The sequence below is a fragment of the Nonomuraea sp. NPDC052116 genome, assembly GCF_040680035.1.
Taxonomy (GTDB): domain Bacteria; phylum Actinomycetota; class Actinomycetes; order Streptosporangiales; family Streptosporangiaceae; genus Nonomuraea; species Nonomuraea angiospora_A.
In genome coordinates, this window is record NZ_JBFAWA010000005.1 from 227,734 (window position 1) to 450,613 (window position 222,880).

The 222,880-nt window shown below is 70.2% G+C and carries 220 protein-coding genes (2 of these 220 running past the window's edge); 96 read left to right on the top strand and 124 right to left on the bottom strand.

What is annotated here, in order from left to right:
- Positions 1–966: the 5' portion of an MFS transporter gene (locus AB0L65_RS11330; RefSeq protein ID WP_364243340.1), read on the bottom strand. The gene continues 336 nt to the left of window position 1, outside the view; only the first 966 of its 1,302 coding nucleotides appear in the window; it begins with the start codon at positions 964–966; its stop codon lies off the left edge, out of view.
- A 111-nt stretch (positions 967–1,077) separates the two neighbouring features.
- Between AB0L65_RS11330 and AB0L65_RS11335 the strand changes: the two genes are divergently transcribed.
- The 4 genes from AB0L65_RS11335 to AB0L65_RS11350 are packed head-to-tail and all read left to right on the top strand — an operon-like array spanning position 1,078 to position 5,809.
- Entirely contained in the window at positions 1,078–2,070 is a 993-nt protein-coding gene (locus AB0L65_RS11335; RefSeq protein WP_364243343.1) for an Lrp/AsnC family transcriptional regulator, read from the top strand.
- On the top strand, positions 2,067–3,371 hold the full coding sequence (locus tag AB0L65_RS11340) for a M20/M25/M40 family metallo-hydrolase (protein ID WP_364243346.1): 1,305 nt from the start codon (positions 2,067–2,069) through the stop codon (positions 3,369–3,371). The genes AB0L65_RS11335 and AB0L65_RS11340 overlap by 4 nt, the downstream gene beginning before the upstream one ends.
- A 3-nt stretch (positions 3,372–3,374) precedes the next feature.
- Positions 3,375–4,178, top strand: a complete 804-nt coding sequence (locus AB0L65_RS11345; protein WP_355190511.1) for a purine-nucleoside phosphorylase — start codon at positions 3,375–3,377, stop codon at positions 4,176–4,178.
- Positions 4,175–5,809, top strand: coding sequence for a phospho-sugar mutase (locus tag AB0L65_RS11350; RefSeq protein ID WP_364243350.1), 1,635 nt, complete (start codon positions 4,175–4,177; stop codon positions 5,807–5,809). Before AB0L65_RS11345 ends, AB0L65_RS11350 begins: the two co-directional genes overlap by 4 nt.
- A 2-nt stretch (positions 5,810–5,811) precedes the next feature.
- Here the strand turns inward: AB0L65_RS11350 and AB0L65_RS11355 are convergent, their stop codons facing one another.
- Positions 5,812–6,570 carry a helix-turn-helix domain-containing protein gene (locus tag AB0L65_RS11355; RefSeq protein ID WP_364243353.1) on the bottom strand — a complete coding sequence of 253 codons (759 nt, stop codon included), beginning with the start codon at positions 6,568–6,570 and terminating at the stop codon, positions 5,812–5,814.
- Between the two features lie 246 nt (positions 6,571–6,816).
- Between AB0L65_RS11355 and AB0L65_RS11360 the strand changes: the two genes are divergently transcribed.
- Positions 6,817–8,046 carry a serine hydrolase domain-containing protein gene (locus AB0L65_RS11360; RefSeq protein WP_364243802.1) on the top strand — a complete coding sequence of 410 codons (1,230 nt, stop codon included), beginning with the start codon at positions 6,817–6,819 and terminating at the stop codon, positions 8,044–8,046.
- A gap of 43 nt (positions 8,047–8,089) precedes the next feature.
- Here the strand turns inward: AB0L65_RS11360 and AB0L65_RS11365 are convergent, their stop codons facing one another.
- Together AB0L65_RS11365 and AB0L65_RS11370 are read right to left on the bottom strand one after the other, a co-directional pair.
- Positions 8,090–8,575, bottom strand: a complete 486-nt coding sequence (locus AB0L65_RS11365; protein ID WP_364243356.1) for a GyrI-like domain-containing protein — start codon at positions 8,573–8,575, stop codon at positions 8,090–8,092.
- Positions 8,576–8,627: 52 nt separating this feature from the next.
- Positions 8,628–9,443: a MerR family transcriptional regulator gene (locus AB0L65_RS11370; protein ID WP_355190503.1), complete on the bottom strand. Its 816-nt coding sequence runs from the start codon at positions 9,441–9,443 to the stop codon at positions 8,628–8,630.
- Between the two features lie 81 nt (positions 9,444–9,524).
- Between AB0L65_RS11370 and AB0L65_RS11375 the strand changes: the two genes are divergently transcribed.
- From AB0L65_RS11375 to AB0L65_RS11385, 3 genes are read left to right on the top strand one after another with little or no spacing between them, the layout of a single operon-like run.
- Positions 9,525–10,229 (top strand): TetR/AcrR family transcriptional regulator, encoded by a 705-nt coding sequence (locus tag AB0L65_RS11375; protein ID WP_364243359.1) that lies wholly within the window; start codon positions 9,525–9,527, stop codon positions 10,227–10,229.
- Positions 10,189–11,649, top strand: coding sequence for an AMP-binding protein (locus tag AB0L65_RS11380; RefSeq protein WP_364243362.1), 1,461 nt, complete (start codon positions 10,189–10,191; stop codon positions 11,647–11,649). Before AB0L65_RS11375 ends, AB0L65_RS11380 begins: the two co-directional genes overlap by 41 nt.
- A complete protein-coding gene (locus AB0L65_RS11385) occupies positions 11,646–12,374 on the top strand; it encodes an enoyl-CoA hydratase/isomerase family protein (RefSeq protein WP_364243365.1) in 729 nt (242 codons plus the stop codon). The genes AB0L65_RS11380 and AB0L65_RS11385 overlap by 4 nt, the downstream gene beginning before the upstream one ends.
- Here AB0L65_RS11385 and AB0L65_RS11390 read toward each other — a convergent pair.
- Genes AB0L65_RS11390 through AB0L65_RS11405 form a run of 4 tightly spaced genes read right to left on the bottom strand, consistent with a single transcriptional unit; the run spans position 12,364 to position 15,008 of the window.
- The gene (locus AB0L65_RS11390; RefSeq protein WP_364243368.1) at positions 12,364–12,975 is read right to left on the bottom strand and encodes a PH domain-containing protein; all 612 of its coding nucleotides are present in this window, start codon (positions 12,973–12,975) and stop codon (positions 12,364–12,366) included. The genes AB0L65_RS11385 and AB0L65_RS11390 overlap by 11 nt on opposite strands.
- The gene (locus tag AB0L65_RS11395; protein WP_350731313.1) at positions 12,972–14,045 is read right to left on the bottom strand and encodes an adenosine deaminase; all 1,074 of its coding nucleotides are present in this window, start codon (positions 14,043–14,045) and stop codon (positions 12,972–12,974) included. The genes AB0L65_RS11390 and AB0L65_RS11395 overlap by 4 nt, the downstream gene beginning before the upstream one ends.
- A 32-nt stretch (positions 14,046–14,077) precedes the next feature.
- On the bottom strand, positions 14,078–14,428 hold the full coding sequence (locus tag AB0L65_RS11400) for a cupin (protein ID WP_350731311.1): 351 nt from the start codon (positions 14,426–14,428) through the stop codon (positions 14,078–14,080).
- Positions 14,429–14,432: 4 nt separating this feature from the next.
- Positions 14,433–15,008 carry a hypothetical protein gene (locus AB0L65_RS11405; protein WP_364243371.1) on the bottom strand — a complete coding sequence of 192 codons (576 nt, stop codon included), beginning with the start codon at positions 15,006–15,008 and terminating at the stop codon, positions 14,433–14,435.
- Positions 15,009–15,097: 89 nt separating this feature from the next.
- On the opposite strand from AB0L65_RS11405, the gene AB0L65_RS11410 reads away from it, so the two are divergent.
- Positions 15,098–16,876 carry a hypothetical protein gene (locus AB0L65_RS11410; protein WP_364243373.1) on the top strand — a complete coding sequence of 593 codons (1,779 nt, stop codon included), beginning with the start codon at positions 15,098–15,100 and terminating at the stop codon, positions 16,874–16,876.
- Between the two features lie 55 nt (positions 16,877–16,931).
- Here the strand turns inward: AB0L65_RS11410 and AB0L65_RS11415 are convergent, their stop codons facing one another.
- Positions 16,932–18,338 carry an MFS transporter gene (locus AB0L65_RS11415; protein WP_364243376.1) on the bottom strand — a complete coding sequence of 469 codons (1,407 nt, stop codon included), beginning with the start codon at positions 18,336–18,338 and terminating at the stop codon, positions 16,932–16,934.
- An 87-nt stretch (positions 18,339–18,425) separates the two neighbouring features.
- Here AB0L65_RS11415 and AB0L65_RS11420 point away from each other — a divergent pair, with 87 nt between their 5' ends.
- Entirely contained in the window at positions 18,426–18,812 is a 387-nt protein-coding gene (locus tag AB0L65_RS11420) for a MarR family transcriptional regulator (RefSeq protein WP_355378320.1), read from the top strand.
- 96 nt (positions 18,813–18,908) lie between these two features.
- On the opposite strand, the gene AB0L65_RS11425 is transcribed toward AB0L65_RS11420, so the two are convergent.
- The 6 genes from AB0L65_RS11425 to AB0L65_RS11450 all read right to left on the bottom strand — a co-directional run bounded on the left by AB0L65_RS11425 (position 18,909) and on the right by AB0L65_RS11450 (position 25,754).
- Positions 18,909–20,198: a thymidine phosphorylase gene (locus AB0L65_RS11425; protein ID WP_364243379.1), complete on the bottom strand. Its 1,290-nt coding sequence runs from the start codon at positions 20,196–20,198 to the stop codon at positions 18,909–18,911.
- Positions 20,199–20,597 (bottom strand): cytidine deaminase, encoded by a 399-nt coding sequence (locus AB0L65_RS11430; protein ID WP_350731303.1) that lies wholly within the window; start codon positions 20,595–20,597, stop codon positions 20,199–20,201.
- Complete coding sequence (locus AB0L65_RS11435) at positions 20,594–21,874, bottom strand: ABC transporter permease (RefSeq protein ID WP_364243383.1); 1,281 nt, start codon at positions 21,872–21,874, stop codon at positions 20,594–20,596. The genes AB0L65_RS11430 and AB0L65_RS11435 overlap by 4 nt, the downstream gene beginning before the upstream one ends.
- Complete coding sequence (locus tag AB0L65_RS11440) at positions 21,871–23,013, bottom strand: ABC transporter permease (RefSeq protein WP_364243386.1); 1,143 nt, start codon at positions 23,011–23,013, stop codon at positions 21,871–21,873. The genes AB0L65_RS11435 and AB0L65_RS11440 overlap by 4 nt, the downstream gene beginning before the upstream one ends.
- Positions 23,013–24,599 (bottom strand): ABC transporter ATP-binding protein, encoded by a 1,587-nt coding sequence (locus AB0L65_RS11445; RefSeq protein WP_364243389.1) that lies wholly within the window; start codon positions 24,597–24,599, stop codon positions 23,013–23,015. Before AB0L65_RS11445 ends, AB0L65_RS11440 begins: the two co-directional genes overlap by 1 nt.
- 84 nt (positions 24,600–24,683) lie before the next feature.
- Entirely contained in the window at positions 24,684–25,754 is a 1,071-nt protein-coding gene (locus AB0L65_RS11450; RefSeq protein WP_364243393.1) for a BMP family ABC transporter substrate-binding protein, read from the bottom strand.
- 279 nt (positions 25,755–26,033) lie between these two features.
- On the opposite strand from AB0L65_RS11450, the gene AB0L65_RS11455 reads away from it, so the two are divergent.
- Positions 26,034–27,914, top strand: coding sequence for a Xaa-Pro dipeptidyl-peptidase (locus AB0L65_RS11455; RefSeq protein WP_364243396.1), 1,881 nt, complete (start codon positions 26,034–26,036; stop codon positions 27,912–27,914).
- A 3-nt stretch (positions 27,915–27,917) separates the two neighbouring features.
- On the opposite strand, the gene AB0L65_RS11460 is transcribed toward AB0L65_RS11455, so the two are convergent.
- A complete protein-coding gene (locus AB0L65_RS11460; protein ID WP_350731293.1) occupies positions 27,918–29,144 on the bottom strand; it encodes a M20 family metallopeptidase in 1,227 nt (408 codons plus the stop codon).
- Positions 29,145–29,677: 533 nt separating this feature from the next.
- On the opposite strand from AB0L65_RS11460, the gene AB0L65_RS11465 reads away from it, so the two are divergent.
- Positions 29,678–31,030 carry a peptide ligase PGM1-related protein gene (locus AB0L65_RS11465; RefSeq protein WP_364243399.1) on the top strand — a complete coding sequence of 451 codons (1,353 nt, stop codon included), beginning with the start codon at positions 29,678–29,680 and terminating at the stop codon, positions 31,028–31,030.
- Here AB0L65_RS11465 and AB0L65_RS11470 read toward each other — a convergent pair.
- Positions 31,002–31,235 (bottom strand): SCO4848 family membrane protein, encoded by a 234-nt coding sequence (locus AB0L65_RS11470; RefSeq protein ID WP_350731290.1) that lies wholly within the window; start codon positions 31,233–31,235, stop codon positions 31,002–31,004. The two genes, AB0L65_RS11465 and AB0L65_RS11470, sit on opposite strands and share 29 nt — an antisense overlap.
- A gap of 83 nt (positions 31,236–31,318) precedes the next feature.
- Here AB0L65_RS11470 and AB0L65_RS11475 point away from each other — a divergent pair, with 83 nt between their 5' ends.
- Positions 31,319–32,431, top strand: coding sequence for a D-alanyl-D-alanine carboxypeptidase (locus tag AB0L65_RS11475; RefSeq protein WP_364243402.1), 1,113 nt, complete (start codon positions 31,319–31,321; stop codon positions 32,429–32,431).
- On the opposite strand, the gene AB0L65_RS11480 is transcribed toward AB0L65_RS11475, so the two are convergent.
- Together AB0L65_RS11480 and AB0L65_RS11485 are read right to left on the bottom strand one after the other, a co-directional pair.
- Entirely contained in the window at positions 32,420–33,382 is a 963-nt protein-coding gene (locus AB0L65_RS11480; RefSeq protein ID WP_364243405.1) for a YihY/virulence factor BrkB family protein, read from the bottom strand. The two genes, AB0L65_RS11475 and AB0L65_RS11480, sit on opposite strands and share 12 nt — an antisense overlap.
- Before the next feature lie 44 nt (positions 33,383–33,426).
- Positions 33,427–34,707 (bottom strand): amidohydrolase family protein, encoded by a 1,281-nt coding sequence (locus AB0L65_RS11485; protein WP_364243408.1) that lies wholly within the window; start codon positions 34,705–34,707, stop codon positions 33,427–33,429.
- Between the two features lie 61 nt (positions 34,708–34,768).
- Between AB0L65_RS11485 and AB0L65_RS11490 the strand changes: the two genes are divergently transcribed.
- Positions 34,769–35,272 carry a MarR family transcriptional regulator gene (locus AB0L65_RS11490; RefSeq protein ID WP_364243410.1) on the top strand — a complete coding sequence of 168 codons (504 nt, stop codon included), beginning with the start codon at positions 34,769–34,771 and terminating at the stop codon, positions 35,270–35,272.
- Between the two features lie 7 nt (positions 35,273–35,279).
- On the opposite strand, the gene AB0L65_RS11495 is transcribed toward AB0L65_RS11490, so the two are convergent.
- The gene (locus tag AB0L65_RS11495) at positions 35,280–36,158 is read right to left on the bottom strand and encodes a haloalkane dehalogenase (RefSeq protein WP_364243412.1); all 879 of its coding nucleotides are present in this window, start codon (positions 36,156–36,158) and stop codon (positions 35,280–35,282) included.
- A gap of 81 nt (positions 36,159–36,239) precedes the next feature.
- Between AB0L65_RS11495 and AB0L65_RS11500 the strand changes: the two genes are divergently transcribed.
- The 3 genes from AB0L65_RS11500 to AB0L65_RS11510 all read left to right on the top strand — a co-directional run bounded on the left by AB0L65_RS11500 (position 36,240) and on the right by AB0L65_RS11510 (position 38,247).
- Positions 36,240–36,713, top strand: coding sequence for a MarR family transcriptional regulator (locus AB0L65_RS11500; RefSeq protein ID WP_364243414.1), 474 nt, complete (start codon positions 36,240–36,242; stop codon positions 36,711–36,713).
- 71 nt (positions 36,714–36,784) lie between these two features.
- Positions 36,785–37,975 (top strand): helix-turn-helix transcriptional regulator, encoded by a 1,191-nt coding sequence (locus AB0L65_RS11505; protein ID WP_364243417.1) that lies wholly within the window; start codon positions 36,785–36,787, stop codon positions 37,973–37,975.
- Between the two features lie 77 nt (positions 37,976–38,052).
- Positions 38,053–38,247: a hypothetical protein gene (locus AB0L65_RS11510; RefSeq protein ID WP_363962315.1), complete on the top strand. Its 195-nt coding sequence runs from the start codon at positions 38,053–38,055 to the stop codon at positions 38,245–38,247.
- Positions 38,248–38,311: 64 nt separating this feature from the next.
- Here AB0L65_RS11510 and AB0L65_RS11515 read toward each other — a convergent pair whose 3' ends face one another.
- The 3 genes from AB0L65_RS11515 to AB0L65_RS11525 form a co-directional block, all read right to left on the bottom strand.
- Positions 38,312–39,130 (bottom strand): alpha/beta hydrolase, encoded by an 819-nt coding sequence (locus tag AB0L65_RS11515; protein ID WP_364243420.1) that lies wholly within the window; start codon positions 39,128–39,130, stop codon positions 38,312–38,314.
- Between the two features lie 112 nt (positions 39,131–39,242).
- A complete protein-coding gene (locus tag AB0L65_RS11520) occupies positions 39,243–40,829 on the bottom strand; it encodes an MDR family MFS transporter (RefSeq protein ID WP_364243423.1) in 1,587 nt (528 codons plus the stop codon).
- A gap of 115 nt (positions 40,830–40,944) precedes the next feature.
- Positions 40,945–41,616 (bottom strand): sulfotransferase family protein, encoded by a 672-nt coding sequence (locus tag AB0L65_RS11525; RefSeq protein WP_364243425.1) that lies wholly within the window; start codon positions 41,614–41,616, stop codon positions 40,945–40,947.
- 170 nt (positions 41,617–41,786) lie between these two features.
- Here AB0L65_RS11525 and AB0L65_RS11530 point away from each other — a divergent pair, with 170 nt between their 5' ends.
- Entirely contained in the window at positions 41,787–42,404 is a 618-nt protein-coding gene (locus AB0L65_RS11530) for a helix-turn-helix domain-containing protein (protein ID WP_364243428.1), read from the top strand.
- Between the two features lie 138 nt (positions 42,405–42,542).
- Here AB0L65_RS11530 and AB0L65_RS11535 read toward each other — a convergent pair whose 3' ends face one another.
- Both AB0L65_RS11535 and AB0L65_RS11540 read right to left on the bottom strand, forming a co-directional pair.
- Positions 42,543–42,743: a hypothetical protein gene (locus AB0L65_RS11535; RefSeq protein WP_364243430.1), complete on the bottom strand. Its 201-nt coding sequence runs from the start codon at positions 42,741–42,743 to the stop codon at positions 42,543–42,545.
- On the bottom strand, positions 42,740–43,348 hold the full coding sequence (locus AB0L65_RS11540) for a hypothetical protein (RefSeq protein ID WP_364243433.1): 609 nt from the start codon (positions 43,346–43,348) through the stop codon (positions 42,740–42,742). Before AB0L65_RS11540 ends, AB0L65_RS11535 begins: the two co-directional genes overlap by 4 nt.
- A 250-nt stretch (positions 43,349–43,598) precedes the next feature.
- Between AB0L65_RS11540 and AB0L65_RS11545 the strand changes: the two genes are divergently transcribed.
- A complete protein-coding gene (locus tag AB0L65_RS11545) occupies positions 43,599–45,137 on the top strand; it encodes an alpha/beta hydrolase (protein ID WP_364243436.1) in 1,539 nt (512 codons plus the stop codon).
- An 84-nt stretch (positions 45,138–45,221) separates the two neighbouring features.
- On the opposite strand, the gene trpS is transcribed toward AB0L65_RS11545, so the two are convergent.
- Both trpS and AB0L65_RS11555 read right to left on the bottom strand, forming a co-directional pair.
- Complete coding sequence (trpS, locus tag AB0L65_RS11550) at positions 45,222–46,226, bottom strand: tryptophan--tRNA ligase (protein WP_364243439.1); 1,005 nt, start codon at positions 46,224–46,226, stop codon at positions 45,222–45,224.
- Positions 46,227–46,240: 14 nt separating this feature from the next.
- Complete coding sequence (locus AB0L65_RS11555) at positions 46,241–47,554, bottom strand: hemolysin family protein (protein ID WP_364243441.1); 1,314 nt, start codon at positions 47,552–47,554, stop codon at positions 46,241–46,243.
- 86 nt (positions 47,555–47,640) lie between these two features.
- Here AB0L65_RS11555 and galE (AB0L65_RS11560) point away from each other — a divergent pair, with 86 nt between their 5' ends.
- Positions 47,641–48,591, top strand: a complete 951-nt coding sequence (gene galE, locus AB0L65_RS11560) for a UDP-glucose 4-epimerase GalE (RefSeq protein WP_364243442.1) — start codon at positions 47,641–47,643, stop codon at positions 48,589–48,591.
- Between the two features lie 210 nt (positions 48,592–48,801).
- Here the strand turns inward: galE (AB0L65_RS11560) and AB0L65_RS11565 are convergent, their stop codons facing one another.
- Positions 48,802–49,788 (bottom strand): malate dehydrogenase, encoded by a 987-nt coding sequence (locus AB0L65_RS11565; RefSeq protein ID WP_364243443.1) that lies wholly within the window; start codon positions 49,786–49,788, stop codon positions 48,802–48,804.
- Between the two features lie 53 nt (positions 49,789–49,841).
- Positions 49,842–51,818 carry a serine/threonine-protein kinase gene (locus AB0L65_RS11570; protein ID WP_364243445.1) on the bottom strand — a complete coding sequence of 659 codons (1,977 nt, stop codon included), beginning with the start codon at positions 51,816–51,818 and terminating at the stop codon, positions 49,842–49,844.
- A gap of 144 nt (positions 51,819–51,962) precedes the next feature.
- Here AB0L65_RS11570 and AB0L65_RS11575 point away from each other — a divergent pair, with 144 nt between their 5' ends.
- Entirely contained in the window at positions 51,963–53,090 is a 1,128-nt protein-coding gene (locus tag AB0L65_RS11575; RefSeq protein ID WP_364243804.1) for a saccharopine dehydrogenase NADP-binding domain-containing protein, read from the top strand.
- Here AB0L65_RS11575 and AB0L65_RS11580 read toward each other — a convergent pair.
- Positions 53,077–53,586: a hypothetical protein gene (locus AB0L65_RS11580; protein WP_364243447.1), complete on the bottom strand. Its 510-nt coding sequence runs from the start codon at positions 53,584–53,586 to the stop codon at positions 53,077–53,079. The two genes, AB0L65_RS11575 and AB0L65_RS11580, sit on opposite strands and share 14 nt — an antisense overlap.
- A 369-nt stretch (positions 53,587–53,955) precedes the next feature.
- Here AB0L65_RS11580 and AB0L65_RS11585 point away from each other — a divergent pair, with 369 nt between their 5' ends.
- Together AB0L65_RS11585 and AB0L65_RS11590 are read left to right on the top strand one after the other, a co-directional pair.
- Entirely contained in the window at positions 53,956–55,311 is a 1,356-nt protein-coding gene (locus AB0L65_RS11585; RefSeq protein ID WP_364243449.1) for a hypothetical protein, read from the top strand.
- Positions 55,308–56,372, top strand: a complete 1,065-nt coding sequence (locus AB0L65_RS11590) for a hypothetical protein (RefSeq protein ID WP_364243451.1) — start codon at positions 55,308–55,310, stop codon at positions 56,370–56,372. The genes AB0L65_RS11585 and AB0L65_RS11590 overlap by 4 nt, the downstream gene beginning before the upstream one ends.
- Here the strand turns inward: AB0L65_RS11590 and AB0L65_RS11595 are convergent.
- The 4 genes from AB0L65_RS11595 to AB0L65_RS11610 all read right to left on the bottom strand — a co-directional run bounded on the left by AB0L65_RS11595 (position 56,366) and on the right by AB0L65_RS11610 (position 60,229).
- Positions 56,366–57,370 (bottom strand): polysaccharide deacetylase family protein, encoded by a 1,005-nt coding sequence (locus AB0L65_RS11595; RefSeq protein WP_364243454.1) that lies wholly within the window; start codon positions 57,368–57,370, stop codon positions 56,366–56,368. The genes AB0L65_RS11590 and AB0L65_RS11595 overlap by 7 nt on opposite strands.
- A 170-nt stretch (positions 57,371–57,540) precedes the next feature.
- Entirely contained in the window at positions 57,541–58,758 is a 1,218-nt protein-coding gene (locus AB0L65_RS11600) for an NADP-dependent isocitrate dehydrogenase (protein WP_364243457.1), read from the bottom strand.
- Positions 58,759–58,814: 56 nt separating this feature from the next.
- Positions 58,815–59,132: a DUF3017 domain-containing protein gene (locus AB0L65_RS11605; RefSeq protein ID WP_364243460.1), complete on the bottom strand. Its 318-nt coding sequence runs from the start codon at positions 59,130–59,132 to the stop codon at positions 58,815–58,817.
- Positions 59,108–60,229: a citrate/2-methylcitrate synthase gene (locus AB0L65_RS11610; RefSeq protein WP_364243463.1), complete on the bottom strand. Its 1,122-nt coding sequence runs from the start codon at positions 60,227–60,229 to the stop codon at positions 59,108–59,110. The genes AB0L65_RS11605 and AB0L65_RS11610 overlap by 25 nt, the downstream gene beginning before the upstream one ends.
- A 237-nt stretch (positions 60,230–60,466) precedes the next feature.
- On the opposite strand from AB0L65_RS11610, the gene AB0L65_RS11615 reads away from it, so the two are divergent.
- Positions 60,467–61,114, top strand: a complete 648-nt coding sequence (locus tag AB0L65_RS11615) for an FHA domain-containing protein (RefSeq protein ID WP_364243466.1) — start codon at positions 60,467–60,469, stop codon at positions 61,112–61,114.
- Positions 61,115–61,266: 152 nt separating this feature from the next.
- On the opposite strand, the gene AB0L65_RS11620 is transcribed toward AB0L65_RS11615, so the two are convergent.
- Positions 61,267–62,730, bottom strand: coding sequence for a family 10 glycosylhydrolase (locus AB0L65_RS11620; RefSeq protein ID WP_364243469.1), 1,464 nt, complete (start codon positions 62,728–62,730; stop codon positions 61,267–61,269).
- Positions 62,731–62,881: 151 nt separating this feature from the next.
- Between AB0L65_RS11620 and AB0L65_RS11625 the strand changes: the two genes are divergently transcribed.
- Both AB0L65_RS11625 and AB0L65_RS11630 read left to right on the top strand, forming a co-directional pair.
- Positions 62,882–64,318 (top strand): glycoside hydrolase family 3 protein, encoded by a 1,437-nt coding sequence (locus AB0L65_RS11625; RefSeq protein ID WP_364243472.1) that lies wholly within the window; start codon positions 62,882–62,884, stop codon positions 64,316–64,318.
- Entirely contained in the window at positions 64,303–65,175 is an 873-nt protein-coding gene (locus AB0L65_RS11630; protein ID WP_364243475.1) for a MurR/RpiR family transcriptional regulator, read from the top strand. The genes AB0L65_RS11625 and AB0L65_RS11630 overlap by 16 nt, the downstream gene beginning before the upstream one ends.
- A gap of 15 nt (positions 65,176–65,190) precedes the next feature.
- Here AB0L65_RS11630 and AB0L65_RS11635 read toward each other — a convergent pair whose 3' ends face one another.
- On the bottom strand, positions 65,191–65,961 hold the full coding sequence (locus AB0L65_RS11635; RefSeq protein ID WP_355190428.1) for an IclR family transcriptional regulator: 771 nt from the start codon (positions 65,959–65,961) through the stop codon (positions 65,191–65,193).
- 101 nt (positions 65,962–66,062) lie between these two features.
- Between AB0L65_RS11635 and AB0L65_RS11640 the strand changes: the two genes are divergently transcribed.
- The 6 genes from AB0L65_RS11640 to AB0L65_RS11665 are packed head-to-tail and all read left to right on the top strand — an operon-like array spanning position 66,063 to position 72,346.
- Positions 66,063–67,004 (top strand): ABC transporter substrate-binding protein, encoded by a 942-nt coding sequence (locus AB0L65_RS11640; RefSeq protein WP_364243478.1) that lies wholly within the window; start codon positions 66,063–66,065, stop codon positions 67,002–67,004.
- Positions 67,001–67,780, top strand: a complete 780-nt coding sequence (locus AB0L65_RS11645; RefSeq protein ID WP_364243481.1) for an ABC transporter permease — start codon at positions 67,001–67,003, stop codon at positions 67,778–67,780. The genes AB0L65_RS11640 and AB0L65_RS11645 overlap by 4 nt, the downstream gene beginning before the upstream one ends.
- Complete coding sequence (locus AB0L65_RS11650; RefSeq protein ID WP_364243484.1) at positions 67,777–68,529, top strand: ABC transporter permease; 753 nt, start codon at positions 67,777–67,779, stop codon at positions 68,527–68,529. Before AB0L65_RS11645 ends, AB0L65_RS11650 begins: the two co-directional genes overlap by 4 nt.
- Complete coding sequence (locus AB0L65_RS11655) at positions 68,522–69,292, top strand: ABC transporter ATP-binding protein (RefSeq protein ID WP_364243487.1); 771 nt, start codon at positions 68,522–68,524, stop codon at positions 69,290–69,292. Before AB0L65_RS11650 ends, AB0L65_RS11655 begins: the two co-directional genes overlap by 8 nt.
- Positions 69,289–70,875, top strand: a complete 1,587-nt coding sequence (locus AB0L65_RS11660; RefSeq protein WP_364243490.1) for a thiamine pyrophosphate-dependent enzyme — start codon at positions 69,289–69,291, stop codon at positions 70,873–70,875. The genes AB0L65_RS11655 and AB0L65_RS11660 overlap by 4 nt, the downstream gene beginning before the upstream one ends.
- 10 nt (positions 70,876–70,885) lie before the next feature.
- Entirely contained in the window at positions 70,886–72,346 is a 1,461-nt protein-coding gene (locus AB0L65_RS11665; RefSeq protein WP_364243493.1) for an aldehyde dehydrogenase family protein, read from the top strand.
- Positions 72,347–72,391: 45 nt separating this feature from the next.
- Here AB0L65_RS11665 and AB0L65_RS11670 read toward each other — a convergent pair whose 3' ends face one another.
- Entirely contained in the window at positions 72,392–73,237 is an 846-nt protein-coding gene (locus tag AB0L65_RS11670) for a bifunctional methylenetetrahydrofolate dehydrogenase/methenyltetrahydrofolate cyclohydrolase (protein WP_364243496.1), read from the bottom strand.
- A gap of 286 nt (positions 73,238–73,523) precedes the next feature.
- Here AB0L65_RS11670 and AB0L65_RS11675 point away from each other — a divergent pair, with 286 nt between their 5' ends.
- Positions 73,524–74,435, top strand: coding sequence for an ROK family protein (locus tag AB0L65_RS11675; protein ID WP_364243499.1), 912 nt, complete (start codon positions 73,524–73,526; stop codon positions 74,433–74,435).
- 190 nt (positions 74,436–74,625) lie between these two features.
- Here the strand turns inward: AB0L65_RS11675 and AB0L65_RS11680 are convergent, their stop codons facing one another.
- From AB0L65_RS11680 to purN, 3 genes are all read right to left on the bottom strand, one after another.
- Positions 74,626–74,802: a hypothetical protein gene (locus AB0L65_RS11680; protein ID WP_350731209.1), complete on the bottom strand. Its 177-nt coding sequence runs from the start codon at positions 74,800–74,802 to the stop codon at positions 74,626–74,628.
- 592 nt (positions 74,803–75,394) lie between these two features.
- Positions 75,395–76,933, bottom strand: coding sequence for a bifunctional phosphoribosylaminoimidazolecarboxamide formyltransferase/IMP cyclohydrolase (gene purH, locus AB0L65_RS11685; RefSeq protein WP_364243502.1), 1,539 nt, complete (start codon positions 76,931–76,933; stop codon positions 75,395–75,397).
- Positions 76,930–77,559: a phosphoribosylglycinamide formyltransferase gene (gene purN, locus AB0L65_RS11690; RefSeq protein WP_350731205.1), complete on the bottom strand. Its 630-nt coding sequence runs from the start codon at positions 77,557–77,559 to the stop codon at positions 76,930–76,932. Before purN ends, purH begins: the two co-directional genes overlap by 4 nt.
- 74 nt (positions 77,560–77,633) lie before the next feature.
- On the opposite strand from purN, the gene AB0L65_RS11695 reads away from it, so the two are divergent.
- On the top strand, positions 77,634–78,053 hold the full coding sequence (locus AB0L65_RS11695) for a hypothetical protein (RefSeq protein WP_350731203.1): 420 nt from the start codon (positions 77,634–77,636) through the stop codon (positions 78,051–78,053).
- A gap of 12 nt (positions 78,054–78,065) precedes the next feature.
- On the opposite strand, the gene AB0L65_RS11700 is transcribed toward AB0L65_RS11695, so the two are convergent.
- From AB0L65_RS11700 to sucC, 3 genes are all read right to left on the bottom strand, one after another.
- Positions 78,066–79,649 carry a DUF6350 family protein gene (locus AB0L65_RS11700; RefSeq protein WP_364243505.1) on the bottom strand — a complete coding sequence of 528 codons (1,584 nt, stop codon included), beginning with the start codon at positions 79,647–79,649 and terminating at the stop codon, positions 78,066–78,068.
- A 332-nt stretch (positions 79,650–79,981) separates the two neighbouring features.
- Complete coding sequence (sucD, locus tag AB0L65_RS11705; RefSeq protein ID WP_350731199.1) at positions 79,982–80,857, bottom strand: succinate--CoA ligase subunit alpha; 876 nt, start codon at positions 80,855–80,857, stop codon at positions 79,982–79,984.
- Positions 80,858–80,860: 3 nt separating this feature from the next.
- Positions 80,861–82,042 (bottom strand): ADP-forming succinate--CoA ligase subunit beta, encoded by a 1,182-nt coding sequence (sucC, locus tag AB0L65_RS11710; RefSeq protein ID WP_355378417.1) that lies wholly within the window; start codon positions 82,040–82,042, stop codon positions 80,861–80,863.
- A gap of 339 nt (positions 82,043–82,381) precedes the next feature.
- Between sucC and AB0L65_RS11715 the strand changes: the two genes are divergently transcribed.
- Both AB0L65_RS11715 and AB0L65_RS11720 read left to right on the top strand, forming a co-directional pair.
- Positions 82,382–83,173 (top strand): hypothetical protein, encoded by a 792-nt coding sequence (locus AB0L65_RS11715; RefSeq protein WP_364243509.1) that lies wholly within the window; start codon positions 82,382–82,384, stop codon positions 83,171–83,173.
- A 66-nt stretch (positions 83,174–83,239) separates the two neighbouring features.
- The gene (locus AB0L65_RS11720; protein WP_364243511.1) at positions 83,240–84,022 is read left to right on the top strand and encodes a hypothetical protein; all 783 of its coding nucleotides are present in this window, start codon (positions 83,240–83,242) and stop codon (positions 84,020–84,022) included.
- A 7-nt stretch (positions 84,023–84,029) separates the two neighbouring features.
- Here AB0L65_RS11720 and AB0L65_RS11725 read toward each other — a convergent pair whose 3' ends face one another.
- The 6 genes from AB0L65_RS11725 to AB0L65_RS11750 all read right to left on the bottom strand — a co-directional run bounded on the left by AB0L65_RS11725 (position 84,030) and on the right by AB0L65_RS11750 (position 87,777).
- Positions 84,030–84,380: a hypothetical protein gene (locus tag AB0L65_RS11725; RefSeq protein WP_364243513.1), complete on the bottom strand. Its 351-nt coding sequence runs from the start codon at positions 84,378–84,380 to the stop codon at positions 84,030–84,032.
- On the bottom strand, positions 84,377–84,628 hold the full coding sequence (locus tag AB0L65_RS11730; RefSeq protein WP_364243515.1) for a zinc ribbon domain-containing protein: 252 nt from the start codon (positions 84,626–84,628) through the stop codon (positions 84,377–84,379). Before AB0L65_RS11730 ends, AB0L65_RS11725 begins: the two co-directional genes overlap by 4 nt.
- Complete coding sequence (locus AB0L65_RS11735; protein WP_364243518.1) at positions 84,625–85,071, bottom strand: MarR family transcriptional regulator; 447 nt, start codon at positions 85,069–85,071, stop codon at positions 84,625–84,627. The genes AB0L65_RS11730 and AB0L65_RS11735 overlap by 4 nt, the downstream gene beginning before the upstream one ends.
- Positions 85,072–85,130: 59 nt before the next feature.
- Positions 85,131–86,108 carry a UDP-glucose 4-epimerase GalE gene (gene galE, locus AB0L65_RS11740; RefSeq protein WP_364243520.1) on the bottom strand — a complete coding sequence of 326 codons (978 nt, stop codon included), beginning with the start codon at positions 86,106–86,108 and terminating at the stop codon, positions 85,131–85,133.
- A gap of 149 nt (positions 86,109–86,257) precedes the next feature.
- The gene (locus AB0L65_RS11745) at positions 86,258–87,409 is read right to left on the bottom strand and encodes a hypothetical protein (RefSeq protein ID WP_364243523.1); all 1,152 of its coding nucleotides are present in this window, start codon (positions 87,407–87,409) and stop codon (positions 86,258–86,260) included.
- A 107-nt stretch (positions 87,410–87,516) separates the two neighbouring features.
- Positions 87,517–87,777 (bottom strand): hypothetical protein, encoded by a 261-nt coding sequence (locus tag AB0L65_RS11750; RefSeq protein ID WP_364243526.1) that lies wholly within the window; start codon positions 87,775–87,777, stop codon positions 87,517–87,519.
- 378 nt (positions 87,778–88,155) lie between these two features.
- Between AB0L65_RS11750 and AB0L65_RS11755 the strand changes: the two genes are divergently transcribed.
- The 6 genes from AB0L65_RS11755 to AB0L65_RS11780 all read left to right on the top strand — a co-directional run bounded on the left by AB0L65_RS11755 (position 88,156) and on the right by AB0L65_RS11780 (position 92,345).
- On the top strand, positions 88,156–89,565 hold the full coding sequence (locus AB0L65_RS11755; protein ID WP_364243529.1) for a glutamate--cysteine ligase: 1,410 nt from the start codon (positions 88,156–88,158) through the stop codon (positions 89,563–89,565).
- Positions 89,562–90,206: a neutral zinc metallopeptidase gene (locus tag AB0L65_RS11760; RefSeq protein WP_364243531.1), complete on the top strand. Its 645-nt coding sequence runs from the start codon at positions 89,562–89,564 to the stop codon at positions 90,204–90,206. The genes AB0L65_RS11755 and AB0L65_RS11760 overlap by 4 nt, the downstream gene beginning before the upstream one ends.
- 101 nt (positions 90,207–90,307) lie before the next feature.
- Positions 90,308–90,565 (top strand): WhiB family transcriptional regulator, encoded by a 258-nt coding sequence (locus tag AB0L65_RS11765; protein WP_192790004.1) that lies wholly within the window; start codon positions 90,308–90,310, stop codon positions 90,563–90,565.
- A 250-nt stretch (positions 90,566–90,815) separates the two neighbouring features.
- Positions 90,816–91,499 carry a CPBP family intramembrane glutamic endopeptidase gene (locus AB0L65_RS11770; RefSeq protein WP_364243534.1) on the top strand — a complete coding sequence of 228 codons (684 nt, stop codon included), beginning with the start codon at positions 90,816–90,818 and terminating at the stop codon, positions 91,497–91,499.
- Positions 91,500–91,719: 220 nt separating this feature from the next.
- Positions 91,720–91,920, top strand: coding sequence for a type II toxin-antitoxin system VapB family antitoxin (locus AB0L65_RS11775; protein WP_364243537.1), 201 nt, complete (start codon positions 91,720–91,722; stop codon positions 91,918–91,920).
- Entirely contained in the window at positions 91,914–92,345 is a 432-nt protein-coding gene (locus tag AB0L65_RS11780; protein ID WP_350731179.1) for a PIN domain nuclease, read from the top strand. Before AB0L65_RS11775 ends, AB0L65_RS11780 begins: the two co-directional genes overlap by 7 nt.
- A 6-nt stretch (positions 92,346–92,351) precedes the next feature.
- Here the strand turns inward: AB0L65_RS11780 and AB0L65_RS11785 are convergent, their stop codons facing one another.
- Positions 92,352–93,071, bottom strand: a complete 720-nt coding sequence (locus tag AB0L65_RS11785) for a PIG-L deacetylase family protein (RefSeq protein ID WP_364243540.1) — start codon at positions 93,069–93,071, stop codon at positions 92,352–92,354.
- Between the two features lie 125 nt (positions 93,072–93,196).
- On the opposite strand from AB0L65_RS11785, the gene pcrA reads away from it, so the two are divergent.
- Positions 93,197–95,416 carry a DNA helicase PcrA gene (pcrA, locus tag AB0L65_RS11790; RefSeq protein ID WP_363963087.1) on the top strand — a complete coding sequence of 740 codons (2,220 nt, stop codon included), beginning with the start codon at positions 93,197–93,199 and terminating at the stop codon, positions 95,414–95,416.
- A 68-nt stretch (positions 95,417–95,484) separates the two neighbouring features.
- Here pcrA and AB0L65_RS11795 read toward each other — a convergent pair whose 3' ends face one another.
- The 3 genes from AB0L65_RS11795 to AB0L65_RS11805 all read right to left on the bottom strand — a co-directional run bounded on the left by AB0L65_RS11795 (position 95,485) and on the right by AB0L65_RS11805 (position 98,704).
- Entirely contained in the window at positions 95,485–96,459 is a 975-nt protein-coding gene (locus AB0L65_RS11795; RefSeq protein ID WP_364243543.1) for a L,D-transpeptidase, read from the bottom strand.
- A gap of 407 nt (positions 96,460–96,866) precedes the next feature.
- Entirely contained in the window at positions 96,867–97,499 is a 633-nt protein-coding gene (locus AB0L65_RS11800) for a response regulator transcription factor (RefSeq protein ID WP_185070757.1), read from the bottom strand.
- Entirely contained in the window at positions 97,496–98,704 is a 1,209-nt protein-coding gene (locus AB0L65_RS11805; protein WP_364243546.1) for a PspC domain-containing protein, read from the bottom strand. The genes AB0L65_RS11800 and AB0L65_RS11805 overlap by 4 nt, the downstream gene beginning before the upstream one ends.
- 113 nt (positions 98,705–98,817) lie before the next feature.
- Between AB0L65_RS11805 and AB0L65_RS11810 the strand changes: the two genes are divergently transcribed.
- The 8 genes from AB0L65_RS11810 to AB0L65_RS11845 all read left to right on the top strand — a co-directional run bounded on the left by AB0L65_RS11810 (position 98,818) and on the right by AB0L65_RS11845 (position 109,098).
- A complete protein-coding gene (locus AB0L65_RS11810; RefSeq protein ID WP_364243549.1) occupies positions 98,818–100,449 on the top strand; it encodes a PspC domain-containing protein in 1,632 nt (543 codons plus the stop codon).
- Positions 100,450–100,569: 120 nt separating this feature from the next.
- Positions 100,570–100,758: a hypothetical protein gene (locus AB0L65_RS11815; protein WP_364243552.1), complete on the top strand. Its 189-nt coding sequence runs from the start codon at positions 100,570–100,572 to the stop codon at positions 100,756–100,758.
- 71 nt (positions 100,759–100,829) lie between these two features.
- The gene (locus tag AB0L65_RS11820; protein ID WP_350731167.1) at positions 100,830–101,312 is read left to right on the top strand and encodes a (2Fe-2S)-binding protein; all 483 of its coding nucleotides are present in this window, start codon (positions 100,830–100,832) and stop codon (positions 101,310–101,312) included.
- Positions 101,309–103,669, top strand: a complete 2,361-nt coding sequence (locus AB0L65_RS11825) for a xanthine dehydrogenase family protein molybdopterin-binding subunit (RefSeq protein ID WP_364243554.1) — start codon at positions 101,309–101,311, stop codon at positions 103,667–103,669. Before AB0L65_RS11820 ends, AB0L65_RS11825 begins: the two co-directional genes overlap by 4 nt.
- Positions 103,666–104,520 (top strand): xanthine dehydrogenase family protein subunit M, encoded by an 855-nt coding sequence (locus AB0L65_RS11830; RefSeq protein WP_364243557.1) that lies wholly within the window; start codon positions 103,666–103,668, stop codon positions 104,518–104,520. Before AB0L65_RS11825 ends, AB0L65_RS11830 begins: the two co-directional genes overlap by 4 nt.
- An 81-nt stretch (positions 104,521–104,601) precedes the next feature.
- Entirely contained in the window at positions 104,602–105,297 is a 696-nt protein-coding gene (locus tag AB0L65_RS11835) for an SRPBCC family protein (RefSeq protein WP_364243559.1), read from the top strand.
- Between the two features lie 109 nt (positions 105,298–105,406).
- Complete coding sequence (locus AB0L65_RS11840; protein WP_364243562.1) at positions 105,407–108,037, top strand: CDP-glycerol glycerophosphotransferase family protein; 2,631 nt, start codon at positions 105,407–105,409, stop codon at positions 108,035–108,037.
- Entirely contained in the window at positions 108,034–109,098 is a 1,065-nt protein-coding gene (locus AB0L65_RS11845) for a glycosyltransferase (protein WP_364243565.1), read from the top strand. Before AB0L65_RS11840 ends, AB0L65_RS11845 begins: the two co-directional genes overlap by 4 nt.
- A gap of 8 nt (positions 109,099–109,106) precedes the next feature.
- Here AB0L65_RS11845 and AB0L65_RS11850 read toward each other — a convergent pair whose 3' ends face one another.
- Genes AB0L65_RS11850 through AB0L65_RS11860 form a run of 3 tightly spaced genes read right to left on the bottom strand, consistent with a single transcriptional unit; the run spans position 109,107 to position 112,489 of the window.
- A complete protein-coding gene (locus tag AB0L65_RS11850; protein WP_364243568.1) occupies positions 109,107–110,144 on the bottom strand; it encodes a sulfotransferase in 1,038 nt (345 codons plus the stop codon).
- 20 nt (positions 110,145–110,164) lie between these two features.
- The gene (locus tag AB0L65_RS11855; RefSeq protein WP_364243570.1) at positions 110,165–110,992 is read right to left on the bottom strand and encodes a CDP-alcohol phosphatidyltransferase family protein; all 828 of its coding nucleotides are present in this window, start codon (positions 110,990–110,992) and stop codon (positions 110,165–110,167) included.
- A 48-nt stretch (positions 110,993–111,040) separates the two neighbouring features.
- Complete coding sequence (locus AB0L65_RS11860; protein ID WP_364243572.1) at positions 111,041–112,489, bottom strand: glycosyltransferase family 2 protein; 1,449 nt, start codon at positions 112,487–112,489, stop codon at positions 111,041–111,043.
- Between the two features lie 147 nt (positions 112,490–112,636).
- Between AB0L65_RS11860 and pseH the strand changes: the two genes are divergently transcribed.
- Together pseH and pseI are read left to right on the top strand one after the other, a co-directional pair.
- A complete protein-coding gene (pseH, locus tag AB0L65_RS11865; protein WP_364243575.1) occupies positions 112,637–113,128 on the top strand; it encodes a UDP-4-amino-4,6-dideoxy-N-acetyl-beta-L-altrosamine N-acetyltransferase in 492 nt (163 codons plus the stop codon).
- The gene (gene pseI, locus AB0L65_RS11870; RefSeq protein WP_364243578.1) at positions 113,125–114,168 is read left to right on the top strand and encodes a pseudaminic acid synthase; all 1,044 of its coding nucleotides are present in this window, start codon (positions 113,125–113,127) and stop codon (positions 114,166–114,168) included. Before pseH ends, pseI begins: the two co-directional genes overlap by 4 nt.
- On the opposite strand, the gene AB0L65_RS11875 is transcribed toward pseI, so the two are convergent.
- Positions 114,149–115,114, bottom strand: a complete 966-nt coding sequence (locus AB0L65_RS11875; protein ID WP_364243581.1) for a hypothetical protein — start codon at positions 115,112–115,114, stop codon at positions 114,149–114,151. The genes pseI and AB0L65_RS11875 overlap by 20 nt on opposite strands.
- Positions 115,111–115,839: a glycosyltransferase family protein gene (locus tag AB0L65_RS11880; protein ID WP_364243584.1), complete on the bottom strand. Its 729-nt coding sequence runs from the start codon at positions 115,837–115,839 to the stop codon at positions 115,111–115,113. The genes AB0L65_RS11875 and AB0L65_RS11880 overlap by 4 nt, the downstream gene beginning before the upstream one ends.
- 104 nt (positions 115,840–115,943) lie before the next feature.
- On the opposite strand from AB0L65_RS11880, the gene pseB reads away from it, so the two are divergent.
- Together pseB and AB0L65_RS11890 are read left to right on the top strand one after the other, a co-directional pair.
- Entirely contained in the window at positions 115,944–116,921 is a 978-nt protein-coding gene (gene pseB / locus AB0L65_RS11885) for a UDP-N-acetylglucosamine 4,6-dehydratase (inverting) (protein ID WP_355190366.1), read from the top strand.
- Positions 116,921–118,045 carry an aminotransferase class I/II-fold pyridoxal phosphate-dependent enzyme gene (locus tag AB0L65_RS11890; RefSeq protein WP_364243588.1) on the top strand — a complete coding sequence of 375 codons (1,125 nt, stop codon included), beginning with the start codon at positions 116,921–116,923 and terminating at the stop codon, positions 118,043–118,045. Before pseB ends, AB0L65_RS11890 begins: the two co-directional genes overlap by 1 nt.
- Here the strand turns inward: AB0L65_RS11890 and AB0L65_RS11895 are convergent.
- From AB0L65_RS11895 to AB0L65_RS11905, 3 genes are read right to left on the bottom strand one after another with little or no spacing between them, the layout of a single operon-like run.
- A complete protein-coding gene (locus AB0L65_RS11895; RefSeq protein ID WP_364243591.1) occupies positions 118,042–119,928 on the bottom strand; it encodes a glycosyltransferase family 2 protein in 1,887 nt (628 codons plus the stop codon). The genes AB0L65_RS11890 and AB0L65_RS11895 overlap by 4 nt on opposite strands.
- A 44-nt stretch (positions 119,929–119,972) precedes the next feature.
- Positions 119,973–121,601: a hypothetical protein gene (locus tag AB0L65_RS11900; protein ID WP_350731135.1), complete on the bottom strand. Its 1,629-nt coding sequence runs from the start codon at positions 121,599–121,601 to the stop codon at positions 119,973–119,975.
- On the bottom strand, positions 121,577–122,413 hold the full coding sequence (locus AB0L65_RS11905; protein ID WP_364243594.1) for a hypothetical protein: 837 nt from the start codon (positions 122,411–122,413) through the stop codon (positions 121,577–121,579). The genes AB0L65_RS11900 and AB0L65_RS11905 overlap by 25 nt, the downstream gene beginning before the upstream one ends.
- A gap of 162 nt (positions 122,414–122,575) precedes the next feature.
- Here AB0L65_RS11905 and AB0L65_RS11910 point away from each other — a divergent pair, with 162 nt between their 5' ends.
- The 10 genes from AB0L65_RS11910 to AB0L65_RS11955 all read left to right on the top strand — a co-directional run bounded on the left by AB0L65_RS11910 (position 122,576) and on the right by AB0L65_RS11955 (position 133,953).
- Positions 122,576–122,824 (top strand): acyl carrier protein, encoded by a 249-nt coding sequence (locus AB0L65_RS11910; protein WP_364243597.1) that lies wholly within the window; start codon positions 122,576–122,578, stop codon positions 122,822–122,824.
- The gene (locus AB0L65_RS11915; protein ID WP_364243600.1) at positions 122,799–123,557 is read left to right on the top strand and encodes an SDR family oxidoreductase; all 759 of its coding nucleotides are present in this window, start codon (positions 122,799–122,801) and stop codon (positions 123,555–123,557) included. Before AB0L65_RS11910 ends, AB0L65_RS11915 begins: the two co-directional genes overlap by 26 nt.
- Positions 123,557–124,864, top strand: coding sequence for an AMP-binding protein (locus AB0L65_RS11920; protein ID WP_364243603.1), 1,308 nt, complete (start codon positions 123,557–123,559; stop codon positions 124,862–124,864). Before AB0L65_RS11915 ends, AB0L65_RS11920 begins: the two co-directional genes overlap by 1 nt.
- Positions 124,865–124,946: 82 nt before the next feature.
- On the top strand, positions 124,947–125,972 hold the full coding sequence (locus AB0L65_RS11925; protein WP_364243605.1) for an acyl-protein synthetase: 1,026 nt from the start codon (positions 124,947–124,949) through the stop codon (positions 125,970–125,972).
- Positions 125,972–127,192, top strand: a complete 1,221-nt coding sequence (locus AB0L65_RS11930; protein ID WP_364243608.1) for an acyl-CoA reductase — start codon at positions 125,972–125,974, stop codon at positions 127,190–127,192. The genes AB0L65_RS11925 and AB0L65_RS11930 overlap by 1 nt, the downstream gene beginning before the upstream one ends.
- Positions 127,189–129,417, top strand: a complete 2,229-nt coding sequence (locus AB0L65_RS11935) for a hypothetical protein (RefSeq protein ID WP_364243611.1) — start codon at positions 127,189–127,191, stop codon at positions 129,415–129,417. The genes AB0L65_RS11930 and AB0L65_RS11935 overlap by 4 nt, the downstream gene beginning before the upstream one ends.
- A 109-nt stretch (positions 129,418–129,526) precedes the next feature.
- Entirely contained in the window at positions 129,527–130,738 is a 1,212-nt protein-coding gene (locus AB0L65_RS11940; protein WP_364243614.1) for a glycosyltransferase, read from the top strand.
- Between the two features lie 3 nt (positions 130,739–130,741).
- Positions 130,742–131,440 (top strand): class I SAM-dependent methyltransferase, encoded by a 699-nt coding sequence (locus AB0L65_RS11945; protein WP_350731117.1) that lies wholly within the window; start codon positions 130,742–130,744, stop codon positions 131,438–131,440.
- 65 nt (positions 131,441–131,505) lie between these two features.
- Positions 131,506–132,177 carry a polysaccharide deacetylase family protein gene (locus tag AB0L65_RS11950; RefSeq protein ID WP_364243617.1) on the top strand — a complete coding sequence of 224 codons (672 nt, stop codon included), beginning with the start codon at positions 131,506–131,508 and terminating at the stop codon, positions 132,175–132,177.
- A gap of 6 nt (positions 132,178–132,183) precedes the next feature.
- Positions 132,184–133,953, top strand: a complete 1,770-nt coding sequence (locus AB0L65_RS11955; RefSeq protein ID WP_364243620.1) for a hypothetical protein — start codon at positions 132,184–132,186, stop codon at positions 133,951–133,953.
- A gap of 15 nt (positions 133,954–133,968) precedes the next feature.
- Here the strand turns inward: AB0L65_RS11955 and AB0L65_RS11960 are convergent, their stop codons facing one another.
- On the bottom strand, positions 133,969–134,439 hold the full coding sequence (locus AB0L65_RS11960; protein ID WP_364243622.1) for a helix-turn-helix domain-containing protein: 471 nt from the start codon (positions 134,437–134,439) through the stop codon (positions 133,969–133,971).
- A gap of 81 nt (positions 134,440–134,520) precedes the next feature.
- Between AB0L65_RS11960 and AB0L65_RS11965 the strand changes: the two genes are divergently transcribed.
- Positions 134,521–135,924, top strand: coding sequence for an MFS transporter (locus tag AB0L65_RS11965; RefSeq protein WP_364243625.1), 1,404 nt, complete (start codon positions 134,521–134,523; stop codon positions 135,922–135,924).
- A 52-nt stretch (positions 135,925–135,976) separates the two neighbouring features.
- Here AB0L65_RS11965 and AB0L65_RS11970 read toward each other — a convergent pair whose 3' ends face one another.
- Positions 135,977–136,435: an ATP-binding protein gene (locus AB0L65_RS11970; protein WP_364243628.1), complete on the bottom strand. Its 459-nt coding sequence runs from the start codon at positions 136,433–136,435 to the stop codon at positions 135,977–135,979.
- 514 nt (positions 136,436–136,949) lie between these two features.
- Here AB0L65_RS11970 and AB0L65_RS11975 point away from each other — a divergent pair.
- Entirely contained in the window at positions 136,950–137,471 is a 522-nt protein-coding gene (locus AB0L65_RS11975) for a hypothetical protein (protein ID WP_364243631.1), read from the top strand.
- A 60-nt stretch (positions 137,472–137,531) separates the two neighbouring features.
- Here AB0L65_RS11975 and AB0L65_RS11980 read toward each other — a convergent pair whose 3' ends face one another.
- Positions 137,532–138,446, bottom strand: coding sequence for a CHRD domain-containing protein (locus tag AB0L65_RS11980; protein ID WP_364243634.1), 915 nt, complete (start codon positions 138,444–138,446; stop codon positions 137,532–137,534).
- 354 nt (positions 138,447–138,800) lie between these two features.
- Here AB0L65_RS11980 and AB0L65_RS11985 point away from each other — a divergent pair, with 354 nt between their 5' ends.
- From AB0L65_RS11985 to AB0L65_RS12005, 5 genes are all read left to right on the top strand, one after another.
- Positions 138,801–140,480: a DUF1996 domain-containing protein gene (locus tag AB0L65_RS11985; RefSeq protein ID WP_364243637.1), complete on the top strand. Its 1,680-nt coding sequence runs from the start codon at positions 138,801–138,803 to the stop codon at positions 140,478–140,480.
- 77 nt (positions 140,481–140,557) lie between these two features.
- Entirely contained in the window at positions 140,558–141,196 is a 639-nt protein-coding gene (locus AB0L65_RS11990) for a protein-L-isoaspartate(D-aspartate) O-methyltransferase (RefSeq protein ID WP_364243639.1), read from the top strand.
- A 426-nt stretch (positions 141,197–141,622) separates the two neighbouring features.
- Positions 141,623–142,576, top strand: a complete 954-nt coding sequence (locus tag AB0L65_RS11995) for a hypothetical protein (RefSeq protein WP_364243642.1) — start codon at positions 141,623–141,625, stop codon at positions 142,574–142,576.
- A 140-nt stretch (positions 142,577–142,716) separates the two neighbouring features.
- On the top strand, positions 142,717–145,407 hold the full coding sequence (locus tag AB0L65_RS12000) for a hypothetical protein (RefSeq protein WP_364243644.1): 2,691 nt from the start codon (positions 142,717–142,719) through the stop codon (positions 145,405–145,407).
- A gap of 183 nt (positions 145,408–145,590) precedes the next feature.
- On the top strand, positions 145,591–146,073 hold the full coding sequence (locus tag AB0L65_RS12005) for an ATP-binding protein (RefSeq protein WP_364243646.1): 483 nt from the start codon (positions 145,591–145,593) through the stop codon (positions 146,071–146,073).
- Positions 146,074–146,165: 92 nt separating this feature from the next.
- Here the strand turns inward: AB0L65_RS12005 and guaA are convergent, their stop codons facing one another.
- The gene (guaA, locus tag AB0L65_RS12010; protein WP_363962242.1) at positions 146,166–147,713 is read right to left on the bottom strand and encodes a glutamine-hydrolyzing GMP synthase; all 1,548 of its coding nucleotides are present in this window, start codon (positions 147,711–147,713) and stop codon (positions 146,166–146,168) included.
- A gap of 98 nt (positions 147,714–147,811) precedes the next feature.
- Between guaA and AB0L65_RS12015 the strand changes: the two genes are divergently transcribed.
- Positions 147,812–148,762, top strand: coding sequence for a hypothetical protein (locus AB0L65_RS12015; RefSeq protein WP_364243649.1), 951 nt, complete (start codon positions 147,812–147,814; stop codon positions 148,760–148,762).
- Here the strand turns inward: AB0L65_RS12015 and AB0L65_RS12020 are convergent.
- Together AB0L65_RS12020 and AB0L65_RS12025 are read right to left on the bottom strand one after the other, a co-directional pair.
- A complete protein-coding gene (locus AB0L65_RS12020) occupies positions 148,753–149,574 on the bottom strand; it encodes an SDR family NAD(P)-dependent oxidoreductase (protein ID WP_364243651.1) in 822 nt (273 codons plus the stop codon). The genes AB0L65_RS12015 and AB0L65_RS12020 overlap by 10 nt on opposite strands.
- 165 nt (positions 149,575–149,739) lie before the next feature.
- On the bottom strand, positions 149,740–151,233 hold the full coding sequence (locus AB0L65_RS12025; protein WP_364243654.1) for a DUF885 family protein: 1,494 nt from the start codon (positions 151,231–151,233) through the stop codon (positions 149,740–149,742).
- A gap of 79 nt (positions 151,234–151,312) precedes the next feature.
- On the opposite strand from AB0L65_RS12025, the gene AB0L65_RS12030 reads away from it, so the two are divergent.
- On the top strand, positions 151,313–152,056 hold the full coding sequence (locus tag AB0L65_RS12030; protein ID WP_364243657.1) for an N-acetyltransferase: 744 nt from the start codon (positions 151,313–151,315) through the stop codon (positions 152,054–152,056).
- Here the strand turns inward: AB0L65_RS12030 and AB0L65_RS12035 are convergent.
- The 4 genes from AB0L65_RS12035 to AB0L65_RS12050 all read right to left on the bottom strand — a co-directional run bounded on the left by AB0L65_RS12035 (position 152,037) and on the right by AB0L65_RS12050 (position 156,002).
- The gene (locus tag AB0L65_RS12035) at positions 152,037–153,029 is read right to left on the bottom strand and encodes a pyridoxal-phosphate dependent enzyme (protein ID WP_364243659.1); all 993 of its coding nucleotides are present in this window, start codon (positions 153,027–153,029) and stop codon (positions 152,037–152,039) included. The two genes, AB0L65_RS12030 and AB0L65_RS12035, sit on opposite strands and share 20 nt — an antisense overlap.
- Positions 153,030–153,122: 93 nt before the next feature.
- Positions 153,123–153,866 (bottom strand): MBL fold metallo-hydrolase, encoded by a 744-nt coding sequence (locus AB0L65_RS12040; RefSeq protein WP_364243661.1) that lies wholly within the window; start codon positions 153,864–153,866, stop codon positions 153,123–153,125.
- Positions 153,867–153,895: 29 nt separating this feature from the next.
- Entirely contained in the window at positions 153,896–154,480 is a 585-nt protein-coding gene (locus AB0L65_RS12045; RefSeq protein ID WP_364243663.1) for a TetR/AcrR family transcriptional regulator, read from the bottom strand.
- A gap of 16 nt (positions 154,481–154,496) precedes the next feature.
- Positions 154,497–156,002: a succinic semialdehyde dehydrogenase gene (locus AB0L65_RS12050; RefSeq protein WP_364243665.1), complete on the bottom strand. Its 1,506-nt coding sequence runs from the start codon at positions 156,000–156,002 to the stop codon at positions 154,497–154,499.
- Positions 156,003–156,075: 73 nt separating this feature from the next.
- On the opposite strand from AB0L65_RS12050, the gene AB0L65_RS12055 reads away from it, so the two are divergent.
- The 3 genes from AB0L65_RS12055 to AB0L65_RS12065 all read left to right on the top strand — a co-directional run bounded on the left by AB0L65_RS12055 (position 156,076) and on the right by AB0L65_RS12065 (position 161,797).
- On the top strand, positions 156,076–158,367 hold the full coding sequence (locus AB0L65_RS12055; protein ID WP_364243668.1) for a WD40 repeat domain-containing serine/threonine protein kinase: 2,292 nt from the start codon (positions 156,076–156,078) through the stop codon (positions 158,365–158,367).
- A gap of 31 nt (positions 158,368–158,398) precedes the next feature.
- Positions 158,399–160,372, top strand: coding sequence for a beta-propeller domain-containing protein (locus AB0L65_RS12060; RefSeq protein ID WP_364243671.1), 1,974 nt, complete (start codon positions 158,399–158,401; stop codon positions 160,370–160,372).
- Between the two features lie 171 nt (positions 160,373–160,543).
- Positions 160,544–161,797 carry a S8 family serine peptidase gene (locus tag AB0L65_RS12065; RefSeq protein WP_364243674.1) on the top strand — a complete coding sequence of 418 codons (1,254 nt, stop codon included), beginning with the start codon at positions 160,544–160,546 and terminating at the stop codon, positions 161,795–161,797.
- A gap of 61 nt (positions 161,798–161,858) precedes the next feature.
- Here AB0L65_RS12065 and AB0L65_RS12070 read toward each other — a convergent pair whose 3' ends face one another.
- From AB0L65_RS12070 to AB0L65_RS12080, 3 genes are all read right to left on the bottom strand, one after another.
- Positions 161,859–162,338: a DinB family protein gene (locus tag AB0L65_RS12070; RefSeq protein WP_364243677.1), complete on the bottom strand. Its 480-nt coding sequence runs from the start codon at positions 162,336–162,338 to the stop codon at positions 161,859–161,861.
- Positions 162,339–162,405: 67 nt separating this feature from the next.
- Positions 162,406–164,082: a glycerol-3-phosphate dehydrogenase/oxidase gene (locus AB0L65_RS12075; RefSeq protein ID WP_364243806.1), complete on the bottom strand. Its 1,677-nt coding sequence runs from the start codon at positions 164,080–164,082 to the stop codon at positions 162,406–162,408.
- Between the two features lie 153 nt (positions 164,083–164,235).
- Complete coding sequence (locus AB0L65_RS12080; protein ID WP_364243680.1) at positions 164,236–165,006, bottom strand: DeoR/GlpR family DNA-binding transcription regulator; 771 nt, start codon at positions 165,004–165,006, stop codon at positions 164,236–164,238.
- Positions 165,007–165,135: 129 nt separating this feature from the next.
- Here AB0L65_RS12080 and AB0L65_RS12085 point away from each other — a divergent pair, with 129 nt between their 5' ends.
- Genes AB0L65_RS12085 through AB0L65_RS12100 form a run of 4 tightly spaced genes read left to right on the top strand, consistent with a single transcriptional unit; the run spans position 165,136 to position 168,881 of the window.
- Entirely contained in the window at positions 165,136–166,008 is an 873-nt protein-coding gene (locus AB0L65_RS12085) for a sugar isomerase (protein ID WP_364243682.1), read from the top strand.
- Complete coding sequence (gene nagA / locus AB0L65_RS12090; protein ID WP_363962228.1) at positions 166,005–167,138, top strand: N-acetylglucosamine-6-phosphate deacetylase; 1,134 nt, start codon at positions 166,005–166,007, stop codon at positions 167,136–167,138. Before AB0L65_RS12085 ends, nagA begins: the two co-directional genes overlap by 4 nt.
- Positions 167,138–168,046, top strand: coding sequence for a 1-phosphofructokinase family hexose kinase (locus AB0L65_RS12095; protein ID WP_364243685.1), 909 nt, complete (start codon positions 167,138–167,140; stop codon positions 168,044–168,046). Before nagA ends, AB0L65_RS12095 begins: the two co-directional genes overlap by 1 nt.
- Before the next feature lie 10 nt (positions 168,047–168,056).
- Positions 168,057–168,881 (top strand): class II fructose-bisphosphate aldolase, encoded by an 825-nt coding sequence (locus tag AB0L65_RS12100; RefSeq protein WP_355190304.1) that lies wholly within the window; start codon positions 168,057–168,059, stop codon positions 168,879–168,881.
- Here AB0L65_RS12100 and AB0L65_RS12105 read toward each other — a convergent pair.
- From AB0L65_RS12105 to AB0L65_RS12115, 3 genes are read right to left on the bottom strand one after another with little or no spacing between them, the layout of a single operon-like run.
- Positions 168,871–169,305 carry a GNAT family N-acetyltransferase gene (locus tag AB0L65_RS12105; RefSeq protein WP_364243688.1) on the bottom strand — a complete coding sequence of 145 codons (435 nt, stop codon included), beginning with the start codon at positions 169,303–169,305 and terminating at the stop codon, positions 168,871–168,873. The two genes, AB0L65_RS12100 and AB0L65_RS12105, sit on opposite strands and share 11 nt — an antisense overlap.
- The gene (locus AB0L65_RS12110; RefSeq protein ID WP_364243690.1) at positions 169,302–170,078 is read right to left on the bottom strand and encodes a phosphotransferase; all 777 of its coding nucleotides are present in this window, start codon (positions 170,076–170,078) and stop codon (positions 169,302–169,304) included. The genes AB0L65_RS12105 and AB0L65_RS12110 overlap by 4 nt, the downstream gene beginning before the upstream one ends.
- A 9-nt stretch (positions 170,079–170,087) precedes the next feature.
- Entirely contained in the window at positions 170,088–170,660 is a 573-nt protein-coding gene (locus AB0L65_RS12115; protein ID WP_364243692.1) for a TetR family transcriptional regulator, read from the bottom strand.
- Positions 170,661–170,729: 69 nt separating this feature from the next.
- Here AB0L65_RS12115 and AB0L65_RS12120 point away from each other — a divergent pair, with 69 nt between their 5' ends.
- On the top strand, positions 170,730–171,290 hold the full coding sequence (locus AB0L65_RS12120; RefSeq protein WP_364243695.1) for a dihydrofolate reductase family protein: 561 nt from the start codon (positions 170,730–170,732) through the stop codon (positions 171,288–171,290).
- Here the strand turns inward: AB0L65_RS12120 and AB0L65_RS12125 are convergent.
- From AB0L65_RS12125 to guaB, 3 genes are read right to left on the bottom strand one after another with little or no spacing between them, the layout of a single operon-like run.
- Positions 171,268–172,461, bottom strand: a complete 1,194-nt coding sequence (locus tag AB0L65_RS12125) for a sigma-70 family RNA polymerase sigma factor (protein WP_364243698.1) — start codon at positions 172,459–172,461, stop codon at positions 171,268–171,270. The two genes, AB0L65_RS12120 and AB0L65_RS12125, sit on opposite strands and share 23 nt — an antisense overlap.
- Before the next feature lie 5 nt (positions 172,462–172,466).
- Positions 172,467–173,588: a GuaB3 family IMP dehydrogenase-related protein gene (locus AB0L65_RS12130; protein WP_355190294.1), complete on the bottom strand. Its 1,122-nt coding sequence runs from the start codon at positions 173,586–173,588 to the stop codon at positions 172,467–172,469.
- 4 nt (positions 173,589–173,592) lie between these two features.
- Positions 173,593–175,074: an IMP dehydrogenase gene (gene guaB, locus AB0L65_RS12135; protein WP_364243700.1), complete on the bottom strand. Its 1,482-nt coding sequence runs from the start codon at positions 175,072–175,074 to the stop codon at positions 173,593–173,595.
- A gap of 609 nt (positions 175,075–175,683) precedes the next feature.
- Here guaB and AB0L65_RS12140 point away from each other — a divergent pair.
- Together AB0L65_RS12140 and AB0L65_RS12145 are read left to right on the top strand one after the other, a co-directional pair.
- Positions 175,684–176,673 (top strand): LuxR C-terminal-related transcriptional regulator, encoded by a 990-nt coding sequence (locus AB0L65_RS12140; protein ID WP_350731053.1) that lies wholly within the window; start codon positions 175,684–175,686, stop codon positions 176,671–176,673.
- 39 nt (positions 176,674–176,712) lie between these two features.
- Entirely contained in the window at positions 176,713–177,090 is a 378-nt protein-coding gene (locus AB0L65_RS12145; protein WP_090930411.1) for a DUF5319 domain-containing protein, read from the top strand.
- A 109-nt stretch (positions 177,091–177,199) separates the two neighbouring features.
- Here AB0L65_RS12145 and AB0L65_RS12150 read toward each other — a convergent pair whose 3' ends face one another.
- Together AB0L65_RS12150 and AB0L65_RS12155 are read right to left on the bottom strand one after the other, a co-directional pair.
- Positions 177,200–177,835 (bottom strand): sigma-70 family RNA polymerase sigma factor, encoded by a 636-nt coding sequence (locus tag AB0L65_RS12150; protein ID WP_132334441.1) that lies wholly within the window; start codon positions 177,833–177,835, stop codon positions 177,200–177,202.
- 513 nt (positions 177,836–178,348) lie between these two features.
- Positions 178,349–178,639, bottom strand: coding sequence for a hypothetical protein (locus AB0L65_RS12155; protein ID WP_364243702.1), 291 nt, complete (start codon positions 178,637–178,639; stop codon positions 178,349–178,351).
- Between the two features lie 277 nt (positions 178,640–178,916).
- Between AB0L65_RS12155 and AB0L65_RS12160 the strand changes: the two genes are divergently transcribed.
- Positions 178,917–180,125, top strand: a complete 1,209-nt coding sequence (locus AB0L65_RS12160) for a sialidase family protein (protein WP_364243705.1) — start codon at positions 178,917–178,919, stop codon at positions 180,123–180,125.
- A 70-nt stretch (positions 180,126–180,195) separates the two neighbouring features.
- On the opposite strand, the gene groL is transcribed toward AB0L65_RS12160, so the two are convergent.
- Both groL and groES read right to left on the bottom strand, forming a co-directional pair.
- Complete coding sequence (groL, locus tag AB0L65_RS12165) at positions 180,196–181,815, bottom strand: chaperonin GroEL (protein WP_355190286.1); 1,620 nt, start codon at positions 181,813–181,815, stop codon at positions 180,196–180,198.
- A 73-nt stretch (positions 181,816–181,888) separates the two neighbouring features.
- Positions 181,889–182,203: a co-chaperone GroES gene (groES, locus tag AB0L65_RS12170; RefSeq protein WP_197093639.1), complete on the bottom strand. Its 315-nt coding sequence runs from the start codon at positions 182,201–182,203 to the stop codon at positions 181,889–181,891.
- A gap of 249 nt (positions 182,204–182,452) precedes the next feature.
- On the opposite strand from groES, the gene AB0L65_RS12175 reads away from it, so the two are divergent.
- A complete protein-coding gene (locus AB0L65_RS12175; RefSeq protein ID WP_364243708.1) occupies positions 182,453–183,706 on the top strand; it encodes a methyltransferase domain-containing protein in 1,254 nt (417 codons plus the stop codon).
- A gap of 183 nt (positions 183,707–183,889) precedes the next feature.
- A complete protein-coding gene (locus tag AB0L65_RS12180) occupies positions 183,890–185,878 on the top strand; it encodes a hypothetical protein (RefSeq protein WP_364243711.1) in 1,989 nt (662 codons plus the stop codon).
- A 41-nt stretch (positions 185,879–185,919) separates the two neighbouring features.
- Here the strand turns inward: AB0L65_RS12180 and tsaD are convergent, their stop codons facing one another.
- From tsaD to AB0L65_RS12240, 12 genes are all read right to left on the bottom strand, one after another.
- Positions 185,920–186,951, bottom strand: coding sequence for a tRNA (adenosine(37)-N6)-threonylcarbamoyltransferase complex transferase subunit TsaD (tsaD, locus tag AB0L65_RS12185; RefSeq protein WP_350731043.1), 1,032 nt, complete (start codon positions 186,949–186,951; stop codon positions 185,920–185,922).
- Entirely contained in the window at positions 186,944–187,375 is a 432-nt protein-coding gene (gene rimI, locus AB0L65_RS12190; RefSeq protein ID WP_364243714.1) for a ribosomal protein S18-alanine N-acetyltransferase, read from the bottom strand. Before rimI ends, tsaD begins: the two co-directional genes overlap by 8 nt.
- 11 nt (positions 187,376–187,386) lie before the next feature.
- Positions 187,387–188,031: a tRNA (adenosine(37)-N6)-threonylcarbamoyltransferase complex dimerization subunit type 1 TsaB gene (gene tsaB, locus AB0L65_RS12195; protein ID WP_364243717.1), complete on the bottom strand. Its 645-nt coding sequence runs from the start codon at positions 188,029–188,031 to the stop codon at positions 187,387–187,389.
- 43 nt (positions 188,032–188,074) lie between these two features.
- Positions 188,075–189,004 (bottom strand): aminoglycoside phosphotransferase family protein, encoded by a 930-nt coding sequence (locus AB0L65_RS12200; protein WP_364243719.1) that lies wholly within the window; start codon positions 189,002–189,004, stop codon positions 188,075–188,077.
- A 45-nt stretch (positions 189,005–189,049) separates the two neighbouring features.
- On the bottom strand, positions 189,050–189,586 hold the full coding sequence (locus AB0L65_RS12205; RefSeq protein WP_364243721.1) for a class F sortase: 537 nt from the start codon (positions 189,584–189,586) through the stop codon (positions 189,050–189,052).
- Between the two features lie 2 nt (positions 189,587–189,588).
- Positions 189,589–190,227, bottom strand: coding sequence for a hypothetical protein (locus tag AB0L65_RS12210; protein ID WP_364243724.1), 639 nt, complete (start codon positions 190,225–190,227; stop codon positions 189,589–189,591).
- Positions 190,228–190,434: 207 nt separating this feature from the next.
- Positions 190,435–190,893 (bottom strand): tRNA (adenosine(37)-N6)-threonylcarbamoyltransferase complex ATPase subunit type 1 TsaE, encoded by a 459-nt coding sequence (tsaE, locus tag AB0L65_RS12215; RefSeq protein WP_364243726.1) that lies wholly within the window; start codon positions 190,891–190,893, stop codon positions 190,435–190,437.
- Entirely contained in the window at positions 190,890–191,942 is a 1,053-nt protein-coding gene (locus tag AB0L65_RS12220) for an alpha/beta hydrolase (RefSeq protein ID WP_364243728.1), read from the bottom strand. The genes tsaE and AB0L65_RS12220 overlap by 4 nt, the downstream gene beginning before the upstream one ends.
- Positions 191,943–191,987: 45 nt before the next feature.
- The gene (gene alr, locus AB0L65_RS12225) at positions 191,988–193,121 is read right to left on the bottom strand and encodes an alanine racemase (protein ID WP_364243809.1); all 1,134 of its coding nucleotides are present in this window, start codon (positions 193,119–193,121) and stop codon (positions 191,988–191,990) included.
- Positions 193,122–193,203: 82 nt separating this feature from the next.
- Positions 193,204–194,661, bottom strand: coding sequence for an NAD(P)H-hydrate dehydratase (locus AB0L65_RS12230; protein WP_364243731.1), 1,458 nt, complete (start codon positions 194,659–194,661; stop codon positions 193,204–193,206).
- A gap of 9 nt (positions 194,662–194,670) precedes the next feature.
- On the bottom strand, positions 194,671–195,021 hold the full coding sequence (locus AB0L65_RS12235) for a holo-ACP synthase (RefSeq protein ID WP_350731030.1): 351 nt from the start codon (positions 195,019–195,021) through the stop codon (positions 194,671–194,673).
- Positions 195,022–195,034: 13 nt separating this feature from the next.
- On the bottom strand, positions 195,035–196,441 hold the full coding sequence (locus tag AB0L65_RS12240) for an alkaline phosphatase PhoX (protein WP_364243734.1): 1,407 nt from the start codon (positions 196,439–196,441) through the stop codon (positions 195,035–195,037).
- Positions 196,442–196,635: 194 nt separating this feature from the next.
- On the opposite strand from AB0L65_RS12240, the gene coaA reads away from it, so the two are divergent.
- The 6 genes from coaA to AB0L65_RS12270 all read left to right on the top strand — a co-directional run bounded on the left by coaA (position 196,636) and on the right by AB0L65_RS12270 (position 202,177).
- Complete coding sequence (gene coaA, locus AB0L65_RS12245; protein ID WP_364243812.1) at positions 196,636–197,538, top strand: type I pantothenate kinase; 903 nt, start codon at positions 196,636–196,638, stop codon at positions 197,536–197,538.
- 161 nt (positions 197,539–197,699) lie between these two features.
- Positions 197,700–198,635 carry a DUF389 domain-containing protein gene (locus AB0L65_RS12250; RefSeq protein WP_364243736.1) on the top strand — a complete coding sequence of 312 codons (936 nt, stop codon included), beginning with the start codon at positions 197,700–197,702 and terminating at the stop codon, positions 198,633–198,635.
- Between the two features lie 40 nt (positions 198,636–198,675).
- Complete coding sequence (locus AB0L65_RS12255) at positions 198,676–199,584, top strand: ABC transporter ATP-binding protein (protein ID WP_364243739.1); 909 nt, start codon at positions 198,676–198,678, stop codon at positions 199,582–199,584.
- Entirely contained in the window at positions 199,577–200,434 is an 858-nt protein-coding gene (locus AB0L65_RS12260) for an ABC transporter permease (protein WP_364243741.1), read from the top strand. The genes AB0L65_RS12255 and AB0L65_RS12260 overlap by 8 nt, the downstream gene beginning before the upstream one ends.
- Positions 200,431–201,345 carry an ABC transporter ATP-binding protein gene (locus AB0L65_RS12265; RefSeq protein WP_364243743.1) on the top strand — a complete coding sequence of 305 codons (915 nt, stop codon included), beginning with the start codon at positions 200,431–200,433 and terminating at the stop codon, positions 201,343–201,345. The genes AB0L65_RS12260 and AB0L65_RS12265 overlap by 4 nt, the downstream gene beginning before the upstream one ends.
- A 115-nt stretch (positions 201,346–201,460) precedes the next feature.
- A complete protein-coding gene (locus AB0L65_RS12270; protein WP_364243746.1) occupies positions 201,461–202,177 on the top strand; it encodes an ABC transporter permease subunit in 717 nt (238 codons plus the stop codon).
- 47 nt (positions 202,178–202,224) lie between these two features.
- Here the strand turns inward: AB0L65_RS12270 and glmM are convergent, their stop codons facing one another.
- From glmM to rplM, 3 genes are read right to left on the bottom strand one after another with little or no spacing between them, the layout of a single operon-like run.
- Positions 202,225–203,577, bottom strand: a complete 1,353-nt coding sequence (gene glmM / locus AB0L65_RS12275; protein WP_350731018.1) for a phosphoglucosamine mutase — start codon at positions 203,575–203,577, stop codon at positions 202,225–202,227.
- A gap of 1 nt (position 203,578) precedes the next feature.
- Positions 203,579–204,100, bottom strand: a complete 522-nt coding sequence (gene rpsI / locus AB0L65_RS12280; protein ID WP_350731016.1) for a 30S ribosomal protein S9 — start codon at positions 204,098–204,100, stop codon at positions 203,579–203,581.
- 26 nt (positions 204,101–204,126) lie between these two features.
- Positions 204,127–204,570: a 50S ribosomal protein L13 gene (gene rplM / locus AB0L65_RS12285; protein ID WP_185070656.1), complete on the bottom strand. Its 444-nt coding sequence runs from the start codon at positions 204,568–204,570 to the stop codon at positions 204,127–204,129.
- Between the two features lie 386 nt (positions 204,571–204,956).
- Here rplM and AB0L65_RS12290 point away from each other — a divergent pair, with 386 nt between their 5' ends.
- From AB0L65_RS12290 to AB0L65_RS12300, 3 genes are all read left to right on the top strand, one after another.
- Entirely contained in the window at positions 204,957–205,637 is a 681-nt protein-coding gene (locus AB0L65_RS12290) for a CAP domain-containing protein (RefSeq protein WP_364243749.1), read from the top strand.
- Between the two features lie 24 nt (positions 205,638–205,661).
- Complete coding sequence (locus AB0L65_RS12295) at positions 205,662–206,936, top strand: hypothetical protein (protein WP_364243751.1); 1,275 nt, start codon at positions 205,662–205,664, stop codon at positions 206,934–206,936.
- Between the two features lie 104 nt (positions 206,937–207,040).
- On the top strand, positions 207,041–209,011 hold the full coding sequence (locus AB0L65_RS12300) for a hypothetical protein (protein WP_364243754.1): 1,971 nt from the start codon (positions 207,041–207,043) through the stop codon (positions 209,009–209,011).
- Here the strand turns inward: AB0L65_RS12300 and truA are convergent.
- The 25 genes from truA to rpmC form a co-directional block, all read right to left on the bottom strand.
- The gene (gene truA / locus AB0L65_RS12305; RefSeq protein WP_364243757.1) at positions 208,976–209,872 is read right to left on the bottom strand and encodes a tRNA pseudouridine(38-40) synthase TruA; all 897 of its coding nucleotides are present in this window, start codon (positions 209,870–209,872) and stop codon (positions 208,976–208,978) included. The two genes, AB0L65_RS12300 and truA, sit on opposite strands and share 36 nt — an antisense overlap.
- 74 nt (positions 209,873–209,946) lie before the next feature.
- Positions 209,947–210,483: a 50S ribosomal protein L17 gene (gene rplQ, locus AB0L65_RS12310; protein ID WP_364243760.1), complete on the bottom strand. Its 537-nt coding sequence runs from the start codon at positions 210,481–210,483 to the stop codon at positions 209,947–209,949.
- A 135-nt stretch (positions 210,484–210,618) separates the two neighbouring features.
- On the bottom strand, positions 210,619–211,635 hold the full coding sequence (locus AB0L65_RS12315; protein WP_364243763.1) for a DNA-directed RNA polymerase subunit alpha: 1,017 nt from the start codon (positions 211,633–211,635) through the stop codon (positions 210,619–210,621).
- A gap of 95 nt (positions 211,636–211,730) precedes the next feature.
- Entirely contained in the window at positions 211,731–212,357 is a 627-nt protein-coding gene (gene rpsD / locus AB0L65_RS12320) for a 30S ribosomal protein S4 (protein WP_364243765.1), read from the bottom strand.
- Positions 212,358–212,380: 23 nt separating this feature from the next.
- Entirely contained in the window at positions 212,381–212,785 is a 405-nt protein-coding gene (gene rpsK, locus AB0L65_RS12325) for a 30S ribosomal protein S11 (RefSeq protein ID WP_020542285.1), read from the bottom strand.
- A 42-nt stretch (positions 212,786–212,827) separates the two neighbouring features.
- On the bottom strand, positions 212,828–213,208 hold the full coding sequence (gene rpsM, locus AB0L65_RS12330; protein WP_125644650.1) for a 30S ribosomal protein S13: 381 nt from the start codon (positions 213,206–213,208) through the stop codon (positions 212,828–212,830).
- Positions 213,209–213,431: 223 nt separating this feature from the next.
- Complete coding sequence (gene rpmJ / locus AB0L65_RS12335; protein ID WP_003956441.1) at positions 213,432–213,545, bottom strand: 50S ribosomal protein L36; 114 nt, start codon at positions 213,543–213,545, stop codon at positions 213,432–213,434.
- Positions 213,546–213,570: 25 nt separating this feature from the next.
- Positions 213,571–213,792 carry a translation initiation factor IF-1 gene (gene infA, locus AB0L65_RS12340; RefSeq protein ID WP_012887858.1) on the bottom strand — a complete coding sequence of 74 codons (222 nt, stop codon included), beginning with the start codon at positions 213,790–213,792 and terminating at the stop codon, positions 213,571–213,573.
- Between the two features lie 292 nt (positions 213,793–214,084).
- Complete coding sequence (locus AB0L65_RS12345) at positions 214,085–214,486, bottom strand: hypothetical protein (protein ID WP_364243767.1); 402 nt, start codon at positions 214,484–214,486, stop codon at positions 214,085–214,087.
- Positions 214,487–214,589: 103 nt separating this feature from the next.
- Positions 214,590–215,030, bottom strand: a complete 441-nt coding sequence (locus tag AB0L65_RS12350) for a DUF1707 domain-containing protein (protein WP_364243770.1) — start codon at positions 215,028–215,030, stop codon at positions 214,590–214,592.
- A gap of 18 nt (positions 215,031–215,048) precedes the next feature.
- Positions 215,049–215,858: a type I methionyl aminopeptidase gene (map, locus tag AB0L65_RS12355; protein WP_364243773.1), complete on the bottom strand. Its 810-nt coding sequence runs from the start codon at positions 215,856–215,858 to the stop codon at positions 215,049–215,051.
- A gap of 113 nt (positions 215,859–215,971) precedes the next feature.
- The gene (locus AB0L65_RS12360; protein ID WP_185070637.1) at positions 215,972–216,622 is read right to left on the bottom strand and encodes an adenylate kinase; all 651 of its coding nucleotides are present in this window, start codon (positions 216,620–216,622) and stop codon (positions 215,972–215,974) included.
- On the bottom strand, positions 216,622–217,926 hold the full coding sequence (secY, locus tag AB0L65_RS12365; RefSeq protein ID WP_364243775.1) for a preprotein translocase subunit SecY: 1,305 nt from the start codon (positions 217,924–217,926) through the stop codon (positions 216,622–216,624). The genes AB0L65_RS12360 and secY overlap by 1 nt, the downstream gene beginning before the upstream one ends.
- Positions 217,927–218,092: 166 nt before the next feature.
- Positions 218,093–218,548, bottom strand: a complete 456-nt coding sequence (gene rplO / locus AB0L65_RS12370; RefSeq protein ID WP_350730993.1) for a 50S ribosomal protein L15 — start codon at positions 218,546–218,548, stop codon at positions 218,093–218,095.
- Between the two features lie 2 nt (positions 218,549–218,550).
- Entirely contained in the window at positions 218,551–218,733 is a 183-nt protein-coding gene (gene rpmD, locus AB0L65_RS12375) for a 50S ribosomal protein L30 (protein WP_080043226.1), read from the bottom strand.
- 2 nt (positions 218,734–218,735) lie between these two features.
- Positions 218,736–219,365: a 30S ribosomal protein S5 gene (rpsE, locus tag AB0L65_RS12380; RefSeq protein WP_349446692.1), complete on the bottom strand. Its 630-nt coding sequence runs from the start codon at positions 219,363–219,365 to the stop codon at positions 218,736–218,738.
- 25 nt (positions 219,366–219,390) lie between these two features.
- On the bottom strand, positions 219,391–219,774 hold the full coding sequence (gene rplR, locus AB0L65_RS12385; protein WP_350730991.1) for a 50S ribosomal protein L18: 384 nt from the start codon (positions 219,772–219,774) through the stop codon (positions 219,391–219,393).
- 2 nt (positions 219,775–219,776) lie between these two features.
- Positions 219,777–220,319: a 50S ribosomal protein L6 gene (rplF, locus tag AB0L65_RS12390; RefSeq protein ID WP_364243778.1), complete on the bottom strand. Its 543-nt coding sequence runs from the start codon at positions 220,317–220,319 to the stop codon at positions 219,777–219,779.
- Between the two features lie 16 nt (positions 220,320–220,335).
- Positions 220,336–220,734 (bottom strand): 30S ribosomal protein S8, encoded by a 399-nt coding sequence (gene rpsH, locus AB0L65_RS12395; protein ID WP_192789898.1) that lies wholly within the window; start codon positions 220,732–220,734, stop codon positions 220,336–220,338.
- Positions 220,735–220,889: 155 nt separating this feature from the next.
- On the bottom strand, positions 220,890–221,075 hold the full coding sequence (locus AB0L65_RS12400; RefSeq protein WP_020542298.1) for a type Z 30S ribosomal protein S14: 186 nt from the start codon (positions 221,073–221,075) through the stop codon (positions 220,890–220,892).
- A 4-nt stretch (positions 221,076–221,079) separates the two neighbouring features.
- The gene (rplE, locus tag AB0L65_RS12405) at positions 221,080–221,655 is read right to left on the bottom strand and encodes a 50S ribosomal protein L5 (protein WP_106253395.1); all 576 of its coding nucleotides are present in this window, start codon (positions 221,653–221,655) and stop codon (positions 221,080–221,082) included.
- A complete protein-coding gene (rplX, locus tag AB0L65_RS12410; protein WP_350731450.1) occupies positions 221,655–221,948 on the bottom strand; it encodes a 50S ribosomal protein L24 in 294 nt (97 codons plus the stop codon). Before rplX ends, rplE begins: the two co-directional genes overlap by 1 nt.
- An 8-nt stretch (positions 221,949–221,956) precedes the next feature.
- On the bottom strand, positions 221,957–222,328 hold the full coding sequence (rplN, locus tag AB0L65_RS12415) for a 50S ribosomal protein L14 (RefSeq protein ID WP_106253399.1): 372 nt from the start codon (positions 222,326–222,328) through the stop codon (positions 221,957–221,959).
- Between the two features lie 196 nt (positions 222,329–222,524).
- Positions 222,525–222,809, bottom strand: a complete 285-nt coding sequence (gene rpsQ / locus AB0L65_RS12420; protein ID WP_185070626.1) for a 30S ribosomal protein S17 — start codon at positions 222,807–222,809, stop codon at positions 222,525–222,527.
- A protein-coding gene (gene rpmC / locus AB0L65_RS12425) for a 50S ribosomal protein L29 (RefSeq protein WP_106253417.1) crosses the window boundary here: on the bottom strand, positions 222,802–222,880 show its 3' end. It continues 158 nt past the right edge of the window; the window shows 79 of its 237 coding nt (coding positions 159–237); the start codon falls outside the window, past its right edge; the stop codon is at positions 222,802–222,804. The genes rpsQ and rpmC overlap by 8 nt, the downstream gene beginning before the upstream one ends.

Consider the following 222,880-nt stretch of genomic DNA (forward strand, 5'->3'; position numbering starts at 1 on the left):
CACGAAGGCGACACCGAAGGTGATCAGCATCGGCTTGCGCCCGATGCGGTCCGACAGCATGCCGAGCAGCGGCTGCAGCACCATGAAGAACAGCAGCGAGATCGTGCCGACCGTGAGCGACTGCGCCGCGTCGAACTTGACCGTGATCTGCGCGTAGATCGGCAGGAAGCTGGTCCAGGTGTAGTACGCCACGGTGCCCGCGATGGTGATGCCGACGATCGTGGCGGCCGCCTTCGGGTAGCCCACCAGGAACTCGAACAGCTTCGGCCGCTTGGCCTCACCGCGCTGGATCTCCTCGGCCACGGCCGAGGTCTCGTCGGCGCCCTTGCGGATCCACAGGCCCACGAGGCTGATCACGGCGCCCACGATGAACGGGATGCGCCAGCCGTACGAGGCCATGTCCTCCTTGATGAGGGTGGAGGCGAGCAGCGCGGCCAGGCCGGAGGCCAGCAGCTGGCCGATGGTGGTGCTGACGTACTGGAAGCTCGAGTAGAGGCCGCGCCGCCCGGGCGGGGCCGACTCCACCAGGAACGTGGTCGCGGCGGCGAACTCACCGCCCACGGACAGGCCCTGGATGAGCCTGGCGAGGGTCAGGATGACCGGCGACAGCAGGCCGACGGCCTCGTACGTCGGCGTCACAGCGAGCAACAGCGAGCCCGCGCCCATCAGCACGATCGTGAACGTCATCGCGGCCTTGCGCCCGAACCGGTCGGCGAACGCGCCGACCAGCAGGCCGCCCAGCGGGCGCATGAAGAAGCCCACCGCGAACACCCCGTAGGCGCTCAGCAGCGCCACGAGGCCGCCCTCGCTCTTGGGGAAGACCTGGGCGGAGAAGTACGTCGCGAGGAACGTATATGCGTACCAGTCGTACCATTCCACGACGTTGCCGATGCTGGCCGCCATGAGCTGGCGGACACGACTCTTGGGAATGCCGACCGGTGATTGTGCCACGGGGGAGGTCGCCACGGGGGGCTCCTTTGCTGCAAAGTGCGGAGATGGCTTACTGTGCAGTTGGACGACCGAAACAGTCAAATCTCTGGCCAGATATTTACAAACCCGACACAGAACAGGTTGCAGGTGGACGTTCTCGACCGACGCCTCGTCGCCGCCCTCCAGGTCAGCCCGCGCGCCTCATGGGGCGAGATCGGCAGGGTCGTCGGCGAGCACGAACGTACGGTCGCCAGGCGGCTGCAGCGCCTGATCTCCGAGGGGATCGTCCAGGTCACGGCCATCTACGACGACCTGCGCACCGGTCACGGGCGGCCCGTCCACCTGCACGTCCAGGTACGCCCCGGCACGGCGGGCAAGGTGGCCGAGGCGCTGGCCGACCGGCCCGACACGCGCTCGGTCTACGCGCTGACCGGCGCCGCCGACATCGGCTGTGAGCTGGTCTCCCCGTCCCGCGAGGATCTGCATCACGTACTGTCCACGCAGATGTCCGAAATCTACGGCGTGCGGCAGACGCAGGCTCAGGTCGTGCTCCACACGTTCAGGACCGTGGCCGAGTGGCACGCGCCGTACCTCAGCGAGGAGGAGGTGCTCGAACTGCGACCCGCGCCGCCCCCCGAGTGCCTGCCCGACGAGGAGGGCCTGTCGCCCCTGGAGGGGGAGATCGCCCGGCTGCTCGCCGCCGACGGCAGGATCGCCTTCACCACCGTCGCCGAGCGCCTCGACATCTCCGTGCCGACCGCGCGCAGGCGGGTGACCTCGCTGATCGAGCGGCGGCTGCTGCTGCCGCGGGCCGAGGTGGAGCCCGCGCTGCTCGGGCTCGAGGTCGAGGCCATGCTGTGGCTGAAGGTCCGGCCATACGGGCTGGACCTGGTCGGGCAGCGGCTGGCCGGGCACCCGAGCGTGCGTTACTGCGCCGCCACCTCGGGCACCCATTCCCTCATCGTGCAGGTCGTGGCCGCGCACGAGGCCGACCTCTACCGCTTCATGACCGGCGTCGTCGGGCAGTATGACGAGATCGCCGACAGCGACCTCACCCTGATCACCCGCGCCTACAAGCGCGGCCACCTCCACAAGTCCGGATTGCTCACGTTGGATCATCGTTGGGAGAAGACGCCATGACACCTGCCGAGAATGAAGTCGCCGACCTTTGCGCAGAGCTGATCCGCGTGGACAGCAGCAACTACGGGGACGGCACGGGCCCCGGCGAGCGGGCCGCGGCCGAGGTCGTCATGGCCAGGCTGGCCGAGGTCGGGATCGACTCGAAGTACATCGAGAGCGAGCCCGGCCGCGGCAACGTGATCACCCGGGTCGAGGGCACCGACCCGTCCCTGCCCGCCCTGCTCGTGCACGGGCACCTGGACGTCGTGCCCGCCAACGCGGCCGACTGGTCCGTCGACCCCTTCGGCGGCGAGGTGCGCGACGGCTACATCTGGGGCCGCGGCGCCGTGGACATGAAGGACATGGACGCGATGATGCTGGCCGTGCTGCGCCAGCTCAAGCGCGACGGGCGCCGACCGCGCCGCGACCTCGTGTTCGCGTGGGTGGCCGACGAGGAGGCCGGCGGCGTGTACGGCGCCAAATACCTCACCGCGAACCACCCCGAGCTGTTCGAGGGCGTCACCGAGTCGATCAGCGAGGTCGGCGGCTACTCGCTGGAGGTGGACCCGTCCCTGCGGCTCTACCTGATCGAGACGGCCCAGAAGGGCCTGGCCTGGATGAAGCTCATCGCCGACGGCACGGCCGGGCACGGCTCGATGCTCAACTCCGACAACGCCGTGACCGAGATCGCCAAGGCCGTGGCCAGGATCGGCGACCACGACTGGCCGCTCACGTACACGCCGACCGTGCGGCAGTTCCTCACCGAGGTCGCGGACGCGTTCGGGATCCCGTTCGACGAGGACGACCCGCAGCCGATCCTGGACAAGATCGGGCCGCTCGTCCGCTTCGTCGGCGCGACGCTGCGCAACACCACCAACCCGACCCAGCTCGACGCCGGCTACAAGTCGAACGTCATCCCCGGCCAGGCCGCTGCGGTGGTCGACGGGCGGTTCCTGCCCGGGTTCGAGGAGGACTTCTTCAAGACCGTCGACTCGCTGCTCGGGCCGAAGATCCGGCGCGAGTTCGTGCACCACGACATCGCGCTGGAGACCACGTTCGACGGGGCGCTGGTCGAGTCGATGATCGCGGCGCTCAAGGCCGAGGACCCGGCGGCGCGGGCGATCCCGTACTGCATGTCGGGCGGCACCGACAACAAGACGTTCTTCGCGGACCTGGGGGTGCGCGGGTTCGGCTTCGTGCCGCTGCGGCTGCCCGCCGACATGGACTTCGCCTCGATGTTCCACGGCGTGGACGAGCGGGTGCCGGTGGACGCCCTGCAGTTCGGGGTGCGGGTGCTGGACAGGCTGCTCCTAAACTACTGAGTTGTGACCAACGACGCATACACCCTGGCAGATGAGGCCGCCGCGGCTCTCAAGAGCGCGACCGGCCTCGACACCTTCGACGTGGCTCTCGTCATGGGGTCGGGGTGGGTGCCCGCCGCCGATGCCATCGGCGAGACGGTGAGCGAGGTCCCGTTCACCGATCTGCCCGGTTTCCGCGCGCCCGCCGTGGCGGGGCACGGCGGCAAGATCCGCGTCGTGCGCACCTCGGCGGGGCGGCACGCGCTGGTGTTCCTCGGGCGCACGCACCTCTACGAAGGGCTCGGGGTGGACGCGGTCGTCCACGGAGTGCGTACGGCGGCCGCGGCCGGCGTACGCACGCTCGTGCTCACCAACGCCGCCGGCGGCCTGCGCCCCGAGACGCAGAACGTCGGCGACCCGGTCCTGATCAGCGACCACATCAACCTGACCGGGGCCAACCCGATCACCGGCACCACGTTCATCGACCTCACCGAGGTCTACTCGCGCCGCCTGCGCGAGCTGGTGCGCGAGGTCGACCCGAGCCTCTCCGAAGGCGTGTACGTGGCCTTCCGCGGGCCCACGTACGAGACGCCGGCCGAGATCCGCATGCTGCGCACGCTGGGCGGCGACATGGTGGGCATGTCCACCGTCCTGGAGGCCATCGCCGCCAGGGAGGCGAAGCTGGAGGTGCTCGGCGTCTCCCTGGTCACCAACCCCGGCGCGGGGCTGGCGGGCGAGCCGCTCAACCACGAGGAGGTCCTGGAGGTCGGCCGGTCCACGGCGGCCCGCATGGGCGTCCTGCTGGCCAAGGTGGTGGACCGGCTGTGAGCGAGGATCTGGTGCTCGCGGCGCGGGAGTGGCTGGCCCAGGATCCGGATCCGGAGACCCGCGACGAGCTCTCCCGGCTCCTGGACGGCGGCGACCTGGAGGCCCTGCGCGACCGGTTCGGGGCCAAGCTGGAGTTCGGCACGGCGGGCCTGCGGGGAGAGCTGGGCGCGGGTCCCAACCGGATGAACCGCGTCACCGTCATGCGCGCCGCCGCGGGCCTGGCCCGGGTCCTCGGGCCGGGCAAGCACGTGGTCGTCGGCTACGACGCCCGCCACAAGTCCGACGTGTTCGCCCGTGACACGGCCGCCGTCCTGACGGGCGCCGGGCTGCACGCCTCCCTCCTGCCGGCTCCGCTACCCACGCCCGTGCTGGCCTTCGCCGTACGCCACCTCGACGCGGACGCCGGGGTCACGGTCACCGCCAGCCACAACCCGCCGCGCGACAACGGCTACAAGGTCTACTGGGGCGACGGCTCCCAGATCGTGCCCCCGGTCGACGGCGAGATCTCGGCGGCCATCGACGCCGTCGGACGGGTGGACCGGCTCCCGCTGAACGGTCCCGGCACGCTGACGGAGCTCGGCGAGGGCATCGTCGACGACTACCTCGCCGCCGTGACCGCCCTGCCCCTGGGCGAGGCCCGCGACCTGCGCGTGGCATACACGCCCCTGCACGGCGTGGGCGCCGCCACGCTCACCGGCGCGTTCCTGGCCGCCGGCTTCGAGACCCCGGTGGCCGTCGAGGAGCAGCGCGACCCCGACCCCGACTTCCCGACGGTCTCCTTCCCCAATCCGGAGGAGCCCGGCGCGATGGACCTGGCCATCGCGCTGGCCGCCAAGCTGGACGCCGACCTGGTCCTGGCCAACGACCCCGACGCCGACAGGTGCGCGGTGGGGGTCCCGCTGCCCGACGGGACGTGCCGCATGCTGACCGGCGACGAGGTCGGCGGCCTGCTGGCCGAGCACGTGATCACGCAGACCGCCGGCGACCGCATGGTGGCCACCACCATCGTCTCCTCGACCCTGCTGGGCAAGATCGCCCGGGCGCACGGGGTCCGCTACGGCGAGACGCTGACGGGTTTCAAGTGGATCATCAAGGCGGGTCCGGGGCTGGTCTTCGGCTACGAGGAGGCCATCGGCTACAGCGTCGGCTCCGACGCGGGCCTGCCGGTCCGGGACAAGGACGGGATCGGGGCGGCCCTCACGGTCGCGGCCGTCGCCGCGGCGGCCAAGCGCTCCGGCCGTACGCTGCTGGACCTCCTGGACGACCAGGCCCGCCGCTACGGGCTGCACGCGACGTCCCAGCTCTCGTTCCGGGTGTCCGACCTGTCGCTGATCGCTGACGCCATGACCCGCCTGCGCGCCCACCCCCCGACCGCGCTGGGCGGCCGGGCGGTGACGCGTACGGACGACCTGGCGAAGGGCGACGGCGGGCTGCCGCCCACGGACGGGCTGCGATACCTGCTGTCGGGGGACGGCCGCGTGGTCGTCCGCCCTTCGGGCACGGAGCCCAAGCTGAAGTGCTATCTGGAGGTCGTGGTGCCGGTGACGGGGAAGGTCGCGCAGGCGCGCGAGCAGGCGGCTCGCGATCTCGCCGCTCTGAAGGCCGACCTGGCCGCCGGCCTGGGCCTCTGAAGCTACCGCGGACCTGGAGGGGTTTCGTCCTGTGGGGTCAGGGTGCCCGGGTGCCGGGCGGCCTGACCCCGCCGCCACTGCTCCATGACCTGCCGGAAGGCCTCGCTCACGAGGTGGAGGAGCTCGGCGGAGGACTCGAAGCGGACGCCCGCCGGGGTCGCGGCCCCGAGAACCTCGGCTCCGCGCCGCGACGCGGCGGCCAGGGCCTCGTTCATCTGCAGGCCGGCGAGCATGGACCGGAGCCAGATCTCGTCGTCGATGACATAGCGTTCGCGCCGCCTGCCGGGGACCCGTTCCCGCCTGAGCATTCCCTGCTGTTCGAGGAAGGCGATGGCATGCGAGACCGACGCCGGGCTGACGCGTAGCCGCTGGACCAGGTCGGCGGCGGTGAGGGTGCCGGAGTCGGTGATGTACAGGCAGGCCAGCACCCTCGCCATCATCTGGGGCAGCCCCTGCTGGACGAGGAGGGCGGTGAAGGACTCCGTGAAGTCCCGCACCTCTTGGGGGTCGCGCCCGTGGCCGCCGTCGGGGGTCGGCGGCGCCGGAGGCTGAGCCTGCTTGTTACGGCGCGCGCGATGCCGGGTGGCCTCGTGTGCCCGCTCCGCCCCGTAATCGTCGGGTCCGCCGTTGCGGGTGACCTCCCGCATGATGGTCGAGGCGGGCCGCTCCAGACGCCGGCCGATCTCCGCGTATCCGAGCCCCTCGGCCAGCCCTGCGGCGATGTGCTGACGGTCCTCGTTGGTGAGTCTGCCTCCGGGCATCGGTGCTCGTCTCCTGTCGCTCGCCGTGCGGCCCCGCTGCACAGTATGCAGTCGCGCGGATTCTCATTGCAATCCACATCTTGATCACCTTTTGCGTTCAGCTTCATTGTCATTGCAAAGCAGATCCATATTTACCGGCTCTAGCTAGCCAAACAGGCCAGCTTTGCTTGTTGACCGATCAGTGAACGCAATGTAGTGTCGCAGTCGTTCAGAAATACCCGAACAATGTGCGCAAGGAGATTCATGATGGAACACAGCAACGGCGGCTTCTCCGAAGCGGGGCTGCGCAGGCTGCGTGAGGTGCTGACGCGGCATGTCGAGTCCGGGAAGATCCCCGGGCTGGTCGCCCTGGTCGGCCGGGGCGATGAGACGCACGTTGAGGCGATCGGGACGATGCGTCATGACGGTGGCGCGCCGATGCGCCGGGACACGATCTTCCGGATGGCCTCCACGTCCAAGCCGGTCTCGATCGCGGCGGCGATGGTGCTCCTGGATGAGTGCCGGTTGCGGCTGGACGACGTGGTGGACGCGTGGCTGCCGGAGCTGGCCGACCGTCAGGTGCTGAAGCGGATCGACGGGCCGCTGGACGACACCGTGCCGGCGCGCCGGCCGATCACCGTGCGGGACGTGCTGACCTCCACGTTCGGGCTCGGCATGGACATGACGGCGCTGGGCACGCCGATCCTGAACGCGATCTTCGAGCGGGGTCTCACGCCCAATCTGCCGGTGCCGGTGCCCGAGCAGGATGAATGGATGCGCCGCCTGGGCGAGCTGCCGCTGATGCACCAGCCCGGCGAGTGCTGGCAGTACCAGATCAGCAGCGATCTGGTCGGCGTGCTGGTCTCCCGGGTCACGGGCCGGTCGTTCGAGGAGTTCCTGCGCGAGCGCGTCTTCGAGCCGCTGGGGATGACCGACACCGGCTTCCACGTGCCCGACGACAAGATCGACCGGCTGCCGGACCTGTACGCCCCCGACCCGCAGACCGGCGAGTTCCTCGTGTGGGACGAGGCCAAGGGCGGGCGGTGGAACCAGGCTCCGGCGTTCCAGGGCGGCGGCGGTGGGCTGGTCTCCACCGCCGACGACTACCACGCCTACTTCCGGATGCTGCTCAACGGCGGCATGCACGGCGGCGAGCGGATCCTGTCGCGGCCCGCGGTGGAGTTGATGACCACCAACCGGCTCACGGCCGAGCAGCAGGCCGCCCGGCACGCGCTGGCGGTCAACAGCGTCCACGTGTCCTTCGGCCAGGGGCAGCAGGGCGGCTGGGGCCTGGGGATGGCGGTGCGCACGTACCGCGGCGACTACGCCTCCGTCGGCCAGTTCGGCTGGGACGGCGGAAGCGGCACCTCGACCTACGCCGACCCGGCCAAGCGGCTCACCGGAATCCTGCTCACCCAGGTCGGATACACCGTCCCGGACCCGGCGCGGCTGATGAACGACTTCTGGACCACGCTCTACCAGGCCATCGACGACTGACCGCAGCACGGGGTCCGCTCCGGACCCCGCTCCCCCTCGAAGGTCAGGCCAGGCGGAACTGGAGGTCGGTGTCCCAGTTGTTCAGGTCGGGCTCGACCATGGGGTTGGTCTTGTAGAACTCCAGGCGGCAGCCCCAGTGCTCCGTCCCGTCCTTCTCGGTCATGTCCCAGGTCAGGGCCTGCTCCTCGGTCCACTTCAGCAGCCCGGCGATGACGTTCCTCAGCTGGTCCGGGTGGCCGTGGTGGGAGGTGGTGACGTAGCGGCCCGCGGGCAGAACGTCGGCGAAGATCTCGCCCTCACCCGCCACCGGCGCCGGAACGGGCACTCCCGCCTGCACCACCAGCCGGTCCTCCGCCATGTTGATGCTGTCGTACCTGAAGAACGGGGCGTCTGCCGGGGACACCCCGCGCTCGGCGAGCCAGCCGATGAGCCCACCGATGCGGTCCCCGACCAGGCCGAAGCTGGTCATGGTGATGGTCTTGCGGATCCCGATGTAGGGTCGCTCGGGAAATTCGACGATCTGTGGCATGTCGTGTTCCTCCTTCGTCCTTCAGACCGGGCGCGCTGCCGAAACTCATCGACTACGCCGACGTCACTTCGATCTGGAGCTCGGTGACCCACTCGTCCTGGTCTTCCGGGCAGTGCAGAGAGATCTCCCTGGCCAGGCCCAGGGAGCGATAGCCGTTCTCCTCGATCCAGTGGGCCAGCGCCTGGAACGTCGGCCCCACCGCCTCCATCGGCCCCTCGTGGATGATCGCGGCCGCGGTCTCGATGGGAGGCAGGTCGACGATCTCGAAGTCGTAGGGGCCGGGCGGCACGGAAACCGGCAGGCACGTGTGCACCATGACGGAGCCGTCGTCGTCCGGCACGTAATAGGCCAGGCCGGGAGCCACGACACTCACCCCGGCGGCCTCCACCCGGCGGCAGATCTCCCGGAACAGCGGCTTGATGACCGGGCCGATGTCCTCCCCCTCGTAGCTGGCCGCCCTGGCGCTGAGCTCGGCGACCCGGACCGGGTCCACCCTCTTGAGCACGACTTCGGCTGTCCTCATGTGCCCTTCCGTCTCGATGGTGCGCAGTCGCGCCTCGACGCCTCGGAGCCTGGCCAGGTCGGCGCTGATCTGGGCTTCGAGCTGGGCGCGGCGCAGCCGTACCATGCCGTGCAGCTCCTCCGTGCTCACCTTCTCGTCGAGGATGGCGCTGACCTGCTCCAGCGTGAAGCCGAGGTCCTTGATCGCGACGATGCGGTTGAGCCGGGACAGCTGCGCGGCCTGGTAGGACCGGTAGCCGCTGACGGGGTCCACGTGCGCGGGGCGCAGCAGGCCGATGGCGTCGTAGTGACGCAACATGCGTACCGAGACCAGTCCGAGCCTGGCGAAATCTCCGATGCTGAACATGACGGCTCCAGGTCTACGGCCTGACACGGTGTCAGGGTCAACCTATGGCGATTTCGTAAGGCATGGGGTATTTTTCCCATCATGGTCGACCGAACGTTCGGTAGGACTGCCAGCGAGGATGCGAACCGGCGGATCAGGACGGCGGCGGTGCTGCTGTTCGCCCGGCAGGGCTACGCGGCCACGAGCATCCGCGACCTGGCCAAAGCGGTCAGCATGACCAATGCCGGGATATATCACCACGTGACGAGCAAGGAGTCCCTGCTCGCCGACCTCATGCGCGTCGGCCAGCAAGGGCTGATCGACGCCACGGAACGCATGCTGGAAAACGTCCACAGCCCCACCGACCGCCTGGCCCTGCTGGTCGGCTCCCTCACCTCCGTCCACGCGCTCAGCCCCATGACCAGCCGCGTCATGGACGGCGAACTCCGCTCCCTCACCCCCGGCTCCGCCGCTTACGACGAGATCATCGCCCTGCGCGACGCGTACGAGGCCCACTGGAAGGACGCCCTCGCGGACGGCGTCGCCCAGGGCGTGTTCCGCGTCGCCGACCAGAAGCTGACCCGCCTGGCCCTGATGTCCATGTGCACCGGCACCAGCGAGTGGTACCGCCCCGACGGGGACTCCACGCTGGAGCAGGTGTGCGCCGAGTTCGTCACGATCGGCCTGGCCGCCGTCCGCGCGCCCGCCCCGGCCGGGGCCACCCTCGACCTCTCCCTGCTGCCCGACTTCCCGTGGGAGCCGCCGGATGCACGCAACGATCCCCGACCTGATGAGGCACGCCGCTAGCACGTACGGCACGCGCGAGTTCCTCCGCTTCCCCGACACCTCGCTCACCTTCGCCGAGGCGGACGCCCGGTCCGACGGCCTGGCCGCCGCGCTGATCGACAAGGGCGTCCGGCCGGGCGACCGGGTGGCGATCATGATGGACAACGTCCCCGGCTGGCCGCTGAGCTGGCTGGCCGTGCTCAAGGCGGGCGCGGTCACCGTGCCGGTGAACGTCCGCTACCGGGCCGCCGACCTGGAGCACGTCCTGCGCGACTCGGGCGCCGTGGCCACCCTGACCACCGACGAGCACGCCCCGCACATCCCGGGTACGGTCTACGTCCTCGACGCCGAACCCCATGGCAAGCGCCCGGTTTTGACCCACGAAATCGCGAATTTTCAGTACACGTCGGGGACCACCGGCTTCCCCAAGGCCTGCATGCTCACCCACGCCTACTGGCTCAGGACCGCCCGGCTGATCGCCGACCAGGTCCGCCTGCGTGACGACGACGTCATGCTGATCGCCCAGCCGTACTCGTACATCGACCCCCAGTGGGCCACCCTCTTCTGCCTGGTCGGCGGCATCCCCCTCGTCGTGCTCCCCCGCTTCTCCGCCTCCGGCTTCTGGGCCTCGGTCCGGGAGCACGGGACGACGCTCACGTACGTACTCGGCTCGATGCCCCTCCTCCTGCACAAGCAGCCGCCCCACCCCCACGACCGCGACAACCGGATGCGCCTCGTGCTCTGCTCGGGCATCCGGCCGGACCTGCACCGGGCGTTCGAGGAGCGCTGGGGCGCGCCGTGGCGCGAGCTGTACGGATCCACGGAGAGCGGGCCCGACCTGGGGGTGCCCGTCGACGCCGTGGAGACGGTCGGCACCGGCGCCATGGGGCTCGCGTACCCGGGCAAGGAGGTCACGCTGGACGAGGAGACCGGCGAGATCCTGGTCAGGGGCACACCCATGATGAACGGCTACTGGAACCACCCGGAGGCCACCGCCCACGCGTTCAGGGGCGGCTGGTACCACACGGGCGACCTCGGCTTCCGCGACGAGCACGGCTACATCCACCATTCCGGGCGATTGAAGGACATGGTGCGCAGAGGTGGCGAGAACATCTCGTGCGCCGAGGTGGAGGGCGTGCTCACCGAGCACCCCGCGGTCCTCCAGGCCGCGCTGGTGCCCGTTCCGGACGACCTGTTCGGCGAGCTGCCCAAGGCGTTCATCCAGCTCCGCCCGGGACACGTCCCCGACGCCGGGACGGCCGGGAGCATCATCGGCCACGCCAGGGAGCGGCTGGCCCGCTTCAAGATCCCGGAGTACGTGGAGTTCGTGGCGGAGTTCACGCTCACCCCGTCGTCCCGCATCGAGAAGCGCCACCTCCTCACCCCGGAACGAGACCAGCGCGCCGCCCCCGCCATCGCGATCCCCAAGGAGAGAGCATGATCGAAGTGACCGAACGCGACGAGGCGGCCGTCATCACCCTCGCGCGCCCGAAGAAGCTCAACGCCCTCACCGCGGGCATGCGCCGCGACCTGGCGGCCGCGATCCGCGCGTGCGGCCAGGACGTCAGAGGCGTCGTGGTCACCGGCACCGGCCGGGCGTTCTCGGCCGGGGAGGACATCCACGAGGCCGCCGGAAAGTCGCTGGTCGAGGAGGTGGAGCTCTTCCACGACATGACCAGGGCGGTGCTGGAGACGCGGGTCCCGGTCGTGGCGGCGGTCAACGGCCTGGCCGTGGGCGGGGCCGCCGAGTGGACGCTGTGCTTCGACACCCGCATCGGCACCCCGGCGACCGAGTACTTCCTGCCGGAGAACCACATCGGCCTGTCCGTCTCGAACGCCTCCAGCTACCTGCTCCCCCGCCTGGTGGGCGCCAGGGCGCTGAAGCTGGTGCTCGACTCGACCCGGATGACCGCCGAGCAGGCCCTGGCCACGGGCCTGCTGGACGAGATCGTCCCCCAGGAGCGGCTGCTGGACGCGGCGATCGAACGCGTACGCCACTGGACCCGGCCGGGCACGGCCACGGCGGTCCACCTGGCACTTCTCAGGCCGTCCCGGGACGAGGTCGAGCGTGCCTTCGCGAGGGAGACGGAGGCCGCCAAGCAGGTCGAGGAGTCGGGCATCGCCCAGGAGGGCATGTCCCGCTTCGTCAACCGGGCTAGGCGATGACGATCGCCACCACCAGCAGGACCACGGCCGCCGCCAGCACCGCGATGGAGTCGTAGGACCACGTGACCCGGGCCGGCGCCGCCTCTTCCTCGCGGCGCCTGGCCGACTCGGCGCGGTCGCGGATCTGGCCGCCCACCCAGTCGGCGTGCGTCTTGCCCGCGAACGCCTCCACGGCCGCCTGCTCGGCCTTCGACAGCGTGGGCTCGGTGCTGAAGCGTCCGCGCTGCTGCCTGGGCGCCCCACGCCGCTGCGCCCTGGCCCGCTCCCGCGCGCTGCTCATCGGCGTCCACAACCGCAGCACCCGCTCGTCGCCGTACTCGACGTTGATCGAGTGGGACACCGTCACGTCCTCGATCGAGGCCCACGGCAGGAACGTCGTGCGCAGCGGGTTGCGCCCGATCAGCCCCGCCTCCGTGAACACGGTGGCGGGGCGCATCGCGATCACGTAGACCAGCGCGGTCAGCGCGCCGAGCACGGCCAGCGCCACCAGCGACGACTTGCCGGTGTAGTGGGCGATCAGGTCCCAGACGTTGAACGCGACGAAGGCCAGCCACACCCAGGCGAGCACGAACGCGGTCTTGGACCGGTAGGTCTGTTTCACGGCTGCCACTTGAGCTGCGCGAACCCCGGCTTGATGACCCCGTTGATCAGCGCCAGCCGCTCGTCGAACGGCAGGAACGCCGACTTCATCGCGTTGACCGTGAACCACTGCAGGTCGTCCCAGCCGTAGCCGAACGCCTCCACCAGCTTGGCGAACTCCTGCGACACGCTCGTCGAGCTCATCAGCCGGTTGTCGGTGTTGACCGTGACCCTGAAGTGCAGCCGCCGCAGCAGCCCGATGGGGTGCTGGGCGATCGACGGGGCGGCCCCGGTCTGCAGGTTGGAGGTGGGGCACATCTCCAGCGGGATGCGCTTGTCACGCACGTACGCGGCCAGCCGTCCCAGCTTGGCGGAGCCGTCCTCGGACACGGAGATGTCGTCGATGATCCGTACGCCGTGGCCGAGCCGGTCGGCGCCGCACCACTGGATCGCCTGCCAGATCGACGGCAGCCCGAACGCCTCGCCCGCGTGGATGGTGAAGTGGGCGTTCTCCCGCTGGAGGTATTCGAACGCGTCGAGATGCCGCGTGGGCGGGTAGCCCGCCTCGGCCCCCGCGATGTCGAACCCCACCACGCCCACGTCGCGGTAGCGCACGGCCAGCTCGGCGATCTCCATGGACCGCGCCTGGTGCCGCATGGCCGTCAGGAGCGTGCCGACCCGGATCCCGCGCCCCTCCGAGCCCTGCTTGAACCCTTCGAGCACCGCCTCGACCACCTGGTCGAGGCTCAGCCCGCGCGTGGTGTGCTGCTCGGGCGCGTACCGCACCTCGGCGTAGACCACGCCGTCGGCCGCGAGGTCCTGAGCGCACTCGGCGGCCACGCGGACGAGCGACTCGCGCGTCTGCATGACCCCCACGGTGTGGGCGAACGTCTCCAGATAGCGCTCGAGCGAGCCGGAGTCGGCCGCCTCCTCGAACCAGTGGCGCAGGCGGTCGGGGTCGTCGGTGGGCAGCCGATCGTAGCCGGTCTCCCTGGCCAGCTCGACGATCGTCTCGGCGCGGAGCCCGCCGTCGAGGTGATCGTGCAGCAGCACCTTGGGAGCCCGCCGGATCTCGTCAAGCGTGGGACTCATCTGGCCATGATAGGGCGTCCCTCGCGTACGGTTCAGTCGCGCCCTGCGCTCTCGGCGGAGAAGGCCGGCAGGCACACCGCGATGTACTCGGCACCCTCGGGACCTGCGCTGTAACGGACCCTCTCCCCCGGCGACGTCACCACCGACTGCCCGGCCGCGACCTCCGTCGTGCCCTCGGCGTGCTCCACCATCACCAGGCCGCGCAGCACCACCGTGTACTCGATGAACTGCGGCCGCTGAGGCGGCTCCTCCCAGCCGGGCGGGGCGGTCATGTGCGCTATGGAGATCCCGTCGTCGCCGCTGCTGACGCGGCCGATGTGCTCGTCGATGAGCTTGCCGCCGGGTACGGGTATGCGGGCCGGGCCCTCGATCTTTCTCACCACGACGTCAGTGTGCCACGTCGATGATCAGGCGGCTGGGACCGCCCTGCTCCTTGACCTGGAACGCGGCCTTCCTCGCCAGCACCAGGCCGATGCCGACGCGTCCCTCGAAGTCGCCGGTCCTGACGACGTCGGTGAGGTTGAGCAGGCCGGTGGGGAAGACGGGGCCGCCCTTCCAGGTGGGCTTGCCCTTCGTGTCATGGGCGTTCGCGGGGACGAGCGTGACCTGAAGGTACGCGCCGCCGCTCACGTCCATGGGCTTGCCCGAGCCGTCCTCGACGAATTCGTCCACCCACTCGACGCTGTAGCCCGGGACCTTGCCCTTGAGGTCGATGACCAGGCGGTCGTACGTGCCGTGACCGGCGAACCGGACGCCCGTGACGACGGCGGGCTCGATCCCGTCGCGCTGGACGTCCACCTCGGCCGTGCTCGTCGGCGTGTCGGGCTCCGGCCGGTCCGTCCCGGTGGCGGCGGGCTGCTGCGGCAGAGCGGTCTGGACGGCCTGGCCGCAGGCGGTGAGCAGGGTCAGGCAGGCGAGCGAGGCGAGAAGCCGGGAGCCCGCTCGCGGGGATGACGGGCGCATACCTCCAAGATGCCCGGCCTGCGGTCCCGCATGCGACCGGGCTTCCCGCCCTGCCGAGTACCCTGATCACCCCACGAGGAGTTATATACGTGAAAAAGTCTGGCGATTTACCGATCTTTCTGACCAACTACTCGCCGTCGTTCGCGCGGACCGCGTACCTGCTGACGGGTGACGCGGACCGGGCCCGCGAACTGGCGGTCGAGGCGCTGGTCACGGCGTGCCGCCGCTGGTCCACCATCCGCTGGGGCCAGCCGGCCGTGGAGGTGCTGCGTGAGTTGTACGCGCGCTTCCTGGCCGCCGCGCCGCCGCCCGCACCCGAGGACCACGCGCTGGCCACGCTGCCGCCCACGGCGCGAGCCGTGCTCGTGGCGCGCTATCACGACGCGCTGCCGCCGGAGCAGGTGGCCATGGTGACGGGCCTGTGGACGGCCGCCCTGGACGAGGAGGCGCACCAGGCCCTCGCCCTCCTCCGGGCCGCGCACCCCGACCTCTTCACCCGCGCCGAAACGCCGGCGCCCCCGGAGCTCCCGGAGCCCCCGGAGCCAGGCGATGCCCCGTCCCCGGAGCCGGATGACGCCCCGCCTCCGCAGCCGGATGGTGACGCGCCCTCGGAGCCGGACGGTGACGTGCGGGAGGCGGCGGCGGACCAGGCGCCGTGGGTCGCCCCCGAGGATCCGCCGGGCACCGCTCAAGAGACGGAAGCCACCCCGTGGGCAGTCCCCGCCCAGGGGTCGGACACCGACGAGCCCGGCCTGCGTGCCGCCCTGGTCGGGATCGCGGCCGGCATGCCGCACACCAACCTCTCCGAGCCCGTCCTGACCCGCATCGGCAGGCGGCGCAGGCTCCGCGTCACCCTGTGGGCGGCCGCGTCGGCTGGGGCCGTCGGCGCGCTCGCGGCCCTGGTCGTGATCGCGGCGAGCACCCTGGCGGGCAACCTGGAGAAGGCGGCCGATGACGGCAGCACCGCCCTCACGCCGCCGGACGAGGTCCCCATGGCGATGCCGGACAAGCTGGGCGACCCCGTCCGGTACGCGTACACGGACTACTGCGAGGGCGCCTCCTCCGACCCCGGCGACCCGCAGCCCTGCGGCCAGTGGCGGCTGACGACCCTGTCGGGCAAGGAGTGGCGGCTGCAGGCCGCGCGGGCCGGCTACGACGAGGACACGCTCGTCGCCCTGCCCCTCGCCATCAGCCAGGACGGCCACCGCCTGGCCTACCGGCACCGCGACGGCTCGTACGTCGTGCACGACCTGCCGACGGGCGTCGTCAAGAAGATCGACATCAAGCACGAGGAGACGCTCCCGCACATCACCTCCTCGCCGAACGGCCGGTACTTCGCCCTCGACTTCGGCGCGGCCGACGGCGCGATGCTCGACTTCGACACCGGCGCGACCCGGCACGTCAGCGGAAAGAAGATCAAGATCCTGGCCGTGGGGAACGACGGCACGCGGGTGGTCAGCGACGAGGTGGACGTGGACGACGTACCGGGCCACGCGTCGGTCGCCACCCTCACGCTCCAGGGCGCGAGGGGCCGCGCGGGCGGTTACCGCGTCGATCCCGGCCTCCTCGAGTACGGCGCCGCGCTCTCCCCGGACGGCCGCACGCTGGCTCTGGTGTCGGCCGACGAGCGGCTCGTCACCATGAACGCCCGCACCGGCCGCGTCTTCGGCTCCCGCACGGCGCTCGACGACTACGGCGTGATCGCGGTCGAGCGCTGGCTCAGCGCCGACGAGGTCCTCGTACGCCAGCCCGACGAGGACGACGAGGACGCCTACCTGACCAAGGTGGACGTCCGGTCGGGCAAGAGCGCCGACTTCGGGGGCGAGGAGTGGATCGGCTACGACTCCCCGCTCGGCGCGCTGAAATGACGAGAAAGGGCCCCGCCGGAACGACGGAGCCCTTTCAAGTGACCAACGCCGCTGGTCAGACGGTCTCGTAGACCTTGACGCTCTCGCTCTCGACGGCCTGGGCCTTGCGGGCGCGCAGCCCGGTCGCCGAGATCGCCAGCCCGACGAGGGCCAGCACCAGCGAGACCACGATCGCCGAGCGCAGCGAGCCGATCGAGAGCGTCTCACCGCCGCCCGAGGTGAGCACGGCGGTGACCACGGCCAGCACGATCGCGCCGCCCACCTGGCCGGAGGTGTTGAGCAGCCCGGAGGCCAGGCCCTGCTCGTCGTCGTCCACGCCGGTGGTGGCCTGGATGTTCAGCGAGGGGAACGACAGCGCGAACGCGATGCCCATCAGGAGCATGCCCGGGATCACCATGCCGCCCAGGCTGGGGGTGCGGTCGATGCCGAGGAACATCGCGTACCCGCCGGCCAGCGCGGCGGAGCCGATGACGATCAGCTTGCCGGTGCCGAACCTGTCGGCGAAGTCGCCCATCTTGGTCGAGGTGAGCGCGACCAGCAGACCGGCGGGCAGGAACGCCAGGGCGGTGCCCAGGGCCGACCAGCCGAGGAGGTTCTGGAAGTACTGCATCGCCACGAACTGGAAGGCCACGTACGAGCCCATGAGGATGAGCAGCCCCAGGTTGGCGCGGACGATGTGGCCGGAGCGCAGGATGCCGAGGCGCACCAGTGGGTGCCGCATCCGCCGCTCGGTGAAGACGAACAGGCCGATCAGCACGGCCACCGCCACCAGCGAGCCGATGGTCTGCAGCGAGGTCCAGCCGGCCTCGGGCGCCTGCACGACCGTGAACACCAGCAGCAGCATGGAAGCGGTGATCAGCACGGCGCCGATCAGGTCGTGACCGCCTTCGGCCCGCTCGTCACGGCCGCGCAGCACCCGCGGCGCGACCAGCAGCGCGATCAGCGCCACGGGAACCGGCATCAGCAGCGTCCAGCGCCAGCCGATCTCGGTGAGCAGGCCGGACAGCACGAGGCCCAGCGAGTAGCCGCTGGCACCGGAGGCGGTGAAGATGCTCAACGCCTTGTTGCGCTCCGGCCCCTCAGGAAAAGTCGTCGTGATGATCGACAAGGCCGCGGGGGCGGTGAACGCGGCGGCCACACCCTTGACGAACCGGGCCGCGATCAGCAACCCGCCGTCGTCCACAATGCCACCAAGCAACGACGCCACGGCGAAGACACCCAAAGCGACCAGGAACACCCTGCGCCGCCCGAGCAGGTCGGCGGTCCTGCCCCCGAGCAACAGAAGACCGCCGTAGCCGAGCACGTAGCCGCTGACCACCCACTGCAGAGATGACGTACTAAGGCCCAGATCGTGCTGAATGGCAGGCAGGGCGACACCGACCATCGAGACGTCAAGGGCGTCAAGGAAGATCACTGCGCAGAGCACGGCGAGCGCGCCCCAACGGGATGAGGAAGAGGACATGGGACAGAACGATACATGCAGGCGCATCTAATGCAAACGCATTTAATGCCGTTGCATCAGTTTTAGCGAAGTGGTAACCTCCGCGACATGGACGAGGAGTTCGTGGTCGACACCTGGCATTACGTCCTGGCCAAGCACGCCAAGGCCATGTGCGCCCTGGAGCGCGAGCTGGGGGATCGACATGGGCTGGGGCCCAGCGAGTTCGAGGTGCTCGACCGGATCGTCCATCATGACCGCAAGCTGCGCATCCAGGAGCTCTGCGACGAGGTCCACCTGAGCCAGAGCGCCCTGTCCCGGGTGGTGGCCCGCCTGGAGAAGGCCGCGCTCGTGTCACGCGGGGTCTGCGACGCGGACCGGCGGGGTGTGTTCGTGTGCATCACGGACGAGGGCCGCGCCCGCCACGCCGAGGCCCTCCCCACACAGCGCGCCGTCCTCACGGAGATCTTCGCCGACGCCCCGGCCCTGGCCCGCTGACACCCGACGCCTTCTCCCCGGGAAGGACCTCATGGACGACCCCGCCGACCGTGGCCGGTGTCCTTCGGGGAGGGGTTGGATGCGCGGCGCGGCGCGCTACAGCGAGGCGGAGGCGGTGATGCGGTCGATGACCAGGGGGAGGTGTTCCTCGCCCGCCGAGCCCACCGCGTAGCCGCCCTCCAGCGCCTCCAGAGCGCGCTCGAACCGAGCCGTCTCGTCCGCGTGCAGCGTCATCAGCGACTGCCCCGCCCGCACCAGGTCCCCGGGCTTGGCGTGCAGGGTGATCCCGGCCCCGAACGACACCGGGTCCTCCTTGCGCGCCCGTCCGGCGCCCAGGCGCCAGGCGGCAAGGCCCACGGCGTACGCGTCCAGCCGGGTCACCACACCGGACGTGGGCGCCTCCACGGTCAGGGTCTCGGCCGCCCGGGGAAGGAGGGCGTCCGGATCGCCGCCCTGCGCCAGGATCATCCGCCGCCACGCGTCCATGGCCGACCCGTCGGCGAGGGCCTTGGCGGGGTCCTTGCCGGATGACACCCCGGCCGCCTCCAGCATCTCGCGCGCCAGCCGGACCGTCAGCTCCACCACGTCGGCGGGCCCGCCGCCGGCGAGCACCTCGACCGACTCCGCGACCTCCAGCGCGTTCCCCACGGCCAGGCCCAGCGGCCGGTCCATCGCGGTCAGCAGGGCCACGGTGCGCACCCCGGCGTCCGTCCCCAGGGCCACCATGGTCTCGGCCAGTTCCCGAGCCGTCTCCGGGGTCTTCATGAACGCCCCCGAGCCCACCTTCACGTCGAGGACGAGCGAGCCGGTGCCCTCGGCGATCTTCTTGGACATGATCGACGAGGCGATCAGCGGGATCGACTCTACGGTGCCGGTGACGTCACGCAGCGCGTACAGCTTCTTGTCGGCGGGGGCCAGCCCCGACCCGGCAGCGCACACGACCGCGCCCGCCGAGCGCAGGACCTGCAGCATCTCGCCGTTGGAGAGCGAGGCCCGCCAGCCGGGGATCGACTCGAGCTTGTCGAGCGTGCCGCCGGTGTGCCCGAGGCCGCGGCCCGAGAGCTGCGGCACGTACGCCCCGCACGCCGCCACCAGGGGCGCCAGCGGCAGCGTGATCTTGTCGCCGACACCGCCGGTCGAGTGCTTGTCGGCGGTGGGCCGGTCGAGCGCGGACCAGTCCATGCGCTCGCCCGAGCGGATCATGGCCTGCGTCCAGTCGGCGATCTCGCGGCGGTTCATGCCGTTCAGGAGGATGGCCATGGCCAGCGCGGACATCTGCTCGTCGGCCACGCCGCCGCGCGTGTAGGAGTCGATCACCCAGTCGATCTGGGCCGCGGTCAGCTCGCCGCCGTCACGCTTGGCGCGGATGACCTCGATCGCGTCCATTCAGGCGCTCCTGCTGAGGTCCTGGGGGCCGAACGCGTACGGCAGGATCTCCGCCATCCGCTTCGGCCCGTCCACGGTCTCGACCAGCAGGTCCTCGCCGCCGAACTCGTACAGCAGCTGGCGGCAGCGCCCGCACGGCATCAGCAGCTCACCGTGCCCGTCCACGCAGGTGAAGGCCACCAGCCGGCCGCCGCCCGTCGCCTGCAGCGCCGACACCAGGCCGCACTCGGCGCACAGGCCCACGCCGTAGGAGGCGTTCTCGACGTTGCAGCCCGTGACGATCCGCCCGTCGTCCACCAGCGCCGCCGCCCCCACGGGGAACTTCGAGTACGGCGCGTACGCGTTGTGCATGGCCTGCGTGGCCTCGAAACGCAGGCCGTCCCAGTTGATGGTGCTCAATGTTGTTCTCCCCGGCGGTAGCGCACGCCGTCGGCCTTGGGCATTCGCAGTCGCTGCGAAGCCACCAGGAGCACGAGCAGCGTGAGCACGTGTGGTGTCATGTAGACGAACTCGTTCGGCAGCTGGTCGACGGTCAGCCAGAGCCAGAAGAGCACGACCATGCCCGCGGCGGCGGCCGCCATCAGCGTATATTCCCTGGCGCTCCTGGCCGCCAGCTCGGCGGGCCGGTCGGGCGACAACATCCGGCGGACCCTGATGATCAGATAGATGAGCAGCAGCACGGCGCCGAACAGGAAGACCGTGGTGATCGCCCCGGTGCTGCGCAGCTGGAGCCCGCTGGCGTAGCCGAACAGCGAGGAGCCGATGGCGAGCCCGCCCGGGCGCCAGTTACCGAAGATCATGGCGGCCAGGCCGATGAAACCGCGCCCCTGCGTCTGGCCCTCGACGTACTTGGAGGAGACGAAGACCAGGAACACGCCGCCGAGCCCGGCGAACGCGCCGGAGACGACGACCGCGAGGTACTTGATCCGGTAGACGTTCACGCCCAGCGACTCGGCCGCCCACGGGTTCTCGCCCACCGAGCGCAGGCGCAACCCGAACGGGGTGTGCCAGAGCACGAAGAACGTCAGGGGCAGCAGCAGGACCGCCAGGATGACCAGCACGTTCACTTCGTGCGTGAGCCCGCGCAGGATGCCCGCCAGGTCCGAGAGGAGGAACCAGTGAGTCCCTTCCAGCTTGCCCAGGAGGTCCGGCCCGTCGGAGAGCAGCGGCAGGCTGGGCGTCGGCGCGGGCGAGGTGATCGCCGGTGAGCCGGTGAAGCCCGCGCCCGCGTCCGCCGCGGCGGTGCCGTCCTTGTAGAACACCTCGGACAGGAAGCGGGTGATGCCGGGGCCGAGCAGGTTGATCGCGACGCCGCTGATGATGTGGTCGACGCCGAACGTCACGGTCGCGATGGCGTGGATGAGGCCGCCGAGCGCGCCGCCGAGCAGCCCGGCCAGCAGCGCGGCCCAGGCGCCCCACTGGTATCCGGCCCAGCCGGCGAACCAGGTGCCGAGCACCATCATGCCTTCGAGGCCGATGTTGACCACGCCGGCCCGCTCGGCCCACAGGCCGCCGAGGCCGGCCAGGCCGATCGGCACCGCGAGCAGCAGGGCGGCGGCGAACGTGCCGGACGAGGTGATGTCGTTCTGGCCGGACGCGACGCGTACCAGGGACATCAGCAGGATGAGCGCGGCGACTCCGATGAGCGCCAGGTGGTACTTGCTTAGCCTGGTCATGCTGCCACCTCAACCGGGGTCTTGCTGCTGAGCTGCTGGGCGGCCCGGCGCTCCTCGAGTCTGAGCGCGAGGCGGGTCGTCACCTCGTTGGCCACGACGACCAGCAGGACGGTGACGCCCTGGATGATCGTGATGACGGACGGCGGGACGTTCGCGATCTGCAGGGGGCCCTGCGCCCGGTCGAGAAAGGCGAACAGCAACGCGGCGACCGCGATGCCGACGGGCTTGTTCCTGCCGAGCAGCGCCACCGCGATGCCGAGGAAGCCCAGACCGGCGGTGAAGTTGGAGTTGAACGCGCCCTTGTCGCCGAGGATCTCGGGCAGGCCGATGAGCCCGGCGATCGCGCCGGACAGCACCATCGCCGCGATGACCATGGTCTTGGGGTTCACGCCGGAGGCGAGCGCGGCCGGGCCGTTGAGGCCGCTGGCCTTGACGTTGAAGCCGAACCTGGTCCGCTCCAGCACCACCCAGATCACCACGCCGAGCACGATCGCCACGATCAGGAAGCCCCACAGGCCGCCGCCGCGCGTGGGCGGAAGCAGGCCGAACCCCTCGAACAGGAAGTTCAGGTTGGGGAACATGGCCGACTCGGGCAGCTGCGGCGTGGTCGTGGTGAGCTGGCCCGCGGCGCGCTGACCCGCGAAGGGGCCGCGTACGAGGTAGGACGCGATGTTGATCGCGACGTAGTTCAGCATGATCGTGGCGATGACCTCGTTCACGCCCCTGGTCACCTTCATGACCGCGGGGATCAGCGCGTAGAGGCCGCCGACGGCCGCGGCGACCACGATGATCACCGCGATCTGGATCGGGGCGGGCGCCTCGAACGTCGAGCCCACGTACGCGGCGACGATGGCCGCGAGCCGGTACTGGCCCTCCACGCCGATGTTGAAGAGGTTCATGCGGAAGCCGACGGCCACCGCGAGACCGGCGATGAACAGGGGAACGGCCCGGTTGAGGAAGGCCGCGATGCCGTTGGAGACGGCCCGCGGGGTCGCGCCGAAGTCGAAGAAGGCGGCGAACGCGTCGAGCGGGCTGGCGCCCGCCGCGGTGATCGCCACGCTGGAGATCGCGACCGCGAGGACGATGGCGACGACGGCGCCCGCCACGGTGAGCAGCGCCCGGTTGAGCCCGGCGGGCATCACGTCTCCTCAGTGCCGGCGATGGCGCCGGTCATGTAGCCGCCCAGCCGGTCGGGCGTGATGTCGGAAGGGTCGAGCGCGGCCACGAGCCGCCCGCGGTAGATCACCTGGAGCGTGTCGGACAGGCCGATCAGCTCGTCGAGGTCGGCGGAGATGAGCAGCACGGCCAGCCCGGCGGCCCTGGCGTTGCGCAGGTGGTCCCAGATGGCGGCCTGCGCGCCGACGTCCACGCCTCTGGTGGGGTGAGCGGCGATGAGGAACCTCGGCTCGCCGCTCATCTCGCGGCCCACGATCAGCTTCTGCTGGTTGCCGCCCGACAGGGCCAGGGCCAGCGTGTCGACGCCGGGCGTGCGTACGTCGTAGTCCTTGACGATGCGCTCGGTGTCGGCCTTCGAGGCCCGCCGGTTGATCCAGATGCCGCTGCGCGCGGGCTTCCTGGTCTGGTGGCCGAGCACGCGGTTCTCCCACAGCGAGGCCTCCAGCAGCAGGCCCTGCCGGTGCCGGTCCTCCGGGATGTAGCCGATGCCGGACTCTCTGCGCTTGAGCGTGGACCATTGGCTGATGTCCTGGCCGTCCAGCTCGATGCTGCCGTGCGCGGGCCGGATGCCCATGATCGCCTCGATCAGCTCGGACTGGCCGTTGCCCTCGACACCGGCGATGCCGAGGATCTCGCCCCGGTGGATCTCGAACGACACGTCGTCGAGGAGCAGCCGTTTGCCTTCTTCGCGCAGCTTGGCCGGGTCGGCGGCGGCGTGGTAGCCGTCGGCCTCCATCGTGACCTGGGCGACCCGCAGCGTCACGACGTCGGTCACCGTGGACTCGCGGGTCTCGGGCGTGGGCAGCTCGCTGCCGACCATCAGCTCGGCGAGCTGGCGCGCCGTGACCTCGCGGGGGTCCACGCTCGCGACCGTGGTGCCGCGCCGGATCACGGTGATCGCGTCGGCGATGCCGAGCACCTCGTCGAGCTTGTGGGAGATGAAGATGACGGTCAGGCCGTCGGCCTTGAGCTCGCGCAGGTTCTGGAAGAGCTCCTCGACCTCCTGCGGCACGAGCACGGCCGTCGGCTCGTCGAGGATGAGGATGCGCGCGCCTCGGTAGAGGACCTTGAGGATCTCGACGCGCTGGCGGTCGCCGACGCCGAGGTCCTCCACGAGCTTGTCGGGGTCGACCCGCAGGCCGTGGCTCTCGGCCAGCTCGGTTATGCGTCTCCGGGCGGAGGCCGTGTCGAGCATGCCGACCTTCTTCGGCTCGGCCCCGAGGATGACGTTCTCCAGCACGGTGAGGTTGTCGGCCAGCATGAAGTGCTGGTGGACCATGCCGATGCCGACGCCGATGGCGTCGCTCGGCGTACGGAAACTGACCTCGGCGCCGTTGATCCTGATGGTGCCCTCGTCCGGCTTCTGCATGCCGTACAGGATCTTCATCAGCGTTGACTTGCCCGCGCCGTTCTCCCCGACGATGGCGTGCACCGTCCCTGGTTCGACGGTGATGCGGATGTCGTGGTTCGCGACGACACCGGGGAAACGCTTGGTGATGCCCTCCAGCTCTACAGCGGGTTTCGCCGTGGCCAGGGTGTCAGCACTCATTTCGCCTCTCCTAGCGGGGGGCGGGGGATAGACAGAAGGCCCGAAGTGGGGACTCCGGGCCCTCAGCTGTCACTCCTACCCCGATTACGGCTTCGACGGAACCGTGATTTTGCCGTCGACGATGTCCTTCTTGGCCGCGTCGAGCTTGTCCTTGATGTCGTCGATCTCGCCACCGGTGGTGGACAGGCCCACGCCGTCGACCTTGAGGTCGTACGTGATGTTGGAGCCGCCCTTGGCGCCGCCCTGGAAGGCCTTGATGAACTCGAACACGCCGACGTCGACGCGCTTGAGCATCGAGGTCATGATGACGCCCTGCAGGTCGGCCTCCTTGACCGTCTGGCGCTGGTCGGAGTCGACGCCGATGGCCTTCTTCTTGGCCGCGGCCGCCGCCTGGAACACGCCCAGGCCGGAGTCGCCGGAGGCGTGGTAGACGATGTCGGCGCCGTCCTGGTACATCTTCTCGGCCGCGACCTTGCCCTTGTCGGGGGCCTTGAAGCCGGAGAAGTCACCGTCGGGGGTGAGGTACTTGATGTCGATCTTGGCGTCCGGCTTGACCGACTTCACGCCGGCCACGAAGCCCGCCTCGAACTTCTTGATCAGGTCGTTCTCGACGCCGCCGACGAAGCCCACGTGGTTGGACTTGGACTTGGTGGCCGCCGCGACGCCCGCCAGGTAGGAGCCCTGCTCCTCGGCGAACAGCAGGCCGGTCACGTTGGGCCCGTTGGAGGCGGAGTCGACCACCGCGAACTGGATGTCGGGGTACTCGGCCGCCGTCTTCTTGATGTCGTCGCCGTACGCGAAGCCGACGCCGATGATCGGGTTGTAACCCGCGTCGGCGAGCTGGCGCAGCAGGTCGCCACGGTTGGAGCCGTCGGCCGCCGGGCTCAGCTCCTTGATGTCCGCGCTGAGGTCCGTCTTGGCCTTCTCCAGACCGGCGTAGGCCGCGTCGTTGAAGGACTTGTCGCCCCGGCCGCCGACGTCGAACGCCAGTCCCACCTTGAGCGCGCCCTTCGACGCCTCGCTGCTCGCACCGGCACTGCTGGGCGCCTCGCTGGCCGTGGTACCCCCACCACTGCCGCCGCAGGCCGCCGCGGCCATGAGCATGACCCCGGCCACGGAGCCGATCGCCATCCTGCTGAATCGCTTGCCGAGCAAGGCGACTCCCTTCCATTTCCCCGTCGTCCTCGCCGCTGTCAGGCCCAAAAGAACGTACGGCACCTGCACGGAAGATAGTTGCTTGACCAGGGCGAACCAAACCAGCGCACAGGGTCGCAACCGCTCCGTTATCGACATCACTCGCGTCCGTGACCTGAAGGACGAATCGGGAGCAATCCGTGACACACGGAAGGTTTTGCCCAACTTTGACCCCTTGTGCCGGCGCGGATCATGACGGAGATTCCGACAGACGGTGGAAACCTGATCTCGGAGCCCCGTATGCACCCTTGGAAGGTCCTGACAGTGCCGCTGGCCACACTGCTCGTCGTGGCCCTGAGTGGAAACACGCCCGCGACGGCCGACGTACCGGCCGTCAAGATCGAGAACAACGCCACCCAGCCCGTCTTCTCCCGCGCGGACGCCGTCAAGCAGACGGTGTTCGTCGAGGTCGAGGGCACCGACAGCGACAACGACGGCAAGCCCGACCGGGTCGCCGTCGACATCCTGCGCCCGAAGGAGACCGACCAGGGGCTGAAGGTCCCGGTCATCATGGAGGCCAGCCCGTACTACGCCGGCGGCAACGACGTTCCCAACCACCCCGTGGACGTGGACGCGAACGGCAACCCGCTGCCCACCCTCGCCGCCGCCAGGAACAAGCTGGCCGCCGAGCCCTTCGACGGCTACTACGACAACTATTTCCTGCCCCGCGGGTACGCCATCGCGCTGGTGGAGAACCTCGGCAGCGGCCGCGCCACCGGCTGCCCCACCTCCGGCGACCGCAACGAGACGGCCGGCCCGAAGGCCGCGATCGACTGGCTGAACGGCCGCGCCAAGGGCTTCGACGCCACCGGCAACGCGGTCGAGGCCACCTGGTCGACGGGCAAGGTCGGCATGATCGGCGTCTCGTACAACGGCACGCTGCCCAACGCGGTCGCCACGACCGGCGTCGAGGGCCTGAAGACGATCGTGCCGATCGCCTCGATCTCCAGCTGGTACGACTACTACCGCGCCAACGGCGGCGTGCTGGCGCCCGGCGGCTTCCAGGGCGAGGACCTGGACGTGCTCGCCAAGTACGTGCTGACCAGGCAGGACGGCCAGGCCGCCTGCGGCGCCCTGATCGACGGGATCACCACGGCCCAGGACCGGATCACCGGCGACTACAGCCCGATGTGGGACGCCCGCAACTACCTGAACGACGTCGGCAAGGTCAAGGCCAGCGTCTTCCTCGTGCACGGGCTCAACGACTGGAACGTCAAGACCAAGCAGTTCGCCCAGTGGTGGTACGCCCTGGCCAAGCGGCACGTCCCGCGCAAGATCTGGCTGCACCAGGGCACCCACATGAACCCCTTCAACCTGCGCACGGTCGAGTGGCTGCGCCAGCTGCACGGCTGGTTCGACTACTGGCTGTACGGGATCGACTCGGGCATCATGCGCGAGCCGCAGGCCGACGTGGAGATCGCGCCCGGCCAGTGGGCCCAGCACGCCTCATGGCCGCTGCCCGGCGCGGCCACGGTGCCGCTCTGGACGGGCTCGGGCTCGAAGCTGGGCCTGCTGCCCAGCCCGCGCTCCGCCAGGGAGTCGTTCGTGGACCAGAAGTCCAGGACGGCCGAGCAGCTGGTGGAGGCCACGGGCTCCGATCCGAACCGGCTGGCGTACGTGACCGGCGACCTGCCCGCCGACGTGCGGATCTCCGGCACCCCGACGGTGTCGGTGCGGGCCTCGCTGAAGGACGGCTCCTCGCCGTACCTGACGGCCCTGCTGGTGGACTACGGCACGGACGTGCGCGCGAACGGCTCCCTGGTCTCGACCGGCCAGTCCTACTGCTACGGCGAGGGCGTCCCGGGTGACACGGGCTGCACGACGCTCAGGACGCTCGGCACCGCCACCACCCCGTACAAGATCGTCACCAGGGGCTGGCTGGACGTCCGCAACCGGCACCGCGCGGACCGGACCGAGGCCCTGCGCCCGGGCAAGGAGTACACGTTCACGTGGGACTTCCAGCCGACGGACTACCTGTTCAAGAAGGGTCACCGGCTGGGCCTCGTGATCATCTCGACCGACGTCGACTACACCCTGCGGTACCCGCCGGGCACGAAGATCACGGTCTCGCCCGGGCAGTCGTCGCTGCGACTGCCCGTGGTCTTCGGCAAGCTGCTTTAGGGACTAGGCCATCGCGGTGGTGGTGACCGTGTCGAGCGGGCCGACCTCCCACAGCGCGGTCAGCGCCGTGGCGGCCATGACACGCACGCCCATCGCGATCGCCTTCTCGTCGACGTCGAAGGTGCCCTGGTGGATGTCGTACGTCACGCCGTCGGGCGAGCGCGTGCCCAGGCGGGCGAACGCGCCGGGGATCGACTCGAGGTACCAGGCGAAGTCCTCGCCGCCGAGTGACTGCTGGGTCGGGACCACCGCGCCCGCGCCCAGCACGCGCTCGGCGGCCTCGGCCAGCATCTCGACGCTGACCTCGTCGTTGACGACCGGCGGCACGCCGCGCGTGTAGTCCATCTCGGCCTCCACCCCGTAGGCGCCGGCCACCGACTCCAGCAGCGACTTGATCAGGTCGGGGGCGGCGTGCCAGGCGCCCTCGTCGAGGCAGCGGACCGTCCCGGCGGCCAGGCCGTCGTCGGGGATCGCGTTGGCCGCCGTGCCGGCCTCGACCTTGCCCCAGACCAGGCTCAGCGAGGAGCGCGGGTCGACCCGGCGCGACAGGGCGGCGGGCAGCTCGGTGAGGATCTTGGCCAGGGCGAAGACCAGGTCGGCGGTCAGGTGGGGGCGGGCGGTGTGCCCACCGGGGCCCGACACCCTGACGACCAGCTTGTCGCAGGCCGAGGTGATCGGGCCGGCCTTGAGCCCGACCTGGCCGACGTCCACGCGCGGGTCGCAGTGGAGGCCGAAGATGCGGTCGACGCCGCTGATGCCGCCCTGGGCCATGACCTCGAGCGCGCCGCCGGGCAGCTCCTCGGCGGGCTGGAAGATCAGCCGCACCCGGCCGGGCAGCAGGCCGGCGGCGGCCTGCTGGGCGAGGAAGAGCGAGGTGCCGAGCAGGACCGTGGTGTGCACGTCATGGCCGCACGCGTGGCAGACACCGGCCACGGTGGAGCGGTAGGACACGTCCTTCTCGTCCTGCAGCGGCAGCGCGTCGATGTCGGCGCGCAGCGCGACGGTCGGGCCGTCCCCGCTTCCCACGTCGCAGATCAGCCCGGTGCCGCGCGGGAGCACCGAGGGGGTCAACCCGGCGGCGGTGAGCCGCTCGGCGATCCGCTGCGTCGTGCGATATTCCGCGAAGGCCAACTCAGGGTGCATGTGCAGGTCGCGGCGGAACGCCACGAGATCCTGCTCGGTCTCCGCCAGGAACGCGTCGAGTTCCCCCCGAAGCTCACGTCCCCGCATATGTCACCGTCCCGTCCATGCCGCGCGCACCAATATGTCTGACCACCGCGGCTCATCCGCTGTGAAAGCTCGTCATCCCGCCGTGGCCTCCCGGTCGAGCGGCACACTCGGCGGATCAAAAAACACACCCATTGGATAAGGGTGCGCGAGATCGTCAGCATGGGCTTTGCGTTCGTCAGTCGCGAGCGCCGCTGCAGCCCGGGAGCACAGCGGTCGGCCGTGAGCCCGATGGCGATGCTTCGACTTTATCGCCCCGGCGCAAGTTCGCGGTGACAGATACTCCAAAAGTTCCTGTGAGCATGTCCGTAACCCCAGGTGGTCACGGTCCGTGAACGTTCAGGTGATCCGGAAATGGTCACAAGGGATCAGTAGATCATGACCCGATGCTGCCAGTTCAAACGTGGTCAGCGATTCCGAATCCTGTCACCTTCTGTCATGGTCATCACACTTCAGCGATGGCTGCATTTGAGAAGAATGCGTGTTTCACTCGCAATATGATCACTAATATCCCGTTCGGGGAGAAGTATGCTGGGTTGAGCATCTTCAAGCCGAGCGAGGGGACCCTGGTGGTCGTACCCTCGCTCTCCCTTCCTCAGGATGAGCTCCGCCGGATCACAGGGGCCAGATCCTACGAGGAGCGGCTGCTGTTCCTGCTGCTCGCGCTCCGCGAGCCCGGGGTCAAGGTGGTCTACCTCTCCTCCGCGCCCATCGATCCCGACATCATCGACTACTACTTCGCGTTCCTGCCGGATCCGGATGACGCGGCCAAACGGCTCACGCTGATCAGCCTCGACGACCCTTGGTCTCAGCCGCTGACCAAGGCCCTGCTCGCCCGCCCGGACGCGCTGGAACACGTGCGCGCGGCCATCGAGGGCGACGCCTGGCTGGTGCCGTTCGTCCTGAGCGAGCTCGAGGAGGAGCTCGCCTCGTTACTCAACGTCCCCCTCTACGGACCGGCCACCGCCCTGGCCTATTACGGCTCCAAGAGCGGGGCGCGCGAGGTCGGCCACGAGGCGGGCGTGCCGATGGCGCGGGGTTTCGGCGACGTCCGGCACGTGCTGGAGATCGAGGAGGCGATCGAGGCCCTGCCGGGCGAGCGGGTGATCGTCAAGCTGAACGACAGCTACTCCGGCCTCGGCAACGCGATCGTCACCAAGGCCGACCGGTCGCTGACCAGCTTCTCGGCCTCCGGGGAGACCTGGGCCAATTTCACCGCGAAGATCAGGGACCGGGGGGCGGTGGTCGAGGAGTTCATCGAGCACCGGCCGCTGTACTACCCGAGCGCGCTGGCCTGCATCACGCCGGGCGGCACCGCGCAGGTCCTGGCCACGCACGACCAGATCCTCGGCGGGCCCAACGGCCACGTCTACCAGGGCTGCACGTTCCCCGCGGCGCTCGAGTACCGGGCCGAGGTGGGCTCGTCCGCCGAGCGGATCGCCCAGGTGCTGGCCGATCGGGGCGTGGTGGGGATATTCGGCATGGACTTCTTCGCGCTGAAGGCCGACGCCGGGTACGCGGCGCTGCTGTGCGAGATCAATCTGCGGATCGGCGGCACCACGCATCCGTTCGGCGCCGCCGTGCTGACGACCGGGGCCACGTACGATCCGGCCACCGGCCTCCTCATGTCCGGAAATCAGCCGAAGTTCTACACCGCGACCGACAATTGCTCATCGACCTGCCTGCGCGGGCGCAGCCCCGGCGAGGTCGTGCGCATGGCCGATCGGCTCGGGATCGGGTTCGACGCGGAACGGCGTACCGGCAACGTCTTCCACCTGCTCGGCGCCGTGCCCGAGCACGGGAAGCTGGGCTTCACCACGATCGGCGACTCCCGCGAGGAGGCGGACGAGCTGCACGCCCTCACCCGGCGTCTCCTGTGCGGCCCGTGACCCCCTTCTCGCGACTCCCGCGCAACCCCCGCCAGCCGATGATCCCCAGCACGATGGCGAGGATGATGTTCACCGCGATCAGGATTCCGTGCACCACGTAGAAGCTGGTCGGGTGCCCGTCGGCCAAGTTAAACCCGAGGTTCACCCACTCGAAAATCATGAATGCGCCGAGGATGATGAGGAATCCGGCGATCTTTCGTGACATGAGCGCCTCTCTAGTATCGAAGGTGGATCAACGGGGGATGTGTCGCCACATGGGCATTCACTCGAAGCTACGCTGAGACCGCCATGTGGACGAAACTCGTGCCGGTCACGGCACTCATCGCCTCGGTCTCGCTCACCGGCGGGACCGCATATGCCGCGCCGACGACACCGGTCGGGGGTGAGGCGCTGGGCAGCCGCGGCCTGGTGACGCCCGAGGGCGTCAAGGAACCGCCCAAAACCCAGGCTACGTCGTACGTCGTCGCGGACGCGGACACGGGTGAGGTGCTCGCGGCCAAGGACCCTCACGGGCGCTACCTGCCGGCCAGCACGCTCAAGACGCTGACCGCGCTCACGCTCATTCCCAAGCTCGACAAGGACCGCAGGATCCGGCCCAGCGAGAACGCCTGCAACCAGGAGGGCACGGCGGTCGGCCTGTCGGTCAAGGCGACGTACAAGATCGACGACCTGTTCAGGGCGCTGATGATGTCGTCGGGGAACGACGCGGCCATGGCCCTGGCCGAGACGAACGGCGGCGTCGCCAAGACCATGAGCGACATGAACGCCACGGCCAAGCGGCTGCAGGCGTACGACACCGTGGCCAAGACGCCCAGCGGGCTGGACAAGCCGGGGCAGAGCAGCTCGGCGTACGATCTGGCGCTGATCGCCCGCGCCGGCCTCGCCAATCCCGCTTTCCGCGGATATATCAGTACGAAGACGTCCAAGTTCCCCGCGCCCAAGGGCTACTACGAGATCAGCAACCACAACAAGCTGCTCTGGCGCTACAAGGGCATGATCGGCATCAAGAACGGCTGGACCTCGAAGGCCCTGGGCAGCTTCGTCGGCGCGGCCACCCGCGACGGGCACACGATCGTCGTGAGCATCATGCGGCACGAGGGGTACTTCTGGGAGGAGGTGGCCAAACTGCTCGACTGGGGTTTCTCGGTCAGGGGCAAGGTCCAGCCGGTCGGCCGGCTCGTCGACCCGCTCCCGGCGGTCCAGGCCGCCCCACGCTCCTCCGCCCCGCCGGCCTCCAAGGTCACGCCCGCGGCCCAGCCGCCACTGCTCGACACGGCCGCCTCCAAGCAGACCGACTCCACGAAGACGATCGGATCCGTGGTGATCGGCGGAGGGCTGCTGTTCGGGCTGGTCTGGCTCGGGTTCGGCATCCGCCGCCGGCGCGGCCGCTCAGGCTCCTGAGGTGCCCTCGCGCACGGCCCAGCCGTCCGGGTTCCAGGACGGGACCGGGGTCGGAGAAGGCGGCGGGCAGCGGCCGGCGGTGGCCGTCCAGGCGGCGACGTAGAGCACGAGCCTGGCCGAGAAGTTGATCCAGACGAGCAGCCCGACGATGACGGCGAACGTCCCGTAGATCGGGTTGCTCAGCGTCTGCCCGAGCAGCAGCGTCGCCGCCTGCTTGAGCACCCCGAACCCGATCGCGCCCAGCAGCGCCCCCCTGGCGATCAGCCGGAACGGCCGGGTCGGCCGGTCCACCCACCCGAGCAGGATCAGGAACAGCAGCCAGTCGGCCCCCACGCTCGCCACCACACCCGCGAGCCGCAGCCCCCAGGTGGCCAGCTCCGACTCGCTCCCGAAGACGAAGTGCATGACCTTGTCCGTGGCCGTGGTGGCGAACCCGGCGACCAGCACGGACGCGATCATCGTGACCCCGATCAGGAGGATCGAGGCAAGGTCGCGCAGCTTGCCGACGAGGAAGCTGAGCGGCGGCGCGGTGGTCATCGACATCTCGCGCAGGGCCCCGCGCAGCGCGTCCAGCGCGCCGAGCCCGGCGTAGAGCAGACCGAGCAGACCGATGACCCCGGCCGTCTGCCTGGCCGTGGCGATGGCGTCGAGGTTGAGCTGGGTGGCGATGCCGGGCAGCCGCTCGACGATCGCCTTCTCCAGCGCGTCCCTGGTGGCCTCGCTGGTCGCCACCGCGAACCCGAGCACCGCGTACGAGAGCGCCACGAGCGGGAAGAACGACAGGAACGCGTAGTAGGTGACGGCGCCCGCCAGCGTGTCGCCGGACTGGTGCTGGTAACGCCGCACCGCCCTGATCGCGTGGTCCAACGCCGGACGCCGTTCCCGCCAGCGTGTCACCTTGCGGCGGCCCCGGGCCTTGACCGCCTCGATCCGCTTCATCACGCTCGCCATGACGCGCCTCCTGGGGACCCACTACCCCGGCGCCGGGGCGACGATCAGGGGTTCGCCACCATATCCGCCGATTCGATCAGTGTGGAGAGGACCGCCGCCACGTCGTGGTGGAGCAGCCGCCCGTCACGCTTGACCACCCGGCCCCCGACCAGCACGGTGTCCACGGCGCTGGTGTCGGCGTTGAGCACGACGGCGCCGATCGGGTCGTGCGCCGCTGCCATGCCGAACGTGTCCGTACGCAGCAGCACGAGGTCGGCCTGCTTGCCCGGCCGCAGCGAGCCGATGACGTCGGCGAGGCCCAGCACCTGGGCGCCCTCGATGGTGGCCATGCGCAGCGCGTCACGGGTGGTGAAGTCCATCCCGGCGCCGTCGGGGCGGCCGCGTTCGAGCAGGTGGACCGCCCGCATCAGGCTGAACAGGTCCCCCGGCGCGCAGACCACGGTGTCCGCGCCGAGGCCCGTCGGGATCCCCGCCGCCCTCAGCCGGCCGGTGGCGGGGTAGCCGAGGCCCAGGTTCATCTCGTCCACGGGGGCGAGCGAGGCGGTGCCGCCGGCGGCCGCGATGCGCCGGAGCGCCTCGTCGGTGTAGTGCAGCGCGTGCACGAAGGTCGTGGGGGTGGCCAGGAGGCCGTTCGCCTCCAGGAACGCGAGCCCTCGCTCGGCGCTCTCCGGGCCGTGGCCGCCCAGGTGCGCGGTGACGGGTAGACCGAGCTCGGCCGCCACGCGCCACTCCTCGAGCGAGCGCTCCTCCCCCACGATCTCCGGGCCGAGCGCCGCGACCACCATCGTGACCAGCCCGGACGAGCAGAAGAGCGAGTCGTGGACCCGCCGGGTCTCCTTGGTCAGCTCGTCGGAATCGCCGCCGTAGCAGTAGCCGAACACGGCCCGGATGCCCGACTCGCCCAGCCCTCGTACGGCCGCTTCGGTGTGCTCCGGGCTGAACTGGACGTGTGACCAGTCGAGCAGCGTGGTGATGCCCGCGTCCAGGCACTCCAGCGCGCCCGCGAGGTTGCCCGCGTAGACGTCCTGGGGGCGGTGGCGGGGTGCGAGCTCGGTGAGGACCCGCCGCAGGTAGGTGTCGAACGTGATGTCGGTCGCGACGGCCCTGATGCCCGCCTGCCAGGTGTGGCGGTGGGTGTCGACGAAGCCGGGGAGCACGATCCGCCCGGTCGCGTCGATCACCTCCGCACCCGGGACGTCCGGCAGGCCGGGGCCCACCTCGGCGATGAGGCCGTCCTCGATCCGCACGTCCACCCGACCCAGCACGACGGGCTCGGGCTCGGTGTCCACGACGACGCCGTTCCTGATCAAGATCGTATATGTCATGACCGAAAGCTTAATGAGAAGCTTTCTAGAAAGCAATATTGTGACAGGTATCCTCGATGGCGTGACACACGATGAGGTCGACGCGCTGGTCCCCCGCTGGAAGGACGCGGGCCTGTCGCCGTCGCTCATCGCCGCCCTGGAGCTCAGCAAGCGGACGGCGCGGCTCCATCTGCTGTTCGATCAGGTGATCAAGGCCGAGCTGGCCGAGCTGGGGCTGACGTATGCCGAGTTCGACGTGCTGGCCGCGCTCAGCCGGGCGCCGGCGTACCGGATGAAGCCGAGCGAGCTGTCGAAGGCGCTGTTCCTGACGTCGGGCGGGATCAGCAACGTGCTGCAGCGGCTGGCGGCTGCGGGATACGTCGAGCGCGAGGCCGACGCGGGCGACGCGCGCAGCCGCTGGGTGCAGCTCACCGATGAGGGGCAGCGCGTGGCGGAGGCCGCGCTGGTAGCCTCGGGGCGGGCGACCGAGGAGGTGGCGGGCGGGATCCCGGACGAGGTCGTGCGCGAGGCGGCCGACGCGCTGCGCGAGGTCCTCTCCCGCCTCGGCCGCCGCCGCTTCCGCTGACCCCCGCTCAGGACGTGCTCGCGCGCCACCCGTGGCGGGCCGCCCAGCCGGCGATCGCGGCGGCGATGGCCTCCGGCTGGTCCTCGGAGGCGTGGTGGCCGGCCGGGCCGCAGTGCTCGACCTCCAGGGCGGCCATGTTCGCGGCGCACCAGGCGGCCGCCTCGGGCCCGATCAGCAGCGTCGGGGAGGAGTCGAAGGTCAGCAGCAGCTTGGGCACGTCGGAGCTGGCCCCGAGCCACTTCCCGTAACCCTCGACCCGCTCGGCCACGTCGGCGGGCTCGCCGTCCAGCGGCAGGGACCGCGCCCACTCCAGCAGCGGCCGCCTGCTCTCCCTGGTGGGGTACGGCGCCCGGTACGGCTCCTTCTCCTCCTCGCTCAGGCTCGTCAGCACGCCGCCCGAGAACGCCGTCTCCACGAGGAAGTTCTGGTCGAGCGCCAGCGCCTCCCCCTGGGCGCTCCGCAGCATCTCGGCGCGGGCACGCGGGGCCTCGCCCAGGTCGCTCCAGCTCATCGTTCGGACGATGCTCTCCATGAACGCCACCCCCCGGACCCGCTCCGGGTGACGGGCGGCCCAGTCGAACGCGAGCGCGCCACCCCAGTCGTGCCCGACGAGCACCACCTCCTCCAGCCCGAGCGCCTCGAACCACGCGTCGAGGTAGCGGGCGTGGTCGCCGAACCGGTAGGGAATGTCCGGCTTCCCCGAGCGCCCCATGCCGATGAGGTCGGGGGCGAGCAGGCGGCCGTCCAGCCCCCGCAACACCTTCCGCCACGCATGGGACGAGGCCGGGTTCCCGTGCAGGAACACGAAGGGCAGGCCGGAGCCGCCGGAGTCCTCGAAGTACATGGTCGAGTCGAGCACGTCGATCGTCGGCATGACGGTTCTCATTTCGTAAGTGCGACTAACGTTTATGACACTAACGAACGTACATCGTTAGTGCCACTAACGCAAGGGACTATGATCGGGAGCATGACGGACGACCTCAGGGCCACCCCCGCAGCGCTCCGGCTCCTGCCCAGCCGGACGCTGTCGCTGGTCGCGATGCACGCCGACCGGCTGGTCAACGAGGGCCTGGCCGCCGTCGACGCCCGCAAGTGGCACTACGCGGCGCTCGTCGCGCTCCGCGAGGCGGGCCCGGTGAGCCAGGCCGAGCTGAGCAGGCGCACCGGCATCTACCGCAGCGACATGGTCGCCGTCATCAACGAGCTCGCGGAGCGCGGCTTCGTCGAGCGCGCCCCCGACCCCGCCGACCGCCGCCGCAACGTCATCACCCTCACCCCCGAGGGGATCCAGCAGGTACGACGGCTGCACACGCTCATCGCGAGCCTTCAGGACGAGCTGTTCGCCCCTTTGAGCCAACCGGAACGCGAGCAGTTGTCAGGTCTGCTGACCCGCCTCCTGGAGCATCACGCGCGCTCCGGCAGCTCCTCTGAGCAGGGCTGAATCCAGGACAGGCGATCTCCTGGAGCCCTAGCCTGTGGGATGTCGGGACCCACCCAGGAGGCCGCACGTCCATGTCCGAAATAGCCACCGGGCAGATGATCAGGCTCCAGCGCGAGCGAAGGGGCATGAGCACCACCGCGCTGGCGACCCAGTCCGGCTGCACCCCCAGGCACATCGAGCTGATCGAGCACGGCAAACGAACCCCCTCGCTCCCCCTGCTGCGGGAGATCGCCAAAGTGCTGGGCGTACGCACCGCCGTGCTCTTGGGGGAGACCCCGCGCGACTCGCACGAGCCCAGCCGCCCGCAGATCAGCGACATCGAGCGGGCGTTGTTCACGTGGCGCTCGCTGGAGCCCGACATCGAGCCGCCCGACGCCGAACAGCTCTCCGAACGGGTGGCGGCGGCCCGCAGCGCCTGGTTCACCTCGGCGCACCGCTACTCGATCCTGATGGCGTCCCTGCCGTCCCTGATCTCCGACGCCGAGAACCTCGCGCTCGCGGACACGCCGCAGGCCCACCGCGTCGCGTCCGACGCGTACATGCTGGCCAGGGGCGTGCTCAAGCACCTGCGGCGGGTCGATCTCGCGCATCTGGTGGCGGACCGGGCCATGCGGTTCGCGGAGGAGTCGGGAGATCCGCTGATCCGGGCGTGGGCGTACTGGAGCCTGGGGCAGTCGATGTTGTCGGACGACATGCACCAGATCGCGTACGACATCGGCCGGCGCGGCATCGAGATGCTGGAACCCCACGTCGCCGACGGCGACGACCGCCACGTCAAGGCGCTCGGCGCGCTGCACCTGCTGACCGCGATCGGCGCGGCGCGTGCGGGCGACGACGACGAGGCCAGGGAGATCGTCCGCGGGCCCGCGGCGCGGCTCGCGCAGCGCGTCGAGGACGGGGCCGACGTCTACGACCTGGCCTTCTTCGGGCCGACCAACGTCGCCATCCACATGGCCAGCATCGAGAACGACCTGGGGCGGCCGGAGGCGGTGCTGCAGATCGCCGACGACATCGACCTGCGGCACACGCCGTCCATCGAGCGGCGCGCCACCCACCTCAGCCAGGTCGCCCGCGCCTGCGAGGACGTGGGCGACGACGCCGCCAGCCTGCTCCACCTCCTGCGGATCGAGCGCGAATGCCCGGAGGAGCTGGATCACAAGCTGCTGCTGAGGGAGATGGTGCGGTCCCTGGCGCGGCGCGCACGGCCGTCGTGGGCGCCGGAGGTCCGCTACCTGGCCGAGCGCCACGGCATCGCGAACTGAGAGTTCGGGCCGGATGAACGGGGAGTTCTGCGGCCGGAGTTCGTCACGGAGCGGGGTTTGGGTGACACGCTGTGTTCATGACCACAGCGCCGAGTGCCGAGTTCGTCATGGAACGACTGCTTCAGGAGGCAACACGGGAGTTCCCCGGGTGGTCGTTCCAGCGGGATCGTTCCGGCTGGACCGCCACCCACGGGGACACCCGCCTCACCCGCCCCAGCCTGGCGGCCCTGCGCGCCCTGCTCCGGCTCCACCGCAGCACCCGCCGGGGCTGACCGAGCCATCGCGGCGGCCCGCCGGGGCCTCGCACTCGCCGGGACCTTCCGCGACTCCTGAGCCTCAGTGGCCGGCCTGGTCGAGCACCTTGGCGGCGAAGGCGTCGATGACGGTGGCGACCTCACCGGGAGCCTTGACGTGGGCGGCGTGCCCCTGCCCGCGCATCACCACACGCTCCACCCGCGGCATCACCCGCTCCAGCGCGTCGAGCCGCTCCCCGAGATGCGCAGGACTGCGATCACCGCCGAGCAGCACGGTGGGCACCTCGATCCCCGAGTAGGCGTCGAGCCGCACGCCGAGCGAGTCCATGCCCACGTTGTCCTCGATCTGCGACGGAACGAGCGCCCGCATCCTCGGCACCACCGTCACGAACACCCCGGCCAGTAACGCCACCCACGCGGGAACCCGCACGGAGCGCCGCAGGAAAACCCTCAACGCCTTCCCCGGCCGACCGGCCGCGATCGCCGCCCGAGCCCGCGCGTGCACCTCACCGTGCGGCCCGCCGAGCGGCGCCCCGATCACGGTGGGCGGCTCGTACAGGACCGCCCCCGCGAACGCCGACGGGTCGGCCACCAGGGCCTCCAGCGCGATCACGGCACCCGAGGAATGCCCGACGAGCACCATCGGCCCGCCACCCAGCGCCGCCACCACGGCCAGGACGTGCTCGACCTCCTCAGCGACCGTGCAGGAGGCGCCGTCGAGATCGAGCCGGTACCGCCGCCGGTGCAGCCGCACGACCCGATGGCGCGCGGCGAGCTCCGCGGCCACCTCCCGCCAGGACGAGCCGTCGTCGAGGCCAGGATGGAGAACGAGAACGATCGGCCCCTGCCCCTCGTCGGCGGCCCGCGCCTCGGTCCCGTCGGCCGTCATCACCTTGATCATCAGCCACCCCCTTAGCATCGCTAAGGCAAATTTAGCACCGCTAAGGCCGCACGGCTACCGGGTGCCGTATCGCCTCGCTGTCGTGGGCCTTGCCTGGTGCCGGCGGATGGCCTCACCTACCGGCCGCGACCGGCTCGGCGTCGGGGCTGGCAGCCGGTGCGGCGGCGCTGCGCAGTGGGACCTGGCGGATGAACAGGGCCAGGATGACGCCGACGGCGGTCACCGCCGCGCCCCAGGTGAACAGGGTGGTGATGCCGTCGGTGACGGCTTGCTGGAACAGGTGCCGGGCCGCTTCGGGCAGGGCACGCAGCGCTTGCGGGGTCATCGAGACGGCGGAGGCGGCCACGCCCTGCCCGGCCGGCCCGGCGGCTGCCAGGGAGTCGGCCAGTTGGCTGGTGTAGACGGCGCCGAGCAGGGAGACGCCGAGTGAGCTGCCCATGTTGCGCAGGAAGGTCGACACCCCGGTGCCTGCTCCCATGTCGCGCAGGTCGAGGCTGTTCTGGGCGATGAGGGTGCTGGTCTGCATCAGCGCGCCCATGCCGGCGCCCAGGACCACCATGTAGAGGGCCGTCATCGTGGTGGTGGTGTCGAGGCCCACGGTGGCGAACAGTGCCAGGCCGGCGGTGACGAGGATGGAGCCGATGATGGGCAGCGATTTGTAGTGCCCGGTCTTGCTGATCAGTGAGCCACCGGCCAGGCTGACGATCATCGCGGCGATCATCATGGGCATGAGCAGCAGGCCGCTGTTGGTGGCCGAGGAGCCCTGGACGAACTGCTGGAACTGCGGCAGGAAGCCCGTGGCGCCGAACATGGCGAAACCCGAGATGAAGGCGACGGCGCCGGCGAGGGAGAAGTTGCGGCTCTTGAAGACCCGCAGCGGCATGATCGGCTCGGCTGCCCGCCGCTGGACGATCACGAAGGCGACGAACCCGGCCAGTGCCAGCGCCGCCAGGCCAAGGATCTGCGGCGAGCTCCAGTCATACTGGGTGCCGCCCCAGCTGGTGATGAGCACCAGCGCGGTGATCCACACTGTCAGCAGCGCGGTGCCCCACCAGTCGATCACGGCCTTGCCGGCGCCCTTGGGCAGCTTGGCCAGGGTGATCCAGCACAGGACCAGGGTGACGGCGCCGAGCGGCAGGTTGACGTAGAAGGCCCAGCGCCAGCTCAGGTTGTCGGTGATGAAGCCGCCGATGAGCGGGCCACCGATCATCGCCACCGGCATGGCGGCCATCATCACGCCCTGGTACTTGCTGCGGTCCCGCGGCGGGATCATCTCACCGATGATCGACAGCACGCCGACCATCAGGCCGCCCGCTCCCAGGCCCTGCAGCGCGCGGAAGCCGATCAGCTGCGCCATGTCCTGTGACATCCCGCACAAGACCGAGCCGAGCAGGAAGAGCGCCACGGCGGCGACGAAGACGATGCGCCGGCCGTACAGGTCGCCGAGCTTGCCCCAGATCGGCGTGGCCACGGTGGAGGCCAGGACGTAGCCGGTGGTCACCCACGCCAGGTGGTTCAGGCCGCCCAGATCACCGACGATGGTCGGCAGCGCAGGGGCGACGATCATGTTGTCCAGCATCGCCAGCATCATGGCGATGACCAGGCCGCTCATGGTCACGAGGATCTGGCGATGGCTGAACCCCAGTCCGGCCTGCTGCCCCGCCACCGGGGGACTCGTCGCGCCGTCTCCTGCCATCATTGCGCTCCCATCGATGCAATAGAACTTACCGGTCGGTCGGCAAGCTTACTTGCTAACCGGCCGGTAAGCAATTGCACGACTGTCCCCCTCGCCGGCATCTGACGCGACGCTGAGGTCATTGCCCGCCGAGGTCGCCCATCCGGGCCCGCATGTCGGCCGTGGTGTTCTCGTGCGGGAACGGCTCGTCGGGAACCGGGAGGTCGAGTGCGGCGCACAGGGGCTGCCAGCCGTCGGCCGGCTGCCACTCCAGCAGCCGGTGCGCCGGCACGGTGGCGCGGACCTCAGCGAGGTGCCGCTCGTAGGCCGCGATGACCTTGTCGCGGTCGTGGGGGTCGCCGAACGCGCCGCCGAACAGGGCCCGGATCATCTCCTCCATGGCGCGGGCCTGCTCGGGAGTGCCGCCGGCGCGCATCGGCGGCCGCGCGCCGGCGAAGTCGCCGCGCGTCAGGCGGCGCGCCCCTTCCAGCACCGTCCGGTCCATGCTCTGGTACCAGCGCTCGGCACTTTCCCGCCGGGACAGCAGCACCAGCGCGTCCGGGAACTCGGCGGACAGTTCCCGCCAGAACCACGACACCGGCCAGTCCACCCCGGCGGCGTGTCCTGCGAGGAATCGCTGCCAGTCAGGCATGACACCCGCGCAGGCGTCGCGCCAGACCGCGGCGTCGTCCGGCCGTCCGAACAGGTCCTGCATGTGGTAGCAGGGCGCCCCGAGCAGCCGTTCCAGCGCCGCCTTCAGCGACGTCGTCCCCGTACGCGGAAATCCCGCTCCCACAACTCGCAAACTCATGCCAGCCCTTCCTTCCTCGATCCCGGCGATCCCAGGCCAGGTCATCGAACTCCCAAGCTCCGCCCCGGAGGTGATTGCCTACCGGCCGGTTAGCAAGCTACTTGCTGACCGGCCGGTAAGCAAGTGGGTGTAGACTCTCCGGAGAGCTGAGCCTGGGAGCAAGAAGAGCGATGTCAAAGACGGAACAGGCGACGGCCCCGCGGCGCAAGGGCAGCCAGACGCGGGCCGAGATCCAGCAGGCCGCGCTGTCGCTGTTCACCGAGCGCGGCTACGACGCCACCTCGATGCGCGAGATCGCCGAACAGATCGGCATCACCAAGGCGGCGCTCTACTACCATTTCGACAGCAAAGAGGCGATCATCCTCAGCCTCTTCCAGGACAACATGCGCGCCCTCGACGACCTCCTGGACTGGGCCGCAGGCCAGGCGCTCACCCCGGAACTGTCCTCCGAATTCCTGGGCCGCTGGATCGCTCTGAGCGGCGGACGGGGACTGCGGGTCATGCGGTTCGCCGCCGCCAACCATGCCACCCTGCGCAAGGTGATGCCACTGCGGGACGGCGGCCCGCTGGAACGGATAGGCAGGGCCACACAGCTCCTCCTCGGCCCCGACGCGCCGCTGACCGACCGGCTGCGTGTCCGGATGGCCCTGCTCAGTGTGCACAACGCCGTGCTGTCCGCCCAGGGCACCGAAGCCACGGACGACGACATCCTCGCCATCGCCACGCAAGCGGCGACGCTGCTGGTCGGCGATCTGTTCCCGGCGCCGCGGCTCCCCGTCCCCGAGTAAGCACGCAGAACGTGGCGACCAGTTGTTCGATCTCTGGCGCCACTCCGACGACCCGCACTGTGATGGCCCGTGCTCGCCCGCGCGGGAAGCGCCCGTGCTGCGTGAAGTACTGCCAGGAGACGTTGGTCAACGGCACCCCTACTGCTCGTCCGGTGGTGAATCCTCCGCGGTTCGCAGGTGTGCCGCGTCCTGGTACGCCCGGATCACGGCGGCGATCATGGCGAGCAGCGCGACGACGGGCGCGACGAGCCAGCCGATCTCCCCGGAGACGTACCAGGCGGGAATCAGCTGCGCGGCAGCCAGGTAGACCCAGAAGCCGGGCGTTCCGGGGACTCTCAAAACCGGCTCTCCCATACGTACCAGGGGCCCCGAATATGTGTGTATCCGGTGTGGGACTCGTCGGGCGGCTCCCTGCCGGGGCTCCACGCGAAGCCATAGCGGTCGAGGAACCCGGTGTCGCTCACCAGGAACCGCGCCCCGCCCTCGACCCGCTCGATCGACGTCAGCGGATAGAGCCCCGCCCATTGGTCGTCGTGCCCGCCGGACTCGTCCCCCGAAGCGACCGTCCGGGCGAGCTGCTCCAGGCTCGCCTCCGAGAGCGCGAACCGGGCGGCGAACGGCAGGTCGGCATACACCAGGCCGACCACGGCCACCCCGATGACCGGCGCGCACGCCCAGCGCACCCAGTGCCGCCTCAGCCCGGCGCGGCCGTCCGAACGCAGCAGGCCCACCAGGAACCGCGCGGTCCAGACGACGACCGTGGCGAGCCCCAGCAGCAAGCCCATCAACACCAGCGGGAAGGGACCGCCGCCCGGCAGGCTCCAGTGGTTCAGGATGATCAGCGCGAGCAGGACGACCAGGGGAAGCAGCACCTTGCCAGGCGGACCGATCAGGATCCGGGTGAGCTCCGGTAACCGAGGTTGCGCGGTGGCGTTGTCGGGCACGCCGCGAGCGTATCGCGGCGTGCCCGCCACAACGCGGGAGAAGCTGCCGGCCCGGGTGGAAACGCACAGCCCGGGCGAGTCCGCCGCCAGGCGCTAGGCACCCGACCTTTGATGAGAACCGAAGCCTCCGGAATTCATGGGAAACCGGTACATGGGACCAAAGACCCAGTGCCGTCGTCCTCGCGAAGGAGTCGCCGGTCCATACTTGCGCCCGATTCACAGTTGTCCGGAGGCCGTTGAAGATCAGAGCATGCGAAGACTCACCGCATTGTTGTTAGGACTCATCTCACCGCTCGCCCTGCTCACGCCGGTCTCGGCCGCCACCACGCAGGCCGCGCAGCCACGGGACACGATCTCGTGGGCGCCGTGTCCGGAGGAGCCGGACGTCGAATGCGGAACGCTCACCGTGCCCATCGACTGGAACCAGCCGTCGAGCGGCACGTTCGAGGTGGGTGTGGCCCGCCGCAAGGCCACCGATCCCGCCGCCAGGATCGGCGCGCTCGTGCTGGGAGCGGGCGGCCCGGGAGGATCCGGGGTGCGGCTGGTCTTCGGCAGCCCGCACACGTTCAGTCCCGAGATCCTGCGCCGCTTCGACATCGTCGGCCTCGACCCGCGGGGCACCAACCGCAGCCACCCCGTGGTCTGCTCCACGGACGTGATGATGCAGGCCCCGGATCCGCTCCTGAAGAGCCAGGTCGACTTCGACAGGATGCTGGCCTACAACGACCGCCTGCGTGCCGACTGCCGGGCCCGTACCGGCCCGCTCTTCGACCACGTCGACTCGCTCAGCACCGCGGCCGACCTCGACGCCTTCCGCGCCGCGCTCGGCGAGGAGAAGCTGACCTTCTGGGGCGGCTCCTACGGCACCCTCCTCGGCCAGCTGTACGCCGAGCGTTACCCGTCGCGGGTCCGCGCCTTCGTGCTCGACAGCACGATGGACCACAGCCTGGACACGCGGGGTTTCATGGATACGGAGACCTGGGGCGCGCAGGACGCCTTCAACGAGTTCGTGGCCTGGTGCGACCGCGACAGCCGCTGCGTCCAGCACGGCAAGGACGTCAGGTCGATCTGGAAGGGGTTGCTGGAGCGCGCCGACCGCGGCGAACTGCCCGTCCCGGGAGAGCCGGACACCAAAGTGACCGCGCTCATGCTGATCGACAACGCCCTGGGCGCCTTCTACGATCCGGCCAACTGGCAGCCGCTCTCCCAGCTGCTCGCCGATCTGGAGGCCGGTGAGACACCGCGCCCGGGCGCGCTCCCCTTGGCGATCGACCGGACGCAGGAGGTCAGCCCCAACCCGTTCCAGGTCTTCTGCCTGGACTACCGGCTGCCCGTACGCGACTACCGGGAGTTCAGCAAGCACCTGCGCCGCCTGGCGAAGATCGCGCCCGACATGCGTTACAGCCCGCTGGCGATCGGGCCGGTCATCTCGTGTCTCGGCCAGCCGGACCCGATCCCCAACCCGCAGCACCGCCTGAAGGTGCGGACGAACACCCCGCTGCTGGTCCTCAACTCCCTGCACGACCCGGCCACCGTCTATCCGTGGGCGCTCAGCACGACCCAGCAGCTGGGCCGGTCGGGGCGGCTGCTCACGTACGAGGGCTGGGGCCACATCGCCTACGGGCGTGGAGCCTGCACCACGGGGGCCGTCGACACCTACCTGATCTCGCGGACCCTCCCGGCGCCGGGGACCCGTTGCCCGGCCGTCCCGCCCGCCGAGGTCCAGACGCTCAGGAAACCCGTCACTCCGCAACCCGGCACGCCGGGCTGGATGGGCCTCTTCAGATGATCTTCGGGTGATCTCGTGATAAGGGGTGGCTCGTGCGCGTACGAGCCACCCCGCTGTCGACTGTCACCCGGAGCGGGGAGAACGCTACAGCGTGGGCAGGAAGCCGACCTTGTCGCGGACCTCGGCCATGGTCTGCTTGGCCACCGCCGCGGCGCGCTCGGCGCCGATGGCGAGCAGGCGGTCGAGCTCGGCCTCGTCCGACAGCAGCTTCTCCGTACGCTCCCTGATGGGCGTGAACGTGTCCGCCACCGCCTCCGCCACGTCCTTCTTGAACGTGCCGTAGCCCTGTCCCTCGTAGCGGGCCACCAGGTCGGGGATGGGGGTGCCGGTCAGGGCCGACTGGATGCGGAGCAGGTTGGAGATGCCCGGCTTGTTCTCCTCGTCGAACAGCACCTCCGAGCCCGTGTCCGTGACCGCCCGCATGACCTTCTTGCGCAGCGGGCCGGGCTGCTCCAGGACGTCGAGGATGCCGGCGGGGCTCGAGGAGGACTTCGACATCTTCGCCGTGGGGTCCTGGAGGTCGGTGATCTTCTCGACCTCCTTGAGGATGTACGGCTCGGGCAGCGTGAACGTGTCGCCGAAGCGGTGGTTGAAGCGCTGGCCCAGGTCGCGGGTGAGCTCCAGGTGCTGCTTCTGGTCGGCGCCCACCGGGACCCGGTTGGCCTGGTAGAGCAGGATGTCGGCGGCCTGCAGGATCGGGTAGGTGAAGAGGCCGACGCTGGCCGCGCTCTCCCCGAACTTGGCCGACTTGTCCTTGAACTGGGTCATCCGGCCCGCCTCGCCCATGCCGGTGAGGCAGATCAGGATCCAGGCGAGCTCGGTGTGCTCACGTACGTGCGACTGCACGAAGACCGTGGACTGCTCCGGGTCGAGGCCCGCGGCGAAGAGCTGGGCGGCGGCGACGCGAGTGCGGCGGCGCAGCGCGTCGGGCTCGGTCGGCACGGTGATCGCGTGGAGATCGACCACGCAGTAGAAGGCGTCGTGGGTCTCCTGCAGAGCGACCCACTGACGGACGGCACCCAGGTAGTTGCCCAGGTGGAAGGAGTCCGCTGTGGGCTGGATGCCGGAGAGTACACGAGGTCTGGCCATAGCACGCAATTGTGTCAGGAATCTTGCTCGGGCGGCGACTCGACCGCCGGGCCGCGTTTCACTCTCACCCTGGCGATACGGCGCCCGTCCAGCTCTGTGACAGTCATCTCAAAACCCGATATTTCCACCTTTTCCCCCACGACCGGCACATGCCCCAGCATCGCCATGACAAATCCGGCAAGCGTCTCATAAGGGCCGTCCGGCAATCGGATGCCGGTCTCGGTGGCGAAGTCGTTGAGGTTCGTGAGGCCGTCGATCTCGATCTCACCGGCGGGCAGGACCACGACGTCCTGCTCCTCGTCGTACTCGTCCCTGATGTCCCCGATCAGCTCCTCGACCAGGTCCTCCAGGGTCACGATGCCCGCCGTGCCGCCGTACTCGTCCACCACGATCGCCAGGTGCTGGCCCTCGTCGCGCATCTCGTTCAACGTGCTGAGCAGCCGCTTCGAGGCGGGCACGAACTTGGCCGCGCGGATCGGCACCACCGCGCTGATCGGCTCGGTCCGCCCGTTGAGCTCGGGGTCCAGCAGGTCCCGTACGTGTACGAACCCGATGACCTCGTCGTACGTCTCCCGATAGACGGGGAAGCGCGAGTGCGGCAGCCCAGCGGCGAGGCGGGCCGCCTCGTCCAGCGGCGTCTCGGCGTCCATGAACTCGACCTCGGTACGCGGCAGCATCACCTCCCTGAGCTGCCGTTTCCCGGCCGCGAACACCTCTGCGATCAGCTTGCGCTCGTCGGCGGTGAGGTCGGTGTGCCCGACCACCATGTCACGCAGCTCCTCGGTGGTGACCTCTTCGCGGTCGGCCTCCGGATTGCCTCCGAGCAGCCGGACCACGAGGTCGGTGGACTTCGACAACATCCAGATGATCGGCCGCGACAGGGACGCGATCCGGTCGAGGAACGGCGCCACGTACAGCGACAGCCCCTCGGCCCGCTGCAGCGCCAGGCGCTTGGGGGCCAGCTCGCCGAGCACGAGCGACACGTACGAGATCGCCAGCGTCACCAGCACGAGGCCGAGCACGGGGGCGACGGCCTTGGGCACCTGCCACTGCTCCAGCACGGGCACGAGCTGCGCGGCCAGCCGGTCGGCGCCGAACGCGGCCGACAACATGGTGGCGACGGTGACGCCGATCTGGACGGCGGACAGGAAGCGGTTGGGGTCATGGGCGAGTTTGGCCACCCGCTCGCCGCGGCGGCCCTGCTGGGAGAGCTTGCGGACCTGGCTTTCCCGGAGGGAGACCATGGCGATTTCGGCGGCGGCGAAGAACCCCCCGATCAGGATGAACACCAGAACCAGGGCGATGTTGGCCGCGAGGGTGTCAAACATGGTGGTTGGCAGCGTACTCGGCGGCCTTCGCGCGTATGCTGGGCGGCGAGCCGTACAAAATCCAACATATTTGAACAGGAGTAAACATGAGGCTATTGGTCACCGGGGGTGCCGGATACGTCGGCAGTGTCGTGGCGGCGCAGCTCATCGAGGCAGGGCACGAGGTGACCGTACTCGACGACCTGTCAACCGGGCATCAGGACGCGGTGCCGGAAGGTGCCCGATTTGTCCAAAAAAGCATCACCGAGGCACATGACGTGCTCGACGGCATGGACGCGGTGCTGCACTTCGCGGCCAAGTCGCTGGTGGGCGAGTCGGTGGAGAAGCCGGGCCTCTACTGGGCGCACAACCTCGGCGGCACGCTGGCCCTGCTCGACGCCATGCGGGACAAGGGGGTGGGCAGGATCGTGTTCTCCTCGACCGCGGCCACGTACGGGGAGCCCGAGCGCTCCCCCATCGAGGAGGACGACCCCACGCGCCCGACCAACCCCTACGGCGCCTCCAAGCTGGCCGTCGACACCGCGCTGAGCGCGTTCGCGGCGATCCGTGGGCTGGGCGCGGTGAGCCTGCGCTACTTCAACGTGGCCGGCGCCTACGGCCGCTTCCGCGAGCGGCACACGATCGAGACCCACCTCATCCCGAACGTCCTGAAGGTCGCGACCGGCGAGCGCGAGTCCGTGAGCGTCTTCGGCACCGACTACCCGACGCCCGACGGCACCTGCGTGCGCGACTACGTCCACGTGTCCGACCTGGCGCAGGCGCATCTGCTGGCGCTGGACGCCATCACGCCGGGCGAGCACAAGATCTACAACCTGGGCAGCGGCACCGGCTTCAGCGTCCAGGAGGTGATCTCGGTCTGCCGCGAGGTCACCGGGCACGAGATCCCTGCCGTGGTCGCGGACCGGCGCCCCGGCGATCCCGCCGTGCTGGTCGCCTCGTCCGCCAGGATCCAGCGCGAGCTCGGCTGGAAGGCCGAACGACCCGCGCTGCGTGACATCGTTTCTGACGCGTGGGACGCGCTTTCCGCAAATGCGTGATGCCGCACCGGAAAATGTGCTGTGATACCGAAATGTGAGGAACTTTTCACCAAGGGTCACGAAGCTGCTCTTCGGTGTCCTCATCGTGACGGGTAGTCTTCTGGCCGCCGCGGGCGTGATCTTCGCCACCCCGCCGGCCGTCCCCGCCGTGCAGCCCATGTCCTGTCCGCCCTGAAGCCCCCCGCCTCGCGCGGGGGGCCGGGCCGGTCGTCAGATGAGGCCGAGCTCCTTGACCGCGTCGCGCTCCTCCACCAGCTCGCGCACGCTGGCGTCGATCCGGTCGCGGGAGAACGCGTCGATCTCGAGCCCCTGGATGATCTCGAACGTGCCGTTCGCCGCACGCACGGGGAACGACGAGATGAGCCCCTCGGGCACGCCGTAGGAGCCGTCGGAGACGACGGCCGCGGAGGTCCACTCGGTGCCGTTGACCCAGTCGTAGACGTGGTCGATCGCCGCGTTGGCGGCCGAGGCGGCCGAGGAGGCGCCGCGGGCCTCGATGATGGCGGCGCCGCGCTTGGCCACCGTCGGGATGAACGTCTCGCGCAGCCACTCGCCGTCGACCTGCTCGGCCGCGATCTTGCCGCCCACCTCGGCGTGGAACAGGTCGGGGTACTGCGTCGCGGAGTGGTTGCCCCAGATCGTCATCTTCTTGATCTCGGCGACCGGCACCTGGAGCTTGGCGGCCAGCTGGGACAGCGCGCGGTTGTGGTCGAGCCGGGTCATCGCGGTGAAGCGGTCGGCGGGCACGTCGGGCGCGTTCTGCTGGGCGATGAGCGCGTTGGTGTTGGCCGGGTTGCCCACGACCAGGACCTTGATGTCGTCGGCGGCGTGGTCGTTGATCGCCTTGCCCTGGGGGCCGAAGATGCCGCCGTTGGCGCCGAGCAGGTCGCCGCGCTCCATGCCGGCCTTGCGCGGCATGGCGCCGACCAGCAGCGCGACGTTGGCCCCGGCGAAGGCGACGTTGGGGTCATCGGTGATCTCGATGCCGGACAGCAGCGGGAACGCGCAGTCGTCGAGCTCCATGGCGGTGCCCTCGGCGGCCTTCACCGCCGCCGGGATCTCCAGCAGGCTGAGCTTGACCGGGACGTCGGTGCCGAGCAGCTGCCCCGACGCGATGCGGAACAGCAGTGCGTAACCGATCTGACCGGCGGCTCCGGTGACGGTTACCTTGACGGGCCCGTTGGCTGACGACGCCATGGCCTTCCCCTCACTCGCAGGATATTCGTTGACTTTGGGATGCTACCTGCTCGTCATCCGCAGGTTTCCATCGCGGGCACCTTCAGCTCCGGATCGAATTCGACCTTGGCGAAGTACTTGCTCAGAAGCTGCTTCATGAAGCCCGTGCGATAGAGGTCGGCGATGACCGCCTTCACCGCCTTGCAGGTCTTCACATCGCCGTTCTTGATGCCGACGGCGTACCGCTCGTTGTTGAGCTTGGCGCCGACGATCTTGTAGCGCATGTTCTCGCGGGCTGCGAACCCGGCCAGGATCAGGTCGTCGCCGGGGATCGCGTCCACCTTGCCGTCGCGGAGCAGCTGCATGCAGACGGCGTAGTCGCCGGCCGAGACCGGCTCGACCTTCACCTTCTGCTGCACCTCGCCGACGGACGGGCTGTCGGGCGCGCAGAGCCTCTTGCCCTCCAGGTCGTCCACGGAGTCGATGCCGCTGCCCGCGCGTACGAGGACGTCGTGGTGCGCCACGTAGTACGGCCCCGCGAACTGCGTCTCGGACCGGTCGACGGAGTAGGTGGCCACGACCAGGTCGACGCTGCCTTCGGCCAGCGCGTCGGCCCGGTCGCCCCGGCTGACCTTGACGAGCGCGGTGTCCTTCGCTCCTAATTCGGCGGCGATGCGCTTGGCGACCTCGACGTCGAAGCCCTGGAAGTCGTCGCCGTCCTGCAGCGCGACGCCGGGCAGGTCGCCCTTGACGCCGATCACGATCTTCCCGGTCTGCGCCACTTTGTCGATCACTGTGGCGAAGGCGGTCGTGGGAGCCTTCTGCTCGGCCGTCTCCGTGGGCTCGGGCCCCTCGCGGAACGCGAGCGACCAGCCGCCGTTCATCGCGAGCGCGATGGCGGCGGCGGCGAGCAGGACGACGGCGGTGCCCACCGCGATCCACACCCGCGCGCGGCGCGACCGCCCTGGCAGGGAGGGCTCGGTCATCGGGTACGGCACCCCGCCCCCCTCCGGCGGCACCGTCGCGGGAGACGCGGCCGTGGGCGGCGTCGTCGCGGGAGACACCGTCGTGGCGGGAGGCGACGTCGTGGTGGGAGGCGGCGTCGTCGCGGACGGTGCCGTCGCGGGTTGCGGCCGGGGCAGGTCCGTGATCGACCCCGCCGACACCCTGTTGAACGGCGTCGTGTCGTCGCTGGCCACCTGCACGCCCCGGGTGAGCACCGCCGTGGACGCCCCCACCGTGGACGGCTGCCCGAGCAGCCGTAGCAGGATCTGGTCGGCGGACGGCCGGTCGGCCGGGGACTTGGACAGCGCGGAGCTCACCACGCCGCGCAGCGGCTCCGGCATCATGCCGACGTCGACCTCGTGGTTGAGGATCCGGTTGAGCACCACGGCGATGGACTTGCCCTCGAACGCGGGCGTCCCCGTGGCCGCGAACGCGATGGTGGCGCCCCAGGAGAACACGTCCGTATAGGGCCCGACGTCGTCACCCGCGATCTGCTCGGGCGCCATGTAGGCGGGGGTGCCGATGGCCCGGCTGGTGATCGTGCCGGTGGAGTCGATGATCCGGGCGATGCCGAAGTCCACCACGCGCGGCCCGTCGGCGGCGATCAGCACGTTGTCGGGCTTGAAGTCCCGGTGGATGATCGAGGCGTGGTGGATCGCGGTGAGCGCGGTCGCCGTGCCGATGGCCAGCCGGTCGAGCACCGTGCCGGTGAGCGGCCCGTCGGTCTCGATGATGTCCCTGAGCGCCCGGCCGTCGATGTACTCGCTGGCGATGTACGGCGTGTTGCCGTCGAGATCGGCCTCCATCACCCTGGCCGTGCAGAACGACGCCACCCGCTTGGCCGCCTTCAGCTCCCTGGCGAAGCGCGACCTGGCGATCGTGTCACCGGTGAACTTGACGTGCAGCAGCTTGATGGCCGCCTGCTCCCCCTTGTCGTTGACGCCCAGGTAAACGATGCCCTGACCGCCTTCCCCGATCCGTCCGGACAGCCGGAAGGACCCCAGCTGTGTGGGATCGCCGGCGACCAGCGGCGAGATTTGCGGCATTCGTCATCCCCACGTGTGCTAACCCCAACGACGCAAACTTTACGACGTTCAGCAACTCCTCAGGGATCCGTTAAGCGTTCGTGACGTCACGGTTTTACCGGCGTGGAGTTGCGCGTGCGGGCCGTCGAGGGGAGGCTCTGGATCATGGAGCGCCCCTACGACATCGTACTTTTCGGAGCGAGCGGCTTCACCGGCGCGCTCACGGCCGCCTACCTCGCGCAGGCCGCCGGACCCGGCACGCGGTGGGCGCTGGCCGGGCGCGACCGCGCCAAGCTGGAGCGGCTGGGGCTCGACGTACCGATCCTGCTCGCCGACGCCACGGACCCCGCCTCGGTGGCCGCGCTCGCCCGTCAGACGCGCGTCCTGGCCACGACCGTCGGCCCTTACGTGGCGTACGGGGAGCCGCTGGTGGCCGCGTGCGCCGAGGCCGGCACCCATTACCTGGACCTGACGGGCGAGCCCGAGTTCGTGGACCTGGTCTACGTGCGCTACCACGACCGGGCGGCCAGGAGCGGCGCCAAGCTCGTGCACGCCTGCGGCTTCGACTCCATCCCGTACGACCTGGGCGTGCTCCACACCGTCACCCACCTCCCCGAAGGTGTCCCGCTCAGGGTGAGCGGCTTCCTGCGGGCGAGGATGGCCCCGTCGGGCGGCACCCTGGCCACGATGATGTCCATCCTCGGCCGCGCCCGCCAGACGGTCCAGCAGGGCACGCAGCGCCGCTCCGCCGAGCCCCGGCCCGCCGGCCGCAGGGTGAGCTCGCTGCCCGGCGGCGTCCGCTACGTGGGCGGCTGGGCGCTCCCGATGCCGAGCCTCGACCCGTTCGTGGTCGGCTACTCGGCCCGCCTCCTCGACCGCTACGGCCCCGACTTCACCTACCGCCAGCACTACGCCGTCCGCACCCTCCCCGAGGCCCTGGCCACCGTGACGGCCGCCGGCGCCTTCGCGGCAATCGCCCAGATCCCGCCCGCACGCGGCTGGATCCAGGACCGGCTGAAGCCCGGCGAGGGCCCGTCGGCCGAGCGTCGAGCCCGGAACTGGTTCAAGGTCACGTTCCTGGGCGAGGGCGGGGGCGAGCGCGTGGTCACGGAGGTCGCTGGTGGGGACCCGGGCTACGGCGCGACGGCCAGGATGTTCGCGGAGTCGGCCCTTTGTCTCGCCTTCGACGACCTCCCGGACCGCGCCGGCCAGCTCACGACGGCCTCGGCCATGGGCCGGCCGCTCATCGACCGCCTGCGCGCGGCGGACATCTCCTTCGTCAGGAAGAGGTGAGGCGGCAGGCGGACTCGACCGAGAGGGTGTGCCAGGGTTCCTCGGACTGCGCCTCGGCGGTGGTGCGGCCCCACCACTGCTCCACCTCCACCATGAGGGGGACGTCCTCCGACAGGGCGGTCCGGCAGTCGGTGACACCGAGGACGAGGGCCAGCGTCATCCGCGTGCGGGGCGGGATCGAGCGGGGAAAGGCGCCGCCACCGTCGAGGGTCACCGACCGGAGCGCGAGACCGGCCGAGCGCACGCCCACCGCCGTGACCGTCGTGGGCAGCCAGGCCTCATTGACGACCTCCAGGCCGATCTCCACCTCGATGCGCCGCCGACCGGCCTCATCCTGGGACACCCTGCCGGAGCCACCGCCCAGACCGTGCGACAGGCGGGGGACGATCGCTCCGCTCATCCAGGTGACCCCGGCGACGAGCACCGCGATCGCGGCCAGGACCCAGCGTCCGTAGGCGAACCGGCGCACCATGCCCGTCCTTGGATCCAGGCGCACCCAGACTTCATCGGAAATCACTCGAGCCCCCTTTTTGGCGATTCCGCATTCTGCTACTTTTCCGGGCGTGGCGAAAGACGACTCTTGTTGCTGACCGGCTTTCTGGTCTTCCTGTTATTGGTGACACCGATGGCCGCCGCGGCCGCCAACTCACCCCTGCACCGCGTGGAGGCGGACCGATTCGGACACCGCCAAATGGTGGACATCACCGCGTTCAACGGCCCTCACGTTCTGCGATATCTCCAGGTGACGCGGCGATTCCGGTGGATGGGCACCGGCGCGGGACTGGCCACAGGGGCTTTCAGCGCATCATCCGGATCAATGTTTCTGGCTCCTTACTTTGTGCTGATCGGCTGGCTCCTCGGAGTCATGGCCGGTGAAATCGCATTCGGCCGCCCGCGGGGCCCAATTCGGCGCGCGCCAGGAATACGACTCGTCCCGCCGCAGCTCACCGCGACCTGGCTGATCTGCGCCGCCTTCTCTTGCGGGGTCGCCTTCAGCACGGTCGAACGGTCCCTCTCCGCGGAGACCACCGTCGGCCGGCGACTCGGCGCCGCGGCAGCGCTCGCTGTGGTGGCCGGCGTCCAGTTCATGGTCAGCGACCTGCACCGGCGGGCGCTGCTCCCGGGGCCGGCGGACCTCGTGGGCGGGGAACTGGCCACGCGGTCCCATTCCGCCCGCTGGCTGCTCGGGGTGGGCGCGTCCGCGGCCCTCTGGACGTCAGCGATAGCCCTGCCCGTACAGCAGTTCAACGAGGTGGGCGGGCTGGCCCTCGTCGGTCTGCCGATCCTGGCGTTGGTCCTGGCCTCGAACGCCTGGCCGCCCGGCACCTCGGGCAGAAGGACGACCTGGCTCTGGGCCGCCGCGGGTGTGGCGCTGGCCGGCGTGGGCCTGGCCATGGGCCGGTCCGTGTGGCAGCAGACGCCGGACGCCGCCGCTCCCGAGATCCTCGCCGGACCCATCCAGTACGCGCTGATGGATCCGGGGTCTGGCACGTGGACGCTGCGGAGCGAAGGGCAGCAACGGCAGGAGGTGGGCCGGGCGAGCACACGGCTGCCCGGCGAGCCCTTCGTGCTCAGCGGCGACGGCCTGCACCTCGTCTACGTGGACGAAGCCACTCGCCGCCTCGTGCAGCAGGACCTGTCGGGGCCGGGCGCGCGGCATGACCTGACCGGGCCGCTGACCGGCAGGCCCCTCCCCGAGGTGGTGCTGTCCCAGGACGGCCGGTACGTGAGCGTCGGCCCGGAAGTGATCGACAACCGCACCGGAGCCCGTACCCGCCTGCCGGGCGTCGGCCGCGTGCTCGGCTTCGGCCCCGACGGCGTCATGGCGACCACCGGCCGCCGCGCACTGGCGGGCTCCCCCGACACCGAACTCCTCACGATCGGGTACGACGGCACGGTGCGGACCCGGGCACCCTTCGATCCGACGCTCGAGGTGATCTCCTCCCCCGACGCCCGCGCGCTGGTCGTCCTCACCGAGGAGGAGGTGCTGACCATGGATCCCCGCACGGCCGAGATCCGCAGGCACGCCAAGCTGAGCGTGCCCGAGCGATACAGCACGCCGAAGGCACTCGCCTGGGCGCGGGACGGGCGGCTCCTCATCAAGGTCGATGCGGACGCCGAGAAGGAGTTCCAGCTGGTCGATCCGGGCACCGGCGAGGCGAGCCCGATGCGGGACCTGCCGGCGAACCTCGACGGCGCGGTGTTCGGGAGGATCCAGTGAGCCGGTGGTGGTACGCCTTCGCCGCGGCAGCGCTGGCCGTGGCCACCGCGTGGGTGATCGGCCCGACCGGCGAGCAACCGCCGGTCCAGTTCGCCCGCCCCGAGCCGACGCGCGCGGTCACCGCCCCGGAAGAACTCAGCAGGTACGCCTCCCCCATCCAGTATGCGTACAGCCCGGCCTGCGAGAACGGCTCGGCCTCGTGCAGCCACTGGATCCTTGTCGCGTGGGGCGGCGAGCGAGGCCGGCTGCCCGGCACCGACGCCGCGGACTCGCTCTCTCTCAGCCCGGACGGCACACATGCGGCCTACCTGCGGACGAGCGACGACACGTACGTCGTGGCCGACCTGCGCACCGGAGCGGTCAAGGCGCTCCCCGTGCGGCAGAAGGGCGGCACGGTCAGCGAGATGTTCGGCGCCCAGGTCCCGCTGTTCTCCCTCGACGGCCGCCACCTGCTCATCCAGCGCGACCACCTGGACAAGGACGACGAGACCGTGCTGGAGAACCCGATGATCGTGGACCTCGGCACCGGCGCCGTCCGTCACCTGCCCGCCGTCGGGCAGGTGGTCGGCTGGACCTCCGCAGGGCTCATGGCCATGACGACCCGTCGCACGAACAGCCTGCCCGGGCACACCACGTCGGCCTCGTTCACCGTCTGGTCGCCCAAGGGCAAGGTGGTCGGACGCTTCACGTTGCCCGGCAACCTGGCGGCGGGCGCCATGCCGTCGCCGTCCGGGCGCACGACGGCCACACTCGCCCGCGAGATCACGCCGGACGGTGTCGTCGGGCACGGCATCGCGCTCACCGACACGTCAACCGGCAGGCCGGCGCGGACCGTCGCGCCGCGGCTGCCGGCGGGCTGGCAGGCCACGAGCGTCCTGCGCTGGGACGGCGAGGACGCCGTCGTCGTGCGGACCTCCGGACCTCGTGCCGAGATGGCGTACCACGTCGTGGACCTCGCCACCGGGGCGGCGCGGCGACTCGACGTACGCATGAGTGACGTGGCCGACCTTTTCCTGCAGCCCGCCGAACTGGGAGTGGTCCTCGGGAAGGTCCGTCAGTAGGGCAGGCCCCACTTGGTGAAGGTCTTGCGCAGGTACGGGTTCTTGAACTTCGGGTACGCCACGGTCCGCACGTCCCCGTCCGAGGTGTAGCGCATGTCCGGGTTGTTCTTGAGCCAGTCCAGCCACGCCTCCGAGCAGAACTGCTTGCAGTCGCCCTTCTTCTCCATGACCTTGATCCGCGGGATCCCCGGCGGTTCGAACGCCTTGCTGAACGGCGCCGGCGCGGGCGTGTAACCGGCCAGGAACGCGCCCAGGTGGTTGTAGGCCTTGCCGTGCATGGCCCACTCCTTGTTGCTCGGCTGGTTGCCGTACGGCAGGGCGATCGTGGTGGGGTGGACGCCGGAGAGGGAGGCGATCTGCTGGGCGATCGTGCTGATCTGCTCGTCGACCTCCTGGTGCGAGCGTCCGCGCAGGTTGATGTGGTCGCGGGTGTGGTTGCCGATCTCGAAGCCGTTGTCCTTGAGCCAGCCCAGCATCTGGGCCTGCTCCTCGCGTACGGTCTTGCCGAACATGTCGCGGGTCACGTAGAAGGTGGCCTTCGCCGGGAAGCCCGGGTTCTTGGCCGCCACGTCCTTGAGGATGGCGACGGCGGTGTTCGGGGCGGGGACGCCTACCTCGTTGAGCGTCAGCTGCGACGGCGACGAGTCGTCGAAGGTCAGCACCACCGGGTGCTTGCCCGCCGGAATGTCGATCTTCCCGGCCACCATCTCGGCGGCGGTGATCGGCACGTACCCCTCCCTGGCCAGCCGCTCCAGATCCGCGCGGAACTGCTGCGGCGTCCTGTCGTCCGTCGAGCCCGGTTTGTCGATCACCCGGTGGAACATGAGCACCGGGATCTGCCCCAGCTCGTTCGCCTTGACCTCGGCGGCGCGCTTGGCCTTGGCGGCCTGGGCCGCCTTGAGCTTGGCGGCGGCGTCGACCTTGGTGTCGGCCATCTTGACCGTGGTGGGCTGCGAGTCGCAGCCGCTCAGGAGGGTGGCGGCGGCCAACAGCCCCACTCCACTGAAAATACGCAGTCGCATCCGAACCCCCCGAGACGCGTACGACCGTTACGAGGTGGCTCTTACCCAGCTGATCAACTGCGCCACGCCGCGTCACTGTCAAGAGATGGTCTGGGAAGCGGACAAGCGAAAGGGCCGCCCGCAGGCGGCCCTTTAAGCTGAAACGGTCAAATTGCCATCTTCTTCTTGAGGTTCTCGTCCAGTGCGCTCAGGAAGTCCTGGGTGGTGAGCCACTTGGCGTCGCCGCCGACCAGGAGCGCCAGGTCCTTGGTCATCTGGCCGCCCTCGACGGTCTCGACGCAGACCTCTTCCAGCTTGTTGGCGAAGTCGGTCACGGCGGGGGTGTTGTCGAGCTTGCCCCGGTGGGCCAGACCGCGCGTCCACGCGAAGATCGAGGCGATGGGGTTGGTGGAGGTGGGGTTGCCCTTCTGGTGCTCGCGGTAGTGGCGAGTCACGGTGCCGTGCGCGGCCTCGGCCTCGACGGTCCTGCCGTCGGGGGTCATCAGGACCGAGGTCATCAGGCCGAGGGAGCCGAAGCCCTGCGCCACGGTGTCGGACTGCACGTCGCCGTCGTAGTTCTTCGCGGCCCAGACGTAGCCGCCCTCCCACTTCATCGCCGCGGCGACCATGTCGTCGATGAGGCGGTGCTCGTACGTGAGACCGGCCTTCTCGAAGTCGGCCTTGAACTCGGTCTCGTAGACCTCGGCGAAGATGTCCTTGAAGCGGCCGTCGTACGCCTTGAGGATCGTGTTCTTCGTCGACAGGTAGACCGGGTAGTTGCGGGCCAGGCCGTAGCGCATCGAGGCGCGGGCGAAGTCGCGGATCGACTCGTCCAGGTTGTACATCGCCAGCGCGACGCCGCTGCCGGGGAAGTCGTACACGTCGAGCTCGATCGGCTCGGAGCCGTCCTTCGGCGTGTACGTCAGGGTCAGCGTGCCCTCGCCGGGGATCTTCAGGTCGGTGGCGCGGTACTGGTCGCCGAACGCGTGACGGCCGACGACGATCGGCTTGGTCCAGCCGGGGACGAGACGCGGCACGTTCGACATGATGATCGGCTCGCGGAAGATCACGCCGCCGAGGATGTTGCGGATGGTCCCGTTGGGGGACTTCCACATCTTCTTGAGACCGAACTCCTCGACCCGCGCCTCGTCCGGGGTGATGGTGGCGCATTTCACACCGACGCCGTACTTCTTGATGGCGTTCGCGGCGTCGATGGTGACCTGGTCGTCCGTCTCGTCCCGGTACTGGATGCCGAGGTCGTAGTACTTCAGGTCGACGTCGAGGTAGGGAAGGATCAGCTGGTCCTTGATGAACTGCCAGATGATCCGGGTCATCTCGTCGCCGTCAAGCTCGACGACAGGACCCTCCACCTTGATCTTGGGCATGCGAATGGTTCCCCTTCAATGTTTTGATGCGTTGAGGCTATCGGACCGTCCGGTCATCAGGCGAAAAGGGACAGTATCAACGCTTTGAGCTCGTTGTTGTAGAGCAGGAGCGAGGTCAGGACCAGCACGAACCCGAACCCGGCCAGCGTGATGACGTCAACCTTCTTGCTGCGGATGGACAGCTGCCCACCGTAACCGGCGAAGCGGAGGGCGGCGGCGATCATGATGACGGCGCCCAGCGCGAACCCGCCCCAGCGCGGGTTCGCGAAAAAGATCACGAGTACGCCGATGACCGCACCCGCCAGAATCAGCGGGTACGGCCCCCAGCTCTCACGCTTGGTCCCGTGGCTCAACGTTCCTCTAGAGGCTTCCACTTCTGATCGGTCTCACCGATGTACTCACTGTCAGGTCGGATCAGCCTATTGTCTGCGTGCTGCTCTATGACATGGGCAGTCCAGCCAGACATTCGGCTGATCGAGAAGACCGGCGTGAAAAGGTCCGTCGGGATCCCGAGATAGTGGTAGACCGAAGCCGCGTAGAAGTCGACGTTGGGGTAGAGGCCCTTCGTCTCGAAGACGACCTCCTCCATCTCCTTGGACATCCGGTAGTAGGTGTCGTCGCCGCCGGCCTCGGCCAGTTCGGCGGACATCTTGCGCAGATGGGTCGCGCGCGGGTCCTCGGTCTTGTAGACGCGGTGCCCGAAGCCCATGATCTTCTCGTGGGCCGCCAGCTTGTCACGTACGACCTGGGCCACCTGACCCGGAGGGATCGACTCCAGCAGCTTCATGACCTGCTCGTTAGCCCCGCCGTGCAGCGGGCCCTTGAGGGTGCCGATGGCGGCGACGATCGCGGAGTGCATGTCCGAGAGGGTCGCGGCGCAGACGCGGGCGGCGAACGTGGAGGCGTTCATGGTGTGGTCGGCGTGCAGCACCAGGCACTCGTCGAAGATCTCGACCGCCCGGGGGTCGGGGACGCGGCCGGTGACCTCGTGCAGGAAGTTCGCGGCGATGCTGAGCGACGGGTCGGGCTCGGGAACGCTCCCGCCGGTGCGGGCGGCGTGGTAGCGGGCGACCAGCAGCGGTTGCTGCGCGGTCAGCCGGGCCGCCTTGCGCAGGTTGGCGTCGGGGGCGATGGAGTCCTTGTCCGCGTCGTCGGCGCCGGCCAGCGAGACCAGGCTGCGCAGCGCCTCCATCGGTTTCTGCTTCTCGGCGATCTCGGCGATGTTCGCGGAAGCCAGGGCGCCCAGCTCCCGGCCCTGCGCCAGCTCGTCGACGTACGCGTCGAGCTCGGACCGGTTGGGCAGCTTGCCACGCTGAAGCAGGTGTGCGGTCTCCTCGAACGTCGCGCGACCGGCCAGGTCGTGGATGTCGTATCCACGGTAGAAGAGCCGGCCGGCCTTTCCGTCAATGTCGCTCAGCGCTGTGGACGCGGCAACGACATCGGCCAGGCCTTTCGTGGGCTTGTCCGCCATGAGTGTTTCCTCCGCTTATCTTCGTCCGAAGTCTACCCGTGAGCAGGCAAAACCGGCCTCAAAGGTCCAGACCAATTTCACGCCGGATTCTCCTTTCGGCAAAGGCGATTCCGCATCCCCTCGTTTGGGTAAGCCGGAGCTGTAGTAATAGTTACGGCGGGCTACCTGGGGAGGAACTGCCGTGCCCAGGTGGAGGCGTGCCGTTCATACGCTGCCTCACAAGGGGAGGAACCGCCAGTGGAGGGGCCGTTCATACGCATCGAGGACACTGGCGAGGTGGTCCCGTTGCGCCCCGAGATCACGACGGTCGGGAGAGGCCGGGGGGTCGACATCCGGCTCAGCGATCCCAGTGTGTCTCGACTCCATGCCGAGTTCGTCAGACGAGGACCCTACCTGTACGTCGTCGACCTGGGGCTGTCCAGGAACGGCACGCGGGTGAACGGCAGGCCGATCGCCCGGAGGGTCCTTGACGACGGCGACGTGGTCTCCTTCGGCGCGGCGCGGGGTCGCATCGGTGGAGTCCCCCGAGAGGACTTCACCCCGGAGGTCGAGCTGCGCAGGGCGGCGGCGCCCGAGCTGACCAGGCGCGAGGTCGACGTGCTGACCTCGCTCTGCAGGCCGGCGCTGTCGGACGAGGCGTTCGTCGCCCCGGCGACCGCGCGCGAGATCGCCGACGACCTGGTCGTGACCGAGGCCGCGGTCAAGCAGCATCTGCTGCGGCTCTACCAGAAGTTCAGGATCCCCGAGGGCACCAACCGGCGCACGCGCCTGGCCAATGAGGTCGTCGCGCTCGGTCTGGTCCGTCCGACCCCCGTGGTGCCACCACAGCGGTCGACGGGCACCCCCGCCGAGCAGCCGTCGGCGGCTGGGCGAAGGGCTTCTTGACGACGGTTCTTGGGGCCTGATCGCGACCGGGGCTTCGGCGAGGGGTTCCGGCAGCGTCGGAACCTGAGCGTCAGCGTGCCCGCGACCCACGGGAAACGGGCACGTCGCCGGCCAGGAAACCGGCCGGCGACGCTCATCGGCGAAGCATGCGCTCAGATCACCCTGAAGCCGTTGCTCGGCTTGCTGGTCCGGTTGGCCCGGTCCACCGCGACCACGTAGTAGTGGTCGCCGCGCTTCCCGTCGGCGTCCGTCCAGCGGACCTGCCGGTCGCCGGGCACGACCGCGACCAGGTTGCGGGCGTCGGCGAAGTCGCGCGAGGACGCGTTCCCGCCGAAGCGGAAGATCGCGAACTGGAACGGCTCGTCCCTGCCGGTGGCCACCGCGCGCACCTCGACCCCGCCGGGCTTGCGCAGCGCGTACGCCAGGACCGGCCTGTGCGGCGGCTCGCCGTCGGCCAGCCGGGGCAGCACGGGAGCCAGCGCGGGCCGCTGGTAGTGGTCGTTGACGGCGGTCGTGATGGAGCCGATCCGGTCGACCTTGACGTCGTTGGCGTTGTACCAGATGTCGCCGCCGATCTCGGGGTGGTTCCGGTTGAGCGTCAAGTGGGCGGACAACTCGCCGGGGGCCTGCCACTGGGCCACCTGGGCCGGGTCGCCCGCCTTGTAGGCGGCCTGGCCGATCCACAGCAGCGTGTTCGTGCCGCTCGCCACGTCGGACCACCAGGGCACGAGCTTGGAGTAGTCGGCCGGCGGCTGCCCCATGTACCAGTAGAGCTGCGGCGCGATGTAGTCGAGCCAGCCCTTCTTGACCCAGCCCCGGGTGTCGGCGTGCAGGCTGTCGTACGACTGGCCGCCGTTGGTGTCCGAGCCGAGCGGGTCGGAGGCCTTGTTGCGCCAGATGCCGGACGGGCTGATCCCCCACGCGATCTCCGGCTTGGCCGCCAGGACGCGCTGCTGCATCTCCTGGACCATCAGGTCGACGTTGTTGCGCCGCCAGGTGGCCAGGTCGGGGAAGCCGGCGCCGTACTTGGCGAACGTGGCGCTGTCGTCGAAAGCCGTGGTGTTCGTGGGGTAGAAGTAGTCGTCGAAGTGCAGGCCGTCGATGTCGTAGCGGGTGACCGCGTCCATCATCGCGTCCTGGCAGAACTTCCGTACCTCCGGCAGGCCCGGGTTGTAGTACAGCTTGCCGCCGAACGGCAGGATCCAGTCGGGGTGCTTGCGCCCGGGGTGGTCGGGGTGCAGCTTGGCGGGGTCGGGCTGCATCGAGACGCGGTACGGGTTGAACCAGGCGTGGAAGGCCAGGCCGCGCTTGTGCGTCTCCTCCACGGCGAAGCCGAGCGGATCATAGCCGGGGTCCTGACCTTGGGTTCCGGTCAGATACTGTGACCAGGGCTCGAACGGTGACGGCCAGAACGCGTCCGCGGTCGGCCTGATCTGCACGAACACCGAGTTGAGCTTGCGCTGCACGGCCACGTCCAGCCAGGCGACGAACTCGGCCTTCTGCTCGTCGGCGGTCAGCCCTGGCTTCGACGGCCAGTTGATGTTGACCACCGAGGCGATCCACATACCGCGCATCTGACGCAACGGCGGCACGTAGTCCTGCGCCAAGGCAGGCATCGGAACGGCGGTGGCGGCGGCAGCGAGGGCGAGGCCCTTCAAGAGAGTCCGTCTGCTCGGCATGGGGGGTGGCCTCTCGGAAAGTGGTTGTATCGAAGGCGACGATGACAGAAAATTACCTTCAGATCAACAACCGTGAAGGAAAGTGCCGATGAGCGGTGACCTGTCCAGACTGGCGATGACAGTGCTGCACCCAGGGTACGAGGGGACCTCGGTCCCCGACTGGCTGCGCCGCGCGCTGGGCGAGGGTCTGGGCGGAGTTGTGCTGTTCGCCCGCAACGTCATAGATGCGCAGCTCGTACGGCATTTGCGCGCCGAGAACCCGGACACCGTCGTCGCGATCGACGAGGAGGGCGGTGCGGTCACCCGGCTGGAGGTCCAGGCCGGCAGCTCCTTCCCCGGCAACCGGGCCCTGGGCGTGGTGGACGACGTGACGCTCACCGAGCGCGTGGGCCGCCAGATCGGCCGGATGCTCGGCGAGCTGGACATCACGCTCGACTACGCGCCCGACGCCGACGTGAACTCCAACCCGGCCAACCCCGTCATCGGCATCCGCTCCTTCGGCCCCACGCCCGACCTGGTCTCCCGGCACACGGTCGCGTACGTGAACGGCGTCCAGGGAGCGGGCGTGGCCACGTGCGCCAAGCACTTCCCCGGCCACGGGGACACTGTGACCGACTCCCACCTGGCGCTGCCCACCGTGCACGCCTCGCGCGAGGTGCTCTTCGCGCGCGACCTGCCGCCGTTCCGGGCCGCGATCGCCGCCGGGGTGCGCTCGATCATGTCGGGCCACCTGCTCGTCCCCGCTCTCGATCCGTCGATGCCGGCGACGCTGAGCCGTACCGCCATGACCGAGCTCCTGAGGGGCGAGCTCGGCTTCGACGGGATGCTCGTCACCGACGCGATCGAGATGCAGGCGGTGGCCGCCATGTTCACGCCGGGCGAGATCGCGGTGCGGGCCCTGAACGCGGGCGTGGACGCCATCTGCGTGGGGCTGGCCACCGAGGAGAGCCTGCACGCGATGCGCGACACGATCGTGGCCGCCGTACGCGCCGGCGAACTGCCCGAGGAGCGGCTCGCGGAGGCGGCCGCTCGGGTGCTCGCGCTCTCCCAGTGGTACGGGGCGCAGGCGGCGCTGCGCGACAAGGCCCGGGGCGACGTGGACGAGGGTGTGGGCCTGGAGGCGGCCAGGGCGGCGCTGACCACCTCCGGCACCGCCAGGCTCGACCGCGCCCCGCTGGTGGTCGAGGTCAACACCCGCTTCAGCAAGGCCGTGGACCCCTCGACGCCGACCGGCATCACGGCGGCCCTCACCTCCCTCCTGCCGAACACGGCCCGGCTGCAGCTCGAACCCATGGGCGACCTGCCCGACCTGGCAGCCGACGGGCGGCCGATCGTGCTGGTGGTGCACGACGCCGCCCGGTACGACTGGGTGCGTTCGACGGTGGCCAAGGCGCTGGCGGTGCGGCCCGACGTGATCGTGGTGGACACCGGCGTGCCGGCTCCGCCCGGCGAGGCCGTCCACCTGGCCACCCACGGCATCTCCCGCGTGTCCGCACAGGCGGCGGCAGAATGGCTGACCCAGTGACCGCCGAACCCGCGAACCCGGTCGCCACCGTACGCGCCGTCCTGCCCTCGCTCACCCCGGCGGCGCAGGCCATCGCCCGCATCATCCTGGACGACCCCGGGCTGGTGGTGCGCAGCACGATCACCGAGTTCAGCGCGGTCTCCGGGACGAGCGAGGCCACCATCGTGCGCACGGCCCGGGCCCTCGGGTTCGCGGGATACTCGCAGATGCGCTTCGCCCTGGCGGCGGCCGTGGCCAAGGAGCCGGAGCGGCTGGTGCCCGGCGACCTCGGGCCCGACGACCCGCTGACGGACGTTATCGCCAAGGTCGCCCGCGCCGAGTCGGAGGCGCTGGCCGACACCGCCGCGCAGCTCGACCCCGACCAGCTGGGCGACGTGGTGAAGGCCATCTCGGTGGCGCGGCGGGTGGACGTGTACGGGGTGGGGGCCTCGGGGCTGGTGGCGGCGGACATGTCGCAGAAGCTGCTGCGGATCGGGCTGTCCAGCCATCCGTTCAGCGATGCGCACCTGGCTCTGACCAGCGCGGCGCTGCTCAAGGAAGGCGACGTCGTGGTGGCGATCAGCTGCAGCGGCGAGACGCCCGACGTGCTGGTGCCCGCCCGCACCGCGGCCGACACCGGGGCGCTGGTCGTGGGCATCACCAACAACCCCCGGTCGTCGCTGGCGGAGCTGGCCGATCACACGCTGGTGTCGGCGGGGCGGGAGACGGCGTTCCGGCCTGGGGCGCTGGCGAGCCGGATCAGCCAGTTGTTGATCGTGGACTGCATCTTCGTGGGGCTGGCGCAGCGGACGTACGACACGGCCGATGCGGCCATCCGGGCCACCCGGGACGCCACGGACCGCTACCGCAACCGCTGACGTCGCGGGCGGTGGTCAGGCGCGGGCGACCGACAGGGCGGCCAGGTCGGCCTCGATCTTGGCGGCCGTGGCCAGCAGCGGCGGCAGGAGGTCGCGGCGGGCCGCCTGCAGGGTCGTACGGCTGGCGTGGGTCGAGACGTTCACGGCGGCCACCGTCCGCCCCGAACGGTCGCGGATCGGCGCGGCGATCGAGCGCAGCCCCTCCTCCAACTCCTGGTCCACCATCGCCCACCCCCGCCCGCGCACCTTGCCCAGCTCCGCCCGCAACGCGGCCGGCAGCACGATCGTGTGCGAGGTGAGGCGGCGCAACGAGGCCCCCTCCAGGTACGCGTCCAGCTCGTCCGGCGGGAGGGCGGCCAGCAGGACCCGCCCCATCGACGTGCAGTACGCGGGGAACCGGGTCCCGATGCTGATCGTCACCCGCATGATCCGCGCCGTCGCCACCCGCGCCACGTAGACGACGTCCTCCCCGTCCAGCACCGCCACCGAGGCCGACTCGTGCACCTCGGCCGCCAGGCGTTCCAGGTGCGGGTCGGCGACCTCGGGCAGCGACAGGCTCGACAGGTACGCGTACCCCAGCTCCAGCACCCGGGGCGTGAGCGAGAACAGCCGCCCGTCGCTGCGCACGTACCCCAGGTCCTCGAGCGTGAGCAGGAATCGCCTGGCCGCGGCCCTGCTGAGGCCGGTCGCGCGGGCCACCTGGCTGAGCGTCAGCTCAGGGTCGGTGGCGCTGAACGCCCGGATCACCGCGAGCCCCCGGGCCAGCGACTGAACATGATCAACCATCGTGATCCCCTTGACATGAGCTGGCAAGAGCGTAGGTTCCGCGATACGGGATTGTTCGGTCAGAGAATACATGTGCGCATCGCGAACAAATAGGAGCAGCCGTGCGTCGCGCTCTCATCGTCCTCGCCGCCTTGATCACGGCCGCCTGCGGCGGCACCCAGCCCTCGACCTCCCCCGGCCAGGCCAAACAGGCAGACAAGGTCAACGCCGGCGTGATCGCGATCGTCGACACCGCTCCGATCCACCTCGGCAAGGCCAAGGGTTTCTTCACCGAGCAGAACATCGATCTCACCATCACCCCGGTCCAGGGCGGCGCGGCCGCCGTCTCGGGGGCGGTGAGCGGGCAGTTCCAGTTCGCGTTCGCGAACACGACCTCGCTGCTGACCGCCAAGCAGCAGGGCCTCGACGTCAAGGTGGTCGCCAACGGCGTCTCCTCCACCGGCCAGCAGGGCAAGGACTTCAGCGCGGTGCTGGTCAAGCAGGACAGCCCGATCAGGACGGCCAAGGACCTGGCGGGCAAGAAGATCTCCGTCAACCAGCTCAAGAACATCGGCGACACGACCGTACGCGCCTCCGTGCGCAACGCGGGAGGCGACCCCACCGGCATCGAGTTCGTGGAGCTGCCCTTCCCGGACGCGCCCGCCGCGCTGCAGAGCGGCCGGGTGGACGCGATCTGGGTGGTCGAGCCGTTCGTCAGCCAGGCCGTCAGCCAGGGAGCGCGCCCCGTGGCCTGGAACTTCGCCGACGCCGCCCCCAACCTCACCGTCGCCATGTACTTCACCACGGGCCGGACCGACGCCGACCTGACCAGGCGGTTCACCGCGGCGATGCGCAAGTCGCTGGAGTACGCGGACGCGCATCCGGACGAGGTCAGAGAGGTGCTGAAGACGTACACCAAGATCGCGCCCGAGGTGATCGCGAAGATCAACCTGCCGAAGTGGCCCGTCGAGGTCAACAAGGCCTCCGTGCAGACCGTGGCCGACCTGGCGCTGGCCGACGGGGTGCTCAAGCAGAAGGTCGACGTCTCGGCGCTGGTGCCGTGACCGGCTCGCTGAACCGGCTCGGGTACGGGCTCGCCGGCCTCGGCGGGCTGCTGGTGCTCGCGGAGGCCGTACCGCGGCTGGGCCTGGTCGACGAGCGGTTCCTGCCGCCCGCCTCGCGCATCCTGGGCACGCTCGCCGCCGAGCTGGCCACGCCCGAGCTGTGGATCGCGCTCGGCGAGACCATGCTCGGCTGGGTGCTGGGGCTGGCGCTGGCGTTCTGCGCGGCGGTGGCGGCCGGGGTGGTCATCGGGATCGTGCCGGGCCTGCGCGCGATGACCAACTCCACCGTCGAGTTCCTGCGCCCGATCCCATCGGTCGCGCTGGTGCCGCTGGCGACGCTGCTGTTCGGGCCGTCGCTGGGCTCGACGCTCCTGCTCGTGGTGTACGCGTCGTTCTGGCAGGTGCTCATCCAGGTCCTGTACGGCGTCGCGGCCGTGGACTCCGTGGCCTTCGACACCGCCCGGTCGTACGGGCTGTCGGCCTGGTCCAGGGTCAGGCACCTGGTGTGGCCGACGGCGCTGCCGTACGTCATGACCGGGCTCCGGCTGGCGGCGGCGGTGGCCTTCATCCTGGCGGTGACGGCCGAGCTCGTGATCGGCAGCCCCGGGCTGGGCGCCGAGATCCAGGTGGCGCAGAGCAGCGGGGCCGTGCCGACCGTGTACGCGCTGATCGTGCTGGCCGGGCTGGTCGGCATCGGCGTGAACGCGGCCGTGCGGCTCCTGGAGCGCCGGGTGCTGGCCTGGCATCCGAGCGTCCGGTCGGAGGTGGCCGCATGATGCGGGTCGTCAGGCTGCTCACCCTGCCGGCGGCGCTGGTGCTGCTCTGGTGGGCGGTCAGCGGGAGCTCGTTCTACCTGCCGAGCCCCGGCCTGGTCGGGCAGGCGTTCGCGGAGACCTGGTTCTCCGAGCGGGTGGTCGAGGACGTGCTGCCGAGCGTGGGGCGGCTGCTGGCGGGCTACGCGGTGGCGGGGCTGCTGGGCGTGGGCCTCGGCGTGCCGATCGGGCTGTCGCCGCGGCTGCGTGCCACGCTCGAACCGGTGCTGGAGTTCTTCAGGGCCATCCCGCCGCCGGTGCTGGTGCCGCTGATCATGTTGCTGGCCGGGATCGACACCCCCATGAAGGTGCTGGTCATCGTCTCGGGCTGCCTGTGGCCCATCCTCCTGAACACCGTGGAGGGCGTACGGGCGCTGGACGAGGTGCTCGCCGACACCTGCCGCATGTACGGCGTACGAGGAACCGCCAGATTGCGGCGGTTCGTGCTGCGCGGCGCCAGCCCGCAGATCATGACCGGGCTCCGGCAGGCGCTGTCCATCGGGATCATCCTCATGGTCATCAGCGAGATGTTCGCCAGCTCCAGCGGGCTGGGGTTCACGATCCTGGTGTTCCAGCGGCAGTTCCAGATCGCCGAGATGTGGAGCGGGATCCTGCTGCTCGGGCTGATCGGCCTGACCCTGTCCGTCCTCTTCCGCCGCGTGGAGCGGCGGGTCCTGGCCTGGTACTACGGCAGTGGAGCCGCCCGTGCTTGAGATCTCCTCGTTGCGCAAGGTCTACGAGAGCCCCGGCCGCACCGTCGAGGCGATCCGCTCGATCACGTTCGGCGTCGGCGCCGGCGAGCTGGTGTGCGTGGTGGGGCCGTCGGGGTGCGGCAAGACCACGCTGCTGAGGTGCGTCGCCGGGCTGCTGCCGGTCAGCGGGGGCGAGGTGCGGGTGGACGACGTGCCCGTGACCGGGCCGCCGCCGCGGATGGCCGTGGTGTTCCAGGAGTACGGGCGCAGCCTCTTCCCCTGGATGACCGTGCGCGAGAACGTCGAGCTGCCGCTGAAGGAGAAGAAGGTGCCCGCCGGGCAGCGGCACGAGCTGGTCCACGGCTCCTTGAACGCGGTCGGTCTCGGCGACGCCGCCGACGCCCATCCGTGGCAGCTCTCCGGCGGCATGCAGCAGCGGGTGGCCATCGCCAGGGCGGTGGCGTACCAGCCGCAGGTGCTGCTGATGGACGAGCCGTTCGCCGCCGTGGACGCCCAGACCCGAGCGGACCTGGAGGACCTGATCCTGCGGCTGTGGCGGGACCTGGAGGTGACCACGCTGTTCGTCACCCACGACATCGACGAGGCCGTCTACCTGGGGCAACGCGTGATCGTGCTGTCCTCGTCGCCGACCGTGATCCTGGAGGACCTGAAGGTGGATCTGCCGCCCGAACGCGACCAGCTGACGACCCGTTCGCTGCCCCGGTTCGGCGAGTTGCGCGGGCACGTCTACCGGCAGATCCAGCGGGCCAGGGACCGGCGATGACGACCGTCCGGGACGCCACGTTCGACGTGCTCAGGCGGTACGGGCTGACCACGATCTTCGGCAACCCCGGCTCCACCGAGGTGACCCTGCTGACCGGGCTCCCGGACGACCTGCGTTTCGTGCTCGCCCTCCACGAGGGGTCCGTGGTGGGGATGGCCACGGGGTGGGCGATCGGACACGAGGCGCCCGCGCTGGCCGTGCTGCACACCACGGCCGGGCTGGGGAACGCGGTGGGGGCCATCGCCACCGCCCGGGTGAACCGGGTGCCGCTGGTGATCCTGGTCGGGCAGCAGGACCGGCGGCATCTGGCGCTGGAGCCGTTCCTGACCGGGCACCTGAGCGGGCTGGCCGGGGACTATCCGGTGCGGGTGGACCAGCCGGTGCGCGCGCAGGACGTGCCCGGGGCGGTGGCCCGGGCCTTCCACGAGGCGACGACCTTCCGCGGGCCCGCGCTGGTCGTGGTGCCGATGGACGACTGGGAGGCGCCCTTCTCGGGGGAGACGGTGGCGGCGCCCGCGCGGATGGTGCGGCCCGCCGGCATCCCGGACGGTGACCTCGCGCCGCTGGTGGAGCTGCTGTCGGGGGCCCGGTCGCCGGCGATCGTCGCGGGCGCGGGGGCCGGGTGGGAGGCGCTGGTCGCGCTGGCCGAGCGGCTCGGGTGTCCCGTGTTCCAGGAGTCGTTCGGGGGGCGGGCCGGGTTCCCGCAGGACCATCCGCAGTACGCGGGGGTGCTGCCCGCCGACCGGGTTCGGCTGCGGGAGGCGCTGGCGGGGCACGACGTGGTGCTCGCGGTGGGGGCTCCCGTCTTCCGGCAGTACCCGTACGCGCCCGGTCCCCTGGTGGCGGCGGGGACGTCGGTCGCGGTCATCACGGACGACCCGGCCGAGGCGCATCGCAGCCCGGCCGACCTGGCCTACCTCGCCTCGCCGTCGGCCGTCTGCGCCCGGCTGGCCGCTCTGCTCCCCTCATCGTCACCGGCCGCGGGACGGGCTCCCATGGCGGACGTTCCCGAACTGCCGGCTGCGGGGCGGCCGTTGCGGGCGGCGCACGTGCTGCGCGAGCTGGCGCAGCGGCTGCCCGCCGACACCGTGCTCGTCGAGGAGACCCCCTCGTCCCGCCCCGACCTGCACCGGCTCGTGCCCGCCAGGACCCCGCTCGGCTTCCTGTCGGCAGCCATGGGCGGGCTGGGGTTCGCCGTGCCCGCCGTGGTGGGCCTGCGGATGGCGCTCCCCGACCGGCCCGTGGTCGCCGTCGTGGGCGACGGGTCGGCCCTCTACGGCGTGCACGCGCTCTGGAGCGCCACGCACTACCGGGTGGGCGCGCTGTTCGTCGTGCTCTCCAACGGCCGGTACGCGATCATGGACCGGCTGGCCGACAAGCAGGGCGGCAAGGCGCCGTGGCCGCCGTTCACCGAGGTGGACATGGGCGGCCTGGCCAGGTCTTTGGGCTGCCCCGCCAGGCGGGTGGACTCGTACGACGAGCTGACGGCGGCACTCGACGAGGTGCTGCCGTCGCTCGCGGCCCGCGAGGAGCCCCTGCTGCTCGACGTGACCGTGACCGTGGATCCGGACTTCCAGCCTTAGGAGGCTCACCATGACGTTCCTCGACCCCAAGATCTGGACGGGATCGATCTTCGACGGCGGATGGACGGCCTCGCGCGCCGGTGACGCGCCCGTCACCGAGCCCGCCACCGGCGACGAACTCGGCCGCGCGGGCACCGCCGGCGCCGACGACGTGGCGGCCGCCGCCGTACGGGCCCGGTCGGAGCAGCGGGCGTGGGCCGCCACGCCGTACGAGGAGCGGGCGGCGCTGCTGCGGCGGGCCGGACGGCTGTTCGAGGAGCACGCGCAGGAGATCCAGGACTGGATCGTCAGGGAGTCCGGCGGCGTGCCGGGCAAGGCCGGGTTCGAGACGCACGTGGCGGCGCAGGAGTGCTACGAGGCGGCGGCGCTGGCCTCGCAGCCCTTGGGCGAGGTGCTGCCGACGGCCCGCAAACGGCTCAGCTTCGCGCGGCGGGTGCCGGTCGGGGTCGTGGGGGTGATCGCGCCGTTCAACTTCCCGCTGATCCTGGGCATCCGGTCGGTCGCCCCGGCGCTGGCGCTGGGGAACGCGGTGGTGTTCAAGCCGGACCAGCGTACGGCCGTGTGCGGCGGGTTCGCGATCGCGCGGGTCTTCGAGGAGGCCGGGCTGCCCAGCGGGCTCCTGCACGTGCTGCCCGGCGGTCCCGAGGCCGGTCAGGCGCTGGTCGCCGACCCGAACATCCCCGTGATCTCCTTCACCGGCTCCACCGCCGCCGGGCGCAAGGTCGGGGAGGCGGCGGCGCGCCTGCTCAAGCGGGTCCACCTGGAGCTGGGCGGGAACTCGGCGCTGGTCGTCTTCGACGACGCCGACCTCGGGGCCGCCGCGTCGGCGGGCGCGTGGGCGTCGTTCTTCCACCAGGGGCAGATCTGCATGACCTCGGGACGGCACCTCGTGCACGAGGCCGTGGCCGAGGAGTACGTCGAGCGCCTGGCCGCCAAGGCCACGGGGCTGCCGGTGGGCGACCCCGCCACCGGGCAGGTCGCGCTCGGGCCCCTGATCGACGCCGGGCAGCGCGACCGGGTGCACGAACTGGTCACCGCGAGCGTCTCCGCCGGGGCCCGGCTCGCCGCCGGGGGGACGTACGAGGGGCTGTTCTACCGGCCGACCGTGCTGGCCGAGGTGCCGGTGAGCGCGCCGGCGTACGCGGAGGAGGTGTTCGGGCCGGTGGCGCCGGTGACGACGTTCTCCACGCTGGAGGAGGCGGCGGCGCTGGCCGCGGACTCGGAGTACGGCCTGTCGCTGGGCATCCTCACGCGGGACGTGATGAAGGGGATGGCGCTGGCCGACCTGGTGCCGACGGGGATCGTGCACATCAACGACCAGACCGTGGACGACGAGGCCGTGGCGCCGTTCGGCGGGGTGGGGGCGTCGGGGACGGGAGCGCGGTTCGGCGGCACCGGGGCGAACGTCGACGCCTTCACCGAGACGCAGTGGGTCACCATGCAGGGGGACATCGCCGCGTACCCGTTCTAGGGGGCTGCTCGCGCGGGACACCGCCCCGCGCGAGCAGCCCGTGTGTCAGGCGCGTTCGGCCGCCTCGACCACGTTGGACAGCAGCAGGGCGCGGGTCATGGGCCCGACGCCGCCCGGGTTGGGCGTCAGGAACCCCGCGACCTCCGCCACGTCGAGCGCCACGTCACCGGCGATCTTGCCGTTGACGCGGGAGACCCCCACGTCGAGGACGGCCGCGCCGGGCTTGACCATGTCACGGGTGATCAGGCCGGGTACGCCCGCCGCCGCCACCACGATGTCCGCCCGGCGAACGTGTCCGGCCAGGTCCTGGGTGCCGGTGTGGCAGAGGGTCACGGTGGCGTTCTCGCTGCGGCGGGTGAGCAGGAGGCCGAGCGAACGGCCCACCGTGATGCCGCGCCCGACCACGGCCACCTCGGCGCCCTTGATCGGCACGCCGTACTCCTGCAGGAGCAGCACGATGCCGTACGGGGTGCACGGGAGCGGGGCGTCGACCATGTGGACGAGGCGGCCCAGGTTGATCGGGTGGAGGCCGTCGGCGTCCTTGGCCGGGTCCATGCGCTCGAGCAGCGCCATCGCGTCGAGGTGCTTGGGGAGGGGAAGCTGGACGATGTAGCCGGTGCACTCGGGTGAGGCGTTGAGCTCGTCGATGGCCGCCTCGACCTGGGCCTGGGTGGCGGTCGCCGGGAGGTCGACGCGGATGGAGGCGATGCCCACCTCGGCGCAGTCGCGGTGCTTGCCCGCGACGTAGATCTGGCTGCCGGGGTCGTCACCCACGAGAACGGTGCCCAGGCCGGGCGTGATGCCGCGTTCCTTGAGCGCGGCCACTCGGGTCGTGAGGTCTGCCTTTATCTTGGCGGCGGTCGCCTTGCCGTCGAGTTTCACTGCGCTCATGCGGCAATCCTTCCACGTCCCCTCACGCCCTCAACACGCCACTCCCAACCACCCTTGCCCCGAGAGCACGGTCGGCCCTGGGGGGCGCGAATATCCACAAGTTATCCACAGGGACCAGGCGGCCGGCCCCAGTTATCCACAGGCGATCGTTGACATCGTTGTCATTGATCTTGGAAGGGCTTAGTGTTGCGGGCGCCAGCAACCTGCGCGCCAAGAAGGTCGAACTCGTGCCCGGACTCGAACACCCTGGCGATCCCCGCCAGCCCGACAACCACCACAAACATTGATGAACTACGTACTTGCCATCGACATCGGAGGGACCAAGCTCGCCGCCGCACTGGTGGACGAGGAAGGTTCCGTGTTGCGTTCCGGTACGCGGCCCACGCCGCGTACGGACGTCATGTCCGCCCTGGCGGCTCTCATCACGGAAGTGACCGAGGGCGGCCCGCCGCCGGAAGCCGTCGGGATCGGATGCGCCGGACCGCTGGACCTGACCGCCGGAACGGTGAGCCCGGTGAACATGCCCAGCTGGCGCGGATTCCCCTTGCGCGAGGAGGTGCGGAAGCTGACAGGGCTGCCCACCGTGCTCGCCGGCGACGCACAGTGCTTCGCGCTCGGCGAGCACTGGTTGGGAGCGGGACGCGACAGCACATCCCTGCTCGGCATCGTCGTGTCCACCGGGATCGGCGGCGGATTGGTGATCGACGGCATGCCACTCCTGGGACTCACCGGGAATGCCGGACATGTCGGCCACATGTCCATCGACCCCAACGGCGAGCGGTGCGAGTGCGGCGGCCGGGGCTGCGTCGAGCGCTACGCCAGCGGACCCAATCTCGCCCGCTGGGCCTTGGACAACGGCTGGTCCCCTGCCCTCGATGGGTCCGAGGAGAAGGCGGACGCCCGAGCGCTCGCCAGGGACGCGGCAGCGGGCGATCCGGTCGCGGTGGCGGCGTTCGAACGCGGCGCACGGGCGCTGGCCGGAATGATCGCCTCAACGGCGGCCGCGGTCGAGATCACCAACGTGGTCATCGGGGGTGGCGTGTCGGCGGCCGGGAAGGTGCTGTTCGATCCGCTGGAGCGCATCCTCGATGACGTGGCCGGGCTGGCGTTCGTCCGAGCGGTGCAGGTCCATCAGAGCACCCTTGGCGTGGACGCAGCTCTGGCGGGAGCAGCCCGTTTGGCGTCTATGGCCCGTTAGACGGCCTTTGAACGCCTCCTGCCGGTACGCGATCGATCGATGGCGTACCGGCAGGAGGCGCTGGTTCTGGTGAGCGAGCCGCACTGGATGAAGGACGCCCTGGAGGCATCGACCTCGGCTCCAGCGAAACCCGCTCTCCGAGGCGGGGGCCATCCGGGGAAGTAGCGCCCGGGGGGGGTGGAGCGGTGGGTTACTCGCGTTCGGCGGCCTGGGCTTCGCGGCGTTCGATGATCCGGCGGGTGATCGGGATGATCTCCACCACGCGGCTGCCGAGGTAGGCCCCGATCAGGGCGAGCACCAGGAGAACGAAGGGGCTGGTGGCGATGCCGTTCATGGTGACGAAGACCTGCAGGATCAACTCGAGCAAGAGGGGCTCCGGGGGATCGGGCGAGCTAGGGGTGGCACTCAGGGTAACCGCAGCCGGCGTGTGCTTGCCCATAAAACGACCAAACGACAACATGATCGTCCATGCCGCTCTTTAGCGGACTATTGAGACGCCATCGGACGATCATCACGCAATGAGCGCCGGGACACCGACTCGTACGCGGCGACAAATCAGTCGCCCCTCACAGGCCGATCGTCCCGCCCTGGGTAACACCGCGATCCCCACCGTGAGCGACACAGCGATTGCCGCATCCTGAGCCACGCGGTGCTCCCCTACCGCATGCGGTAGCGCAGCACAGCCCCGCGCATTGCACGACAAGCGTCCCCGCCGCACCCCACCAAAGCCCCGAGCGAAAACGACGGCTCCCGCCGGACCAGGCGGTCGGGGGGTGCGGTGGCCTGCCGTGCGTGGCAAAGGTGCCTTGGGTGGCGTGGCGGTCCGGGTTGCCGAAGGTGGGCGTGCGCGTTGGTCGGAGCCGGGGTTGCGGTGGCCGTGCACGGCCACCGGGGTGTGGGGAGGGCCAGAGGGGGTTCTGGCCCTGGAAGTGGTGAAGGTGCGGGTCGCTGTGGGTGGGTCAGTGGAAGAAGTGGCGGGTGCCGGTGAAGTAGAGGGTGATGCCGGCCTTTTCGGCGGCCTCGATGACTAGTTCGTCCCGGATCGAGCCGCCGGGCTCCACGATGAACCGGACGCCCGCGTCGATCAGCACCTGTGCCCCGTCCGGGAACGGGAAGTACGCGTCCGAGGCCGCGACCGCACCCTCCGCGCGCTCGCCCGCCCTGGAGACCGCCAGGCGGCACGAGTCGACCCGGTTGACCTGGCCCATGCCCACGCCCACCGTCGCCCCGCCGCTGGCCAGCAGGATGGCGTTGGACTTCACCGAGCGGCAGGCGCGCCAGGCGAACTCCAGGTCCGCCAGCTGCTCGGGCGAGGCCGGGGTGCCGGTCTTGAGTTCCCACTGCGCGGCCGAGTCGCCGGACGCGTCCACCTTGTCCACGGACTGCGCCAGGACGCCGCCGTCGATCTCGCGGAGCTCCACCTGCCGCGACGGCCCCTCCGGGCACTCCAGCAGGCGCAGGTTCTTCTTGGCCCGCAGGACCTCCAGCGCCTCCGCCGCGTAGGACGGCGCGATGACGACCTCGGTGAAGATGTCGGCGATCTGCCCGGCCAGCTCGGCCGTGACCTCGCGGTTGACGGCGATCACGCCGCCGTACGCCGAGACGGGGTCGCACGCGTGCGCCTTGCGGTGCGCCTCGGCCACGTCGGCGCCGATGGCGATGCCGCACGGGTTCTGGTGCTTGATGATGGCCACGCACGGCTCACTGAAGTCCCAGGCGGCCCGCCAGGCGGCGTCGGAGTCGAGGTAGTTGTTGTACGACATCTCCTTGCCGTGCAACTGCTCGGCGTTGGCCAGCCCGCTGGTGCCCGCCGTGTAGAGGGCGGCGCTCTGGTGCGGGTTCTCGCCGTAGCGCAGCGTGGCCTTGCGCTCGTACGTCGCCCCCGTGAAGGCCGGGAACCGGTCCTCCCCGTACGTCCGCGCGAACCAGTTGGCCACCGCCACGTCGTACGAGGCCGTGTGCGCGTACGCGATGCCCGCCAGCCCTCTGCGCTCGGCCAGCGTGAAGCCGCCCTCGGTCAGCGCGTTGAGCACGTCGCCGTAGAACCCGGGGTCGACCACGACGGCGCAGGTGTTGTGGTTCTTGGCGGCGCCGCGGATCATGGCGGGCCCGCCGATGTCGATCTGCTCGACGCACTCCTCGTCGGACGCGCCGGAGGCCACCGTCTCCTGGAACGGGTAGAGGTTGACCACGACCAGCTGGAACGGGTCGATCTCCAGCTCCTCCAGCTGGGACACGTGGTGCGGCTTGGTGACGTCGGCCAGCAGGCCGGCGTGCACGCGCGGGTGCAGCGTCTTGACCCGCCCGTCCAGGCACTCCGGGAACCCGGTGAGCTGCTCGACCTTGGTCACCGGGATCCCGAACGACGAGATCGCGGCGGCCGTGCCACCGGTCGAGACGATCTCCACCCCGGCGCCGTCGAGGGCTCTGGCCAGCTCCTCGAGCCCGGACTTGTCGTAAACAGCGATCAGCGCGCGCCGGATGGCGATGCGTGTCACGTGGATTCCCCTCCTGTTAGGTTGCCGATGCGGACCTGGCGTCCGCTGACCGTCCAGCCCTCGCGAGCCATCCGGCCGACGATCTCGACGAGCAGGCGCCGCTCGACGGTCTTGATGCGCTCGTGCAGGACCGCCTCGTCGTCGTCCGGGAGTACGGACACCGCCTCCTGGGCGACGATCGGCCCGGTGTCGACGCCGGAGTCGGCCAGCATCACCGTGCAGCCGGTCACCTTGACCCCGTGGGCGAGCGCGTCCCGCACGCCGTGCGCGCCGGGGAACGACGGCAGCAGCGCCGGGTGCGTGTTCAGCACGGGAAAGGCGTCGAGGGTCGGCGGCCCCAGAATTTTCATGAAACCCGCCGACACCACCAGGTCAGGCTCGTACGCGGCGATTCTGGCCGCGATGGCGGAATCCCATTCCGCCCGCGTCGCATAATCGCCCAGTTTTTCAACAAAAGTTGGGACTTGTGCCCTCGTTGCTCTGGCCAGCCCTTCGATCCCATCCCTGTCCGCGCCGACCGCGACCACACGAACCCCGTACGACGGGTCGGCGGAAGCGTCCAGCAGGGCCTGTAGGTTGGTTCCAGAGCCGGAGACGAGGACGACGAGCCGCCCAGCCTTAGACACGCACACTCCAATAAGGAAACAGGGTGGGGGTGTCAGAATATCGGTTCCTCGCCCGGCGACGCAGAGGAGGTCAGGTGTCGACACCGGTGCAGGCACCGGCAGGCCAGCAGCCCGCCGATTCGGCGGGTCGCCGAGCGATCTGGTTGTCCATCGCAGCGCTGGCCATGACGTTCATGTTGCCGCTCGCAGGCCTGGTCATGGCGCTGTTCGCGCTCGTGGCGGGGATCCGGGCGCTGCCGCTGCTGAAGTCCGCGGGCCGGTCCACAGGCGTCGCCGTCGGCGGCATCACGATCTCCTCGATCGCGCTGGCGCTGTCGGCCATGGCCACGGGGATGCAGCTGTACCTGATGGACGAATACTCGGCCTACCAGGAGTGCATGAAGGGCGCGGGGACCGTTTCGGCGCAGGGTGAGTGCTTCACGCAGTTCAGGGACGCGGCCCAGCGCAAGCTGCCCGCCGACGTGCTGCAACTGCTCGGCACCGTGCAGCCCTGAGCCGGACGCGGGTCAGTCGCGGTCCCAGGCGTACGGGTCGAGGTAGATGACGTGGCCGCCGCGGTCGTCCGACTCGTCCACGATGTCCTTGCGGGGCGGGCGGTCGGGCTGCGGCAGGCGCGGGCGGGCCTGGGCCAGCGTCTCGGCCTCGGCTGAGGCGTGCTCGTCCTGCCAGTCGTCCCGGATGACCGGGATCTCCTGGGTGTCGGCCTCGGTGGCGTCCATCCAGTGGCCGGGCAGCGGGCGCGGGTCCGACTCGGCCAGGCCGACCTTGCTCGCCGCCTTGGCGATGGCGGCCCCGGCCTTGCGTACGGGGGCGGCCGCCTTGTCGAGCGGCGTGCGGGCGCGCTTGTTGAGCAGCAGCAGGTTGGCCACGCCGGCGGAGATGCCCGCGGCCACGCCGACCTCCACCGCGACGGAGAGCGCCACCTCCCAGGGCGAGGGCCCGATCGTGGCCAGCCGCCCGCCGCCGATGGGCCCGCCGGACAGCGCCGCCAGCAGTCCCGCCACGAGCCCGGTGACGACCCCGCTGAGGAACCCCCACAGCGGCGCCGCCTCGTAGGAGGGCGACGGCGAGATCCGGGCCACCATGACCCCCGCGACGGCCCCCGCCGCGAACGGCACCGCGACCACCGCCATCATCCACCCCGGCACGGGCCCGCTCTCCGGCAACGCCCCCAGCAGCGGCAGGCTCGGCACCGTGGCGAGCTGCACCCCCGTGGGCGCGACCAGGGTCTCGGCGCCGATCGCGAACCCGGGCCCGGCGATGTAGGAGGAGGCCCAGACGACGGCGTTCAGCAGGTAGAGGAGTTGCAGCAGCAACAGCAGCACCCCGCCGACGAGCCCCGGCGAGAGCACGTCGGACAGCTCCTTGACCTGCCCGAAGTTCAGCACGATGGCGACCAGCACCAGCGCGAGCCCGGCCACGAGCAGCAACGCCGTGGCGACCGCCGTGCCGACGGTGACCGCGCGCACCCGCTCGGGCAGCAGCCGCAGCATCACCCGCCAGGGCCCGATCATCCGCGCCGTGGCCAGCGACCCCGCCAGGAACGCCAGCACGAAGTGGCTGAGCAACGCCTCGCCGATGAACGGCTGCGTGATCTCGTTGCTCGCCGCGAGCGCGATCAACCCCGCGAGCAGCGCGTACGGCGCCGCCAGCGACACCCCCGCCTGGACGACCACGGCGAGCTGGGCGCGGCGACGGGCCCCGGCCTGCTCCTTGGGGCTGTTCTTCGGCAGCCGGGCGGGCAGCCGCAGCCGCAGGTCGGCGTCGCGGGCCATCCACCGCCCGGCGCGGTAGAGGAGCACGGCGGGCAGCACGATCAGCCCCAGCGGCAGCAGCCCGACCCGCCCGCCCTGGATCGCGAACCCGGCGTGGTGCGCGGCCAGCCAGAGCTGCGCCGCGGTGCGGAACACTCCTGGCAGCCCCGTGCCCAGCGTGCCGCGCGGCGCGGCGATCCAGCCGACGAGGGTGAGCGTGGTGAGCGCGGCCAGCCCGACGCCCAGCGTGGCGGCGGCGGCCAGCATCCCGGACACGGGTAGCGGCCGCCTCGTCTCGTCGTCGTCGCCCGAGCTCCCGGGGAGCTTGCCTAGCATCGACCGGGGGGCAGCACGCAACTGGTCGAGAATCGCCGTCACAGTAGGCGATTTTCTCAAGGTTTCCCGACCGGCGCTTGGTTGACGCGCCGCCGTCCACCCACTTTGTGACGTCGAACTACACCCAATTTGTCCTCCGGGCCCCGGACCGGCCACGGAGACGGCCCACGGGGCGGCGTAACAGCGGCCGGCCCCGCGCACCTCGTGACCGTCTCCCTGGACAGGGGCCGGCCACGTGCGGCGGGTGGGTTGCCCGCCGTAAGCGTAAAAGATGGGGAAGGGAAAGCCCCGTGCGGTGAGACCCGCACGGGGCTTTCGAAAAAACCCGATGATCAGCGCGCCTGCATGATCTCGCGCATGAGGCGGGCGGTCTCGGAGGGGGTCTTGCCGACGCGGACGCCGACCTTCTCCAGGGCCTCCTTCTTGGCCTGGGCGGTGCCCGCGGAGCCCGACACGATGGCGCCGGCGTGGCCCATGGTCTTGCCCTCGGGGGCGGTGAAGCCCGCGACGTAGGCCACGACCGGCTTGGTGACGTGCTGCTCGATGTAGGCGGCCGCCCGCTCCTCGGCGTCACCGCCGATCTCGCCGATCATGACGATCGCGTCGGTGCCCGGGTCCTCCTGGAACGCCTGGAGCGCGTCGATGTGGGTCGTGCCGATGACGGGATCGCCACCGATGCCCACAGCGGTCGAGAAGCCGAAGTCACGCAGCTCGTACATCAGCTGGTACGTCAGCGTGCCCGACTTCGAGACCAGGCCGATGCGACCCGCGGTGGTGATGTCGGCCGGGATGATGCCCGCGTTGGAGGCACCGGGGGAGGCGATGCCGGGGCAGTTGGGGCCGATGATGCGGGTCTTGTTGCCCTTGGAGACGGCGTACGCCCAGAACGCGGTGCTGTCGTGGACCGGGACGCCCTCGGTGATCACCACGCACAGCGGGATCTCGGCGTCGATGGCCTCGATGACCGCGTCCTTGGTGAACGCCGGCGGCACGAACACGACCGACACGTCGGCGCCGGTCTTCTCCATGGCGTCCTTGACCGTCCCGAACACCGGCAGGCCCTCGTGCGTGATGCCGGCCTTGCGGGCGTTCACGCCGCCGACGACGCGGGCGCCGGAGGCGAGCATGCGGCGGGTGTGCTTGGTGCCCTCGCCACCGGTCATGCCCTGAACGATGATCTTGCTGTTCTCAGTCAACCAGATGGCCATGGGTCACGCACCTACCGCAGCGAGCTCGGCGGCACGCTTGGCCGCGTCGTCCATCGTGTCTACCAGCTCGACCCGCGGGAGCGCGGCGTCGGCCAGGATCTGCCGCCCGAGCTGGGCGTTGTTGCCGTCGAGGCGCACCACGAGCGGGTGGGTCACGGCCTCGCCGCGGCTCTCCAGCAGCTTGAACGCCGAGACGATGCCGTTGGCGACGGCGTCGCAGGCGGTGATGCCGCCGAAGACGTTCACGAAGATCGACTTGACGCTCGGGTCGGAGAGGATGATCTCCAGGCCCGCGGCCATGACCTCGGCCGAGGCGCCGCCGCCGATGTCGAGGAAGTTCGCGGGGGACGGCTTGCCGGGGAACGGCTCGCCCGCGTACGCCACCACGTCGAGCGTGGACATGACCAGGCCCGCGCCGTTGCCGATGATGCCGACGTCGCCGTCGAGCTTGACGTAGTTGAGGTCCTTCTCCTTGGCCTTGGCCTCGAGGGGGTCCTCGGCCGCCTTGTCGGCCAGCGCCTCGTGGTCGGCCTGGCGGAAGGAGGCGTTGTCGTCGAGCGTGACCTTGCCGTCGAGGGCCTTCACCTGGCCGTCGGCGGACAGGATCATGGGGTTGACCTCGACGAGCGTGGCGTCCTCGTCGACGAAGCAGCACCAGAGCTTCTCGATGAGGTCGGCGGCGCCGTCGAGCGCCTTCTCCGGCAGGCCGCCGGCCACCGCGATCTCGCGGGCCTTCGCGCGGTCGATGCCGGTCAGCGCCGAGACCGGCACCTTGGCGACCTTCTCGGGCGCGGTGTGGGCGACCTCTTCGATGTCCATACCGCCCGCGGCGGAGCAGATGGCGAGGAAGGTACGGTTCGCGCGGTCGAGCAGGAAGGAGAAGTAGTACTCCTCCGCGATCGCGCTGGCCTCCTCGACGAGGACCTTGTGGACCGTGTGGCCCTTGATGTCCATGCCGAGGATGGCTTCGGCCTTCGTCACGGCGTCGGCCGCGTCGTCGGCCACCTTGACGCCTCCGGCTTTGCCTCGGCCACCGGTCTTGACCTGGGCCTTGACGACAACGCGGCCGGTCAGCTCCTCGGCGGCCGACCGCGCCTCCTCCACGTTGTGTGCGACGATGCCGCGTGGCACCGGGATGCCGTAGTCGGCGAAGAGCTCCTTCGCCTGATGTTCGAACAGGTCCACGAGGGTCCGTCCTCTTCCGTTTGGTCGCTCGCCCTCTGTCGGGTTCGCGCCCTGCTTTTCCGACTGATGTTCGACGCCCCGGGCAACCCGTGCGTGCCGGGCGTTTCCGCCGGTAAAGCCTAGCCCGAAGCTTGACCTGCACAGGTCATGGGGGCATGGTTCTTCCGCTCTGTGACGGTCATCTCACTTCTCCAGGGCCGACCCTGCACGAAAAATGCACCGTTTTGGCATCGCGTGACCGGGCTGTCGATATATGGTCGTGATCTTCTATTGGCAGGCTTCTGCTCCCTCTCCTTTTGAATCGAACGGGGAAATCGTATGAAGCGAATTCTCGCGGGCTTGGCGTTAACCACGGCCGCAGCGCTCGTTACCGCCACACCTGCCGCGCAGGCCGCGCCGGTGGACCCGGTGAAGGCGCTCAAGAAGCAGTTCGTCGCGGGGCACGGTGTACGGATCTCCGAGAAGACCCGGATGTCCGTGGACGGCAAGAGCGTCGGGGTCAGCACGACGCTCGGCTCTTTCGAGTTCGGCAAGTCCGGAATCGTCGCGAGCGATGTCCGGACCCGCAAGCCCAGCAAGGACAAGAGCCTTGCGGCCGCGCTCGCCCCGCCGCGCATCATCACGGTCGGCGGCTACAGCTACGTTCAGGGCGGGCTGTTCACCGAGGACCTGCCCGAGGGCAAGAAGTGGGTTCGCTACGGCGGTGGCGAGGCGACCGGCGGCACCTACAACCAGATCCTCGACATCTTCGAGCCGAAGGTGCTGAAGACGCTGGTGTCGCGTGCCAAGAGCTTCAAGGGCGGCACGTACAAGGGCGCCCTCACGTACAGCGAACTGGCCAAGGCCTACGGTCAGAAACTGTCCGGCACGATCGGCAAGATCAAGATTGACTACGCGCTGAAGGTCAACTCCAAGGGCCTGGTCACCACGCTCACCTCGGGCTGGAGCCTGGACTTCGGCGTCCTGGGCAAGACCCGCTCCGAGACCGAGACCCGGTACCTCGGGTGGGGATCCAAGGTCAAGATCAAGGCTCCGGCCAAGGACCTGTGGGTCGACGTGGACGACCTCGGTGAGGACAGCGACGTTCCGCAGGAGATCCCGAACAACTCCCTGAACTCGCTCGCCAACTGAGCAACCCTCTCCGCCTCCTTCCGCCCGCTGGGTGGGAGGAGGCTTTTCTCCTCTTTAAGGATGCGCATGAAGCGAGTTCTGGCGGCGGCGGTGGCCGCCACGGCACTGGTCACCGCCGCACCGGCGCAGGCGGCGACCCCTGATCCGGTGAAGGCGCTGAAGAGCCAGTTCGTGCCTGGGCACGGCGTGAAGATCTCCGAATTGGGCCGAACGGTGGCCAAGGGGAAGAAGCCGACCGCCCTCCGCGTGACCGGTACTTTCGAGTTCGGCGCTTCAGGGGTAGTCGCCTCCGATGTGACCATCCGGGGAAGCTTCCTGAAGTCCTCGGAGAAGATCGTCTTCCGTGCCGTAACGGTCGGGAAGCAGTCTTACATCCAGAGCAAGGATTACGAGAAGACCCTGCCCGAGGGCAAGACCTGGCTGAATATAGGCGAAGCGAGCCGGGCGGAGAGCACCTTTCACCCCTTCAACATCTTCCAGCCTGCACAGTTGAAGGGCCTGCTATCGCACGCGAAGTCCAACACGGGCAGCCTCTACCGGGGCACTCTCACCGCTAAACAGACGAACAAGCTCAGCGGGCTCTATTTCGGCCCTTCGGTGGACTACCGGCTGAGCATCGGCTCCTCCGGCCTGCCCAGCCGCCTCTTCACCGGCGCGAAAAACTCTTCAGGCGGGCTGGACACGGTTGACACCCGGTACAGCGACTGGGGCCACAAGGTGACGATCAAGGCCCCGCCCGAGGAGCTGGTGATCAGCTCCGAAGAGCTCGATCAGCAGGCCCTCGACGAGCTGCTGCAGGAACTTCGGGAACTGCAGATCCTCCCGAACGAGGCGCTCGCCTCCCGGTAAGGCGTCCTCAGCCCGCGCGGGCCAGGTGAGGCTGTTTGGTGTAGTCGGTCAGGCCGATGACGTTCCCCCAGGGGTCGGCTACCTCGACCGTCCACCCCGTGAACACCTCGAACGGCTCGATCCCCAGCTCATCGGCCGCCGCGCGGGCATCGGGCACCTCCAGCCATACGCGCATGGAGCCCGGCCCGCCCTCCTGGACCCGTACCAGCAGCCCCGGGGCCTCCTCCCCGATCGCGAACAGCGCCAGCTCCCCCGTCGCGAACCTCTCCTCCAGCCCCAGCACACCCCCGTAGAACTCCCGAGCCCGCGCCAGGTCCGCGACCCCGACCAGGATGTTGTCGACGCCGAGGATCCTCATGACGCGAGCCTCGGGTGGTCGCGCCAGGCGGGCATCGAGCGCATGTAGGCCCTGGTGGCCTCCTCGGCCTCGGCCCTGGCCTGGCCGGTGCGCTGGGTCTGCCACTGCACCATGCGCTCGAACCGCTCGTCGAAGTCCTGCAGCGTCCCGTCCGGCTTGGCGCACATCCGGCACCACGTGCTGTCCGGGTGACCGAGGGCGTGGTCGTCGGCGGTCCGCATGGGCATCCCGCAGCTCTGACAGTTCACGGCTCGTCCTCTCCTGGGTCTTCGCCCCTGAGGAGCGCCCGGAGCCCCGTGACGAGCCCTTCGCGCTCCTGTGACGTCATCTGACGTACGGCCCGCGCCAGCAGGTCGTCCTCGAGCACCCGTGGCGTGGCCGCCGCGAAGGCCGCCCGCCCTTCGTCCGTGACCCACACGAACACCCGCCGCCGGTCGCGCTCGTCCCTGATCCTGCCCACCAGGCCGCGTTCCTCGACCCGGTTGACCAGCTCGGTCGTCGCGGCCTTGGACAGTTGCAGGTGCTCGGCCAGCTCGCTCAGGGTGAGCGGCCCGGCGGCCTGCAGGTGGCCGAGCACGGCGTGCATCCTGGCGGTCAGCCCGGCCGCGATCGGTCTCTTGGACGCCTTGAACCGCCGGTAGATCGCAGGGTAGAGCCGCGCGACCTCGCGGGCCGCCTCCGCTTCTTCCATCACTTCTTTCGTGTACGAACTATTCGTGTACGAACTTTACTCCGCCGCAGGACGGAGGTCTACCCGAGCCGGGACTCCCGCAGGCCCGCCCATTCGAGCGAATGCCTGATGCCCTCCTCGACGGAGTAGCGGGCCTGCCAGTCCAGCAGGCTGCGGGCGCGGTCGCTGCGGGTGTAGGCGCCTGCCACGTCGCCGGGGCGCGGGTCGGTCTCGACGACCTCGATCGGGCGGTCAACGACGCGGTTGAACGCCTCGGCCAGCTCGCGGACGGTGGTGCCGGCGCCGGTGCCCAGATTGATCACATCGACGTCCAGCTCGTCGAACCGCCGCAGCGCCGCCACGTGCGCCGTCGCCAGGTCCCAGACGTGGACGTAGTCGCGGATGCCCGTGCCGTCCCTGGTCGGGTAGCCGGTGCCGGTGATCCGGAAGGGGATGCCGTCCTCGTACGCCTCGATCATCTTGCCGAGGGCGTGGCTGGGCCGCCGCAGCTGCAGACCGGTGCGCATCTCGGGGTCGGCGCCGATCGGGTTGAAGTAGCGCAGGGAGAGGATCCTGATCGGGCGGCCTGCGGCGATGTCGGCGAACATGGCCTCGCAGACCGCCTTGGTCCGCGCGTACGGGCTCTGGGGGCCGAGGGGGGAGTCCTCGTTCACCGTGTGGTCGTCACCCGTGCGGTAGATGGACGCGGAGGAGCTGAAGATCATCCGGGTGCAGCCGTTGCGGATCAGGTGATCGACGAACTCGAGGCTCTTGGTGACGTTCGCACGGTAGTAGCCGATGGGGTCGGCGACGGAGTCGGGGACCACGATGAGCGCGGCACAGTGGACTACGGCCTCAATATCCGGATATTCCGCGAATATCTTGTCAATCAGCGGGCCGTCGCTGATATCCCCTTCATAGAACGCCCGCCCCTTCGCGAACTCGCGCCTGCCCGTGATGAGGTTGTCGAGAATGACGGGCTCGATCCCGGCATCGAGGCACGCCGACGCGACCGTGCTCCCGATATATCCCGCCCCGCCAGTAATCAATACACGCATCCCAGCACCGTACCTAGAGACTGAGCATGAGTTGTATATGCTCAGCCGAACGCTCCGAACGGTGTTGAGCGTTCTGGTCGCCCGCGTACGCGCCGCGTCCGGGCGGCACGGATCGTGTCCGTGGTCCGGGGATGCGGGGACGGGGTCCCTCACGCCCGCGGACGTCCGGTCCGGCCTGAACGGTCCGATGCCCCTGTCCATCGCTCCGGTGGAGCAGGGGGCGGTGCCGTCCGTCGCCGGATCGGGTGCCCTTGGGCGCGTCTGCCGATCGCCACGGCGGCTGCGTCGTGGCGGGTGGTCGTGCGTTTTGTGGTGGTGAGGGGCTTTTGCCAGTGCTGGGCCCCCCACTTGGAGGTGTAGGCCGCGTCGGCGGCGATGATCGCGATACCCGTCTGGTCAGCCATCGAGGTGAGCCGGGCCCGGAGCTTGCTCGTGGGCATGTCGGAGATGAGCTTGCGGAAGCGTTTGCGGCGGCCGTGTTTCTCCCGGGTCTTCTCCGCGCGGAAGTCGAGGTCTTCGATGGCGATGGCGTTCACGCCGCAGGTGCGTGCCCAGTGCAGCAGCTGAGTCAGGGCGTGGCGGACCTGGGCGTCACGATGGTCTGCCGACCCGGATAGGTCGTAGGCGAAGCGGCGGGGATTGCCGATGGGGTTGCCGTGGGCGTCCAGGCGCCAGGCGGCCAGGTGGTCGGCGTTGGTGTCCACGCCGATCACCCCGTGGGCGAGCGCGGCAGCCATGGGGATGGCTGGGAAAGCAGGTCGCTGCCAGGAGGCGGTGATGTACCAGCGTCCGCGCGCCGTGTCCAGGTGGATACGGTAGGCCACCGCCCGGTTGGCCTCGATCCGATCCGCCCACTCGGTGCCGCGATGGGCGAAACGCACCCGGGCGGCGAGCACGTAGCGGCCGTGCGGCGCGTTCGCGTGCTGTGCCAGCGGCGCGGGCATCTTGATTGACACCTGGCCGTCGGGGGTGATGCGGATGGTCTCGTTACCGAAGCGTTTGCCGGACTCGCCGTCGGCGGCCAGGAACCAGCGCCCGGCCTCCCACCGCTGCGGCCGCTCCGGTTCGGCGAGTTGTGCCTGGGCGAGGTTGTGCCGGGCGCGGGCGAGCTGTTTGCCGCCTCGCACCACACGCACCCGCCCGGCTTGGCGGTCGGCCCGCTGGCGGGCGAGCCGGTCTTGCAGGAGGTGCAGGCGGCGGGACTTGGCGAACCACTCCTGCGCCGAGCGGTAGCCGCCCGGATCCTTGCGGGTGCCCTTCTTCCCGACGGGCTGGGACAGCCGACGGGTGATCGTGGCCATGGCGGCGGAGAGGTCGCGAATGTGGTCGGTCTGGCAGCGGCGGGCCAGCGCCCACTGATCATGGGACGCTTTGGTGATGGCTCCTCATGGGACGCTTTGGTGATGGCTCAGGCCCAGCGCGCCGACGACTGCACGGTCAACTCGCGCTTGCGCGCCGCCCAGGTGTCAGAGGAGTGCCCCAGCCCGTCGGCGCACCTGGTTTTCAGATCGGCGGAGGCCAGCGTGCCCAGATGCGCGCCGACCAGCCGCAACACTCTGTCGTCCTCAGGCGTGAGGCGCTTGAGCCGGTCGCGGACGGCCACACCGGATGGGCCGGACACGACGAAGGCAGGGGCGATCGGGCGATGACGTGACCAGACCCATGTCATGCACGCTCAAACACGAACAGCTCTGCACCCCTTGATCAGCTTGTCCGGCTGGGTCCGGCTCACTTGCGCCTCTGCTCCTCCCCCCATCACGCCGTACCCCGAACCTCGCTCGGCGCGACCCCGCCCCTCACAGCCAAGCCAGAACTACGCCCCAAACCCCCGGACCGCTCCTATAACCGACCTCGCCACCGCGCCGCAGGAGTCCCACCGCCATCAGCGCAGACACGCCCCGGCGTCACAGCCGAACTCGCCACCGCACCCCGACCACATCGTCTGGGCTTGTTGGTCCTGGGTTGGCGTGCGACATTTCCTGATATGGGCAGAGACGTGCCAAGCGTCGTCTTCAGTCGGGACGACCGACGGAAATATCGGGAAAAGGTGTATCGATGCCTCGACGTCTTCGCCCAGATGTTGCGCGAGTCCCGGTTTGAGATCGAGCGTCCCCTCGCAGGCCTGGAGATCGAGCTCAACATCGTGGACGCGTACGGCGAGGCGGCCATGCGCAACGCCCAGGTGCTGGCCGCGATCGAGCAGCCCGACTGGGCCACGGAGCTGGGACAGTTCAACATCGAGATCAACATCGAGCCGCAGGAGCTGGGCGGCGACGGCGCGCTCCGCCTGGAGGACGACGTCAGGACACGGCTCAACCACGCCGAGGAACGCGCCCGCTCCCAGGACGGTCACCTCGTACTGATCGGCATCCTGCCCACATTGCGCGAGCAGGACATCGGCGAGGGCACGCTCTCCGCGAACCCCCGCTACCGCCTGCTCAACGAGCAGATCTTCGCGGCCCGCGGCGAGGACCTGCACCTGGCCATCGAGGGCGTCGAGCGCCTGGACACCCACGCGGACAGCGTCGCCCCCGAGGCCGCGTGCACGAGCGTGCAGCTGCATCTGCAGGTCAGCCCCGACGCGTTCGCCTCGCACTGGAACGCGGCCCAGGCCATCGCCGGGCCTCAGGTGGCGGTGGCGGCCAACTCCCCGTACCTGTTCGGCAAGGAGTTGCACCGCGAGACCAGGATCACCCTGTTCGAGCAGGCTACGGACACGCGGCCGGCCGAGTTGAAGACGCAGGGAGTGCGGCCGAGGGTGTGGTTCGGGGAGCGGTGGATCACGAGCGTCTTCGACCTGTTCGAGGAGAACGTCAGCTATTACCCGGCCCTGCTGCCCCTGTGCGAGGACGAGGACCCCCGTACCGAGCTCGAACAGGGCCGTATCCCACACCTGCACGAGCTGACCCTGCACAACGGCACGATCTACCGGTGGAACCGGCCGGTGTACGCGGTGGTGGACGGGGTGCCGCACCTGCGCGTGGAGAACCGCGTGCTGCCCGCCGGGCCCACCGTGGCCGACATCGCGGCGAACGCGGCGTTCTACTACGGGTTGATGCGCGTGCTGCCGTACACCGAGCGGCCGATCTGGAGCCAGATGTCGTTCCAGGCGGCGGAGGACAACCTCGGCGCGGCGGCGCGGCACGGCCTGGACGCGCGGCTGTACTGGCCGGGCATGGGTGAGGTGCCGGCGGCCGAGCTGATCCTGCGGCGCCTGCTGCCCATGGCGCGTGAGGGGCTGGCCAGGTGGGGCGTGGACGGTCCCGTTGCCGACCGGCTGCTCGGCATCATCGAGGGGCGCTGCCTGACCGGCCGTACGGGGGCGAGCTGGCAGGTGGAACGCGTGCGCGCGCACGAGGAAGTCTCCGGGGACCGGCACGAGGCGTTGCGGTCCATGACGCTCGAGTACATCGAGCGGATGCACACCAACGAGCCCGTGCACACTTGGGACGTGTGAAGCCCGTGAAGCGCATCCTGGTCCTCGCCCTGGTCCTCCTGGTCGGCGCCTGCGGCCTGGGCAGGCGGCCGTCCATGGACACCCAGGGGGCCGACTCGTTCGAGGACGATGTGCGCAGCGCCCGTACGCTGACGGAGGCGTTCTGGACGCAGCAGTTCCAGCAGAGCGGCCGGACTTATCGGCCTATCGCCGACTTCGTCCCCTACTCCGGGAACTCCGGACCCAGCTGCGGCAACGAGCCCGCTGTCCCGAACAACGCCTTCTACTGCCCCATCGGCCACTTCATCGCCTTCGACCAGACCTGGATGGAGTCGCTCTGGAACGAGATGGGCGACGGGTCGGTCTACGTGATCATTCCCCACGAGTTCGGGCACGCGATCCAGGCGCAGCTCCAGACGAACTTCCAGCTCAACGTACAAATGGAGCTCCAGGCCGACTGTTACGCGGGCGGGACCCTCTCGGCGCTCGTGCGCTCGGGCGTGCTCGACACGCAACCGGGCGACGAGGACGAGCTGCTCACGAGCCTGGAGGCGGCGGGCGACCCGACGGACGACTGGCTGAACCCGTCGGCTCACGGGACGGCCGAGCAGCGCCAGACGTCGTTCGCGACCGGTTATCGGGACGGCGTGAACGCGTGCTGACCGGGGCGTACACGAGGGGCGCGGATCGGACCCCAGGATGTATACGCGGGTCAACCCAGAGGATGATGTATCTGATCATGCCCACGCTCTACCGTTGACCCATGCCATTGGAGGAGATCGGCTGGCTGCGAAGGGGTGCGTGCAGATCCAGCGACCCTGACCTCTTCTTCCCCCTCGCCCCCACCCCCTTGCAGGAGGCCCGCGCCAAAGCGGTCTGCGCGCGCTGCCAGGTCATCGAGGAGTGCCGCGCGTACGCGTTACGTTCGGGCGAGTCGGAGGGCATCTGGGGCGGCCTCACCCCGGAGGAGCGCCGCCGCAGCCGCTTCCCCACAGGCTGGCGCCGCCCAGCCGCCTCCTGACCCCGACCGACCGGCGGCGTGGGCGAAGCCGGGCGTGGGCGAAGCCGACCGCGTGAGTGGAGTGCGTGGGCGGAGCCGACCCCATGGGCGAAGCCGACCCCGTAGGTGGAGTACGTGGGTGGAGCCGGGCGCGCGGGTGGAGCCGGGTGGGTGGGTGGAGCCGGGCGCGTGGGTGGAGCCGGGTGGGTGGAGTGCGTGGGTGGGGGGAGTGCGTGGGCGAAGATGAGGTGAGCGACGTAGCCTGGCAAGGGTGTTGCTCCGCTCGATCGCGATCCTCGCCGCAGCCAACCTCCTGAACAACAAGGTGGCCCCCCGCCTGGCCCCCCTGACCTCGGCCGCCGCGACCGCCGCCCTGGTGGCGGCGGCCCGCAGGTCCGGCCTGTCGTGGAAGGAGCTCGGGTTCGAGCACGGCCGGCGCGGCGCCGTGGCGGGAGGCGCGCTGGCGGCGGCGGTGGCGGCCGTTTACGCCGTCGGCATCGCCAATCCCCGCACCAGGCAGCTCTTCCACGACGAGCGTGCCCTGTCGCTCTCGCGTGCCCGCGTCCTGGAGGAGGCCCTGCTCCAGGTCCCGCTGGGCACGGTCCTGCTGGAGGAGGTGGGTTTCCGGGGCGCCCTGTACGCGATGCTGCGCAAGGATCACGGCACGGTGGCCGCCACGGCGATCTCGTCGTCCCTGTTCGGCCTCTGGCACATCCTCCCGGCCATCGACATGGCCCACGCCAACCCCGCTCTCGGCGCCCTGACGTCGGGCGACTCTCCGGCCCGCCTGGACACGGCACGGGTGGTGGCGGGGAGCGTGGTGTCCACGGCGGCGGCCGGGGTGCTGTTCTGCGAGCTCCGGCGCCGCGGCGGCCTCCTGACCCCGGCCATGCTGCACCTGGCCACCAATTCCTTCGGCTACCTCTTCGCCCGCCTCGCCGCCAAGCGAAAGTGACGGAACGTAAGCATTTCCGGCACTCCGGTGGATCTTTGATCAGCCGAGGATGAGGATTCCTGACCCGAATGGGGAAGATCCTTAACCTTCGATTGGAGCGTTCCATGCACGTCCCACCTCGATGCTTTAACGTCTCCAGCGCGCGCTTCCCGCAGTCGGGAAATGCGTATATCAAGATCATGAGTTCTGATATACGATGGAGGCACGGAGGTGGTGTTGCATGCGTACGGTAATCGACATCGACAAGGAGCTGCTGGAGGTCGCCCAGCACGAGTTGGGGACTTCGACCATGAAGGAGACGGTGAACGCGGCCCTGGAGGAGATCGCCGAAAGGGCAAAGCGTCGCGAAGCGTTCGAATACTGGCGTACCCGGGACTATTCCGATCTTCTGGATCCGGAGATCATGAAGCATGCGTGGTAGCCACCGGCGTGGTCTACCTCATCGACAAGAGCGCACTGGCACGCATGCCGCACCCGGCGGTCCACCGCGCACTCGAGCCGCTCATGCTCGACAAGATGCTGGCCATCTGCGAGGTCACGCAGCTCGAGGTCCTCTTCAGCGCGCGTGACCCGGCGGGTTACGAGCGCGACGCCCACTACCTGCGCGAGGGCTTCCGCCTCCTGTCGATCCATGAGAAGGAGGCGGCCGCCCGGGCGCTGGACGTCCAGGCGATCCTCGCGCGCAAATCGCACCACCGGGCCGTCGGACCCAGCGACCTGCTGATCGCCGCCTGTGCTGAGGTGCACGGGGCGACGATCCTGCATTATGACCGGGACTTCGACGTCATCTCCGAGGTCACCGGCCAGCCCTCGCTCTGGGTCGTGTCCCCAGGGTCGGTGCCCTAGGGAAGGTCAGCCCGTGGAGACGACCTGGAAGGCCTCCGCGTAGTGGCCCGAGGCGAAGCCGGCCTGGTCGGCCCAGGCGGCGAAGCGGGTCTTGACGAAGTCGACGAAGCCCTCCACGTGGGCGACCTGGCTCACATGTGACTGCAAGGCCGCGAGCTTGCGGTCCATGGCCTCGGTGACGTCCACCCAGTGGTTGGGGGTCGAGCCGCCCGTCAGCCAGACCTCACGTACGGTCCACGCCTCCAGGCCCTCCTCCCGCACCAGTTCGGGGAAGGCGTAGGGGTTGCGGGCGTCCGGGTAGACGGCGTCCAGGGCGGAGCCGCCCACCGCGCGGTGGTCGGGATGGCTGGGGGCGACATTGTTGTAGTTGCGATCGGGGTGGTGGGTGATGACCAGGTCCGGCCTGACCTGACGGATCACGCGGGAGATGTCGCGCCGCAGCTCGATCGAGGGCACCACGAGCCCGTCCTTGTAGCCGAGGAACCGCACGTCGGTGACGCCGACCGCCTTGGCGGCGGCCCGCTGTTCGGTCCTGCGGAGCTCGGCCATGCCGGAGTTGTCCAACGTACGTTCGTTGCCGCCCGCATCGCCATCCGTAGCGAGCAGGTACGTGACCTCGACGCCCTTGTCGACGAACAGCGCCACGCTCCCCGCCGCGCCGAAGTCGACGTCGTCCGGATGGGCGGTCACCACGAGGACCCGGTTGATCTCGGCTTCCGGCAGCATGACTCCCCTTTCTGATGTTCTACGAAAAGACAACCGGCCCTCCGCCGAAGGCATTCCGGGCGCCGAATGTCGGTGGGGCGTCTTAACCTAGGTAGGTGCCGACCCAAGTCTCTGTTGACCACCCTCTGCTCGACGGCCTCAACCCTCAGCAGCGCGAGGCCGTGATCCATCATGGCAGTCCGCTGCTCATCGTTGCGGGGGCGGGCTCCGGGAAGACGCGGGTGCTCACGCATCGCATCGCGTACCTGCTGGCCGAGCGTGAGGTGCACCCGGGCGAGATCCTGGCGATCACCTTCACCAACAAGGCCGCCCGCGAGATGAAGGAGCGCATCGACAAGCTGGTCGGCCCGCGGTCCAGGGCGATGTGGGTGATGACGTTCCACAGCGCCTGCATGCGCATCCTGCGGCGGGAGGCCAAGCGGCTGGGGTTCCCGTCGAGCTTCTCGATCTACGACCAGGCCGACTCGCAGCGGCTCATGGCCATGGTCTGCAGGGAGATGGAGCTCGATCCCAAGCGTTACCCGCCGCGCTCGTTCTCGGCCCAGGTCAGCAACTTCAAGAACGAGCTGATCGACTACGAGACCGCGCTCGACAAGGCGGGCTCGCACCTGGAGAAGACGCTGGCGGAGGCGTACAAGGCCTATCAGCTCAAGCTGACCGAGGCCGGCGCGATGGACTTCGACGACATCATCATGAACACGGTGACGTTGTTCCAGCTCTTCCCCGACGTGGCCGAGCACTACCGGATGCGGTTCAGGCACGTGCTGGTCGACGAATACCAGGACACCAACCACGCCCAATACATCCTGATCAGGGAGCTGGTCGGGCATCCCGAGCTGCGCACGACCGACGGCGAGCTGGTCCGGACGGGCTCCGACATGTCCGAGCTGTGCGTGGTGGGCGACGCCGACCAGTCCATCTACGCCTTCCGCGGCGCGACGATCCGCAACATCCTGGAGTTCGAACGCGACTATCCGGACGCGCGCACCATCCTGCTGGAGCAGAACTACCGCTCCACCCAGAACATCCTGGCCGCCGCCAACGCGGTCATCGCGCGCAACGAGTCGCGCAAGCCCAAGAACCTCTGGTCCGACCAGGGCGACGGGCCCAAGATCGTGGGATATGTCGCCGACAACGAGCACGACGAGGCCATGTTCGTGGCCCAGGAGGTCGACCGGCTCAGCGACGAGGAAGACGTCAAGCCGGGCGAGGTGGCCGTCTTCTACCGGACCAACGCGGCCTCCCGTGTGTTCGAGGAGATCTTCATCCGCACCGGGCTGCCGTACAAGGTGGTCGGGGGCGTGCGCTTCTACGAGCGCAAGGAGGTCAAGGACCTCCTGGCGTACCTGCGCGTGCTGGCCAACCCGGCCGACGTGGTCTCGCTGCGCCGCATCCTCAACGTGCCCAAGCGCGGCATCGGCGACCGCGCCGAGGCGATGGTCGAGGCGCTGTCGTCGCGCGAGCGCATCCCGTTCTGGGACGCGCTGCGCAGGGCCGACGAGGCGTACGGGATGGCCACGCGCTCGCTCAACGCCGTACGCGAGTTCGTCGCGATGCTCGAGGAGCTGATCGCCAAGGCCGAGGGCATGCCGCCGTCGGCGCTGGCCGAGGAGGTGCTGGTGGCCACCGGCTACCGCGCCGAACTGGAGGCGTCGGAGGACCCGCAGGACGAGTCGCGCCTGGAAAACCTCAACGAGCTCATCTCCGTCGCCTCCGAGTTCGAGGAGGCCAATCCGGAGGGGACGCTGGTGGAGTTCCTGGAGCAGGTGTCGCTCGTGGCCGACGCCGACCAGATCCCCGAGGCCGACGGCGGGCAGGGGGTCGTCACGCTGATGACCCTGCACACCGCCAAGGGGCTGGAGTTCCCCGTCGTCTTCCTGACGGCCATGGAGGACGGGGTGTTCCCGCACATCCGCTCGCTCGGGGAGCCCAAGGAGCTGGAGGAGGAGCGGCGGCTGGCGTACGTGGGGATCACCAGGGCGCAGCAGCGGCTCTACATCACGCGGGCGGCCGTGCGCAGCTCCTGGGGGGCGCCGGCGTTCAACCCGGCCTCGCGGTTCGTGAACGAGGTGCCGGGGCAGCTCATCGACTGGCGTACGGATCCGGAGAAGTCCGCCTGGAGCGCGGCCACCCGCAAGGAGCCCGCCGCCCGCCCACCCGCCAAGACCGGCGGGCGGAAGGTGCCTTCGCTGGCGCCCGGTGACCGGGTGACGCATGACGCGTTCGGGCTGGGCACGGTGGTGTCCGTGGACGGGGTGGCGGAGAAGACCAAGGTCAAGATCGACTTCGGCAGCGGCGGGGAGAAGACGCTGCTGCTGGCGTACGCGCCCATCGACAAGCTCTGACCGGCCCCTGACGGCCGCAGGGCCGCCCTCCCTGGCCTTGGGAGAGCGGCCCTGATGTCTTTACGGGGTCAGCCCTTCAGGGCGCTGCCCTTCTTCCACTGGGTCCAGTTCAGCTGCCAGTAGCTCCAGCCGTTGTTCCACTGCAGCTTGCGCTTCGTACCGGTGATCTTGACGACGTCGCCGCGCTGGGCGATGCCGTAGAACCACTTGGCTCCGGCGGGGGTGGCCCGCACGCAGCCGTGGCTCTGGTTGGAGCGGCCGAGGAACTGGTAGTAGCCGGCGCTCTGGTGGACGTACTCACCGCTGTCGGAGATGCGGACCGCCCACGGGATCTCCTCCTTGTAGTAGCGCGGATCCTTGGGATCCGTCACGCCCATCCAGGAGGAGGTCATGGTCTCCACGGCCTTCTTGCCCATGGTGAGGTGAACACCGCTGGTGGTGAGGTAGACGTCCACGCCGTTCTTGATCAGCCCGCCCCTGCCTGCGCTGATCGGGATCTTCTTGGTCAGCTTGCCGTCGCGGTAGACCTTCATCTGGTGGTTACGGGTGTTGACCACGGAGATCTGCGACGTGCCGACGGCGAAGCGGCGGGAGACGTCCTTGGCGCCGGTGTTGCCGGGGAGCTGCGACAGGCGGGCGGTGAAGAGGACCTTCTGGTGAGGCTTCCAGTACGTCTTCGTCCGGTAGATGACCTTGCGCGCCGACACCCAGCGCCAAGCGCCGTCGACCGGCTTCTCCGCCTCCACCTCCAGCAGCGCCTCCACGGCCGCCCGGTCCTTCACGTCGCGGTCGAACGTGACGATGATCGGGAAGCCGACGCCTACCTTCTCCGACTCCTCCCCCATCGGGGTGATGTCGGCTATATCGAGCTTGACCTTTTTTGCGGGCTTGTCCGGCTTGTCCGGGGCCGTGACGCTCGCCGCGCCGGCGGCCCGGACCACCGAGGCTTGCTGCGTTTGCGGAACGTGGGCGTTCTCCGCCGCACAGGCCGTCATGGCGGCCAATGCGACCAGGACCGGCAGCATCCGGGGGACGCGATTCAAGGGGGCTACTCCTGGGATATGTGCTTTTTCTCCTTTATGTGTGACAACTGAGGCGGGAGTTTTGTGGGCGTACCAACGATAACTATCCCGTAACGTTCCAAACCTGCACGGATGAACCCCCTCCCCACGGGGAACCCGCGCCCGACGCGGTGCCGGGTGCCGGGATTACGGGGGCGTTGGAGCACCGGGAGGGACCGGCCGGGTGAGGGCTGGCCGCGGTGAAGCTGGCCGCGGTGAGGAGGTGACCATATGAGGAGGGCCACGGTGAGGCGGGTCGCGGTGCGCGGTGAAGCGGTGCGCGGTGAGGGGTGTGGAGGACGTGAGGGGGTGGAGGAGGTGAAGGGTGGCCCCGGTGAGGGGTGGAGGAAGTTGGGGGTTGGGTGGGGTGGGGTGCGGAGGGGTGGGGGTTAGACGAGGCGGCGGGCGGTGGCCCAGCGGGAGAGTTCGTGGCGGTTGGAGAGTTGGAGCTTGCGCAGGACCGACGAGACGTGGGTTTCCACGGTCTTGACGGAGATGAAGAGCTCCTTGGCGATCTCCTTGTACGCGTACCCCCGCGCGATCAAGCGCAGCACCTCGCGCTCGCGCTGCGTCAGGGAGTCCAGTTCGGGATCGATGGACGGCGCCTCCGACGAGGCGAAGGCGTCCAGGACGAACCCGGCCAGCCGTGGCGAGAAGACCGCGTCCCCCTCCGCCACCCGGCGGATGGCGTCCGTCAGCTCCTTGCCGCTGATGTTCTTGGTCACGTAGCCCCGCGCCCCGCCCCGGATCACGCCGATGACGTCCTCGGCGGCGTCCGAGACCGACAGGGCGAGGAAACGCACCTGGGAGCCGGCGCCCAGGACCCGGCGCAGCACCTCCTGGCCTCCACCGCCCGGCATGTGCACGTCCAGCAGGACCACGTCGGGCTGGTGCTCGGCGATCGCCTTGACGGCCGTCTCCACGTCCTCGGCCTCACCCACCACCTCGATCGAGTCGCCCAGCTCGGCGCGTACGCCGGAGCGGAAGAGCCGGTGATCGTCGACGATCAACACGCGCGTCATGCCTTCTCCACCTTCATGGTCAACATCACTTCCGTGCCCTCACCGACGGAGGTGCGTACCCGGGCCGTGCCTCCGTGGCGTTCCATTCTCCCGATGATGGACTCCCGAATGCCCATCCTGTCGAGTGGCACCGCGTCGAGGTCGAACCCCTTGCCACGATCCTTCACGAAAATCGTGACCTCTTCACCCTCTACTTCGGCATAGACGGAAATAGCTGGACTCTCAGAGTATTTGGCCGCGTTGACCATCGCCTGCCGGGCCGCCTTGAGCTGGGCGGCCAACCTACCCGCCGGGTCGAGGGCGATGTCCCCCACGCAGACGACCTCGATGGGCACCCCGTGGGCGTCCTCCTCCTCCGCCGCGATCCGGCGTACGGCGGCCGCCACGGTGGCGTCGGCGTCCTGGGCGGGCTGGTAGAGCCAGTTGCGCAGGTCGCGCTCCTGGGAGCGGGCCAGCCGGGTCACCTCGCGCGGATCGTGGGCGACGCGCTGGATGAGCGTGAGCGTGTGCAGCACCGAGTCGTGCACCATGGCGGCCACCTCGGCGCGTTCCTCCTGCCTGATGCGCTCGCGCCGCTCCAGCTGCAGCTCTTTCCACAGGCCGGCGAGCCAGGGTGCGGCGATGACGGCCAGGCCGCCGACCACCACGACGGTGAACAGCAGGCCGGGTTTGGCCTGGTTCAACTCGCCCTCCGCGTACAGGAAGCCCGCCGCGCCGATCACCACGAGCACCACGCCGAGCAGCGTGCGAACCCGGTTCTTCCTGATGCTCGTGGTGGCGCCCTGCACCCAGCTCTTACGGCGCTCCGGGTCGGCCTGCTGCCAGAGGATCAGCGCCCCGATCCCGCCCACGGCGAACGGAAGCATGCCGATCCCGCCCTGGGACGCCCCCGTGAGCCAGCTGGCCGCGAACAGCGCCACCCCGATCGCGCTGAACGCGGCCAGCTGGCTCCAGTCCCGCTGCGGCGGCTGCCCCTCGTACGGTTGCCGCGGCGTGACCATCCACAACACGGCGTACGCCACCATGCCGACCCCGTCGACCACGCTGAGCAGCACGAACATCAGCCTGATCACCACGGGATCGAGCGAGAGCTGCGTCGCGAGGCCCTGGGCGACACCGCCCAGCAGGCGGCCCTCCATGGGGCGCATCAAGCGCCGATAAGGCGCGTCGCCGGTCGGCTCGGCGAGAGTCTTCTGGTCAGCCATAACATCGCTATAGTCACATGTCGGGGGCACTTCGGGCATCAGGGAACAACCCCCGGGTCGGGTCAGGGGTGTCCCGGATGCGAGCACACCACACGTAGGTCCACGATGGTGACATGACAGAAGCTCCGCCCAAAGAACCGGCCGCCCCGCCCCGGTCGCTGCGACGCAGCAACGAGGGGCGCTTCCTCATGGGGGTCTGTTCCGGCCTTGGGCGGCACACCGGCATCGACCCCGTGGTGTTCCGCGTGGCTTTCGCCGTGCTTCTGCTGGGTTCCGGCATCGGCCTGTTCCTCTATCTCGCGGCGTTCCTGCTGATGAAGGAGCCGAACGGCAAGCCGGGGATCATCGAGCAGTGGACGCGCCGCGACTTCGACGCCGAAACCGTGATGGCGTTGATGACGGCGGTGCTGGCGTTCGGGCTGGCGCTCAACCTGGCGACGGTGTGGCTCGACGTCGGCACCCTGGTGGTGGCCGTCCTGCTCGCCGTCTCGCTGCTCGCCGCCCACTCCAGCGGGGTGGACCTGCTGGGGCTGGCCCGCTCGATGCCCGAACGGCTGAGCACGAGGCAGCGGCACACGACCGCCGCTCCCGAAGCCCCTCCGGTCAGGCCCACGCCGCCCGCGGAGCCGTCGCCGGTATGGTCCTCCCCGGAGCCGTCGCCGGTGAGACAGCCCACACCCCCGCCCCCGCCCACGCCCGCGGCGGGGCCACCGCCGGTCAAGGAGCCTGCCGCCCAGGAGCCGGTCAAGGAGCCCGCTGTCCCCGAGCCGGTGCAGGAGGCGGTCGTCCCGGAGCCGGCGCAGGAAGCAGTTCGGGAGACGGAACGGGAGCCGGAGCCGCCGACCCGGGTGCACGAGGCCGCGCCGCCCGCCCCGCCCGCGCCCCCCGGTGAGGACGCGCCCGCCGGTGAGCGCGCGCCCGCCGGTGAGGATGCCAGGGTCACCGCCGAGCACCGGGTCCCCTCGTACCAGTCGCAGCCCAGAACCCGCCTCGACTACACCCCCTACGGCGAGCCGTTCGCGCCGAAGGGCCCCTACCAGCCGCTCGACCCGGCCAAGCGGGCAGCAGGCTACTCGCCGTACGACCCCGCCCTGTACGGCCGCCCGATCCCCAAGAGGGAGCGGAAGCCGCGCCCGAGATCGTTCATCGGCGCCATCACCATCCTGCTGGCAATCATCATTGGAGGGATCGTCGTGGCGGTCCAAGCCAGGTCGGCCGCCGGAGTGAGCCCGACCATCGTCGGCGGCGCCGTGCTCATCACGATCGGCGCCGGGCTGCTCATCGCCGCCTGGTGGGGACGCGGGGCCGGGCTGGTGGCCGCGGGGACGCTCGTGACGGTCATCGTGGCCCTGGGCTTCGTGCTCGGAGGCATCCCGCGGAACATCGGCGAGTCGGACTGGGTGCCGACCAGCGTGACCCAGTCGAGCATGCTGTACGACGTCGGCGTCGGCGACGGGCGGCTGGACCTGTCGGAGCTGAAGCTGGAGCCGGGCACCGAGGTGACGTTCAACGCCGCGGTGACGATGGGCGAGCTGATGGTGATCGTGCCGCCGACAGCCAGGATCGAGGTGCACGCCACCAACAAGGTCGGCGACATCAAGGTCGACCATTCGGTCCGGGGCGGCGTGGACGTGCGGTACGACAAGGTGCTCGAGCCCGAGGTCAAGCCGGACGGCAAGGTCCCGACCATCGTCCTCAACCTGCGGGGCGGGCTCGGGGACATGGAGGTGCGGCGTGCCGCGTGACGTCGAACGGCCGCGAGGGAGCGCCGCCGCCTGGACTGAGGAGCGTCGGGAGCGTAGCGACCAGAGCGACGAGGGAAGGCGGCGGACTCCAGCGACCGAGCCGCCGAACGGAGTGAGGCCGTGAACAGGCGACGCCTGCACCGCACGGATTGGATGGCGCTGCTCAGCGGTGTGCTCTTCGTGGTTCTGGGCATTCTCATAGTGACACGCGCGATCACGGATCCGCTGGTCCTGATCGGGGTATTGGTGCTGGGATTGGCGTTCGCCGGGCTGGTGGCGATCATCGCGAGGGTGGTTCGCGGTAAGTAACTCTTGACCGGTAAAAACACCGGCGTAGTTTCGGGTGTGTCCGCCAATCCCCTGCTCCTGAGGGAGGACGTATGCCCCGAATCACCGTCACCGTCGACGGGATCAAGTACGAGGAGGACGTGGAGCCGCGGCTCCTGCTCGTACATCTGCTACGAGAGCGGCTCGGCAAGACCGGCACCCCCATCGGGTGTGACACCAGCAACTGCGGCGCCTGCACGGTCATGCTCGACGGCAAGAGCGTGAAGAGCTGTTCCGTGCTCGCCGTGCAGGCCGACGGCTGCGAGGTCCTGACGATCGAGGGCCTGGGCGTCAACGGGTCGATGCACCCGATGCAGCGGGCCTTCCACGAAGAACACGCGCTGCAGTGCGGTTACTGCACGCCCGGCATGGTCATGGCCGCGATAGACCTGCTCAGGGAGGATCCCGAGCCGTCGGAGGAGACGATCAGGGAGGGCCTGGAAGGCAATCTCTGCCGCTGCACCGGCTACTGCAACATCGTCAAGGCCGTCCGCCGGGGCGCGCAGGAGATGGGGCGGGCGGTGACCACGCCATGACCGTCCAGCAGGAGGCCGGCCAGGAAATCGGCCAGGAAATCGGCAGGCCGAGGAAGCGCAAAGAGGACGCCAGGCTCCTGACGGGGCGCACGCAGTGGACGGACAACCTCGTCCGGCCGGGCATGCTGCAGGTGATGTTCCTGCGCAGCCCGATGGCGCACGCCCGGATCACCAGGGTGGACGTGTCGGGGGCGCGTGAGCTGCCCGGGGTCGTGGCGGCCTTCAGCGGCCAGGACTTCGCCGCCGAGCAGGGCAGCCTGCCGTGCGCCTGGCCGGTGAGCGAGGACGTCGTCATCCCCGACCACCCGCCGATGGCGGTGTCCGAGGTCAGGTACGTCGGCGAGGCCGTGGCCTGCGTGATCGCGACCGACCGCTACCGCGCCGCCGACGCGCTCGAGGCCATCGACGTCGAGTACGAGCCGTTGCCCGCGGTCCTCGACATGAACGACGCGCTGACGGACGGCAGCCCGAAGGTGCACGAGGCCGGCAACAAGGCGTTCAGCGTCAAGATCAACTCCGGCGACCTCGAGGCCGCGTTCAGGGACGCCCCCGTCGTCATCGACCGGACGTACATCCAGCAGCGGCTTATCCCGAGCGCGATGGAGCCGCGGGCGGTCATGGCCGACACCGACGGCGACGCGTTCACGATCTGGTCGTCCACGCAGATCCCCCACGTCCTGCGGGTCATGCTGGCCGTCGTGACCGGCATCCCCGAGCACAAGATCCGCGTGATCGCCCCCGACGTGGGCGGCGGGTTCGGCTCGAAGCTGCAGGTCACCGCGGAGGAGGTGCTCTGCCTGCTGCTGGCCCGCAAGCTCGGCAGGCCGGTCAAGTGGACCGAGTCCCGCTCCGAGGGCAACCTGACCGTGCATCACGGCCGCGACCAGATCCAGCACATCCGGCTGGCCGCCGAGGCCGACGGGCGCATCCGCGGGCTGCAGGTCGACCTGCTGGCCGACATGGGCGCCTACCTGATGCTGGTCACGCCGGGCATCCCGCTGCTCGGCGCGTCGATGTTCAACGCGATCTACAAGATGGACGCGTACGAGTTCGGCTGCACGGGCGTGTTCACCACCAAGATGCCCACGGACGCCTACCGGGGCGCGGGGCGGCCCGAGGCCACGTTCGGCATCGAGCGGATGATGGACGAGCTGGCCGCCGAGCTGAAGATCGACCCGGTGGAGGTGCGCAGGCGCAACTGGATCAAGCACGACGAGTTCCCGTACACCACCATTTCCGGCCTGACGTACGACTCGGGCAACTACGAGGCGGCCACGGACAAGGCGCTGGCCCTGTTCGGCTACGACAAGCTGCGCGCGGAGCAGGCCGACCGGCGTGACCGGGGCGACCCGGTGCAGCTCGGCATCGGCGTCAGCACGTACACGGAGATGTGCGGCCTGGCCCCGTCCAGGATGCTCGGCGAGGCGAACTACGGCGCCGGCGGCTGGGAGCACGGCTCGGTGCGGATGCTGCCCACGGGCAAGGTCGAGGTCATCACCGGCACCTCGCCGCACGGGCAGGGCCACGTGACGTCGTGGAGCCAGATCGCGGCGGACGCGCTCGGCGTGCCGTTCGACGACGTCACGGTGCTGCACGGCGACACGGCCATCGCGCACAAGGGCATGGACACCTACGGCTCGCGCTCGCTCGTCGTCGGCGGCATCGCGGTGCTGAAGGCGTGCGAGAAGGTCAAGGACAAGGCCCGCAAGCTCGCCGCGCACGTGCTCGAGTGCTCGCCCGAGGATCTGGAGTACGCGGGCGGGGCCTTCAAGGTGCGGGGCACGGACGCGCAGAAGACGATCCAGGAGCTGGCCTACGCCGCGTTCACGGCGCACGACCTGCCGGAGGGCGTGGAGGCGCGGCTCGACTCCGACGCCACGTTCGACCCGGAGAACTACTCCTTCCCGCACGGCACCCACCTGTGCGCGGTGGAGGTGGACACCGAGACGGGCATGGTGAAGATCCGCTCGTACGTGGCGGTCGACGACGTCGGCAAGGTCGTCAACCCGCTGATCGTCGAGGGCCAGGTGCACGGCGGCATCGCGCAGGGCATCGCGCAGGCGCTGTTCGAGGAGGCCGTCTACGACGCCGAGGGCAACCTGCTGACCACGACGATGGCCGACTACCTGCTGCCGTCGGCGGCGGACCTGCCGGCGTTCCAGCTCGACCGGACCGAGTCCCCGGCGACCAGCAACCCGCTGGGCGTCAAGGGCGTGGGCGAGGCGGGCACGATCGCCTCGACCCCGGCCGTCGTGAACGCCATCGTGGACGCCCTGCGCCCGAGCGGCATCCACGACGTGCAGATGCCGTGCACGCCCGAACGCGTATGGCGTGCCATGGAAGGAGTTCGGCGATGATCCCCGCGCAGTTCGACTACGTGCGGCCGGGTTCGCTGGCGGAGGCCTGCCAGGAGCTCGCCTCCGACGAGGACGCCAAGGTCCTGGCGGGCGGGCAGTCGCTGCTGCCGCTGATGCGGCTGCGGATGGCGTACCCGTCGAAGCTGGTCGACGTCGGCCGGCTGCCCGAGCTGAAGGGCGTGCACGACCGCGGCGACCACGTCTTCATCGGCGCGATGACCACGCACGACGAGATCCTGCACTCCGGCGTCGTCCGGGCCGACTGCCCGCTGGTCGCGCTGGCCACCGCCCAGGTGGCGGATCCGGCGATCAGGCACCGCGGCACGTTCGGCGGCTCGCTGGCCCACGCGGACCCGGCGGGCGACCTGCCCGCCGTGGTGCTGGCGCTGGACGGCTCGTTCGTGGCCTGGTCGCAGGAGGGTGAGCGGGAGATCCCGGCCGCCGAGTTCTTCGTCGACTACTGGGAGTCGGCGCTGGGTCCCGGCGAGGTCCTGGTCGGGGTGAAGCTCCCGAAACTGGGCGCCGGCTGGGGCTTCCACTATGAGAAGTTCCACCGGACCGCCCAGGCGTGGGCGATCGTCGGCGTGGCCGCCGCCGTCAGGCGCTCCAACGGGTCGATCGCCGAGGCCAGGATCGGGCTGACGAACATGGGTTCGACGCCGCTGCGCGCCCACGCCGCCGAGTCCGCCCTGGAGGGGGTGGAGCTGGGTGACCAGGTGCGCCAGGCGTGCGCGGAGGCGGCGGCCGGCACCTCGCCGCCGTCCGACCTGCACGCGCAGCCGGACTACCGGCGGCATCTGGCCAGGGTCCTGACCCACCGCGCGGTACGCACGGCGGCCGGATCGCCCTGACCACCGAGGTCCGAGGGGCGCCTCTTCCGGGGCGCCCCACCCCGACGTAGTGTCGCAACCAGCGGGAAAAGGAGCGGATCGATGGCGATGCGGTTCGAGCACGAATTCACTGTTCCAGTTCCGATCGAGCAGGCGTGGGCGGTGCTGCTCGACGTCGAGCGGGTCGCGCCGTGCCTGCCGGGGGCGACGCTGGACATCTTCGAGGGTGACGAGTTCACCGGCAGGATGAAGGTCAAGGTCGGCCCGATCGTGGTGACCTACAAGGGCTCGGCCAGGTTCGAGGACGTCGACAAGGACTCCTACACGCTCACCATCCGGGCGTCCGGCAAGGAGGCCCGGGGCTCCGGCACGGCCTCGGCCACGGTCAAGGCGCGGCTGGCGCCGGTTGACGAGGCCACGCGGGTGACCGTGGAGACGTCGTTCAACGTGACCGGCCGGCCCGCCCAGTTCGGGCGCGGCGTGATGGCCGAGGTCGGCGGCAAGCTCATCGAGAAGTTCGCGGCCAACCTGGCCGAGCTGTTGTCCGAGCCCACGGTGGAGCTGGTCGCCGCCGCGCCGGGCCCGGAGGAGGAGCGGCACCTGACCGCGGTGCCGACGCCGCCCGAGCCGGAGTCGCGGCCCGCGGGCACGACCCGCACGTCGCGCACGGCCGACGAGGAGGCGCTGGACCTGCTGGAGATCGCCGGGCAGCCGCTGCTGAAGCGCCTGGCGCCCGTCGCGGGCGCGCTCGTGGCGCTGCTGGTCATCGTGTGGGTGATCCGCCGGCTGCGGCGCTGATCGCCTAAAGGGCTGATTTTCAGCAAATACTCCATCAAGTCCGGACACTTCACCCGAGCTGAGGGAAGTCCCATTTCCGCAGGTGGTCGAACCAGCGGGGGGACGTGGGATGCCGGACTGCACCGTGGTCGTGATCTCCTACAACGACGCGGCCCGCCTGCCCAGGGCCGTGCGATCCGTGCTCGGGCAGTCCCTGCGCGACCTCGAAGTGATCATCGTGGACGACGCGAGCACGGACGGCACGCCGGAGGTGGCCGCCCGGCTCATGGACAGCGATCCGCGGGTGCTCTACCTGCGCAGGCAGGTCAACAGCGGAGGCTGCGGCGCGCCCAGGAACGACGGGCTCGACGCCGCGGCCGCGCCGTACGTGATGTTCCTCGACAGCGACGACGAGCTGCCCAAGCACGCCTGCAAGAGCCTGCTCACCGAGATCGAGCGGACCGGGGCCGACTTCGTGTCGGGGCAGATCTCGCGGCTGTTCGAGTCGAACGGGCGGCTGAGACCCTACTATCCCGGGCTGTTCGCCAGGCGGAGGGTGGTGGAGGGGATCCGCCAGGAGCCCGACCTGTTCCTCGACTGCTTCAGCACGAACAAGCTCTACAACGTGGGCTGGCTGCGGGACCGCGCGCTGCGCTTCCCCGAGGACATCCATTACGAGGACCACGTCTTCTCGACCGGGCTGTACGCGGTCTCGCGCAGGTTCGCGATCGTGCCGTGGACGGTCTACCTCTGGCACCGGGCGGCGACGAACGACTCGATCTCGCTGAGCGTCGACGACCTGGAGAACGTGCGGCAGCGGGTCATCGCGGCCCGGCTGAGCGACGACGTCCTGCGCGCCCACGGGGCCGGGGACCTGGTGCCCCAGCGGCAGCGCCGGTTCGTGCGCCAGGACCTGCGGGTCTACCTCAACCCGCTGCCGGCGCGGGAGCCGGTGTGGGTCAAGGAGTTCGCCGCGCTGGTCCGGCCGTACATGGAGGAGATGCCCCGCTGGGTGCTGGAGGAGCTGGAGCCGCTGGACCGGGTCTGCTGCCAGCTCATCCTCGACGACCGAACCGAGGACCTGCGGGTGGCGGCGGCCTCGCTCACCGGGCCGAGGGCCGCCCCGCGGTCGGCGGTGCGGCTGAACGGACGCACGTACTGGGGGACGACGGTCTCCCCCGGCATGGACATCACGAGGCTGCGGCTGGCCGAGCTGCCCTTCTCCGAGTCCAGGCTGCGGCACGAGCTGACGGAGATGATCTCGGACGGCGAGCGGGTGCGGATGACCGTGCGCACGTACGACCCGTTCGGGGCGTTGCCGCTGGACTGGACGGCGGTCCTGGAGCTCGGATCCCTAAAAATCCCGATAAAGCCGCAGCCGTCCGGCGGTGGAGGCTACGTCACCGACGTCGTCTGCAGGCCCACGGGCAGGTGCGAGCCGCGCATCGTCTTCACCAGGACCTCCGACGGGCACACCACGGCCGACCGCATCCTCGCCGACCCGCGCCTGCGGCCCGTCGAGCTGCCGGGGTGCACGGTGAAGGCCGAGGGGTGCGCTGCGTACCTGTGCGTGCGCCCCGACTCCGTCACCCGCTCGGCGCTGCGGCGGGTCAAGCAGGCGCTGATGAGCCGGCTCAACACGCCGGCGAACAAGCTGCGGGCCTACAAGCTGCTCATCAAGGTGGTGCCGCCCCGGCAGAACCTCGCCCTGTTCGAGTCCGACGTCGGCAAGGGCTACAGCGGCAGCCCCAGGGCCATCTACGAGGAGCTGCGCCGCCGCGACCTGCCGATCGACGTGGTCTGGTCGGTGGCCAAGGGGCGCCGGAACTTCCCGCCCGACGCGCGGCTCGTCCGGCGCGGGAGCTGGGCCTACGTCTGGACGATGGCCAGGGCCGGGATCTGGGTGGACAGCCACGGGTTCCCGCTGGACTACCCGAAGCCGCACGGCACCCGCTACCTGCAGACCTGGCACGGGCAGGGGATCAAGTCGATCGGGTTCGACGCGCCCGACCTGCGTACCGACTTCGACGGGCCGCGGGCGCAGTGGCGGGCCGCGGTCGCGCGGTGGGACGCGTTGGTCTCGCCGAGCGCCGAGTTCTCGCGGGTGTTCCTGCCGTCCAACGGCTATGCGGGGAAGGTCTACCGGTACGGGACGCCGCGGTGTGACGCGCTCGTACGGGCCGAGCCGGCCGATGACGTGCTGGAGCGGCTGGAGATCCCACCCGGCCGAAAAATCCTGCTTTATGCGCCTACGTACAGGGATCGCGTCAAAGGCAGCGGCCAGTCCGTACGGGTGGATCTGGAGCTGCTGGCCGACGAGCTGGCCCGCGAGTGGGTGCTGATTTTGCGTACGCACCCGGTCGAGCGCTACAGCCCGCCCGAGCACCTCAAGCACTTCGTCCGGTCCGCCGGGTCGTACCCCGAGATCAACGACCTGATGCTGGCCTCGGACGCGTTGCTGACGGACTACTCCTCGGTGATGTGCGACTACGCGCTCACCGGCAAGCCGATGCTGTTCTACATCGACGACTGGGACGACTACCGGCTGGCCGAGCGCGGCGTCTACCACGACCTGCCCGCCATCGCGCCGGGCCCGTGCGTGTCGACCACCGCCGAACTGGTGGACGCGCTCAGGCGGCTGCCCGACCTGCACAACGCCTACGCCGGCCGGTACGCGGCCTTCCGCGACCTGTGGTGCGCCGACGAGCGGGGCGACGCGGCCGCCAGGATCGTGGACGACTTCTTCGAAGGTGCGCGATGAGCGTCGTCTTCGCCTGCGTGGACGCCGACACGCTCGGCGGCGTCCAGCGGGTGACGCACACCCTCGCCCAGGGGCTGGCCGGGCGCGGTCACGAGGTGCACGTGATCGGGCTGCACCGGGCGGCGACGCCCTTCCGGTACGTGGACCGCCCGCTCTACCACCACCACGTGATCAGCCGGCGGCCGGCGGAGTCGCAGGGCCTCCTGGCCCGCAAGAGAGCCGGCCGGCGGCTGAAGGAGCTGCTCGGGGCGATCCGGCCCGGCTACGCCGTGATGACCTCGCCGGCCGCGGTGGCCCGGGTGTCGAGGCTGCTGCCCGCGGCGTTCCGGCCGATCGGGCAGTATCACGGCTCGTACGACCACGCCCGCGGCTGCTGGCACCTCGGCTCCATCAAACGGCACTACCCCGGCCTCGACCAGGCGGTCTTCCTCAGCGAGGACGACGCCCGGCTGTTCTCAGAGCACGCGCTGCTGCCCAACGCCTGGGCCCTGCCGAACCCCCTGGCCCACTGGCCGGAGGAGCTCTCCGCGCTCGACGCGCCCCGCGTCCTCGGCGTGGGCCGGCTGGACGGGGTCAAGCGGTTCGACCGGCTGATCAGCGCGTTCGCCCGCTCGGGCGCGCCGCCCTCGTGGGAGCTGCACCTGATCGGCGACGGCACCGAGCTGGACCGGCTGCGCGAGCACGCGCACGGGGAGGGCGTCGGCGACCGCGTGGTCTTCAAGGGACTGGTGCCGAGCGACCGGATGCCCGCCGAATACCTGAACGCCTCCGTTTTGGGCCTGACCAGCGGGCACGAGGGGCTGCCCGTCGTGCTGCTGGAGTCGGCCGCGCACGGGGTGCCGTCGGTGGCGTTCGACGTGTCGGGCGGCGTGCGCTCCGCCGGGTCCCTGCTGGTGCCGCCGGGGGACGTGGACGCGTTCGCGACCGCGCTGGGCGGGCTGGTCGCCTCCTGGGAGGAGCGACGGCGGCTGGGGGCCGACGCCCGCGCACGGGCCGAGGCGTTCCGCCTCGACCACGTGCTCGACGGCTGGGAGCGGCTGTTCGCCCACATCCGGCGCTAGAGGCACTTTCAGACAGGTTCGGCCAGTTCTGCACGCTGCTGCGGCACGCCCGCCAGGGATCGCTGGCGCGCGGTGAGCATCGCGCCCACGGGGCTCGGCTCGCGCAGCCGGTTGAACCGGTCGCGCATCTGCTTGCGCATGCGGCTGGCCTTGCGCTTCTGCATGGTCTTCTGGCAGGCCGTCACGTGCTCCTTGGCCGGCTTGGGCGCGCCGGTCAGCTCGTACCCCATGGACTCCAGGCGGTCGCCGAGCATGTGCTCGCACAGCGCGATCTCCCAGTCGTCCAGCCGGTTCGCCCAGCTCCCGACGCGGCTGCGGATGACCTCGCCGTGCGTGTTGCTGTGCCAGACCTTGTGCTGGGGCACCGCCACGCTGGCCGCCTCGCGCGGGGAGATCATCGAGGCCGAGAACTCCTCGTCGAGGAAGTGGCAGAGCTTCTTCAGCTCGGTCATCGGGTCGTCGGTGAGGTCCTCGTACCGCAGCTCGTAGTACGTGTCCTCGCCCAGCGTGCGCTTGAGCCGGCCGCCCGCGTCGATGGCCTCGGCCCAGGTGGCGACCGCGTGGAAGGAGTCCAGCGTGTACCAGGGCATCTCCTTCAGCGAGGCCACGCAGTCGCGGCCGTCCCTGATGAGGTGGATGAACTGGGCGTCGGGGAAGAGCCTGAGCAGCAGGTCGACCTGCTTGACGTAGCTGGGCCGCTTGTCGCCCCAGCGGACCTTGTCGAACCGGTCGGCGTACATGCGGAAGGCCGTCCCGATCACCGAACCCAGCGAGCCGGGCCCCTCCACGGCCTGCCTGACGAAGTCGTCCTTGTCGATCTTGAGCTCGCGGAACTTCGTGCTGCGGTCGGTCGCGATCCACTGCGCCAGCGCGCGGCGGCGGGAGACGATCCGCAGGTCGCCCCACGTCCGGCGGCGGTAGTAGGCGGGAATGAGGAATCGCGTCTCCGGCGGCACCGCCATGCGGGGGTGCGAGTGGAGCATGAGCTGGAGCATCGTGGTGCCGGACCGCGGACATCCAATGACGAAGACTGGCCGGTCGGACATTTCGTAGTAACCCCCGAAAACTAGACGAGAACGTGCTCTCGGCTCTCCTGAGAGGAGGGCACGCCGTGCCTGCGCGTGAAGCGCCACAACCGGTAGACAAGGAAGACCTCGTTGACCAGCAGCAGCGCCCCGGCCACCGCGGCGAGCGGGATCAGCGCCCATGCCCCCGCAAGGGGCGCGACCACGAACACCGCGGCGTGAAACTCGATGCCACTGATCAGGTGCGAGCGGACCCGGTGCCGGGCCAGGAACCTGTTGAACCGCTTGGGGAAGCTGCGCGGCCGGCGTGGCCTCGGGACGAGCGCCACCCGCTCGAGAGAGTCGATGTCCTCCTCGGACTCGGGCTCCGGCTCGCGCTCCCCCCGCTCCTCCCTGATGGCATCGCGGACGCGCTTCATCTGCGGCGCGTTGACGTACCGGAAGAGGTCCAGTACGGCCACCGCCGCCCCGAGCACGACGTAGCGCACATCCGAGGTGAGGGCGTACTGCCCGTATGCCAGCCCCCCGGCACACAGGACCACCCTGACCCGGTCCCCCACGTAGTCGAGCCAGAGGCCGAACGGCGTGCCCGTGCCCTTCAGCCGGGCGATTTTGCCGTCCACGCAGTCGATCATGAAGCTGAGATAGAAAACCACGGCGCCCGCTACGTGGTGGTTCAGGGCGAAACAGGTGGCCGACATCGCACCGAGGACCAGCGAAAGCACGGTGAGGCCGTTGGGCGTCAGCTGGGTGTGGTTGGCGATGGGAAGGGCGACCCGGCAGGCGACCGGGTCCACGAAATAAACGGTCCACCAGGAATCTCTCCGCTTGCGTGTCTCGAAGACGTCATCGAGCGAATAGGTCCTCATGGACTCCAGCATGACCACGCGACGCGCCTGATCGATTACTGTCTGGAACTACTGGGTGATGTCCATGCCGCTTCTTGACCAACCCGGCACGGAAAACCGCCACGCGGAGTTCGCGTCCCCGTCCCTGAACCAGCTCTTGAGCACGAGGCCGCGGGTCTCGGCGCGCACCATGAGGCGCCAGGTCGGCCCGCCGCCTTCGAGCCGCTTGGGGTCGAACGCGGCGGAGACGCCGTGGCGGCCGGCGCGCCGCACCTCCAGCGGCACCCGGCGACGGCCGTCGCTGAGCCACAGGCTGACCTTGCCGACCTTGCGGTCGACCCGGTGGATCGCCACCTGCCCGCGCAGGCGGTATTCGGACCCGGTCCACGCGCACTCCTCGACCCTGGCGACCACTTTGAGCTCGTCGCGGGCGTCGAACACCTCGTCGGGGATCCGGAGCCGGCGGCGCTTGCGGAAGAAGGGATAGTCGCCGTACCAGTTGGTCACGCGCAGCCCCCGCGGCACGATGCGGGTGCCGTCCTCGCAGGTGCGCCGGAACTCGCGCACCTTGCGCAGCTCGGCCACCAGGCCGCGCCTGACCAGGTGCAGCTCCAGGCGGCGCAGCGACGGCGCGGTGGCCAGCGCCTTCGGGCTCAGCGTGGCCAGCCACGCGTCGGCCAGCTCCAGCAGCGCCCCCGGCTCATCGCTCCCCTCCAGCGCCTGGAACAGGAACACGATGTCCTTCTCCAGCACCAGCGCGTCGAAGCCGTCGAGCAGCTCGGGCGCCCGCTCGTCGAGGAAGGAGCGGACCGCGCGGATGGCGGCCAGCCGGTCCCACAGGTTGGGCAGCTCGGCCCGGCGCTGCGTGATCGAGGTCTCCCCCGCGTCCCGCTTGCGCCAGTGGTAGACCACGTCGCCGACCATGTCGACGCTGCCGGCCAGGACGTGCGCCTGCATGGCCACGGGCACGTCCTCGTAGATGCCGGCGGGGAAGGCCAGCGCGTTGCGCTCCCAGAAGTCGCGCCGGTAGACCTTGTTCCACACCGTACGGTCCCTGACCAGCACCTGCTTGTCGGTGATGTGAGTGCACAGCTCCGGCCGCCTGAACGCCTTCTCGTGCAGGATCGACTCCTCCAGCGCGCCGTCCACGAGCCGCGCCACCGAGCCGCACGCCAGGTCGGAGCCGGTCTCCGCGAGCGTGCCGACGAGCCGCTCGTACGCCTCCGGCGGCACGACGTCGTCGCTGTCGGCGAAGGCGAGATAGGTGCCGCGGGCCTGCCGGATCCCCACGTTGCGCGCGGGACCCGGCCCCAGGTTGTCCCGCTGGTCGATGAGGACGAAGCGGCCGTCCCGCGCGACGAAGTCGGCGGCGACGCGCCGGCTGCCGTCGTCGGAGCCGTCGTTGACCAGGATGACCTCGATGTCGTCCAGGGTCTGGGTGGCCAGCGACTTCAGGCATTCCGTGATGTACGGCTCGACGTTGTAGATCGGGACGACCACGCTGAGCAGGGGGATCATCCGATTTGCTCCTTGGCTCTCGGGATGTGGGTTCGAGGGCAGCATGCCTTGACCACTCCGCGGATTCCGTGTCCCTGATCAGCTCTTTACCGGACGCATAATCGGCTACGTTGAGCAATTGATTGGACACCAACAGTAGGGGGAGAGGTGCTGAGAAGCGTCGAGGACAAAGATCTGCCGTCCATGCGGCGATGGCGCAACCATCCACGTGTCCGAGCGGCCAGCTTCGCCACGCACAAGATCGGAGAGGACGAGCACGCCCAGTGGTGGGAGGCCACCCGGGACGACGCGCGCAAGCGCGTGCTGATCTACGAGCACGACGGAAACCCCGCGGGCGTGGTGACCTTCTTCGGGCTGTCGTCCGAGAGCGCCTCCTGGGGCTTCTACCTGGACCTGGAGGGGCTTGAGCAGTCGGGGGAGCTGCTGCGGGCCTGGGTCGGCCTGGAGCGGGCGGCGATCGACCACGCCTTCGGGACGCTCGGCCTGACGACGTTGCGCGGCGAGGTGCTGGCCTGCAACGAGGCGGTCAGGCGGCTGCACAGGCGGTTCGGCTTCCTGGAGGTCGGGGCCTATCTGCGGGACGTCGACGGCGAGTCCCGCGACGTCGTTGCCATCCGGCTTGTGAAGGAGCAGTCATGATCTCCATCGAGGGGCGGCCGATCTCGCGGAACGACCCGCCGTTCATCGTCGCCGAGCTGTCCGGCAACCACAACGGGAGCCTGGAGCGGGCCCTGGCCATCGTGGACGCCGCCGCCGCGGCCGGGGCGCACGCGGTGAAGCTGCAGACCTACCGGCCCGACACGCTGACCATCGACTGCGACGGGCCCTCGTTCCGCGTGGGCGACGGGCACGATCTGTGGGGCGGCGAGAGCCTCTACCGGCTCTTCCAGCGCGCCCACACGCCGTGGGAGTGGCACCAGCCGATCTTCGAGCGGGCGCGCGAGCACGGGCTCATCGCGTTCTCCACACCCTTCGATCCCACGGCGGTCGAGTTCCTGGAGAAGCTGGAGGTGCCGGCGTACAAGATCGCCTCGTCGGAGATCGTGGACCTGCCGCTGATCAGGCTCGTGGCCGCCACCGGGAAGCCGGTGATCATCTCCACCGGGATGGCGTCGCTCGGCGAGATCCACGCCGCGCTGGTCGCCGCGCTGGAGGCAGGCACCAGCCAGCTGGCCCTGCTGTCCTGCACGGCCAGCTACCCCGCCTCCCCCGACGAGAGCAACCTGCGGTCGCTGATGGCGCTGAGCGCGCTCACCGGCGTGGAGGTCGGGCTCTCCGACCACACTCCCGGGATCGGGGTGCCGCTGGCCGCGGTGGCGCTGGGGGCGTGCATGATCGAGAAGCACGTCACCCTGTCGCGCGCCGACGGCGGGGTCGACTCGGCCTTCTCGCTGGAGCCGGACGAGCTGGCGGCGCTGGTGGTGGAGAGCCGGCGGGCGTGGCTGTCGCTGGGAGAGGTGATCATCGGGCCGCGGCCGTCGGAGCGCGAGGGGCTGCGCTTCCGCCGGTCGCTCTACGTGGTGCAGGACGTGCGCAAGGGCGACGTGGTGACCCCGGAGAACGTCCGGTCGATCCGGCCGGCGGGCGGCCTGCCCCCGGACACGGCCACGGTGGTCATGGGGCGGCAGTTCACCAAGGACGTGCCCTACGGCACGCCGTTCACCTGGGATCTGATCTAAGGAGCGCGTCGGCGACGCGTTCCCTGCCCTTGCCGTCCACGAGGCCGCGGCCCCGCCGCCCGTGCTCCTCGCGGGCGGCGGGGTCGGCGAGCAGGCGGACGAGCACGCCGACCGCCGCGGCGTCGGCCGCGCGCCCGAGCCCGGCCGCGACGCCCCGGCCGACGAGCTCCTCGTAGCCGATGAGCTGGTTGTCCGCCACCCAGGTCAGGGCGGTGGGGACACCGAGGTGGAGCAGCTCCCAGACGGCCGAGCCGGCGGCGGTGACCACGAGGTCGGCCCCGGCCATGAGCTCGGGCAGCCGGTCCGTCGGCGGGATCACGGCGATCGGACCACCCGCCTCGAAGGGCGCAGGGCTGACGACCGTCGCCTCGAACGGCACCCCAGCCGCCAGGAGCGCCCCGGCCCAGGCGGGGGCCACGCCGGCGCTGTCGGTGCCGCCGAAGAAGCACAGCACGCGCGGCACCGGCCCCGCCGGCCGTGCCCGCCCGAGCCCGCGCACGCTGTCACGCAGGAGCACGTAACGCGCCCCGGCCAGGCGCCGGGCGGGCACGGGGAAGGGGCGGCGCTCCGCGCCGAGGTTCTGGTCCAGGTAGAGATCGGCCTCCTGGCCCAGCGGGTCGCCGTCCACGATCGCCAGCACGGTCAGGCCCGCTCCCCGCAGCGCCGCCCCCGTCCCCTCCGGCAGCTCGTACGAGTCGAGGACCGCGGCGTCCAGCCGGAGCTCCCGGGCCAGCGCCACCAGCCGGGCCGGCTCCTCGGGGGCGGGCACCAGCGGCAGCCCGCGCTCGCGCAGCTGGGCCCGCGCCCAGGCGGACCCGCGCACCTCGCCGAGGAAGGTCACCTCGACGCCCCGCGCGCGCAGCTCCTCGGCCAGCGCCACGCACCGCACCAGGTGGCCGACCCCGCTGCGCACCCCGGCGTCACACCGGAAGCCGACCCGGGTCACGCGTCCTGGAGCTCCTTCTGCTGGACGTGGGCGTTGAGCCCGCAGACCTCGGGGCGCTCCCGCAGCCAGCTCACCAGCGTCCCGAACGGCACGCACCGGTCGCCGAGGCCGTCCACCACCCGGGTGATGAGCCGCCAGTCGTCCTCGGTGTCGAGCGTCACCCGCAGGTCGCCGGCGACCGGCTGGTAGGCGAGCCCGAGCAGCCGCGCGTCGTCCGGATGCGAGTAGACGTAGGAGGTCACGTGGGTGCGGTGGAAGTCGGCGGCCTCGGCGTCGGCCCGCTCCAGCGCGCCCCTGCCCACGATCTCCACGTCGAGCCCGCGCGGCAGCGTCCGTGTCAGAGCGGTGCTCAGGTAGTCGAGCCCGCGCACGGCGCGGAACACCAGCGCCGCCTCCCTGATCACGGCCGGGTCCAGCAGCGGGCAGTCCGCCGTGAACCGCATCATCGCGTCCCACCGCCGCCCCGCCAGCGCCTCCATGAACCTCGTCAGCACGTCGTCCACCGGGCCCCGGTGCCACGACACGCCGAGGCGGCGGCACTCGGCCACGACCGCGTCGTCAACCTGCTCCGTCGTGGTGGCCACCACGAGCTCGTCGAGCGTGCCCGCCTCGCGGGCGGCGCGAACCACCCATTCCAGCACCGACCGGCCGCCCAGCTCGTGCAGCACCTTGCCCGGCAGGCGTGTCGAGCCCATCCGCGCCTGAACAATCCCGACAATGCGCACCGATGCCCCAATCCCCCGTGTGACCGTGTGTCGCTTATCGATCGCGCTATGCTACCGCCCTGCTCGAACGACTACTGCGCGTAAGCGCGAACCCAGGGGGCCACGTGAGCATTCTCAGTGGATCGTCGATTCTGATCACCGGAGGAACGGGGTCCTTCGGCAAGGCGTTCATCCGCAACGCACTCGACTCGCTGGGGGTGCGGCGCCTGGTGGTCTTCTCCCGCGACGAGCTCAAGCAGTACGAGACCAGGCAGCTCTTCGGCGACGACGAACGCCTGCGCTGGTTCATCGGCGACGTCAGGGATCGCGACCGGCTGGCCCGCGCCATGCACGGCGTGGACTACGTGGTCCACGCGGCCGCGCTGAAGCAGGTGGACACGGCCGAGTACAACCCGTTCGAGTACGTCCGCACCAACGTCGCAGGGTCACAGAACGTGGTGGAGGCCGCGATCGACAGCGGCGTGCGCAAGGTGGTCGCGCTCTCCACCGACAAGGCCTCCAGCCCGATCAACCTGTACGGGGCCACCAAGCTGGTCGCCGACAAGCTCTTCGTCTCCGCCAACCACTACGCCGCCGCCCACGAGACCCGCTTCTCCGTCGTCCGCTACGGCAACGTCGTCGGCAGCCGGGGCTCGGTGGTGCCGCTCTTCCTGCGCCTGGCCGAGCAGGGCGCCAGCCTGCCGATCACCGACAAGCGCATGACCAGGTTCTGGATCACGCTCGACCGGGCGGTCCGGTTCGTGGTGGACTCGTTCGACCTGATGCGGGGCGGCGAGCTCTACGTGCCGCGCCTGCCGAGCATGCGCATCACCGACCTGGCCGAGGCGCTGGCGCCCAACAGCCCGATCTACGAGATCGGCATCAGGCCGGGCGAGAAGCTGCACGAGGAGATGATCGGGCCGGACGACGGCCGCAGGACGCTGCGCCTGGCCGACCGCTACATCGTCCAGCCCACGATCGCGACCTGGGGCTACACGCCGCCGCAGACCGGCGAGCCGCTGCCCGAGGGCTTCTCCTACCGCTCCGACACCAACGACGAATGGCTCTCGGTGGACGACCTGCGCGCCATGGTGGCCCGTTGATGCTCCCCTACGGACGGCAGTCGATCGTCGAGTCCGACATCGAGGCGGTCGCCGAGGTGCTGCGCGGCGACTGGCTGACCACCGGGCCCGCGGTCGGCAGGTTCGAGGCGGAGCTGGCCCGCTGGACCGGCGGCGTGCCGTGCGTCTCGGTCACGTCGGGGACGGCCGCGCTGCACGTCGCCTACGTGGCGGCCGAGGTGCGGGCGGGCGACGAGGTGATCACCTCGCCGCTGACGTTCGTGGCCACGGCCGCCGCAGCCGCGCTGCTGGGCGCGCGGGTGGTCTTCGCCGACGTGCAGCCCGACACGGGCAACCTCGACCCCGACGCCGTCGCCGCCCTGGTCACCTCCAGGACGCGGGTCGTCACGGCGGTGGACTACGCGGGCCATCCCGCCGACTACGACGAGCTGCGCGCGGTCGCCGACCCGGCCGGGGCGGTGCTGATGGCCGACTCGGCGCACTCGATCGGGGCCGCGTACAAGGACCGGCCCGTGGGGGCGCTGGCCGACCTGACGACCTTCTCGTTCTTCCCGACCAAGACCGTGACCACGGCGGAGGGCGGGGCGGTGGCGGCGGCCGACCCCGAGCGGTTCCGGCGGGCCGCCCGCTTCAGGAACCACGGCCTGGTCAGGGAGCCCGCCGACCAGCGTGAGCCGGACGTGGGCGGGTGGCACCAGGAGGTGCACGAGTTCGGGCTGAACTACCGGCTGCCCGACGTGCTGTGCGCGCTGGGTGTCAGCCAGCTCCGGCGGCTGGAGCGCTTCCGCGAGCGGCGTCGCGAGCTCGTCGCGCGCTACGACACGCTGCTGCGCGACGTGCCGGGGCTGACGCTGCCCGCGCAGCGCGCGTACGTGCGGCCGAGCTGGCACCTCTATCCGGTCAGGGTCCGCGACGGCCGGCGGCGGGAGGTCTACGACCGCATGCGCGCCGCCGGCATCGGCGTGCAGGTCAACTACGTGCCGGTCTACTGGCACCCGGTGTTCGAGGACCTCGGCTACCGGCGCGGGCTCTGCCCGCGGGCGGAGGCGTACTACGCCGAGGAGCTGTCGCTGCCGCTGTTCCCCGACCTGACCGACGCCCAGCAGGACCGGGTCGTGGAGACCCTGGCGGCGATCCTGCGCTAGCGCTCCGCCAGCAGCAGGCAGCCGTCCTCGCCCCGGTCGACGAGGAAGCGCCTGGCCGCGACGGTCGCGATCGGCCGCTGCCCGGTCCGCACCAGCGGGCGGATGGGTGTGCCCTGGTCGATGACGACCTCCCACCACGACTCGTGGCCGACGCTCTCGTCGATGTCGGCCAGCGGCACCCGCGCGTGGAAGTCGCGCCCCGCCAGCGTCACCGGGAAGTACATCTCCTCGCCGTCGCTCCTGCGCCGCAGCCGCAGCACCGGCTCGCCGTCGCCGATGTCGGTGATCTCCCCCGAGAACACCAGGTCGCCGCCGTCCACCCGGCACTCCCCGATGACCGCCCGCGCCTTGCGCAGGCGCAGGCCCCAGGCGCCCTTGGCGCTGCGGATCGGCACCACCCACACACCCGACCTGCGCCTCGGCGCGGGAATCAGGGGCGGCAGCCAGCGCGGCCCGGCCACCCGGCCGTCCAGCCGCAGCCCATGCCCTCTGAGCTGCACGCGCAGGTCCCAGCGGCCGCGCCTGGCGAGCTGCGCGGATGTCAGCACGGCCGGGTCGAACGCGAAGCGGAACGGGAACGCGTGCTCCGGCAGCGCGCCGCCGTCCTCCTGCACCACGTTCTCCCAGGTGGGCGCGCTCTCCTCGTCGGACAGTGGGATGGTCGCGCCGGTCCTGCGCTCCTCCAGCCAGACCCGCACCCGCATGCGGCGCAGCTCCCCCACGTCGAACCGGCCCACCGCCACCCGGCCCACGCCGCAGAGCACGCTGTCGCGCCAGTCGAGGTCGACCAGCCGGGGGACCAGGGCCAGCTCGCCGGAGACCTCCGACAGGTGCGGCGGCATCGACGGGTGCCTGGCGTACCAGCGCCTGCGCAGCAGCCCGGCCGCGCCGACGCGCGGCTGCAGCTGCCCGCAGCGGTCCTGGGTGAACACGTACGCCAGCTCGCCCAGGCGGCGCCGGTGCAGCAGGTGGACCTGGAGGCGCTGCGCGAACGGGATGCTGTGCCAGGCCTCGCGCGACACGCCGTCGAGGTAGCGGACGATCATGTCGAGCAGGGCCGGGTCCGCCGTCGTGCCCATGGCGGCCATGGCCTCCACGGCGACGGCCATGTCGATGTCCAGCGTGTCGCGGTCGAAGTCCGCCTTGAGCGCCGGCGCCCCACGGCCCAGCAGGGAGGCGGTCTCCAGCACCGACAGGAGGCGGTCGCGCAGGTTGTCGGGCTCCAGGCAGCGCTGGGTGATCGAGCTGCCGGGCTCGTCGCGCTGCCGCCAGTGGTAGACGACCGAGGCCAGCACGTCCACCGACCTCGCTCCCACGTGGGCCGCCATCGCGACGGGCTGGTCCTCGTACATGCGCTCGGGGAAGCTCAGGCCCAGGCGCTCCCAGAAGGAGCGGCGGTAGACCTTGTTCCACAACATGCGGTCGCGGATCAGCAGCGGGTGGCGGGTGATGTGGGTGCTCTTCACCGGCTTGGCGAACGCCTCCCGGTGGGCCCACGACGGGATGAGCAGGTTGCGGTAGAGCCGCATGACGTTGCCGCAGGCCAGGTCGGAGCCGGTGGACTCGAGCGAGGTCACCAGGCGCTTGAACGCGTCGCGCGGCACGGTGTCGTCACCGTCCACGAAGGCCAGGTAGCGGCCGGTCGCCCGGCGTACGCCCACGTTGCGGGCGCGGCCCACGCCCATGTTGTCCTGCCTGATGAGACTTATCCGGCGGTCGGCCGCCTGCCTGGCCTCGACGACCGCCGGGCCGCCGTCGACGCTGCCGTCGTCGACGCAGATCACCTCCAGATCGCCCAGCGTCTGCGCGGCGATGGAATCCAGGCAGGGTCCGATGTACTTCTCGACGTTGTAGAACGGAACGATCACCGAAAGAACCGGCACACCTATTCCTCTTCCTGTTGTCCTGCGCCTGCGTCCTTGCCGTGTCAGCCGGACAGGAGGCGGATGACCTTGCGGGCGACCTTGCCGGGGCGCGCCAGGCGGCGGGAGAGGCGATATCCGAGCGTCCTGCGGAAGGCGCTGGCCTTGCGCTGGGTCCTGCGTAGCTTGGCCTTCGCCCTGACCAGCTCGCGTTCGCGGTAGGAGAGCTTGGTCTCCAGGCGCGAGATCCTGGCCAGCGCCGCGGTCAGCTGGTCGGCCAGGCGGTCTCGAGCGCCCAGCAGATCCCGGTACGTGGGCGCGTGCTCCGCCACCTCGGCGGGGCAGCCCAGCTCCACGTCCAGCTTGCGGGCACGGTCGAGGTCGCCCTGGTCGCAGGGACGGTCGGCCATGCCGCACAGGGTCAGCGCGAGCTGGTCGGCCTCCAGCGGCCACGGCCACGGGTGGTGGTGACCGGCGGCCAGCAGCCTGACCGCGAACCGCCACAGGATCCGGCACAGGACGACTTTCGGGCCGGGCGGGGTGGACGGTTCGGCGGCGGGGCTGATGGCCGCGAACCGCTCGCCGTCGTACACCAGGCTGTCGGTCGCGGCCGTCACGTCGCCGCCCGCCTCCAGCCATTCGGCCAGCCGGGCCAGCAGCTCGCGCACGGTCCTGACGTCCTCGCGGGCGCACGCCTCGACGAGGATCTCCTCGACGACCCGGCCGGCCGGGATCGGCAGCTCCTCGCCGTCCGGCAGCCGCCTGGCGCCGCCGGCGGTGAGCTCGTACAGGGCGGAGCCCTCCTCGACCAGCCCCAGCGGCAGCTCCACGTGGTCGTCATCGTCTGAAGCGGCGGTGGCCACGGCCAGCCAGAGCGGCGCGAGCTCCTCGCCCAGCCCGTGCCGGAACACCAGGCGGGTCAGCCGGAGCGGGTCGGCCACCAGCATGCGGTCGCCGCCACGCGCGCTCAGCGGGAACGTGAGGGCGTCCGGCAGGTCGGCGGCCAGCGCCTCGCGGGACAGCAGCGCCCGGGGCGCCTGCCTGCCCGGATACGCCGCGTAGCACCGCCGCACGCGCAGCCCCGCCGACTCCAGGCCGCGGTCGAGCGCCTCGGGACCGCTGGGGTAGCTCGGGTCGAAGCCGTGCGGCGCCCACTGGTCGTCGGCGCCCTCCCGGTCCGCGGGCCTGGCCTCCAGGAACCGATCGACGCCCAGGTCGTTGCGTACGCCGAGCACCAGCCGCCCCCCGGGCGCGACCAGCTCGGCCAGCGCCGCCAGCGACTCGCTCCACGCCGCCGCCGAAGCCTCCGCGGAGTGCGTGCGCAGCAGCCCGTCGAGGGCCAGCACCAGGTCGTACGGCTGCTCCGCGGCGAACACCTCCAGCCGCCCGCAGAACACCGCCAGCCCCGGGTGCCGTTCGCCCAGGGCGCAGGCGTCAGGGTAGGAGCGCAGCAGCACGGCCGCCGACGGGGCCCGCGCGACCACGTCGTCCACCAGCACCTGCGGATGCGGGCCGACCAGCAGCACCCTGCCGCTGTCGGGGACGAGCCGGCCGACCAGCTCCAGTGCCGTCCCCCGCCAGTCCGTTATGCCGCCCATGTTGGACATGTCGGACCACAGCAGCATCTCCCCGCCGATCAACCGAACGTTCTCGGGCGCCTCCCCCGTGATCACGTGCGCGCCCCCCGTTTCCATCCGAACATTCGCCGTAGCTCCTCCGGTGTCGCCTGATACTCGAATCCCAGCTCGCGCCGCGCCACCTCCGACGCCAGCTCGGTGTCGACGTGCGTGCCGTGCAGCTCCGGCCAGAGCCGCATGCGGCGCGCCGTCCCCCCGTACTCGGGACGTTCGTCCTCGAACTGCATCGGATCGCCGTACACCGCCACCTCGCATCCCACCGAGGCGCCGTAGAACAGCGCGCTGCCGAGCCGGTTGGAGGCCACCCTGCGGTGGCGTCGCAACTGGACCAGCTGCTTGCGCAGGAAGTCGCGTCCCTTTCCCTCCCACCGGGAGCCGCGCTCGCCATGGCAGGTGACCCGGAATCCCCTCGATTCGTACGCTCGCCGAATGTCCGGATTCGCGAATTCCAGCCAATAAAGGCAGACCGTGACCGGACCGGTCTCGACATTTCGGATTTCGTCGGCCAACCGGGCATGGTCACCACTGACGGAATGCTTTTCCCAGCCATGAAAGGGATACCAGATCGTACCCTTGCGTTCGGGGACCACGCCCAGCTCAGGCTCCAGATGAAGGAGGTATATCCACGGCGCGCCGATGAGGTAGTGCCCCCTGCGGCCCATCGACCAGCCTCGGCGACGTAGCACGTCAGACCAGATGAAACGGGGATATCCAGGGCTGCACCAGTGGTCGTTGGGCGGAAATCCGTGGAGATAGTTCCATCCGTGCTGAAGGAAGCCCTGGATGCGTTTCGGCGTCTCATCCGGCAGGCCGCAGTATCGGCCGATTATGCGAGAGTGCCCGTACCAGTGATTGGATTCGTCCATCATTTCCCCCGTACGGTGGACCGTGTCCCGTCCGACATTCCCAGCCCTCAACGGGTGCCACGCCTCGTTATACGGTTCCATTACCCGAGAGGGGGCCTTGGTTTTCTCCTGGCGCGCAATTCCCGCTACACTACGTCGTGGCTTGAGGACAGAGAGTGAGTGATCATGAGTCATCTCGACCGCCTGCGGGCCGTCTTCCGCAGCGCGCTCAACCTTCCGGCCGACATCTACGTCGACGGGCTCGAATACCGCGCCATCCCCCAGTGGGACTCGCTGGCCCACATGGCGTTGATCGCCGCGATGGAGGACGAGTTCTCCGTCATGATCGACACTGACGAGATGATCGACATGAGCTCGTTCGCCAAGGCGGCCGGGCTGCTGGAGAAGCATGGCGTCGGCGCCGCCGCCGGCTGAGCCCAGGGTCGTCCTGGTCACGGGCTCGACGGCGGGCATCGGCCGGGCCGTGGCGGTCACGCTGGCCGGGGCGGGCCACGACGTGGTGCTCCACGGCCGCGGCGAGGAGCGCGCCGCGAAGGCCGCCGCCGAGGTCGCGGAGGAGACCGGCGGGGTGACCGACTCGGTCGCCTGCGACGTCGGCGACCCCGCCGCCGTCTCGGCCGTGATGCGGCAGATCTACCAGCGCCACGGCCGCCTCGACGCCCTCGTGATCAATGCCGGCATCCACGCGGCCGGTCCGCTCGGCATGGCCCACCACGACACGGTCCAACGGCTCTTCCAGGTCAACGCGGTCGGCGCGACGTACACGCTGCAGTCCGCGCTCAGGCTGCTGCGGCGGGGCAGCTCCCCCGCGGTGGTCCTGGTCGCCTCGATGATGGGCCGCATGGGCGGCGCGGGCCAGGCGGTCTACTCCGCCACCAAGGCGTCCGTGATCGGCCTCACCAAGGCCGCAGCCAAGGAGCTGGGGCCGGCCGGGATCCGGATCAACGCCGTGGCCCCCGGCTACATCCAGACCGACATGCTCGCCACGCTCGACAAGGAGAGCCGGGTGGCCACGGTCGCCGCGACCCCGCTCGGGCGGCTCGGCACGCCCGCCGACGTCGCCCGGGTGACCGCGTTCCTGCTCTCGCCCGACGCGGGTTTCGTCACCGGCCAGGTCATCGGCGTCGACGGCGGGCTGGTGCTGTGATGTTCCCGCACCCACAGGCCCGGCTCGTCGTCGCGGGAGAGGCGGCGGGCCTCGGCGGCGACGAGCTGGCCGGCCACGTCGCGCGCACCGCGGAGGCCCTGACCCGGCTGCGGCCCGGGCCGCTGTTCTGCGGCATGCGCAACAACCTCACGTCCGTCCTGCGCTACCTCGCCGCCTGGCGGTCGGCCCGGCCGATCGCGCTGCTCGACCCCGACCTGGCTCCCGGGGCGCTGGCCGAGCTGGTGGGCCGGTTCAGGCCGGCGGCGCTGATCGGGTTCACGCACGCGGCCGACGGCTCGCCGCCGCCGCGGCGCGACGTGCCCGAGCCGCATCCCGACCTCGCCGTGCTCCTCGCCACCTCGGGCTCGACCGGCAACCCCAAGCTCGTACGCCTGTCGCGCCAGGCCGTGCTGGCCAACGCCACCGCCATCGCCACGGCCCTGGCCATCGTCCCCGACGAGATCGCGCCCACCAGCCTGCCGCTCCACTACAGCTACGGGCTGTCCGTGCTCAACAGCCACCTGATCGTCGGGGCGACGGTGATGCTGACGGAGGCGGGGCTGCTGGAGCGGTCGTTCTGGACCCATCTGGACGCCCACCGGTGCACGTCGCTGGCCGCCGTCCCCTACCAGTACGAGATGCTGCGGCGGCTGCGTTACGACCGCTCCGAGCACCCCGCGCTCGCCACGCTCACGCAGGCCGGCGGGCGGCTCGGCCAGGACCTGGTGCAGGAGTTCGCGGGCCAGGCCGACCGGTTCTTCGTGATGTACGGGCAGACGGAGGCCACGGCCCGGATCGCCGTCCTGCCTCCCGACCGGCTGGCCGACAAACCGGGCTCCGCCGGGCCGGCCATCCCCGGCGGGCGGCTGACCGTCGACGAGGGCGAGGTCGTCTACCACGGGCCCAACGTCATGATGGGCTACGCCGAGACGGCCGCCGACCTGGCCAGGGGCGACGACCTGGGCGGGGTGCTGCGCACCGGCGACCTGGGCCGGCTCGACTCCGAGGGTTTCCTCTACCTCACCGGACGGCTGAAACGCATCGCCAAGATCTTCGGCGTGCGGGTCAACCTCGACGACGTCGAACGCCTGCTGCGCGGCTCCGTCCCGGTGGCGGCGACCAGCGGCGACGACCGCGTGACGGTGTGGGCCGAGGGCCTCGACGCGGCCGGCCGCGCGGGCCTGGCCCGCAAGCTGGGCGCCGAGCTGCGGGTCCATTGGAGCGGGTTCGACGTGCGCGCCGTCGACAGCCTCCCGCTCCTGGCCACCGGCAAGATCGACTACCGCGCCCTGGAGTCCCGCACATGACGGCCCCGCCACGCTCCGCGGGCGGTCGCCCGGCGCGGCGCGCCGGGCTCTCGGGCGTCCCCGATCGCGCGGAGGGTGGCGGATGAGCGTTTTCAGTCTGGCGGAGCCCCAGCGGGAGGCGGCGCTGGTGGACGAGCTGGCGGCGCTGACCGAGCGGCATCGGCGGGCGTGCGCCCCCTACCGGCGGGTGCTCGACGCCATTCAGGCCGGCCCCCCGTACGAGCGGCTCGCGGACCTGCCCTGGCTGCCGGTGCGGCTGTTCAAGACGCACGAGCTGCGCAGCGTGCCCGAGGACCAGGTGTTCAGGGTGCTGACCTCCAGCGGGACCACCGGGCAGCGGCCGAGCCGGGTCTACCTCGACCGCGAGGCCGCCGCGACGCAGCCGCGGATGCTGGCGGCCACGCTCAGGGAGGTGCTGGGCGGGCGGCGGCTGCCGATGCTGGTCGTGGACAGCCGCTCGGTCGTCCGCGACCCCACCCTGAGCGCCCGCGGGGCCGGGGTGCTCGGGATGATGAACTTCGGCAGGGACCACACGTTCGTGCTCGACGAGCGGGGCCGGGTGGACGCCGAGGCGGTCAAGGGGTTCCTGGCCCGCTACGGCGGCGAGCGGTTCCTGATCTTCGGGTTCACGTTCATGGTCTGGCTCCACCTGCGCGACCTCGGGGCGGACCTGTCGCAGGGGGTGCTGGTCCACTCCGGCGGGTGGAAGCGGCTGGCCGAGCAGGCGGTCGACAACGCCGAGTTCCGGCGGCGGCTGGCGGCCGAGTGCGGGCTGACCCGGGTGCACAACTTTTACGGGATGGTCGAGCAGATCGGGACCGTCTTCCTGGAGGGGCCCGACGGCGACGGGCTCTACTGCCCCGACTTCGCCGATGTCGTGGTCCGCGACCCGGAGACCTGGCAGGAGGTCCCCGTCGGCGAGCCGGGGCTGATCGAGGTCGTCAGCACGCTGCCCACGTCCTACCCGGGCCACGTCCTGCTGACCGAGGACCTGGGCGTGGTGCGCGGCGTCGACGACGGGTGCTGGCCGGGCAAGCGGTTCGAGGTGCTGGGCAGGCTGCCCAGGGCCGAGGCGCGCGGCTGCAGCGACACCATGGGGCGGGGCTGATGCTGGACGACCCGAAGCTCGACGTGCGCTTCCCCGCCGCCGCGCCGGTGTCCGCCGAGGACCTGCTGGGTGAGCTGCGCGGCGGGCTCGACGTGGGCGACGAGCGGGTGCGCGAGTTCCTCTCGGGCTTCGGCAAGCGGCTGCTGCGGCCCGCGCTGGCGCGGCGCCACCCCGAGCTGGGCTCGCTCGGCTTCTTCCTGCGCCCCAGCGAGCTGGCCCGCACCGTCGACGGCCTCGCCAACGAGCACGTACGCGTCCCGCGCGGCATGGTCTTCCACATCCCGCCCGCCAACGTCGACACCGTCTTCGTCTACTCCTGGGCCCTGTCGGCCCTGATGGGAAACCGCAACATCGTGCGCCTCTCGCCGCGCTCCGGCGCGGTCGCCGAGGTCATCCTGGAGACACTGCACGACGCGCTGGCCGACGCCGACCCCGTCATCGCGGCGACCCAGCGCATCGTCTCCTACGGCCGCAGCGACTCCGTCACCGCCGCGCTCTCCGCCGCCTGCGACCTGCGGGTGGTGTGGGGCGGCGACCGCACCGTGCAGGAGATGCGGCGGCACTCACTCGCCCCGCACGCCCGCGACCTGGTCTTCCCCGACCGCTCCTCGTTCGCCGTCGTGGGGGCGGCGGCCTGGCTGTGCGCACCCAGGGCCGCGCGGGTCACCGTCGCCGAGGGCTTCGTCAACGACACCTACTGGTTCGACCAGGCCGCCTGCTCCTCGCCCAGGACGGTGTTCTGGGTGGGCGCGGAGGGCGACTGCGACACGGCGCGGGCCGACTTCTGCGAGCACGTGTCGCGCGTGGTCACGGTCCGGGGGTGGGGCGTCGACGCCGCGATGGCCGTGGAGAAGCGGGTCTCCACCTACGGCCTGGCCGCCGACGGGCTGGCGGAGAGCATCGAGTTCCGGGGCAACGCGCTGGCCAACGTCACGCTGTCGGCCGCCGCCGCCGTGCCCAGGCAGTGGCTGGGCGCCGGCACGTTCGCGCACGCCAGGCTCGGGTCGCTGGCCGAGCTGGGCTCGCTGGTCGAGCGGCGGGACCAGACGATGACGCACTTCGGGTTCGCCAGGGCCGAGCTGGAGCAGTTGGCCAGGGAGCTGGGCGGGCGCGGGGTCGATCGCATGGTGCCGATCGGGAGCGCGCTGAGCTTCCATCGGGTGTGGGACGGGTTCGATCTCCCGGCCGAGTTCACGCGACTGGTGACCGTGATCAGATGACATTCGCGTCCCCCGCGGCCTCGCCTGACCGGCGGCCGGCGTCGTCCGGGCCGTGGCTCGGGTGGGTGCCCGCGGGGGTCGTGTGCGCCGGTGCGGTGGCCGTGTTCCTGTGGTGCGGGGTCTCCGCCCGCGACCTGGCCGTTTTCGCAACCTACCTCGGGGCCGGGGTGGCGCTGCCGGGGACGCTGCTGTGGCGGGCGCTGACCGGCGGCGGGAGGTCGACGGCCGAGGACGTCGCGGCGGGGCTGGCGATGGGGTACGCGGTCGAGGTCCTGGCCTACCTCCCGGCCAGGGCTGTCGGAGCGCCGCTGCTCGTGCTGGTGCCGTCCGCGGGGGTGCTCTGCGCGTTCGCCTGCGTGCCCCGGCTGCGGCGGCACTGGCGGGGCGGGACCGCCGGGGAGCCGATGCCCGCGTGGTGCGCGTCGGCGGGCGGGACCGCCAGAGAGCGCATGCCCGCGCGGTGCACGTCGGCGGGCGGGGCCGCCGGGGAACGCATGCCCGCGTGGTGCGCGTGGGCGCTGGCGGGGGTCGTCGCCTACCTGATCGCGTGGAGCACGCTCAACCTCTACCGGGTGCCGGTCTCCGCCGCGTACGTGGACCTGCCCTACCACCTGGCGCTGGTCGGCGAGGTCAAGCACCACGTGCCGCCCACGCTGCCGTCCGTGCTGGGCGAGCGGCTCTCCTACCACTGGTTCGTCTACGCCGAGCTGGCCGCCACGAGCTGGGTGACCGGGATCGAGCCGGTGACGCTGGTCTACCGGCTGGCCACGCTGCCGATGACGGCGGCCATGGTCGTGCTGGTGGCGGTGCTCGGGCGGCGGCTGGGCGGGAGCTGGGGCGCCGGGGTCGCGGCGGCCGGGGTCGCGTACTTCCTGCTCGGGCCGGTCCTTCAGGAGGACGTGGTCTTCACGACGCGGCCGATGTTCACCGCCTGGGCCAGTCCGACGCAGACGTTCGGGGCGCTGCTGTTCGCGCCCGTGGTGCTGCTGCTGACCGGCGGGCGGCGGTGCTGGGCGGCGCTGGTCGTGCTGCTGCTGGCGCTGACCGGGGCGAAGGCCACGTTCCTGCCGTTGCTGCTCGCGGGGCTGCTGGTCGTGGTGGCCGTGCGGTGGGCGGTGGAGCGGCGGGTGCCGGGCGCGTGGCTCGGCGCGGCCGGGATCACGCTGGCGTGCCTGCTGGTCGCGCAGTTCGTGGTGTTCAGACAGGGGTCCCAGGGGACGACGATCGCGCCGTTCGCGACGATGCGGGGGCTCTGGGGGCTGGTGACGGGTGTGGCGGCGCCCGAGCTGGCCGCTGTGCCGGTGACGCCGTTGCTGGTCCTGACCGTCGTGCACCTGTTCTGCCTGCTCTGCGTGTGGGGCGGGGTGGCGGCGCTGGGCCGGCGGGCGCTGGAGCCGTCCATGTCGCTGCTGCTCGGCATGGGGGCGGCGGGGGTCGGCGCGGCGGTGCTGCTCGGGCATCCGTCGGACTCGCAGCTCTACTTCCTGGAGAGCGTCCGGCCCTACCTGTCGGTCGCCGCGGTGTGCGGGGTGGCCGGGCGGCGGGTGCCGTGGGCCATGTCGGTCGGCATGGTCGCGGCGGGGGCGGGGGTCGCGCTGCTCGCCACGTGGATCGTGGTGCCCGGGGACGCGGAGGTGCGGGTGGTGGTGCCGTACCTCGCGCTCGGGGTGGTGGCGGCGGCGGTGCTGGTGTGGCGGCGCGGGGCCGTGCTGGCGGTGGTGGCGCTGCTGGCGGGGTACGCGGTGCCGGCCTCCGCGCGCGAGCTGGTCCTGCGGGTGGTGCCGGAGGGCCGCGAGACGGAGATCCCCGCGGGGGCGCTGAGGGCGGGGCGGTGGTTGCGTGCGCACTCCTCGCCCGGCGACGTGGTGGCCACCGACCTGCACTGCCGCCCGGTCGAAGCGCCCGGGTGCGACAGCCGGCACTACTGGGTGTCGGGGTTCACCGAGCGGCGGGTGCTGGTCGAGGGGTGGGCGTACGCGGAGAGCACGCTGTCGCGGGCCGAGCTGTTCGTCTCGCCGTATCTCGAGGTGCCGTTCGCGGATCCCGTACGGCTGGCGGCGAACGACGCGGTCTTCCGGGCGCCCACGGCGGAGAACGTCCGGCGCCTCGCCGAGGTCTACGGCGTCAAGTGGCTCTTCACCGGGATGAACCCGGAATTGGGGAAATACGCGCGACTGCGCTTCCGCAATTCGTCCTTCTCCGTTTACCGGCTCACCGCCCGGTAAAAGTCTCTCCCCCTCACGGAATGCTGCGGAGAAACGGCCCGCGCCACGCTGGACGGCCCCAGGAGCATTTCCGTGGACGTACGGCAACCGATCAGGATCAGGAACTCCCATGAAAACGCGTGCCGCGACGGAGCCGAGCCCCCGCGTTCTCGACACCACGGCCCGGCCGGCGAGCGTCGACATCGTCATCCCCGTGCTCAACGAGGAACGCGCCCTGCCCGGCTGCGTCCACACGCTGGCCCGCTTTCTCGGCGACGGCTTCCCGCTGCCGTGGCGCATCACGATCGTCGACAACGGCAGCACCGACGCCACCTGGCCGGTCGCCAAGGAGCTGGCCGGGCAGTTCGAGCGCGTACACGTCCGCAGGCTCGACATCCGGGGCCGGGGCGCGGCGCTGCGCGCGGCCTGGCAGGACAGTCCGGCCGACATCGTGGCGTACATGGACGTCGACCTGTCCACCGGCCTCGGCGCCCTGTTCCCGCTGGTCGCCTCGGTGGCCGGCGGCCACTCCGAGATCGCCATCGGCACGCGGCTCGCGCGCGGCGCGCGCACCCGCCGCTCGCTGCGCCGCGAGGTGGTCTCGCGCGGCTACAACGCCCTGCTCAGGTACGGCTTCGGCGTCCGCTTCAGCGACGCACAGTGCGGCTTCAAGGCGGCCAGGGCCGACGTGGTCAGGCCGCTGATGGCCAAGGTCGAGGACGACTCGTGGTTCTTCGACACCGAGCTGCTCCTGCTGGCCGAGCACAACGGCCTGCGCGTGCACGAGGTGCCGGTGGACTGGATCGAGGACACCGACTCGCGCGTGAAGATCGTCAGGACGGCCGTCGACGACCTGAAGGGGCTGGCCAGGGTCGCCTGGTCGATGTCGATGGGCCGGGCCCGCGTCGAGGTGGCGCGGTCCGAGCTGACGCCCACGCATCCGGACGCGGTCGTGGCGCGGCCCCGCGCGGTGACGCTGGCGAAATTCACCTCGTTCGCCGTGATCGGCATTGTTTCCGCAATTCTGTACGCGCTCATTTATCTACCGCTGCGCGATATCTGGTCGCCGGCGATGACGAATTTCGCCGCGCTCGTCCTCACCGGAGTCGTCGGCGCCGAGGCGAACCGCCGCTGGACATTCCACCGGCGCACCGCCATGCACGTGCGGGCGGCGACGCTCTTCCTGGCCAACTACGCCCTCACCACCATGGCCGTGCTCGCGCTGCCCCGTGGCGCCGGGCGGCTGGCGGAGGTCGGCGCGGTCGCCGGCACGTACTGCCTGCTCACTTTGATCCGCTTCACCGCCCTGGACCGCTGGGTCTTCTCCCGTACGAGGAACTGATCGATGGAAACCACTGAGATCCGCCGCCTGATCGCGCTCGAGGACCGCCACTGGTGGTACCGCGAGCGCCGGGCCATCCTGCGCAGGGAGCTGCGCGGGCTGGGCCGTCCCGGGCGGGCGCTGGACATCGGCGCCGCCGGCGGCGGGAACACCAGAGTGCTGGTAGAGGCGGGCTGGGAGGCGACCGCGACGGACTCGTGCGCGACGGCGGTCGAGGTGGCCAGGCAGCGCGGGCTCAAGGCGGTGCGCGCCGACGCGCGGGCGCTGCCGTTCGAGCCGGGGAGCCTGGACCTGGTGACCGCGTTCGACGTGCTGGAGCACGTTCGCGAGGACCACCTGGTCGTGGAGGAGATCGCCAGGGTGCTGGCGCCCGGCGGGCACGCGCTGATCGCGGTCCCGTGCGACATGGCGCTGTGGTCGGCCCACGACGACGCGGTCGGGCACGTGCGCCGCTACGCCCGCGAATCGCTGACCGTCGTCGTGGAGCAGGCCGGGCTGAAGGTCGATCGCGTCTGGAGCTGGAACGTGCTGCTCCGTCCCCTCGTCGCCCGGCACCGGCGCCGGTCCAGGGGCAGCGACCTGCGGAAGATGCCGCTCCTGGTCAACGCGGGGCTGTCGGCGGTCGTGCGGGCCGAGCGGTACCTGCCGGTCAAGTCGCTCAAGGGCGTCACGCTGTTTTTGCGGGCCCGGCTCGGGAGATGAGCGTGTTCAGACCGAGACGTGGGGGTGTTCCACGGTGTGCGCGCATTGGCTTTAGGCTGTGATCCGTGGTGATTCATGCCCTGCTGGCGGCCGTGCTGGCCACGACCTCGCTGCCCGCCCAGGCGGCGACGGTCGACTGTGACCGGGTCAAGTGCCTGGCGCTGACGTTCGACGACGGTCCGGGCGAGGGCACCCCGACCCTGCTCAAGCTTCTCAAGCAGGAGGGGGTCAAGGCCACGTTCTTCCTGGTCGGCAAGCAGGTGGAGCGGCGGCCGCAGATCGCCAGGCAGACGCTGGCGCAGGGACACGCGATCGGCAACCACACCTGGTCGCACGCCTCCCTGCCGACACTGCTCGACGACCAGATCCTCGACGAGCTCAAGACCACGCAGGACGCCATCCAGCAGGCCACGGGGCTGCGGCCGGCGATGTTCCGCCCGCCGTACGGGCACACCGACGACCGCGTGCTGGACTTGGCCGACCAGGTGGAGCTCGCGCAGGTGCTCTGGACCGGCACGACGCTCGACTGGAAGCTGCGTGACGCCAAGAAGATCAAGGCCGCCGTGCTCAGGCTGGCCAAGCGCGACGGAGTGATTCTCATGCACGACACGGTCCCGGCGACCGTGAAGGCCATGCCCTCCATCCTCAAGGAGCTCAAGAAGCAGGGCTACCACCTCGTCACGGTGCCGACCCTGCTACGCGGCAAGAAACCCGAGCCCGGAGTGAGCTACCCCTGAGGGGCCATGGGCACCGCGAAGCCAAGGCCGTGGGTCGCGATCCCGACCTTTCTGATCATTCAGGCCGTCCTCGCCTGCTGGTGGGCGGCCTTCTACCCCGGTCTGTTCAGCCGCGACTCGGTCCTCTACCTCAGCCACACCGTCGTCGGCCCCTGGGTGAGCGACCACTCGGTGCTCTACGACGCGCTGCTGTCGCTGAGCTTCACCAAGACGGGTGACCTGGGCGCGGTCACGTTCGCGCAGACCACCGCCATGGCGGCGGCGCTGACGTACCTGGCGCAGTCGCTCAAGGCGCTCGGCGCGCCACGCCTGCCGACCACGCTCGTGGCGATGCTCATGCCGCTGGCGCCGCCCGTGGGCGCGTTCTCGGTGACGCTGTGGAAGGACGTGCCGTTCACGATCTGCGCGATCGCCGTCGCGGGCGTGTGCGCCCGGATCGCGGCCAGACGCGCCGTCACCGTGCCCACGCTCGTCGGGCTCGGGCTGCTCTTCACGACATTGGGGCTCTTCCGGGCGAACGGCTTCCTCGTCGTGGGCGTCGCCGTCCTCGCGCTGCTGGTGATCGTCACGACCATGCGCGTACGGCTGCTGCTCGCCGGCACCTTCGCCGCGGCCCTGCCGCTCGTGCTCACGAACTTGGTGTTCCCGCAGTTCGGCATCATGGCCCCGGCCAAGACGTACGTCTACCACACGGCCTTCGGCGACATCGCGGTGGCGTACCGGGACCGTCCCGAGCTGTTCACCGAGCAGGACAAGGCGTTGATGGCCACCGTGGCGCCGCTGACGCGGTGGTGGGACGGCGGGACCTGCTACACGATCAACCCGCTGATCTGGCGGCGGGACTTCAGCTGGCCGCAGGCCGACGCGCACGCCTCCGAGCTGCTCGACCTGTGGAAACGGCTGCTGATCTCCGAACCTCGAATGATCATCGACACCCGGCTGTGCCGTGGGGCGATCGCGTGGCGGCCCGTGCAGGACGAGTTCGCCATCGGGGGGATGACGTACCGGTTCTCGCGGCGGCCCAACGCCGACACCTACGTCGGGCCGAACAAGGTGCCCGACTTCCCGGGGCGCTGGGTCTACTCGCTGCGGCCGCAGTCGTGGGAGCTGAACCAGGTGGCCGACCCGTGGCTGACCGGGGCGCTGGCGCCGCAGTACGACTGGGTGCTGTGGCGGGGGGCTTTGTGGGCGTACGTGTCGTACCTGGCGGTGGCGCTGGGGGCGCTGGCGCTGCGGAACCGGTACGTGCTGGGGGTGGCGGCCGTGGTGGCCGGGCAGCAGCTCACGGTGCTGGCCAACATCTCGGCGCAGGACTTCCGGTACATGGCCTCGCCCATCTTCGTGGGGGTGCTGCTGGTGCCGTTGCTGCTGGGGGGTGTGGGGCGGTTGGTGGTGGCTTCGGTACGGGGGGTCGGGCGCGCACTACGCCGCAAGCCCGCCGAGCCCCGGCCCCCGTTGACGCAGCCCGGCACACCCGAGCCCGCCCCGGACGCCCCTTCGACGAGCGCTCCCGCACCGGACGGCCTTTCGATGGCCGGTCCCGCGCCGGACGCGCCCTCAGGGAACGCCCCCGCGCCGGATGCGCACGAGCCCACGGCTCACGGGGCTGCGGGTCACGGGTCCGAGCCGGGTGAGCGCTCGGCTCGTGCGGCGTCGCTCTCGGACCCCGTGACGTCGGCCCCCTCGCCGAGCGAACCACGAGCCCCGAGTGAGCCGGAAGCCCCGGGCACGTCGGGTGGGACGGGGGCGCTTGGGCGGGAGGGCGATCGGGAGTAGCCCGGCGGGGCGGGCTCAGACGCTGGCGGGGAACCGTCCCGGAGCGGGTACGAAGCCCGGCGTCTCCTCCGCGGCCTGGCGGGCGTCGTACCGCTCCCGGGAGGCGGCCACGCACGCGCTGTGCTTCCGCGACCAGTTGGTGAGCGTCAGCATGGCCTCGTACAGCTCCAGCGCCATCGGCGTGGCCTGGTACTCGACCTTGGGCGGCACCGTCGGATAGACCGTGCGCTCCAGCAGCCCGTCGCGCTCCAGATTGCGCAGGGTGAGGGTGAGCATGCGGCGGCTGATGCCCTCGATCTCCCGCTCCAGCTCCGTGAACCTCCTCGGCCCGCGAGCGGTCACCACGACGATCTGGATGGCCCACTTCCCGGCGATCTTGTCCAGGATCTCGCGCGGCGGGATGGGGCAGAAGCCCTGCTCGATCATCGCCTGCGCGTCGTCCAACGTCCTGAGCTGCTCTGGTACAGCGGTGTTCCTCTGGGACATGAAAGTGCCTTCTTCCGGTTTACGTCGATGGTCACACATCATGGCCACTGTTACAAATCGTTCCCCTAGGAAGACTTGGTCATGAAGAACAAATGGGCCGCATTCTCACTACTGGCCACCACCCAGTTCGTACTGATCCTGGATTCCACGATCGTGGGCATCGCGATGCCGCACATGGGTCGTGAGCTGGGCATGAACGCCCAGGACCTGTCGTGGACGACGACGGCGTACTCGCTGGTGTTCGGCGGGTTGCTGCTGCTCGGCGGGCGGCTGTCCGACTACGTGGGCAGGCGCCGGATCTTCATCGCCGGGATGCTGCTGTTCGGCGCGGTGTCCCTGATCGGCGGCGTGGCCGCCTCCGGCGTGCTGCTGATCGCCGTACGGGCGGTGCAGGGGCTGGCCAGCGCGCTGGTCGCGCCCGCCGGGATGTCACTGGTGATGACGATCTTCAAGGGCGACCCGGCGCTCAACAAGGCGATGGGCCTGTGGGGCGCCGTCGGCGGCATGGGCGCCTCGGCCGGGCTGGTGCTCGGTGGGCTGCTCACCGACTTGTTCGGCTGGCGATCCGTGTTCCTGGTGAACGCGCCCATCGGGCTGGGCGTCGCCGCGCTGGCACTCGTACTGCTGCCCGCCGCACGCTCCGCCGAACGGACCCGCGGCTTCGACGTGGCCGGCGCCGTCACCTCGACCGCCGGGCTGGGCCTGCTCATCTACGCCCTGGTGGACGCGGCGGAGGCGGGCTGGACCTCGGCCAGGACGCTCGGCGTCGGCGCCGTCGCGATCGCCCTCATCGTCGCCTTCCTCGCCATCGAGCACCGCTCGGCCAACCCGCTCGTCCCTCTGAACGTCTTCCGCAGGCGCACGCTCCGCGCCGGCAACGTGATCATGTTCCTGGTGGCCATGGCGATGCAGCCGGTGGCCTTCCTGCTCAGCCTCTACACCCAGCTCGTGCTCGGCTACAGCGCTACCCTGTCGGGCCTGTCGACGCTGGCGATCCCCGCGACGATCGCGCTGACCGCCTCGTTCCTCGGCGGACGCGTGCTCACCAGGTACGGCCTGCGCACGACGACGGCCGCCGGCATGGCCTTCATCCTGGTGGGCGCGGCGCTCTACCTGCGGGTGGGGGTGCAGAGCGACTACCTGCTGGTCCTGCTTCCCGCCGAGCTGCTGACCGGCTTCGGCTTCGGCCTGCTGATCGGCGCGGTGACCGTCGCCGCCACCTCGGACGCCTCGGCGGAGGAGTCGGGGATGGTGTCGGGCCTGTTCAACGTGACGACGCAGGTGGGCATCTCGGTCGGCATCGCGGTGCTGGTGGCCGTCGCGGCCGGCGTCACGGGCGGCTCCCCCGCGCCGGAGGCGCTGGTCTCGGGCTACCGGATGGCGTTCCTGGGCTCGACCTTGCTGGCCGCGGTCGGCCTGGCGGCGGCGCTCACGATGCTCCCCAGGCCCGCCAGGGACCGGGAGCCGGTGGCGGTGTCCGCCTGACCGCCCCGCCTCAGCCAGGCCGGTTCCCACGCGGAACCGGCCTGGCTGTTTCTCAGGCTGCTATCGGGGTGAAGGCGTCGGCTTCGACTTCGACTTCGGCGAATGCCGGGAGTTCGAACCAGATGGCCTTGCCGCGGGGAGTGGGGGTACCGCCCCAGGAGCCGGAGAGCATGTCGACCAGGAAGAGCCCGCGTCCGCGCTCGGCGTCGAGGCCGACGGTGCGCATGGTGGGCAGCTGGGGGTTCTCGTCTTCGACTTCGCAGCGCAGCAGGCCGTTCTCGGCGGAGAAGCCGAGGTGGACCTGTCCGTGGGCGTGGTCCAGCGCGTTGGCGACCAGTTCGCTGACGAGGAGCTCCGCGACTTCGATCTGGTCGTCGAAGCCCCAGTCGGTCAGCTTGTCGCGGGTCAGCCGGCGGGCGGTACGCACCGAGCTGAGGTCAGGCGTCAGCCACCACGAAGCCGTGCGGCGTGTTGCCGGGCTGTGGCTGGTGGTCCGCGTAACGCTGTTCATCACCCTGCATCCCGTGTGGCAGCTGAGGTGGCTGCCGTCCGGTTCCCTCCGGTTCTCTTCTTCAGGTGAGCGTGAATTGCTCACACCACGAGAATGCCTCGGTGAGCTACGTGGAGAAGAGGTGAAAAATCCCCATATAGGCACCTATTCAGGACTACGTAGGTACCTACGTAGCTGCACGTCAGGGGTTCCAGCGCACGGTGGGGCTCCGGGTGCCGGTGTGGCACGGCCCCAGGGACGCTCTGGACGGCCTGGCCGTCCGCGCCGTCGCCGCCCGGCGCTGCGGGGGCGGTCGCAGTGGTGGCCGGGTCGGAGAGCATCCGCATGACGCGGCACTCGGTCAGGGCCGCCAGGCTTGACCTTGCCGTCGTCCTGATGGGCCGGCGTCACTCCGCCGAGCGGGATGTCGCTGATACGTGACGGCGGGCCGTGACAGCGCGCGGTCAGCCCGGAAACAGCGGTGGTCGGCATCGTCTTCCTCATCGAGAAGCACCCCCGATGAGGAGCCCCCGCCATGATGACCTTCGCCGCCGTTCTGCAGTTGCTCGTCGCCCTCTCCTTCGTGAGCATCCCCCTCGTACGCCACCGCTACGGCCGTGAGGCAGGGGTCGCCGCGGTGCGGGAGCTGGAGCGTCAAGGCGTCCCCGCCCGCATCCTGAAAGAGAACAACATCAGCTTCGACGCCAGTGGCCACGAGACCATCGTGCCCGCCACGGTCGCGCTGATCATGACGGCCCTGACCGTGCTCAACCTGATGGGAAACCACTGGGGGCAGGTCCTGTCCTGGGTCTTCCAGCCGCTCGTGCTCGTCGGCAACGTCCTCATCCTCTACAGCCAGCTGACCGCCGCCACGTCCGTGCGGAAGGCCTTCGAGCGCAAGGGCGACCCGATGCTCCGGCGCGTCGACGTGCCGGCACTGCTGAAGGCGGCCGAGAGCGGCTTCCCGAGCTGGGTGATGCCGGGTCTGCAGAACGTCCGGCACACGGTGGTGATGGGCGGTTCGATCCTCGTCCTGGTGGCGTTGATCAGCGCCTGAGCCGGGACACGCGAACGCGCCGCGCGGGCGGGATCCCGCGCGGCGCGTTCGCGTGCGCCGCTACCAGCCGCCGTTGTGGAGCTGGCCGCGCACCGCGCCGCCGGGGAACTCCGCGGTATGCAGGTTGACGTACCAGCCCTTGGGGTTGTGCTTGATGCCGTCGGCGACCTTGGCCGAGGCGGTGCCGGTGCCGGCGATGCCGTTGACGCCGGCCGGCAGGCCGTTGGCGGCGGCGAAGAAGTCCACGACCACCGGGCCGTTCTTGCCCTTCACACCGCGGTGGACGTGGCCGTTCGTGGGCGGGGCGACGCGTTTCCAGGCGGTGGCGAAGTGCACCTTGGTGCCCTTCACCCAGACGAGCCACGCGGCGCGCCCGTCCTGGTCGCCGACCTTGGCGCCGGGCGCGGGCACTTCCTGGCGGCCGTCGGCCAGCGCGGTGAGCGTGTGGTGGGACGAGCCGGCGGCCAGCACCGATTCGAGCGAAACGGGGCGTACCCGGTGCAGCTGGGCACGGACGGCGCCGCCGGGGAACTCGCCCGTGTGCAGGTTGGCGTACCAGCCCTTGGGGTTGTTCGCGATCCTGGCGAGCAGGCCCGAGTCCTTGACCGTGACGGTGCCCTTGACGGCGCTGAGCGAGGCGGGCAGGGCCGCGCCGAAGAACGGGATCTTGACGTCGCCGTTCTTGCCGGACTTGCCCTGGTGAATGTGGAACGCGGTCGGCGCGGCCACCTTCTGCCACCGGATCGCATAGTCGACCTGCTGTCCGTGGATGCGGAACACGGCGATCGCGCTGCCGTTCCGGTCACCCACCTTCGCGCCGGGGGCGGGTACTTCGTTCTTGCCCAGCAGCGTCGCCGCCAGATAGACGTCGGTGCTCGACCGCGTGTCCGCCTGTGCCATGGCCGGGCTGACGGAGGCGGCGATCAGCGCGGTGGCGAGCGCGAGGCCGGAGGCGGTGAGGATGCGCTTCGTCATGATTGACCCTTTCAGTTGCCTCAGGGGTGAGGCTCGGAGCGGTGTTCGACGCCCGGTTGTACGACCTGCGCCTCGCGCCGGGTTCAATCCGCAAATGTGTAAAAATACGCATTCGCGCTGGTAGGAGGTGGTCTGGCGGCCCCTCCCGGCCGCATGCGGGTGAACCCTCCCGTAAGAACCCCCGTACCTGTCGAAGATCGGACTTTCCTTGCCCACGACAAAACCGGAGGGAGTGGTCGCATGTGGAGTCCATCGGGGGAAAGACGATTCAGGCCGTGGTTGGGGGCGGTTTGCCTGAGCGGAAGCGTCGCGCTCGTCCTGTCGGGCTCTCCGCCGTACGCGCAGACCGGGGCGGTGGATGTCTATCTGAGCACGGTCGCGGCTGAGGGCATCTCCTGCCCGAACGTGGCGGACAAGCTGCCCGACGTCCCGGCCGCCGCCAAAGCCGAGGTGGACCGCAACCTCGCCCAACTCGACAAACAACTCCAGGAGGCCAACAACCGGCTCGCCACCTCAGCAGGAGAAGGAGGCTCCAACTTCGTCCAGAACGCCATCCTCGGCCCACTGGCCGACAAACGCGCCGCCGCCATCGACCGCATCTCCATAGCCATCGGACGCGTCGCAGAACGCCCCACCGGTCTCAACGAGCTCGCGACCTGCTCACTCGGCGACGCCGCCGCCCCATCCCAGAAGGCCACCCCATCCCAGGAGGCCACCCCGACCGACCAAGCCACCCCGACCGACCAGGCAACCTCATCCGACCAAGCCACCCCACCGGAACAAACCACCGCACCCCCGGCGACCGGCTCCGCCACGCCTGATCCCAGCGGTAGCCAGACCGCGGCCCCGGCGGCGCAGACCATCGTCTGCCCGAACGTGGCGGACAAACTGGCCGACGTCCCGGCCGCCGCCAAGGCCGAGGTCGACCGCAACCTCGCCCAACTCGACAAACAACTCCAGGAGGCCAACAACCGGCTCGCCACCTCAGCAGGAGAAGGAGGCTCCAACTTCGTCCAGAACGCCATCCTCGGCCCACTGGCCGACAAACGCGCCGCCGCCATCGACCGCATCTCCATAGCCATCGGACGCGTCGCGGAACGCCCCACCGGCCTCGACGAACTCGCCACCTGCTCGCTCGACGACGCCCAGAACGCGGCGGACGCCGGGCCCACGGCCGACGACTACGTCGACATCCGTGACGTCCCCAAGGCGGAGCAGCCAGAGGCAGGCGAGAACGCCTCAACAGGCACGTACGCCTCCCGATGCGGCACGAACCGCGACGGTCACTCCAACACCGACAACCTCATCCTCGCCCCGGGCATGTCGGACGGGGCCCAGCTCAGGCAGGACTACGTCGGCAACATGTCCACGGACGCGTTCTCGACCAACGAGAGCCTGGCCGCCGCGGACACCACCTGCCGTACCAGCGACGACCGGTCCGCCTACTTCTGGCCGACCCTGCGCGTACGCGGATCCGACGACGAATCCGCGGCCGGGGACGACACGAACAACGTCGGCACCCCCGTACAGCCGACATCTGTGAAGCTCGAGTACCGCGGGAACCTCACCTCGGAGGTGACGGCGGCGCCGCGGTTCCTCAGGATGATCTCCGGCGACGCCAGGGCGGCCAGCAACGGCGCTGAGAACGCCCGCCCGACGTTCACCTGCACGGGCTTCACCGACCGGCTGACCGACAAGTATCCGATCTGCCCCTCCGGCAGCGACCTGGTCCGCGTCTTCGACATGCCCAGCTGCTGGGACGGTCAGAACCTCGACAGCGCCGACCACCGCACGCACCTCGTCTTCCCTGACGAGACCGGCGCCTGCCCCAGCGGCACCGAGGCCGTGCCGCAACTCCGGATGACGCTCACCTACGACGACGTGCCCACCTCAGGAGACGTCCCCTTCGCGGTGGACGGACCCGCGAGCGAGCAGAACGACCCGAGCACCGACCACGCCGGCGCCATCGGCGTGATGTCGCACAGGCTCATGAACACCGTCGTCCGCTGCGTCAACAGCGGCAAGAACTGCTGACACCGACAGCATCGAGCCCGGCCTGTGGGGAAGCAGGTGGGCATGGCTCGGAGCAGCGCGTCGGCGGGTGACCGCCGATGGAGTTCGAGACGCTGGTGAAGGCCGCCCAGTGGGCCGGGGTGGAAGATCCCCGGCTGCTGGCGGCCCTCGCCGCCACACCGCGCGACCGGTTCGTGCCGCCGCGTTACGCCGCCCGCGCCCCTTTCGACGAACCGATCCCGATCGGCCACGGCCAGCCCACCTCGCAGCCGTCCCTGATCGCGCAGATGATCGACGCCCTGCGGCTGTCGGGCACGGAGACGGTCCTGGAGATCGGCACCGGGTACGGCTACCAGACCGCCCTGCTCGCCCGCATGGCCCGCCGGGTGTACTCGATGGAACGCCACGCCGACCTGGCCCGGCACGCGCGGGCCAACCTCGCCGCAGCCGGGGTGACCGGCGCCGAGGTACTGGTGGGCGACGGCACCGCCGGCCTGCCCGAGCACGCGCCCTTCGACGCCGTCGTCGTGTCCGCCACGGCCCGGACCGTGCCCGCCCCGCTCGCCGAGCAGCTAGCCGAGGGTGGACGGCTGGTCATGCCGATCCACGAGGAGCTGGACGAGACCGTCGTGCTCTTCGGCAAGCGGCACGGCCGCCTGGTCCAGGAGCGCCTGCTGACACCCGCCCGGTTCGTCCCTCTGATCGGCGAACACGTGGACGACACACCCGGCCGGTGAATGCGTGATGACACGAATGACTCCGACTGACCACAGGACAGGTCAGGTAAATGTGCGAGTCAGCGAAAACGCCGCGCACTTGTGGCAGCTTCGGACGGCTTACAGCCACATATCGGCATCAAGGGGGTTCTGTCGCGGCTGTGCCGCCTCGACCGCTACGGTATGGGGCTGAGCGCCGCCGCCGAGGCGGCGACCTCGGACGATCAGCGAAGATCAGGGGACCATTTCGAGGAAGTTGAAGTGACGACTGCGGCGTCGCCGCGTCCCCCTACTCTTGCCGAGATCCTGGCCCGCCCGCTTTGAGGGCTTTGTGGTGGATCGCCATTAGGGCGATCGGGATGGGGTCAATCCACACCGCCCTCAAGCGGCCAATGATCTTGCAATTGCTCCCGTACTCCGTCAAACAGGCATGGATTCCGATTTATCATGACTTATCAGTCTTACCCATTAGACCAGCCGCTTCCGACTCAGCCGGCGACGCCGGACGCTCCCCCGGCCGAGGCCGTCAAGGCGCCGGCAGAGGGCGAAGAGGACAGCGGCGGCGTCCTCGACGTACTCGAGAAGATCGGCTCGGTGGTGGTCCCGGCCGGTGTCACGCTGTACGCGCTGCTGTACATGGGCTTCAAGGAGATGTACAGCGTCTTCGGCATCACGCCCGAGCAGGCCGGCATAGACCAGTCCGTGCTCTTCGGGCGGCTCCTGGGCTCCCTGCTGCCGCTGACGCTGATCGCCGCCTCCTGTATCGGCCTGCTCATCAGCCTGGGCTGGCTGCTCAACCTCATCACCCGCGGCTGGGCCGGTCGCCTGTTCCAGGCCGTCCGGAAACGCCCGTGGATCGTCGCCGTGATCGCCGCGGTCTGGGCCGGTCTGTCCTACATGGGATTCCTCTATTACGTGTACACCGCGGTGGAAGAGCACCTGGGGGGTGGTGAGGTCGTCTTCGCGATCGTGCTGGGCTTCCTGGCCTATGTGGTGCCCTTCCGGCTGCTGCGCCGCAAGTCGATCGGCCGCGCCGGGATGAAGGTCCTGATCGGGGCCTTCACGGGGGTCGGGCTGGGATACGCGCTCATCATCCAGATGGTCTTCGGCGCCGTGCAGGTGCAGGAGACCGGGCAGGCCAACGCGCTGCTCGACAGCCTCGGCTTCCAGGACCAGTGGGCCAGGCTCCAGGACAGCAGCGGCAAGACGCTCTACGACGGGCGCTGGATGATGCTGCTGGGCGAGTTCGAGGGCGGATACGCCTTCTACGACTGCGACAAGCTGATGACCTTCCGCAAGTTCTCGGAGAGCACGATCCTGATCGACATCCAGCTCGATCCCGACCGGGAAAAGGGCTTCACCTGCGGCACGCTCGCCGACAAGGACAAGAAAGCCGGCTGACCCCGCATGACCCTCGTCCTGTACGGCGAGCGCCGCCGTACAGGACCTCGGCATTTCCGCAAATCCAGTTACGACGTGGTCACGACCGGTTAAAGTCCAACCCACTCGCTGGCGCAGATATGACGACGATGGGGGCCGAGGTGGCTCAGCACCTGAACGCGGCGCTGGCGGAGCTGGTGATCCTCCGTCGGTTCCGCCGAAGGAAAGTTCGTTTCGGCCGCCGGACCGGGCCTTTGGTCCTTCAGTGCGAGCCCTCGGACTACGACGCGGCCGACCTCGAGGCGATCCGATCGTGGCCCGCGGAGTACTACGAAGAGTATTCGAGCGTCCTGCCGATCAACGAGCCGTGCACAACCCCGCCGAACGCCGACCTGTCGCAGTTCGCGGCGGAATTGCGGGCCGTCGCGCACAGGTTCTCGCGTCCCGCCTACCGGCTTCCCCTCGTCTTCCCCCGCTTCGAGGCCGCGTACGCGCTCGCGAACTGGAATCTCCGCGACCCGGAGCAGAAGCGCCTCGCCGAGCTGGGTGAACTGGACGCCGAGCTGGAGGAGAAGGTCAAGGAGGCGATCGACAGGGCCCGGCAGAAGATCCTGCGGGAGGTCCGCAAGGCGATCAAAAAGGTCGTCACCAACTCCTACCTCGGAAACCTGGCGAGCGGCATTGTCGGCCTGGTGATCGGCATATTCGGCGCTTTCCAGGTCCGTGCCCACTGGACCCTGCGCTGGTACCGGAAGAAGGCGTTCAAACGGCCGCTGGGGACCACCGAGGAGCTCGTCAGGGAACTGCGCCGGCTGCTGATCGAGCCGCCCAAGAACGACATCGACGAAAAAGAGCTCCTGCTCGTCAAGGCCCTGCTGGCGGATGTCAACGCGCACCATGGGCTTTTCCGCCGGCTCAACCGGGTGCGCCGTCCCGTCATTCTCCTGCCCGACGTCGACCTCGTCCCGGCGCGGCGGAAGATCAGAGATACGCTCCTCGCCGCGTACGATCACGGATCCCGTGGCCTGCGCGCCTATCCCGTCGTCGTGGCGACCTCGGCGCGGGGCGGAGCACCGGTCGCGAGAGGGGCCAATCCGCCCGTCTCTCCTGTCGAACTCGCCAAGGAGATTCCGGCGCTGTTCGCACGGCGGAAAGAGGCCATCGAGAACATCATCGCCGGCGGCGCCGAGCCGGTGCCCAGCCGGCTGCTGCCGGTCACCCTGGGATCGGGTCCGGCGCCGAAACCGCCCCGCAGGGGGCCGGGGCCGCTGACCCTCACCACCGAGATGTTCGCTCTCGCGGGTGTCCTGGGTTTCGTCGCGTACGCGGTGATCCTCCCGCCACCGGAGCCGGCGAGCTGCGGGGAAGGGCTCGTGGTGATGGGCCGCGACTGCATCGGCGTGTCGGACGGCACAGGCGTGCTCATGCCGGATCTCGACGGCATGCCGGAGGTCTTCGCGCGCATCGAGGCGGAGAACGATCGGATCGCGGCGAAACCGTACGCCACCGTGGCGTTGATGATCCCCATGCAGTCGGACATCCCGGCCGTGCGCAAGCAGATCCTGAGCGAGGTGCAGGGCGCCTATCTGGCCCAGCTGCAGGCCAACACCCCCGACGCCGCGAAGCCCCCGATCCGCCTCGTCCTCGCCAACCCCGGCCGCGACTACGGGTACTGGCAGAAGACCGTGGATTACCTCACCGAGAGGGAACCGCAGCTCCGCGTCGTCGCCGGGTTCAACCTCAGCCTGACCAACACGTGGAACGCGATGCACCACCTGACCAAGGACCTGGGGATCCCCGTCGTCGCAAGCCTGGTCACCTCATCTGATTTCGCCAATCCAGAGACCCAGGACCGGGGCCGGGATCCGTTCCCCGGCCTGGCTCGCGTGGTCTCGACCACCAAAGAGCAGGCCGAGGCGCTGCTCAAGTCCGACCCGAAGCTGGCGGGCGCCGAGAGCGCGCTCGTCGCGGACACCCGGCCCTTGGACAACTACGACAAGTCGCTGCGCGACGCCTTCACCGAGGCCAGGAAGGGCAAGAAGGGCACCGGGGTCCAGGACATGACGTACGAGTCACCCGGCCTTGAGGAGCCCGGCCGCACGCCGAACCGGTTCCAGGACTTCGCCTTGAACATCTGTCAGTCGAACGCCCGTTTCATCTATTTCGCCGGCCGGGCCTTCCATCTGAAGCTCTTCGTCAAGACGCTGGCGAACACCTACTGCGCCGGCAAGAAGTCCTACACCGTGATCACCGGCTCCGACGCGACGACACTCGACAGCCGCCTGGACGCCGAGGACCTCGAACTCATCCGGGGCGACCCGGGCGGCGGCAGACCGTCCGTGTCCGTCGAGTACGCCGCCCCGGCCCACCCCGCCGCCTGGAACATCGAGGTGGCGAAGTGGTGGCGGGAGAACACCCGCAAAGGCTCCAAGCCGAAGCGGGAAGACCTCCCGCGCTATCTCGCCGAGCCGCAGGAGTCCCTGGCACGGCTCCGGCACCTCATCGCCACCGCCAAGATCGGCCCTGTGGCACTCGAGGACGGGCGTACGATCATCACCCACGACGTGGTCCTGACCGCCCACCGGGCCCTGGCGAAAGCGGTCGCGATCAGCCCCACGGAGGTCCCTTCCCGGCAGGACGTCAAGGACGTTCTCGCCGACCTGCACGCCGCCTACCGGATCCAGGGCGCGAGCGGCTTGATCTGCCTGACCGCCGCGGGCAATCCGTACGACAAGGCACTCCCGGTCGTCCGGCTGGACCCGGCCTCGGGAAAGCTGACGTTCAAGGGCGTCGCCTGGCCGGAGGGGAAGCCCCCGAACAACAACTGCGTCGTGCCGCAGACCACCTCATAGGACACCCCCGTATCAGAAAGCATCCCCAGTCCCTGCCGTGGGCTGCCTACGTACGTGGAATAGGTACCTATACGGGGAGTTTTCACCTCTTCTTGCGGCACCTCACTGAGGCATTCTCGATGGTGTGAGCAACCCAGGCTCACTGAACGAGAGGCAAGGAAGAGGACCCACTCGGGGTAGGACATGAACAGGCTTCTGATGAGCAGCATCCTGACCGCGGTCACCGGCCGCCGCCAGACCACGTGCCGCACGGCCTCGTGGTGGCTCTCGCCTGACCTCGGCTCGGTGTGCGATGCCCGCCGGCTGACCCGTGACAAGCTCGCCGCCTGGGGTCTCGACGACCAGGTGGAGGCCACGGAGCTGCTCGTCAGCGAGCTGGTCGGCAACGCGCTGGAGCACGCGTACGGGCCGGTCCGCCTCAGCTTCTCCGCCGAGGACGGCCTGCTGCGCTGCGAGGTCGAGGACGAGAACCCCGACCTGCCGCACATGCTGGTCGTCGACGCGGACGCGGAGAGCGGACGCGGGCTGTTCCTCGTCGACACGCTGTCCTGCTGCTGGGGCGGCGAGCGTACGGCGCGCGGCAAGGCCATCTGGTTCGAGCTGCCGGTGTTCGCCCGCGCCGAGACCGACGCCCCCATCGGCGCCCTCGCCCCGGTCGCCGCCTGAGCCCGGTAACCACCAGAGCCCCGGCCGCCCCTGAGCCCCGAAAAGCCCCGATCGCCCCCTGAGCCCCGGGCTCTCCCGCCCCGGCTAGCGGACTACTCCCACTCGATGGTGCCCGGAGGCTTGCTCGTCACGTCGAGCACCACCCGGTTGACCTCCCGGACCTCGTTGGTGATCCGGGTCGAGATGCGCGACAGCACGTCGTAAGGCACCCGCGCCCAGTCGGCCGTCATCGCGTCCTCGGACGTCACCGGCCGCAGCACCACCGGGTGCCCGTACGTGCGCCCGTCCCCCTGCACCCCCACCGACCGCACGTCGGCCAGCAGCACCACGGGGCACTGCCAGATCTGCCGGTCGAGGCCGGCCCGGGACAGCTCCTCGCGGGCGATCGCGTCGGCCTCGCGCAGCAGGTCCAGGCGCTCGCGGGTGACCTCGCCCACGATGCGGATCCCGAGGCCGGGGCCCGGGAAGGGCTGGCGCCAGACCATGGCGGACGGGAGCCCCAGCTCCTCGCCCGCCCGGCGCACCTCGTCCTTGAAGAGCGCGCGCAGCGGCTCGACCAGCTTGAACTGGAGGTCGTCAGGCAGGCCGCCGACATTGTGGTGGGACTTGATGTTGGCGGTGCCGGTGCCGCCGCCCGACTCCACCACGTCGGGGTAGAGCGTGCCCTGGACCAGGAACTCCACCGGCCCGTCGGCCATGATGGCGCGCTGCTCGTCCTCGAAGACGCGGATGAACTCGCGGCCGATGATCTTCCGCTTCTCCTCCGGGTCGGAGACGCCCTCCAGCGCCTTCAGGAAGCGGTCGGCGGCGTCCACCACGCGCAGCTTCACGCCCGTGACGGCCACGAAGTCGCGCTCCACCTGCTCGGCCTCGCCCTTGCGCAGCAGGCCGTGGTCGACGAAGACGCAGGTCAAGCGGTCGCCGATGGCGCGCTGGACGATCGCGGCGGCCACTGCGGAGTCGACGCCGCCGGACAGGGCGCAGATCGCGCGGCCGTCGCCGACCTGGCGGCGCACGGCGTCAATGGAGTCTTCGACGATGTTGAGCATGGTCCACGACGGGCGGCAGCCGGCGGCGTCGAGGAAGTGCTTGAGGACCACCTGGCCGTGCTCGGAGTGGAGCACCTCCGGGTGGAACTGCACGCCGTAGAGGCCGCGCTCAGGGTGCTCGAAGGCGGCGACCGGGGTCTCGCTCGTCGAGGCGGTCACCGTGAAGCCCTCGGGGGCCGCGGCGACGCTGTCACCGTGTGACATCCAGACCGTCTGGGCGTCCGGCAGTCCGGCGAAGATCACCCCTTCGTCGAGCACCTCCAGCGCGGTGCCGCCGTACTCGGCCACGCCCGTGCGGGCCACCTCGCCGCCCAGCGCCTGCGCCATGGCCTGGAAGCCGTAGCAGATGCCGAACGTGGGCACACCCGTCTCGAACAGCCCGTGCGGCACCGGCGGGGCGCCTTCGGCATAGACCGAGGACGGGCCGCCGGACAGGATGATCGCCTTGGGGTTCTTGGCCATCATCTCCTCGACCGGCATGGTCGAAGGCACGATCTCGGAGTAGACGTGGCACTCGCGCACACGCCTGGCGATGAGCTGCGCGTACTGTGCGCCGAAGTCGACCACCAGCACTGTGTCGAATTCAGACACCGTGAGAACCCCCCAAAGGCGAAATGCGGTGACTACAGTCTATCGGCCTTGTGCATTACGCCTGGCCTGCCTACCGGCACTCGTGCTAACACAGAACAATGGATCTTGTCTGGCCGGTGACCGCGTGGGCCCTGTGGACCGCCGCGCTGGCCGCCGCCTTCAAGGTGTCCAGCCGCGAGCGCCCGCGAGGGACGCCGCGACACGAGGCGCCACCGGCCGTGGTCGAGCTGTTACGCGGCATGCGGGCCCAGGAGGTGTTCCACTCGGCGCTGTTCGAGCTGGCCGGGCGCGGGTGGCTGACGATCGAGGACGATCGCCTCTCGCTGGCGCCCCTGAGGCAGGAGCCGCTCCTCCCGTACGAGCGATGGGTCCTGGAACGGGTGGTCGCCCGCCTGGCGGGCCGGCCGTACGCGCCCGTGATGGCGGTCATGCCCGAAGGGGCCGAACTGGACGGCGGCCTGGTGCCGCTGGCCCGGCAGACCGCGATCGACCTGGGCCTGGCGCGGCGACGCTGGCCGACCATGATCGTTCCGGTGCTCCTGGCCGCCGGGCTGTTCATCCCCTGGTACGCCACCATCTCCGCGGCCGGGCTGTCGTGGCCGGGGATGATCGCGACGATGGTGTCGTTCGTGGCCGGGGTGGGGCTGCTCATGGCGGGCCGGGGGTTCCTGCTGACTCCGGCCGGGCGGGAGATCGCCGGGCCGGACGCCGAGCCGACGGATCCCGGGCAGGAGTGGATCTTCACGGGCAGCGGCTGGCACGGCGACGAGATCGAGCCGCCCGGATCCGCCGCGTCCGGCCCCAAACGGCAGGAGGTCTCCGGTTACGTCGTCAAGCACTGGGCCGTGGCCGACCCGGATCCCGAGACGACGAGCGGCAGGTGCGCCTACTACGTGGCCGTGCACGACGGCAGCTCGGAGAAGGCCAGGTCGTTCCTGGTCACGCAGGGCCTCTATCAGGACGTGCTGCCAGGCGACCACGTCCGGCTGCTGGTCAGGCCGCACAGCGGCACGGTGGTGCGGATGCTGGCCCACGAACGTCACTGGTAGGGCGGCAGGTTCCCGGTGAGCAGGGTCTCGGTCTGCAGGCGCAGCCGGGCGGCGTACCGGGGATCGGTCAGCACCAGGAACCGCTCCTCGCGGATGGCCGCCACGACCAGGCCGGCCACCTCGGCCGGCTCGATGCCGCGCTCGGCCGCCCGGCCGACCCATTCCCGCGCGTCCGCCTCGTCCTGGGTGGGGGTGGCGACCAGACCGGCCGGGCGTACGCGCTCGGAGTCGGCGATGCGGGTCCTGACCGCGCCGGGGCAGAGCGCGGTCACCCGGAGTTTGGCGCCCGTGGCGGCCAGGTCCTCGGCGAGGGCCTGGGACGCGGCCATCGCGGCGTACTTGGTGACCGCGTACCCGCCCGATCCCGGCGTGGTGAACAGCCCGGCCACCGACACCGTGTTGACGATGTGCCCCTCGGTGTCCTGCTCGATCATGCGCGGGACGAACGCGTGGATGCCGTGGAGCACGCCCCACAGGTTCACGCCCAGCAGCCAGGCGAAGTCCTCCTCGCCACGGGTCCATATGCGGCCGCCCTGGAAGACGCCGGCGTTGTTGCAGAGGACGTGCACGGCGCCGAGCTCGCCGAAGCAGCGGTTGGCCAGGTGCCGTACGGCCGCCGCGTCGGAGACGTCGGTGACCTGCGTGAGCACCTTGCCGTCGCCTGCCTGGTGGGCCGTCTCGGCGAGGCCGCCGGGATCGACGTCGGCGAGCATCAGCGCCATGCCCTCGGCCGCGAACCTGAGCGCCAGCGCCCGCCCGATGCCGCTGGCCGCGCCGGTCACCACGGCGACCTTGCCGGAGAGCTCCCGCACAGGATCATCCTCCCCTCGCTCGCGACCGACGCTACCTGACGGGCCGCCGCCGCCCTAGAGAACGCTCGGAGAATGCCGTCCCTCCCCCGCACTCTGGCTGGGGTCCCTTGGGAGTAGAGGGGGGAGGGTGTCCGGTCCCTTCGGGCGAGGAGAGAGGGCCGGGGGTCAGAGGATGCGGTCGATCAGGCCCAGGGGCGGCGAGCCGAGGTCGAACAGGGCCTTGTGGTAGCGCTGCAGGCTGAAGTCCGCGCCCCACTCCGCCCGCGCCCGCTCCCGCAGGTCGAGGATGAGCAGCTTGCCCCAGGTGTAACGCCCGTACGTCGGGTCGAACGTCGCCCGCCTGGCCTCCGACAGCGCGGCCGGCCCGGCCAGGTGCGTGTCGGACTCGAAGCGCCTGGCGCCCTCCTCGACCGTCATCTGCCCGGTGTGCACGCCGATCGCGCAGGCCAGCCGGGTGACACGGAGCAGCGCCTCCACCCAGACGCCGATCTCGAACCGCGGGTCGCCCGGCTCGAAGCCCTCCTCCACGCACAGTTCCTCGGCGTAGTGCGCCCAGCCCTCGATGAACGCGAGGGACTGCAGGAGCCGGCGCACGTCCGACTTGGCCCGCCGCAGCGCGCGGGCGTGCGAGAAGTGCCCGGGCGCCACCTCGTGCACGTTGATCGCCGGCAGCGTCGCGTGGCTGAAGACCTCCAGCCACTCCTCCTGGTCCTGCTCCGGCCAGGACGGGTCCGGTGGCGTGATGTAGTACCAGGACGGGCCCTCGGGCTCGCCGGGCGAGTTCCACGCCATCATGGCCATCGCCCAGCGCCGCGACTCGGGCGCCAGCCCCACCAGGCACTCGCCGTCGTGGTAGGGCACGAGGTCCTTCTCGCGGGTGAACGCGATGGCCTTCTCGGTGCCGATCCGCGCCGCCTCGATGACCCCGTCGGGGTCGGGATGGTCCTTGACCAGCTCCCGTACGACGTCCAGCGGCGCCCGGTCCCGCTCCCCCAGCTTGGCGCAGGACTCGGCGAGCAGGCCCATCAGCCGGTCCCGCTCGGCGTCGGCCCGCTCGGCGAGCCTGCCCAGGTCGACGGGCAGCCCTTCGGCCGTGCCCATGAGCCTGGCCAGCGCCTCGCCGCCGAGCGCCGCGTTGGGGTCGCCCTCGGCCGCGGCCCGCTCGACGTGGGCCACGAGCAGGCTGTGCGCCTTGAGCGCGGCCTCGTCGGTGACCCCGGCGGACAGTCCCCTGGTCGCGGCGAGCAGGGACTGCGCGACGGGGGCCGGGACCTGGTCGAGCGAGGCGATCGCCTGGTCCACCGCCTCGGGCCAGAGCGCGAGGTGGGCCGCCTTGGCCGCCTCGCGCTCCTCCTCGGGGGCGTAGTCGCGGTCGTAGCAGGCGAGGTCGAGGTTCGAGAGGTGGATCAGCGGGTTCTTGCGGTGCAGCTCCAGCTCGCCGAACTGAGTGCGCAGGCTCTCCTCGAACACCTGTAGGTGCTCGGCGTCATGCGCGTCCGCGGGCAGCGGCCCCTCGCCGAGTCGCGCCAGACCGGACCGCACGCCCGCGGGCGAGAGGTCCTGGATCCGGCCGTCGTACTCGTGCCTGCCGCCGCCCTCGCGCGCCTCGGCCACGAACAGGTCGGTGATGGCTCGCAGCCTGGCGTCAAGTTCTGTCATGCGGCCGACGCTAGCGCACACCTTTCGCCCCGGTTTATACAAGTGCGTAGCGGTCGGCCGTAATGTGAGAATGATTCTCATGGCCCTCCGGATCACGACGCTCGCGGAGCGTCCCGAGTTCGCGTCGTCGCTGTTCGAGATGGACCATACGTGGCACGATTTCGTGCTCGAGGACCCGATGGCGGACCTGTTCTATCCGTTCGCCACCACGACCTACGCCGACTACGTGCTGGTGGCCGACTCCGACGAGGAGCCGGGACGGCTGGCGGCGCGGGCGTGCATGATCCCGTTCCTCTCCGGGGGCTCCGAACTGCCGGACGACGGGTGGGACGGCGTGATCAGATACGGCTGGCTGGCCCGCGAGCGCGGCGAGCGGCCCGACAGCATCTCCGCCCTGGAGATCTCCGTCCGCCGCGACCTCCAGGGGACGGGGCTCTCCTACCTGATGCTCGCGGCCATGCGCGAGCGCGCCGCCGGCCTCGGCTACCGCGAGCTGGTGGCGCCGGTCAGGCCCAACAGGAAGCACCTCGAACCGCGCACCCCCATGGCCGAGTACACCTTCAGGACCCGCGCCGACGGCCTGCCCCATGACGCCTGGTTACGCGTGCACGTGCGGGTGGGCGGGAAGATCGTCAAGGTGGCGCCGCGCTCGATGGTCGTGTCGGGCACGCTGGCGGAGTGGCGGCGGTGGACGGACCTGCCGTTCGACCGGCCGGGCCCGGTGGAGGTGCCCGGCGCGCTCACCCCGGTGCACTGCGACGTGGAGCAGGACCACGCCGTGTACGTCGAGCCGAACGTCTGGGTCAGCCACCCCCTGGCCTGAGCGCGACCCGGCGCCGCAGCTCGTCGGCGAACTGCCCGGCGTCCAGCCCCTTGGCGGCCGCCCACGCGTCCTCGTGATACGTCGCCAGATGCCGGTCGGCGGCATCTCCGACCAGCGACACCACCGTGCCGGTCTCGCCTCTGGCCCGCATGCGCTCGACCAGCTCCAGCGCCGCCCAGAGCGCCGTGCCCGACGAGCCGCCCACCGCGAGCCCCGTGACCGCCCTGAGGTGCCGGGCCGCCGCCACGCTCGCCGCGTCGGGCACCGGGATGACGAGGTCGACGAGATCGGGCCGGAACCCCGGCTCGACGCGGGGTCGCCCGATGCCCTCGATCCGCGACGGCATCCCGGTCGCGTAGTCGGACACGTCGAGCGTCCATCCCGGGAAATATGCCGAATTATCGGGATCGGCCACCGCGACCCGGCAGGGGACGTCGTGCTCGCGTACCCACCGCCCGAGCGTGGCGGAGGTGGCACCCGTGCCCGCGCCCGTCACCACCCAGTCGGGCCGCACCTGGGCGAACAGCTCCTCCCCCAGGTCGTGCTCGGCCGCCCGGCCGAACTGGTCGAGGAAATGGCCCGGGATCCCGCGCGCCGCGTCGTAGATCGCCAGTGGCGGCGTCACGAACCTGCACTCCCCGCCCAGCGCCTCCACCGCCCTGGCCCGCGCCTGGCTGCGCTCGCCCGGCATGACCACGATGTACGGCAGCCCGAGCCGCCGGGCGAACCAGGCCTGCGCGACGGCCGCGTTGCCACCCGTGGCCTCCACCACGGTCGTGCCCTCGCCGACCAGCCCGTCGAGGACGGCCCGCCGGAACAGCGCCCTGGCGTGCCGGTGCCGCAGGCTCCCGGTCGGCTGCGCGGACTCGTCCTTCAGCAGCAGCCTGATCCCGGGCGCCTGGACCGGGAAGTCGATCAGCGGGGTGGGCTCCCCCGCCGCCAGCACGTCGAGGGCCCGCGCGTTCCAGCTCACGGCTCCACCCTGCCAGGCCGGGGCAGGCCGGGCGGCGCCGTTCGCCACGAGCCGACCGATCCGGCGGGCGGCCGGCGAATCCGGGTGCCGCGGTCAGAGGATCTCGGTGGTTTCGCCCGGAGCGAGCAGCCGGAGCCTGTCGCCGTACCCGGCGAACGCCTTCTCCACGGTGTCCCGCCCCTGCGTGAAATGCGCCCAGTGCTCGAAGTGCAGCGGCACCACGTGCCGGGCCCCCAGGATCTCGGCCGCCGTCACGGCGTCGTCGCTGGTCAGCGTCAGGTAGCCGTCGACCAGCGGCGTGCGCGCCCCGCCCGCGAACAGCAGCGCCACGTCCACGGGGCCGAACCGCCCGGCGATCTCCCGTACGACGTCCAGCGAGGCGTTGTCCCCGCTCACGTAGACGGTCGGCAGCCCGTCACCGCTGAGCACGAACCCGGTCACCTCGCCCACCAGGTGCTCGGTTCCGTCTGGCCCGTGCTGGGCGGGGACGCCGGTCACCCGCGGCCCGTCGCCCACCGTGACGGACGTCCAGTTGGGCAGCGCCCGCACGGAGGATCCCAGCCGCCCGGCCGCCGACCCGGTGGAGAGCACCAGCGGAACGGACGCCAGGTAGTCCCGCCCGGCCCTGTCGAGGTTGTCCGGGTGCTGGTCGTGGGAGAGCAGCACCGCGTCCACGGCCCCGAGCTCGGCCGCGCCGGAGGCGGGCCCCGCGGTCTTCGTGAGCGCCCTGTTCCCGATCGGGTAGTCGCCGGGCGCGTCGAACGTGGGGTCGGTCAGCAGGCGCACCCCGCCGATCTCCAGGACCGCCGTCGGCCCTCCGAGGTAACGAATCTCCATGGACGTCAACGACACCGGCTCAGGACGGCTTATTCCACGCCGAGCCCGTTGATGATCCGCCCGGTCGACCGATGGCAGAGCGCGCGGAAGTCGGCCTCGGCCATCCCGATCCGCCCGCTCAGGTACTGCTGGACCAGCCCCTGCGCGCTCGACGTGATCGTCATCGCCGTCTCCAGGGGATCGTCCTCGCGCAGCCGCCCCGTACGCATGCCCTCCTCCACGAGCTCGGCGACGACGCTGAACGGCGGCCCCTGCCCGTCGCGGAAGTCCTCCGGGAAGCGCCGCGCGCCCGCCCAGGCGTCCAGGATCAGGAACCGGTACAGGTGCGGGCTCCCGAGCGCGAAGTCGAGGAAGTCGTCCAGCGCGGCCATGCACCGCTCGTCCCACGTCCCCGAAGGAGAGCGCCGCCGCCATGACTCGGCCAGCTCGCGGGCGCTGCGGTCGGCGACCGCGCGCAGCAGGGCGTCCCGGTTGGGGTAGTGGCGGTAGATGGCCATGGCGGTGATGCCCACGGCGTCGCCCACGCGCCGCATGCTGACCGCGTCGGCGCCGTCCTCCAGGAGGATCCGCCGCGCGACGGCCACGATGCGCCCGGCCGTGCCCTGATCGTTCACGTTTACAGCGTAGACGTCACTTCAACCGCAGCCGCCGCATCGTCTTGAGCGTGGTGGCCAGGGTGGCGGCCCACTTCTCGTACGGCAGCCCGAACGGCGGCTCGAACCCCAGCCAGCCCGCCTGCGAGGCCACGGTCTTGGACTCGGTGTAGCGCAGCAGGCCCTCGGAACCGTGCCGGCGGCCCAGCCCGGACGCCTTCATGCCGCCCATGGGGGCGTCGTAGGAGGCGTAGGCCGAGGCGTACCCCTCGTTGATGTTGACCGTGCCGGCCTTGACGCGGGCGGCGAGCGCGCGGCCGCGCGGGAGGCTGGAGGTCCAGATGGAGGCGTTCAGGCCGTAGATGGTGTCGTTGGCCAGCTCGACCACCTCGTCCTCGGAGGTGAACGGGTAGAGCGCGACCACCGGCCCGAACGTCTCGTTGCGGCACAGCTCCATGTCCTCGGCGACGCCGGTGAGCACGGTCGGCTCGTAGAACAGCGGGCCCAGGTCGGGCCTGGCCTTGCCGCCGGTCAGCAGCCTCGCGCCCTTGGCCAGGGCGTCGTCCACGTGCGCGCCGACCGTGTCGAGCTGGCGCCGCGAGGTGAGCGAGCCCATCTGCACCGACCAGTCGTGGCCCGCGCCCAGCTTCATGCCCCGGACCTGCTCGACGAAGCGCTCGGCGAAGGCGTCGAACACGGACGCGTGCACGTACAGGCGCTCGATCGACAGGCAGAGCTGCCCGGCGTTCGTGAAGCAGGCCCGGATGGCCCCCTGGACGGCCACGTCGAGGTCGGCGTCGTCGAGCACCACCATCGGGTTCTTGCCGCCGAGCTCCAGCGAGCAGCCGATGAGCCGCTTGGCCGCCTCCTCGGCGATCTTCCTGCCGCCGCGCGTCGATCCCGTGAACGCCACGTAGTCGGCGTCGTCCAGCAGCGCGTCGCCGATCTCGGCCGGCTCGCCGAGCACGACCTGCCAGATCTCGCGCGGCATGCCCAGCTCGGCCAGCAGGTCGATGGTCCACAGCGTGGACTGGGCGGTCTGCGTGTCCGGCTTGTGCACGATCGCGTTGCCGGCCAGCAGCGCGGGCACCGCGTCGGTGACGCCCAGCGCGAGCGGGTAGTTCCACGGGGAGATCAGCGCGACCACGCCCTTGGGCCGGCGCAGCTCCACGACGCGGGTGGCGCCGGGGAAGACGCCCTTGCGGGCGCGGGGCGCGAGCAGGCCGGGCGCCCGGCGGGCGTAGTGGAGAGCGCAGCCCGCGACGTCGAGCACCTCCTCGAAGGCGTGCTTGCGGGCCTTGCCCGTCTCGTCCTGGACGATGTCGAGGATCTCGGCGCGCCGGTCGAGGATCGCGTCGTGCAGCCGCAGGAACGGTCTCGCCCGCTCCGCCACGGGCCTGCGCGCCCACTCGTCCTGGGCGGCCCTGGCCTTCTCGTACGCCCTGCGGACGTCGTCGACGTCCGAGACGGGCAGCTCAGCGAGGGTTTCGCCGGTGAAGGGGGCGATGATGTGCCGTGTCCTACCGCTGGACGTCACGTGCATGCCAGAAGGATATTCCGCCCGGCTACCCACGGGTAGTTTTTGCGGATTCGCGCCGTAGCGACAGAATCCCTACATGGCAACCTTCGCTCCGCTACGCCCCGGAGATCCACAGCGGCTGGGGGGCCTGGATCTCCTCGGCCGGCTCGGTGAGGGCGGTCAGGGCGTCGTCTACCTCGCCCAAGGCCACAATGACTCCCGCGTGGCCGTCAAATGGCTGCGGCCCGACCTGTCGGGCGACCAGGTGAGCGCCGAGAGGTTCATGCGCGAGGTCCAGGTGGCCCAGCAGGTGGCGCCGTTCTGCACCGCCGCCGTCCTCGGCACCGGGGTCGAGGAGGATCGGCCGTACATCGTCAGCGAGTTCATCGAGGGACCCTCGTTGCACCGGGTCGTGCAGGAGGAGGGGCCGCGCACGGGCACCGTGCTGCACCGCCTGGCCATCGGCACCGCCACCGCGCTGGCCGCCATCCACCAGGCCGGCATCGTCCACCGTGACTTCAAGCCGGCCAACGTGATCATCGGCGCCGACGGGCCCCGGGTGATCGACTTCGGCATCGCCAGGGCGCTGAACGCCACCTCCACGATCAGCAGCATGGTCGTGGGCACGCCGGCGTACATGTCGCCCGAGCAGATCATGGGGCACACGGTCGGCCCGGCCGCCGACATGTTCTCGTGGGCGAGCGCGATGGTCTTCGCCGCCTCCGGGCAGGCGCCGTTCGGCAGCGACACGATGCCCGCGGTGATCAACCGCGTCCTCAACCAGCATCCCGACCTGGGCATGCTCGACGGGCAGCTGCGTGACGTGGTGGCCGCGTGCCTGTCCAAGGACCCGGCGCAGCGGCCGAGCGCCGAGCAGGTCATCATGCAGCTGCTGCGGCACCCGGCGCCGGGTGCCGCGCCCGTCTCCGGGCCGCAGCCCGCGCCCGGCTCCGGCTTCCTCGCGCAGGCCGCCGCCGAGGCCGCCCCCGCGCCGCCGTCGCCCTTCGCGTCGCCGTCAGGGCCGCTGGGCCCGCACCCGGGCCCGCACTCCGGCCCACACTCGGGGCCGCCGTCGGGGCCCATGTCCGGTCCCCTTCCAGGTCCGCCGCCAGGGCCCGCATCGGGTCCGCACCCGGCCCCGCCGTCGGGCCACGTCCCGTACGGGCCCGGCGGGCACTCCGGCCCGATCCCGCACACCGGCTCCGTCGCCCCGTCCCCCCAGCCGCCGTGGCAGCCTCCCGGAGGCTACGGCCAGCCCACGCACCCGAGCTGGGGCGAGCAGCGGCCGAGGAAGAGCAGGGCGCCGCTGGTCGCCGGCATCACGGTGGCGGTCGCGCTGCTGATCCTCGCCGGCGTGGTCGTCTACATCCAGGTCGACAAGTCGTCGACGCTGGCCGGCCCGGCCAAAACCCCGGCGACCAACTCGACGAGGAGCAGGACGACCACCAGCCCGGCCCCCACCGAACCGGCCGTGCCGAGGCCGGGCGTCAAGAAGACGCTCCCCGGCGCGAACATCTCCCTCTACGAGGACCCGGGCGACGCGATCGTGCTGACCTCCTACGAGGTCTACGACAAGAAGAAGGACGACTGGATCGACTACGCCAGGGGGTCGCTGCACGGCTCGTTCACGAAGTACGCCGCCAACTGGGAGTCGAGGACCTCCCCCGACGGCCGCTACCTCGCGGAAAGGGGCAGGAGCTACAGCTCCGACGACTTCGACTTCATCGTCCTCACCGACCGGCGGAGCGGCGACCGTTCGACGATCAAGACCGTCAAGGAGCCGCTGATCAGCAGCATCAGGGCGTGGTCGAGGGACGGCTCGAAGATCCTGCTCAACATCGAGCGCAAGGTCGGGAGCAAGTGGCTCTACCTGGGCTTCGTCATCGTGGACGTCGCCGCCAAGAAGGCCACCCAGGTCGACGTCAGCGACACCTCCGTGCGCCAGACGGCCTTCGGCTTCGACGGCACCGAGGACGGCGCGGTGAACGTCTACGGCGACGAGAAGAACCGCAGCCTGCGCTTCTTCAACGCCCTGGGCAAGGCCACGCACTCGGCGAACGAGATCGGCACGCTGTCCGCCGGCACGCAGGACCTCTTCTCACCCTCGGGCAAGACGTTCGTCACGAACTGCCCCAACGGCGGAGACGGCGACCACTGCATCTGGGACACCAGGTCGGGCGAGCGCCTGCGCAAGTTCTCCTCCCAGTGCGACAAGGTCCTCGGCTTCTACGACGAGAGCCATCTCTACTGCTGGGAGCAGGACAACGGCGTCGACGACGAGGTCCAGGTGGTCGACTTCACCGGCAAACTCGTGCGCAAGCTGCTCGCGGTGCCGGACGACATCGACTTCAGCCCCGTCTACACCGCCAATCCGAACAAGGGCTCCTGAACCATCCGCCCGGGGCAGCCGTCATGAGGGCATGAAGACGCTGATCCGCACGGCCGCGACCGTCGCGGCGCTGGCGACCGCCGCGGTCGCCTGCACCTCCACGACCGCGGGCGCGCCGCCGAAGCCCAGGGTGAGCTCGCTCGGCGCGATCCGCCTGGTGGCCTACACCGGCTGCGACGACCTGCTGTCCGGGCTGCGCGAGCACGCCGCCCAGCGCGTCACCCCGTGGGGGTTCGACAACGTGCTGCCCTTCGCCGCCATGGAGGACTCCGCCCGCTCGGTCACCGCGAACGCCAAGACGAGCACCCCCGAGCACTCCACCACGAACGTGCACGAGACCGGCGTGGACGAGCCCGACGTGGTCAAGACCGACGGCAACCGGGTCATCACCGTCAAGGACGGCGTCCTGCGGATCATCGACACCGCCACCAGGAAGGTCACCGGCTCGCTCAAGCTGACGGAGGGCGAGAGCGGGCCCGGCGTACCCGCCGACCTGCTCGTCTCGGGCGACCGCGCGCTGGTGCTGATGCGCGGCGGCGACATCATGTACAAGCGGATGGCCTTCGCCCCGCCCGGCGACACCAGGTACGTGCTGGTCGACCTGTCGGGCAAGCCCAAGGTGCTGAGCACGATCAAGCCGCAGGGCTCGTACGTGGACGCCAGGATGGTCGGCTCCACGGTCAGGCTGGTCACCCGCAGCCAGCCGGACATCGCCTTCCCCGAGTTCAAGGACGACGTCTCCGAGGCCGAGCGCGTCAAGCGCAACCAGGCCGCGGTCCACCAGGCCCCGGCGGACGCCTGGCTCCCCAAGATCGAGATCACCGACGCGTCCGGCACCGTCAAGAAGGACTCGGTGAAGTGCGAGCGGATCAGCCACCCGGCCGACTACACCGGCACCTCGCTGCTGACCGTGCACACCATCGACCTGGCGCAGGGCGTGACCGCCGCCGGCACCGACCCGATCAGCCTGGCGGCCGACGGCGACATCGTCTACGGCACCGGCAGCAGCCTCTACGTGGCCAGCAACCCGCGCTGGTGGATGCCGGTGGTGATCAGCGAACCGGCGGTGGAGACCCCGACGACCGCACCGTCCTCCGGGGACGCCGCCCCGGCCGTGGAGCCCACGCCCACGAGCCCCCCGGTGCCGGACACCCCGACGCCCAGCCCGGAGCCGACGATCCCGCCTGAGGAGACCGAGGTCCACCGGTTCGACATCGGCTCGCCCGGCGCGCCCTCCTACGTGGCCTCGGGCAAGGTCCCGGGCCGGCTGCTGAACCAGTACTCGCTGTCGGAGTACGACGGCCACCTGCGCGTCGCCACCACGCTCACCTCCCCGGACGGGAAGTCCAGCTCCAGCGCCGTGTACGTGCTCAAGGCCGACACCATGGCCAAGACCGGCGAGGTCGGCGGCCTCGGCGAGGGCGAGCGGATCTACTCGGTCAGGTTCATCGGCCCGGTCGGCTACTGCGTCACGTTCAAGCAGGTCGACCCGCTCTACACGCTCGATCTGCGTGACGCGGCGGCCCCCAAGGTGACGGGCGAGCTGAAGATCACCGGCTACTCCGCGTACCTGCACCCCGGCGCCGAGGGCCGGCTGATCGGCATCGGCCAGGAGGCCAGCGAGAAGGGCAGGACGCTGGGCACGCAGGTGTCGCTGTTCGACGTGAGCGATCCGGCCGGCCCGCGCAGGCTGTCGCAGCTGTTCCAGAAGGACTCGGGCTCGGCGGCCGAGTGGGACCCGCACGCGTTCCTGTACTGGCCCAAGACCGGCCTGGCGGTGATCCCGCTGACCCAGCAGAACGAGTCGGGCGGGCTCGTCCTGAAGATCGACGACTCGGGCGTGACGAAGCTGGGCATGATCAAGCACCCGGCCAAGGACGAGTACCAGGCCGGGATCGAGCGGGCGCTGGTCATCGGCGACTCGATCTGGACGCTCTCGTACGACGGCTTCCAGGTCAACGACGCCGCGACGCTGGCGCAACAGGCCTGGATCCCGCTCCGCTGAGCACAAAAATCCACCCATGAAAAGGTGCTGATTTCGTATGAAATTGGCACCTTTTTCGATGGACAGAACCCGACAACTGATGAAAACTTTACTAACCATGTAATGTCGGACTCAGTGGATTTGTCATGACATGGGTCTCCTGGGTCCGCGACACAGGAAGGGCTCACGCCGATGCGAACACGCACCCCCCTGCTCGCATTGCTCGTCAGCGCCGTGGCGTTAGCCATGGCGCCGCCGCCCGCCTCCGCCGCCACGCAGGACGCGCAGGCCGCAGAAGGGACGTACATCGTCGAACTCAAGCCGACCATGCGGGCGGCGCCCCGCAGCGCGGCCCAGGACCAGGTGTCCCAGGCCGGCGGCCAGCTCGTCGGCGTCTACGAGCACGCGTTCAAGGGCTACACCGCCCGCCTGAGCGCGAGCGCGGCCGAGCAGCTCAAGCGGAACCCGAACGTCCTCAGCGTCGAGCCCGACGCCGAGGTGACCGCCTTCGCGCAGACCACGCCCACCGGCGTACGGCGCATCTTCGGCCCCAGCAACCCGAACCTCGACATCGATGGCACCGATGACGTGCGCATCGACACGGACGTCGCCGTCATCGACACCGGCGTCGACTACACCCACCCCGACCTGAACGTGGTCGCCCGCGCCAACTGCGTGTCCGGCGTCTGCACGAACAACGCCGGCGTGGACGACAACGGCCACGGTTCGCACGTCGCGGGCATCGTCGGCGCGATCGACAACTCCATCGGCTCGGTCGGCGTCGCCCCCGGCGCCCGCATCCACGCCGTGAAGGTGCTCAACTCCGCCGGCTCCGGCACCCTGGCCGGGATCGCCGCCGGAATCGACTGGGTGGTGGCCCGCGCCTCCACCATCGAGGTCATCAACCTGAGCCTGGGCTGCAACGGCTGCACGAGCAGCGCGATCACCAACGCGATCACCAGGGCCGTCAACGCCGGCATCGTGGTCGTGGTGGCCGCGGGCAACAACCACGCGAACACGTCCTCGTTCTTCCCCGCCAACCACCCCGACGTGGTCACCGTCTCGGCGCTGACCGACAACGACGGCCTGGCCGGCGGCTCGGGCGGCAGCACGCTCTCGTGCCGCAGCGAGACCGACCAGGACGACACCTCGGCGTTCTACTCCAACTTCGGCGCCACCGTCGAGATCACCGCACCCGGCACCTGCATCTACTCGACGTGGATGAACGGCGGCTACAACACGATCAGCGGCACCTCGATGGCCAGCCCCCACGTGGCGGGCGCGGCCGGCATCCTCACCGCGGGTGCCCGCAAGCCGACGACCAGGGCGGGCTCGCTGGCCGTACGGACCAAGCTGATCTCCACCGGTAACTCCAACTGGACCGACGACTCCGGCGACGGCGTCAAGGAGCCCCTGCTCGACGTGCACGACGCCACGCAGTACTGACAGACCATCCTGGATAGGGGCGGCGCGCGGATCCCGCAGCGCCGCGTGCCGCCCCTCCCCCTTACGACTCGGCCAGCTCGCGGGCGATGTCCAAGTGGCCCGCGTGGCGCATGTACTCCTCCAGGACGTGGAACATGATCCACGCCAGCGTCGGCGGCTCCTCGGGCGGCTGGAACCGGCCGATCCGCGAGGCCACGTCGGACAGACCCGCCCCGGCCACCGCCTGCCTGGACCGCTCGCACTGCGCCAGGTAGAAGTCCTTGATCTCCTCGAACGACTCGGCCGCGACGAGCATGTCATCCTCGTCGCGGTCGCCCCACGGGTCCTCGACCTGCTCGCCCGCGAAGTCCCAGACGAACCAGCGCCGCTCCATGTACGCCAGGTGCTTGAGCATCGACACGGGCGTCCACCCCGACGGCACCCGGCTCACCTCGGGCTCGGGGAACCCGTCCAGCTTGCGCAGGATCTCCTCGCGATAGTGGTCGAGGTAGCCCTCCAGCAGCGCGCGCGGGTCGGAAAGCTGGTTGGACGGCTCACTCATGCGCCCTCCTTCGTCGGTCGCACGAGCGAGTCGCTCGCGTGTCCAATTGTTCGCTCGCTACGCTCGCTCATGATGGCTGCTCCGGGGCGACGACGGGGACGATCTCCGGCGCGCCGAGCCTGATCGCGTCGGCCTCCTGGTCGGAGACCTGCTCCTGCGAGCGGCGCTCCGCCTCGACACGCTTTGTGTAGTATTCCACCTCCCTTTTCACCTGCTCGCTGTCCCAGCCGAGCGGCCCGGCCATCAGCTCGGCGGCCTCCTGCGCCACGGCCAGACCGCGGTGGAAGGTCTCGATCGAGATGCGCGTACGCCGGGTCAGCACGTCGTTGAGATGCCTGGCCCCCTCGTGGGTGGCGGCGTAGACGATCTCGGCGCGCAGGTAGTCGTCCGCCCCCGCCAGCGGCCTGCCCAGCGACGGCTCGTGCTCGATCAGCTCCAGCACCTCGTCGATCATCGAGCCGTAACGCTGCAGCAGGTGCTCGATCCTGGCCACGTGCAGCCCGGAGGTGAGGGCGATGCGGTGCCTGGAGTTCCACAGCGCCTGGAAGCCCTCGGCGCCCGCGAGCGGGATGCGGTCGGTGCACGAGCGCGGCACCCGCTGGTCGAGCCCGTGCGCCACGGCGTCCACCGCGTCCTTGGCCATGACCCGGTAGGTCGTGTACTTCCCGCCCGCGATCATGACCAGGCCCGGCACCGGGTGCGCCACCACGTGCTCCCTCGACAGCTTGGAGGTCTCCTCCGACTCGCCCGACAGCAGCGGGCGCAGCCCCGCGTAGACGCCTTCGACGTCGTCGTGGTTCAGGGGCACGGACAGGACGGAGTTGACGTGGTCGAGCAGGTAGTCGATGTCCGCGCGGGAGGCGGCGGGGTGGCTCTTGTCGAGCGTCCACTCGGTGTCGGTGGTACCGATGATCCAGTGACGGCCCCAGGGGATCACGAAGAGCACGGACTTCTCCGTACGCAGGATGATCCCGGTCAGCGAGTGGATCCGGTCCCGCGGGACCACGAGATGGATGCCCTTGGACGCGCGTACGTGGATCTGGCCCCGGCCTCCGACCAGCTCCTGGATGTCGTCGGTCCAGACGCCGGTGGCGTTCACCACCTGCTGGGCGCGTACGTCCAGCTCGTCGCCCAGCTCGAGGTCGCGCACGCGTACGCCGGTGACCCGCTCGCCCTCCCGCAGGAACCCCAGCACCTGCGCCCGCGGCGCGATCTGCGCGCCGTAGGTGGCGGCGGTGCGCAGCAGGCTCACCACGTAGCGGGCGTCGTCCATCTGCGCGTCCCAGTACTGGACGGCGCCCGTGAGGGCGGACTTCTTGAGCGCCGGGGCCAGCCGCAGTGCCCGCGACCTGGACAGATGCCGGTGGCCCGGCACGCCGCGGGTGGTCCCGGCCGCGGCGCCGAGCGTGTCGTAGAGCGCCACGCCCGCGCCGACGTAGACCCGCTCCCACACGTAGTGGGTCAGCGGGAAGAGGAACGGCACCGGCTTGACCAGGTGCGGGGCGATCCGCTGCAGCAGCAGCGCCCGCTCCCGCAGGGCCTCGCGCACCAGCTCGAAGTTGAGCTGCTCCAGGTATCGCAGGCCCCCGTGGATGAGCTTCGAGGAGCGCGAGGAGGTGCCGGAGGCGAAGTCCCGGGCCTCCACCAGGGCCACGTCGAGCCCCCTGGTCGCGGCGTCGAGCGCGATCCCGGCGCCCACGATGCCGCCGCCGACCACGACCACGTCGAAGTTCTCCCCGGCCATGCGCTCCAAGGCCGCGGTCCGCTCCGCCGGCCCGAGCTGAGCCACGCACCTTCCCGGCGTCATATCTCCCCCTGATACGGCTTTGTCGCCTGCGCCTCGATACCTACCCTCAGGGCGGTCAGGCTGTAACGCGGCGGGCGACGACGCGGGGGATCAGGCGCGGATGACCTTCACGCCCGCCTCCGTCAGCTCCGCGGCCAGCGCGTCGGAGAGCTGGGCGTCGGTGACCAGCGTGTCGATCTGCCCGATCGGGCAGATCCGGGAGAAGGCCCGCTTCCCGATCTTGGAGGAGTCGGCCACCACGACCACGTGCGCGGCCCGGCTGATCAGCAGGTGGTTGACGCTCGCCTCCCCCTCGTGGTGGGCCGACGCGCCCAGCCCGACGTCGAGCGCGTCCACCCCGAGGAACGCCACGTCCAGCGTCACCTGCTCCAGCACCCCGGTGGCCAGCGGCCCGATGAGCTCGTACGACTGCTGCCTGGCCACCCCGCCGGTCACCACGATCTTGACGTGCTGGCGGACGGTCAGCTCGGCCGCGATGTTCAGCGCGTTCGTGACGATCGTGAACCCGCTCTCCAGCGTGGACAGCGTGGCGAGCGTGCGCGCCAGCTCCGAGGTGGTCGTGCCGCCGTTGAGCCCCACCACGGCGCCGGGCGTCACCAGCTCGGCCGCCGCCGTCGCGATGCGGTGCTTCTCGTCGGCGTGCCTGGCCGTCTTGTAGCGCAGCGGCAGGTCGTAGCTCACGCTCTGCGCGACCGCCCCGCCCCGCGTGCGCATCAGCATCTGCTGCTGGGCCAGCTGGTCGAAGTCCCGCCGGATCGTCGCCGTGGAGACGCCGAGCGCCTGGCTGGCCTCCTCCACCGACACTCTGCCCTCCTGGGCCACCAGCTCGAGGATGGCGTTCCAGCGGTCGTACCGGGACACAAGGCCTCCTAGGCGATGGGGACAAGGGCAAGCGTGGCACAACCAGCGAGGGCAGGGCCAACAGTGTCCATTAATGCACTTTCCTGGTATAAAAACAGCAGAAACAATCAATCGCCGGGGAGGCAAGTGGTGACCACCCACACCGAGGCCGAGATCGCGTCCCAGCCGTCGTGCTGGCGCCGCGCCATCGCGAGCGTTCCCGCCGACGCGCTGCCGCGACACGGCGAGCGGGTCGCCGTGGTCGGGTGCGGCACGTCGTGGTTCATCGCGATGGCGTACGCCGCCCTGCGCGAGCGGGCCGGGCACGGCGAGACCGACGCCTTCGCCGCCTCCGAGGCCCCGATCGGGCGCTCGTACGACCGCGTGCTCGCGCTGACCCGGTCCGGCACCACGACCGAGGTGCTGGAGCTGCTGGCCCGGACGACCACGAAGACCACGGCCATCACCGCCGACCCCGGCACGCCGATCATGACGGCCGCCGACGAGGTCGTCGTGCTCGACTACGCCGACGAGCAGTCGGTCGTGCAGACCAGGTTCGCGACCACGCAGCTGGCCCTGCTGCGCGCCAGCCTCGGCGAGGACCTCACCAAGGCTGTCGAGGACGCCGAGGCCGCCGTGGCCGCGCCGCTGCCCGACGAGCTGGTGCGGGCCGAGCAGTTCAGCTTCCTCGGCGCCGGCTGGTCGGTCGGCCTGGCGCAGGAGGCGGCGCTGAAGATGCGCGAGGCGTCCCGCTCGTGGACGGAGGCGTACCCGGCGATGGAGTACCGGCACGGCCCGATCAGCATCGCCGCTCCCGGGCGCGTGACGTGGATGCTCGGCACCGCCCCCGAGGGCCTGCGCGCGCAGGTCGAGGAGACCGGCGGGACGTTCTTCGAGACCGCGCTCGACCCCATGGCCGAGCTGATCCGCGCGCAGCGGGTGGCCGTCGCCCGGGCCTTCGCCCAAGGGCTGAACCCGGACGAGCCCATGCACCTCACGCGATCTGTGATCCTTTCTTCATGAGCCTTACTCTTGCCGACGCCAGGATCGTGACCCCCGAGGGGGTCCACGAGGGGTGGCTGACCATCGAAGACGGCCGCATCACGCATGTCGGCCGCGGATCGGCCCCAGGTCAGGGTCTGAGCGTGGGTGGGCGGCACGTCATCCCCGGGTTCGTGGACATCCACAACCACGGGGGCGCGGGCGGCTCGTTCCCGACCGGCGAGCAGGACAAGGCGCGCGAGGCCGTCGAGCTGCACCGCCGCCACGGCACCACCACGACCATGGCCAGCCTGGTCACCGACTCGATCGACGGGCTGACCAGGGCCGTGGCGGCGCTTGCCGAGCTGTGCGAGGAAGGGCTGCTGACCGGCATCCACCTCGAAGGCCCCTACATCGCCAAGGCCCGCTGCGGCGCGCACGACCCGACGCTGCTGCGGGAGCCGTCCCGGCAGGAGCTCTCGGAGCTGCTGAAGGCCGGGCGCGGGCACGTCCGCATGGTGACCATCGCGGCCGAGCTGCCCGGCGCGCTCGACTTCATCCGCATGGCCGCCGCCGAGGGGGTGATCGCGGCCGTGGGGCACAGCGACGCCGACTACGAGACGACGATCGAGGGCATCGAGGCGGGCGCGAGCGTGGCGACCCACCTCTACAACGCGATGCCGCCGCTGGGCCACCGCGCGCCCGGCCCGGTGGCTGCGCTGCTCGACGACGAGCGGGTGACCGTCGAGCTGATCAACGACGGCGTGCACGTGCATCCGGCGATGCTGCGCCTGGCGTACGAGGTGGCGGGTCCCGGCCGGACGGCGCTGATCACCGACGCGATGTCGGCCACCGGGCTCGGCGACGGCGACTACGTGCTCGGCCCCATGCGGGTGCGGGTGGAGGACGGCGTGGCCAGGCTGGTCGAGGGCGGCTCGATCGCGGGGTCCACGCTGACCATGGACGTCGCGTTCCGGCGCAGCGTCCAGGAGGTCGGGATGTCGCTGCCCGACGCGGTCCAGGTGGCCTCCCTGACACCCGCGCGGGTGCTGGGCCTGGCCGACCGGATCGGCTCGATCGCCGTGGGCAAGGCGGCCGACCTGGTGGTCCTGTCCGACTCGCTGGAGGTGGCCGGGGTGATGAAGGACGGCGTCTGGATCACGGAGCCCTGATGATCCTCACCGTGACGCTCAACGCCGCCCTCGACGTGACCTACCAGGTCCCCGACGTCGACTGGGACGGGGTCAACCGGGTCAGCGCGGTGCACCGGCGCGCCGGCGGCAAGGGCGTCAACGTCGCCCGCGTCCTGGCCGCGCTGGGCCAGGACGTGCTGGTCACGGGGCTCGCGGGTGGCCCCACCGGGCAGGCGATCGAGGACGACCTGCGGGCGGCCGGCCTGCCCGCCGCCCTGCACCCCGTCGCCGCCGACTCCCGCACGACGCTGGTCGTCTCGGAGCAGGCGGGCACGCGTACCGCGCTGTTCAACGAGCCCGGCCCGGAGGTCACCCCCGCCGAGCTGGCGGGCTTCGTCCGGCATTTCGAGTCGCTCCTCGACGCCGCCGGCGCGGTCGTCATCTCGGGCAGCCTCCCGCGTGGCGTCCCCGCCGACACCTACGCCACGCTGGCGGCCGTCGCCGCCGGCAAGGGGGTCCCGGCCATCGTGGACGCCGACGGCGATCCCCTCCGCCACGCTCCCAAGGGCCGTCCCTCCGTGGTCAAGCCCAACCGGGAGGAGCTGGCCAGGGCCGTCCCCGGCGGCAGCCCGGCCGAGGGCGCGCAGGCGCTGCGCAGCCAGGGCGCCGGGGCCGTGGTGGTGTCCATGGGCGCCGACGGGCTGCTGGCGGTCACCGGGGAGGGCACCTTCACCGCGCGCATGCCGTACACCGTGCGGGGTAATCCGACGGGGGCGGGCGACTCGCTGGTCGCCGGGCTCGCGCTGGGTCTGGTGGAGTCGGCGTCGTGGCCCGACAGCCTCAGGCGGGCTGCGGCGCTCGGCGCGGCCGCCGTGGCCGCGCCCGTGGCCGGCGACTTCGACCCCGACGTCTACGCCGACATACACCCCCAGATCATCATCACGTAAGGAGCACGTCATGCCCCTTGTTGCCATCGGCGACATCGTCCGCCAGTCGCCCGCCGGGGTGGGCGCCTTCAACGTGATCCAGCTCGAGCACGCCACCGCCATCGTGGCCGGCGCCGAGGCCCTGGGCCTGCCGGTCGTGCTGCAGATCAGCGAAAACTGCGTGCGCTACCACGGCGCGCTGGAGCCCGTCGCGCTGGCGTCGCTGGCGGTGGCCAGGCGGGCCGAGGTGCCGGTCGCGGTCCACCTCGACCACGCCACCGACCGCGCGCTCGTGGAGGAGGCGGTGAAGCTGGGGCTGGGCTCGGTGATGTTCGACGCCTCGGCCCTGCCCGACGACGACAACGTCCGCACGACCGCCGAGGTGGTGGCATGGTGCCACGAGCGCGGTGTGTGGGTGGAGGCCGAGCTGGGCGAGGTCGGGGGCAAGGACGGCGTGCACGCGCCCGGCGCGCGCACCAAGCCGCACGAGGCGGTCGACTACGTCGCCAAGACCGGCGTCGACGCCCTGGCCGTGGCCGTGGGCACCTCGCACGCCATGACGACCAAGGACGCGGTGCTGGACCTGGCGCTCATCGCCGAGCTGCGGGCCGCGGTGCCGGTGCCGCTGGTGCTGCACGGCTCGTCGGGGGTGCCGGACGACGTGCTGCGCGAGGCCGTGCGGACCGGCATGAAGAAGATCAACATCGCGACCCACCTGAACAAGGCGTTCACCGGCGCGGTGCGCGACTACCTGGCCCACGACGAGCGCGTGGTCGACTCCCGCAAATATCTCAAGGCCGGGCGGGACGCGGTGGCCAGGGAGGTCAGCCACCTCCTGGGCGTCCTCACGGGGTGAGCTGTTTGCGCATCATGACCGCGGAGCGGCCTTCGACGCCCATGCGGCCGGTCTCGACGTAGCCGAGCGACTCGTACAGCGCGATGTTGGTGGTCATCTTGACGTTGGTGTAGAGGCGCAGCGCGGGCAGCCCCAGCCGGCGCGCCTCCTCCTCGGCGTACGCCATCAGCGCCCGCCCGAGGCCCTTGCCCTGGTGGCCGGGCCGCACGGCGACGTTCTCCACCAGCAGGACGCCGTCCTCGGGGACGAGCACGATGAGCGCGTCGAGCGGGTCGGTGACGTGCACCCGGCCGGCCGCGATGAGCGCGCCGTAGTCGGCCTCCATCGGCAGCGGCCGCATGCCGACGACCTCGATCCAGGGCGAGTACGCGTCGTGGACCAGCCGCTCGACGGCCGCCTTGTCGGTGTGATCCGCCAGTCTCATGCGGCCAATGTTGCCAGCACGCGTTCGACCTGTCGTTCGAAGGTGCCCGGCGGATTGCGCGGGTGCTCGTGCGAGAGCAGGAACAGCCAGACGAGCGCGTGCAGCCTGCGGCAGTCGCGCATCCGCCGCTCCTCCGCCGGGCTCAGCTCGAACCGGTGCGCGATCTCCATCTCGCCGTCCACCCACATCGACACGTGCTCGGCCATCTCGGCCAGCTCGAACGCCACGTCGCTGCGCCCCGAGTCCTCGTAGTCGACGATGCGGACGCGGGTGCCGTCCCACAGGAAGTTCGCCAGGTTGCCGTCGCCCGCCCCGAACGCCGGCGTGACCCCCGACTCGCCCGGCGACCAGCTCCGCAGCCACCGCGTGCCCTCCTTGACCGCCCGGTCCGCCAGCGGGTCCCTGGGCTGCCAGTGCTCGCCGCGCCGCCCGGCCCAGTCGGCGAGCGCCTCAAGGTGCCACGGGCGCAGCGGAACGGCCCTGAGCACGTGCGGCGGCACCGCGGTGTGCAGCTCGGCGAGCGCTTCGACCAGGGCCGCGACGTGCACGGCCGTCGCGAGCAGCCCGCGCAGCGACACCCCGTCGATCCGGGACATCGTCACCACGCCGTCCTCGTAGCCGATCGGCTCGGGGGCCAGGCCGGGGGCGTGCTCGGCCAGCAGGTTCAGCGCGCGCCACTCGCGCTCGGCCGCGCCGGGCTTGCTGTCCATGTAGCGCTTGATGACGACGTCGCCGGCGAAGGCCAGCTCGTGCGTGTGGCGTAGGTCGGCCATGCCCGCATGCTAGGGCACCAACCGCTCAACGGCGCTGGTCACAAGCTTGTGGATCTCCTCCTCGCCGAACACGTCGGGCAGCGTGAGCCGCTCGACGACCAGCCAGTTCATGGCGAGGTAGAGCAGCACCACGCTCGTCGTGTCGCCGGGGAGGCCCGATTCGAGGTGGTTGCGCACGTTCGCGTCCACGTCGGCGCGGATCCGCTCGGTCAGCACGGCCCGCAGCTCCGGCCGCCGGGTGGCCTCCAGGCGCAGCTCCAGCAGCGCCAGGTAGCCCGACCTGTACGCCGCCACGCGATCGACCACCTCGTGCATCAGCGCGACCACCCGGTCGCGGTCACGCGGCCCGCTCATGTGGGCGGCGGTCATGGCGGCCTCCGGCTGCAGGAGCTCGTAGATCCGGCCGCCCGCCTGGGTGAACAGCTCGTCGCGGCTGGGGAAGTAGTTGGACGCGGTGCCCGGCGGCACCTCCGCCTGCTTGTCCACCGCCCTGAACGTCAGCCCGCGGGCCCCTTCCCTGGCCAGCACCTCGATCGCGGCATCGACCAGCGCCGTCCGCCTGGCGACGTTCTGCCTGACCACGTTGACACCACTCCATCTGTAGTACTACGGTGAAACCACTTCAACCATAGTACTTTATCTGGAGTCATTTTGCGGAAGCTCGTCTACTACATCGCCACCTCCATCGACGGCTACATCGCGGGGCCGAACGGCGAGTTCGACTTCTACCCGTGGGCCGACGACATGATGGCCGACGTCAACGCCCGTTACCCCGAGACCGTCCCCACCCACCTCCGCGCCATGATCGGCCTCGACGCGCCCAACCAGCGCTTCGACACGGTGCTCATGGGCCGCGCCACGTACCAGATCGACAAGGCCGTGACCAGCCCGTACGCCCACCTGCGGCAGTACGTCGTGTCCAGCACCATGGAGGTCGAGGACCCGGCCGTCGAGCTGGTCACCGGCGACCCGCTCGGCCTGGTGCGCCGGCTCAAGGAGGAGGACGGCCTGGACATCTACCTCTGCGGGGGCGGCAAGCTGGCCGGCGCCCTGCTGCCGGAGATCGACGAGCTGATCATCAAGTGCTATCCGGTGGTGGCCGGGGCGGGCATCCCGGCGTTCGACGGCGAGTTCCGGCCGACCGTGTTCACGCTGACCGGCTCGAAGACGTACAGCAACGGGGCGGTGGTCATGACGTACGCCCGCCAGTGATCAGCCGCCTGCGCAGGAAGTCCCGCTCCACGTCGTTGCCCGCCCGCGCGGCAGCGGCCTCGTACGCCGCTGCGGCCTCCTCCTCGCGCCCGAGCCTGCGCAGCAGGTCGGCCCGCACCGCGTGGAACATGTAGTAGTCGTCGGGCCCCTTGAGCAGCCCCAACGCCGCCTCGGGTCCCTCCACCTCGGCCACCGCCACCGCCCGGTGCACCGCCACGACCGGGCCCGGGTCCAGCTGCGCCAGCAGGTCGTACAGCCGCACGATCTGCCCCCAGTCGGTGTCCTTCGCGCTCGCCGCGTCGCTGTGCACGGCGTTGATCGCGGCCTGGATCTGGTACGGGCCGGGCTCGTCACGCCGCAGGCACCGCCGTACGAGCTCCTGGCCCTCCGCGATGAGCCCGCGGTCCCACAGCCCGCGGTCCTGCTCCCCCAGCAGCACCAGCTCGCCCTCCTCGGAGGTACGGGCGGCGCGGCGCGACTCGATCAGCAGCATCAGCGCCAGCAGCCCCATGGCCTCGGGCTCGTCCGGCATGAGCTCGACCAGCAACCGCCCGAGCCGGACGGCCTCGGCGCACAGGTCCGCGCGGACGGCCGTATACCCCTCGTTGAAGATCAGGTAGACCACGGCCAGCACCGCGCGCAGGCGCTCGGGCAGATCGCCCTGCGCCGGGATCCGGTACGGGATCCCCGCGGTCCGGATCTTGCTCTTCGCCCGCACCAGCCGCTGCGCCAGCGTCGCCTCGGGCACCAGGAACGCGCGGGCGATCTCCGCCGTCGTCAGCCCGCCGAGCAGCCGCAGCGTGAGAGCCACCCGCGCGTGGACGGCCAGCGCGGGGTGGCAGCACGTGAAGATCAGCCGCAGCCGGTCGTCCTGGACGGGCCCCACGTCCACGGGCTCGTCCTGGGCGTGCAGGAGCGCGGCCTGCGCGTACTTGCCAGGCCGCGCCGACTCCCTGCGCAACCGGTCGACGGCCCGGTTGCGGGCGGTCGTGATGATCCACCCGGCCGGGCTCGGCGGCACTCCGGCGGACGGCCACTGCCGCACCGCCACGCTGAACGCCTCCTGCACCGCCTCCTCGGCGAGGTCGATGTCACCGAAGACCCGCACGAGCACGGCGACGGACCTGCCGTACTCCTCGCGGAACACCCGCTCGACCGCGGTCTCCGGCATGGGCGTCAGCGCTGGATCGGGGCCACCACGACCTCGACGCGCTGGAATTCCTTGATGTCCGAGTAGCCGGTGGAGGCCATCGTCCGCTTGAGCGCGCCCATCAGGTTCATCGAGCCGTCGGCCACGCTCGACGGCCCGTGCAGGATCTGCTCCAGCGTGCCGACCGTCCCGAACTCGACCCGCCGGCCGCGCGGCAGGTCCGGGTGGTGCGCCTCCGAACCCCAGTGGAACCCGTGACCCGGCGCCTCGGCGGCCCTGGCCAGCGGCGAGCCCACCATCACGGCGTCGGCCCCGCAGGCGATGGCCTTGGCGATGTCACCGGAGGTGCCCATGCCGCCGTCGGCGATCACGTGCACGTAGCGCCCGCCGGACTCGTCCATGTAGTCGCGCCGCGCCGCCGCCACGTCGGAGATCGCCGTGGCCATCGGCACGGCCACGCCCAGCACGTTGCGCGTCGTGTGCGAGGCGCCGCCGCCGAAGCCCACCAGCACGCCCGCCGCGCCCGTGCGCATCAGGTGCAGGGCCGCCGTGTACGTGGCGCAGCCGCCCACGATGACCGGCACGTCCAGCTCGTAGATGAACTGCTTGAGGTTGAGCGGCTCGGCCCGGCCCGAGACGTGCTCGGCCGACACGGTGGTGCCGCGGATGACGAAGATGTCGACACCCGCGTCGATCACGGCCTTGTGGTACTGGACCGTGCGCTGCGGCGACAGCCGCACGGCGGTGGTCACGCCGGAGGCCCGGATCTCCTCGATCCGCCGGCCGATCAGGTCTTCCTGGATCGGCGCCGCGTAGATCTCCTGGAGCCGCTTGGTGGCCGCCTCCGCGTCGAGCGCGGCGCACTCCTCCAGCAGCGACGACGGGTCCTCGTAGCGCGTCCAGAGCCCTTCGAGGTCCAGCGGCGCGAGGCCGCCGAGGCGGCCGATCTCGATCGCGGTCGCCGGGGACACCACGCTGTCCATGGGCGCGACCACTACCGGCAGCTCGAACCGGTAGGCGTCGATCTGCCAGGCGATCGAGACCTCCTCCGGGTCCCGGGTGCGCCGCGAGGGAACGAGGCCGATCTCGTCAAGCGAGTACGCCCGCCGTCCGGCCTTGCCCCGGCCGATCTCCACCTGCTGAGTCATGAACTTACCTTCTGTGATAGTTCGGAGCTTCCACGGTCATCTGGATGTCGTGGGGGTGGCTCTCCTTGAGGCCCGCCGCCGTGATCGGCATGAGCTCGCAGTCGGTGTGCATCTGCATGATCGTGCGGCAGCCGGCGTACCACATGCCCTGGCGCAGGCCACCGACGAGCTGGTGCGCGACGGCCGCGACCGGGCCGCGGTAGGGCACCTGACCCTCGATGCCCTCGGGGATGTACTTGTCGTCGCCGCCGACGTCGGCCTGGGCGTAGCGGTCCTTGCTGAAGGAGGTGCCGCCGCGCTCGCGGTTGCGCACCGCGCCGAGCGAGCCCATGCCCCGGTACGACTTGAACTGCTTGCCGTTGATGAAGATCAGCTCACCGGGCGACTCCTCGCAGCCGGCGAGCAGCGAGCCCAGCATGACCGTGTCGGCGCCGGCCGCGATGGCCTTGACGATGTCGCCGGAGTACTGCAGGCCGCCGTCGCCGATGACCGGCACGCCCGCGGGCGCGCACGCCTTGGACGCCTCGTAGATGGCCGTGACCTGCGGAGCGCCGACCCCGGCCACCACCCGCGTGGTGCAGATCGAGCCGGGCCCGACGCCCACCTTGACCGCGTCCGCGCCCGCGTCGACCAGCATCTGCGCCCCGGCCCTGGTCGCGATGTTGCCCGCGACGACCTGCACCTTGCTGTTGGCCTTGATCTTGCCGACCATGTCGGCCAGGCCCTTGGAGTGACCGTGGGCCACGTCGACGACCACCACGTCGACGCCGGCCTCGATCAGCGCCTTGGCCCGCAGCTCGGCGTCGCCACCGACGCCGACGGCGGCCCCCACGACCAGCCGGCCGTCGGCGTCCTTGGTGGACAGCGGGTACTGCTCGCTCTTGGTGAAGTCCTTGACCGTGACCAGGCCGCGCAGCCTGCCGTCGGAGTCGACCAGCGGCAGCTTCTCGATCTTGTTCCGCCGGAGCAGGGCGAACGCCTCGTCACGCGACACCCCGACCGGGGCGGTGACGAGCGGCATCTTGGTCATGACCTCGCGCACGGCCCGCGACTGGTCGGTCTCGAAGCGCATGTCACGGTTGGTCACGATGCCGAGCAGCGTGCCGTCCACGTCCGTCACGGGCACACCCGAGATCCGGTACGTCGCACAGAGCTTCTCGACGTCGGCCAGCGTGTTGTCGGGGCTGCAGGTGACCGGGTTGGTGACCATGCCGGCCTCGGACCGTTTGACCAGGTCGACCTGCTGGGCCTGCTCCTCGACCGACAGGTTGCGGTGCAGGATGCCGATGCCGCCCTGGCGGGCCATGGCGACCGCCATGCGGGCCTCGGTGACGGTGTCCATGGCCGCGGAGACCAGCGGGATGGACAGCGTGATGCCCTTGGACAACCGGGCCCTGGTATCGGCCTCGCCTGGTTGCAGGTCTGAATAACCGGGCACCAGCAGCACGTCGTCGAAGGTCAAACCTGTCTCGGTGAACTTGGACATGCTGCGGCCCCCTCTTGCCGTTGCTCTGATTGAGCCAAGTCTAGGCCCTGCCTCCAAACTGCGCCGCAGCACCCACACCCGCCGCGCCCACCGCCTTCTCCACCCCCAGGACCCCCTTCAACCGATCACCCCCACCGGCCCCACAACTCCCCGCTCCCCACCGCCGCTACACAGCCGCCATCCGTCCGACTGCTCGCCCGGCCGCATCACCCGGGCCGCGGCCACAACGGCGATGCCGGGAGCACGATGACCCCCACGGTCCGTCGTACTCCCGGCATCGAAAAGTGCCGAGACACGGGACGGTCGGTGATCCGTCCCGTGTCTCGGCCACCGGCATCCGGGTCAAGGCGACGCCTGGCGCCACCGAACCCCCCTCCGCGTCCTGATGGCCCGCTGTCGCTTCAGCCCTCACAGGATGCCGACGCTAGGTAAAGCCTGCGTTACGGAACGGAACAACGCAATGTGAAAACGTGCAATTGCACGAAGTTGCACACCGCGCTCCGACCAGTCCCCGTAACGGGGGGACACGAGCGTAATGCGGGGTTATCCTCACGGCACGCCCGTGTCCCCCCAACGGAGCCGCCCATAATGCGCAACGAGCCCCGTACGATGCCTGATCCTTTCGAGACGCTGGGCCTCGACCCGACGCAGACCGCGCTGTACACCGCGGTGTTGCGCCTGCACCGCGCGACCCGCACCGATCTCGCGCAGGCCATGGACGGTCCCGTCGAGAAGGTCGGTCGCCAGCTCGACGACCTCGTCAAGCTGGGCGTGATCGACGAGCAGTCGGGGGAATACCTGGCCAGGCACCCGGCCGCGGCCCTCGGCAGGGTGATCGCCGATCGGCTCGACCGGCTGGCGGAGGAGAGCCGCAGGATCGACTCGGCGCTCGGCTCGATCCGGTCGCTGATCCGCGACTACGACGCCGGCCGGGACTACCAGAGCGGCACCTTCACGGTGGAGATGGTGAACGGGGCCGACGTGCTGTACGAGAGCGTGGTCGGCATAGCCGTGCAGTCTCCGCCGATGGAATTATTGACCGCGGTTCCCGACGAACGCACAATGATCGATTTCGCGCGCAAATTTGCGGAACTATGGATTGACGCGCAAGAACGAAAACTTCTCACGGTTCACGTGATCATTCCGGTTTCGACTCTGGCTCTGCCGGGCGTACGCGACCAGCTCACCCGGGTGCTGGAGACGGGCGGCAAGGTACGCACGCTGGACCGGGTGCCGAGCTGGTTCATGACCGCGGGGCCCGAGGTCGCGGGCCTGCCCCCGTACTGGGGCGGCAACCTGCCGGACCACGCGTACAACTTCTATCTGATCCGCACGCCGATCGTCGTGGGCATGCTCCGCACGCTGTTCAGGGAGCTGTGGGCCAGGGCCGTGCCCCTGCCGTGGGGCCGCCGGGGCGACGGCATGGTCCAGGTCCTCCGCCTGGCCGCCCAGGGCATGTGTGACGATTCCATAGCCCGCCAACTGGGCGTATCGGTGCGAACGGTCCGGGCGAGGTTCGCGGACGCCATGTCCGAACTGGGCGCTCAGTCGCGTTTCCACGCAGGCGTGGAGGCGGCCAGGCGCGGATGGCTGAGGTAATGTCCACCGCTCGGGCCGCTTCGGTCATATGGTGGGAAGGTGCTGGAAGACGTCCCCCGCGACCCGTTCGCGGACGACCCGAACGACCCTTCCTCGGCGATGGGCGCCCTCGACGACGCCGAGCCACTCACCGCAGCCGAACGCGACGAGGCCATCACTGACCTCGCCGACGTCGAGGTCTTCCGCTCCCTGCTCGAACCGCAGGGGGTCCTGGGCCTCGTACTCGACTGCCCTGAATGCGGCGAGCAGCACTTCTTCGACTGGGAGCTGCTGCGCGGCAACCTACGACAAATGATCGAGAAAGGCCAGCCGCAGGTCCACGAGCCGGCCTTCCACCCGGACCCCGCCGACTACGTCAGCTGGGAGTACGCCAGAGGCTACGTCGACGGCGTCATCGACACGGAGGAACGCCGCTGACCGACATCATCGAGCAGCACGGCCAGCAACCGCACGGCTGGATCGCCTGAGTCAGGGCTCTCTCCACGACCGAGCGCGTCGAGCAGCGCGTCGGTCTCCTCCTCTGACGTCAAGCCGACTCCAGCTCGGCCATCTGCCGCAACCTGGCAAGCGCCCGATGCTGGGCGACACGAACCGCACCCGGTGACATACCGAGTACATTACCGGTCTCCTCAGCCGACAACCCTGACACCACCCGCAACAGCAGCAACTCGCGCTGATTCTCGGGCAATCTGGCCAGGAGCCTGCGCGCGTGCTCGACCTCGATGTAGCGGACCACGGTCTCCTCGGGCCCCGGCCCGTCGTCCGGCCCATCGGGCAGATCCTGAGTCGGTACGGCCGAGCGCACCGAACTCCGTAGCGCGTCGGCCACTTTGTGCGAGGCGATCCCGAACACGAAGGAGGCGAACGGCCGCCCCATGTCGCGGTATCGCGGCAGCGCGGACAGGACCGCGATGCACACCTCCTGGGCTACGTCATCGGCAATGTGATATTGCCCTGAAACCCTGCCCAGCCGGGCGCGGCAATACCGCACCACCATCGGACGCAACTCACCGAGCAGGGATTCGATCGCACTGCGATCTCCCTGCACAGCGAGGCTCGTCAGTTCCCTTAGGTCGGAGTCATCCGTCCGTGCCGGAAGTCTCGACGCGAGCCTTACCCCAATTTTGGCGTCGGCGACGCTTCCCTCGCTCACGATAGGCATGATGCCCGCACTGATCCGGCCTGTCGTCATGGCGAACGGCTACGGATTGGTCACATTGAAGCGACGATAACGGGCGGTAATCAAATGACCACACTAAGGCTTAACTAGTGACATAATGTTTCATCCCATAACCTGGAATGCACGACAATTGTCAGATCCCGGACGCTTATCACCCACTGCCGGTTTACTCCAATAATCCACCTTTTCCGCCCACTTCTCCCCAACCGCCCGCGTCCAAGGGGTCCCGGGGCAACCGGCATGCTCCTCACACCGGCGACGCGCTTCGCGCGATGGAGAGCTCAGACAGCCCCGAGGGGGCAACCCCGATCCCCACCGACCAAGAGCGGTTCCGGCAGAGGGCCCCGAACGGCGCCCGAGCGGCGTGCTGGACCGCCGGGTGGCCACCGGTCGTCGTCGCCCGCAGACCCTGGATCCGCAAGAGCGCCGCCAGGGACTTGCGGACGGCATCGTGCAGCATGCCGATGATCTTTTCCCTGCCGCGTGCCCCACTCGTCATTCCGTCCCTCCACCGGAGATCACCAGAAGGTCGATGTCGACCGGGGAAGGGCCGGGTTCTCCGGTCATCCGGGCCGCCCACGAGCCGAAGACAAGGGCCTTCTCCACGCCACCGACGCTCGCCAGTTCCTCCGCGAGGACCTGGGCCGGGCCAAGGGTGATCGTGACGAGATCGCGGAGCGCGCCGTGAAAGGGGGCGCTGCGGTTCGCGCTCACCAGCTTGGTACGCCCTACGTGCCGAGCACCGAGGACTCCCGCCTGTTCGAGCTTGGCGACCTCGCGGGCCATCGTGCCACTGTCCGTCCCGGCAATCGCCGCCAGATCGCTCCTGGTCCCCGATATAGGTGAACGTCAGCACCGCGCAGGTGATCCGAGAGCGGAAGATCGGGAAACGGCGGGAGGCGGTTTCTGCATGCCTGGATCCTTTGACAGAGGCATGCGTGATTGGTCGATCACGCTATCTCGCCTACGCTCCACAGCTGCGGCGCCGATCTTGAGGAGGCAGTGGATCAGAGGGACGACCGATGAGACGATCATGGCCGCGAACGCATAAATGGAGGCATTGATGCGTACATTTCGGACGTTCACCGCGGCAGCCGGAGCACTCATGGCCGTCGCCCTCAGCGCATCACCCGCGGCGGCCGCGCAGGCCCCCACGTACGTCTTCCACAAGCAGACCCTGTGGAAGTCGATCCCCGCCAGTGGATCCCAGGGGGCCACCTGCTACCGGCTGCCGGCGGTCGTGAAGACCAGGAACGACGTGCTGCTCGCCTTCGCCGAGCGCCGCAACAAGAACAACTGCGCCGACCACGGCGCGTTCGACGTCGTCATGCGGCGCTCGACCGACGACGGCGTCACCTGGGAGGCCAGCAGGGTCGTCCTGCCCAGTACGGCCGGAGCGGCCCTGCAGGGGAACGCGACCGTGGTCGCCGACTCCGGCGGGCCGGTGTTCCTGTTCACGACCTCGGAGCCGACCGCGTCCCAGACGACGCCGCGTACGCCGAAGGTCCAGGTCAGCACGGACGACGGCGTCACCTGGTCGAGCCCGAAGGACCTGTCGGGGGTCATCAAGGCGCCCGCGGGCGCCGGGGACTGGTTCGCCACGGGGCCGGGGCACGGCATCCAGCTGACCCAACCGGCCCACAACGGCCGCCTGGTGGTGCCCGTCTACTTCAGCGTGGGCGACACGCAGAGCGTACGGCTGATCTACAGCGACGACCACGGCGCGACGTGGCAGATCGGTGCGACCGCGACCTACGACAAGTCGGTCCTGAAGCTGGGCGAGCAGACCCTGGTCGAGCGGACCGACGGCGGCGTCCTCGTGATCGCCCGCAACGGCGCCGTACCCGACGACCAGACCTCCGTCCACGGCCTGGCCCGGGGCGTGAGCATGGACGGAGGCGAGTCGTTCGACGGCGACTTCCGGGCCGACGGCGCCGTCACCGCTCCGCCCACCCACCCGGCCCTGCTGCGCCAGCGGGACAAGGCCCCCTACACCCGGATCCTGCTCTCCGCGCCCGCCACGCCGAAGACCGACAACAACCCGGTGGGCATGAACGTGCGCTCGTCCTTCGATGAGGGCGCGACCTGGCGGAACTATGACAGCTCCACCAACAACGCGGGGGTGAGGATCGACGGCGACCACGCCGGATATTCCGACATGGCGCTCCTCGGCAACGGCGCGATCGGCGTCCTGTACGAGGCGGGCGTGAACCGCTTCCGGGACGAGATCCGCTGGAACTGGTTCTGGGAGAGCGCGATCGGCCTGCGCTGAACCGCCCCAGGAACGCCGAACGGCCCGCAACCCTTTCGGGTGTGCGGGCCGTGGCGAGAGAAGAGCCGGGTCAGTGGCCGTGGCCGTGACCGTGGCCCGCGCCGGCGGCGGGGGCCTCCTCCTCGGGCTTGTCCACTACGAGCGCCTCGGTCGTGAGGAGCATGCCCGCGATCGACGCGGCGTTCTGGACGGCCGAACGCGTGACCTTGACCGGGTCGATGACGCCCTGCGCGATCAGGTCGCCGTATTCGCCGGTCGCGGCGTTGAGGCCGTGACCGGCCTCCAGCTCGGCGACCTTGTGCGTCACCACGTAGCCCTCGAGACCGGCGTTCTCGGCGATCCAGCGGGCCGGCTCGACCAGGGCGCGGCGCACGACGCCGACACCCGTGGCCTCGTCGCCCGTCAGGCCGAGGTCGTCGAGAGTCTTGGAGACGTGGATCAGCGCGGAGCCACCGCCGGAGACGATGCCCTCCTCGATCGCGGCGCGCGTCGCGGAGATCGCGTCCTCGAGGCGGTGCTTCTTCTCCTTCAGCTCCACCTCGGTGGCGGCGCCGACGCGCAGCACGCACACACCGCCGGCGAGCTTGGCCAGGCGCTCCTGCAGCTTCTCGCGGTCCCAGTCGGAGTCGGACTGCTCGATGGCGAGCTTGATCTCCTTGACGCGGTCCTCGATGGCCTGCGGGTCACCGGCGCCGTCGACGATGGTGGTGTTGTCCTTCGTGACGACGACGCGGCGGGCCGTGCCGAGCACCTCGAGACCGACGTGCTCCAGCTTGAGGCCGACCTCCTCGCTGACGACCTGGCCACCGGTGAGGGTGGCGATGTCCTGCAGCATGGCCTTGCGGCGGTCGCCGAAGCCCGGGGCCTTGACGGCCACGGAGGTGAAGGTGCCGCGGATCTTGTTGGTGACCAGGACGGCCAGGGCCTCGCCCTCGACGTCCTCGGCGATCACGAGCAGCGGCTTCTTCGTCTGGGCGATCTGCTCCAGCAGCGGCAGGAAGTCCGCGATGGAGGCGATCTTGCCCTGGTTGATCAGGATGTAGGCGTCCTCGAGGACGGACTCCATCCGCTCGGGGTCGGTCACCATGTACTGCGACACGTAGCCCTTGTCGAACTGCATGCCCTCGGTGAACTCGAGCTCCATGCCCATGGCGTTGGACTCTTCGACGGTGAGGACACCGTCCTTGCCCACCTTGTCGAACGCCTCGGCGATCAGGTCGCCGATCTGCGCGTCCTGGGCGGAGATCGTCGCGACGTTGGCGATCTCCTTCTTGTCGGCGACCTCGCGGGCGCTGTCGAGCAGCTTGTCGCTGATCGCCTTGGCGGCCTTGTCGATGCCGCGCTTGAGCGACAGCGGCGAGGCGCCGGCGGCCACGTTGCGCAGGCCCTCGCGGACCATGGCCTGGGCCAGCACGGTGGCGGTGGTGGTGCCGTCACCCGCGATGTCGTTGGTCTTGGTGGCAACTTCCTTGGCGAGCTGGGCGCCGAGGTTTTCGTAGCGCTCTTCCAGCTCGATCTCACGAGCGATGGTCACACCGTCGTTCGTGATCGTCGGCGCACCGAACTTCTTGTCGATGACGACGTTGCGGCCGCGCGGGCCGAGGGTTACCTTCACGGCGTCGGCGAGGGCGTTCACACCGCGCTCGAGCGCGCGGCGGGCATCCTCGTCGAACTCCAGGATCTTCGCCATTGTTTGAAAGTCCTCTCCTAGCGTCGAAAGCCCCGGCCGCCCTCAAGAGCGCCCGGGGCTCGACACATCCGGCTTACTTCTCGATGATCGCGAGAACGTCGCGGGCGGAGAGCACGAGGTACTCCTCGCCGCCGTACTTGACCTCGGTGCCGCCGTACTTGCTGTAGAGGACGATGTCGCCCTCAGAGACGTCGAGCGGAATCCGCTTGTCGCCGTCCTCATCCCAGTTGCCGGGGCCCACCGCGAGGACCTTGCCCTCTTGCGGCTTCTCCTTGGCGGTGTCCGGGATGACCAGGCCGGAAGCGGTGGTCTGCTCGGCCTCAAGCGGCTGAACCACAATGCGGTCGCCGAGCGGCTTAACGGGAACCTTGGTGGCGGTCGTCACGATCGGACCTCCCCTTCAGATTTGAATGATCTAGAAGAGGCGACCAGCTGGGCCTGCCGTCGCGGGTGTCAGACCTGCCTCGTCGCACGTTGGCACTCTCAAGGGGAGAGTGCCAACAGGAAACATATGCAAGAGGGGCTTGACAGTCAACACGAACGCGTCTGCTGAGAGCGATCAGACCGAATCCGCCCCCTCTGGATACGGTACGCCCATGGTCCGACCGGGTCGGACGTGGCACTAACGTCGGGTGATGTGGACCTTGACGCCTTCGACGAGTTGCTGACACCGCGCGGGCAGCGCGCGCTCGCGGAGGCCGTGGAGCTGGTGGGCACGGATCCGGTGGCCGCCGCCACGAGGCTGCGCAAGACGTACGACGCCGCGCTGACCTCCGCGGCGCTCACCCAGGCGGGGCTGCGGGAGCGTGCCAGGGCCAAGTTCGGCGAGGACGCCGGGCGGATGTACTTCACGCCGCACGGCCTGGAGCAGTCCACGCGGACGGAGGTCGCCGAGCACCGCGCCCGCCGCCTGACCGCCGGGACACAGGCGGACGCGCCCCCGCACGAGCTCGGCGTCGCGGACGCACCCCTGCACGGACCGGACGTGCCCCCGCGCGGGCTCAGGCGTGGGCTGAGGGTCGTGGACGCCTGCTGCGGCGTCGGCGGCGACTTCCTCGCGCTGGCCCGCGCCGGCTGCACCGTGGCCGCCGTGGACACCGACCCGCTGACCGTCGCCGTGGCCAGGGCCAACGCCGACGCGCTCGGGCTGGCCGACAGGGTGACGGTGTCCGTGGGGGACGCGGCCGAGGTCCGGCCGGAGGAGTACGACGTGCTCTTCGCCGACCCCGCCAGGCGGACGAGCCGGGGCAGGACGTTCGACCCCATTGCCTACTCCCCGCCCTGGCCGGTGGTGCTCGACCTGGTCGCCAGAGCCTCCCGGGCGTGCGTCAAGGTCGCCCCGGGCATCCCGTACGAGTTCATCCCCGGAGGCGCCGAGGCCGAGTGGGTCTCGTACAAGGGCGAGGTCAAGGAGGCCGCCCTCTGGACCGGCCAGGAGGGAGCGGGCCGCCGCGCCACCCTGCTGCCCGGCGGCCACACGCTGACCGCCACGGGCGCCGAGGCCGCCGTCGGCCCGGTCGGCAGGTACGTCTACGAGCCGGACGGCGCGGCCATCCGGGCGCACCTCGTGGGCGAGGTGTCGGAAATCGTGAACGGACGCCTGCTCGACCCGATGATCGCCTACATCACCGGTGACGACCCGATCGACACCCCATGGGCGGCCAGATATGAAGTAGAGGACGTTCTCCCCTTTTCCGGGAAAAAGCTGCGCGCCGCCCTCCGTGAGCGACAAGTCGGAAATGTCACCATCAAGAAGCGCGCCTCCGCCGTCGACATCGAGCGCCTCCGCTCAGATCTCCGCCTAAATGGCGAAAAATCGGCAACTATCATCCTTACCCGAATCATCGATAAGCCATCGGTCATCATCTGCGACACCTCTCCACCTGCCTGAACCGGTCATTCTGCCGTTAACCTCGATCTTTCACTTCACCCCTGACGGACCTTGATCGAGAGGCTAAGGTTGGCGGACGGGAGTTCTCCCCTGCGGTTTTCCGCGTTCCCGCTCGTTCATCTGAAAATCGACCTATATCCCACCGCTGCGCGGCAGACCGTCGGCGAGCCAAAGGAGCTTTCGGTGGACCATTCCAACCACACCACCCTTCTCCAGGCAGGAGGCCAGTCCGGCATCTCCGAGAGGATGCGGGACCTGCTGGCGCGCGCCTCGCAGGATCATGTGTACGAGCAGCGCACGCAGGGGGCGGTGCTGGACGAGATCCGCCAACGGCTCGAAGGCATGGAGTGGCTGCTGCGCGAGGTGCGCGAGCGCGAGCTCGGCGGCCTCAGCGGCACGCTGCAGGCGGTCAGCGGGCGGCTCGACGACATCACCGCCAAGCCGCCGATGTGGGCGGAGGGGCTGGCTCAGCACGTCGAGGCGGTACGCGACCACGTGGACGCCGTCGGGGAGCGGATCGGAGACGTGGACGCCCGCGTCGCCCCGGTGGCCGACCTGCCCGGCCTGCGGGCCGACCTGGGCACCATGGGCGAGGGTGTGGACGAGGCGCTCACCCGCCTGCAGACGGTGCTCGACAGCACGGACGGCCTCACGAAGGGGATGTCCGACTTCGCCGCCACGCTGGCCACGCTCAACAGCAGCATGGAGGCCGCCGCGAGCCGCTTCACCAGGCTCGACAAGTCGATGGCCGACCTGACCACCCGCACCGACCGGGTCGAGGTCGCGGTCGGCGACCTGTCGGAGCACCTCACCGCCCGGCTGAGCGCCCAGGACAAGCAGCTCGCCGTCCGGATGGACGAGACGGACCAGCGGCTGACCACGCGGCTCGTCGAGGCCGACCAGCGCCTCACGACCCGCCTCGACGACACCGACCAGCGGCTCTCCGACCGCCTTGACGAGACCGACCGGCGACTGACGACCCGGCTCGACGAGACGGACCAGCAGCTGACGGTCCGCCTCGGCGAGAGCGACCAGCGACTGTCCGACCGCCTCGACCAGACCGAAGAGCGGCTCTCCGACCGGCTCGACGAGACCGACCAGCGGCTGTCCGACCGGATCGACCAGACCGGCCTGCGGCTGACCGCCCGGATGGACGAGACCGACCAGCGCCTGGCCACCAGCCTCGTCGAGGCGGACGAGCGGCTGGCCAGCCGCCTCAAGGAGTCCGACGAGCAGCTCGGCAGCCGCCTGTCCGACGTCGAGCTGCGCCTCGCCACCAGGCTCGACGAGACCGACCAACACCTCGCCATCCAGCTCGGCGAGAGCGAGCAGCGCCTGAGCGCCCGCCTCAGCGGCGTGGACGCCCGGCTCGACCGGGTCGAGGGCAGGCTCACGGGGCTCGACTCGCGGCTCACGGGGTTCGACAGCCGCCTGGAGTCGGCCGACGAGTGCCTGGCCGACATCGACACCAGGCTCGACGGCCTCGACGGCAGGATGGCCGGCGTCGACAAGCGGCTCCTGTCCGTGGACAACCAGCTCGGCGGCGTGGACAAGCGGCTGGGCACCGTGGACGGCCACCTCGGGCGCCACGACGACAGGTTCGACGCGCTCGACGTACGCATCGACGCCCGTTTCGGCGCCCTCGACGAGCGCATGGCCACCTCGGACCAGCGCCTCGGCGAGCTGTCCACGCGCAACGAGGGCCGCTTCAACAAGCTCGACACCCAGATCGACTCCGTCGACGAGCGCCTGGTCGAGGCCGAGGAGCACCTGGGCAGCCGGTTCGACGGCCTCGACACCCGCTTCAACGGGCTCGACACCCACCTCAACGGCCTGGCCACGCGCGCCGAGCAGGCCAGCGCGCACCTGGAGTCCGTCGACGACCGCATCGAGACCGTCAGCGAGCGCGTGGGCCGCCTCCCCGAGGCCCTGGCGGGCCAGAGCGAGCTGCTCCAGGCGCACGCCGGAGACCAGGCCGAGCGCCTGACCGCCGCCGCGAGCGCGCTCACCGAGCTCGTCACGGCGCGTCCCGACCGCGACCAGCTCACGGAGACGGTCACCGGCATCGTCCAGCCCGCGACCGACGACCTCACCAAGCGCCTGGGCGCCCTGGAGGAGACCATGCTGGCCCTGGCCGAGGCCCTCCTGCGCCCCACCAGGGCCAAGGACTAGGACTCACCTCAGGGGCCGTGCCGTCGATGACGGCACGGCCCTCACACGTGAACGGTCGTGATCGGCAGCGAGGAGTCGGCGGGGATCTCCAGCGTCGACGGCGTGATCCCGGCCGCGACCAGGTTGGAGCCCAGGGCGGCGACCATCGCGCCGTTGTCGGTGCACAGCCCGGGGCGGGGCACGCGCAGCCGTACGCCGGCCGCGTCGCACCGCTCCTGGGCCAGCGCGCGCAGCCGCGAGTTGGCCGCCACGCCGCCCCCGATCAGCAGGTCGTGCACGTCGTACTTCCGGCACGCCTGAAGTGCCTTGCGGGTCAGCACGTCGACCACGGCCTCCTGGAACGAGGCGGCCACGTCGGGCACGTGGATCGACTGCCCGGACGCCTCGCGGGCCTCGACCCAGCGCGCCACGGCCGTCTTGAGCCCGGAGAAGGAGAAGTCGAGCGTCCCGTCGTCGATCTTGCCGCGCGGGAACGTGATCGCCGCGCCCGAGCCATCGCGCGCGGCCCGGTCGATGTGCGGCCCACCGGGGAACGGCAGCCCCAGCACCCGCGCGACCTTGTCGAACGCCTCGCCGGCCGCGTCGTCGACCGTCGAGCCGAGCGAGATCACGTCTGAAGCCACGTCGGGCACGAGCAGCAGCGAGGAGTGGCCGCCCGACACGAGCAGGGCGATGCACGGCTTGGGCAGCGGCCCGTGTTCGAGCTGGTCGACGGCCACGTGGGCGGCCAGGTGGTTGACACCGTAGAGGGGCACGCCGAGGCCCAACGCGTAAGACTTGGCGGCGGCCACGCCCACCAGCAGCGCCCCCGCCAGCCCCGGGCCCGCGGTGACGGCGATGGCGTCGATGTCGGAGAACTTCAGGCCGGCCTCGGCCAGCGCGGCCTCCACCGTCGGCGTCATGGCCTCCAGGTGGGCGCGCGAGGCCACCTCGGGCACCACGCCGCCGTAGCGGGCGTGCTCCTCCATGCTGGAGGCGATCGTGTTGGCCAGCAGGGTGTGGCCCCTGACGATGCCGATGCCGGTCTCGTCGCAGGAGGTCTCGATGCCCAGGACCAGTGGTTCGTCAGTCATCAAGATTCCTTCTCATCATGATCGCGTCGGTGCCGTCGTCGTAGTAGCGGCGGCGGGTGCCGATGTCCTCGAACCCGTAATGCCGGTAGACGGCCTGCGCGCGCGGGTTGTCGGCGCGTACTTCCAGGAAGATCTCCCGCGCTCCCCTGCGGCCCGCCTCGGCCAGCAGCTCGGTCAGCAGGGCGCCGCCGATGCCGGTGCCCTGGTGCTTCTCCAGCACCGCGATGGTCTGCACGTCGGCCTGGTCCGCCGCGGCGGCGAGCCCGGCGTAGCCGATGATCTCGCCGTCCACGAGGGCCACCACGTAGTGGCGCGAGCGCGGCATGTCGGCCAGCTCGCCGCGCATCATGCCCTCGCTCCACGCGTCGAGCGGAAACGTGGCCCGCTCGATCGACATGACCGCCGGCAGGTCGGTCACGGTCATCGGCCGGAGGTTCACGCGGTCACCCGCTTGGGCGCTCCGGGCACGACGGCGTCGGGTCTGCGCAGGTAGATCGGACGGGGCGGGTCGAGCGGCGTGCCCTGGGCGAGCCGCTCGGCGGCGAGCGCGGCCAGGGCGCCGGCGTAGGGGTACGGGGGCGCGTCGCTCTCGCCGAGGATCTCGGCGTAGAGCCCGGCACCGGCGCCCACGACCGGCAGCCCGTCCACGGGCACGTCGGCGGGGCGGTCGACGAAGGGCCCGTCGAGCCGGGTGCGCATGTCGGCGTAGCGCGCCCAGAACACCTCTTTGCGCCGCGCGTCGGTGGCCACCAGGAACGGCTCGGCGAGCCCGCTGCCGTAGGCCACGGCGTCGAGCGTGCAGATGCCGTACGCGGGGATGCCCAGCGTGGTGGCGAGCCCCTGCGCGGTCATCAGCCCGACGCGCAGCCCGGTGTAGGGGCCGGGGCCGCTGCCCGCCACGATGGCGGTCACGTCGCGCAGCGCCGCGCCCGCGTCGTCCAGCACGCGTTCGATGGTGGGGATGAGCAGCTCGCCGTGACGCCGGGCGTCGATCGTCGTGTGCTCGGCGAGCACTCGTCCACCGTCGTGGAGCGCGGCGGTGACGGCGGGTGTCGCGGTATCAAAGGCCAGGACCAGCACGGCTGTCTAGCCTACCCGCCGTACGGCCCGCCGCCTCCAAAAGTCAAGACCAGCCCGTACGACGCTTGAGCCAGTCGAGCGCGACCACCCCCTGCGCCCGCTGGAACGCCCTGACCGTGGGCAGTCCGGGCGGATCCGGAAGACGCGAGTGACGGACGAAGTAGCCGGTGAGCCCGGCGACCACCGCGGTCACCGCGGGGTCGGGATCGGTGAACAGCTCGTGCGGCATCGGCCCGCCCTGCATGCCGATCGACGGCAGCATGGCCACCAGGTCGACCCACGGCGCGCCCACGCAGGCCCACGGCCAGTCCACGACGTAGACGCGCTCGCCGCTGAGCAGGATGTTGTCGGCCCGCAGGTCCCGGTGGACCAGGGTGTCGCCGGCCGCCGCCGCGGCCCAGCCGGACTCGAGCTCGGCCAGCTCGCCGAGGTGACGCAGCGCCCACGGGTCGAGCCCGTCGGTGTCCTCCTCCAGCAGGTCGCGCCAGCCGTGGAAGGACGAGCCGATGGACTCGGCGATGGGCGGCGCGGCGATCGGGGCGGGGGTGAGCTCGGCCGACATCCGCCTGACGGCGTCGAGCACCCGGTCGAGCTGGTCCCGACGCCACGGCAGCTCGGGAGGCGCGCCCTCGACGTCCTCGAAGACCAGCGCGACCCAGCCCTCCAGCTCGAAGCCGGTCAGCAGCCTGGGCGCGGGCACGGAGTCCGGCAGCGCGGCGGCGATCTCCAGCTCGGCGCGGTAGATGCGGACGCTGTCGGCGTTCGGCTCGGGGCCGACGGCCTTGACGAAGGCGCGCCTGCCGTTCTCCGCGCGCAGGCGGACCGCTGCCGCCGGCGAGAAGCCGCCGGGCTGGGTGACCGCCTCGGCCACGCGCGCCCCGAGGAAGCCCTCGACCGCCGCGCGCACCTGCGGGTGCACGCACCTCCAGGGCAGGCGTACGCCGGACGCGGGCGGGCTGGTGTTCACAGTCACGCGTCCATGATCCCGGACGAGGGGAAGGGGACCACAAACCGTTTTTCAGGCGCGGGAGGCGTACACGATGATGTTGTCCAGGTATTCGCCCTTGGCGTAGTCGAACTTGCCGCCGCAGGTGACCAGCTTGAGGCCGTCCTCCAGGTACACGCGCCTGGTGGGGAAGCTGTCCTTGTGCACCTGCTCGATGTGGTCGACCTTGAAGCTCACGACCTTGCCGTCACTGCGCTCGACCTTGACGGTCTCGCCCTTGCGTAACTGCCTGAGCTTGTAGAACACGGCGGGGGCCGTCTTGGTGTCGACGTGGCCGATGATCACCGAGGCGCCCTTCTCGCCGGGCACGGCGCTGCCGGAGTACCAGCCGGCCACCTTCGGCTTCTCGTACGGGGGCAGCTCGACCTCGCCGTCCTTCGATAAACCGAGCTTCATCAGCGGTGCGTCGACGTCGATCGAGGGGATGTCGATGCTCTCGGGCACGATCGACGCGGTGGGCGTACTGCCGGTCTGCATGCTCTTGCCGAACGCGACCAGCAGCAGACCCGTGGCGGCGCCGGCGAGCACCACCCGTCCAGGTCGGGCCATCGCTACGCCTTGCGGCGCTTGACCGCGAAGCCGATGCCCGCGACCAGGGCGAGGCCGACCAGCACGCCCGCGGGGCCGATCGGGATCGAGGAGTCGTCGCTCGCGTCCATCCCGTACGTGCCGCCGCCGCCCGCCTTGGGCGCCTTGCTCGGCACGGTGGACGGCACGGCCTCGGCCGCGGCGACCCTGAGGGTGGCCCGGCCCAGGTCGTTGGTGCCGTCACACTTGACGTCGACCCGATAGGAGCCGCGCCGGACCGTTCCCGAGACCTGCGCCTCACCGCGCACCCACGGCGAGCCGTTGGCGGACGTGGCGGTCGCGGTGGGGGTCGCCGAGGCCCCGGCGACCGGGTTGAGCACGACGCCGTTGACGAACGCGCGCGAGGTCCCGGTGCCGGTGTGCGCCGGGCCGCCGGTCGGCACGGGGCAGTTGGCCAGGATCCACACCTTGGAGGTCTCGCCCGCGGTGACGCGGTCGGGGTTGAGCTGGACCGAGATGGTCTGCCTGTTGGTCGAGGGCCGCGGGCTGCCCGTGGCGGTGGCGGCCGGGGCGGCGGTGCCGCTGGCTGTGGGGCTGGGCGTGGCTGTGCCTGTTGGATTTGCATCGGCGGAAGCCGTGCAGCCGGTCAGACCGACCATCACGATGGCTCCCGCGTACGCGACTCGCCTGACCCTGAGCACCGGCCGCACCCCACTCCGCCGTCGTACCACCCAGCATCCATCAGAAATATGGATGTCGCCCCTCCTGATACCCAGAAAATCTGGGCCAATCCCTGACCAACGATCATGATTTATGTCATTGGCCTGGTACGTCAAGGGTGCCAGTATTGCCGAAAATTGACGGCGGTTTTAGTCTTCCAGCGGCTCAGACGGCGTGTCGGCCCATCGCGGACCCACGCCGCGCAGGGTGACAATGCGGACCTCCTCGCCCGCCTCGCGGTCGATGTGGATCTCCAGCCGGTCCTCGGCCAGCCCTTCGACCAGCCCCTCGCCCCACTCCACGACGGTGACGGACTCTTCCAGCGAGGCGTCCAGGTCGAGGTCGTCGACCTCCAAGTCGCCGCCGAGCCGGTAGGCGTCCGCGTGCACGAGCGGCGGCCCCTGGCGCAGCGAAGGGTGCACCCGGGCGATCACGAACGTGGGCGAGGTGATCGGGCCGCGTACCTTGAGCCCTTCGGCGATGCCCTGCACGAGCGTGGTCTTGCCGGCGCCGAGCGCGCCCGACAGGACGAGCAGGTCTCCGGCGCGCAGCTGCCCGGCCAGGCGGACGCCGTACGCGCGCATGTCCTCGGCGGTCGCCAGCCTCACTGCATCTCCACCCTCTTGATCAGGTCGCGCAGCGCGTCGTTGACGGCGCCCGGCCGCTCCAGCTGGATGAGGTGGGACGTGTCGGGCACCTCGGTGAGCTGCGCCTTGGGCAGCGCCGCGGCGATGGCCTTGCTGTGGTCGGGCGGAGTGAGCCAGTCGCGCTCGCCCACCATGATCGCGGTCGGCACCTGGTCGAGGACGTCGAGCGCGGAGAGCTTGTCGTGGTTCATCAGCGCCGGGTAGAAGTCGGCGAACACCTCGGTCGGCGTGGCCCTGATCATCGACTCGGCGAAGTCGACCACGGTCGGGCTGACGTTCTTGGAGTCGCCGAAGCCCATGTAGCGGGTCATCAGGAACGCGATGTCGCTGCCCGCGTGGCGGGTGCGGTCGACGAGGGCGCCGCCCTTGCCCAGGATCGAGATCGTGGACGGGGCGATCTTGTGCACCGCCTTGGACACCATCGCCGGCATGCCCAGCGTGAGCTCGGCCAGCTTGCCCGCCGAGGTCGCGATGAGCGCGACGCCGCGGATCTTGTCCGCGAACAGCTCGGGGTGGCTGTCGGCCAGCGCCATGATCGTCATGCCGCCCATGGAGTGGCCCACCAGCACGCACGGTCCCGGCACGAACTTCTCGATCACCTCGGCCAGGTCGGCGCCCAGCCGGTCGATCGTGCTGCCGTCGGCGCCCGCGCGCTGCGAGCGCCCGTGCGAGCGCTGGTCCCACAGCACCATGCGGTAGTTTTCGCGCAGGTCCTTGCGCTGGTAGTGCCAGGACTCCAGGTTGAGGCAGTAGCCGTGGCAGAAGACGACGGTCAGCTCGGCGTCCTCGGGCCCGTCGACCTCGACGTGCAGCGCCTTGCCGTCGGAGGTGACGAGCGTGCGCTCCCTGCCCCGCAGCTCGCCGAACGGCTCGCTGGCCTCGGTGTCGGGGCGCAGCCTGATCCTGCCGACCGCGTACCGCTTGGCCAGCGCCGCCGCCGCGACGCCGGCGGAAGCCGCACCGACGAGCGCGCCGGCGATGCCTACCCTGCGCCGTGTTGTCGTCGTCATCTCCCCGATCCTTCTCCGCTCATGCCTGCCGCGAAGTGCCCGTCGTCACTCCGAGCGCCTGTGCTCGTAGACCCGCGGCACGCGCGACCCGATCCTGGTCACGATCTCATGCGTGATCGTGCCGAGATTATCCGCCCACTCCTGAGCGGTCGGCTCGCCCCCGTCACCGGGCCCGAAGAGCACGACCTCGTCGCCCGCCGACAGGGGGTCGTCGCCCATGTCGATCATGAACTGGTCCATGCACACCCGGCCCGCGATCGGTCTGCGCCGCCCGCCGGCCAGCACCTCGACCCGCCCGGTGGCGTGCCTGAGGATCCCGTCGGCGTATCCGAGCGGCACGAGGCCGAGGGTGGTCTCGCGGTCGGTGACGTACAGGTGAGCGTATGACACGCCCGAGCCCTCCGGAACCCGCTTGACCAGCCCGGCCTGCGCCACGAGCGTCATCGCCGGTCTGAGCCCGAAGTCGCCCAGCTCGGGGATGGGACTCAGGCCGTACATCGCGATGCCGGGCCTGACCAGGTCGTAGCGGGCCTCTGGAAGCGTCACGGTGGCCGCGGAGTTGGCGAGGTGCCGGATCACGTGGGAGCCCGCCGCGCCGGCCCGCTCGGCCAGCTTCAGCGCCGTTCTGAACGCCTCCTGCTGCTGCTCGATCGACGGGTGGCCGGGGATGTCGGCGCAGGCGAAGTGGGACCAGAGGCCGACGATCTCGACGACGCCCTCGGCCTGGAGCTTCAGCGCCCCGTCGAGGAGCCCCTGCCAGGCGGCCGGCGGCGAGCCGCCCCTGCTCATGCCGGTGTCGGCCTCCAGGTGGAGCCGGGCCGTGCGCCCCGTGCGGCGGGCGGCGGCCTCGATCTCGCCGAGCAGCCCCGCGTCGGAGGCCGACAGCTCGATGTCCTTGTCGAGGGCCTCGTCCAGCGGCTCGCCGGGGGTGATGAGCCACGACAGGATCGGCGCGGTCACCCCGCCCGCGCGCAGCTCGAGCGCCTCCCGGACGAACGCGGTGCCCAGCCGGCTCGCGCCTCCCTCGATGACGGCCTCGGACGTCGGCACCAGCCCGTGCCCGTACGCGTCGGCCTTGACGGCGCCCATCAGCTCCGCGCCGCCGGCCCGCTCCTTGAGCAGGGCCACGTTGTGCCTGATCGCGGCCAGATCGACCCGCGCCTGGGCCGGTGTGGCCATCGAGGAGTACATCCATCCAGTGTGGCAGCTCACGCGGGTGGTCGAGCGCGATTTCCGCCCCCGCCCCGACGACCGGCCACCCCTACGACGAGCGGCCCCCGCCGGTCACCGCGCGGATGGCCGCCGGCACCGCCGCGGCCACGTCGGCCGCGGTCAGCGGCGCGCCCTCGGCGGCCCGCCGCCCGGCGAGCCCGTGCAGGAACGCCCCGCAGGACGCCGCGTCGTAGCAGCTCAGCCCCTGGGCGAGCAGCGCCCCGGCCACCCCCGCCAGCACGTCGCCGGTCCCCCCGGTGGCCAGCCAGGACGTGCCCGTGACGTTCGCCCGGACCGGCCGCGACTCCTCGGCCACCACCGTGGTGGAGCCCTTGAGCAGCACGGTCACGCCCAGCTCGGCCGCGGCCCGGCGGACGTGCTCCAGCCGGGCGGCCTCGATGGCGTCCCGGTCGGCGCGGATGAGCCGCGCCAGCTCTCCGGCGTGCGGTGTGATCAGGACGGGCGCCGACCGCCGCAGCAGCCCGCGGTCCCGGGCCACCAGCGTCAGTGCGTCGGCGTCGATCAGCACGGGCACGTCGGACGCCAGCACCTGGGCGGCCACCTCGTGCGCCCACTCCCCGGTGCCCAGCCCCGGCCCGAGCACCCACGCCTGCACCCGGCCCACGTCTTCGAGGGAGGGCCGGTCCAGCTCGGTGACCACGGCCTCCGGCCAGTGCGCGCGCACCTGGGCGACCGGCGCGCCGGGGCCCGCGTACCGCACCATGCCGGCCCCAGCCCGCAGCGCGCCGCCCACAGCCAGCACGGCCGCGCCGGTGAACAGGTCGCTCCCCGCGGCGACGCCCAGCACGCCCCTGCGGTACTTGTCGGACTCGTTGCCGGGCCGCGGCAGCAGGACGTCCACGTCGCCGCCGGTCAGCGCCGCGACGTCGGGATCGGGCAGATGGGCCCCGAGCCCGATGTCCACCAGCTCGACCGTGCCCGCGTGCTCGGCGCCGGGATCGACGAGCAGGCCCGTCTTGTACGCCCCCATGGTCACGGTCACCCGGGCCCGCACCGCGAGGCCCTCCACCCGGCCGCTGCTCGCGTCCACACCGCTCGGCACGTCCACCGCGACGATCGGCCCGCGGGCCGCGTTCGCCTCCTCGACGAGCGCCCGGTACGGCTCCCGCAGCGCCCCTGAGGCCCCGATCCCGACGAGCCCGTCGATGATCAGGTCCGCGCGCTCCAGGGCGTCACGCTCGACGACCCGGCCGCCGGCCTGCCTGAGCGCGGCGAGCCCGGCCTCGTGCGTCTTGGACCCGGCCAGGACGGCGCCCACCCACGCCCCGCGCCTGGCCAGCCGCTCGCCCGCGTAGAGCGCGTCACCGCCGTTGTCGCCGCTGCCGACGAGGAGCACGACGCGTTTGCCGTAGACCCTGCCCAGGAGGTCGGCGCAGACGGCGGCGAGCCCGGTGGCGGCCCGCTGCATGAGCGTGCCCTCGGGCAGCCGCGCCATCAGCGCGTGCTCGGCGCCCCGGATCTGGTCGGCGGTGTAGGCAGTCTTCACGATCCGAAGCTATCCCTCCGCGATCACGTAGGCCACGGCCACGCCCGCGTCGTGGCTGAGCGAGACGTGCCAGCGCTTGACCCCGAGATCGTAGGCGACCTCCGCGGCCTTGCCGGTGATCCGCAGCTCGGGCTTGCCGTGCTCGTCGCGGCGCACCTCGGCCTCCAGGTGGGCCATCCCCCTGGGCGCGCCGAGCGCCTTGGCCACGGCCTCCTTGGCGGCGAACCTGGCGGCCAGCGACCGCACCGGCAGCTCTATCTCGGCCTCGGTGAACAGCCGCTCCTTGAGCTGCGGCGTGCGCTCCAGCGCCGCCTCGAAGCGGTCGATGTCCACGACGTCAACGCCGATGCCAAGGATCATGACCCCAGCGTACTCAGAACAGCCCGCGCTCCCACGGACCCCAGATCGCGAATGACCTGCCCTGTTTCGACTGGACGTTGACGTAGAGGGTGTGGCCGCCGGGCCCGAACGTCGAGCCGGCGAACTCCGCCCCCGGGTCGTCGGGGATCGGCTCCAGGCGGCAGAAGTCGAAGATCTGGCCCGCCTTCGTGAGCCCGCGCAGGTAGTTGTCGCCGTCGCCGTCCTCGCACAGCACGAGCGTGCCGCGCCTGCTGGCCGTCACGTTGTCGGGCAGGTCGAGCACCGCCGAGCGCGGCGACTCGTAGGCGAGCCTGAGCCGCCCGCTCCACGTCTCGTACGCCCACACCTGCCCCCGCCCCTTGCCGAACCCGGAGGGCGGCGTGTCGCCGGCCGCCGTGGCCCCGCCCTGGGTGGAGACGAAGTACACGACCCCCTGGTGGAAGACGGCCCCCTCCAGCCGGGAGAAGATCGCCGCGCCCTGCTCGCGCCCCTGGCTGCCCACGGCCTGGACGGCCTGGTCGTAGGCGGGCCTGCCGGTGAAGGTCGGGTCGGGGTCCTCGATGTCCACCCAGACGGTCTCGTACGTGGCCGCGGGCCGCTGCCCCACGGACAGGTCCTTGCGCTTGGCGCCCTTGACGGCCAGCATCTGCAGCCGCCCGCCGTCGAGCAGCCGCCCGGCCTGGACGGGGTGCTTCGGCGGCAGGTAGCGGTAGAAGCCGGAGGGATAGGAGAAGTTGTCCTCGGTCATGTAGAGCGCGCCCGTGGAGGGGTCGAACGCCACCGACTCGTGCGGGAACCGGCCGGCCGACTTGATCGGCCTGGCGGTGGCGGCGCGGTTGACCGGCACCTCGAAGATGTAGCCGTGCTTGCGGGTGAGCTTGGCGTTGTCGCCGCCGGAGAAGTCGTCGGCCACGTCGGGCCCGTTGACCGTCTCCTCGCAGCTCACCCAGGCCCGCCACGCCATGGGGCCGCCCGAGCAGTTCATCATGGTGCCGTTGAGCGAGGGGGCGGCCTGGATCACCTCTCCGTAGCGCGTGACGCGCAGCGTGGAGGTGCCGCCCCCGGCCATCGGGTCGTACGCCCTGGCCTTGTCGCCGAACGCGCCGACGGGGCCGTTGACCTCGTGGTTGCGGATCAGGATCGCGCTGTCCTTGGGGCCGGAGAACGCCGCCATGCCGTCGTGCCTGCCCGGCACGGCCGACCCGTCGCTGAACTTCTCGCCGGCGGCGCTGAACGAGCGATATTTGAACCCTTCGGGCAGGTGCAGCCGCACCTTCCCGTCACGCAGGTCGGGCACGGGCTTCAGCCGCCCGTAACCTCCCTGCACCGGCTTGACGCCCCCTTGCACTCCCGCGCACGCGACTCCGGCGAAGGGGCCGGCGACGGCGATCACGTTCGTGATGAAGCGACGACGGTCCATCAGACCTCCCAGCCCTGCACAGTAGCCGCCGACACCTGTTCATACGCGTGATTCGGCAAGACGGATCTTCCTTCCCCGAACTGAGTCTCGGTAATCCCACGTCTTTATCCACAGGCTGTGGATCTCGCTGCGCACACCCGGCCATGATCCGGTTCACGGCTCATCGCTACGCTGCCAAAGTGAACAACGGCTACGTGGAACTGAGCAGGGAGCAGTGGAGCGAGCTCCGCAAGAACACGCCCTTGACTCTCACCGCAGACGAGCTGGAAGAGCTTCGCGGCCTCGACGACCCCATCGATCTCACTGAAGTCACGGACATCTACCTCCCCCTGACTCGACTGCTGAACCTGCACTTCACCGGATCCAAAGAGCGCAGCAGCGTGCTGAGCGCGTTCCTCGGTCATCCCGAGCAGCGCGTGCCGTACATCCTGGGCATCGCGGGCAGCGTCGCGGTCGGCAAGTCGACGACGGCGCGGCTCCTGCACACGCTGCTGGCCCGCTGGCCCGAGCACCCGCACGTGGAGCTGATCACCACCGACAGCTTCCTCTATCCGAACGCGGTGCTGGAGGCCAAGGGGATCATGCACCGCAAGGGCTTCCCGGAGAGCTATGACCGCAGGGCGCTGGTCAGGTTCGTGGCGGAGGTGAAGGCCGGGGCGGCGGAGGTGCGCGCGCCGATCTACAGCCACCTGGAGTACGACATCGTGCCCAAGGCCAGCCAAGTCGTGAAAAGTCCCGATATCTTGATCATTGAGGGGCTCAACGTCCTCCAGCCGGCCCCGCCCACGTCCCTCGCGGTCAACGACTACTTCGACTTCTCCATCTACGTGGACGCCAAGGTCGAGGACATCCGCACCTGGTACGTCGACCGCTTCCACAAACTCCGCCGCACCGCCTTCGAGGACCCGAAGTCGTACTTCCGGTACATCGCGGAGCTCTCGTACGAGGAGGCCACGGCCTTCGCGGTCAACGTCTGGCGCGACATCAACGAGCGCAACCTGGTCGAGAACATCGCCCCCACAAGGGGCCGGGCCGACCTCGTGCTCAAGAAGGGCGCCGACCACTCGGTACGGCGGGTACGGCTCCGCCAGACCTGAGCACCTCCTCGAACAGATAGAGGGCCAACCTGCCCCCGCACTCCTGGTCGTCCACCGCGGCGAACCAGCACTCCTCACCATGGTCGTGGCATCGGTATCGGATCATGCACGTCAGCCTCACGCAGATGTGTCAAAACGCCATCAACGTCCGATAGACGACAATGGCCCCTGTGCTACATCTGCGACTGATCAGCCCGGCCGCGCGCACCGACGAGGCGACGACGGTGTTGGAGAACTGCCCAGGCGTCACCAACATCGTCGTCCTGCCGGGCGCGGCCCGCGAGCCGGCGGGCGACGTGATCCTCTGCGACGCGGCGCGCGAGTCGGCCAACGAGGTGCTGAACCGGCTCAAATGGCTGGAGACCGAGGGCTCCATCGCCATCGAGCAGGTCGATCTGTCGCTGTCCAAGGTCGCGACCGACGCGGTCGAGGAGGCGCCCGGCGATCCCGACGACGCCGTGGTGTGGGAGGAACTCGCGCACCGGGTGCACGCCGACTCCCGCATGACGTGGGCGTACCTGGCCTTCCTGGCCATCGCCACGCAGCTCGCGGGCATCGGCATCCTGCAGAACTCCCCCATCCTGATCGTCGGCGCGATGGTGCTCGGGCCGGAGTTCGGCGCGGTCGCGGCCATCTGCTTCGGCCTGCTGCGCGGCAGGTGGCACCTGATCATCACGTCGCTGAGGACGCTGGTCATCGGGTTCACGCTGGCGATCGCGATCACCTTCGCCTGCGCGCTCGTCTCGAACTGGCTCGGCTGGATCGACATCGGCAACCTCACCAGGAACGAAGAGGTCCAGTTCATCGTCAAACCGGACCGGTGGTCGTTGATCGTGGCGCTGCTCGCGGGCGCGGCCGGGGTGCTGTCGGTCACGGCGGGCAAGTCGTCGGCCCTGGTCGGCGTCTTCATCTCGGTCACCACCGTGCCCGCGGCCGGCTACGTGGCCGTCGCGCTGGCGCTGGGCGACTGGCAAGAGGTCTACGGCTCGGTCTCGCAACTCACCGTCAACATCCTCGGCATGATCATCGCGGGCACCGGGACGCTGCTGGTCCAGCGGAAATTCTGGCCTCAAGTAGGACGGCGTTCATCCGTCTGAACGAGGCGGCGGCCCTCGCCCGCCGGGTACGGTCGGGCACATGCACATCCTCGCCACCGAGGGGCTGACCAAACGCTTCCCCACCGTCACCGCGGTCGACCAGCTCACGGTCGCCGTGGGGCCCGGCGTCACCGGTCTGGTGGGGGCGAACGGCGCGGGCAAGTCGACGCTGCTCAAGATCCTGCTCGGCCTGCTGCCGCCCACCGGCGGCGCGGCCAAGGTGCTCGATCTGGACGTGACCGCGCAGGGCGCCGAGATCCGCCGGCTCGTCGGTTACATGCCCGAGCACGAATGCCTCCCGCCCGACGTCTCCGCCACCGAACTGGTCGTCCACCTCGCACAGATGTCCGGCCTGCCGCGCTCCGCCGCCCGCGAGCGCGCCGCCGACGTGCTGCGCCACGTGGGCCTGGCCGAAGAGCGCTACCGTGCCGTCGGGGGCTACTCCACGGGCATGAAGCAGCGCGTCAAGCTGGCCCAGGCCCTGGTGCACGACCCCAAGCTGGTCTTCCTGGACGAGCCCACCAACGGCCTCGACCCGCGCGGCCGCGACGAGATGCTGACGCTGATCAGGCGCATCGGCACCGAGTTCGGCATCAGCGTGCTGGTCACCTCCCACCTGCTGGGCGAGCTGGAGCGCATCTGCGACCACGTGATCGTCATCGACTCCGGGCGGCTGCTGCGCTCGTCCGCGATCGGCGAGTTCACCCAGGCCACGCAGACCGTCACGGTCGAGGTCGAGGAGGGGCTGGAGCCGCTGGCCGCCCGGCTGACCGAGGCCGGCCAGACGGTCTCGCAGCAGGGCCGCCTGCTGGTGGTCAAGGTCCTCGGGCCCGAGACGTTCGACGCGATCCGGGACGCCGCCGTCGACCTGGACCTCTGCCTCATCCGCCTCGAACAGGGACGTCACCGCATCGAGGACGTCTTCAGGGAGGAGGTGGCGGGTGTCTGAGATCTACGACATCGGCTACCGCCACTACGACGGGCCCCGGCTCGGCCGCGCCTACGCGACCCGGGCGCTGACCGTCCACAGCCTGCGCGGCATCTTCGGCCTGGGGCGCACGGCCCGCAGCAAGATCATGCCGTTCTCCCTCTTCGTCATCATGCTCCTGCCGGCCGTCGTGGCCGTCGCGACGATGGCCCTGGCCCAGCAGCGCATCCTCCCCTACAGCGGCTTCGCCGTCATCATGCAGGCCGTCGTCGCGGTCTTCCTGGCCGCGCAGGCGCCCACCGTGGTCGCGCCCGACCTGCGCTACCGCGTGCTGCCGCTCTACCTGTCGCGTCCCGTCTCGATCGCCGAGTACGTCGGCGCCAAGGTCACGGCGATGACCGCCGCGCTCTTCCTGCTGGTGGCGGTGCCCCTGACGTTGATCTACGCCGGCGAGCTGGTGGTGGACATGCCCGGGCCGCCGGCCACCGGCGAATACCTCGGCTCCGTCCTCATGGCGCTGCTGCTGGCCGTGCTGATGTCGTCGTTCGGGCTGGCGCTGGCCTCGTTCACGCCGCGGCGCGGGCTCGGGGTGGCCTCGGTGATCGCCGTCTACCTGCTGTCGTCGGCGTCGGTCCCGTTGATCTACGGGTCCCTGTACGCCTCGGGCAACGAGGCCGCGGCCTCCTGGGCCTGGCTGGCCAACCCGTTCTGGCTGGTGGACTCCGTACAGTCCTGGTTGTTCGGCACCCCGCCGCACATCCCCGAAGGGGACTACCCGAGCGGGCCCGCCTCGGCCGCGGCCCTCGTGGTGCTGGTGGCGCTCGCCGTGGGCGCCCTCGCGCTGCGCTACAGGAAGGCGGCCGCACGGTGAAGATCGAGCTGTCTCAGGTTTCCCGCTGGTACGGCAACGTGGTGGCGGTCAACGACGTCACCATGACGATCGGCCCCGGCGTCACGGGCCTGCTCGGCCCCAACGGGGCGGGCAAGTCCACACTCCTGCACATGATGGCGGGCTTCCTGGCGCCGTCCAACGGCTCGGTCACGCTGGACGGCCAGCAGGTCTGGAAGAACCACCACATTTACCGAAATATCGGCCTAGTCCCGGAACGGGAGGGCGTGTATGGCTTCCTCACCGGCTGGCAGTTCGTCCTCTCGGCCGCCCGCCTCCACGGGCTGGGCGACCCGATCGAGGCGGCCCGCAAGGCCCTGGCCACGGTCGAGATGGAGGAGCCCAAGGACCGGCGCGTGGAGACGTACTCCAAGGGCATGCGCCAGCGCGTCAAGGTGGCCGCGGCGCTCGTCCACGACCCGCCCGTGCTCCTGCTCGACGAGCCGTTCAACGGCATGGACCCCCGCCAGCGCCTCCACCTCATGGACCTGATCCGCGCCATGGGCACGGCGGGCAAGACGATCCTGTTCAGCTCCCACATCCTGGAGGAGGTCGAACGGGTCGCCCAGCACATCGAGGTGCTGGTGGCGGGCCGGCACGCGGCGTCGGGCAACTTCCGCGAGATCCGGCGCCTGATGACCGACCGGCCCCACCTGTTCGTGATCCGTTCGAGCGACGACAGAAAGCTCGCCGCCGCCCTCATCCGCGACCACTCGACGGGCGGCATCACCCTCCGCCCCGACGGCCTGGAGGTCCAGGCCGCCGAGTTCCGCCGCTTCGCCTGGCTCCTCCCCCGGGTGGCCCAGGCGGAAGGCGTACACCTGCACCAGGTCTCCCCGGCGGACGAGGACCTGGAGAGCGTCTTCTCCTACCTCATCACCAGGAGCACCTGATGAATCCGCGAGGGAGCGCCGCCGCCTGGACTGAGGAGCGGCGGGAGCGCAGCGACCAGAGCGACGAGGGAAGGCGGCGGACTCCAGCGACCGAGCCGCCGAACGGAGTGAGGCAATGAACACAGTCGTGGCGGGCATCACGTACCGGGCCCTGCTCGGCAGGCGCCGCATCATCCTGCTCCTGTTGCTGCCGCTCGCCCTGATCGGGCTGGCCGTGCTCTTCCGCGTGCTCGGCGGGGGCGACCAGAGCGCGGCCGTGCAGCTGATGCAGAAGTTCGCCATCAGCACCATGCTCCCCCTGCTGGGCCTGATCGCCGGCACGGGCGTCATCGCCCCGGAGATCGACGACGGCACGATCATCCACCTGATGTCCAAGCCGATCTCCCGCCCGGTCATCGTCCGGACGAAGTTCCTGGTGGCGGCCTCGCTGATGGCCCTGTTCGGCGCCGTGCCCACCTACGTGGCGGCCTGGATCCTGGCCGGCAACGAGGACGGCATCGCCCCGGGCTTCGCGCTGGGAGCGCTGGTGGCCGGCATCGCGTACGCCGCCGTCTTCCTCCTGCTGGGCGTCGTCACCCGGCACGCGGTCACGATCGGCATCATCTACGCCCTCGTCTGGGAGAGCGTGGTGGGCAACTTCATCCAGGGCGCCCACAAGTTCTCGATCCAGCAGTGGGGCCAGACGATAGCCAAGCAGATCTCCGACTCCGCCTTCGTCGAGGCGGACGTCGCCCTGAGCTTCGCCGTACCCGCACTGATCGTCGTCACGGTGGTCGGCGTCTTCTGGGCGGGGCAGCGGCTGCGGGTCTTCTCGCTCACCGGGGACGAATGAACGAACGGCCCGCGGGGGTCACCCCCGCGGGCCGTTCGGACAGTCACTCAGACGCAGGCGGTGCGCACCACGTCGGCGAGGCGGCCGGCCACCTGGGTGGCGTGCTCCTCCGACGCGGCCTCGACCATGACCCGGATCATCGGCTCGGTGCCGCTCGGCCTGATCAGGACCCGGCCCGTCTCCCCCAGCTCGCCCTCCGCCTCGGCGACGGCGGCCAGCAGCTCGGGGGCGGCGGCCTTGCCCTTGTCCACGTCCTTGACGTTGATCAGGATCTGCGGCAGCGGCGTCATCACCGCGGCCAGCTCCTTCAGCGACAGGCCCGACTTGGCGACCACGCCCAGCAGGTGGAGCGAGGTGAGCAGGCCGTCGCCGGTGGTGGCGTGGTCGAGCATGATGACGTGGCCCGACTGCTCCCCGCCCAGGTTGTAGCCGTCGGACTTCATCCGCTCCAGCACGTAGCGGTCGCCGACCGCGGTCTCCACCACGGTGATGCCCGCGTCGCGCATGGCCAGCTTGAAGCCCAGGTTGGACATCACGGTCGCCACCACGGTGTCCTTGGCCAGCAGGCCCTCGCCGTGCATGGCGGCGGCGAGGATGGCCATGATGCGGTCGCCGTCGACGATCGCGCCCGTGTGGTCGATCGCCAGGCAGCGGTCGGCGTCGCCGTCGTAGGCCACGCCCAGGTCCGCCCCGCGAGACACGACGATCTGCGCGAGCTTGTCCAGGTGGGTGGAGCCGTGGCCGGCGTTGATGTTGAGGCCGTCAGGCCTGGCGCCGATGGCCTCGACCCTGGCGCCCGCCCGCACCAGCGCCTCCGGGGCCACCATGTGGGCGGCGCCGTGAGCGCAGTCGACCACGATGTTCAGCCCGTCGAGCGCGGCGTTCATCGTGGTCAGCAGGTGGGAGACGTACCGGTTGGCCTCACCGTACGCTTCCCGCACCCGGCCCACGGCCGAGCCGACGGGAAAGCTCCAGTCCTCGCCCAGCCGCCGTTCGATCTCGTCCTCGACCGCGTCCGACAGCTTGAAGCCGCCGCGGGCCAGGAACTTGATGCCGTTGTCCGGCGCCGGGTTGTGCGAGGCCGACAGCATGACGCCGAGATCGGCGCCCAGCGCGGCGGTGAGGTGGGCGACGGCCGGGGTGGGCAGTACGCCGAGGCGCAGCACGTCCACACCGGACGCCGCGAGGCCGGCGACCACCGCGGCCTCGAGAAACTCTCCCGAGGCGCGAGGGTCCCGGCCCACGACCGCCACCGGCCTGCTCTTGCGGCCGGCAGCGGCGAACGCGCCCGCATCGCCGAGGACGTGAGCCGCCGCGACCGAAAGGTCCATGGCGAGCTGCGCCGTGAGGTCGCGACCCGCGACCCCACGTACCCCGTCGGTGCCGAAAAGGCGCGCCAATTTAGCGCTTGCTGTACTGCGGAGCCTTGCGGGCCTTCTTGAGGCCGTACTTCTTCCGCTCCGTGGCGCGGGCGTCACGGGTGAGGAAGCCGGCCTTCTTCAGCGGCGGCCGGTTGATCTCGACGTCCAGGATCGCCAGGGCGCGGGACAGGCCCATGCGCAGCGCGCCGGCCTGGCCGGTCACGCCGCCGCCGTCGATGCGCGCGATGACGTCGAACGCCTCCTCGGCGCCGAGCACCACGAAGGGCTCGTTGACGATCTGCTGGTGGACCTTGTTCGGGAAGTAGACGTCCAGCGAACGACCGTTGATCGTCCACTTGCCGGTGCCGGGGACGATGCGCACGCGGGCGATCGCCTCCTTGCGGCGGCCGGTGCCGTACGAGTTGCCCGTGGTGACGGGCTTGCGCACGGGCGCGTCGGCGCTGGCGGCGGACTCGGTGGTGTACTCGGACGGGAATTCCTCGCTGGAGATTTCCTCCAGCTCGGGCTCGACGGCCGTCTCGACACCGGTGGGCTCAGCCACGGTTCTCCTCTAACTCTTTCGAACTACTACTGGGCGATCTGGGTGATCTGGAACGGCACCGGCTGCTGGGCCTGGTGCGGGTGCTCGGAACCCGCGTAGACCTTCAGCTTCTTCGCCATCTTCCGGCCGAGGGAGTTCTTCGGAAGCATGCCCTTGACGGCCTTCTCGACGGCCTTGTCGGGCCGCTTCTCCATGAGCTCGCCATAGCTGACGGAACGCAGACCGCCCGGGTAGCCCGAGTGGCGGTACGCCTTCTTCTGCTCAAGCTTGTTACCACTGAGCGCGATCTTGTCCGCGTTGATCACGATGACGAAGTCACCGGTGTCGACGTGGGGAGCGAAGATCGGCTTGTGCTTGCCGCGGAGCAGGGTCGCGACGTGGCTGGCCAGCCGGCCCAGCACGACATCGGTCGCGTCGATGACGTACCACTGACGCTGGACGTCGGCGGGCTTCGGTGAGTACGTGCGCACGGTCGTAGCCTTCTTTATGCTCGCGTCTTCGGCGCTGTCGGATGCGACAGCTACATTTGGTCGGTCGGTGCGGGCACACGACGGCCCGGACCTTCCGTCTCCTCATTGCGGGAGATGACGCCGGACGCGCCGCGCATTGGTCACGCGGGACCTATGCACACAACGAACCTAAGCTACTCGCCCAAAGGCGCGCAGGTCAAAACGACCAGTAGCCCGGAGCGAGTCTACCTGAACGCAGAACGGTTAGGTTTCGTTTCCCTGGGACCTCTTCTTTCCCAGGACCAGACATCCCTATCGTTAGCGGCGGTATGTGGCAGAACTCTCACTCCCGGCCAACCCAGCGGGGCGCTCGGCGCCGGAATCACCTGGGGGTGCTGGCCTGCCTCATGACCGTGCTCTTCACGGGGGTGCTGCTCGGCCGGCTCACCGACGACGCCGAGCCGAAACCCCATATCTATCTCAACGAGACCGCCCCGCCCGCCGCGGCCACCGCCAACCCCGCGCCGACGACGGCCAGGAAGGCGCAGCAGCAGGTCGAGATGATCCCCAGGGAGATCACGACCAAGGCCGTGCCCCGCGGCCGGGCCACCCCCAAGGCCACCAGATCGCCCGACGGTCAGATCGCCGGGTTCAACTCCCAGGACAACCCCGCGATGCTCAGCGACGGCAGCGGCGGCGTGCAGATCATGCCCGGACTGGCGGCCAAGGTCGTCTCGCTGACCAACTCCGCCCGGTCCCGCCACGGCTGCGGGGCGCTCAGGGTGAACTCCGGTCTCTCCGGTTCCGCGCGTACGCACTCGCTGGAGATGGCCCAGTCCGGGCAGCTCTCGCACACCTCCCCCGACGGCTCGTCGCCGTGGGACCGGATGGAGCGCGCGGGATACCGCTGGGGCGCCGCCGAGAACATCGGCGCCGGGTACAGCACCCCCGAGGAGGCGGTGCGCGGCTGGCTCGACAACCCCGACCAGCGCAAGAACATCCTCGACTGCGGACTGAAGGCCATCGGGGTGGGCGTCGCGTCCGGCCCGGACGGGCCATGGTGGACCCAGGACTTCGGAACCCGATGACGCGCATCACGGTAATGTCGCCGCATGGCTTTTCCCGAAGGACGTGAAAACAGCGCCCCCTATGGCATGGGGAGTGTCTTCCAGCCTGCGGGCAGACGCCGCGCTCCGAACGGTCCCGGCGGTCCGGCCGGTCCCGATGGTCCCGGCGGACCGGGCTTTTTCGGCGCCCCCAACGGCCCCGGCGCTCCTGGCGGCCCCGGCCCTGGCCCTAGCGGCCCCGGCGGTCCTGGCCCTGGCGGCCCCGGCGGTCCTGGCCCTGGCGGCCCCGGCGGTCATGGTCCCGGCGGTCCTGGCGGTCCCGGTGGTCCCGGTCCCGGCGGTCCTGGCCATGGCGGCCCCGGTGGTCCTGGCGGCTCTGGCCCCGGCTTCTTCGGCGGCCCGGGCGGACCGGAAGGCCCTGGTGGACCCGGTGGCCCTGACGGCCCGGACTCTCCCGGCGACGGCGACGACGCCCCGCGCCGCTCCCGCCGTTCCCGCAGGCAACGCGCCGCCGACGACGCCGAGCAGGAGAGCAAGTCCGACAGCGCGCCGCAGGACGGCGACCGGGCACCGCAGAGCAGGGTCGGCTGGAGCCCGTACGACGAGGGCCCGCGCTCGCGCGCCCCGCTGTGGTTCGCCCTCGGCGGCATAGCGGTGCTCGGCCTGCTCGGCGGCGGCCTCGCGATGATGTGGAACGCCGACAAGCCCGTCACGGCCCAGACCACGACCCCTCGCATGACCGCGCCGCCGCTCCCGTCGGCCCCGCCCGGCAAGTACGGCTTCGCGGCCGAACGGTCCACGGACCCCGAGCCGATCACGGTCAAGGAGATCTTCGGCAAGACGAAGAAGATCACGGTCGCGGGCCGGTCGTACGAGATGACCGTCACCAGCAAGGACAAGAAGTGCGCTGACGGCGCCCTTGGCGACGCCTTGAAGAAGGCGCTCAAGGACGCCAAGTGCAACCAGCTCGTACGCGCCAGCTTCCGCGACAAGGCCGGCAAGATCATCGGCACGGTCGGCGTGGCCAACCTCAAGACCAGCAAACTGGCGTCCAAGGTGGCCAAGGCCGGCAGCACGGCCAACTACGTGAAGCCGCTCGCGGGCAAGGACAGTGTCACCAAGCAGCTCGGCTCGGGCGCGGGCGGCGCCAGGATCTGGACGCACGGCCACTACGCGATCATGGTCTGGTTCCAGAACAAGGACGGCACGAAGCCGGACAAGAAGGGCTCCAAGCAGATCTTCGGCGCCATCAACGACATCACCAAGGCGACGGTCTTCAAGGCTCTGGACAACCGCACGCTCACCGGAAGCCCCCTTTAGCGAAAACGGCTTCTTATTCGATAAGCCCCCAAACGGGATGCCAGATCCCGCTGGGAACGCTCATACCGACGTAACGATCTCGCTACTCTCGCTAGGCTCGCCCTATGCGTGGCCAGGAACCCGGGTCTGAGCACGATCGCAGGGAAGCCGACGGATCGGCCGCACCAGCGACGCCACCGCCGAGCTTCGGCCAGACCAGCGGGCGAGACGTACCACCGGCGTTCGCCCCCGCCGACGAGGAACTGCGCGGCTCCTCCGACGACGCGGCGCACAGCCCCGACGACGACGCGCCGCCCGCCCCGCCGGGCGAGGCGGCGGACGCCGTTCCCGCCTTCCGGGGAGCGCCGTACGAGCCGCCCGACTCCGGGACGCGACCCGCCGTTCCCGCCTTCGGGGGGCCGCCGCCCGAGTCGACCGACTCCGGAACACGACCCGCGTCGCCCGACGACGACGAGCCGCCCGGCGTCCAGCCGTGGGAGGTGGCGGGCGACGACGCAGCGCCGTACGACTGGTACGACGACGAGTCCGAGCCCACCCGCCCGGGCGGCCTGCGCCCGCCGCACCCGGTCGCCGAGGCGGAGGACCCCGACCAGACGCTCATCGGCCGGTCGCGCCCCACGCTGGGCGAGCAGATACGAGCCGAGCAGGTGCGGGCCATCCGCCCCTGGGACGACCCGGAGCCCGGCGCCTGGCCCGCCGAGCAGGCCGCGCCCGGCGGCCCGTCGTGGGAGCCGCCACCGGCGTTCACCGCCGCCGCGGCGGGCATGCCGGTGTGGCCCGCGCCGCCCAGCGACCCGAACGCCAAGCCGCCCTGGCCCGCCGCCACGGGCGAGCTGGTGGCCGAGCCCGACAACGACGAGCCGGGCTACGACCCCAACGCCACCCAACCGGAGGGGCTCACCCGCCCGGCCCACTACTTCGACCCGGACGCGGCCCGCAGGGAGGCCGCCCAGCAGGCGAAGGGCAGGGCCCAGCCCTCGTCCATCGCCGACCAGGACACCCCTCCCGACGGCTTCCTGCCGGCCCCGATCGCCTCGCCGGAGGAGGACCTCACCGAACCGGTGCTCTCCTCCTTCACCCCGAACCCCACCGAACACGGCACCCCGCCGCTCTCCCTGTCCGATCCGGCCAACCTGCCGGCCCACCCGCCCGTGCCCGGCGACGTGCCCGTCTGGCCCCCCAACCCACCATCCGAGGCCAAGCTGCCCGATCTCCCGTTCCCCAGGGACACCTGGGGACAGAAGCCCGCCGCCCCGCTCAGCCGGCCCCAGAGCGGCAGCCCGGCGTTCCCGCCTGGAGCGTTCAAACAGCCACCGTTCCAGACCCCGCCTCCGCCGCCTGCCCCACCCGGCAAGAGCAAGCGAGCCCTGCTCGTCACGCTGGGCGCGCTGGCCCTGGCCGGGGTCGCGACCGGCGGATTCTTCGCCTACCAGGCGGTCACCTCCCCCACGCCCACCACGGCCGCCACCCGCCCCACCGCGTCAAGCGAGCCCAGCACCGAGACGCCCGCCGCCGCGGCGCCCTCCGACGCCCCCGACGGGACGTCCATCCTCAACTCCGAGCAGACCGACCCGCAGAAGCTGTCGCTCTCGGAGGCGTTCCCGAAGAAGAAGGTCAGCGCGGCGGGCACCACGTTCACCAGGGTCAAGGCGGCCGTCGAGACGAGCTGCGACAAGGCCGCCACAGGGGACTTCGCGGACGCGCTCAAAGAGCAGAAGTGCAGCCGCGTGCTCAGGGCCACCTACGTCGACAGCAAGCACCGCTACGCGGTCACCACGGGCATAGCGGTCCTGCCCGACAAGGACGCGGCCATCATCGCCGACCAGTCCAAGAACCTCTCAACCAACGTCTGGTTCCGCCCGCTCCCCGGCGCCGACGGCTCGGGCGGCGAGCGCGTGAACATCGCCGGCGGCTACGCGGCCGGGCTGGTGTGGGGCCGCTACATCATCTTCAGCTACGCCACCTACGCCGACGGTCACACCCCCGAGTCCAAGGAGAAGACGCTGCCCAAGGTCAGCGGGGCGTTCCGGGACCAGACCTCACTCGTCCTCGAGCGCCGCGTCACCAAGGGCTGACGGCGTCCGCTGGAGGGCGGTGGTGCGCACTCGCCGCGTGGCCCGAGCCCGCGCGGCGAGCTCCGGCTCCGCCGGGTAGCCCACCTCCTCCAGGCACAGCCCGTGCGCGGGCGCGACGTGCACCCCCGAGTCCCGTACGGCCCGCGCCAGCACCTGGCCGGGCCACTCCACCGGCCGGCTCCCGTCACCGGCCGCCAGCAGCGACCCGACCAGCGCACGCACCATCGAATGGCAGAACGCGTCCGCCACGACGGTCGCCACCAGCACCCCGTCGGGCTCTCGGGCCCAGTCCAGCCGCTGCAGCTCCCTGATCGTGGTGGCGCCCTCGCGCCTCTTGCAGAACGCCGCGAAGTCGTGCTCCCCGAGCAGCCGCGCCGCCGCCACGTTGAGCGCGCCGGCGTCCAGCGACCGGTTGTGCCAGACCACCTCGCGCCGCCGCAGCGGGTCGACGCCGCCCACCGCGTCGCTCACCCGGTACGCGTACCGCCGGAACATCGCCGAGAAACGCGCGTCGAAGCCCTCAGGAGCCACGGAGACCCGATGAACGCGTACATCTGGGGCCAGGACCCCGCCCAGGCGCCTGACAAGCGCAGCGAGCCGCTCATGGACGTCCAGGGGCCCTCTGTTGCCGTCGAGCTCGGCCAGAGACCCGTCGGGCACGTCCACGTGGGCCACCTGGCCGCGCGCGTGCACGCCGGCGTCGGTGCGGCCGGCCACGGTCAGCATCGCGGGCTCGCCGAGGCGCAGGATCCTGCCAAGCGCCTGCTCGATCTCGCCCTGGACGGTCCGGCGTCCCGGCTGCCTGGCCCATCCGGAGAAGTCGGTCCCGTCGTACGCGAGGTCGAGGCGGAGCCGTACCACGATGATCCTCCTTCAACTGAAAACGGGCCCGCACCCCGCAGGGGGTCCGGGCCCGTCTCGTCCGACCTGAAAGATCAGGCCTCGTCCTTCTTCGCCTCAGCCTCGGCGGCCGGGGCCTCCTCCGCGGCGGCGGGAGCCTCCGCGGCGGGGGTCTCCTCGGCGGCGGCCTCGGGAGCCTCGGTCTCCTCCGCGGCGGGCGCCGGAGCAGCGGCGGCGGCGGGGGCCTCGGTGCGGCGGGTCGTGACGCCGCTCAGCGGCTCGGCCACCAGCTCGATGACCGCCATCGGGGCGTTGTCGCCCTTGCGCGGACCGACCTTGGTGATCCGGGTGTAGCCACCGGGACGCTCGGCGAACGTCGTCGCGATCTCGGTGAAGAGGTGGTGTACGACGCCCTTGTCCTTGACGACGGTCAGGACCTGGCGACGGTTGTGGATGTCGCCCTTCTTCGCCTTGGTGATCAGGCGCTCCGCCAGCGGGCGCAGGCGCTTGGCCTTGGCGACCGTCGTGCGGATCTTGCCGTGGCGGAACAGATCGGTGGCCAGGTTGGCCAGGATCAGCCGCTCGTGCGCCGGGCTGCCGCCAAGACGTGCACCCTTGGTGGGCTTGGGCATGGTCTTTCTCCTCCTGGATTAACCCGCCCCGGCCGTACCAGGTACCGGAGTCGGGCCGGATCGCAGTCGCTCTGTGTGCGATCCGTTACTGTGGCCCCGCGCCATGACACTGCGCGGGGCCCTCGAAAAGCGGGATCAGTACTGCTCGGTCTCGACGTAAGCGCTGTCGTCGTCGTCGTAACCGCCACCGGCCACCTGGCTCGGGTCGAACCCGGGCGGGGAGTCCTTGAGCGCCAGCGTCATCTCGTGCAGCTTCTGCTTGACCTCTTCGATCGACTTGGCGCCGAAGTTCCGGATGTCCAGCAGGTCCTGCTCGCTGCGCGCGACGAGCTCACCCACGGTGTGGATGCCCTCGCGCTTGAGGCAGTTGTAGGAGCGAACGGTGAGGTTGAGCTCCTCGATCGGCAGCGCCAGATCGGCGGCCAGGGCGGCGTCGGTCGGCGACGGGCCGATGTCGATGCCCTCGGCCTCGACGTTGAGCTCGCGGGCCAGGCCGAAGAGCTCGACGAGGGTCTTACCGGCGGAGGCCACCGCGTCGCGGGGCTTCATGGCCGGCTTGGTCTCGACGTCGAGGATGAGGCGGTCGAAGTCGGTGCGCTGCTCGACTCGGGTCGCCTCGACCTTGTAGGTGACCTTGAGCACCGGGGAGTAGATCGAGTCGATCGGAATGCGACCGATCTCCTGGCCCGGCTGCTTGTTCTGGGCGGCGGAGACGTAGCCGCGACCGCGCTCGACGGTCAGCTCCATCTCCAGCTTCGCCTTGCCGTTGAGCGTGGCGATGCGCAGCTCGGGGTTGTGCACCTCGACACCGGCCGGCGGCGCGATGTCGGCGGCGGTGACCTCACCCGGGCCCTGCTTGCGCAGGTACATCACGACCGGCTCGTCGTGCTCGGAGGAGACGACCAGCTCCTTGAGGTTGAGGATGATGTCGGTGACGTCTTCCTTGACCCCGGGAACGGTCGAGAACTCGTGCAGGACGCCCTCGATCCGGATGCTCGTCACGGCCGCGCCCGGAATGGACGACAGCAGCGTGCGACGGAGCGAGTTGCCGATGGTGTAACCGAAGCCCGGCTCCAGCGGTTCGATGACGAACCGGGACCGGGTGTCGTCGAGCGACTCTTCGAGAAGAGTCGGGCGCTGAGCGATCAGCATGCGGGGTCTCCCCTTTTTCGTGTGGCGCCCGCCATATGACGCCACTCCGATAAACAGCGTAGTTGAGGTGCGGAAATCCGCACCTCAACTCAGGCTCACTTCGAGTAGTACTCGACGATGAGCTGCTCCTGGACCTGGGTGTCGATCTGCTGGCGAACCGGCAGCTGGTGAACCAGGACGCGGAGCTTCTCGGGCACGACGCCGAGCCACGCGGGAACGGTGCGCTCGCCCGAGGTCGCCCGGGCGACCTCGTAGGGCAGAAGGTTGCGCTTGTTCTCGCGGACCTCGATGATGTCGTGCTCGCGAATGCGGTAGGACGGGATGTCGACCTTCTTGCCGTTCACCAGGATGTGGCCGTGGCGCACCTGCTGGCGGGCGGCGTCACGCGACTGGGCGAACCCGGCGCGGTAGACGACGTTGTCGAGACGGCTCTCCAGGATCTGGAGCAGCGCCTCACCGGTCTTGCCGGTCTTGCGGGTGGCTTCCTCGTAGTAGTTGTGGAACTGCTTCTCGAGGACGCCGTAGATGCGGCGGGTCTTCTGCTTCTCACGAAGCTGAAGCTGGTACTCGGACTCCTTGGGACGTCCGCGGCCGTGCTCACCCGGCGGGTAAGGACGGATCTCGATGGGGCACTTGGCAGACTCGCACTTGCTGCCCTTGAGGAAGAGCTTGGTCTTCTCGCGACGGCAGAGCTTGCAGTCGGCGCCCGTGTAACGAGCCATTTCTCAATATCTCCTGGGCTTGTTCAGACGCGGCGGCGCTTCGGCGGCCGGCAACCGTTGTGCGGGACCGGGGTGACGTCCTGGATCGAACCCACCTCGAGGCCGGTGGCCTGGAGGGAGCGGATCGCGGTCTCACGGCCGGAGCCGGGACCCTTGACGAAGACGTCCACCTTGCGCATGCCGTGCTCCATGGCGCGGCGAGCGGCGTTTTCCGCGGCCATCTGAGCGGCGAACGGGGTGGACTTACGGGAGCCCTTGAAACCCACGTGGCCGGCGCTGGCCCAGGAGATCACGTTCCCGTTGGGGTCCGTGATCGAGACGATGGTGTTGTTGAACGTGCTCTTGATGTGGGCGTGCCCGTGAGCGACGTTCTTCTTTTCCTTGCGGCGCACCTTCTTCGGCGCGCCCTGACGGCTCTTAGGAGGCATTGTTTGCCATTACTCCTGAGGTCTTCGGTCCGCGGCTGTGGACTACTTCTTACCGGGCTTCTTCTTACCGGCCACGGTCTTCTTCTTGCCCTTGCGGGTGCGCGCGTTGGTCTGCGTGCGCTGGCCGTGGACGGGCAGGCCCTTGCGGTGCCGGATGCCCTGGTAGCAACCGATTTCGATCTTGCGACGAATGTCGGCCTGGACCTCGCGGCGCAGGTCACCCTCGATCTTGAAGTTCGCCTCGATGTAGTCACGCATCGGGACGAGCTCGGTGTCGGAGAGCTGGTGCACGCGGAGGTCGCCGCTGACACCGGTGGCCTGGAGGATCTCCTGGGCGCGGGTGCGGCCGATTCCGTAGATGTAGGTGAGAGCGATCTCCAGCCGCTTCTCGCGGGGGAGGTCGACGCCAACCAGGCGAGCCATGGTCGGGCATTCTCCTTCTTTGTGGCGGAGGTCTTGCGCCGCACTACCCCTCCCCAATGCCCGGGGTGAGGGCCCCGGCCTCCGACCGGGGGTCTCCGGAGCGGTTCGAGCCTTTCGAAAAGGGCCCGCCTGCTCAGGTGTGAGACGCGATTACTGACTCAGGCTCCTCATGCGTCGAGCCCGCTCCCTCAATCGGGGCGGACTCGGAGGAGCCTTGCGGCGACTAACCCTGACGCTGCTTGTGGCGCAGGTTGTCGCAGATCACCATGACGCGACCGTGCCGGCGGATCACCTTGCACTTGTCGCAGATCTTCTTGACGCTCGGCTTTACCTTCATTGTCCTTCGTGATTCCTCAGACGTCTTACTTGTATCGGTAGACGATCCGCCCACGACTCAGGTCGTAGGGGCTCAGTTCAACGACTACCCGGTCGTCCGGCAGAATCCGGATGTAGTGCATCCGCATCCGCCCGCTGATATGGGCCAGGACCTTATGGCCGTTGTCGAGCTGCACCCGGAACATGGCGTTCGGGAGCGACTCGACCACAGTGCCCTCGATCTCGATGGCGCCGTCTTTCTTGGCCAAGATTCCTCGCGTTTCACTGATCGATCGTCTGAGGCTCCGGTTCACTAAGCAGCCGCGACTTCACGCTTCGAAGAGAGCGGCGACCGGCAAAGGCCGCCGACGCGTGATAGTCATAGTGAGCCGACTAAGGAGTGTACGACACCTGAGACTAAAACGCGAAACGCGTGCCAGGTGTCCTGACACAACCACGGACGAGTCTACCCCACGTTCACCGGCCTTCAGACCTTCCGGGGAAAGCGGAAGGCCCGCCGAGGGAGAGATCCCGGCGGGCCCTGTTCCCGTGGGTGAGGTCCTAGTAGATGCGGTGCGTCGGACCGCAGTACTTGAACGGGCCGCCCCAGCAGGTGTAGGTGTACAGCTTCTGGATGCCGAACTTCGACCAGGTCACCTGGTACGAGCCGTCCCAGCCCTGGACGAACTTGTGCCAGCTGCCGCCGGAGTAGTACTTGAACCACACGTACCCCTTCTTCGGGGTGAACTCCTTGCCGTACCAGTGGGTGTAGACCTTGCCGTTCTGCTTCCAGGTCTTGCCGTAGGTGAAGGCCTTGTGGTTGCTGGAGTAGTACTTGCCCCAGCTGCTGATCGACGTGACCGACGACTGGGTGGCGGTGGCCGCCTGGGCGGCGGGGGCGACGGCGAGCCCGGTGAGGGCGATCGAGCCGGCGAGAGCGGTGGCCGCAAGGATCTTGCGCATTTCGGTTCCTCCGTGAGTCGTGCTTCCCGACACAGCTCACGTTAGGAATCCAGACATATCCGTACTGCGCACGAATGCACACAGTGCACTAGTGCACACAGCCCTACTTGAGCTTCTTGGGCTTGTCGGGCGGCGAGTTGCCGAAGACGGTGCTGATCAGCAGGATGACGCCCCACGGGCCCATGACCCACAGCGGCCAGGGGTAGATCAGGTGCTCGGACGTGAGGCTCACGATCAGCCAGATCACCCAGTTGATGCCGCTGGCCGACGCCCAGGCGCCCCAGGCCGCCCGCATGCCCGGATGCATGCCGGTGCGCCGTGCGGGGCTCTGCGGCACCGTGGCGGGCCGGTTGCGCAGGTCCACGTCCGGCAGGTCGACCGTGAGCTTGGCCAGCTCTCCGTACGTCCTGCTCTTGTAGAGCTGCTCGAGCCGTTCGTTGAACTCGTCCATCGTGATGCGGCCCTGCGCGGTGTGCTCGCGGAGGATGGCGGCGACGCGGTCGCGGTCGGCGTCGGAGGCTCGCATCTCGGGGCTGTTCGCCATCCCACCCACTCCCGGGGGTCAGTTCTGCGGTTGGGTAAGGCGCTCTTTCCCGCCGTCCAGCGCGGTCAGCACCCAAGGACCATTATGTGTCACGGCGACACTGTGCTCGAAGTGTGCGGACTGCTTGCCGTCGACCGTCACGACGGTCCACTCGTCGGCCAGCACGCGGGTGCGCTCGGTGCCCAGGTTCACCATGGGCTCGATGGCCAGGCACATGCCCTCTTCCAGCACCGGGCCCCGGCCGGGCCGGCCGTGGTTGGCGATCCACGGGTCCATGTGCATCTCGGTGCCGATGCCGTGGCCGCCGTACTCCGGGGGGATGCCGAAGCGGCCCTGCGACTTGACGTACCGCTCCACCTCGTAGCCGATGTCGGACAGGTGGCGGCCGACCCGCAGCGCCGCGATGCCGCGCCACATGGCCTCCTCGGTGATCCGCATCAGCTCGGTGAGCTTCGGGTCCACCTCGCCGACCGGGACCGTCACGGCCGAGTCGCCGTGCCAGCCGTCCAGGATCGCGCCGCAGTCGATGGAGATGACGTCGCCCTCGCGCAGCTTCCTCGCGTCGGTCGGGATGCCGTGCACCACCTCGTCGTTCACCGACGCGCAGATCGTCGCCGGGAAACCCTGGTAGCCCTTGAACGACGGGATCGCGCCCTCGTCCCTGATCGCCTTCTCGGCGATGACGTCGAGGTCGAGCGGCGTCATGCCGGGCTCGACCGAGCGCTTCAGCAGGTCGAGCGTGCGCCCGACCACCAGGCCCGCCGCCCGCATCTTCTCCAGCTGCTCCGGCGACTTGATCTGGATGCCGTGTCTGTTCCTTTTGAACATCTTCTGCCCCCCTGGGTCTTCAACGGGCCACAATGGGGGCCCAATTCCCCCCACAATAGCCGCGAGGTGGCACGGAAACCCGTGCCACCTCCGCAAATCGCTCGTAACTGGAGCTATCCCATGAACGGGCGGATCGCCTCCATGGCCCGCTGGGTGACCTCCTCGACCGGGCCCGTAGCGTCGACCCCCACGAGAATGCCCTCGTCGGCGTAGTAGGAGACCAGCGGCGCCGTCTGCTCCTGGTAGACCTCCAGGCGGTGCCTGACGGTCTCCTCCTTGTCGTCGTCACGCTGGAAGAGCGCGCCCCCGCACGCGTCGCACTTGTCGTCCTTCTTGTCGTCGAACTCGACGTGCCAGATACGGCCACACTGGCTGCAGGTGCGCCGGCCGGCCAGCCGCCTGACCACCTCGTCGTCGTCGACGACGAGCTCGAGTACGAGGTCGAGCGCCTGGCCCCAGTCCTTGAGCATGTCGCGCAGGATCTCCGCCTGTGCGACGTTCCTCGGGAAGCCGTCGAGCAGGAACCCGTCCTGCGCGTCGTCCTCGGACAGACGGTCACGGACCATGGCGATGGTGACCTCGTCGGGCACCAGATCACCACGGTCCATGTAGGTCTTGGCCAGCTTGCCAAGATCCGTGCCCCCCGAGACGTTGGCACGGAAGATGTCACCTGTCGAGATCTTCGGGATGGACAGGTTCGATGCGATGTACTGGGCCTGTGTCCCCTTACCCGCTCCGGGGGGCCCGACCAGAACGAGACGCACTACCGCAGGAAACCTTCGTAGTTACGCTGCTGGAGCTGGCTCTCGATCTGCTTAACGGTGTCAAGGCCGACGCCTACCATGATCAGAATACTCGTCCCTCCGAACGGGAAGTTCTGGCTCGCACCGGACACCGCCAGCGCGACGATCGGGACCATGGCGATCAGACCCAGATAGAGCGAGCCCGGCGCGGTCAGACGAGTGAGCACGAAGTTCAGGTATTCAGCCGTCGGCCTGCCAGGACGGATGCCCGGAATGAACCCACCGTACTTCTTCATGTTGTCGGCGACTTCAGTGGGGTTGAACGTGATCGACACGTAGAAGTACGTGAAGAAGATGATCAACACGAAGAACGTGGTCATGTAGATCGGCGTGTCACCGGTGGCCAGGTTCTGCGAGATCCAGCGGATGAACGCGTTGTCCGTGCTCTGGAAGAGCGACGTCAGCAGCTGCGGCAGGTAGAGCAGCGAGGACGCGAAGATGACCGGGATGATGCCGGCCTGGTTGACCTTCAGCGGAATGTAGGTGGACGTGCCGCCGTACATCCTGCGCCCGACCATCCGCTTGGCGTACTGGACCGGGATGCGACGCTGCGCCTGCTCGACGAAGACCACCGCGGCGATCATGAAGACACCGACGACCATGACGACCGTGAAGGTGAACTTGTTCGCCTGGAAGATGTTGGCCAGCTCGGACGGGAAGACCGCGACGACCTGCGTGAAGATCAGGATGGACATGCCGTTGCCGACACCGCGGTCGGTGATGAGCTCACCGAGCCACATGATCACGGACGTACCGGCGGTCATGATGACCACCATCGTCACGATCTGGAAGATGTTGTCGGGGTTGAGCAGCACGTCCTGCTGGCAGTTCGGGAACAGCTGCCCGGTGCGGGCCAGAGCGATGAAGGCGGTGGACTGCAGGACGGCAAGACCGATGGTGAGATAACGCGTATACTGCGTAATCTTGGTCTGACCGGCCTGTCCCTCCTTCTTCAGCGCCTCGAGACGCGGGATCACGACGACGAGTAGCTGGAGAATGATGCTCGCGGTGATGTACGGCATGATGCCCAGCGCGAACACCGACAGCTTCAGGAGCGCACCACCGCTGAAAAGCTGCACCATCCCGTAGATGTTGCCGGCGGCTCCGTTACGGGCCTGCTCGAAACAGGCGGCGAGGTTCTGGACGTGAACTCCCGGAGTCGGAAGAACCGAGCCGAGACGGAAAAGCGCGATGATGCCCAGGGTGAAGAGCAACTTTTTGCGCAGGTCCGGTGTCCGGAACGCCCGGGTAAACGCGGTCAGCACGGTCCCTCCTGCGCGCCTTTACGGCGGTGTGAGTATGCGATGGTGCGAGGATCTGCCATGTCTGTCTTAGGTCAGACGAGACGGTCAGAAGCCTGCCGTCTCGCGAACTCTAACGCACTACGGGCGTGGGGGCATTTGTCAAAGCCCCCACGCCTCGTAATAGCTCTTACAGCTCGGTAACGGAGCCACCCGCAGCGGCGATCTTCTCCTTCGCGGCGGACGAGAAGGCGTGAGCCTGAACGTTCACAGCGACGGAGATCTCGCCGGTGCCGAGCACCTTCACGAGCTGGTTCTTGCGGACAGCGCCCTTGGCGACCAGCGACTCGACGGTGACCTCGCCACCGTCGGGGAACAGCTCGCCGAGCTTGTCCAGGTTGACGACCTGGTAGGTCGTCTTGAACAGCGCGTTGGAGAAGCCCTTGAGCTTCGGCAGACGCCTCTGCAGCGGCACCTGGCCACCCTCGAAGCCGAGGGGGACCGTCGTACGGGCGTGGCTGCCCTTGGTGCCGCGACCGGACGTCTTGCCCTTCGACGCCTCGCCGCGACCCTTGCGGATCTTGGCCTTGTTGGCGCCGGGGGCGGGACGCAGGTCGTGAATCTTGAGCGGAGCCTTGTCAGTCATGACTAGTCGACCTCTTCCACCTCGACGAGGTGCGTCACCACGGAGACCATCCCGCGAATCTCGGGCCGGTCCTCCTTGACGACGACGTCGCCGATTCGCTTCAGGCCAAGCGAGCGCAGCGAGTCACGCTGGTTCTGCTTGCCACCGATCTTCGAGCGAACCTGAGTGATCTTCAGGCGTGCCATGACTAGCTCACCGCCTTCGCGGCCGCCGCCTCGGCGAGACCCTCACGCTGAGCCTTCAGCATGCGGGCCGGGGCGACGTCCTCGATCGGCAGGCCACGGCGGGCGGCGATCTCCTCGGGGCGCGAGAGGCCCTTCAGAGCCGCCACGGTGGCGTGCACGATGTTGATCGGGTTGTCGGAGCCGAGCGACTTCGACAGCACGTCGTGGATGCCGGCGCACTCCAGCACCGCGCGCACCGGACCGCCGGCGATGACGCCGGTACCGGCCGAGGCCGGACGCAGGAAGACGACACCGGCCGCCTCCTCGCCCTGCACGGTGTGCGGGATGGTGCCCTGGATCCGAGGCACCTTGAAGAAGTGCTTCTTCGCCTCTTCGACGCCCTTGGCGATGGCCGCGGGCACTTCCTTGGCCTTGCCGTAGCCGACGCCGACCAGGCCGTTGCCGTCACCGACGATGACGAGGGCGGTGAAGCTGAAGCGACGACCACCCTTCACGACCTTGGCCACACGGTTGATCTTCACTACGCGCTCGATGTACGAGACGCCCTTGTCGGCGGCGCCACCGCGGCGATCGTCACGACGGTCCCGCCGCTCGCCACCGGTGCCGCCACCGCGACGCGGAGCTGCAGCCATCAGTGGTTCCTCTTCTCAGTTGCCATCAGAATTCGAGCCCGCCTTCGCGGGCGCTGTCCGCCAGAGCCGCGATGCGGCCGGCGTAGCGGTTGCCACCGCGGTCGAACACGACAGCGGTGATCCCGGCTTCCTTGGCCCGCTGAGCGAGGAGCTCGCCGACCTTCTTCGCCTTCTCGGTCTTGTCCGCCTCGAGCACGCGCAGCGAGGGGTCCATGGTGGACGCGCTCACCAGCGTGTGGCCGACGGTGTCGTCCACGATCTGGACGAACATGTGACGGGTCGAACGGTTGACGACCAGGCGCGGACGCGCGGTCGTGCCGACGACGTTCTTGCGGACGCGGCGGTGACGGCGGGCCCGCGAGACGGTGCGGGCAGCCGTGTGCTTGCTGAACGCAGTCTTCGGAGCCATGCCTACTTACCAGCCTTTCCGACCTTGCGGCGGATCTGTTCGCCCTGGTAGCGCACGCCCTTGCCCTTGTACGGGTCAGGCTTGCGCAGCTTGCGGATGTTGGCCGCGACCTCGCCGACCTTCTGCTTGTCGATGCCGTCCACGTGGAACACGGTCGGCTTCTCGACGCGGAAGGTGACGCCCTCGGGGGCGTCCACGATGACCGGGTGGCTGAAGCCCAATGAGAACTCCAGCTGCGTCGGGCCCTTGGCCTGGACGCGGTAACCGACGCCGACGATCTCCAGGGATTTGGAGTAACCCTGGGTGACGCCCTGCACCATGTTGGCGATCAGCGTCCGGGACAGGCCGTGCAGCGCACGGACCTTGTTCTCGTCGTTGGGCCGGGAGACGGCGATGGCGCCGTCCTCGTCGCGAGCGACCGTGATGGGCTCGGCGACCTTGTGACTGAGCGTGCCCTTCGGGCCCTTGACCTGGACATCCTGGCCGGCGATCGTGATGTCTACGCCGCTGGGCACAGGGATGGGCAGCCGTCCGATTCTCGACATGCTGTGTTCCTCCCCTCTACCAGACGTAGGCGAGGACTTCCCCGCCCACGCCACGCTTGCCGGCCTGCTTGTCGGTCATGAGACCGGCGGACGTCGAGATGATCGCGACGCCCAGTCCGCCCAGGACTCGAGGCAGGTTGTCCTTCTTTGCATAAACCCGCAGACCGGGCTTGGAAACCCGGCGCAGGCCCGCGAGCGACCGCTCACGGGTGGGCCCGAACTTGAGCTCCACCACGAGGTTCTTGCCAACCTTGGCGTCTTCGACGGTCCAAGCCTGGATGTAACCCTCCTGCTGGAGGATCTCGGCGATGTGCGCCTTGATCTTCGAGTACGGCATCGTCACGCTGTCGTGGTACGCCGAATTCGCGTTACGCAGACGTGTGAGCATGTCTGCGATCGGGTCGGTCATCGTCATGGCCAGTGGCCTTCCTCGCCGCGGTTTCCAGTCGGCCAAGCAGCGCTCTGCCGGTGGACCTTCGGCGCGGTCATGGACGCTCTTAGAGAGCGCCCGGGTCTTCTTCTGAAAATATGATCACCCAGGGGCGGCACGGAGGCCGCCCCCAAGGTTACCTACCAGCTCGACTTGGTGATGCCGGGCAGCTCGCCCCGGTGCGCCATCTCGCGGAAGCACACGCGGCAGAGCCCGAACTTGCGGTAGACGGCGCGCGGCCGGCCACAACGCGAGCAACGGGTGTACGCCCGGACCTCGAACTTCTGCTTGCGCCCCGCCTTGGCGATCAGCGACTTCTTCGCCATTGGATCAGGCCTCCTTGAACGGGAAGCCGAGGAGCTTCAGCAGCGCCCGGCCCTGGTCGTCGTTCTTCGCCGTGGTCACGATCGTGATGTCCATGCCCCGCGGCCGGTCGACCTTGTCCTGGTCGACCTCGTGGAACATGACCTGCTCGGTCAGACCGAACGTGTAGTTGCCGTTGCCGTCGAACTGCTTGGGCGACAGGCCGCGGAAGTCCCGGATACGGGGCAGGGCCAGCGCCAGCAGGCGGTCGAGGAACTCCCACATGCGGTCGCCGCGCAGCGTGACGTGCGCGCCGATCGGCATGCCCTCGCGCAGCTTGAACTGGGCGATGGACTTGCGCGCCCGGACGACGGCCGGCTTCTGGCCGGTGATCACGGTGAGGTCGCGGACGGCGCCCTCGATGAGCTTCGAGTCGCGGGCCGCCTCGCCGACGCCCATGTTGACCTTGATCTTGGTCAGCGCGGGGATCTGCATGACGTTCTCGATGCCGAACTGCTCGCGAAGCTGGGCCGCGATCTCCTCGCGGTACTTCGTCTTGAGTCGCGGCGTCGGGCGCTCGGTCTCAGTGGTCGTGGCAGTCATCAGCTGTCCTCACCCGTCTCGTCGGCCTTCTTCTCGTCGGCCTTCTTCTCGGCGGGCTTCTCGTCCTTGAGCTTCTTCACGTTCGAGACGTGGATGGGGCCCTCCATGGTCTGCACGCCGCCGGTCTTGGCGCCGCGCGGACCCTGGTGGGTCTCCTTCGAGTGCTTCTTGATCATGTTGACGCCCTCGACCACCACACGGTCCTCGTGCGGGAGCGTGGCGATGACGTGACCCTTGGCACCCTTGTCCTTGCCGGCGATGACCTTGACCAGGTCACCCTTCTTCACATGCAGCTTCGGCATTACAGCACCTCCGGTGCGAGCGAGATGATGCGCATGAACTTCTTGTCGCGCAGCTCGCGGCCGACCGGGCCGAAGATACGAGTGCCACGAGGGTCACCGCTGTCCTTGATGATGACGGCGGCGTTCTCGTCGAAGCGGATGTAGGAGCCGTCGGGCCGGCGGCGCTCCTTGACCGTGCGGACGATGACGGCCTTGACCACGTCGCCCTTCTTGACGCCCGTGCTGCCCGGCAGCGCGTCCTTGACAGTGGCGACGATGATGTCGCCGATACCGGCGTAGCGTCGGCCCGAGCCACCGAGAACACGGATGCAAAGGATCTCCTTCGCGCCCGTGTTGTCGGCGACCTTGAGCCGCGACTCCTGCTGGATCACGTTGAACTCCTGTTAGTCGCGCCGGTTCTCATTTCTGAGCCTGGCGGAACCGTCGTTGTCTTGTTCCCACGGCCACAACGCCCGTAGGCGCCGCACCGCAGGCGACGCGAGGCCCGCATGTGGCCCCGCGTCCTTGGACGCCGTCATGGGGGCTCTCAGAGCCCCCACGAGGCGCGGTATATGTCGAGAAGGAGAGTTACTTCGCCTTCTCGAGGATCTCCACGACCCTCCACCGCTTGGTGGCGGAGAGGGGGCGGGTCTCCATGAGCAGCACGCGGTCGCCGACGCCACAGGCGTTGGCCTCGTCGTGTGCCTTGTACTTGGTCGTACGGCGGATGACCTTGCCGTACAGACGGTGCTTGACGCGGTCCTCAACGGCGACGACGACGGTCTTGTCCATCTTGTCGCTCACCACGAGGCCCTCGCGGACCTTGCGGAAGTTCCGCTGCTCGTTCGTCTCAGTGGTCTCGGTCTCAGCCATCGCTCGTCTCCTTCTCGACCGTGACGATGCCCAGCTCGCGCTCGCGCATCACGGTGTAGATACGGGCGATC

Excerpts from the sequence above, each read along its gene's own strand:
- AB0L65_RS11340 (WP_364243346.1), top strand. The coding sequence starts at position 2,067 with ATGACACCTGCCGAGAATGAAGTCGCCGACCTTTGCGCAGAGCTGATC.
- AB0L65_RS11355 (WP_364243353.1), bottom strand. The coding sequence starts at position 6,570 with ATGCCCGGAGGCAGACTCACCAACGAGGACCGTCAGCACATCGCCGCA.
- AB0L65_RS11360 (WP_364243802.1), top strand. The coding sequence starts at position 6,817 with ATGGAACACAGCAACGGCGGCTTCTCCGAAGCGGGGCTGCGCAGGCTG.
- AB0L65_RS11365 (WP_364243356.1), bottom strand. The coding sequence starts at position 8,575 with ATGCCACAGATCGTCGAATTTCCCGAGCGACCCTACATCGGGATCCGC.
- AB0L65_RS11370 (WP_355190503.1), bottom strand. The coding sequence starts at position 9,443 with ATGTTCAGCATCGGAGATTTCGCCAGGCTCGGACTGGTCTCGGTACGC.
- AB0L65_RS11375 (WP_364243359.1), top strand. The coding sequence starts at position 9,525 with ATGGTCGACCGAACGTTCGGTAGGACTGCCAGCGAGGATGCGAACCGG.
- AB0L65_RS11380 (WP_364243362.1), top strand. The coding sequence starts at position 10,189 with ATGCACGCAACGATCCCCGACCTGATGAGGCACGCCGCTAGCACGTAC.
- AB0L65_RS11385 (WP_364243365.1), top strand. The coding sequence starts at position 11,646 with ATGATCGAAGTGACCGAACGCGACGAGGCGGCCGTCATCACCCTCGCG.
- AB0L65_RS11395 (WP_350731313.1), bottom strand. The coding sequence starts at position 14,045 with ATGAGTCCCACGCTTGACGAGATCCGGCGGGCTCCCAAGGTGCTGCTG.
- AB0L65_RS11405 (WP_364243371.1), bottom strand. The coding sequence starts at position 15,008 with ATGCGCCCGTCATCCCCGCGAGCGGGCTCCCGGCTTCTCGCCTCGCTC.
- AB0L65_RS11415 (WP_364243376.1), bottom strand. The coding sequence starts at position 18,338 with ATGTCCTCTTCCTCATCCCGTTGGGGCGCGCTCGCCGTGCTCTGCGCA.
- AB0L65_RS11420 (WP_355378320.1), top strand. The coding sequence starts at position 18,426 with ATGGACGAGGAGTTCGTGGTCGACACCTGGCATTACGTCCTGGCCAAG.
- AB0L65_RS11425 (WP_364243379.1), bottom strand. The coding sequence starts at position 20,198 with ATGGACGCGATCGAGGTCATCCGCGCCAAGCGTGACGGCGGCGAGCTG.
- AB0L65_RS11435 (WP_364243383.1), bottom strand. The coding sequence starts at position 21,874 with ATGACCAGGCTAAGCAAGTACCACCTGGCGCTCATCGGAGTCGCCGCG.
- AB0L65_RS11440 (WP_364243386.1), bottom strand. The coding sequence starts at position 23,013 with ATGCCCGCCGGGCTCAACCGGGCGCTGCTCACCGTGGCGGGCGCCGTC.
- AB0L65_RS11445 (WP_364243389.1), bottom strand. The coding sequence starts at position 24,599 with ATGAGTGCTGACACCCTGGCCACGGCGAAACCCGCTGTAGAGCTGGAG.
- AB0L65_RS11455 (WP_364243396.1), top strand. The coding sequence starts at position 26,034 with ATGCACCCTTGGAAGGTCCTGACAGTGCCGCTGGCCACACTGCTCGTC.
- AB0L65_RS11460 (WP_350731293.1), bottom strand. The coding sequence starts at position 29,144 with ATGCGGGGACGTGAGCTTCGGGGGGAACTCGACGCGTTCCTGGCGGAG.
- AB0L65_RS11470 (WP_350731290.1), bottom strand. The coding sequence starts at position 31,235 with ATGTCACGAAAGATCGCCGGATTCCTCATCATCCTCGGCGCATTCATG.
- AB0L65_RS11475 (WP_364243402.1), top strand. The coding sequence starts at position 31,319 with ATGTGGACGAAACTCGTGCCGGTCACGGCACTCATCGCCTCGGTCTCG.
- AB0L65_RS11480 (WP_364243405.1), bottom strand. The coding sequence starts at position 33,382 with ATGGCGAGCGTGATGAAGCGGATCGAGGCGGTCAAGGCCCGGGGCCGC.
- AB0L65_RS11485 (WP_364243408.1), bottom strand. The coding sequence starts at position 34,707 with ATGACATATACGATCTTGATCAGGAACGGCGTCGTCGTGGACACCGAG.
- AB0L65_RS11495 (WP_364243412.1), bottom strand. The coding sequence starts at position 36,158 with ATGAGAACCGTCATGCCGACGATCGACGTGCTCGACTCGACCATGTAC.
- AB0L65_RS11500 (WP_364243414.1), top strand. The coding sequence starts at position 36,240 with ATGACGGACGACCTCAGGGCCACCCCCGCAGCGCTCCGGCTCCTGCCC.
- AB0L65_RS11505 (WP_364243417.1), top strand. The coding sequence starts at position 36,785 with ATGTCCGAAATAGCCACCGGGCAGATGATCAGGCTCCAGCGCGAGCGA.
- AB0L65_RS11510 (WP_363962315.1), top strand. The coding sequence starts at position 38,053 with ATGACCACAGCGCCGAGTGCCGAGTTCGTCATGGAACGACTGCTTCAG.
- AB0L65_RS11515 (WP_364243420.1), bottom strand. The coding sequence starts at position 39,130 with ATGATCAAGGTGATGACGGCCGACGGGACCGAGGCGCGGGCCGCCGAC.
- AB0L65_RS11520 (WP_364243423.1), bottom strand. The coding sequence starts at position 40,829 with ATGATGGCAGGAGACGGCGCGACGAGTCCCCCGGTGGCGGGGCAGCAG.
- AB0L65_RS11525 (WP_364243425.1), bottom strand. The coding sequence starts at position 41,616 with ATGAGTTTGCGAGTTGTGGGAGCGGGATTTCCGCGTACGGGGACGACG.
- AB0L65_RS11530 (WP_364243428.1), top strand. The coding sequence starts at position 41,787 with ATGTCAAAGACGGAACAGGCGACGGCCCCGCGGCGCAAGGGCAGCCAG.
- AB0L65_RS11545 (WP_364243436.1), top strand. The coding sequence starts at position 43,599 with ATGCGAAGACTCACCGCATTGTTGTTAGGACTCATCTCACCGCTCGCC.
- trpS (WP_364243439.1), bottom strand. The coding sequence starts at position 46,226 with ATGGCCAGACCTCGTGTACTCTCCGGCATCCAGCCCACAGCGGACTCC.
- AB0L65_RS11555 (WP_364243441.1), bottom strand. The coding sequence starts at position 47,554 with ATGTTTGACACCCTCGCGGCCAACATCGCCCTGGTTCTGGTGTTCATC.
- galE (WP_364243442.1), top strand. The coding sequence starts at position 47,641 with ATGAGGCTATTGGTCACCGGGGGTGCCGGATACGTCGGCAGTGTCGTG.
- AB0L65_RS11565 (WP_364243443.1), bottom strand. The coding sequence starts at position 49,788 with ATGGCGTCGTCAGCCAACGGGCCCGTCAAGGTAACCGTCACCGGAGCC.
- AB0L65_RS11570 (WP_364243445.1), bottom strand. The coding sequence starts at position 51,818 with ATGCCGCAAATCTCGCCGCTGGTCGCCGGCGATCCCACACAGCTGGGG.
- AB0L65_RS11575 (WP_364243804.1), top strand. The coding sequence starts at position 51,963 with ATGGAGCGCCCCTACGACATCGTACTTTTCGGAGCGAGCGGCTTCACC.
- AB0L65_RS11585 (WP_364243449.1), top strand. The coding sequence starts at position 53,956 with ATGGCCGGTGAAATCGCATTCGGCCGCCCGCGGGGCCCAATTCGGCGC.
- AB0L65_RS11600 (WP_364243457.1), bottom strand. The coding sequence starts at position 58,758 with ATGCCCAAGATCAAGGTGGAGGGTCCTGTCGTCGAGCTTGACGGCGAC.
- AB0L65_RS11610 (WP_364243463.1), bottom strand. The coding sequence starts at position 60,229 with ATGGCGGACAAGCCCACGAAAGGCCTGGCCGATGTCGTTGCCGCGTCC.
- AB0L65_RS11620 (WP_364243469.1), bottom strand. The coding sequence starts at position 62,730 with ATGCCTGCCTTGGCGCAGGACTACGTGCCGCCGTTGCGTCAGATGCGC.
- AB0L65_RS11625 (WP_364243472.1), top strand. The coding sequence starts at position 62,882 with ATGAGCGGTGACCTGTCCAGACTGGCGATGACAGTGCTGCACCCAGGG.
- AB0L65_RS11630 (WP_364243475.1), top strand. The coding sequence starts at position 64,303 with ATGGCTGACCCAGTGACCGCCGAACCCGCGAACCCGGTCGCCACCGTA.
- AB0L65_RS11635 (WP_355190428.1), bottom strand. The coding sequence starts at position 65,961 with ATGGTTGATCATGTTCAGTCGCTGGCCCGGGGGCTCGCGGTGATCCGG.
- AB0L65_RS11650 (WP_364243484.1), top strand. The coding sequence starts at position 67,777 with ATGATGCGGGTCGTCAGGCTGCTCACCCTGCCGGCGGCGCTGGTGCTG.
- AB0L65_RS11660 (WP_364243490.1), top strand. The coding sequence starts at position 69,289 with ATGACGACCGTCCGGGACGCCACGTTCGACGTGCTCAGGCGGTACGGG.
- AB0L65_RS11665 (WP_364243493.1), top strand. The coding sequence starts at position 70,886 with ATGACGTTCCTCGACCCCAAGATCTGGACGGGATCGATCTTCGACGGC.
- AB0L65_RS11670 (WP_364243496.1), bottom strand. The coding sequence starts at position 73,237 with ATGAGCGCAGTGAAACTCGACGGCAAGGCGACCGCCGCCAAGATAAAG.
- AB0L65_RS11675 (WP_364243499.1), top strand. The coding sequence starts at position 73,524 with ATGAACTACGTACTTGCCATCGACATCGGAGGGACCAAGCTCGCCGCC.
- AB0L65_RS11700 (WP_364243505.1), bottom strand. The coding sequence starts at position 79,649 with ATGCTAGGCAAGCTCCCCGGGAGCTCGGGCGACGACGACGAGACGAGG.
- sucD (WP_350731199.1), bottom strand. The coding sequence starts at position 80,857 with ATGGCCATCTGGTTGACTGAGAACAGCAAGATCATCGTTCAGGGCATG.
- AB0L65_RS11720 (WP_364243511.1), top strand. The coding sequence starts at position 83,240 with ATGAAGCGAGTTCTGGCGGCGGCGGTGGCCGCCACGGCACTGGTCACC.
- AB0L65_RS11725 (WP_364243513.1), bottom strand. The coding sequence starts at position 84,380 with ATGAGGATCCTCGGCGTCGACAACATCCTGGTCGGGGTCGCGGACCTG.
- AB0L65_RS11735 (WP_364243518.1), bottom strand. The coding sequence starts at position 85,071 with ATGGAAGAAGCGGAGGCGGCCCGCGAGGTCGCGCGGCTCTACCCTGCG.
- galE (WP_364243520.1), bottom strand. The coding sequence starts at position 86,108 with ATGCGTGTATTGATTACTGGCGGGGCGGGATATATCGGGAGCACGGTC.
- AB0L65_RS11745 (WP_364243523.1), bottom strand. The coding sequence starts at position 87,409 with ATGGCCACGATCACCCGTCGGCTGTCCCAGCCCGTCGGGAAGAAGGGC.
- AB0L65_RS11750 (WP_364243526.1), bottom strand. The coding sequence starts at position 87,777 with ATGACATGGGTCTGGTCACGTCATCGCCCGATCGCCCCTGCCTTCGTC.
- AB0L65_RS11765 (WP_192790004.1), top strand. The coding sequence starts at position 90,308 with ATGCCATTGGAGGAGATCGGCTGGCTGCGAAGGGGTGCGTGCAGATCC.
- AB0L65_RS11775 (WP_364243537.1), top strand. The coding sequence starts at position 91,720 with ATGCGTACGGTAATCGACATCGACAAGGAGCTGCTGGAGGTCGCCCAG.
- AB0L65_RS11785 (WP_364243540.1), bottom strand. The coding sequence starts at position 93,071 with ATGCTGCCGGAAGCCGAGATCAACCGGGTCCTCGTGGTGACCGCCCAT.
- AB0L65_RS11800 (WP_185070757.1), bottom strand. The coding sequence starts at position 97,499 with ATGACGCGCGTGTTGATCGTCGACGATCACCGGCTCTTCCGCTCCGGC.
- AB0L65_RS11805 (WP_364243546.1), bottom strand. The coding sequence starts at position 98,704 with ATGGCTGACCAGAAGACTCTCGCCGAGCCGACCGGCGACGCGCCTTAT.
- AB0L65_RS11810 (WP_364243549.1), top strand. The coding sequence starts at position 98,818 with ATGACAGAAGCTCCGCCCAAAGAACCGGCCGCCCCGCCCCGGTCGCTG.
- AB0L65_RS11820 (WP_350731167.1), top strand. The coding sequence starts at position 100,830 with ATGCCCCGAATCACCGTCACCGTCGACGGGATCAAGTACGAGGAGGAC.
- AB0L65_RS11825 (WP_364243554.1), top strand. The coding sequence starts at position 101,309 with ATGACCGTCCAGCAGGAGGCCGGCCAGGAAATCGGCCAGGAAATCGGC.
- AB0L65_RS11830 (WP_364243557.1), top strand. The coding sequence starts at position 103,666 with ATGATCCCCGCGCAGTTCGACTACGTGCGGCCGGGTTCGCTGGCGGAG.
- AB0L65_RS11835 (WP_364243559.1), top strand. The coding sequence starts at position 104,602 with ATGGCGATGCGGTTCGAGCACGAATTCACTGTTCCAGTTCCGATCGAG.
- AB0L65_RS11840 (WP_364243562.1), top strand. The coding sequence starts at position 105,407 with ATGCCGGACTGCACCGTGGTCGTGATCTCCTACAACGACGCGGCCCGC.
- AB0L65_RS11845 (WP_364243565.1), top strand. The coding sequence starts at position 108,034 with ATGAGCGTCGTCTTCGCCTGCGTGGACGCCGACACGCTCGGCGGCGTC.
- AB0L65_RS11850 (WP_364243568.1), bottom strand. The coding sequence starts at position 110,144 with ATGTCCGACCGGCCAGTCTTCGTCATTGGATGTCCGCGGTCCGGCACC.
- AB0L65_RS11855 (WP_364243570.1), bottom strand. The coding sequence starts at position 110,992 with ATGAGGACCTATTCGCTCGATGACGTCTTCGAGACACGCAAGCGGAGA.
- AB0L65_RS11860 (WP_364243572.1), bottom strand. The coding sequence starts at position 112,489 with ATGATCCCCCTGCTCAGCGTGGTCGTCCCGATCTACAACGTCGAGCCG.
- pseI (WP_364243578.1), top strand. The coding sequence starts at position 113,125 with ATGATCTCCATCGAGGGGCGGCCGATCTCGCGGAACGACCCGCCGTTC.
- AB0L65_RS11890 (WP_364243588.1), top strand. The coding sequence starts at position 116,921 with ATGCTCCCCTACGGACGGCAGTCGATCGTCGAGTCCGACATCGAGGCG.
- AB0L65_RS11900 (WP_350731135.1), bottom strand. The coding sequence starts at position 121,601 with ATGGAAACGGGGGGCGCGCACGTGATCACGGGGGAGGCGCCCGAGAAC.
- AB0L65_RS11905 (WP_364243594.1), bottom strand. The coding sequence starts at position 122,413 with ATGATGGACGAATCCAATCACTGGTACGGGCACTCTCGCATAATCGGC.
- AB0L65_RS11910 (WP_364243597.1), top strand. The coding sequence starts at position 122,576 with ATGAGTCATCTCGACCGCCTGCGGGCCGTCTTCCGCAGCGCGCTCAAC.
- AB0L65_RS11915 (WP_364243600.1), top strand. The coding sequence starts at position 122,799 with ATGGCGTCGGCGCCGCCGCCGGCTGAGCCCAGGGTCGTCCTGGTCACG.
- AB0L65_RS11920 (WP_364243603.1), top strand. The coding sequence starts at position 123,557 with ATGTTCCCGCACCCACAGGCCCGGCTCGTCGTCGCGGGAGAGGCGGCG.
- AB0L65_RS11925 (WP_364243605.1), top strand. The coding sequence starts at position 124,947 with ATGAGCGTTTTCAGTCTGGCGGAGCCCCAGCGGGAGGCGGCGCTGGTG.
- AB0L65_RS11930 (WP_364243608.1), top strand. The coding sequence starts at position 125,972 with ATGCTGGACGACCCGAAGCTCGACGTGCGCTTCCCCGCCGCCGCGCCG.
- AB0L65_RS11935 (WP_364243611.1), top strand. The coding sequence starts at position 127,189 with ATGACATTCGCGTCCCCCGCGGCCTCGCCTGACCGGCGGCCGGCGTCG.
- AB0L65_RS11940 (WP_364243614.1), top strand. The coding sequence starts at position 129,527 with ATGAAAACGCGTGCCGCGACGGAGCCGAGCCCCCGCGTTCTCGACACC.
- AB0L65_RS11945 (WP_350731117.1), top strand. The coding sequence starts at position 130,742 with ATGGAAACCACTGAGATCCGCCGCCTGATCGCGCTCGAGGACCGCCAC.
- AB0L65_RS11955 (WP_364243620.1), top strand. The coding sequence starts at position 132,184 with ATGGGCACCGCGAAGCCAAGGCCGTGGGTCGCGATCCCGACCTTTCTG.
- AB0L65_RS11960 (WP_364243622.1), bottom strand. The coding sequence starts at position 134,439 with ATGTCCCAGAGGAACACCGCTGTACCAGAGCAGCTCAGGACGTTGGAC.
- AB0L65_RS11965 (WP_364243625.1), top strand. The coding sequence starts at position 134,521 with ATGAAGAACAAATGGGCCGCATTCTCACTACTGGCCACCACCCAGTTC.
- AB0L65_RS11970 (WP_364243628.1), bottom strand. The coding sequence starts at position 136,435 with ATGAACAGCGTTACGCGGACCACCAGCCACAGCCCGGCAACACGCCGC.
- AB0L65_RS11975 (WP_364243631.1), top strand. The coding sequence starts at position 136,950 with ATGATGACCTTCGCCGCCGTTCTGCAGTTGCTCGTCGCCCTCTCCTTC.
- AB0L65_RS11980 (WP_364243634.1), bottom strand. The coding sequence starts at position 138,446 with ATGACGAAGCGCATCCTCACCGCCTCCGGCCTCGCGCTCGCCACCGCG.
- AB0L65_RS11990 (WP_364243639.1), top strand. The coding sequence starts at position 140,558 with ATGGAGTTCGAGACGCTGGTGAAGGCCGCCCAGTGGGCCGGGGTGGAA.
- AB0L65_RS11995 (WP_364243642.1), top strand. The coding sequence starts at position 141,623 with ATGACTTATCAGTCTTACCCATTAGACCAGCCGCTTCCGACTCAGCCG.
- AB0L65_RS12005 (WP_364243646.1), top strand. The coding sequence starts at position 145,591 with ATGAACAGGCTTCTGATGAGCAGCATCCTGACCGCGGTCACCGGCCGC.
- AB0L65_RS12015 (WP_364243649.1), top strand. The coding sequence starts at position 147,812 with ATGGATCTTGTCTGGCCGGTGACCGCGTGGGCCCTGTGGACCGCCGCG.
- AB0L65_RS12025 (WP_364243654.1), bottom strand. The coding sequence starts at position 151,233 with ATGACAGAACTTGACGCCAGGCTGCGAGCCATCACCGACCTGTTCGTG.
- AB0L65_RS12030 (WP_364243657.1), top strand. The coding sequence starts at position 151,313 with ATGGCCCTCCGGATCACGACGCTCGCGGAGCGTCCCGAGTTCGCGTCG.
- AB0L65_RS12040 (WP_364243661.1), bottom strand. The coding sequence starts at position 153,866 with ATGGAGATTCGTTACCTCGGAGGGCCGACGGCGGTCCTGGAGATCGGC.
- AB0L65_RS12050 (WP_364243665.1), bottom strand. The coding sequence starts at position 156,002 with ATGCACGTGACGTCCAGCGGTAGGACACGGCACATCATCGCCCCCTTC.
- AB0L65_RS12055 (WP_364243668.1), top strand. The coding sequence starts at position 156,076 with ATGGCAACCTTCGCTCCGCTACGCCCCGGAGATCCACAGCGGCTGGGG.
- AB0L65_RS12060 (WP_364243671.1), top strand. The coding sequence starts at position 158,399 with ATGAAGACGCTGATCCGCACGGCCGCGACCGTCGCGGCGCTGGCGACC.
- AB0L65_RS12065 (WP_364243674.1), top strand. The coding sequence starts at position 160,544 with ATGCGAACACGCACCCCCCTGCTCGCATTGCTCGTCAGCGCCGTGGCG.
- AB0L65_RS12070 (WP_364243677.1), bottom strand. The coding sequence starts at position 162,338 with ATGAGTGAGCCGTCCAACCAGCTTTCCGACCCGCGCGCGCTGCTGGAG.
- AB0L65_RS12075 (WP_364243806.1), bottom strand. The coding sequence starts at position 164,082 with ATGGCCGGGGAGAACTTCGACGTGGTCGTGGTCGGCGGCGGCATCGTG.
- nagA (WP_363962228.1), top strand. The coding sequence starts at position 166,005 with ATGAGCCTTACTCTTGCCGACGCCAGGATCGTGACCCCCGAGGGGGTC.
- AB0L65_RS12095 (WP_364243685.1), top strand. The coding sequence starts at position 167,138 with ATGATCCTCACCGTGACGCTCAACGCCGCCCTCGACGTGACCTACCAG.
- AB0L65_RS12100 (WP_355190304.1), top strand. The coding sequence starts at position 168,057 with ATGCCCCTTGTTGCCATCGGCGACATCGTCCGCCAGTCGCCCGCCGGG.
- AB0L65_RS12105 (WP_364243688.1), bottom strand. The coding sequence starts at position 169,305 with ATGAGACTGGCGGATCACACCGACAAGGCGGCCGTCGAGCGGCTGGTC.
- AB0L65_RS12110 (WP_364243690.1), bottom strand. The coding sequence starts at position 170,078 with ATGGCCGACCTACGCCACACGCACGAGCTGGCCTTCGCCGGCGACGTC.
- AB0L65_RS12125 (WP_364243698.1), bottom strand. The coding sequence starts at position 172,461 with ATGCCGGAGACCGCGGTCGAGCGGGTGTTCCGCGAGGAGTACGGCAGG.
- AB0L65_RS12130 (WP_355190294.1), bottom strand. The coding sequence starts at position 173,588 with ATGACTCAGCAGGTGGAGATCGGCCGGGGCAAGGCCGGACGGCGGGCG.
- guaB (WP_364243700.1), bottom strand. The coding sequence starts at position 175,074 with ATGTCCAAGTTCACCGAGACAGGTTTGACCTTCGACGACGTGCTGCTG.
- AB0L65_RS12140 (WP_350731053.1), top strand. The coding sequence starts at position 175,684 with ATGCCTGATCCTTTCGAGACGCTGGGCCTCGACCCGACGCAGACCGCG.
- AB0L65_RS12150 (WP_132334441.1), bottom strand. The coding sequence starts at position 177,835 with ATGCCTATCGTGAGCGAGGGAAGCGTCGCCGACGCCAAAATTGGGGTA.
- AB0L65_RS12155 (WP_364243702.1), bottom strand. The coding sequence starts at position 178,639 with ATGGCCCGCGAGGTCGCCAAGCTCGAACAGGCGGGAGTCCTCGGTGCT.
- AB0L65_RS12160 (WP_364243705.1), top strand. The coding sequence starts at position 178,917 with ATGCGTACATTTCGGACGTTCACCGCGGCAGCCGGAGCACTCATGGCC.
- groL (WP_355190286.1), bottom strand. The coding sequence starts at position 181,815 with ATGGCGAAGATCCTGGAGTTCGACGAGGATGCCCGCCGCGCGCTCGAG.
- tsaD (WP_350731043.1), bottom strand. The coding sequence starts at position 186,951 with ATGACTGACGAACCACTGGTCCTGGGCATCGAGACCTCCTGCGACGAG.
- rimI (WP_364243714.1), bottom strand. The coding sequence starts at position 187,375 with ATGACCGTGACCGACCTGCCGGCGGTCATGTCGATCGAGCGGGCCACG.
- AB0L65_RS12205 (WP_364243721.1), bottom strand. The coding sequence starts at position 189,586 with ATGGCCCGACCTGGACGGGTGGTGCTCGCCGGCGCCGCCACGGGTCTG.
- AB0L65_RS12220 (WP_364243728.1), bottom strand. The coding sequence starts at position 191,942 with ATGACGACGACAACACGGCGCAGGGTAGGCATCGCCGGCGCGCTCGTC.
- alr (WP_364243809.1), bottom strand. The coding sequence starts at position 193,121 with ATGGCCACACCGGCCCAGGCGCGGGTCGATCTGGCCGCGATCAGGCAC.
- AB0L65_RS12235 (WP_350731030.1), bottom strand. The coding sequence starts at position 195,021 with ATGATCCTTGGCATCGGCGTTGACGTCGTGGACATCGACCGCTTCGAG.
- AB0L65_RS12240 (WP_364243734.1), bottom strand. The coding sequence starts at position 196,441 with ATGGACCGTCGTCGCTTCATCACGAACGTGATCGCCGTCGCCGGCCCC.
- AB0L65_RS12250 (WP_364243736.1), top strand. The coding sequence starts at position 197,700 with ATGGCCCCTGTGCTACATCTGCGACTGATCAGCCCGGCCGCGCGCACC.
- AB0L65_RS12255 (WP_364243739.1), top strand. The coding sequence starts at position 198,676 with ATGCACATCCTCGCCACCGAGGGGCTGACCAAACGCTTCCCCACCGTC.
- AB0L65_RS12270 (WP_364243746.1), top strand. The coding sequence starts at position 201,461 with ATGAACACAGTCGTGGCGGGCATCACGTACCGGGCCCTGCTCGGCAGG.
- AB0L65_RS12290 (WP_364243749.1), top strand. The coding sequence starts at position 204,957 with ATGACCGTGCTCTTCACGGGGGTGCTGCTCGGCCGGCTCACCGACGAC.
- AB0L65_RS12295 (WP_364243751.1), top strand. The coding sequence starts at position 205,662 with ATGGCTTTTCCCGAAGGACGTGAAAACAGCGCCCCCTATGGCATGGGG.
- AB0L65_RS12300 (WP_364243754.1), top strand. The coding sequence starts at position 207,041 with ATGCGTGGCCAGGAACCCGGGTCTGAGCACGATCGCAGGGAAGCCGAC.
- rplQ (WP_364243760.1), bottom strand. The coding sequence starts at position 210,483 with ATGCCCAAGCCCACCAAGGGTGCACGTCTTGGCGGCAGCCCGGCGCAC.
- AB0L65_RS12315 (WP_364243763.1), bottom strand. The coding sequence starts at position 211,635 with ATGCTGATCGCTCAGCGCCCGACTCTTCTCGAAGAGTCGCTCGACGAC.
- rpsD (WP_364243765.1), bottom strand. The coding sequence starts at position 212,357 with ATGGCTCGTTACACGGGCGCCGACTGCAAGCTCTGCCGTCGCGAGAAG.
- rpsK (WP_020542285.1), bottom strand. The coding sequence starts at position 212,785 with ATGCCTCCTAAGAGCCGTCAGGGCGCGCCGAAGAAGGTGCGCCGCAAG.
- rpsM (WP_125644650.1), bottom strand. The coding sequence starts at position 213,208 with ATGGCTCGCCTGGTTGGCGTCGACCTCCCCCGCGAGAAGCGGCTGGAG.
- rpmJ (WP_003956441.1), bottom strand. The coding sequence starts at position 213,545 with ATGAAGGTAAAGCCGAGCGTCAAGAAGATCTGCGACAAGTGCAAGGTG.
- AB0L65_RS12345 (WP_364243767.1), bottom strand. The coding sequence starts at position 214,486 with ATGCGCAAGATCCTTGCGGCCACCGCTCTCGCCGGCTCGATCGCCCTC.
- AB0L65_RS12350 (WP_364243770.1), bottom strand. The coding sequence starts at position 215,030 with ATGGCGAACAGCCCCGAGATGCGAGCCTCCGACGCCGACCGCGACCGC.
- map (WP_364243773.1), bottom strand. The coding sequence starts at position 215,858 with ATGTTCAAAAGGAACAGACACGGCATCCAGATCAAGTCGCCGGAGCAG.
- rplO (WP_350730993.1), bottom strand. The coding sequence starts at position 218,548 with ATGACTGACAAGGCTCCGCTCAAGATTCACGACCTGCGTCCCGCCCCC.
- rpmD (WP_080043226.1), bottom strand. The coding sequence starts at position 218,733 with ATGGCACGCCTGAAGATCACTCAGGTTCGCTCGAAGATCGGTGGCAAG.
- rpsE (WP_349446692.1), bottom strand. The coding sequence starts at position 219,365 with ATGGCTGCAGCTCCGCGTCGCGGTGGCGGCACCGGTGGCGAGCGGCGG.
- rplR (WP_350730991.1), bottom strand. The coding sequence starts at position 219,774 with ATGGCTCCGAAGACTGCGTTCAGCAAGCACACGGCTGCCCGCACCGTC.
- rplF (WP_364243778.1), bottom strand. The coding sequence starts at position 220,319 with ATGTCGAGAATCGGACGGCTGCCCATCCCTGTGCCCAGCGGCGTAGAC.
- rpsH (WP_192789898.1), bottom strand. The coding sequence starts at position 220,734 with ATGACGATGACCGACCCGATCGCAGACATGCTCACACGTCTGCGTAAC.
- AB0L65_RS12400 (WP_020542298.1), bottom strand. The coding sequence starts at position 221,075 with ATGGCGAAGAAGTCGCTGATCGCCAAGGCGGGGCGCAAGCAGAAGTTC.
- rplE (WP_106253395.1), bottom strand. The coding sequence starts at position 221,655 with ATGACTGCCACGACCACTGAGACCGAGCGCCCGACGCCGCGACTCAAG.
- rpsQ (WP_185070626.1), bottom strand. The coding sequence starts at position 222,809 with ATGGCTGAGACCGAGACCACTGAGACGAACGAGCAGCGGAACTTCCGC.